At 59.6% G+C, this 230686-nt stretch carries 179 protein-coding genes, 1 tRNA gene, 2 pseudogenes and 1 riboswitch; of the genes and pseudogenes, 98 read left to right on the forward strand and 84 right to left on the reverse strand.

What is annotated here, in order from left to right:
• Positions 1-39: 39 nt before the first annotated feature.
• The 5 genes and pseudogenes from selO to ACZ3HH_RS04810 form a co-directional block, all read right to left on the reverse strand.
• Entirely contained in the window at positions 40-1503 is a 1464-nt protein-coding gene (gene selO, locus ACZ3HH_RS04790; RefSeq protein WP_465803051.1) for a protein adenylyltransferase SelO, read from the reverse strand.
• A gap of 48 nt (positions 1504-1551) precedes the next feature.
• Complete coding sequence (gene mscK, locus ACZ3HH_RS04795) at positions 1552-4911, reverse strand: mechanosensitive channel MscK (protein ID WP_465803052.1); 3360 nt, start codon at positions 4909-4911, stop codon at positions 1552-1554.
• 34 nt (positions 4912-4945) lie between these two features.
• Positions 4946-6688, reverse strand: coding sequence for a potassium/proton antiporter (locus ACZ3HH_RS04800; RefSeq protein WP_465803053.1), 1743 nt, complete (start codon positions 6686-6688; stop codon positions 4946-4948).
• 262 nt (positions 6689-6950) lie between these two features.
• Complete coding sequence (locus ACZ3HH_RS04805) at positions 6951-7823, reverse strand: methyl-accepting chemotaxis protein (RefSeq protein WP_371317140.1); 873 nt, start codon at positions 7821-7823, stop codon at positions 6951-6953.
• Positions 7806-8642 (reverse strand): annotated as a pseudogene (locus ACZ3HH_RS04810) (MCP four helix bundle domain-containing protein); the annotation flags it as partial. The pseudogene ACZ3HH_RS04810 and the gene ACZ3HH_RS04805, both read right to left, overlap by 18 nt.
• Before the next feature lie 209 nt (positions 8643-8851).
• Here ACZ3HH_RS04810 and ACZ3HH_RS04815 point away from each other — a divergent pair.
• From ACZ3HH_RS04815 to ACZ3HH_RS04830, 4 genes and pseudogenes are all read left to right on the forward strand, one after another.
• Entirely contained in the window at positions 8852-9082 is a 231-nt protein-coding gene (locus ACZ3HH_RS04815) for a hypothetical protein (RefSeq protein ID WP_465803055.1), read from the forward strand.
• Positions 9079-9381 carry a cell division protein ZapA gene (locus ACZ3HH_RS04820; RefSeq protein WP_048396096.1) on the forward strand — a complete coding sequence of 101 codons (303 nt, stop codon included), beginning with the start codon at positions 9079-9081 and terminating at the stop codon, positions 9379-9381. Before ACZ3HH_RS04815 ends, ACZ3HH_RS04820 begins: the two co-directional genes overlap by 4 nt.
• 145 nt (positions 9382-9526) lie before the next feature.
• Positions 9527-10564, forward strand: a pseudogene (locus ACZ3HH_RS04825) (HAMP domain-containing protein); the annotation flags it as partial.
• A 135-nt stretch (positions 10565-10699) separates the two neighbouring features.
• Complete coding sequence (locus ACZ3HH_RS04830; RefSeq protein WP_465803398.1) at positions 10700-11431, forward strand: methyl-accepting chemotaxis protein; 732 nt, start codon at positions 10700-10702, stop codon at positions 11429-11431.
• Positions 11432-11577: 146 nt separating this feature from the next.
• Here the strand turns inward: ACZ3HH_RS04830 and ACZ3HH_RS04835 are convergent, their stop codons facing one another.
• Together ACZ3HH_RS04835 and putA are read right to left on the reverse strand one after the other, a co-directional pair.
• Positions 11578-13380: an acyl-CoA dehydrogenase gene (locus tag ACZ3HH_RS04835; protein WP_465803056.1), complete on the reverse strand. Its 1803-nt coding sequence runs from the start codon at positions 13378-13380 to the stop codon at positions 11578-11580.
• Positions 13381-13633: 253 nt separating this feature from the next.
• Positions 13634-17587 carry a trifunctional transcriptional regulator/proline dehydrogenase/L-glutamate gamma-semialdehyde dehydrogenase gene (gene putA / locus ACZ3HH_RS04840; RefSeq protein ID WP_465803058.1) on the reverse strand — a complete coding sequence of 1318 codons (3954 nt, stop codon included), beginning with the start codon at positions 17585-17587 and terminating at the stop codon, positions 13634-13636.
• A gap of 461 nt (positions 17588-18048) precedes the next feature.
• Here putA and putP point away from each other — a divergent pair, with 461 nt between their 5' ends.
• From putP to ACZ3HH_RS04875, 7 genes are all read left to right on the forward strand, one after another.
• Complete coding sequence (gene putP / locus ACZ3HH_RS04845) at positions 18049-19533, forward strand: sodium/proline symporter PutP (protein WP_465803060.1); 1485 nt, start codon at positions 18049-18051, stop codon at positions 19531-19533.
• Between the two features lie 365 nt (positions 19534-19898).
• Positions 19899-21917, forward strand: a complete 2019-nt coding sequence (locus ACZ3HH_RS04850) for a type VI secretion system Vgr family protein (RefSeq protein ID WP_465803062.1) — start codon at positions 19899-19901, stop codon at positions 21915-21917.
• The gene (locus tag ACZ3HH_RS04855) at positions 21907-22644 is read left to right on the forward strand and encodes a DUF4123 domain-containing protein (RefSeq protein ID WP_465803064.1); all 738 of its coding nucleotides are present in this window, start codon (positions 21907-21909) and stop codon (positions 22642-22644) included. Before ACZ3HH_RS04850 ends, ACZ3HH_RS04855 begins: the two co-directional genes overlap by 11 nt.
• A complete protein-coding gene (locus tag ACZ3HH_RS04860) occupies positions 22644-27311 on the forward strand; it encodes an RHS repeat-associated core domain-containing protein (protein WP_465803065.1) in 4668 nt (1555 codons plus the stop codon). The genes ACZ3HH_RS04855 and ACZ3HH_RS04860 overlap by 1 nt, the downstream gene beginning before the upstream one ends.
• Positions 27312-27313: 2 nt before the next feature.
• Positions 27314-27709: an Imm50 family immunity protein gene (locus tag ACZ3HH_RS04865; RefSeq protein WP_465803067.1), complete on the forward strand. Its 396-nt coding sequence runs from the start codon at positions 27314-27316 to the stop codon at positions 27707-27709.
• Between the two features lie 691 nt (positions 27710-28400).
• Positions 28401-28724, forward strand: coding sequence for a hypothetical protein (locus tag ACZ3HH_RS04870; RefSeq protein ID WP_465803069.1), 324 nt, complete (start codon positions 28401-28403; stop codon positions 28722-28724).
• A gap of 401 nt (positions 28725-29125) precedes the next feature.
• Positions 29126-29965: a 23S rRNA (adenine(2030)-N(6))-methyltransferase RlmJ gene (locus ACZ3HH_RS04875; protein ID WP_010464314.1), complete on the forward strand. Its 840-nt coding sequence runs from the start codon at positions 29126-29128 to the stop codon at positions 29963-29965.
• 141 nt (positions 29966-30106) lie between these two features.
• Here ACZ3HH_RS04875 and msrA read toward each other — a convergent pair whose 3' ends face one another.
• The 5 genes from msrA to aceE all read right to left on the reverse strand — a co-directional run bounded on the left by msrA (position 30107) and on the right by aceE (position 40216).
• Positions 30107-30754 carry a peptide-methionine (S)-S-oxide reductase MsrA gene (gene msrA / locus ACZ3HH_RS04880; RefSeq protein ID WP_465803070.1) on the reverse strand — a complete coding sequence of 216 codons (648 nt, stop codon included), beginning with the start codon at positions 30752-30754 and terminating at the stop codon, positions 30107-30109.
• 246 nt (positions 30755-31000) lie between these two features.
• Positions 31001-33694 carry a sensor domain-containing phosphodiesterase gene (locus ACZ3HH_RS04885; protein WP_465803071.1) on the reverse strand — a complete coding sequence of 898 codons (2694 nt, stop codon included), beginning with the start codon at positions 33692-33694 and terminating at the stop codon, positions 31001-31003.
• 237 nt (positions 33695-33931) lie between these two features.
• Positions 33932-35326, reverse strand: coding sequence for an alkaline phosphatase D family protein (locus tag ACZ3HH_RS04890; RefSeq protein WP_465803073.1), 1395 nt, complete (start codon positions 35324-35326; stop codon positions 33932-33934).
• Between the two features lie 283 nt (positions 35327-35609).
• On the reverse strand, positions 35610-37559 hold the full coding sequence (gene aceF / locus ACZ3HH_RS04895; RefSeq protein WP_465803075.1) for a dihydrolipoyllysine-residue acetyltransferase: 1950 nt from the start codon (positions 37557-37559) through the stop codon (positions 35610-35612).
• Positions 37560-37570: 11 nt separating this feature from the next.
• The gene (gene aceE, locus ACZ3HH_RS04900; RefSeq protein WP_465803076.1) at positions 37571-40216 is read right to left on the reverse strand and encodes a pyruvate dehydrogenase (acetyl-transferring), homodimeric type; all 2646 of its coding nucleotides are present in this window, start codon (positions 40214-40216) and stop codon (positions 37571-37573) included.
• A 384-nt stretch (positions 40217-40600) separates the two neighbouring features.
• Here aceE and glnE point away from each other — a divergent pair, with 384 nt between their 5' ends.
• The 12 genes from glnE (at position 40601) to ACZ3HH_RS04960 (ending at position 55487) form a co-directional block, all read left to right on the forward strand.
• Positions 40601-43540, forward strand: coding sequence for a bifunctional [glutamate--ammonia ligase]-adenylyl-L-tyrosine phosphorylase/[glutamate--ammonia-ligase] adenylyltransferase (glnE, locus tag ACZ3HH_RS04905; protein WP_465803078.1), 2940 nt, complete (start codon positions 40601-40603; stop codon positions 43538-43540).
• A gap of 306 nt (positions 43541-43846) precedes the next feature.
• Positions 43847-44881 (forward strand): lipopolysaccharide heptosyltransferase II, encoded by a 1035-nt coding sequence (gene waaF / locus ACZ3HH_RS04910; protein WP_465803080.1) that lies wholly within the window; start codon positions 43847-43849, stop codon positions 44879-44881.
• 1 nt (position 44882) lies between these two features.
• Positions 44883-45944: a lipopolysaccharide heptosyltransferase I gene (waaC, locus tag ACZ3HH_RS04915; protein WP_448722796.1), complete on the forward strand. Its 1062-nt coding sequence runs from the start codon at positions 44883-44885 to the stop codon at positions 45942-45944.
• Positions 45944-47065 carry a glycosyltransferase family 4 protein gene (locus ACZ3HH_RS04920; RefSeq protein WP_465803083.1) on the forward strand — a complete coding sequence of 374 codons (1122 nt, stop codon included), beginning with the start codon at positions 45944-45946 and terminating at the stop codon, positions 47063-47065. The genes waaC and ACZ3HH_RS04920 overlap by 1 nt, the downstream gene beginning before the upstream one ends.
• Complete coding sequence (rfaP, locus tag ACZ3HH_RS04925) at positions 47065-47871, forward strand: lipopolysaccharide core heptose(I) kinase RfaP (protein WP_465803085.1); 807 nt, start codon at positions 47065-47067, stop codon at positions 47869-47871. Before ACZ3HH_RS04920 ends, rfaP begins: the two co-directional genes overlap by 1 nt.
• On the forward strand, positions 47871-48605 hold the full coding sequence (locus ACZ3HH_RS04930; RefSeq protein ID WP_465803087.1) for a lipopolysaccharide kinase InaA family protein: 735 nt from the start codon (positions 47871-47873) through the stop codon (positions 48603-48605). Before rfaP ends, ACZ3HH_RS04930 begins: the two co-directional genes overlap by 1 nt.
• A complete protein-coding gene (locus tag ACZ3HH_RS04935; RefSeq protein WP_465803089.1) occupies positions 48602-49354 on the forward strand; it encodes a lipopolysaccharide kinase InaA family protein in 753 nt (250 codons plus the stop codon). Before ACZ3HH_RS04930 ends, ACZ3HH_RS04935 begins: the two co-directional genes overlap by 4 nt.
• Positions 49354-50805 (forward strand): lipopolysaccharide kinase InaA family protein, encoded by a 1452-nt coding sequence (locus ACZ3HH_RS04940; protein WP_465803091.1) that lies wholly within the window; start codon positions 49354-49356, stop codon positions 50803-50805. Before ACZ3HH_RS04935 ends, ACZ3HH_RS04940 begins: the two co-directional genes overlap by 1 nt.
• A 237-nt stretch (positions 50806-51042) precedes the next feature.
• The gene (locus ACZ3HH_RS04945) at positions 51043-51378 is read left to right on the forward strand and encodes a YceK/YidQ family lipoprotein (protein WP_465803400.1); all 336 of its coding nucleotides are present in this window, start codon (positions 51043-51045) and stop codon (positions 51376-51378) included.
• 173 nt (positions 51379-51551) lie between these two features.
• The gene (locus tag ACZ3HH_RS04950; protein ID WP_030130449.1) at positions 51552-53306 is read left to right on the forward strand and encodes a carbamoyltransferase family protein; all 1755 of its coding nucleotides are present in this window, start codon (positions 51552-51554) and stop codon (positions 53304-53306) included.
• Positions 53293-54204 carry a glycosyltransferase family 2 protein gene (locus ACZ3HH_RS04955; RefSeq protein WP_465803093.1) on the forward strand — a complete coding sequence of 304 codons (912 nt, stop codon included), beginning with the start codon at positions 53293-53295 and terminating at the stop codon, positions 54202-54204. The genes ACZ3HH_RS04950 and ACZ3HH_RS04955 overlap by 14 nt, the downstream gene beginning before the upstream one ends.
• Entirely contained in the window at positions 54201-55487 is a 1287-nt protein-coding gene (locus tag ACZ3HH_RS04960; RefSeq protein WP_465803094.1) for a capsule biosynthesis protein, read from the forward strand. Before ACZ3HH_RS04955 ends, ACZ3HH_RS04960 begins: the two co-directional genes overlap by 4 nt.
• A gap of 23 nt (positions 55488-55510) precedes the next feature.
• Here ACZ3HH_RS04960 and ACZ3HH_RS04965 read toward each other — a convergent pair whose 3' ends face one another.
• Positions 55511-56143 carry a BUD32 family EKC/KEOPS complex subunit gene (locus tag ACZ3HH_RS04965; protein WP_465803096.1) on the reverse strand — a complete coding sequence of 211 codons (633 nt, stop codon included), beginning with the start codon at positions 56141-56143 and terminating at the stop codon, positions 55511-55513.
• Between the two features lie 285 nt (positions 56144-56428).
• On the opposite strand from ACZ3HH_RS04965, the gene ACZ3HH_RS04970 reads away from it, so the two are divergent.
• The 6 genes from ACZ3HH_RS04970 to hldE all read left to right on the forward strand — a co-directional run bounded on the left by ACZ3HH_RS04970 (position 56429) and on the right by hldE (position 64485).
• Positions 56429-57541 carry a capsular polysaccharide export protein, LipB/KpsS family gene (locus ACZ3HH_RS04970; protein ID WP_465803098.1) on the forward strand — a complete coding sequence of 371 codons (1113 nt, stop codon included), beginning with the start codon at positions 56429-56431 and terminating at the stop codon, positions 57539-57541.
• Positions 57542-57546: 5 nt separating this feature from the next.
• Positions 57547-58758 carry an O-antigen ligase family protein gene (locus ACZ3HH_RS04975; protein ID WP_465803099.1) on the forward strand — a complete coding sequence of 404 codons (1212 nt, stop codon included), beginning with the start codon at positions 57547-57549 and terminating at the stop codon, positions 58756-58758.
• 104 nt (positions 58759-58862) lie between these two features.
• Positions 58863-60653 carry a lipid A export permease/ATP-binding protein MsbA gene (gene msbA, locus ACZ3HH_RS04980; protein WP_465803101.1) on the forward strand — a complete coding sequence of 597 codons (1791 nt, stop codon included), beginning with the start codon at positions 58863-58865 and terminating at the stop codon, positions 60651-60653.
• Positions 60653-61549 carry a GNAT family N-acetyltransferase gene (locus ACZ3HH_RS04985; RefSeq protein ID WP_465803402.1) on the forward strand — a complete coding sequence of 299 codons (897 nt, stop codon included), beginning with the start codon at positions 60653-60655 and terminating at the stop codon, positions 61547-61549. Before msbA ends, ACZ3HH_RS04985 begins: the two co-directional genes overlap by 1 nt.
• 16 nt (positions 61550-61565) lie before the next feature.
• Positions 61566-62987, forward strand: a complete 1422-nt coding sequence (locus ACZ3HH_RS04990; protein WP_465803102.1) for a PIG-L deacetylase family protein — start codon at positions 61566-61568, stop codon at positions 62985-62987.
• A gap of 76 nt (positions 62988-63063) precedes the next feature.
• A complete protein-coding gene (hldE, locus tag ACZ3HH_RS04995; RefSeq protein ID WP_030130457.1) occupies positions 63064-64485 on the forward strand; it encodes a bifunctional D-glycero-beta-D-manno-heptose-7-phosphate kinase/D-glycero-beta-D-manno-heptose 1-phosphate adenylyltransferase HldE in 1422 nt (473 codons plus the stop codon).
• A 153-nt stretch (positions 64486-64638) separates the two neighbouring features.
• Here the strand turns inward: hldE and ACZ3HH_RS05000 are convergent, their stop codons facing one another.
• The 4 genes from ACZ3HH_RS05000 to ACZ3HH_RS05015 all read right to left on the reverse strand — a co-directional run bounded on the left by ACZ3HH_RS05000 (position 64639) and on the right by ACZ3HH_RS05015 (position 68226).
• The gene (locus ACZ3HH_RS05000; protein ID WP_038978677.1) at positions 64639-65604 is read right to left on the reverse strand and encodes a hypothetical protein; all 966 of its coding nucleotides are present in this window, start codon (positions 65602-65604) and stop codon (positions 64639-64641) included.
• Positions 65605-65706: 102 nt separating this feature from the next.
• Positions 65707-66522, reverse strand: coding sequence for an aldo/keto reductase (locus tag ACZ3HH_RS05005; RefSeq protein WP_465803104.1), 816 nt, complete (start codon positions 66520-66522; stop codon positions 65707-65709).
• Positions 66519-67694, reverse strand: coding sequence for an NAD(P)/FAD-dependent oxidoreductase (locus tag ACZ3HH_RS05010; protein WP_465803106.1), 1176 nt, complete (start codon positions 67692-67694; stop codon positions 66519-66521). Before ACZ3HH_RS05010 ends, ACZ3HH_RS05005 begins: the two co-directional genes overlap by 4 nt.
• Before the next feature lie 199 nt (positions 67695-67893).
• Complete coding sequence (locus ACZ3HH_RS05015; protein ID WP_052965993.1) at positions 67894-68226, reverse strand: DMT family transporter; 333 nt, start codon at positions 68224-68226, stop codon at positions 67894-67896.
• A gap of 103 nt (positions 68227-68329) precedes the next feature.
• On the opposite strand from ACZ3HH_RS05015, the gene ACZ3HH_RS05020 reads away from it, so the two are divergent.
• Entirely contained in the window at positions 68330-69220 is an 891-nt protein-coding gene (locus ACZ3HH_RS05020) for a LysR family transcriptional regulator (RefSeq protein ID WP_465803108.1), read from the forward strand.
• Between the two features lie 22 nt (positions 69221-69242).
• Complete coding sequence (gene waaA, locus ACZ3HH_RS05025) at positions 69243-70523, forward strand: lipid IV(A) 3-deoxy-D-manno-octulosonic acid transferase (RefSeq protein WP_465803110.1); 1281 nt, start codon at positions 69243-69245, stop codon at positions 70521-70523.
• 138 nt (positions 70524-70661) lie between these two features.
• Here the strand turns inward: waaA and ACZ3HH_RS05030 are convergent, their stop codons facing one another.
• Positions 70662-72101: a TolC family outer membrane protein gene (locus tag ACZ3HH_RS05030; protein ID WP_465803112.1), complete on the reverse strand. Its 1440-nt coding sequence runs from the start codon at positions 72099-72101 to the stop codon at positions 70662-70664.
• Positions 72102-72291: 190 nt separating this feature from the next.
• A riboswitch (TPP riboswitch) is annotated at positions 72292-72397 on the forward strand.
• 166 nt (positions 72398-72563) lie between these two features.
• Between ACZ3HH_RS05030 and thiC the strand changes: the two genes are divergently transcribed.
• Both thiC and cytX read left to right on the forward strand, forming a co-directional pair.
• Entirely contained in the window at positions 72564-74453 is a 1890-nt protein-coding gene (gene thiC / locus ACZ3HH_RS05035; RefSeq protein ID WP_030130464.1) for a phosphomethylpyrimidine synthase ThiC, read from the forward strand.
• A 149-nt stretch (positions 74454-74602) separates the two neighbouring features.
• Entirely contained in the window at positions 74603-75895 is a 1293-nt protein-coding gene (cytX, locus tag ACZ3HH_RS05040) for a putative hydroxymethylpyrimidine transporter CytX (RefSeq protein ID WP_465803114.1), read from the forward strand.
• Here the strand turns inward: cytX and ACZ3HH_RS05045 are convergent.
• A complete protein-coding gene (locus ACZ3HH_RS05045; RefSeq protein ID WP_367373928.1) occupies positions 75864-76610 on the reverse strand; it encodes an RsiV family protein in 747 nt (248 codons plus the stop codon). The two genes, cytX and ACZ3HH_RS05045, sit on opposite strands and share 32 nt — an antisense overlap.
• Before the next feature lie 241 nt (positions 76611-76851).
• Between ACZ3HH_RS05045 and ACZ3HH_RS05050 the strand changes: the two genes are divergently transcribed.
• The 9 genes from ACZ3HH_RS05050 (at position 76852) to ACZ3HH_RS05090 (ending at position 86324) form a co-directional block, all read left to right on the forward strand.
• The gene (locus tag ACZ3HH_RS05050) at positions 76852-77469 is read left to right on the forward strand and encodes an NUDIX domain-containing protein (protein ID WP_038978686.1); all 618 of its coding nucleotides are present in this window, start codon (positions 76852-76854) and stop codon (positions 77467-77469) included.
• Positions 77460-77912 (forward strand): DUF1249 domain-containing protein, encoded by a 453-nt coding sequence (locus ACZ3HH_RS05055; protein ID WP_007902592.1) that lies wholly within the window; start codon positions 77460-77462, stop codon positions 77910-77912. Before ACZ3HH_RS05050 ends, ACZ3HH_RS05055 begins: the two co-directional genes overlap by 10 nt.
• A gap of 111 nt (positions 77913-78023) precedes the next feature.
• Positions 78024-78839, forward strand: coding sequence for a 3',5'-cyclic-AMP phosphodiesterase (gene cpdA / locus ACZ3HH_RS05060; protein ID WP_465803116.1), 816 nt, complete (start codon positions 78024-78026; stop codon positions 78837-78839).
• Between the two features lie 218 nt (positions 78840-79057).
• A complete protein-coding gene (locus ACZ3HH_RS05065) occupies positions 79058-79666 on the forward strand; it encodes a YqiA/YcfP family alpha/beta fold hydrolase (RefSeq protein ID WP_465803118.1) in 609 nt (202 codons plus the stop codon).
• An 81-nt stretch (positions 79667-79747) separates the two neighbouring features.
• Positions 79748-81652, forward strand: a complete 1905-nt coding sequence (gene parE / locus ACZ3HH_RS05070; RefSeq protein ID WP_465803119.1) for a DNA topoisomerase IV subunit B — start codon at positions 79748-79750, stop codon at positions 81650-81652.
• Complete coding sequence (locus ACZ3HH_RS05075) at positions 81652-82638, forward strand: esterase-like activity of phytase family protein (RefSeq protein WP_465803121.1); 987 nt, start codon at positions 81652-81654, stop codon at positions 82636-82638. Before parE ends, ACZ3HH_RS05075 begins: the two co-directional genes overlap by 1 nt.
• Positions 82635-83156, forward strand: a complete 522-nt coding sequence (locus ACZ3HH_RS05080) for a retropepsin-like aspartic protease family protein (protein ID WP_465803123.1) — start codon at positions 82635-82637, stop codon at positions 83154-83156. The genes ACZ3HH_RS05075 and ACZ3HH_RS05080 overlap by 4 nt, the downstream gene beginning before the upstream one ends.
• Before the next feature lie 10 nt (positions 83157-83166).
• A complete protein-coding gene (parC, locus tag ACZ3HH_RS05085) occupies positions 83167-85434 on the forward strand; it encodes a DNA topoisomerase IV subunit A (RefSeq protein WP_367373933.1) in 2268 nt (755 codons plus the stop codon).
• Positions 85435-85610: 176 nt separating this feature from the next.
• Positions 85611-86324 carry a PqiC family protein gene (locus ACZ3HH_RS05090; protein WP_465803125.1) on the forward strand — a complete coding sequence of 238 codons (714 nt, stop codon included), beginning with the start codon at positions 85611-85613 and terminating at the stop codon, positions 86322-86324.
• 288 nt (positions 86325-86612) lie between these two features.
• Here ACZ3HH_RS05090 and ACZ3HH_RS05095 read toward each other — a convergent pair whose 3' ends face one another.
• On the reverse strand, positions 86613-88142 hold the full coding sequence (locus ACZ3HH_RS05095; protein ID WP_465803127.1) for an AhpA/YtjB family protein: 1530 nt from the start codon (positions 88140-88142) through the stop codon (positions 86613-86615).
• Positions 88143-88276: 134 nt separating this feature from the next.
• On the opposite strand from ACZ3HH_RS05095, the gene serB reads away from it, so the two are divergent.
• Positions 88277-89491, forward strand: a complete 1215-nt coding sequence (serB, locus tag ACZ3HH_RS05100) for a phosphoserine phosphatase SerB (protein WP_007902606.1) — start codon at positions 88277-88279, stop codon at positions 89489-89491.
• A gap of 174 nt (positions 89492-89665) precedes the next feature.
• Here serB and ACZ3HH_RS05105 read toward each other — a convergent pair whose 3' ends face one another.
• The 4 genes from ACZ3HH_RS05105 to ACZ3HH_RS05120 all read right to left on the reverse strand — a co-directional run bounded on the left by ACZ3HH_RS05105 (position 89666) and on the right by ACZ3HH_RS05120 (position 95220).
• Positions 89666-91456, reverse strand: a complete 1791-nt coding sequence (locus ACZ3HH_RS05105; RefSeq protein ID WP_465803129.1) for a molecular chaperone — start codon at positions 91454-91456, stop codon at positions 89666-89668.
• A 252-nt stretch (positions 91457-91708) separates the two neighbouring features.
• Complete coding sequence (gene asd, locus ACZ3HH_RS05110; protein ID WP_007939614.1) at positions 91709-92569, reverse strand: archaetidylserine decarboxylase; 861 nt, start codon at positions 92567-92569, stop codon at positions 91709-91711.
• Positions 92570-92588: 19 nt separating this feature from the next.
• Positions 92589-93404, reverse strand: a complete 816-nt coding sequence (locus ACZ3HH_RS05115; RefSeq protein WP_465803131.1) for a rhodanese-like domain-containing protein — start codon at positions 93402-93404, stop codon at positions 92589-92591.
• Between the two features lie 283 nt (positions 93405-93687).
• A complete protein-coding gene (locus ACZ3HH_RS05120) occupies positions 93688-95220 on the reverse strand; it encodes an HDOD domain-containing protein (RefSeq protein WP_465803133.1) in 1533 nt (510 codons plus the stop codon).
• 165 nt (positions 95221-95385) lie between these two features.
• Between ACZ3HH_RS05120 and motA the strand changes: the two genes are divergently transcribed.
• Together motA and motB are read left to right on the forward strand one after the other, a co-directional pair.
• Entirely contained in the window at positions 95386-96237 is an 852-nt protein-coding gene (gene motA, locus ACZ3HH_RS05125) for a flagellar motor stator protein MotA (protein ID WP_460148179.1), read from the forward strand.
• Positions 96238-96240: 3 nt separating this feature from the next.
• Positions 96241-97263: a flagellar motor protein MotB gene (gene motB / locus ACZ3HH_RS05130; RefSeq protein ID WP_465803135.1), complete on the forward strand. Its 1023-nt coding sequence runs from the start codon at positions 96241-96243 to the stop codon at positions 97261-97263.
• 528 nt (positions 97264-97791) lie between these two features.
• Here motB and ACZ3HH_RS05135 read toward each other — a convergent pair.
• The 4 genes from ACZ3HH_RS05135 to rsgA form a co-directional block, all read right to left on the reverse strand.
• Complete coding sequence (locus ACZ3HH_RS05135) at positions 97792-98277, reverse strand: toll/interleukin-1 receptor domain-containing protein (RefSeq protein ID WP_465803136.1); 486 nt, start codon at positions 98275-98277, stop codon at positions 97792-97794.
• On the reverse strand, positions 98277-99236 hold the full coding sequence (locus ACZ3HH_RS05140; RefSeq protein WP_465803137.1) for a caspase family protein: 960 nt from the start codon (positions 99234-99236) through the stop codon (positions 98277-98279). The genes ACZ3HH_RS05135 and ACZ3HH_RS05140 overlap by 1 nt, the downstream gene beginning before the upstream one ends.
• Positions 99237-99239: 3 nt before the next feature.
• The gene (locus ACZ3HH_RS05145) at positions 99240-99647 is read right to left on the reverse strand and encodes a TIR domain-containing protein (protein WP_465803139.1); all 408 of its coding nucleotides are present in this window, start codon (positions 99645-99647) and stop codon (positions 99240-99242) included.
• A gap of 212 nt (positions 99648-99859) precedes the next feature.
• Positions 99860-100891, reverse strand: coding sequence for a small ribosomal subunit biogenesis GTPase RsgA (gene rsgA / locus ACZ3HH_RS05150; RefSeq protein ID WP_007902636.1), 1032 nt, complete (start codon positions 100889-100891; stop codon positions 99860-99862).
• A 107-nt stretch (positions 100892-100998) separates the two neighbouring features.
• On the opposite strand from rsgA, the gene orn reads away from it, so the two are divergent.
• Both orn and ACZ3HH_RS05160 read left to right on the forward strand, forming a co-directional pair.
• Positions 100999-101541, forward strand: coding sequence for an oligoribonuclease (gene orn / locus ACZ3HH_RS05155; protein WP_008068863.1), 543 nt, complete (start codon positions 100999-101001; stop codon positions 101539-101541).
• A gap of 234 nt (positions 101542-101775) precedes the next feature.
• On the forward strand, positions 101776-102387 hold the full coding sequence (locus tag ACZ3HH_RS05160) for a trimeric intracellular cation channel family protein (RefSeq protein WP_030128339.1): 612 nt from the start codon (positions 101776-101778) through the stop codon (positions 102385-102387).
• Positions 102388-102504: 117 nt separating this feature from the next.
• On the opposite strand, the gene queG is transcribed toward ACZ3HH_RS05160, so the two are convergent.
• A complete protein-coding gene (gene queG / locus ACZ3HH_RS05165; RefSeq protein WP_465803141.1) occupies positions 102505-103569 on the reverse strand; it encodes a tRNA epoxyqueuosine(34) reductase QueG in 1065 nt (354 codons plus the stop codon).
• 63 nt (positions 103570-103632) lie between these two features.
• Between queG and ACZ3HH_RS05170 the strand changes: the two genes are divergently transcribed.
• The 12 genes from ACZ3HH_RS05170 (at position 103633) to ACZ3HH_RS05225 (ending at position 118631) form a co-directional block, all read left to right on the forward strand.
• Positions 103633-105132, forward strand: a complete 1500-nt coding sequence (locus ACZ3HH_RS05170; RefSeq protein WP_465803143.1) for an NAD(P)H-hydrate dehydratase — start codon at positions 103633-103635, stop codon at positions 105130-105132.
• Positions 105120-105590: a tRNA (adenosine(37)-N6)-threonylcarbamoyltransferase complex ATPase subunit type 1 TsaE gene (gene tsaE / locus ACZ3HH_RS05175; protein WP_429544711.1), complete on the forward strand. Its 471-nt coding sequence runs from the start codon at positions 105120-105122 to the stop codon at positions 105588-105590. Before ACZ3HH_RS05170 ends, tsaE begins: the two co-directional genes overlap by 13 nt.
• Positions 105591-107018: an N-acetylmuramoyl-L-alanine amidase gene (locus tag ACZ3HH_RS05180; RefSeq protein ID WP_465803144.1), complete on the forward strand. Its 1428-nt coding sequence runs from the start codon at positions 105591-105593 to the stop codon at positions 107016-107018.
• The gene (mutL, locus tag ACZ3HH_RS05185) at positions 107015-108925 is read left to right on the forward strand and encodes a DNA mismatch repair endonuclease MutL (protein ID WP_465803146.1); all 1911 of its coding nucleotides are present in this window, start codon (positions 107015-107017) and stop codon (positions 108923-108925) included. The genes ACZ3HH_RS05180 and mutL overlap by 4 nt, the downstream gene beginning before the upstream one ends.
• A complete protein-coding gene (miaA, locus tag ACZ3HH_RS05190) occupies positions 108925-109896 on the forward strand; it encodes a tRNA (adenosine(37)-N6)-dimethylallyltransferase MiaA (protein WP_465803148.1) in 972 nt (323 codons plus the stop codon). The genes mutL and miaA overlap by 1 nt, the downstream gene beginning before the upstream one ends.
• 94 nt (positions 109897-109990) lie before the next feature.
• Positions 109991-110251 carry an RNA chaperone Hfq gene (gene hfq, locus ACZ3HH_RS05195; RefSeq protein WP_007902656.1) on the forward strand — a complete coding sequence of 87 codons (261 nt, stop codon included), beginning with the start codon at positions 109991-109993 and terminating at the stop codon, positions 110249-110251.
• A 12-nt stretch (positions 110252-110263) separates the two neighbouring features.
• Positions 110264-111565: a ribosome rescue GTPase HflX gene (gene hflX, locus ACZ3HH_RS05200; RefSeq protein WP_008009827.1), complete on the forward strand. Its 1302-nt coding sequence runs from the start codon at positions 110264-110266 to the stop codon at positions 111563-111565.
• 96 nt (positions 111566-111661) lie between these two features.
• The gene (gene hflK, locus ACZ3HH_RS05205) at positions 111662-112831 is read left to right on the forward strand and encodes an FtsH protease activity modulator HflK (RefSeq protein ID WP_465803153.1); all 1170 of its coding nucleotides are present in this window, start codon (positions 111662-111664) and stop codon (positions 112829-112831) included.
• Complete coding sequence (hflC, locus tag ACZ3HH_RS05210; RefSeq protein ID WP_030128329.1) at positions 112831-113700, forward strand: protease modulator HflC; 870 nt, start codon at positions 112831-112833, stop codon at positions 113698-113700. Before hflK ends, hflC begins: the two co-directional genes overlap by 1 nt.
• Positions 113701-114015: 315 nt before the next feature.
• Positions 114016-115203 (forward strand): ATP phosphoribosyltransferase regulatory subunit, encoded by a 1188-nt coding sequence (locus ACZ3HH_RS05215; RefSeq protein ID WP_007902665.1) that lies wholly within the window; start codon positions 114016-114018, stop codon positions 115201-115203.
• A gap of 54 nt (positions 115204-115257) precedes the next feature.
• Positions 115258-116547, forward strand: a complete 1290-nt coding sequence (locus tag ACZ3HH_RS05220) for an adenylosuccinate synthase (RefSeq protein ID WP_030128327.1) — start codon at positions 115258-115260, stop codon at positions 116545-116547.
• A 149-nt stretch (positions 116548-116696) separates the two neighbouring features.
• Positions 116697-118631, forward strand: a complete 1935-nt coding sequence (locus ACZ3HH_RS05225; RefSeq protein WP_465803155.1) for a methyl-accepting chemotaxis protein — start codon at positions 116697-116699, stop codon at positions 118629-118631.
• 123 nt (positions 118632-118754) lie between these two features.
• Here ACZ3HH_RS05225 and ACZ3HH_RS05230 read toward each other — a convergent pair whose 3' ends face one another.
• The 3 genes from ACZ3HH_RS05230 to ACZ3HH_RS05240 all read right to left on the reverse strand — a co-directional run bounded on the left by ACZ3HH_RS05230 (position 118755) and on the right by ACZ3HH_RS05240 (position 121754).
• Complete coding sequence (locus tag ACZ3HH_RS05230) at positions 118755-120320, reverse strand: ABC transporter permease (RefSeq protein ID WP_465803157.1); 1566 nt, start codon at positions 120318-120320, stop codon at positions 118755-118757.
• Complete coding sequence (locus ACZ3HH_RS05235) at positions 120320-121330, reverse strand: iron ABC transporter substrate-binding protein (protein ID WP_465803159.1); 1011 nt, start codon at positions 121328-121330, stop codon at positions 120320-120322. The genes ACZ3HH_RS05230 and ACZ3HH_RS05235 overlap by 1 nt, the downstream gene beginning before the upstream one ends.
• Positions 121331-121667: 337 nt before the next feature.
• Positions 121668-121754 (reverse strand) — tRNA-Leu (locus tag ACZ3HH_RS05240).
• A 226-nt stretch (positions 121755-121980) separates the two neighbouring features.
• Here ACZ3HH_RS05240 and rnr point away from each other — a divergent pair.
• From rnr to ACZ3HH_RS05305, 13 genes are all read left to right on the forward strand, one after another.
• Positions 121981-124620: a ribonuclease R gene (gene rnr, locus ACZ3HH_RS05245; RefSeq protein WP_465803160.1), complete on the forward strand. Its 2640-nt coding sequence runs from the start codon at positions 121981-121983 to the stop codon at positions 124618-124620.
• On the forward strand, positions 124617-125378 hold the full coding sequence (gene rlmB, locus ACZ3HH_RS05250; protein WP_217855596.1) for a 23S rRNA (guanosine(2251)-2'-O)-methyltransferase RlmB: 762 nt from the start codon (positions 124617-124619) through the stop codon (positions 125376-125378). Before rnr ends, rlmB begins: the two co-directional genes overlap by 4 nt.
• Positions 125379-125682: 304 nt before the next feature.
• Positions 125683-126105 (forward strand): 30S ribosomal protein S6, encoded by a 423-nt coding sequence (gene rpsF / locus ACZ3HH_RS05255; RefSeq protein ID WP_007902678.1) that lies wholly within the window; start codon positions 125683-125685, stop codon positions 126103-126105.
• Between the two features lie 28 nt (positions 126106-126133).
• A complete protein-coding gene (rpsR, locus tag ACZ3HH_RS05260) occupies positions 126134-126364 on the forward strand; it encodes a 30S ribosomal protein S18 (protein ID WP_002551829.1) in 231 nt (76 codons plus the stop codon).
• Positions 126365-126400: 36 nt separating this feature from the next.
• Positions 126401-127294, forward strand: a complete 894-nt coding sequence (locus tag ACZ3HH_RS05265) for a hypothetical protein (protein WP_465803199.1) — start codon at positions 126401-126403, stop codon at positions 127292-127294.
• 19 nt (positions 127295-127313) lie between these two features.
• Complete coding sequence (gene rplI / locus ACZ3HH_RS05270) at positions 127314-127760, forward strand: 50S ribosomal protein L9 (protein WP_003197251.1); 447 nt, start codon at positions 127314-127316, stop codon at positions 127758-127760.
• A 120-nt stretch (positions 127761-127880) separates the two neighbouring features.
• Positions 127881-129275, forward strand: a complete 1395-nt coding sequence (gene dnaB / locus ACZ3HH_RS05275) for a replicative DNA helicase (RefSeq protein ID WP_007902695.1) — start codon at positions 127881-127883, stop codon at positions 129273-129275.
• A gap of 259 nt (positions 129276-129534) precedes the next feature.
• Complete coding sequence (locus ACZ3HH_RS05280; RefSeq protein ID WP_030128321.1) at positions 129535-131838, forward strand: YgiQ family radical SAM protein; 2304 nt, start codon at positions 129535-129537, stop codon at positions 131836-131838.
• A 226-nt stretch (positions 131839-132064) separates the two neighbouring features.
• Positions 132065-132985, forward strand: a complete 921-nt coding sequence (locus tag ACZ3HH_RS05285; RefSeq protein WP_465803201.1) for an NAD synthetase — start codon at positions 132065-132067, stop codon at positions 132983-132985.
• Complete coding sequence (locus ACZ3HH_RS05290) at positions 132982-133443, forward strand: hypothetical protein (protein ID WP_465803203.1); 462 nt, start codon at positions 132982-132984, stop codon at positions 133441-133443. Before ACZ3HH_RS05285 ends, ACZ3HH_RS05290 begins: the two co-directional genes overlap by 4 nt.
• A 292-nt stretch (positions 133444-133735) precedes the next feature.
• Positions 133736-137011: a transglutaminase family protein gene (locus ACZ3HH_RS05295; protein ID WP_465803204.1), complete on the forward strand. Its 3276-nt coding sequence runs from the start codon at positions 133736-133738 to the stop codon at positions 137009-137011.
• 88 nt (positions 137012-137099) lie between these two features.
• Positions 137100-139586, forward strand: a complete 2487-nt coding sequence (locus ACZ3HH_RS05300) for a circularly permuted type 2 ATP-grasp protein (protein WP_465803206.1) — start codon at positions 137100-137102, stop codon at positions 139584-139586.
• Positions 139586-140476, forward strand: a complete 891-nt coding sequence (locus ACZ3HH_RS05305) for a transglutaminase family protein (protein WP_465803207.1) — start codon at positions 139586-139588, stop codon at positions 140474-140476. The genes ACZ3HH_RS05300 and ACZ3HH_RS05305 overlap by 1 nt, the downstream gene beginning before the upstream one ends.
• Before the next feature lie 224 nt (positions 140477-140700).
• Here the strand turns inward: ACZ3HH_RS05305 and ACZ3HH_RS05310 are convergent, their stop codons facing one another.
• Both ACZ3HH_RS05310 and ACZ3HH_RS05315 read right to left on the reverse strand, forming a co-directional pair.
• Positions 140701-140886, reverse strand: coding sequence for a hypothetical protein (locus tag ACZ3HH_RS05310; RefSeq protein WP_465803209.1), 186 nt, complete (start codon positions 140884-140886; stop codon positions 140701-140703).
• 68 nt (positions 140887-140954) lie between these two features.
• The gene (locus tag ACZ3HH_RS05315; protein ID WP_367373966.1) at positions 140955-141542 is read right to left on the reverse strand and encodes an LOG family protein; all 588 of its coding nucleotides are present in this window, start codon (positions 141540-141542) and stop codon (positions 140955-140957) included.
• Positions 141543-141886: 344 nt separating this feature from the next.
• Here ACZ3HH_RS05315 and azu point away from each other — a divergent pair, with 344 nt between their 5' ends.
• Positions 141887-142333, forward strand: a complete 447-nt coding sequence (gene azu, locus ACZ3HH_RS05320; RefSeq protein WP_192345948.1) for an azurin — start codon at positions 141887-141889, stop codon at positions 142331-142333.
• Between the two features lie 182 nt (positions 142334-142515).
• On the opposite strand, the gene nadE is transcribed toward azu, so the two are convergent.
• The 3 genes from nadE to ACZ3HH_RS05335 all read right to left on the reverse strand — a co-directional run bounded on the left by nadE (position 142516) and on the right by ACZ3HH_RS05335 (position 145621).
• A complete protein-coding gene (gene nadE, locus ACZ3HH_RS05325) occupies positions 142516-143343 on the reverse strand; it encodes an ammonia-dependent NAD(+) synthetase (RefSeq protein ID WP_465803211.1) in 828 nt (275 codons plus the stop codon).
• Positions 143344-143347: 4 nt separating this feature from the next.
• Positions 143348-144574, reverse strand: coding sequence for a nicotinate phosphoribosyltransferase (gene pncB, locus ACZ3HH_RS05330; RefSeq protein WP_048396150.1), 1227 nt, complete (start codon positions 144572-144574; stop codon positions 143348-143350).
• 135 nt (positions 144575-144709) lie between these two features.
• Positions 144710-145621: a LysR family transcriptional regulator gene (locus ACZ3HH_RS05335; protein ID WP_465803213.1), complete on the reverse strand. Its 912-nt coding sequence runs from the start codon at positions 145619-145621 to the stop codon at positions 144710-144712.
• 183 nt (positions 145622-145804) lie between these two features.
• On the opposite strand from ACZ3HH_RS05335, the gene amaB reads away from it, so the two are divergent.
• The 8 genes from amaB (at position 145805) to ACZ3HH_RS05375 (ending at position 155862) form a co-directional block, all read left to right on the forward strand.
• Entirely contained in the window at positions 145805-147295 is a 1491-nt protein-coding gene (gene amaB / locus ACZ3HH_RS05340) for an L-piperidine-6-carboxylate dehydrogenase (protein ID WP_465803215.1), read from the forward strand.
• A 160-nt stretch (positions 147296-147455) separates the two neighbouring features.
• Complete coding sequence (gene amaA, locus ACZ3HH_RS05345) at positions 147456-148739, forward strand: L-pipecolate oxidase (RefSeq protein ID WP_465803216.1); 1284 nt, start codon at positions 147456-147458, stop codon at positions 148737-148739.
• Positions 148740-149103: 364 nt separating this feature from the next.
• Entirely contained in the window at positions 149104-150237 is a 1134-nt protein-coding gene (locus ACZ3HH_RS05350; protein ID WP_465803218.1) for an ABC transporter substrate-binding protein, read from the forward strand.
• A 239-nt stretch (positions 150238-150476) separates the two neighbouring features.
• Positions 150477-151391 carry an ABC transporter permease subunit gene (locus ACZ3HH_RS05355; RefSeq protein WP_465803219.1) on the forward strand — a complete coding sequence of 305 codons (915 nt, stop codon included), beginning with the start codon at positions 150477-150479 and terminating at the stop codon, positions 151389-151391.
• A 3-nt stretch (positions 151392-151394) separates the two neighbouring features.
• The gene (livM, locus tag ACZ3HH_RS05360) at positions 151395-152678 is read left to right on the forward strand and encodes a high-affinity branched-chain amino acid ABC transporter permease LivM (protein ID WP_460148144.1); all 1284 of its coding nucleotides are present in this window, start codon (positions 151395-151397) and stop codon (positions 152676-152678) included.
• The gene (locus ACZ3HH_RS05365; RefSeq protein WP_465803221.1) at positions 152675-153550 is read left to right on the forward strand and encodes an ABC transporter ATP-binding protein; all 876 of its coding nucleotides are present in this window, start codon (positions 152675-152677) and stop codon (positions 153548-153550) included. Before livM ends, ACZ3HH_RS05365 begins: the two co-directional genes overlap by 4 nt.
• Positions 153547-154263 (forward strand): ABC transporter ATP-binding protein, encoded by a 717-nt coding sequence (locus tag ACZ3HH_RS05370; protein WP_030128307.1) that lies wholly within the window; start codon positions 153547-153549, stop codon positions 154261-154263. Before ACZ3HH_RS05365 ends, ACZ3HH_RS05370 begins: the two co-directional genes overlap by 4 nt.
• Before the next feature lie 831 nt (positions 154264-155094).
• Entirely contained in the window at positions 155095-155862 is a 768-nt protein-coding gene (locus ACZ3HH_RS05375) for an SDR family oxidoreductase (RefSeq protein ID WP_038978733.1), read from the forward strand.
• A gap of 119 nt (positions 155863-155981) precedes the next feature.
• Here the strand turns inward: ACZ3HH_RS05375 and ACZ3HH_RS05380 are convergent, their stop codons facing one another.
• The 7 genes from ACZ3HH_RS05380 to ACZ3HH_RS05410 form a co-directional block, all read right to left on the reverse strand.
• Positions 155982-157109, reverse strand: coding sequence for an AGE family epimerase/isomerase (locus tag ACZ3HH_RS05380; RefSeq protein ID WP_465803223.1), 1128 nt, complete (start codon positions 157107-157109; stop codon positions 155982-155984).
• Between the two features lie 216 nt (positions 157110-157325).
• Positions 157326-157898: a HupE/UreJ family protein gene (locus ACZ3HH_RS05385; RefSeq protein WP_465803226.1), complete on the reverse strand. Its 573-nt coding sequence runs from the start codon at positions 157896-157898 to the stop codon at positions 157326-157328.
• 28 nt (positions 157899-157926) lie between these two features.
• Positions 157927-158541, reverse strand: coding sequence for an urease accessory protein UreG (gene ureG / locus ACZ3HH_RS05390; protein WP_465803228.1), 615 nt, complete (start codon positions 158539-158541; stop codon positions 157927-157929).
• Positions 158542-158564: 23 nt separating this feature from the next.
• Positions 158565-159239, reverse strand: a complete 675-nt coding sequence (locus tag ACZ3HH_RS05395; RefSeq protein ID WP_465803230.1) for an urease accessory protein UreF — start codon at positions 159237-159239, stop codon at positions 158565-158567.
• The gene (gene ureE, locus ACZ3HH_RS05400) at positions 159236-159736 is read right to left on the reverse strand and encodes an urease accessory protein UreE (RefSeq protein ID WP_465803231.1); all 501 of its coding nucleotides are present in this window, start codon (positions 159734-159736) and stop codon (positions 159236-159238) included. Before ureE ends, ACZ3HH_RS05395 begins: the two co-directional genes overlap by 4 nt.
• Before the next feature lie 246 nt (positions 159737-159982).
• The gene (locus tag ACZ3HH_RS05405) at positions 159983-160615 is read right to left on the reverse strand and encodes a TetR family transcriptional regulator (protein WP_465803233.1); all 633 of its coding nucleotides are present in this window, start codon (positions 160613-160615) and stop codon (positions 159983-159985) included.
• A 157-nt stretch (positions 160616-160772) separates the two neighbouring features.
• Positions 160773-161243, reverse strand: coding sequence for a hypothetical protein (locus ACZ3HH_RS05410; protein WP_465803234.1), 471 nt, complete (start codon positions 161241-161243; stop codon positions 160773-160775).
• A gap of 378 nt (positions 161244-161621) precedes the next feature.
• Here ACZ3HH_RS05410 and ACZ3HH_RS05415 point away from each other — a divergent pair, with 378 nt between their 5' ends.
• The gene (locus ACZ3HH_RS05415) at positions 161622-163697 is read left to right on the forward strand and encodes an AsmA family protein (RefSeq protein WP_465803235.1); all 2076 of its coding nucleotides are present in this window, start codon (positions 161622-161624) and stop codon (positions 163695-163697) included.
• A gap of 171 nt (positions 163698-163868) precedes the next feature.
• On the opposite strand, the gene ACZ3HH_RS05420 is transcribed toward ACZ3HH_RS05415, so the two are convergent.
• Entirely contained in the window at positions 163869-164852 is a 984-nt protein-coding gene (locus tag ACZ3HH_RS05420) for a LysR substrate-binding domain-containing protein (RefSeq protein WP_465803237.1), read from the reverse strand.
• Between the two features lie 109 nt (positions 164853-164961).
• Here ACZ3HH_RS05420 and ACZ3HH_RS05425 point away from each other — a divergent pair, with 109 nt between their 5' ends.
• The 3 genes from ACZ3HH_RS05425 to ACZ3HH_RS05435 all read left to right on the forward strand — a co-directional run bounded on the left by ACZ3HH_RS05425 (position 164962) and on the right by ACZ3HH_RS05435 (position 166903).
• Positions 164962-165600, forward strand: coding sequence for an FMN-dependent NADH-azoreductase (locus tag ACZ3HH_RS05425; RefSeq protein ID WP_465803238.1), 639 nt, complete (start codon positions 164962-164964; stop codon positions 165598-165600).
• Positions 165601-165906: a DMT family transporter gene (locus ACZ3HH_RS05430; RefSeq protein ID WP_465803240.1), complete on the forward strand. Its 306-nt coding sequence runs from the start codon at positions 165601-165603 to the stop codon at positions 165904-165906.
• A gap of 106 nt (positions 165907-166012) precedes the next feature.
• A complete protein-coding gene (locus ACZ3HH_RS05435) occupies positions 166013-166903 on the forward strand; it encodes an esterase/lipase family protein (RefSeq protein WP_465803242.1) in 891 nt (296 codons plus the stop codon).
• A gap of 105 nt (positions 166904-167008) precedes the next feature.
• On the opposite strand, the gene ACZ3HH_RS05440 is transcribed toward ACZ3HH_RS05435, so the two are convergent.
• Complete coding sequence (locus ACZ3HH_RS05440; protein ID WP_465803243.1) at positions 167009-167884, reverse strand: DMT family transporter; 876 nt, start codon at positions 167882-167884, stop codon at positions 167009-167011.
• A gap of 96 nt (positions 167885-167980) precedes the next feature.
• Between ACZ3HH_RS05440 and ACZ3HH_RS05445 the strand changes: the two genes are divergently transcribed.
• The 3 genes from ACZ3HH_RS05445 (at position 167981) to ACZ3HH_RS05455 (ending at position 170420) form a co-directional block, all read left to right on the forward strand.
• Positions 167981-168769, forward strand: coding sequence for an AraC family transcriptional regulator (locus tag ACZ3HH_RS05445; protein WP_465803244.1), 789 nt, complete (start codon positions 167981-167983; stop codon positions 168767-168769).
• A gap of 72 nt (positions 168770-168841) precedes the next feature.
• Positions 168842-169147, forward strand: a complete 306-nt coding sequence (locus ACZ3HH_RS05450) for a PsiF family protein (RefSeq protein ID WP_460148124.1) — start codon at positions 168842-168844, stop codon at positions 169145-169147.
• A 259-nt stretch (positions 169148-169406) separates the two neighbouring features.
• A complete protein-coding gene (locus ACZ3HH_RS05455) occupies positions 169407-170420 on the forward strand; it encodes an AI-2E family transporter (RefSeq protein ID WP_465803246.1) in 1014 nt (337 codons plus the stop codon).
• Positions 170421-170580: 160 nt separating this feature from the next.
• Here ACZ3HH_RS05455 and ACZ3HH_RS05460 read toward each other — a convergent pair whose 3' ends face one another.
• A complete protein-coding gene (locus ACZ3HH_RS05460; protein WP_217855644.1) occupies positions 170581-171855 on the reverse strand; it encodes an Hsp70 family protein in 1275 nt (424 codons plus the stop codon).
• 297 nt (positions 171856-172152) lie between these two features.
• Between ACZ3HH_RS05460 and ACZ3HH_RS05465 the strand changes: the two genes are divergently transcribed.
• The 3 genes from ACZ3HH_RS05465 (at position 172153) to ACZ3HH_RS05475 (ending at position 178859) form a co-directional block, all read left to right on the forward strand.
• A complete protein-coding gene (locus ACZ3HH_RS05465; protein WP_095053018.1) occupies positions 172153-173100 on the forward strand; it encodes a DnaJ C-terminal domain-containing protein in 948 nt (315 codons plus the stop codon).
• Positions 173101-173124: 24 nt separating this feature from the next.
• Positions 173125-173430 carry a chaperone modulator CbpM gene (locus tag ACZ3HH_RS05470; RefSeq protein ID WP_465803249.1) on the forward strand — a complete coding sequence of 102 codons (306 nt, stop codon included), beginning with the start codon at positions 173125-173127 and terminating at the stop codon, positions 173428-173430.
• Between the two features lie 341 nt (positions 173431-173771).
• Positions 173772-178859 carry an NEL-type E3 ubiquitin ligase domain-containing protein gene (locus tag ACZ3HH_RS05475; RefSeq protein WP_465803251.1) on the forward strand — a complete coding sequence of 1696 codons (5088 nt, stop codon included), beginning with the start codon at positions 173772-173774 and terminating at the stop codon, positions 178857-178859.
• Between the two features lie 44 nt (positions 178860-178903).
• Here the strand turns inward: ACZ3HH_RS05475 and ureC are convergent, their stop codons facing one another.
• The 25 genes from ureC to cbiE all read right to left on the reverse strand — a co-directional run bounded on the left by ureC (position 178904) and on the right by cbiE (position 202602).
• Complete coding sequence (gene ureC / locus ACZ3HH_RS05480) at positions 178904-180604, reverse strand: urease subunit alpha (protein ID WP_237887017.1); 1701 nt, start codon at positions 180602-180604, stop codon at positions 178904-178906.
• A gap of 139 nt (positions 180605-180743) precedes the next feature.
• The gene (locus ACZ3HH_RS05485; RefSeq protein ID WP_465803253.1) at positions 180744-181049 is read right to left on the reverse strand and encodes an urease subunit beta; all 306 of its coding nucleotides are present in this window, start codon (positions 181047-181049) and stop codon (positions 180744-180746) included.
• Positions 181049-181582 carry a GNAT family N-acetyltransferase gene (locus ACZ3HH_RS05490; protein ID WP_123358641.1) on the reverse strand — a complete coding sequence of 178 codons (534 nt, stop codon included), beginning with the start codon at positions 181580-181582 and terminating at the stop codon, positions 181049-181051. The genes ACZ3HH_RS05485 and ACZ3HH_RS05490 overlap by 1 nt, the downstream gene beginning before the upstream one ends.
• Positions 181583-181587: 5 nt before the next feature.
• A complete protein-coding gene (locus tag ACZ3HH_RS05495; protein WP_465803256.1) occupies positions 181588-182121 on the reverse strand; it encodes a GNAT family N-acetyltransferase in 534 nt (177 codons plus the stop codon).
• 9 nt (positions 182122-182130) lie between these two features.
• Entirely contained in the window at positions 182131-182433 is a 303-nt protein-coding gene (ureA, locus tag ACZ3HH_RS05500) for an urease subunit gamma (protein WP_007937143.1), read from the reverse strand.
• A 155-nt stretch (positions 182434-182588) separates the two neighbouring features.
• Positions 182589-183428, reverse strand: coding sequence for an urease accessory protein UreD (locus ACZ3HH_RS05505; RefSeq protein WP_465803258.1), 840 nt, complete (start codon positions 183426-183428; stop codon positions 182589-182591).
• A gap of 30 nt (positions 183429-183458) precedes the next feature.
• Positions 183459-184157 (reverse strand): urea ABC transporter ATP-binding subunit UrtE, encoded by a 699-nt coding sequence (gene urtE, locus ACZ3HH_RS05510; protein ID WP_007907370.1) that lies wholly within the window; start codon positions 184155-184157, stop codon positions 183459-183461.
• Positions 184158-184297: 140 nt separating this feature from the next.
• Positions 184298-185170, reverse strand: a complete 873-nt coding sequence (urtD, locus tag ACZ3HH_RS05515) for an urea ABC transporter ATP-binding protein UrtD (protein WP_048396166.1) — start codon at positions 185168-185170, stop codon at positions 184298-184300.
• Positions 185167-186246, reverse strand: a complete 1080-nt coding sequence (gene urtC / locus ACZ3HH_RS05520; protein WP_465803261.1) for an urea ABC transporter permease subunit UrtC — start codon at positions 186244-186246, stop codon at positions 185167-185169. The genes urtD and urtC overlap by 4 nt, the downstream gene beginning before the upstream one ends.
• A complete protein-coding gene (gene urtB, locus ACZ3HH_RS05525) occupies positions 186246-187748 on the reverse strand; it encodes an urea ABC transporter permease subunit UrtB (protein ID WP_465803263.1) in 1503 nt (500 codons plus the stop codon). Before urtB ends, urtC begins: the two co-directional genes overlap by 1 nt.
• A gap of 153 nt (positions 187749-187901) precedes the next feature.
• On the reverse strand, positions 187902-189167 hold the full coding sequence (gene urtA / locus ACZ3HH_RS05530) for an urea ABC transporter substrate-binding protein (RefSeq protein WP_465803265.1): 1266 nt from the start codon (positions 189165-189167) through the stop codon (positions 187902-187904).
• 391 nt (positions 189168-189558) lie between these two features.
• The gene (locus ACZ3HH_RS05535) at positions 189559-189930 is read right to left on the reverse strand and encodes a DUF6124 family protein (RefSeq protein WP_465803267.1); all 372 of its coding nucleotides are present in this window, start codon (positions 189928-189930) and stop codon (positions 189559-189561) included.
• A 527-nt stretch (positions 189931-190457) separates the two neighbouring features.
• The gene (locus ACZ3HH_RS05540) at positions 190458-191468 is read right to left on the reverse strand and encodes a FecCD family ABC transporter permease (RefSeq protein ID WP_465803269.1); all 1011 of its coding nucleotides are present in this window, start codon (positions 191466-191468) and stop codon (positions 190458-190460) included.
• Entirely contained in the window at positions 191465-192412 is a 948-nt protein-coding gene (locus ACZ3HH_RS05545; protein WP_465803270.1) for an ABC transporter substrate-binding protein, read from the reverse strand. The genes ACZ3HH_RS05540 and ACZ3HH_RS05545 overlap by 4 nt, the downstream gene beginning before the upstream one ends.
• Positions 192409-193197 carry an ABC transporter ATP-binding protein gene (locus tag ACZ3HH_RS05550; protein ID WP_052965871.1) on the reverse strand — a complete coding sequence of 263 codons (789 nt, stop codon included), beginning with the start codon at positions 193195-193197 and terminating at the stop codon, positions 192409-192411. The genes ACZ3HH_RS05545 and ACZ3HH_RS05550 overlap by 4 nt, the downstream gene beginning before the upstream one ends.
• Before the next feature lie 213 nt (positions 193198-193410).
• Positions 193411-194790: a PepSY-associated TM helix domain-containing protein gene (locus tag ACZ3HH_RS05555; protein ID WP_465803272.1), complete on the reverse strand. Its 1380-nt coding sequence runs from the start codon at positions 194788-194790 to the stop codon at positions 193411-193413.
• Positions 194791-194914: 124 nt separating this feature from the next.
• Entirely contained in the window at positions 194915-197032 is a 2118-nt protein-coding gene (locus ACZ3HH_RS05560; RefSeq protein ID WP_465803273.1) for a TonB-dependent copper receptor, read from the reverse strand.
• A gap of 268 nt (positions 197033-197300) precedes the next feature.
• The gene (locus ACZ3HH_RS05565; protein WP_465803275.1) at positions 197301-197738 is read right to left on the reverse strand and encodes a DUF2946 domain-containing protein; all 438 of its coding nucleotides are present in this window, start codon (positions 197736-197738) and stop codon (positions 197301-197303) included.
• Positions 197739-197759: 21 nt separating this feature from the next.
• On the reverse strand, positions 197760-198239 hold the full coding sequence (locus ACZ3HH_RS05570) for a copper chaperone PCu(A)C (RefSeq protein ID WP_465803277.1): 480 nt from the start codon (positions 198237-198239) through the stop codon (positions 197760-197762).
• 48 nt (positions 198240-198287) lie between these two features.
• A complete protein-coding gene (locus tag ACZ3HH_RS05575) occupies positions 198288-198686 on the reverse strand; it encodes a DUF2946 domain-containing protein (protein ID WP_465803279.1) in 399 nt (132 codons plus the stop codon).
• Positions 198687-198785: 99 nt separating this feature from the next.
• Positions 198786-199076 carry an addiction module antidote protein gene (locus tag ACZ3HH_RS05580; protein ID WP_461970434.1) on the reverse strand — a complete coding sequence of 97 codons (291 nt, stop codon included), beginning with the start codon at positions 199074-199076 and terminating at the stop codon, positions 198786-198788.
• A 3-nt stretch (positions 199077-199079) separates the two neighbouring features.
• Entirely contained in the window at positions 199080-199382 is a 303-nt protein-coding gene (locus ACZ3HH_RS05585; protein WP_465803280.1) for a type II toxin-antitoxin system RelE/ParE family toxin, read from the reverse strand.
• Positions 199383-199587: 205 nt separating this feature from the next.
• Positions 199588-200304, reverse strand: a complete 717-nt coding sequence (locus ACZ3HH_RS05590; RefSeq protein ID WP_465803281.1) for a cobalt-precorrin-6A reductase — start codon at positions 200302-200304, stop codon at positions 199588-199590.
• Entirely contained in the window at positions 200301-201398 is a 1098-nt protein-coding gene (locus ACZ3HH_RS05595) for a cobalt-precorrin-5B (C(1))-methyltransferase (protein ID WP_465803282.1), read from the reverse strand. The genes ACZ3HH_RS05590 and ACZ3HH_RS05595 overlap by 4 nt, the downstream gene beginning before the upstream one ends.
• Positions 201391-202602 (reverse strand): precorrin-6y C5,15-methyltransferase (decarboxylating) subunit CbiE, encoded by a 1212-nt coding sequence (cbiE, locus tag ACZ3HH_RS05600; protein WP_465803284.1) that lies wholly within the window; start codon positions 202600-202602, stop codon positions 201391-201393. The genes ACZ3HH_RS05595 and cbiE overlap by 8 nt, the downstream gene beginning before the upstream one ends.
• Before the next feature lie 144 nt (positions 202603-202746).
• Between cbiE and cobG the strand changes: the two genes are divergently transcribed.
• From cobG to ACZ3HH_RS05625, 5 genes are all read left to right on the forward strand, one after another.
• Positions 202747-204054, forward strand: coding sequence for a precorrin-3B synthase (cobG, locus tag ACZ3HH_RS05605; protein WP_465803286.1), 1308 nt, complete (start codon positions 202747-202749; stop codon positions 204052-204054).
• Positions 204047-204673 (forward strand): precorrin-8X methylmutase, encoded by a 627-nt coding sequence (locus ACZ3HH_RS05610; protein WP_465803288.1) that lies wholly within the window; start codon positions 204047-204049, stop codon positions 204671-204673. Before cobG ends, ACZ3HH_RS05610 begins: the two co-directional genes overlap by 8 nt.
• Positions 204673-205404, forward strand: a complete 732-nt coding sequence (locus ACZ3HH_RS05615; RefSeq protein WP_030128260.1) for a precorrin-2 C(20)-methyltransferase — start codon at positions 204673-204675, stop codon at positions 205402-205404. The genes ACZ3HH_RS05610 and ACZ3HH_RS05615 overlap by 1 nt, the downstream gene beginning before the upstream one ends.
• Positions 205404-207107 carry a precorrin-3B C(17)-methyltransferase gene (gene cobJ / locus ACZ3HH_RS05620; RefSeq protein ID WP_465803290.1) on the forward strand — a complete coding sequence of 568 codons (1704 nt, stop codon included), beginning with the start codon at positions 205404-205406 and terminating at the stop codon, positions 207105-207107. The genes ACZ3HH_RS05615 and cobJ overlap by 1 nt, the downstream gene beginning before the upstream one ends.
• A gap of 578 nt (positions 207108-207685) precedes the next feature.
• On the forward strand, positions 207686-214864 hold the full coding sequence (locus ACZ3HH_RS05625) for a TcdA/TcdB pore-forming domain-containing protein (RefSeq protein ID WP_465803291.1): 7179 nt from the start codon (positions 207686-207688) through the stop codon (positions 214862-214864).
• A gap of 235 nt (positions 214865-215099) precedes the next feature.
• Here the strand turns inward: ACZ3HH_RS05625 and ACZ3HH_RS05630 are convergent, their stop codons facing one another.
• Entirely contained in the window at positions 215100-215750 is a 651-nt protein-coding gene (locus tag ACZ3HH_RS05630; protein ID WP_465803292.1) for a hypothetical protein, read from the reverse strand.
• A gap of 252 nt (positions 215751-216002) precedes the next feature.
• On the opposite strand from ACZ3HH_RS05630, the gene ACZ3HH_RS05635 reads away from it, so the two are divergent.
• Both ACZ3HH_RS05635 and ACZ3HH_RS05640 read left to right on the forward strand, forming a co-directional pair.
• Positions 216003-216824: a hypothetical protein gene (locus ACZ3HH_RS05635; RefSeq protein ID WP_465803293.1), complete on the forward strand. Its 822-nt coding sequence runs from the start codon at positions 216003-216005 to the stop codon at positions 216822-216824.
• 41 nt (positions 216825-216865) lie between these two features.
• Positions 216866-217522 (forward strand): hypothetical protein, encoded by a 657-nt coding sequence (locus ACZ3HH_RS05640; protein WP_465803294.1) that lies wholly within the window; start codon positions 216866-216868, stop codon positions 217520-217522.
• A 71-nt stretch (positions 217523-217593) separates the two neighbouring features.
• Here ACZ3HH_RS05640 and ACZ3HH_RS05645 read toward each other — a convergent pair whose 3' ends face one another.
• The 11 genes from ACZ3HH_RS05645 to aroQ all read right to left on the reverse strand — a co-directional run bounded on the left by ACZ3HH_RS05645 (position 217594) and on the right by aroQ (position 230571).
• Positions 217594-218190 (reverse strand): MarC family protein, encoded by a 597-nt coding sequence (locus ACZ3HH_RS05645; protein ID WP_019582263.1) that lies wholly within the window; start codon positions 218188-218190, stop codon positions 217594-217596.
• A gap of 65 nt (positions 218191-218255) precedes the next feature.
• Positions 218256-221033: a hybrid sensor histidine kinase/response regulator gene (locus tag ACZ3HH_RS05650; RefSeq protein WP_465803295.1), complete on the reverse strand. Its 2778-nt coding sequence runs from the start codon at positions 221031-221033 to the stop codon at positions 218256-218258.
• Between the two features lie 99 nt (positions 221034-221132).
• The gene (gene purD / locus ACZ3HH_RS05655) at positions 221133-222428 is read right to left on the reverse strand and encodes a phosphoribosylamine--glycine ligase (RefSeq protein ID WP_465803296.1); all 1296 of its coding nucleotides are present in this window, start codon (positions 222426-222428) and stop codon (positions 221133-221135) included.
• Between the two features lie 190 nt (positions 222429-222618).
• A complete protein-coding gene (purH, locus tag ACZ3HH_RS05660) occupies positions 222619-224226 on the reverse strand; it encodes a bifunctional phosphoribosylaminoimidazolecarboxamide formyltransferase/IMP cyclohydrolase (protein WP_465803297.1) in 1608 nt (535 codons plus the stop codon).
• An 81-nt stretch (positions 224227-224307) separates the two neighbouring features.
• Complete coding sequence (fis, locus tag ACZ3HH_RS05665) at positions 224308-224628, reverse strand: DNA-binding transcriptional regulator Fis (protein ID WP_007907419.1); 321 nt, start codon at positions 224626-224628, stop codon at positions 224308-224310.
• The gene (gene dusB, locus ACZ3HH_RS05670; RefSeq protein WP_007907421.1) at positions 224625-225635 is read right to left on the reverse strand and encodes a tRNA dihydrouridine synthase DusB; all 1011 of its coding nucleotides are present in this window, start codon (positions 225633-225635) and stop codon (positions 224625-224627) included. The genes fis and dusB overlap by 4 nt, the downstream gene beginning before the upstream one ends.
• 185 nt (positions 225636-225820) lie before the next feature.
• Positions 225821-227041: a DUF3426 domain-containing protein gene (locus ACZ3HH_RS05675; RefSeq protein ID WP_465803301.1), complete on the reverse strand. Its 1221-nt coding sequence runs from the start codon at positions 227039-227041 to the stop codon at positions 225821-225823.
• Positions 227042-227071: 30 nt separating this feature from the next.
• Positions 227072-227950 carry a 50S ribosomal protein L11 methyltransferase gene (gene prmA / locus ACZ3HH_RS05680; RefSeq protein WP_052965847.1) on the reverse strand — a complete coding sequence of 293 codons (879 nt, stop codon included), beginning with the start codon at positions 227948-227950 and terminating at the stop codon, positions 227072-227074.
• Positions 227951-228232: 282 nt separating this feature from the next.
• Complete coding sequence (gene accC / locus ACZ3HH_RS05685) at positions 228233-229591, reverse strand: acetyl-CoA carboxylase biotin carboxylase subunit (RefSeq protein WP_465803303.1); 1359 nt, start codon at positions 229589-229591, stop codon at positions 228233-228235.
• 17 nt (positions 229592-229608) lie between these two features.
• Positions 229609-230070 carry an acetyl-CoA carboxylase biotin carboxyl carrier protein gene (gene accB / locus ACZ3HH_RS05690; protein WP_038978781.1) on the reverse strand — a complete coding sequence of 154 codons (462 nt, stop codon included), beginning with the start codon at positions 230068-230070 and terminating at the stop codon, positions 229609-229611.
• Between the two features lie 48 nt (positions 230071-230118).
• On the reverse strand, positions 230119-230571 hold the full coding sequence (gene aroQ, locus ACZ3HH_RS05695; protein ID WP_007937215.1) for a type II 3-dehydroquinate dehydratase: 453 nt from the start codon (positions 230569-230571) through the stop codon (positions 230119-230121).
• Positions 230572-230686: the final 115 nt, after the last annotated feature.

Consider the following 230686-nt stretch of genomic DNA (forward strand, 5'->3'; position numbering starts at 1 on the left):
GCTGGTGTCCCTGACGGATCAATTCAGTGTTGTTAAGTCTCACGACGAACAACTGATCTCCAGATGCTTGCCCCACTCCGGCGGTCGCTCGGCATAGCTCTCCATTCCAGGCTGTTCCTCGAATGGATTGCTCAATACCGCATGCAAACGACGAACTTCTGAATAGTCGCCACTTTCCGCCGCATCGATGGCTTTCTGCGCCAGATAGTTACGCAGGATGTACAGCGGATTGACCGCATGCATTCGTTTGCGGCGCTGTTGCTGATCAATCACACCTTCACGAGCAATCCGGGCGATGTAGAGCGCGCCCCACGTATCGAAGCCCTTGATGTCGACGAAGTCATCGCGCAAACGGGCGACGGCCAGTTCCGGTGACTCATCCCCCAGGCGGCGAAAGAACAGGCTGTAGTCGACGCCGCTGTTCTGCATCAGTTGCAGCAGGTGCTCCAGCAGTTTCTGGTCGTCATCTTCGGCAGTGGTGAGACCGAGGCGGCGGCGCATCAGGTCCAGGTAATGGGCCTGGAACAGCGGCAGGTACAGGCCGAGAGTTTCGCGCAGGGCTTCGACGCTGATGAACGGCGTCAGGGCCTGGGCGAGAGCGCTGAGGTTCCACTGGCCGATCGGCACCTGGTTGCTGAAGGAGTAACGGCCCTGGTCATCGGAATGGTTGCAGATGAAGTGGGCGTCGAAGTCGTCGAGGAAGGCGAACGGGCCGAAGTCGAAGGTAATGCCGAGGATCGACATGTTGTCGGTGTTCATCACACCGTGGCAGAACCCATAGGCCTGCCATTTGGCGATCAGCTCGGCATTGCGCTCGACGATTTCGCGGAACATCGCCAGGTACGGTTCCGGCTGTTCCAGGCAGTGCGGGAAATGCATCGCCAGTACATGGTTGCCGAGTTCTTTCTGCTGCTCGGGGCGCTTGGTGTAGTAGAAAAATTCGAAATGCCCGAAGCGCACATGGCTCGGTGCCAGGCGCAAGACCATGGCTGCGCGTTCCTGTTTCTCGCGCCATACCGGTGTGTCGGAGCCGATTACGCACAGTGCGCGAGTAGTGGGAATGTTCAGGGCATGCAGGGCTTCGGAGGCAAGAAACTCGCGGATCGACGAACGCAACACCGCGCGTCCATCGCCCATGCGCGAGTAAGGCGTCTGGCCGGCGCCCTTGAGGTGCAGGTCCCAATGCTCGCCGGCTTCGTTATAGACCTCGCCCAGCAACAGACCACGGCCGTCGCCCAACTGCGGGTTGTAAGAGCCGAACTGATGCCCGGAATAGACCATCGCCCGCGGCTCGGCCTCGGCCCAGAGCTTGTGGCCGCCGAACAGCTCAGCGAACACCGGTGTCTCGGCCACAGCCGGGTTCAGGTCCAGCAACGCCATGGCGGCGGGGCTGGCGACCACCAGTCGCGGAGCGGCGATGGGCTCGGGCAGCACATGGGTTGAGAACGCATCGCCCAGGCGGGCGAAGCGATTGTCGAAGGTCAGTTCGTCGAGGGCTTTCAACGGCCATCTCCAGCAGAATGTCCGAGCATTCTGCTAGGGATAGAGCGGTTAGTCGAGTTCGACAGGTGGCGGCTCGTGCCGCGGTTTGCCGTCGGCGACCGGCACGATGGGCACGATGGTTTTGGTTTCTGGATCAACCGGCACCATCTTGTATTCCTGGCCGTGAAGGTTTTTGAGGTAGACCTCCATCTGCCGGAACGAGATGTTGATGTGTTGCTTCTTGAATTCGCGATTGATAAAGCGGTTGACCTCGTCGAGCACCGGGTTACGGTCGCCGAGGTCGCGCACATGCATGCGCAATTCGTGGTCGAGGGTGCTTTCGCCGAAGTTCAGGAAGTACACGTGGGGTTCGGGGTCCTTCAGCACGCGCGGGTTATCGCGGGCTGCCTTGAGCAGCAGCTCTTTCACCAGGTCCAGGTCCGAGCCGTAGTCGACGCCGAGCTTGAGGGTCACTCGGGTGATGGTGTCGGTCAGGGACCAGTTGATCAGTTGCCCGGTGATGAACGTCTTGTTCGGGACGATGATGTCCTTGCGGTCGAAGTCGGTGATGGTCGTGGCGCGGATGCGGATCTTGCTCACCGTGCCCGACAGGTTGCCGATGGTGATGGTGTCGCCGATCCGCACCGGGCGTTCAAACAGGATCATGATGCCGGAGATGAAGTTGGCGAAGATCTCCTGCATCCCGAAACCGAGACCGACCGACAGCGCTGCCACCAGCCATTGCAACTTGTCCCAGCTCACGCCGAGTGTGGACAGGGTTGAAACGAAACCGACGCCGGCAATCACATAGGACAGCAGCGTGGTCGTGGCGTAGGAGCTGCCCTGGGCCAGGTTCAGCTTCGACAGCACAAACACTTCCAGCAAGCCCGGCAGGTTGCGCGCCAGCGCGAAGGTGATGCCGATGATGATCAGCGCGCCGAGCATGTCGCCGATGCTGATCGGCACCATGCTCATGTTGGCGCCGGTGCCGCTGGTGTATTCGTAGAGGGTGATGTTGTCCAGGTACGAGAACACTGAAATCAGGTCCGACCAGACCCAATACAACGCCGCGATGAAACCGCCGAGCAAGGCCAGGCGGATCAGTCTCAGTGACTGTTCGTTGACCTTCTCGATGTCCAGGGTTGGCTCTTCGATCACCGCTTCACCGTCGCCGGCTTCTTTGGCAGCCTGGCGTTTGGCCAGGGCGCGTTGATAGGCCAGGCGTCGTGCGGCAACGCTGAGGCCGCGCACGAAGGTGGCCTCGATCACCAGCCAGAACATCAGCAAGTAAAGCGTGTTGATCAACCGGTCGCTGAGTTTCAGCGCGGTGTAGTAGTAACCAAAGCACACGGCGACGAACAACGCGATTGGCAGGACAGTGAACATGACTCCCACGGCCTTGCGGAACAGCGATGCGTTTTCGTGAGTCGGGCTGCTGACCAGCAGGCGGCTGAGCAACCAGGCCATCAAGGCGTAACAGGTCAGCACCACCGGCATGCCGAGCACGTCATCGGCCAGCGCCGCCGGTTGCAGTTCAGCAACCGCCACCACCGTCACCAGGGCCATTACCACCAGCCCGAGTCGGCGAATCCATCCTTGAAGGAATTCCACCTGAGGTTTTTCCCAGCGGAAATGCAGTTCGGCCACGCCAGCCGGTGCGAGGATGCGGTAGGCGGTGTAGAACACCAGCCAGGCCTGGGCCATCTGCAGCAGTGCCGCGCCCATATTGGCGTTCTGTCCGCGGGCGTCGATCTGCAAGGCCAGGCCGCATAAGGCCAGGCCCAGGGATACCGGCATCGCCAGCAGGATGTTGATCAGAATCGCTTGCGGTGTGTGCCACTGGCTGTCGCGCTTGAAATGGCCGATGTCCAGGTGAACTTTATTCAGGCGGGCATAGAGATTTTTGCGGCGCCACAGCAGCGCCCCGATCAGAAAGGCCAGCGGCAGGAACAGTAGCGGCCGCTGCGTCAGGCCATCGGTCAGTTCGCTCAGGCTCGAGGCCCAAGGCAAGGTGGTGACCTGACGTTCCAGGCGCTCCGGCACGCCGTGCATCCACTCAAGGTCCAGCGGCTTGTTGCTGGGAATCCAGAACATTTGCTCGTCGAGGGTCGCCCGCAGACTTTGCGCGGTGCTGAGCAGTTGCTTCTGGTTGAGTTGCAGCGTGATGGATTCGTTGAGCACCGCGCTCAGTTCGCGATTCAATCGCTCCAGCAGATCGGCGCGGGTGGTGGCCAGTTCCAGCAGGCTCTTGCGCAGTTGTGGGGTGACTTGTTCGGGCGGTTGAGTCGCCAGCAGGTTATCGACATAAGTTGTCGGGTTGCTGAGCAGTTCCCGTTGCTGGCTGACTTCGAACTGATACAGGCGAATGTCGGCGATCTGGTCGGCCAGATCGCGGTCGAGCCTGAGGCGCGGCAGGGTCTGCTTTTGTTTGTAGAGAATCTTGGAGAGCAGCAGGCTGCCCTTGAGCACGTTGATCTGTTCGTCCAGCGCCGAATCGCTCTGGGTCACGCTGTCCAGTTGCTGTTTGGTCTGCAGGTTCTGTTGGGTGACTTCGTTGAGACGGTCGGTGCTTTTAAGCAAGTAGTCTGAGAGCTTCAGGTTGGCCGCGCTTTCGGTGGCCAGCAGGCTGCTGCCGCCGGCCTTCTGCGCTTCGATGGACTGCTGGGTCACCGTCTCTTGCGACTGGGCCAGGCGTTTCTGGTTGATCAGGGTTTGCAGTTCCTGGATTTCCTGGTCCAGGCGCGCCGATTTTTCCGACAGCAAGTCATGCTGGCTGTTGCCCAAGTCCTGCAACTGGCTGTTGCCGGCCAGTTCCTGGCGACGCAACGGGATCAAGGCGTTCAGTGCCGCGAGTTCAGCGTTGAGCTGATCGCGTTGCTCAGGGGTCAAGGTCTTGCCGCTGTCCTTGCCGATCTTGAGGATGTTGTTGATCTGCTGGATGCGCGTCTGGCTGGCAGATATTTCGGCCTGGGCGCGCTCGGGGCGGGTCTGGGCGGTGATGATCAGGCTGTTCGCTTCAGCCAGGGCTTTTTGCAGATCGCTTTGCTGGGTGGAGCGTTCGGTCAGCAATTGCTCAAGCTGCTGAATGGTCTCTTTGGTATAGCGTTGCGCCACCGGTACCACTTTGGTGGCCTTGAGACGGGTCAGTTCGCGCTGGTTCTCGATGTTCTGCCTTGGCGCGCTGGTCAACTGCTGCTTGAGATCGATCAGCTTCTGATCGTAATCACGCTGGTTGTTAAGCTGAGTGAGCGTGCTCTGCAGGACCGCTTGCAGGGCTTTTTGATCGGCTTCCGGCAGTTTGCGGTCGGCGATCTTGTCCAGGCTCGCCTGCACGGCTTCGCTGGACGGCGGTTCGGCGGCTTGCAGCGTGCTGATGGAAAGACTCAAGCCCAGCAGGGCCATGATGAAAAAGGTGCGCAGAGTTGACATAGAAACCGATCGAAAACGAGACGAAGTGTGGAGTTTAGAGGAAGAGTCCCGGTCCGGGGCGACTTCCTTCGGGGAATCTGACGCCCACTTTACCAATCTTGTTCCCTTCCATGACCGCGACGGTCCAGAGGGTGTTGTTCCATTCCACCTGGTCACCGACTACCGGCGCACCGCCCACTTTCTGGGCAATGAAGTGGCCCAGGGACATGTTCGGATCAATGCCTTCGACTTTCAGCCCGTACAGGGCAGCAACCGCACCCAGCTGGGCGTCTCCTTCGAGTACGAAGTCGCCGAAAAAGCGCAAATCCAGCCCCCGTTGCGGTGCCTGGCTGAAGAGTTTTCCGAGGGCCGGAAGGTTGTGTTCATGGCCGATGACGCAGAGCAAATCATCGACTTCGAGCACCGTACTACCCGACGGATGGAGCAGTTGTTGGCCACGAAACAGGGCTGCGATACGGGTACCTTCGGGCATTTTCAGCTCGCGAAGAGGGGATCCAATGCACCATTTTTCGGCGCCGAGGCGATACACGAACAGCTCCCACTCGCTGGTGACATGCACTTCCAGCGCAGAACGGGAAATCGGCAAGGGCTCCGGCGGGACGGTCACTTTCAAGAGCTTGGCAACCCAGGGCAGGCTTGTACCTTGCACCAGCAGCGACACCAGCACGATAAAGAACGCCAGATTGAAGTAGAGCTGAGCATTGGGCAGCCCCGCCATCAGCGGGAACACCGCCAGAATGATCGGTACGGCACCGCGCAGGCCAACCCAGGAAATGAATGCCTTCTCGCGACCATGGAACGCCTTGAAGGGCAACAGGCCGGCCAGCACCGATAGCGGACGGGCAAACAGAATCATCCACAGCGCCAGGCCCAGCGCCGGCAAAGCAATCGGCAGCAGGTCATGGGGCGTAACCAACAGCCCCAGCACCAGGAACATGCCGATCTGGGCCAGCCAGGCCATGCCGTCGAGCATGTGCAGAATGCCGTGGCGACTGCGGACCGGACGGTTGCCGATCACCAGGCCACACAAGTACACCGCCAAAAAGCCACTGCCGTGCAGGGCGTTGGTCAGGGCAAACACGACCAGACCGCCAGCGATCACCAGAATCGGATAAAGGCCGTTGGCCAGGTTGATCCGGTTGACCAGTTGCAGCATGAGCCAACCACCGCCGAGGCCGATCACACCGCCGATGCCGAACTCGCGCATCAAATGCAGGAGCAGATTCCAGTGCAGACCGGTTTCGCCGCTGGCGAGCATGTCGATCAAGGTCACGGTGAGGAACACCGCCATCGGATCGTTGCTGCCGGATTCGATTTCCAGGCTCGCGCTCACCCGTTCGTTCAGGCCCTTGCCGCCCAGCAGCGAGAACACGGCCGCAGCGTCGGTGGAGCCGACGATGGCGCCGATCAGCAAGCCCTGAATCATGTTCAGGTCGAACAGCCACGCCGCCGCCATCCCGGTCAGCCCGGTGGTGATCAAGACCCCGACTGTGGCCAGCGACAATGCCGGCCATAACGCCACGCGAAAACTCGCCACCCGGGTGCGCAAGCCGCCGTCGAGCAGGATCACTGCCAAGGCGAGGTTGCCGACCAGATAAGCCGTTGGGTAGTTATCGAAAATAATGCCGGCACCGTCGACACCGGCCGACATGCCCACCGCGAGGATAATCACCAGAATCGGGATACCGAGGCGCGATGAAAGAGAGCTCACCAGAATGCTCGCACCTACCAGCAACGCGCCGATCAAGAACAGGCTGTTGATGGTCGTCGCATTCAAAGGCAGTACTCCAGAAAGCTAAAGGCGGGCACAAACTGACCATGCAGTCTGCGTGCCAGCGATTCTAACCTGTTGAAATGTGATGCTGTCAAAAAGCTTTTAACGATGTTCGCCTGCTTGAGTTGGGTGAGACGACTGTGGCGAGGGAGCTTGCTGTGGCGAGGGGGCTTGCCCCCGTTGGGTCGCGTAGCGGCCCCAGGTTTTACGACTGCTGCGCAGCCGAACGGGGGCAAGCCCCCTCGCCACAGTGGTGGTGTAGCTGTTACAGGCTAAACCGCCCAACCATGTTGTTCAGGTCCAGCGCCAGGCGCGACAGTTCGTTGCTGGCCGCGCTCGTCTGGTTGGCGCCGGTGGCCGATTGCACCGACAGGTCACGAATGTTCACCAGATTGCGGTCCACTTCACGGGCCACTTGCGCCTGTTCTTCGGCGGCACTGGCGATCACCAGATTGCGCTCGTTGATTTCGACGATGGCGCTGTTGATGGTGTCCAGCGACATGCCTGCACCGCGAGCGATATTCAAGGTCGATTCAGCGCGCTCGGTGCTGTTGCGCATCGAATCCACGGCGTGTTCGGTACCGCTCTGGATACTGCCGATCATGCGTTCGATTTCGCTGGTCGACTGTTGAGTGCGATGGGCCAGGGCACGCACTTCGTCGGCGACCACCGCAAAACCACGACCGGCTTCACCGGCACGGGCCGCTTCGATGGCGGCGTTCAGCGCCAACAGATTGGTCTGATCAGCCAGGCCGCGAATCACGTCCAGCACTTTGCCGATGTCCCGCGACTCGTTGGCCAGATCACCAATCAGGGTGGCGGTGCTCTGTACGTCGGCGCTCATGCGCTCGATGGCACTCACGGTTTCCTGAACCAGGTCACGACCGTCGCCCGCCGAGGTGGTGGCGTTTTTCGAGGCTTCGGAGGTGCTCACGGCGTTGCGGGCGACTTCTTCCACGGCGCTGGTCATTTCATTGACAGCGGTGGCGGCCTGTTCGATTTCGTTATTTTGCTGGGTCAGGCCACGAGCGCTTTCGTCGGTGACGCTGTTGAGTTCTTCCGCGGCAGACGCCAATTGCGTGGCCGAACCGGAAATCCGTTGCAGGGTATCGCGCAGTTTTTCCTGCATCTTCGCCATCGCGGCGAGCAGACGACCGGCTTCATCTTCGCCATCGACGGTGATCGGCCGCGTAAGGTTGCCTTCGGCGATTTCTTCAGCCGCGCTCAAGGCATTGGCGATCGGCTTGGTGATGCTGTTGGTCAGCAGCCAGGCGAACAGCAGGGTCAGGCCGGTGGCGATGACCAGCAGGGTCACCACCAGGTTGAAGGCTGACGAGTACTGGTCGGTCGCTTGCTGGTTGGCGTTGTCGGCCTGCTGGGTGTTGATCTCCAGCAAGCGGTTGAGCACGGTGTTGACGGCTTCAGAGTTGTTCAGCAAATCGGTGTTGACCAGTGTGCGCAGTTCGTCGACCTGATTGTTGCGCGACAGGCTCTTCATCCGGTCTTCGATCTGGCGGTACTGACCGAGTAACTGCACATACTGATCATAGGCTGCACGTTCCTGCGGGCTGGCGATCAGTTTTTCATAGGATGTCTGAGCCGCTCGAATCTGCTGGTTACGGGTTTCCAGCAAGTCTATGGTTTTCTGCTGGACGTCCGACTCGCGATTCACCAACAGGCGATAAGCCAGGACACGCAGGCGCAGGGTCAGTTGAGTGAACTCGTCGAGGCTTTTGATGCTCGGTACGCTGTTCGAGGTGATCTCCTCGGCGGCGCCGCGAATCTTGCTCATCTGGTTCAGGGCGAACACACCCAGGATCAGCAGCATGGCGCCAATCAGGGTGAAGCCGAGGAACGCCCGCGGTGCGATATTCATATTACGTAGGGACATGGTGTTCACCGAAAAAAGCGCATCCGCGCGAGGCTGAGACTGTTGTATGCATGACTTATCGGTCATACGACTAAAGTCTTGAGGCGCCGCGCGTTTTTGTCGCAGAAGGGCCGCGGCGACGAAGTGCAGGAACCAGATTCGCCAAACACAGTCTTTAAAGCTCGCGAGGAAGGTCGCCCGCCAGCAAAATCAAGGCCTTGCGCCCGAATAACCCTGGCGCCAGTGGTGACTTTTCTTTATCGTACGCGCCCTTTGAAAATGCCCGGAAAATCAAAATGTTGGAAGCATCCCTAAGCCAATTGGAACAACTGGTCAGCGACCTGGTGCAGCAGAACCAGACCCTGCTCGGCACCCATCAATCCCTGAGTGCAGAACTGGCCCAGGTCAAGGAAGAAAACGAAAGCCTGCAACTGAGCCTGATGGAACAGGAAGAGAAACAAGGCGCCACCGCCGCACGCATTCAGGCCTTGGTTGAGCGCGTCAGCGCCGGCCCTGTCAGCGCATGAGTTACGGCGCCGCAGGGGTAAAAGTCGTCTCGATTCTGGGGGAGGACTATTCGATCAAGGCGCCGGCCGGGGAAGAGCAGACCCTGCTGGACGCCGCATTGATGTTGAAGGCCGCCCTGGCCGAGACCAAAAAGAAATACCCGACGCTGATCGGTGACCGCTTGCTGGTGCTGGCGGCGATGAATCTGTGCTCGCAGCAGATCGAAATGCAAAAGCGTCATCAGGAGGAACTCAACCGTTACCAAGAGCAAGTCAGCGCCACGGTTGAAGTGATCGCCAAGACAATCAATCAGGCCTGATCAGCTTTGCGCACAACCAAAGAATAAATTGTCGTTTGTGTTGTATACAATCGGCACGGCTGTTGCAGTGTTTCAGCCTCTTATTCTTTGGGGGTGCTCCATGCAGTTCTGGCGACGCAGTATTCAGTGGCAGTTGATCCTGAGCATGGGCACCGCCCTGCTGGTCAGTATTCTGATCGTGGTTGGCGTTTATACCCTCGTGGTCAACCGCCTCGCCCAGCGCTATCTGGTCGAACAAGCGCTGCCGTCGACCATCGAAGCGATGCGCAACGACATCGAACGAATCCTCGTTCAACCGCTTACCGCCGCCAAGGATATCGCCAGTAACAGCATGGTTCGCGACTGGTTGGCCGGGGGCGAGAACAGCGCCCAGACCGACACCTTCGTGAAGTATCTGGAAGGCATCCGCGCCGAGCACAAAGCCTTTACCGCGATTATTGTCGGCACCGCGTCCAACCATTACTTCACTGAAAAAGGCCTGGACCGGACCCTCAGTCGCTCCAATCCAAAGGACGCCTGGTTCTATGCTTTCCTCGACAGCAACCAGCCGCGCACCCTCAATATCGACAATGACACCGCCACCGGTGAATTGGCCCTGTTCATCGATTTCAAGGTCGAGCAGGCCGGCAAAGTCGTGGGCGTCGCTGGCCTCGGGCTGAGCATGAAAGAGCTGTCGGAGTTGATCCAGAATTTCAACTTCGGTGAGCGCGGCAAGGTCTATCTCGTGCGTTCCGATGGTTTGATCCAGGTCCATCCCGAGACGCAGTTCAGCGGCAAACGCACGCTGGTCGAACAGATCGGCGCCCCGGCGGCGCAAGCGGTCATGGGGCAGCTCTCTACCTCCACCGCGTTCGCCACCAGCAGTTTTGTCCGCGATGACGAAGATTTTCTGGCTTTGAGCCTGCCGCTGCGGGATCTGGGCTGGACCCTGGTGGCCGAAGTGCCGCAGTCGCAGATCTACGCCGAAGCCCGGCGTGCGATGTGGATGAGCAGCGGCATCGGTCTGGCGGTGGCACTGGTTTGCTTATTATTGGTGGTGTTGCTGGCCCGTGGGTTGGTGCGACCGATTCGTCAAGTAACAGCGGCGCTGGTAGCCATCGGTAGCGGTGGTGGAGATTTGACCCACAGGTTAGATTCCAGTCGCACGGATGAACTGGGTGACCTCGCTCGCGGTTTCAATCGATTTCTGGAAAGTCAGCGCAACATGATTGGCGAAGTCCTGGCCACCAGTGAGCGTTTGCGCACGGCGGTTGGCCAAGTGGCACGGGTGGTGGACAACACGGCCGAACGCTCGGGTCGTCAGCAGGAAATGACCGACATGGTCGCCACTGCCGTTCACGAGATGGGCCTGACCGTGCAGGAAATCGCTCAGAACGCTGGCAACGCGGCCGTCGCTTCGCAAACCGCGCGGGATGAAGCACTGCAGGCGCGGGAAGTGGTGGGCGGATCGATCCAGCATATAGAAAGCATGTCCGACGAGATTGGCATAGCCGCCGGTGCGGTGGGTGAGTTGGCCCATCAAGTGGCGTCCATCGATCAGGTGTTGGCGGTGATTCGCGGGATTTCCGAGCAAACCAATTTGTTGGCGCTCAACGCCGCCATCGAAGCGGCGCGGGCCGGGGACATGGGGCGCGGATTTGCCGTGGTGGCCGATGAAGTGCGGACCCTGGCGCGGCGGACTCAATCGTCCACCGACGAGATTCAGCAGATGATCGGCAGCCTCAAGCAGGGCGCGGAGAATGCGGTGTCTTCCATGCACGCCGGGCAAGCGGCGACCGGCACCGGCGTTGAGTCGAGTCAGCGTACCGGGGCGTCGTTGACGGCGATCACCGGGCAGGTCGAGCGCATCAGCGACATGAACCATCAGGTAGCCACGGCAACGGAAGAGCAGTCGGCGGTGACGGAAGAGATCAACCGGAATGTGCAGGGGATTTCTGATTTGGCGCGGGCTACGGCGGGGGAAGTCAGGGCTTGTCGGGCAGACTGTCAGACGTTGCAGCAGTTGGCCGATGATCTGGCGCGGCAGATGAGCAGTTTCAAACTCAGCTAAAAATTGTGTTGGCTGTGCCGACGCCATCGCGGGCAAGCCCGCTCCCACAGGATTCAGGTGTTGAACACATTATCTGTGAACAACAGAGATCCCTGTGGGAGCGGGCTTGCCCGCGATTGGATGTCAGCTTCGCCACAGAGTCCCGATCAGAACCACTCATCCCGCATCGTCAGGCACACATCATCCCGCGCCTCAAGAATCGCCAGCTCATGGTGACAACCCGGCACTTCCCACGTCAGGAAATATCGCGCCGCCTGCAGCTTGCCTTTATAGAAGCTCACATCCGCCGCGTTCCCTTTGGCCATCCCTTCCTCAGCGCGAATCGCCTGTTCCAGCCAACGCCAACCAATCACCGTGTGCCCGAACACTTTCAGATACAGCGCCGAGTTCGCCAGGCTGCTATTGACCTTGCCTTGAGCCAGGTCGGTCAGCAGGCCGATGGTCACGGCTTGCAGGCGCGCCACCAGTTTCTCCAGCGGTTCACGCAGTGGCGTCAGCGATTCATGGGCCTGCGCGCGCTCGGCGGTGGCGGCGATCAGGCGGATCAATTGCTTGAGTCCTGCGCCCCCGTTCTGCGCCAGTTTGCGTCCCAGCAAGTCCAGCGACTGAATGCCGTGAGTCCCTTCGTGGATCGGATTCAGGCGGTTGTCGCGGTAGTACTGCTCTACCGGGTATTCGCGGGTGTAGCCGTGGCCGCCGAGTATCTGGATCGCCAGTTCGTTGGCCTTCAGGCAAAACTCCGAGGGCCAGGATTTGACGATCGGCGTGAGCAAATCCAGCAGTTCGTGGGCCTGTTTGCGCTCGGCTTCAGTCTCAAGGGTCGTGGTGTCGTCAAACAGCCGGGCCGCGTACAACCCAAGGTCGAACGCGCCTTCTACATAAGCCTTCTGAGTCAGCAGCATACGTTTGACGTCGGCATGCTGAATGATCGCCACGGGTGCGGTGCTCGGATCCTTGCTGTCCGGCACCCGACCTTGCGGACGTTCGCGGGCGTATTCCAGTGAGTACAGATAACCGGCGTAACCCAGCATTACCGCGCCCATGCCGACGCCAATCCGCGCCTCGTTCATCATCTGGAACATGTAGCTCAAACCGTGGTGCGGCTTACCCACCAGATAACCGACGCACTCGCCGTTATCACCGAAGTTCAGCGCGGTGGACGTAGTACCGCGCCAGCCCATCTTGTGGAACAACCCGGCCAGCAATACGTCGTTGCGCTGGCCGAGGCTGCCGTCATCGTTGATCAGAAACTTGGGCACGATGAACAGTGAAATGCCCTTCACACCGGCCGGTGCATCCGGCAGCTTGGCCAACACCATATGCACGATGTTTTCCGACAGCGGGTGATCGCCGCCGGAGATGAAAATCTTGTTGCCCTTGAGTCGATAGGTGCCGTCGGACGCAGGCTCCGCGCGTGTACGAATATCCGACAACGACGAGCCGGCATGCGGCTCGGTGAGGGCCATGGTGCCGAAGAAGCGGCCATCGATCATCGGTTGCAGGAAGCGCTGCTTTTGCTCATCGGTGCCGAAGCTTTCAATCAGGTTCGCCGCGCCCATGGTCAGGAACGGGTAAGAGGTCGACGCCGCGTTGGCCGACTGAAAGTGCGCAAAGCAGGCCTGGGACAACAGCGTAGGAAGTTGCATCCCGCCCGCGTCGAAACTGCGTGCGGCGTTGAGGAAACCGGCTTCGAGGAAGGCATCCACCGCCGGTTTCACTTCCGGAATCAGAATCGCCTGACCGTCCTCATAGCGCGGTTCGTTCTCGTCGCCCTTGCGATTGTGCGGAGCGAAGTACTTCTCGGCGATGGTACGGGCAGTGCCGATGGCCGCATCGAAGGTCTCGCGGTTGTGCTCGGCGAACCGCTCACGCTGGGTCAGGCCCTCGGCATCAAGGACTTCATACAGCTCGAAAGCCAGATTACGGGAACTGAGCAACGTCTCGGACATGGCGGCCTACCTTTATTTGGGATGGACCGAGTCTAGGCGTGGGAATAGAGGCTGAACAGGATGATTGATGGCGGTGATAGAAGGGCAGAACAAGCAAGAAGCCTGACGCACAAACCTGTGGGAGCGGGCTTGCCCGCGATGGCGTCAGACCAGTCAACATCTTCAGTGACTGATACATCGCTATCGCGGGCAAGCCCGCTCCCACAGGGTTTGGTGAACCAGGCACCTATTGCGGGTGCCTGGTTTATTGGGTTTAGCCGATCGTCATCAAACTGGCATTACCACCCGCCGCAGCGGTGTTCACGCTCAACGCACGCTCGATCACCAGACGCTCCAACGCAATGTTGGTTTCGCCCTGCGACAAACCATGAACCCCAACAATCGCACCGGCACGCTTGGCCACTTGCTGGCAGACCGCGCGCAACTGGTCGGAATGGCCATGATGCAGAACCGCATCAACCACCACTTCGTCCTTGGTCCAGTCGGCAACCCGCTTGATCCGCGCCTGGATTTCTTTCGGCAGGCGTGCGAACAGGGCCTTGCCCGGTTCAGCCTCCGGCCATACCGCCGAGCCGCCCACGGCCAATACCGCAGCCAGTTGGGTCAGCAGATCGCCTTCGACGTCCGCCAGGCACAGTACGTGTTCGCGCGGCAGGATGGCGTAGCTGTTGCGCTCACCGGTCGGGCCCGCCAGTACACGGGTGATCCCGCTCTGCGATTGCGCCGCGAACTGTGTGCACAGGGCGCTCAAATCAGCGAGCTTGTTACTGTCGGCCCAGGCTTTCAGCGCGGTCAGCGGTTTGCTCATGGCATCACGCAGACGAACGTCCGGCGCTGCGATAGCGTCGCCGCGAGCGAAGGATTGTTCGATCGCATCGGTAGGACGCGTCGACAGCAGACGGTACAGGTACAGCGGACCACCGGCTTTCGGGCCAGTGCCCGACAGACCTTCACCGCCGAACGGTTGCACGCCAACCACGGCACCGACAATGTTGCGGTTGACGTAGACGTTACCGGCGTTGACGTTGTCGATCACCTTGGCGATGGTCTCGTCGATGCGAGTGTGTACGCCCAGGGTCAAGCCATAGCCGGAAGCGTTGATCTGGCCGATCAGTTGATCGATCTCTTTGCGCTTGTAGCGAACCACGTGCAGCACCGGGCCGAAGATCTCCCGTTGCAGTTCGTCGAAGCTTTCCAGTTCGATCAGGGTCGGCATCACGAAGGTGCCGCGTTTGACTTCTTCGCTGTTGGCGATGGCCACCTGGTACACATTGCGACCTTTGTCGCGCATGGCCTGGATGTGCTTCTCGATGCCCGCCTTGGCTTCGGCGTCGATCACCGGGCCGATGTCCACGGACAGGCGCTCAGGGTTGCCGAGACGGCATTCAGCCATGGCACCTTTAAGCATTTCGATGACACGGTCAGCGGAATCTTCCTGCAGGCACAGCACACGCAGCGCCGAGCAGCGTTGACCGGCGCTGTCGAAAGCCGAGGATACGACGTCGATCACAACTTGTTCGGTCAGTGCCGAAGAGTCGACGATCATCGCGTTCTGGCCACCGGTTTCGGCGATCAGTGGAATCGGGCGACCTTGAGCATCCAGACGACCCGCGACGTTGCGTTGCAGCAGACGAGCGACTTCGGTGGAACCGGTGAACATCACGCCTTTGACGCGATCGTCGCCGACCAGACGGGCGCCGACAGTTTCGCCGCGGCCCGGCAGCAGTTGCAGCACGCCTTCCGGAATCCCGGCGTCGAGCAGCAAGCGCACAGCTTGAGCGGCCACCAGCGGGGTTTGTTCCGCAGGTTTGGCCAGTACCGGGTTACCGGCGGCCAGCGCAGCAGCGACCTGACCACTGAAGATCGCCAGCGGGAAGTTCCACGGACTGATGCAGACCACCGGACCCAATGGGCGGTGGGCATCGTTGGTGAAATCGTTGCGCGCCTGCACCGCGTAATAACGCAGGAAATCCACGGCTTCACGCACTTCGGCGATGGCGTTGGCAAAGGTCTTGCCGGCTTCGCGAGCCAACAGGCCCATCAGCGGCTGGATCTCGCCTTCCATCAAATCGGCGGCGCGTTCCAGAATCGCGGCGCGCTCGGCGGGCGGGGTGGCCTGCCAGATCGGCGCGGCATTAAGGGCGCACTGAATGGCGTTGTCGACATCTTCAACGGTCGCTTCCTGTACATGGCCGACCACATCACGCAGATCGGACGGGTTCAGGACGGGCGCAGGGGTTTCAGTGCTGGACGCGCAACCGAGCATCGGCGCGGCTTTCCAGTTGTTATGAGCAGTGGCCAGCAGGGCGCACGACAGGGAAGCCAGACGATGTTCGTTGGCCATGTCGATGCCGCTGGAGTTGGCGCGCTCGGCACCATAAAGATCACGCGGCAGCGGGATACGCGGGTGCGGCAGGCCGAAGCTGCCTTCCAGCGTCGCCATCTGCTCGATGCTGGCCACTGGATCGGCCACCAGCTCCTGAATCGAAATGGACTGGTCGGCGATGCGGTTGACGAACGAAGTGTTCGCGCCGTTTTCCAGCAGGCGACGCACCAGGTACGCCAGCAATGTTTCGTGCGTGCCAACCGGTGCGTACACGCGGCACGGACGGTTCAGCTTGCCTTCGGAAACTTTACCTACAACCTGTTCGTACAGCGGTTCGCCCATGCCGTGCAGGCACTGGAACTCGTACTGACCGGGGTAATAGTTCTGACCGGCGATGTGGTAGATGGCCGACAAGGTGTGGGCATTGTGCGTGGCGAACTGCGGATAAATGACTTCCGGCACCGACAGCAGTTTGCGTGCGCAGGCGATGTAGGAAACGTCGGTGTACACCTTGCGGGTATAGACCGGATAGCCTTCCAGGCCTTCGACCTGGGCGCGCTTGATCTCGCTGTCCCAGTACGCGCCTTTTACCAGACGAATCATCAGGCGATGACGGCTGCGACGAGCCAGGTCGATTACGTAGTCGATCACATATGGGCAACGTTTCTGGTAAGCCTGGATCACGAAACCGATGCCGTTCCAGCCGGTCAGTTGCGGCTCAAAGCACAGGCGCTCCAGCAGATCCAGCGACAGCTCGAGGCGGTCGGCTTCTTCGGCGTCGATGTTCAGGCCGATGTCGTATTGCTTGGCCAACAGAGTCAGCGACAGCAGGCGCGGGTACAACTCTTCCATCACGCGCTCGTACTGGGCGCGGCTGTAACGCGGGTGCAAGGCGGACAGCTTGATCGAAATGCCTGGGCCTTCATAAATCCCACGACCGTGAGAGGCTTTGCCGATCGAGTGGATCGCTTGTTCGTACGAGGCCAGGTACTTCTGGGCGTCGTGCTCGGTGAGTGCGGCTTCACCCAGCATGTCGTAGGAATAGCGGAAACCTTTGGCTTCGAACTTGCTGGCGTTGGCCAGCGCTTCGGCGATGGTTTCGCCGGTGACGAACTGCTCGCCCATCAGGCGCATGGCCATGTCGACGCCCTTGCGGATCATCGGCTCGCCGCTCTTGCCAATGATGCGGCTCAGGGACGACGTCAAGCCTGCTTCGTTGTGGGTGGCGACCAGTTTGCCGGTCAGCAGCAAGCCCCACGTGGCGGCGTTGACGAACAGCGACGGGCTGTTGCCCAAGTGCGGCTGCCAGTTGCCGGTGCTGATTTTGTCGCGGATCAGGGCGTCGCGAGTGCCTTTGTCCGGGATGCGCAGCAGCGCTTCGGCCAGGCACATCAGCGCCACGCCTTCCTGGGAGGACAGGGAGAATTCCTGCAACAGGCCCTGAACAATCCCGGCACGGCCGCCGGCGCTTTTCTGATTGCGCAGTTTCTCGGCAATCGAGGCGGCGAGCTTGTTGGTGGCGTCGGCCATCGCAGCCGGCAGGCGCGCCTGCTCGATCAGCATCGGCACCACTTCAGGTTCCGGGCGACGGTAGGCGGCAGTGATAGAGGCGCGCAGCACCGATTGCGGCAGGATGCTTTCAGCGAACTCCAGGAAGCACTGATGCGCGTGATCGACATGGATCTCGCCCGCTTCGTCAACTTCCTTGCCGTTCAAACCGTTCAGCTCGGACAGGGTTGCACCACCCTCGAGTTTTTCCAGGTAATTGAAAATTGCCTGCTTGATCAGCCAGTGTGGCGTGCGATCAATCGAGGTCGCGGCGGCCTTGAGGCGTTCGCGGGTCGGGTCGTCAAGTTTGACCCCAAGAGTGGTGGTAGCCATATTTTTATCCTCATGTTTGCCACGACCGCGTGGCATCAGCTGGCGGCAAGATTAGCTGTGCGTCGGTCGAGGTGCAACCGGGTGCAACCCTTTTTTTGTCGGAATAATAAGCAGCTCGTCAGGAAATCAATTCTGGTACATCCCTCCCGCGCCTGCTTGGTGCTTTTGCTTCTAGCGCAACCCGGAAAACGCCCTAAAAAGGAGCAAAAACCGACCCTTTTCAGGAAAATCCGACTAGGTGCAACTTATTCGCACGAAACTGGTTGCACCTTATTTGCTTTGTTGAATAGCATTCGCGGCCAAGGTGCAACCGGTCAAAAAGATCGGTGTGCCGGCTGATGGCTTTCCTGGGGAAACATCAGTCATAAATGCGCGGGATCCGGAATCGTCTGTCAAACATCATCGTTTGAAAGCGGTTCACTAGCCGCCGTTACATAAAAACAATGCCAGGGCGTAACTCAATGAGCGTAAGCAATCCAACCCTGATCACGTTCGTGATCTACATCGCAGCAATGGTGCTGATCGGCTTCATGGCCTATCGCTCCACCAACAACCTTTCTGACTACATTCTGGGCGGTCGTAGCCTGGGCAGCGTCGTGACCGCACTCTCCGCGGGCGCTTCCGACATGAGCGGCTGGTTGTTGATGGGCCTGCCAGGCGCTATCTACATGTCCGGTCTTTCCGAAAGCTGGATCGCCATCGGCCTGATCATTGGTGCTTACCTGAACTGGCTGTTCGTCGCCGGCCGTCTGCGCGTGCAGACTGAGCACAACGGCGATGCACTGACCCTGCCGGATTACTTCTCCAGCCGTTTTGAAGATAAAAGCGGCCTGCTGCGGATCATCTCCGCGGTCGTGATCCTGGTGTTCTTCACCATCTACTGCGCTTCCGGCATTGTGGCCGGTGCCCGTCTGTTCGAAAGCACCTTCGGCATGTCCTACGAGACAGCGCTGTGGGCCGGTGCTGCGGCGACGATTGCCTACACCTTCGTCGGTGGTTTCCTGGCAGTGAGCTGGACTGACACCGTACAAGCCACGCTGATGATCTTCGCCTTGCTGCTGACGCCGATCATCGTGCTGCTGGCGACTGGCGGCATCGACACCACGTTCCTGGCGATCGAAGCACAAGACCCAAGCAACTTCGACATGCTGAAAAACACCACTTTCATCGGCATCATCTCGCTGATGGGCTGGGGCCTGGGCTACTTCGGCCAACCGCACATCCTGGCGCGTTTCATGGCGGCGGATTCGGTCAAGTCGATCGCCAACGCTCGTCGCATCTCCATGACCTGGATGATCCTGTGCCTGGGCGGCACCGTCGCTGTAGGCTTCTTCGGTATCGCGTACTTCTCGGCAAACCCTGCCGTGGCCATGCCCGTGAGCGAAAACCACGAGCGTGTGTTTATAGAACTGGCGAAAATCCTGTTTAACCCGTGGGTTGCCGGTGTGTTGCTGTCGGCCATTCTGGCTGCAGTGATGAGTACCCTGAGCTGCCAACTGCTGGTGTGCTCGAGCGCCCTGACCGAAGACTTCTACAAAACCTTCCTGCGTAAAACTGCTTCCCAGGTTGAATTGGTCTGGGTCGGCCGTGCCATGGTGCTGCTGGTTGCCCTGATCGCCATCGCTCTGGCGGCTAACCCGGAAAACCGTGTACTGGGTCTGGTCAGCTACGCCTGGGCTGGTTTCGGTGCTGCGTTCGGTCCAGTCGTCCTGATCTCCGTGATCTGGAAAAACATGACCCGCAACGGCGCACTGGCCGGCATCCTGGTCGGCGCGATCACCGTGATCGTCTGGAAACACTTCGAACTGCTGGGCCTGTACGAAATCATCCCTGGTTTCATCTTCGCCAGCCTGGCGATCTACTTCGTCAGCAAAATGGGCGCACCGACCACCGGCATGCTTCAGCGCTTTGCCGCGGCCGAGAAGGATTTCCGCCTGAACCAGTGATGGGGATGAGCTGATGCTCTGATCTTTCGCCGAACATGAAAACGGTCCGCTTCCTTTTGGAGGCGGGCCGTTTTTTTTGCCTACGCAAATCTCGAATTATTGCGTTCCCCCTGTGGGAGCGAGCTTGCTCGCGATAGCGGTAGATCATTCAACATCAATGTCGACTGACCTGACGCCATCGCGAGCAAGCTCGCTCCCACAGGGATTGGTGGTGGTTTTGAAGGAGTTGTCTGTAGCCAGATACACTGATTTTTGAAGGAAGAATCCCTAAAAAAGCAGGACAAATCTGATTTCCCTGTCCCTCCGTCAACACCCCTTGTCGCTCATGCAGAATCGCCCGCCTTCATTCTGCAGAGACACATCGGATGTTCGCGCCTGCCAATCAACCGCGTTTCACGTTGACCCTCGACGGCGTCCAGAATGAGCTCAAGGTACTTGAGTTCACGGGCAAGGAAGCCATCAGCCAACCCTACCGCTTTGACCTGGAACTGGTCAGCGAACGGCCCGACATTGACCTCGAAAGCCTGCTGCACCGTCAGGCGTTTCTGAGTTTCGATGCACAAGGTTCCGGCATTCACGGTCAGATTTTTCGCGTCGGCCAGAGCGATTCCGGCCAACGTCTGACGGGCTACCAAATCAGTCTAGTACCGCGTCTGGCGTACCTCGCTCAGCGCATCAATCAGCGAATCTTCCAGCATAAAAGCGTGCCGGCGATCGTCACGCAAATCCTCAAAGACCACGGCATCCAGCGCGATGCCTTCGAGTTCCAGTTCGGCAGCGACTACCCCGATCGCGAGTATTGCGTGCAGTACGCCGAAAGCGATCTGGCGTTCATCCAGCGGTTGTGTGCCGAAGTCGGCATTCATTACCACTTCCAGCACAGCCCCGATGGGCATCTGTTGGTGTTCGGCGATGACCAGACGGTTTTCCCCCGGCTGCCCGAGTCGACGCTGTACCTGCCGGGCAGTGGGATGGCGGCGGATGCGCCGGCGATCAAACGTTTCAACGTGCGGCTGGAAACCCGGACTACAGCGGTCACTCGCAGGGACTACGACTTCCGTAAGCCGCGTTTGCAACTCGAAAGCCGCCTCGACAGCGAGCAGCGACCGGTGCTTGAGGACTACCACTTTCCCGGCCAATTCACCGATCGCGAACACGGCAAGCATCTGGCTCAACGGGTCTTGGAACGCCACGGTGCAGATTACCGCCAGGCCGAAGGTCGCGGCGACGAATCTGCTTTGGTCAGTGGGCATTTCCTACACCTTGCTGAACACCCGCGTCAGGCGTGGAATGACCTGTGGTTAATCATCGAAATCGAACACCGTGGCCGGCAGCCGCAGGTGCTGGAAGAGTCGGCCACCAGCGACAGCCCGGATGATTTCCAGGGCTATCGCAATACCTTTCTGGCGACACCGTGGGACGTTTCCTTTCGCCCGCCGCTGGGGCCAGAAAAGCCGCGCATGCTTGGCTATCAGCCCGCCGTGGTCACCGGCCCGACTGACAGCGAAATCCATTGCGACGAGTACGGTCGGGTCAAGGTTCAACTCGCCTGGGACCGTGACGGTCAGCTCAACGAGCATTCCAGTTGCTGGTTGCGTGTCGCCACTGGCTGGGCGCACGACCGCTACGGCAGCGTGATGATTCCGCGCGTCGGCATGGAAGTGCTGGTGGGATTCGTCGACGCCGATGCCGACAAACCGCTGGTCATGGGCTGCCTGCCTAACGCAGCGACCCCGGTGCCTCTTGATCTGCCGGCAGACAAGACCCGCAGTATTTTCCGCAGCCAAAGTAGTCCCGGTGGCGGCGGTTACAACGAATTGCGCATCGAGGATCGCAAGGGCGCCGAGGAAATCTACCTGCGTGCCCAGCGAAACTGGACTCAGCATGTATTGAACGATCAACAGGTGCAGGTCGATAACGCCCGCAGCATCGTCGTCACCGGCACCGCCCGTCATGAGCTGAAGGCTGACGAAAAACGCATCACCCACGGTCAGCGCCAGACCGAAGTGTGGCTGGACGACCACTTGGTAGTGGTCGGTGACCGACACATTCGCGTGACCAGTCAGGCCCTCAACGCCAGTCAGCAATTCCACGTCAGCGCCGGCCAGCAAGTGGTCATCGACGGCGGCGCCAGCGCGACCATTCAGGCGGGCGGGCAATGGATCAACATCGGCCCCGGCGGGATTTTCAGCAGCGTGCCGATCCAGGTCGGTGGCGCACCGATGGCGGCCATGGCTGCGGCGCCGAGCCTGCCGGATGTTCCATTGAAACTCGCAGCCGCCCCGGCGGCGCTGCTCAGTGCCGCACAAATACTCAGCCTGCAAAGCGACGCGCCATTCTGCGAAGAATGCGAGCGCTGCAAGGACGGTGTTTGTGCCGCCTGATGCCTTGTCACCTCACGCCTGGCTGGAGCGCCAACCGCTGCAACCGGCAGAGCAACTGTTCGCGATTTTCAGCAGTGCCAGTGCTGCTGAACCGTTCAAAGTCTGGCAACGCTCGATCATGGCTCAAGCGCCGAGCCCGATCTGGGCTGACACCGAGTACGCCGAGTGGGAAGCGGTGATGCCCTATGTCGGAATCGTCGCTGCTGGCGGTGAGTTTCTGGAGTGGGTTGCCACCACTGAGTCTCGCGATTGGGGGTGGTTGGCGGTTTCTTCTGCCTCTCATGAAGTGCTGGTCGAGCATTTTCGCAGCCTCACTCAAGTTCTTTTACCAAACGGCAGCGTGGTGTTTTTCCGTTTTTGGGATGGGCGTTATTTGTTGCCGATTCTTCAGTCTGTCGACGTTAACGCCACGCAGTTAATGCCTGTCATCGACCGTTGTTTGATCAATGGGCAACCGCTTGATATCGGCGGTAGTGCATTGAAAACCTCCAAGGTTTTTCCGTGGTTGGAGGTTTCTGAATCGCTGCTCAAACACCTTGCCACTGAGTCCGCCACAACCCGCATCAACAACTTGATGAAGTGGTTGAGCGAGGACCGCCCAGACCTTTACGAAGCGTTTTCCGAACGTGTGTTGCGGCACAAAGTCGCGAGCTTTCTTGAGATGCCAGACCTGCCTCAAGCCCCGACATCAGCTTTGGTGGATTACCTGATGACGGAGCTGAACTGATGGATCAGATCATACGGATCGAGCAGGAGCTCGACGGTTTCAAAGACACCTTGAGTTTGTATCGCCAGCAACTTGGCAGCTTCTTGAGCAGGAATGCGGACAGGGTCAGCCGGGCTACGGATATGCCGTCGCTGATGGGCATGGAGCGGAAGATCAAGCTGGGAAATACCAGCAAGTCTGTAAGTAGTCGCGATGACGATTTTTTTTCCAGCGTTGCGCAGTGTCCGGACAGCGGAATTCTGGAGATCGAGAGCAAGTTCGAATCGGTTTATGACATTCCGTTGGGGAATATTCAGGTCGATGTGATTGCCCAGGATGGCGGTAAGTCGACGCCTTTGACGCTCGATGAAAACGGTAAAGGACAGTTCGAAGGCTTACCCGGCAAGTTCTATCGCGTTTATGTTCAAAGTGAAGTTACCCCGACTCAAATCAATGATCTTTTCGACTCATACGACGGCCTGACCACAGAGCTAGAGGGCTGGCTACGCAAGGAGTGGGAGGGGTTCAAGCCGCAGTGGTCGCAGTCGACTTTTGTGGCCGCTGGTAACGGAATGCTGGCGGGAAGTTGGGCAGCAGTCATGGGTGTTTGGGATGGCCTGAGCCTTGTCTTTGACATCCTTAAGAATCCTGCCGCTCACCTTGAACAACTTGGCAGCAGTGCACAGCAACTCATCGATCTGGCGAAGCAATCACCAGCAACGATGGAAAAAGCCATGCTGCTGGCAAGCGATGAAGCGGCGCTTTGTCTGCTGTTTCGTGCCGCGAGTCTTTGGCTTTCGGCGTTACCACCCAGCGAGATCGCCGGCAACTCGGCAGAGGTGGCCAGCCAAGTCATTGTCTCGGTACTGATCGATATTCTGATTGCTTTGGCGCTGGCCTGGACGGGTGTCGGTATACCCGCCGCCAAGGCCTATCTCACACTTCGTGGAATTAAGTACGGGGCGTTGCTGGCTGGCCTTGCGATGCGTTTCGTCGAGGCCACTTTCAATATCCTCAACACCTTCATGAAGTACGTCGACCAGTACAAAGCCGTCGCCGCACGCGGTGTTGCAGCGGGTCTGAAAAAAGGTCGGATGCAACTGCGCTGGGATGCCAAACGCAACACCACGCTCAAGCAAAACGAACACCACGACGACGCGTCGAAACAGGCAACAAACCCCAATGGCGACAGCGCCACTTGCGTGCCGTCCACCTGCAAGAACGGTTGCCCGGTGTCGATGGTCACCGGCGAAGAACTGCTGACCCTCACCGACGGTTCGCTGGACGGAATCCTGCCGTTCAACTTCACCCGGCTCTATCGCACCAGTGCTGCCGAGATCGATTGCGGGCTGGGTTTTGGCTGGAGTCATTCGCTGGCCCATCGGTTGGAAATCGACGGCGATCAGGTCACCTGGGTCGATCACGAAAACCGTCGCACCCCGTTCCCATTACCGAACCGCGAACGCCCGGCGATCCACAACAGCCTGTCGCGGGCGGCGATTTATCTCGGCGCTGAACCCGAAGAACTGATCCTCGCCCAGACTGGCGACGACGCGCGTTTCTACCACTTCCACAACGGTCGGCTGACGGCGATCAGCGACGCCTACGACAACCGCCTGCGCATCACCCGCGACCGCCAGGAGCGCATTCAACGGCTCGACAACGGCGCCGGCCGCGCCCTGTTGTTGCGTTATGACCGCGCGCATTTGATCGCTGTCGACTACCAGTGTTTCCGCCCGGCCCAGGCCCTCGCCGAGGCCTGGCACACCGAACAGACGCTGGTCAGTTATCACTACGACGAACGCGATCAACTGATCGAGGCGAGCAACGCCGCCGGCGAGAGCGAACGCTACGACTACGACGACCAACACGTAATCCTGCAGCGGCAGTTGGCCGGTGGGGCGAGTTTCTTCTGGGAGTGGGAACGGTCCGGCAAAGCGGCACGCTGCATCCGGCACTGGACGTCGTTTTCGCAGATGGATACGCGCTACGTCTGGGATGACCAGGGCAGCGTCACCGTCCAGAACATCGATGGCAGCGAAGAGGTTTACGTCCACGACGACCGTGCACGGCTGGTGCGCAAGGTCGAGCTGGACGGTGGCGAACACCTCAAGGCCTATGACGATCAGGGCCGGTTGGTGGCCGAGCAGGATCCGCTCGGCGCCGTCACTGAATACCGTTACGACGAAGTCGGGCGGTTGGTGGCGCTGATTCCACCCGAAGACGAGCCAACGGCCTACGAGTACCGCAACGGTTTCCTGCATGCACGCTATCGCGGCAAAGCGGTGTGGAAATATCAGCGCAATGCTCAGGGCGATGTCACCGAAGCCACCGATCCTGATGGCCAGTTCACTCATTACCACTACGACGCTCAGGGGCGTTTGCTGTCGATCCGCTACCCGGACACCAGTCGCCATGTCTTCGTCTGGAACGCCTTGGGGCAGTTGCTCGAAGAGACCTTGCCGGACGGTGGTCAGCGAAAGTTTTCCTACGATGCGCTGGGGCGGCAGACGACCCGTCAGGACGAACACGGTGCCGTCACCCAGTACCAATGGGACGCCGTCGGCCGACTGATTCAGACGACGCTGCCGACTGGTGCCAGCCGCGCCTTCAGCTACAACGCCTACGGCAAGATCACTGCCGAACGTGATGAGCTGGGCCGCGTTACCCGCTACGAATATGCCGACGACCTGCACCTGGTCAGCCGCCGCATCAACCCCGATGGCACCCAGCTCAAGTACCGCTACGACAACGCGCAGTTGCTGCTCACGGAAATCGAAAACGAATCCGGCGAAAAGTATCGGCTGGACTACACGCCCAATGGCCTGATCCGACAGGAAACCGGTTTCGATGGCCGCCGCACTGCTTACGTCTATGACCTCAACGGTCATCTGCTGGAGAAAACCGAGTTCGGCAATGACGGCTCGCCGCTGATCACGGCCTATCAACGGGATTCGGCCGGACGCCTATTGGTCAAGACGCTGCCCGACGGCATCAGTGTCGAATACCGCTACGACTCGCTGGGCCGACTGACCAGCGTCGACGACGGCCACGACCATCCGCTGGAATTCGAGTACGACCAGCAGGATCGCCTGATCACCGAGCACCAAGGCTGGGGCACCTTGCGTTATGGTTACGACGCTTGCGGCGAGCTCAACCGCCTGCGCCTGCCGGACGGCAGCAAACTCGATTACCACCATGCCAAGGGCGGCGCGCTGACGGCCATCGACCTCAACGGCGCGCGGCTCACCACTCACCAATTTGCCTTCGGTCGCGAACAGCAGCGTCAACAAGGTCAGCTCACCAGTCAATACCACTACGACGAACAAGGCCGGTTGCAAGCCCACGCCATCAACCAGCAAACCCGGCCGCTGTACATGCGCCATTACGGGTACGCGGTCAACGGCAACCTGGCAACCATCGCCGACAGCCGTCACGGCCAGCGCAGCTATTACTACGACGCACTTAACCGCCTGACCCGCGTTCGCCACACCCGCGACGATCCACCGGAAACCTTCGCCCACGACCCGGCCGGCAACCTGCTGATGCAGAATCGGCCCGGTGTTGCGAAGGTGCTGGGTAATCGCCTGCTCATGCAAGGCGATCGTCATTACGACTACGACGCCTTCGGCAACCTGATCCGCGAACGCCGCGGCGCTGGGCAAAAACTCGTCACCGAATACCGCTACGACTGTCAGCACCGCTTGGTCGGCGTCACCACCCCGGACGGTCGCACCGCCAGCTACCGCTACGACGCCTTCGGCCGCCGCATCGCCAAAACCGTCGACGGTCGCACCACCGAATTCTTCTGGCAAGGCGACAACCTCATCGCCGAAAGCAGCCGCGAACACTACCGCAGCTACGTCTACGAACCCGGCAGCTTCCGCCCGCTGGCCATGCTCGATGGCAAAGGCCCGCGTAAAGCCTGCCCGTTCTATTACCAACTCGACCACCTCGGCACGCCGCAGGAGCTGACCGATTTTGGTGGTGAGATTGTCTGGTCGGCGAAGTACAACGCCCATGGCAAGGTCACGCATCTGGCGTTCGGCGGAGTAGAGCAGCTCGACCAGCCGCTGCGTTTCCAGGGGCAGTACTTCGACGCCGAGAGTGGTCTGCATTACAACCGCCATCGCTACTACAATCCGGATATTGGTCGGTACCTGACGCCGGATCCGGTCAAGTTGGCGGGTGGGCTGAACCCGTATCAATACACGCCGAATCCGACGGGGTGGGTTGATCCGTTGGGGTTGAGCGCCACAAACTGTCCGCCCAATACCCAACAATCATCGGGCTGTGCCTATCTCGGTGAGGCAGAATTACCCGATGTTTCAAGGCGGGGTGCATTCAGACAAGCGAAATCTGATGCAAAAATTCCAAAAAGTCAGCAACCGGACGTTCAGATTGATGAGTTAAGTGGTAGGCCACATCAGTTCAGTTATGTAAACATGACCGATATAAACGGGAAGAACATACTTGATGATAATGGGGCGCCAATTAAGACAAGGCAGTACATGTTCACGCGGGAGGACGGATTCAAGTTAGTAATTCAAGATCATGCTGCCGGACATAAATTCGGCGCTGAAAAAAATAGCGGTGATCAGGGGTCTCATTTTAATATCCGACCCGCGGATAGCCCAAGAAACGGGAAGGTCGAAAACACAAGAGATCACTATCTGTTCAGGAGGTGAGTATGAAGTACTGGAATGAGCTTGATGGAAGTACATTTTTTTCGTTAGTGTTTAGCGGCGGGATCGCAATCGATGAAATTAGATTGTTTTCTCTAAGGGTAGATAACAATCAATCAACAGTTGCGCTGTCATTCGATATCAAAGAGCTGCCGGATAAGCCTCCGAAAAAGTGGCAGATGATTCAATACAATGCCTGTCGCATTGGCATTAGTGGGAGCGAAATTGAAAATTTGATGGTCAAAAACCTACCGGGAAACAATCCAATGAAGTTGACGATTGAGAAAAATAGCCATCGCTATATTGTATCGGCTAGTTCGGAAGACTCGGTAATAGAGTTCACTGCGTCGTTTTTGACTCTTGGAGCCCCGTCGGTCTATTTGACTCAAACCCCTTTTTAACCAGAGGGTACGAATACGTTGATGTTTCACCCCGCTCGTAGCATGCCTAGGTACTCTAGTAGCGCCGCTCGTACGTGGCAGTGCGTTGCAACGTCGAAGGTTTTTCCGTGGTGGGAGGTTTACGAGTCCCTGCTGCAACACCTCGGTGGTGAAGATGCTTCGACACTTATCAACAATCTGATGAATTGGTTGAGTGAAGAACACCCGAGTCTGTTCGAGGCGTTTTAAGAAAGCGTTTTGCGCAGGAAGGTTGAGACGTTTCTTGCGATGCCGGGCCTGTCTGCTGAGCCGAAAGCGGAGTTGTTGGGGCACTTGATGGCAGAGGTGGCTTAATTTGGTGTAGGGCCAGACGAAATTTCCGGGCAAGGTCGTCGGACGTTTCCTTCAAGTTGTGTCGGTTTTCGTGAACTGGTGGGCAATGGGTTGCAGGGATAGTCTTTAGCTGTCACCGCGCAAGTGGTGGCAGGGTGTAGGAACCCTTGAAGGTCATTCGCGCATCAGTACTGTCGTTTGATTGCGGCACTTAAAACGTGCCCGTAACATCGTTCGCGGCGGCTGTGTGCGGGACACGTTTCGACGTGGCTGAGTTTGATGGCCCTCAGTTTCCTACTCCCGCGCACGGCTGCCACCCAAAGCCCGTAGGAAGGCCGTTGGTAGCTTTTTGAGTTAATAGCTAAAGGCCTATCAAATTATGACGACGTTGACACCTGATCCTCCCTACGAAAAGCCAATCCCACACCCCGAAAGCCGCTTCATGGCGCTCACCAGCAACTGCACCGACATGCCCACACTGTTCGTCGATACCCACGCGCCGCTCGATGTTTTGTATGACGCTGGCAACTACCGAATTCGCGCCGTCACTCAGGTACTGGAAAACATGTCCATGCGCGGTTCGGTCGAGTGTGAATCCTTCATTCTCAGTGACTTTGCTTTGCTCTGTGCCATTCCATTGCGGGATGGGTGTGATGTGCTGGATGTGATTGGGCGGCGGTTGCGGGCTCGGCCTTCGGACTAGCGCCGAGGGCTTTTGTGGCGAGGGGGCTTGCCCCCGTTGGGCAGCGCAGCGGCCCCAAAATCAGCAATCCGGTTTTGTCAGGCACGCTACGAGGGCTTGGCCTTGCGACTGCTTCGCAGTCGAACGGGGCGATGCGACGTTCCGACGAGCCCCCTCGCCACAGGGTTTGGGTTGGATGGGGACTGCTGCGCAACCCAGCGGGAGCAAGCTCCCTCGCCACAAGGGCAAGATCAAAAGATCGCAGCCTTCGGCAGCTCCTACAGGGGGATGCGATTGTTCCCATGCTCTGCGTAGGAATGATCACCGTGTGAAGTTGGCGACACAGGATTGCCCGCTCAGCCGCGAACCCCTGACGTTCTGCGTCGTACAGGGTAAACTTCCCGGCCTTCGCAGGAGCAATCATGAATTATCGTCACGCCTTCCATGCCGGCAATCACGCCGATGTGTTCAAACACCTGACTTTGACCCGCATCATCGCCTTGATGTCGCGCAAGGAGCAGCCGTTTGCCTATCTCGATACGCACGCCGGTATTGGTCTGTATGACCTGCAGGGCGATCAGGCGAGCCGTACCGGTGAGTACCTGGAAGGCATCGCGCGGTTGTGGGATCAGCCGGATTTGCCGGCGCTGACTGCCGATTACATGAAGGTGCTGCACGACATGAACCCGGATGGCCAGTTGCGCTATTACCCGGGGTCGCCGGAGTTGGCGCGGCGGCTGACGCGGCCGCAGGATCGGGTGATGCTCAACGAGAAGCACCCCGAAGATGGCTTGCTGCTCAAGGACAACATGGCCGGTGATCGTCGGGTGAAGGTGCATTTGGGCGAAGGCTGGCATGTGCCGCGTGCGATGTTGCCGGTGCAGGAGAAACGGGCGGTGATGTTGATTGATCCGCCGTTCGAGCAGCTTGATGAGATGCAGCGTTGTGCGGCGTCGTTGAAAGAAGCGATTGGCCGGATGCGTCAGACGGTGGCGGCGATCTGGTACCCGGTGAAGGACCAGCGCATGTTGCGTCGTTTTTATCAGGATCTGGCTGGCACGGGCGCGCCGAAGTTGTTGCGGGTGGAGTTGTTGGTGCATCCGTTGGATACGCCCAATAGCTTGAATGGTTCGGGGTTGGCGATTGCCAATCCGCCATGGGGGCTGGAAGAGGAATTGCGTGAGTTGCTGCCGTGGTTGTCCAAGAAGCTTGGGCAGACTCAGGGTGGGTGGCAGATGGATTGGTTGATTGCCGAGAGTTGATACATTGCATTAGTGGCGTCTGATCCGACGCCATCGCGGGCAAGCCCGCTCCCACAGGGATTTATGTCGATCACAACATAGTGGTCAGACACATCACCTTGTGGGAGCGGGCTTGCCCGCGATGCTTTTAGGGCCCGAAAATCAGATCGGGCAGGTCACGCCCGTACCGCCAATCCCGCAATACCCTTCAGGGTTTTTCGCCAGGTACTGCTGGTGATACGCCTCGGCGAAGTAAAACGTTGGGGCTTCTTCGATTTCAGTGGTGATGGTGCCTTTGCCAGCCTTGGTCAACTCGGCCTGGAACACTTGCTCGCTGTGCTTGGCCGCGGCCAGTTGAGTCGGGTTGGTGGCGTAGATCACCGAGCGGTACTGGGTACCGATATCGTTACCCTGGCGCATGCCTTGGGTCGGGTTGTGCAATTCCCAGAACATCTTCAGCAGCGCTTCATAGCTGACTTTTGCCGGCTCGTAGACCACCAGTACCACTTCGCTGTGGCCGGTCAGGCCCGAGCAGACTTCTTCATACGTCGGGTTCGGCGTAAAGCCGCCGGCGTAACCCACCGCCGTACTCACCACGCCTTCGCGCTGCCAGAACTTGCGCTCCGCGCCCCAGAAGCAGCCCAGGCCGAAGATCGCGAAATCCACGTCCATCGCGAACGGGCCCAGCAGCGGGGCGTCGTGGACGAAGTGTTTTTCCGGCACGGTCATTGGGGTTTCGCGGCCAGGCAGAGCTTGTTCTTTAGTCGGGAGCACGTTTTTGTTCACCAGGATTTCCGAGCGCAGAACCATGATCAGTCCTCTCAGTCAGGTTGAGATGTAAATACACAGACTGCCAGTGTGCCTAATGCCGGTCAGTTACGCACTACCCCTGTGGGAGTGGGCCTGTGGCGAGGGGGCTTGTCGGAACGCCGCATCGCCCCGTTTGAGTGCGTAGCACTCACAAGATTTTTGTACATCAGAGATTTTGGGGCTGCTTTGCAGCCCAACGGGGGCAAGCCCCCTCGCCACAAGCTCGCTCCCACAGGGGGGGCTCAGTCAGGCGATTGGGCCGCGCGGGTAGCGTTTGAGCTTTTCGATCAGCTCGGCACCCGGGATCGGTCGGTCGAACAGGTAGCCCTGGCCGACATCGCAGCGGTGGCGGCGCAGGAAGGCCAACTGCTCGGCGGTCTCGATGCCTTCAGCCACAACCTTGAGTTTCAGGTTGTGGGCCATGGCGATCACCGCGGAAGTGATTTCCATGTCGTCCTGGTTGTCCGGGATTTCGTGGATGAAGCTTCGATCGATCTTGATGATGTCGATCGGGAATTTTTTCAAGTAACTGAGTGACGAGTAACCGGTGCCGAAGTCATCCATCGCCAGGGTCAGGCCCAGACGCTTGAGCTGATCGAGCTGCAAGTGCGTGTCTTCGGTGGCTTCTAGCAGCAGGCCTTCGGTCAGTTCCAGCTCCAGCAGGTTCGCCGGCAGCTCTTCTTCCTTGAGGATGTTGGCGATGGATGCCACCAGGTCCGGGTCGGAGAACTGCTTGGGTGACAGGTTGATCGCCACTTGCAGATTACCCAGGCCGGCGGCGGTCAGTTCTTTGCTCATGCGGCAGGCCTGGCGGGCGATCCATTTGCCAATCGGGATGATCAGCCCGGTCTCTTCGGCGACGCTGATGAACTGGTCCGGGCGGATCATGCCCTTTTCCGGATGATTCCAGCGCAGCAGCGCTTCCATGCCCAGCAAGCGACCGCTGCGCAGGCACAGCTTGGGCTGGTAGAACACGTCCAGCTCGTTCTGGGTCAGGGCGCGGCGCAGGTTGTTCTCGACGAACAATTTGTAGCTGGCCTCGGCATTCAGCGCTTCGGTGAACACCTGCACTTGGTGTTTGCCATTGGCCTTGGCCTTGTGCAGCGCCAGGCCGGCGTTGCGCATCAGCGTCTGTGGATCACGACCGTGGAGCGGCGCGCAGGCCAGGCCCACGGAGCCGGTGACGCTGATCAACTGGTTATCGACGAACATCGGTTTGTCGAGGGTCGCCAGCAATTGGTTGGCGACTTGCTGGCCAGTCGAGAGGTCAGTGTTGTCCAGCAGCACCGCGAATTCGTTACTGGCGAAGCGCGCCAGACTGCCGCTCGGGCTCAGGCTGTTGCGCAAGCGTCGCGCCAGGCTGATCAGCAGTTTGTCGCCGGTCTGGTGGCCGAGGCTGTCGTTGATCCGTTTGAAGTTGTCGATGTCCACCAGCAGCAGGCTGATCGGCGTGTCGCTGTCTCGGGCGAAGCGTTCATCAAGGTTGCGGATGAACGCCGGGCGGTTGCCAAGGTTGGTCAGATTGTCGGTATAAGCCAGGCGCTCGATGCGTTGCTGGGCGAGCTTGGTCTGGGTGATGTCTTCGTAGATGCCGATGTAGTGCGTCAGCTCACGGTTGTCGCCATAGACCTTGGAAATCGACAACTGGCCCCAGTAGGGTTCGAGGTTTTTACGCCGGCTCTTGAACTCGCCTTGCCAGCTGTTGCTCTTGGCCAGCGCCGACGGCGCGTCGAACAACAGTTCGCTGAGGTTTTCCAGCGCCGGCAGTTCCGACAGCCGCTGGCCGTGGACTTCCTCGGTGGTGTACTGGGTGATCGCAGTGAAACTTGGATTGACGTATTCCACCACGCCATCGCAATTGACCAGCAGAAAGGCGTTGGCGCTTTGCTCCACCGCACGCTGGAACAAGTGCAGTGCGCTGGTGGCGGTGCGGCGGTTGTGGTTGTTGATGACTTGGGCGAATTGATCCGCCAGCTCGCCGGCAAAGGCGATTTCGTCCGACTGCCAGGCGCGGGTCACACCGGTCTGCTCCAGGCAGAGCACACCGACCACTTGACCATCGATGCGGATGCTGGCGTCGAGCATGGCGTTGACGTCGCGCGGGCGCAGGCTCTCGGCTATTTCCCGGGTGCGCGGGTCGCGCATGGCGTTGTGGGCATCGATAGCGCGCCCGGCGTGCAAGGCGTCCAGGTAATCGGGAAAAACACTGACGTCGATCGGCTCCGGCAGTCGGTGACCCCGGGTGACGCGGTGATAGGCGGAGATCGGCGTCAGTAGCGAGCCGTCGAGGTTCCACAGGCTGGCGCAGTCGACTTCATAGATGTCGCAGGCGCTGCGAGTGATCAGCTCGGCGGCTTCTTGCAGGGAATTGTTGGTGCTGTAGCGCTGGCGGGTCAGCAGCAGAATCAGGTCTTGCTGGGCGCGCACCCGGTCCAGGTGCTGCAGTTGTTCCTGTTGGGCGCGCTGATTGAGTTCCAGGGCGATTTGCAGGCGTGAGTTCTGGGTTTCCAGGTCCAGCGCCGGCAGCAGCGGTTCGCCGTCGAACAGACCGTCCACCACCATCAGGTAGCCGCGCAGCAGGTGTCGATTGTGTTGTTTGTAAGCTTCGCCCAGTTCCAGCAGGCTCAGTACACCTGCGGCGGTGTGCAAGGTGTAGCGGATCAGGTAATGCGGGCTATCGGCGAGTTGCTGCTGGATCGTGTCGTGCAGTTGATAGCGCGCCTCGGGCTCCATCAGGCTGGCGTAAGGCGAGCCGACCAGGGCACAGAGCTCCACCGCCGGCAGGCCAAACTGTCGTTCGCAATTGGGGTCGAGAAACAGCAGCGCCCAGCTCGGTTCATTCAGCCGTTCGAAACGCAGCATGCCGAGCCGCGAGGGCACAGGCAATTGCGTCACTACCTCGGCCACCATACGGCTGGCGGCATCGGGTTGGCTCTTCATATGGAGGGAAACTCGCTTCGAAAATGCTGATCGCGCCGGGCTCTCGCCCTCTTTTCTGTTGTCTGCGGCAAGGTTGCATCATTGCAACACCGACTGACAAGAGACATGAAGGCCAAGTGCTATAAGAATATGTCGGCAGGGGCGAAGATTTCTCCAGCGAGGGGCCAGAAGTAATGTATTTGGCCGAAAAGATCGCAGCCTTCGGCAGCTCCTGCAAGGCTGCGATCTGTTCCGGGATCAACGCAATTTTATGGCTGTCGACTGCAGTTGCTTGCCATCCCGATCGTGATAACTGACGCGAACCTGTTCGGCATCGACGACCAGATGCGCGAAATTATCCTGGCTGATCATCTCACTGGTCAGCTCATGCCGATAATCTCCCGCGGCTGTTCGGGCCAACGCCTGGTCGAGGATGAAGGTGGATGCTTTGGCATACGGCAGCAGTTTGCTGTTGCACAGCGGTGAAGACACGAGGGTATGAACTTCGAAATCCGGGTCCTCGCTGTGGGTCAGGCGACTGGTCAGCGAGCCGTGGACGTCGCCGGAAATGAAGAAGACGTTCTTGATGCCGTGCGTACGAATCGTCTCCAGCAGCCGTAGTCGTTGTTCCGGGAAGGCTTTCCAGGCGTCATCGCCGTTAAGTTTGCGGTCGGGGTAGAACATGACGCTGGTGACCACGAATTTGACCCGGGCCGGGCTGTTGATCAACCATTTGAGTAGCGCTTGTTCCTGCTCTTCATCAAGGATACGCCGGTCGTTGGCCGACAGATTGCGTCGGGTGCGGCTGTCGGTGATGAACCATTCGATATCGCCATCGGAGAATTGATACCAATACTGTTGCAGTTCTTTGCTTACTTGTCCGTTGGCAAGCAACTCATAAACAGGGCTGTGGCTGGCTTGATATAACTCATACGCCGCCATGGCGTTTTTGTATAAGTAGGCATCCGCCTTGCTCTCATTAGCAGGCCAGTTGTCTTCAATTTCATGGTCGTCGAGGATCATGTAAGTCGGCACGCCGGACATTAACTTCGAGATATTCGGCTGAGAAAAAGCCGTGCGGTACTTTTTGAGGATGTCCTTGTATTCCCGGTCGGGGGCCACGAGATTCAGGTCATCGACGTAGATTTGGTCGCCAGTCATCAGCAGGGCGCTGATAGGCGGCTCGGCGCGTTCCGCCAGGCTTGTGATCGAGGCAAAGATCCGGTCGCCAAAATGCGGGGCCCAGGCAATGCCGGCGGTCATTCGCAGGTAACGGCATGAGCCTACGATATAGGCCCGTGGCGTGGTGTTTTTGCTGGATTGCGTGCGAAAGCGGTAGATCTCCCGCGGCCATTGCAGCGGCAGTTCCTGAACCGACTCGACGGTATGCACCGGGTTCATGGGGCTGAACCAGCCAGCCTGATATTCATAGTCGGTATCGGTGGCAAGATCGTTGAGTGCAATCACATCAGACATGTCGCGCACGTTTGTCAGTTTTGCAAATACGCCTTTGGACCAGTATTCCTCACCGGTGCGTCGATAACGGATGCCTGCAAATACCAAGGCGTCATTTTGTAATTCGCCGCGCAAGAAAATCCGGGCATGGTTAGTTGTGGTGTGGCCAATAATCGGGCCGACAGTCGGTTTTAACATGTTCGAATCCATTCGAAGTAATGCTAACTAAGCATATTAAGTTGTCGAGGTTTCCATTAGAAAATCCTCTAACTAAGCGTAGTTATTGGCTCACAAAAAATATCGGGCGGAAGTGGACTCGAGTTGTAGGCGACGTAAGCCATGAATGTAGGAATAAGGTGCAGAGGAGGGCTTTCTTCAGGGCAAAAAAAGCCCCGCCAAATTGGCGGGGTTGAGGTACGAGCGTGGCGCTCGGAAAGCATGGAACGCGACTGGCCCTCCGGTGAAGGAGGGCCGGCCGGTGTTACAGCAGGATGGTGCGGATGTCCGCCAGCAGGTCGCTCAGACGCTTGGTGAAGCGTGCAGCAGCGGCGCCGTTGATCACACGGTGATCGTAGGACAGCGACAGCGGCAGCATCAGTTTCGGCTGGAAGGCTTTGCCGTCCCAGACTGGCTGGATGGTTGCCTTGGATACACCGAGGATCGCCACTTCCGGCGCGTTGACGATCGGCGTGAAGCCGGTGCCGCCAATGTGGCCGAGGCTGGAAATGGTGAAGCAGGCGCCTTGCATGTCGTCAGCGGTGAGCTTTTTGTCGCGGGCTTTGGCGGCCAGCGCAGCGGCTTCGGCTGCCAGTTGCAACAGGCTCTTCTGGTCGACGTTCTTGATGACCGGTACCAGCAGGCCTTCAGGGGTGTCGACCGCGAAGCCGATGTTCACGTACTTCTTGCGAATGATCGCCTTGCCGCTTGGGGCCAGCGAACTGTTGAAGTCCGGCAGTTCCTTGAGCAGGTGCGCGCAGGATTTGAGCAGCAGCGGCAGGATGGTCAGCTTGACGCCAGCCTTCTCTGCAACGGCTTTCTGAGCATTACGGAACGCTTCCAGGTCGGTGATATCAGCCGAATCGAACTGAGTCACGTGAGGAATGTTCAGCCAGCTGCGATGCAGGCTCGACGCGCCGATTTGCATCAGGCGAGTCATCGGCACTTCTTCGGTTTCACCGAAGCGGCTGAAGTCCACGACCGGAATCGGCGGGATGCCCGCGCCGCCGGTTGCGCCGGCAGCAGCGGCCGGTGCTTCCTTGGCTTTCTGCATCATCGCTTTGACGTAAACCTGCACGTCTTCTTTGAGGATGCGACCGTGCGGGCCACTGGCGCCGACGGCGTTCAGCTCGACGCCGAACTCGCGTGCCAGTTGACGCACGGCCGGGCCGGCGTGAACTTTGGCGCCAGGCTTGGCTGGAGCAGCAACCGGGGCAGCAGCAGGTGCGGCTGCGGCAGGTGCAGCGGCTGGCGCTGGAGCACTCGGTGCAGCAGCGGCTGGAGCTGGAGCCGCAGCAGGTGCCGCGCCTTTGACTTTCAGCTTCAAGATCAGGTCGCCGGTACCGACTTCGTCATCCAGCTTGACGGAAATGCTTTCCACCACGCCAGCGGCAGGCGATGGAATTTCCATGCTCGCCTTGTCGGATTCCAGGGTGATCAGCGACTGGTCGGCTGCAACGGTGTCGCCGGCCTTGACCAGGACTTCGATGATCTTGGCCTTGCCGGCCGAACCGATGTCCGGAACGTGGATGTCCTGAACGCTGTCGGCCACCGGTGCAACTGGAGCGGCTGCCGGAGCAGGCGCAGCGGTCGCAGCCGGAGCAGCAGCCTGAGCCGGAGCGGCAGCAACAGGCGCTGCAGCACCCATCACTTCCAGATCCAGAATCAGGTCGCCGGTGCCGACTTCGTCATTGAGCTTGACGCTGATGGCCTTGACCACGCCAGCGGCAGGCGATGGAATCTCCATGCTCGCCTTGTCGGACTCCAGGGTGATCAGCGACTGATCAGCCGCGACGGTGTCGCCGACCTTGACCTGGATCTCGATGATCTGGGCCTTGCCCGACGAACCGATGTCCGGCACGTGCACTTGCTGAACGCTGGCAGCAGCAGGCGCTGCGGCTGCTGCTGCCGGCGCTTTCGCGGCAGCAGGTGCAGCCTTGGCAGCCGGCGCTGCGGCTGCCGCAGGGGCCGCAGCAGCGGCACCTTCGACTTCCAGCTCCAGCAGTTCGTCGCCTTCTTTCAGGCGATCGCCCAGCTTCACTTTCAGGCTCTTGATGATACCGGCCTTCGGCGCAGGCACTTCCATGCTCGCCTTGTCCGACTCAAGGGTCAGGATGCTCTGGTCGGCTTCGATACGGTCGCCGACCTTCACAAACAGTTCAATTACTTCACCTTCACCGCTGCCGATGTCAGGTACGCGAATGAGTTCGCTCACAGAGTGTCTCCTCAGCAGTCCAGTGGGTTGCGTTTTTCCGGGTTGATACCGAACTTGGCGATGGCTTCAGCCACAACCTTAGGTTCGATGTCACCACGGTCAGCCAAAGCTTCCAGGGCTGCCAACACCACGAAATGACGATCGACTTCGAAGAAGTGACGCAGCTTCTTGCGGCTGTCACTGCGGCCGAAACCATCGGTGCCCAGGACTTTGAATTCCTTGGACGGGACCCACTGACGAATTTGCTCAGCGAACAGCTTCATGTAGTCGGTAGACGCGATGACCGGACCTTTACGGCCGTTCAGGCACTCTTCGACGTAGCTCAGTTTAGGCTTCTGGCCCGGGTGCAGACGGTTGCTGCGCTCGACGGCCAGGCCATCGCGACGCAGTTCGTTGAAGCTGGTAACGCTCCACACGTCAGCGCCGACGTTGAACTCTTCACGCAGAATCTTCGCCGCTTCACGGACTTCACGCAGGATGGTGCCGGAGCCCATCAGCTGAACGTGGTGCGCCGCTTCGCGGGTGTCTTCCTCGAGCAGGTACATGCCCTTGATGATGCCTTCCTCGACACCGGCCGGCATGGCTGGCTGCTGGTAGGACTCGTTCATCACGGTGATGTAGTAGAAAACGTCCTGTTGCTCTTCGGTCATCTTCTTCATGCCGTCCTGAATGATCACCGCCAGCTCGTAGCCGTAGGTTGGATCAAAGGTGCGGCAGTTCGGGATGGTGGCAGCCAGGATGTGGCTGTGACCGTCTTCGTGTTGCAGGCCTTCGCCGTTCAGCGTGGTTCTGCCTGCGGTACCGCCGATCAGGAAGCCACGGGTGCGGCTGTCGCCAGCGGCCCAGGCCAGGTCGCCGATACGCTGGAAGCCGAACATCGAGTAGAAGATGTAGAACGGCAGCATTGGCTGGTTGTGGCTGGAGTACGAAGTACCGGCAGCGATGAAGGAGCTCATGGCGCCTGCTTCGTTGATGCCTTCTTCGAGGATCTGGCCCTTCTTGTCTTCTTTGTAGAACATCACCTGGTCTTTATCGACTGGCTCGTAGAGCTGGCCGACGGAGGAGTAGATGCCCAACTGACGGAACATGCCTTCCATACCGAAGGTACGGGCTTCGTCCGGGATGATCGGAACGATGCGTGGACCGATTTCCTTGTCCTTGACCAGTTGCGCGAGGATCCGCACGAACGCCATGGTGGTGGAAATTTCACGGTCGCCCGAGCCGTCCAGGATAGCCTTGAGGGTATCGAGTGACGGAGTCGGCACGCTGAAGCTCTGCGCGCGACGCTGTGGCACGAAACCGCCCAGTGCAGTGCGGCGCTCGCTCAGGTAGCGGGCTTCGGCGCTGTTTGGCTCTGGTTTGAAGAACGGCAGGTTTTCCAGCTCTTCGTCTTTGACCGGAATGTCGAAGCGATCACGGAACAACTTCAGGCTGTCGACATCGACTTTCTTGGTGTTGTGCGCAGTGTTCTTCGCTTCGCCGGCACCGGTGCCATAACCTTTGATGGTCTTGGCCAGGATGACGGTCGGTTGTTCTTTGTGGTTGACCGCTTCGTGGTACGCCGCGTAGACCTTGTACGGGTCGTGGCCGCCACGGTTGAGTTTCCAGATCTCGTCGTCGGACAGATCAGCAACCATCGCCTTGAGTTCTGGCGAGTTGAAGAAGTGTTCACGCACGAACGCGCCGTCTTTGGCTTTGTAGTTCTGGTACTCGCCGTCGATGACTTCGTCCATGCGACGTTGCAGGATACCGTCGACGTCTTTGGCCAGCAGTGGGTCCCAGAAACGGCCCCAGATGACTTTGGTCACGTTCCACTGAGCACCGCGGAACACGCCTTCGAGTTCCTGGATGATCTTGCCGTTGCCGCGAACCGGGCCATCAAGGCGCTGCAGGTTGCAGTTGATAACGAAGATCAGGTTGTCGAGCTTCTCGCGGCCAGCCAGCGAGATCGCGCCCAGGGATTCTGGTTCGTCGCACTCGCCGTCGCCCAGGAAACACCAGACTTTTTGCTTGCCTTCCGGGATGAAGCCACGGGCTTCCAGGTACTTCATGAAACGTGCCTGGTAGATCGCCTGGATCGGGCCCAGACCCATGGATACAGTCGGGAACTGCCAGAAGTCAGGCATCAGCCATGGGTGCGGGTAGGACGACAGGCCCTGACCGTCCACTTCCTGGCGGAAGTTGTTCATCTGGTCTTCGGTGATGCGGCCTTCCATGAACGCGCGGGCGTAAACGCCTGGCGAGGTGTGGCCCTGGAAGTAGATCAGGTCGCCGCCGTGCTCGTCGGTCGGGGCCTGGAAGAAGTAGTTGAAGCCGATGTCATACAGGGTCGCACTGGAGGCGAAGCTGGAGATGTGACCACCCAGGTCAGAATCTTTCAGGTTCGTACGCATTACCATGGCCATCGCGTTCCAGCGTACCAACGAGCGAATGCGGCGTTCCATGAACAGGTCGCCAGGCATGCGTGCTTCGTGGGTAACGGGGATCGTGTTGCGGTACGGCGTGGTGATGGCGTAAGGGAGCTGCGAGCCGCTACGGGTCGCGAGTTCGCCCATACGGGTCATCAGATAGTGAGCACGGTCTTCGCCTTCTTTGTCGAGAACCGATTCCAGGGCGTCCAGCCATTCCTGGGTTTCGACGGGATCGAGGTCTTGCATGGCTTGCTCCAGGGCGGAAAGGCTTCCAGAATCGGTTGCCTGAGTTTGCGACTGGCCTTGTGGGCAGACGATATAAATTCTTGGATTGCCGAGAGGTATGTTCCGGCGGCGTGTAGTTTTACTACAAATCATCGGGCATTTCAGCCTTTCGAATGTATAGACGAGTAGTAAAACTACAGAAGATTGGCTTGTGGCCTCCGGCTGCGTTGTGAGAATAATCGTTAAGGTTGGTCTTTTGCCAACCAAAAAAGGTGAAGGCTTGATGATCGCTGCCAAAAATAAACAAATTTCAGCTATTTCTAACCTTTGTTCGACAGTCGGTCAGGTAGCGCATTATCACAAATCACTACATGCAGCCCTTCGCACGCCGATCAAGGATAGACCATGAGCCTCCCTTCGCTTGCCGAACTGCCCAACGTACTGTTGCCATTTGTCACCCGTGCCGAGCAGTCGTTTCGTACTGCCGTCTCGGTTTTTCCCGATGATCATGGCCTGGACGCCTGGACGCCTGAGCGCTGGGCGCAATTTGCCCGTGTCACTGCTGCCAGCGACTTTGTGATTGAACAGAGTCTGCGTGACCCTTTGATGTTGCTTGCGCTGGTGCAGTCCGGCGAACTGGACCGCGCGTTGGCGCCGGGCGAGTTGTGCGCGCAGATTGCGACGGCAGTGAGCGCAGCCGAAACCGAGGACCAGCTTGGCCGTGCCCTGCGCCGCCAGCGCGCCCGTCAGCAAGTGCGGATCATCTGGCGCGACCTGACCCGCCAGGCCGATCTGATCCAGAGTTGTCGCGACCTCTCGGACATGGCCGATGCCAGCATCGATCAGGCCTATCAGTGGTTGTATCAGCGCCATTGCCAACAGTTCGGCACGCCCACCGGGCGGCGTAGCGGCGAGCCGCAACAGATGGTCATCCTCGGTATGGGCAAGCTTGGCGCCGTGGAGCTGAATCTGTCATCGGACATCGACCTGATTTTCGCCTACCCCGAGGGGGGCGAAACTGTCGGTGTGAAGCGGTCGCTGGATAACCAGGAATTTTTCATTCGCCTCGGTCAGCGCCTGATCAAGGCGCTGGACCCGATGACCGTCGACGGTTTCGTGTTCCGCGTCGACATGCGCTTGCGCCCGTATGGTTCGTCCGGCGCTTTGGTGCTGAGCTTCAATGCACTGGAACAGTATTACCAGGATCAGGGGCGCGACTGGGAACGCTACGCGATGATCAAGTCGCGCGTGGTGGCCGGCGATCAAGTGGCGGGCGCGCAACTGCAAGAGATGCTGCGCCCGTTCGTTTACCGGCGCTACCTGGACTTCTCGGCCATCGAAGCGCTGCGCACCATGAAGCAGCTGATCCAGCAGGAAGTCCGGCGTAAGGGCATGGCCGACAACATCAAGCTGGGTTCCGGCGGCATTCGTGAAGTCGAATTTATCGCTCAGGCCTTTCAGTTGATTCACGGTGGCCGCGACCTGAGCCTGCAGCAGCGTCCTCTATTAAAAGTACTGAGCACCCTCGAAGGCCAAGGTTACCTGCCGGCGGCGGTGGTCAGTGAGTTGCGCGAAGCCTACGAATTTCTGCGTTACACCGAACACGCGATCCAGGCGATTGCCGACCGCCAGACCCAGATGCTGCCGGATGGCGAACAGGATCAGGCGCGCATTGCCTTTATGCTCGGCTTTGCCAACTGGACGGCGTTCCACGAACAACTGATGTACTGGCGTGGCCGGGTGGCCTGGCACTTTGCTCAGGTGATCGCCGATCCTGATGAAGAGGCCGGCGCCGAGAGCGAAGTGGTGGTCGGCGGGGAATGGCTGCCGCTGTGGGAAGAGGCGCAAGACGAGGAGGCCGCGTGCCGTCAACTGGAAGAGGGTGGTTTCGCCGATGCTTCCAAGGCGCTGAAAGCCCTGGCCAGCCTGCGTAGTAGTCCGCAATTGCGCGCCATGCAGCGCCTGGGGCGTGAACGCCTCGATGCCTTTATTCCGCGCTTGCTGGCTCAGGCTGTGGAGCACGCCAATCCCGATCTGGTGTTGGAGCGGGTGCTGCCGCTGGTGGAAGCCGTGGCGCGTCGTTCCGCTTATCTCGTTTTATTGACCGAGAACCCCGGGGCTCTGCGCCGCTTGCTGACGCTGTGCGCCGCGAGCCCGTGGATTGCCGAACAGATCACGCGCTTCCCGTTGCTGCTCGATGAATTGCTCAACGAAGGTCGGCTGTTCAAGCCACCGCTGGCGCCGGAACTGGCGGCCGAATTGCGCGAGCGTTTGACGCGGATTCCCGAAGACGACCTCGAACAGCAAATGGAAGCCCTGCGGCATTTCAAACTGGCGCACCGCTTGCGCGTCGCCGCCTCGGAAATCGCCGGCAGCCTGCCCTTGATGAAGGTCAGTGATTACCTGACCTGGCTCGCCGAAGCGATCCTCGAACAAGTGCTGACCCTGGCCTGGCGCCAGACCGTGGCCAAGTACGGTACGCCGCTGCGCACCGACGGCAGCTTGTGCGACCCTGGTTTCATCATTGTCGGTTACGGGAAAGTCGGTGGTCTGGAATTGGGGCACAGTTCGGACCTGGATCTGGTGTTCATCCACGACGGCGATCCGCAGGCCGAAACCGACGGGCCGAAGCCTATCGACGGCGCACAGTTTTTTACCCGGCTCGGGCAGCGCATCATTCATTTGCTGACGGCGCAGACCAACTCCGGCCAGTTGTATGAAGTGGACATGCGCCTGCGGCCGTCCGGTGCGTCTGGTTTGCTGGTGAGTTCCCTGAGGGCGTTTGCCCGGTATCAGGAAAACGAAGCCTGGACCTGGGAGCATCAGGCGTTGGTGCGGGCGCGGGTGCTGGTCGGCAGTCAGGATGTTGGCCAGGCGTTCGAGAAAGTTCGCGCGGCGGTATTGGCCAAGTCACGGGACCTGGTGACCTTGCGCCAGGAGGTCAGCGAGATGCGCGCCAAGATGCGCGATAATCTGGGCAGCAAGAGCACTGCGGCGGGCACGGCGGCAAATGCCTTCGAGGCCACGGCGCCGTTCGATCTCAAGCAGGACGCCGGAGGTATCGTCGATATTGAATTTATGGTGCAATACGCGGCTCTTGCGTGGTCTGAAGCGCATCCGTCATTGCTGCGCTATACCGACAATATCCGCATTCTGGAAGGGTTGGAGGAGGTCGGGCTGATGCCCGCCGAAGATGCCAGCCTGTTGCGTGAAGCCTATAAGGCTTACCGCTCCGCCGCTCACCGGGAGGCCTTGCAGAAGGACGCCGGCGTGATACCGGGCGACCAGTTCGCGGATGAACGACGGCAGGTCATGCGAATCTGGCGTGAGCTGGGGTTAAGCTGAAGCTGACATCAGTGTGGCGGGCTTTTGTGGCGAGGGAGCTTGCTCCCGCTGGAGTGCGAAGCGCTCCCAAATCAGATTGTGCGGTCTGTCAGATGAAAACGCAGTGGCAGTTTTGGGGCTGCTTCGCAGCCCAGCGGGAGCAAGCTCCCTCGCCACAGAGATTTATGCTAACTGACATGGATGTGTATTAAATTGATCCGACGAGCCCCAATCGGCTCGTCCAAATGACCTGACGGTTCACCCCGAAGGTGCTGGATTCTCGAGGCGGGGAGGCGTATGCCTCCCCGGCTCGTTTATGGAAACCACATGAAAATTCTGATCGTTGGGCCCAGTTGGGTCGGTGACATGGTGATGGCGCAGACACTTTTTCAGTGTCTCAAACAGCGCCACCCGCAGTGCGAAATCGACGTGCTGGCCCCCGAGTGGAGCCGGCCGATTCTCGAGCGCATGCCTGAAGTGCGCCAGGCCTTGAGCTTCCCGCTCGGCCACGGCGTGCTGGAGCTGGCGACGCGTCGGCGCATCGGTAAATCCCTGGCCGGTCAATATGATCAGGCCATCCTGCTGCCCAATTCCCTGAAGTCGGCACTGGTACCGTTTTTTGCCGGTATCCCGAAACGCACCGGCTGGCGTGGCGAATTCCGCTATGGCCTGCTCAATGATGTGCGCACGCTCGACAAAGAACGTTACCCGCTGATGATCGAGCGCTTCATGGCCCTGGCCTTTGAGCCCGATGCCGAGTTGCCGAAACCGTATCCACGGCCGAGCCTGCAGATCGACCCGGTGACCCGCGACGGCGCACTGGCCAAGTTCGGTCTGGCCCTCGACCGTCCGGTGTTGGCGCTGTGCCCCGGCGCCGAGTTCGGCGAGTCCAAGCGCTGGCCGTCCGAGCACTACGCCAAGGTTGCCGAAGCGAAGATCCGTGAAGGCTGGCAGGTGTGGCTGTTCGGCTCGAAAAACGATCACGCGGTGGGCGAAGACATTCGCGCGCGGCTGATTCCGGGTCTGCGTGAAGAGTCGGTGAACCTCAGTGGCGACACATCCCTGGCCGAGGCCATCGATCTGCTGTCCTGCGCTGACGCGGTGGTCTCCAACGACTCCGGCCTGATGCACGTGGCTGCCGCGCTGAACCGCCCATTGGTGGCGGTGTACGGCTCGACTTCGCCGGGTTTCACACCACCGCTGGCCGAGCACGTCGAAATCGTGCGCCTGGGCATCGAATGCAGTCCGTGCTTCGATCGCACCTGCCGTTTCGGTCATTACAATTGCTTGCGCCAGCTCATGCCGAAAGCGGTGAACGAAGCCTTGCAGCGGTTGCTGGGCACTGTGGTCGAGGTCAAATAGTTTGCGGGTACTGTTGATCAAGACTTCTTCGCTGGGCGACGTGATTCACGCGTTGCCAGCGTTGACCGACGCGGCGCGGGCGATCCCCGGCATCACGTTCGACTGGGTGGTGGAAGAAGGCTTCGCCGAAATTCCGACCTGGCACCCGGCCGTGGGCAAGGTGATTCCGGTGGCGATCCGTCGCTGGCGCAAGAACATCTGGCAGACCATCAAGAGTGGCGAGTGGAAGCGCTTCAAACAAAGCATTCGTGCGACCAAATATGACTTGGTGATCGATGCCCAGGGCCTGCTGAAAAGCGCGCTGCTGACTCGCTACGCCAAAGCCCCGGTGGCCGGCCTGGACAAGAACTCGGCCCGCGAACCGATCGCCGCGCGTTTCTACTCCCGACGTCTGGCCGTGGCCCGTGGGCAGCACGCGGTAGAGCGAGTGCGTCAGCTGTTCGCGGTCGCATTGGGTTACGACCTGCCAAAAGGGTTGGGCGACTACGGCCTGAACGTCGAGCGGCTAGTGGAGTTGCCACGCAAGAATCCGTACGTGGTGTTTCTCCATGGCACCACCTGGGACACCAAGCACTGGCCCGAAGCCTATTGGCGCGAGCTGGCCGAGCGGGTGGGTTACCTCGGTGTGGCGGTAAAACTGCCGTGGGGCAATCCAATCGAAAAGGCCCGCGCCGAGCGCATCGCCAAAGACATGAAACACGTCGAAGTGTTGCCCAAGCTGAACCTGGCGGGTGTCGGTAAAGTTCTGGCCGGAGCGCAAGCCTGCGTAGCGGTGGACACCGGTCTCGGTCACCTCGCTGCGGCGCTGGACGTGCCGACCCTGTCGCTGTTTGGCCCGACCAACCCGGGCCTGACCGGCGCGTACGGCAAGTCGCAGATTCACATGGCCAGCGACTTTCCCTGCGCCCCGTGCCTGCAAAAGAAATGCACCTATCAACCGACGGCCGACGATGCCCGTCGGTTCGACCTGAAACGCGAGTGGCCCCTGTGCTTCACGCGTCTGAATCCCGAGCGTGTCGCGAGCCGACTGAGCACGTTGTTACTGGCTGAGGAGCTGCGCTGATGCAATTGGCATTTGTCCTGTACAAATATTTTCCGTTTGGTGGCTTGCAGCGCGACTTCATGCGCATCGCCCTGGAGTGTCAGCAGCGCGGCCATCAGATTCGCGTCTACACACTGATCTGGGAAGGCGATATTCCACCGGGTTTCGAAGTGCTGGTGGCGCCGGTCAAGGCGTTCTTCAATCATCGACGCAACGAGAAACTCACCGAGTGGATGGAGGCCGATCTGGCCAAGCGTCCGGTGGATCGCCTGATCGGTTTCAACAAAATGCCGGGCCTGGACGTTTACTACGCCGCCGATGGCTGCTTCGAAGACAAGGCGCAGAATCTGCGCAACTCGCTGTACCGTCGCTGGGGCCGCTACCGGCACTTCGCCGAGTACGAGCGCGCGGTGTTCGCCAAGGACGCCAAGACCGAAGTGCTGATGATTTCCGAAGTCCAGCAGCCGCTGTTCATCAAGCATTACGACACGCCACTTGCGCGCTTCCATTTACTGCCACCGGGCATCGCTCAGGACCGTCGCGCGCCGGCCAATGCCGCCGAGATCCGTGCAGGGTTTCGTCGCGAATTCAATCTCAAGGACGATGAACTGCTGCTGGTGCAAATCGGCTCCGGGTTCAAGACCAAAGGCGTGGACCGCAGTCTCAAGGCGCTGGCTGCCTTGCCCGCCGAACTGAAAAAGCGCACCCGGCTGTTTGTAATTGGCCAGGATGACCCCAAAGTATTCCAGCTGCAGAGCGCCACATTGGGGCTGGGCGACAACGTGCAGTTCCTCAAGGGCCGCAGCGATATCCCGCGTTTCCTGCTCGGTGCCGATCTGTTGATCCACCCGGCGTACAACGAAAACACCGGAACGGTGCTGCTTGAAGCTGTGGTGGCTGGTTTGCCGGTGCTGGTGAGCGCGGTGTGCGGGTACGCTCATTACATCGCCGAGGCCGACGCGGGCCTGGTGCTGGACGAGCCCTTCGATCAGGCGCAACTGACGCAGTACCTGACCGGCATGTTGAACGACGCAAATGCACGGGCGGCCTGGAGCCGCAACGGTCTGGCCTTCGCCGCGACGGCCGACCTCTACAGCATGCCGCAGCACGCGGCCGATGTGATTCTGGCGGAGCACGCTTAATGAAGTTGATGCTGGCTGAACCGTTCAAGAGCCTCTGGGCCGGACGCGATCCGTTCGCCGAAGTCGAGGGCCTCAAGGGCGAGGTGTACCGCGAGCTTGAAGCGCGCCGGACACTGCGTACTGAAGTGGACGGTCACGGGTTCTTCGTGAAAATCCACCGTGGCATCGGCTGGGGTGAGATCTTCAAAAACTTGCTGACCGCCAAGTTGCCAGTGCTTGGCGCGGGCCAGGAGTGGAAGGCCATCCAGCGCCTGCAAGAAGTCGGTGTGCCGACCATGACCGCTGTGGCTTACGGCGAAAAAGGCAGCAACCCGGCGGATCAGCATTCGTTCATTGTCACTGAAGAGTTGGCGCCCACCGTCAGCCTCGAAGATTTCAGCATCGACTGGGTCAAGCAGCCGCCCGAGCCAAAACTCAAGCGCGCCTTGATCGCCGAAGTCGCACGCATGACCGGCATGATGCACCGCGCCGGGGTCAACCACCGCGACTGCTACATCTGCCACTTCCTGCTGCACACCGACAAACCGGTGACAGCCGACGACTTCAAGCTTTCGGTGATCGATCTGCACCGTGCTCAGAGCCGCCCGACGATTAGCCAACGCTGGCGCAACAAGGACTTGGCGGCGCTGTATTTTTCGGCGCTGGACATCGGCCTGACTCGTCGCGACAAACTGCGCTTCCTCAAGGGTTATTTCCAGCAGCCCTTGCGCCAGATACTGGCTGAAGAAGCGGGACTGCTGGCATGGCTCGAAGGCAAGGCCAACAAGCTCTACGAGCGTAAGCAGCGATACGGGGACGCGCTCTGATGTCGGGTTGGACACTGGAACCTGCTTACAGCGATCTGGCAGAAGACTTCGGCAGTCTTGACGCGGTGTTCGCGCTCAAGGGCGAACGACTGACCCGCGATCCACTGTCCGAGGTCATTCGCGTCCAGCGCAACGGCGTCAACTATTACGTCAAGCGCTACGTCGGCGCCGGCAAAGGTCTTCGCCGTTACCTGGGCAAGCCGCGGGTGAAGGCCGAGTGGCAGAATCTCAAGCGTTTCGTCAAATGGGGCATTCCTACCGCCGAAGTTGTGGCCTGGGGGCTGGAACGGCGCGGCGTGGCATATGACCGTGGGGCAATGATCACGCGCGAACTGCCTCATACCGAAGATTTATCGGCCCTGGCTGACCGGCATGATCCGAAACTGGCGGACCGCGCCTGGGTCGACAACATCAGTCGGCAGCTGGCGGGCTATACCCGGACCATGCACGACCACCGTTTTACCCATAACGATTTGAAGTGGCGCAACTTGCTGATTGACGACGAGCCTCGGCTGTTTCTGATCGACTGCCCCAACGGTGATTTCTGGCGCGGCTTCTGGCTCAAGTACCGGATCACCAAAGACCTGGCTTGCCTGGACAAAGTTGCCAAATATCACCTGTCGGCCACCCAGCGTCTGCGCTTCTACCTGCAATACCGCCAATGCACCCGGCTCAATGCCGCCGACAAGAAGCGGATTCGGCACGTGGTGAGATTTTTTGAGGGACGGGAATGACTGATTTTCTGGCTGCTGAAGATCGTGCGCTGCTTGAGCGTCATGGCCTCGGCACCTTCGACGCGCTCTGGGCCAAACAGCTCGAAGCCGTGGACGAACCCAACACTGGTCGGGGTGGCTGGAGCAGTGTGTTTCGGCTGGAACTGGAAGGTCACAGCTATTACCTCAAACGCCAGAGCAACTACCTGACACGCACATTGCATTCGCCCTTTGGCGAGCCGAGTTTTGCCCGTGAGTTTCGCAACATCAGTCGTTATCAGAAACTGGGTATACCGGCGCTGCAGGCGGCGTTTTTCGGTGAGCGCAAAGTCGACGGCGAAGTCCGGGCGATTCTGCTGACCCGCGCGCTGGACGGTTGGGATGATCTGGATTCGCTGTTGCAGCGCTGGTCCGACCTTGGCGCGGCGCAGCATTCGGCGATTCTGAAAGCCTGTGGGCAACTGGCGCGACGCCTGCACGAAGTGCATCAACTCCACGGTTGCTTCTATCCCAAGCACATTTTTCTCCAGGCCACCGGTGATGGTTATCAGGCTCGATTGATCGATCTGGAAAAAACTCGCCCGCTGTTTTTTGGTCAGCGTGATCGGGTCAAGGACCTTGATCCATTGCTGCGTCGGGCGCCGGAATGGAGCGAAAGTCAGCTGCGAGAGCTGTTGGCAGTTTATCTGGATCAGCCATTGAACAGTTCGCTGGTGGACAGTTGGGTATCGCGCCTGAGTGCGCGGCGCAGTCACAAGGAGGCGCGTTGATGCGTTTGTCCGAACTGAAAAACGCTGGCCGCAGCCCAAGCCTGCCGTTGAACATTCCACTGGCGGATGCCGCGGGGCCGGCAGAGTTGCAATTGCTGAGCCTGCTGCGGGTATTGCCGGGGCAGCGTTATGTGGGGGCCGGGGTCTGGCGCGGTCGGCCGGTGTTGGCCAAGTTGCTGGTCGGCGGTAAAGCGGCGCGGCACTTCAAGCGTGAACTGGACGGCGTGCGTTTGCTCGCCGCTCAGGGGCTGACCACGCCGTTGCTATTGGCTGATGGTCTGAAGGACGGCGAGGGCGGCTGGTTATTGTTCGATTTCCTTGAAGGCGCCGAGAGCCTGGGAGACGCCTGGAAACAGGTTGAACATTTGCCGGTACTGGCGGATGAACAATCAGCAGTGCTGGCCGAGGCCTTGGGCGCGATAGGTCATCTGCATGGCAAGGGGCTGTGGCAGGAAGACCTGCACCTGGACAACCTGCTGCGCCATGGCGGTCAGTTATATTTGATCGATGGCGCCGGGATCTGTGCCGAGACGGCTGGCAAGCCACTGTCACAGGACAAAGTTCTGGAAAACCTCGGGGTGTTTTTTGCCCAGTTGCCCAAAGCGCTGGAACCCTTCGCCGAGGAGTTGCTGGTGTATTACCTGCTGAGTAACGGCGAACACGCGTTGCCGATGGAGGCGTTGCAAAAACAGATCGACAAGGTCCGTCGCTGGCGTTTGAAGGACTTCCTGATCAAGGTCGGCCGTGAATGTACGTTGTTCAGTGTCCAGCGCGGCGCGTTCGGCTTGCGGGCGATTCGCCGTGAGGAAGAGGCCGCGATGTTGCCGGTGCTGGAGCAGGCTGATGCCTTGCTCGATCAGGGCCATCTGTACAAGACCGGCGGCGCGGCAAGCGTCGGCAAGGTCGACGTGGCCGGGCGCACATTGTTGGTCAAGCGTTACAACATCAAAGGCTTTGCCCACTGGCTCAAACGCTTCTGGCGCCCGAGCCGTGCCTGGCACTCATGGCGTGAAGGCAACCGCCTGGCGTTCCTGGGCATCGCCACGCCCAAGCCATTGGCGTTACTGGAGAAACGTTTTTTTTGGCTGCGCAGCCGGGCGTACCTGGTGACCGAGTATTTGCCGGGGCCGGACATCATCGAGCGGTTTGCGCCGTACGTGGAAAGCGGCGAAGCGCCGCAAGCCGAGTTGCAGGCTTTGGATCACCTGTTCGCCGAGCTGATTCGCGAGCGGATCAGCCATGGCGATTTCAAGGGGCATAACCTGTTCTGGCAGCAGGATCGCTGGGCGCTGATTGATCTGGATTCGATGTGTCAGCACGGTTCGCTCAGTAGCTTTGCCCCGGCGTACGCGCGGGATCGGGCTAGGTTTATGCGTAATTGGCCCGAGAGCAGTGCGCTGCATCAGGTGATTGATCAGCGTTTGCCCAAGGATATTTCTGGCGCTGCCTGAATCGGGTCTTCGACCCTTTCGCGGGCAAGCCCGCTCCCACAGGTTCAGTGGTGTGCATAAGTTTTGTGTGCGGCGCCATCACTGTGGGAGCGGGCTTGCCCGCGATGGCGCCAGATCAGTCCCCCGAGATCTAGAGGACAAGTTCTTATGAACCGTCCTACATGATCTACAGACCCCATGAACTGTGCCCTGAATAGCCACGATGCTAGTTTGCCTGACGTTCTCGGAGGGCAGATTTTGACGATAAAAATGGCTGTGTTGCTGAGCACTTTCTCACTGGCGCTATCCGGCTGCGGAACCGCTGTCACGGTGCTGCAGAATGACGAACAGGCCGCCCGTAGCCTCAGAAAACAAAAAACCTACTGCCAGTCCATTCCTCGCATCTATAGCGGTCTGGCCCACGACTTTTGCCTCCTGCATGCGCCGCCTGATCCCACCGGTATTCTGGTGCCGTTCGTGTTACTGGATCTGACCTTGTCTGGTGCACTGGACACCGTTGCCTTGCCGTACACGATTTACCGGCAGGCAACCGACGGCAACATCAGGATTTACTGGCGGCCGGGCCGCGGATGAGCAAAGGCGAACGCTTGGCTCGACCCCATCTTCGCAGCGCTGATAAGGGCAGGCTCATTCCCGGCATGTTTACGCTATAATCCCGCCCTTTAGCTGTCTCTCGCCCCTTGCGAGGGCACATTAATTTTTGAGGCGCCTTGCGCCTGCATGCAGACTAAAGAGGCTAGACCCCTGTGGCATTGACGATTCTTGGCCTGTCCGGCGCCCTTAGCCATGATCCTTCCGCAGCCCTGTATATCGACGGCAAGCTGGTCGCGGCGGCCGAGGAAGAGCGCTTCGTGCGCGATAAACATGCAAAGAACCGCATGCCTTACGAGTCGGCGAAGTTCTGCCTCGAGCAGGCGGGCATCAAGCCGTCCGACGTTGACGTGGTGGCGATTCCGTTCGCGCCGATCAGCCTGTTCGGCAAGGCTCGCTGGCACTACGCCAAGCGTTACTGGTACGCCCCGGACCGTGCGCTCGATGCGATCCTGATGGGCAACCGTCGCTACAAGCGCTATCGCAACAAGATTGTCTGGTGCCTCGAGCAACTGGGCTTCGATCCGAAGAAAATCAAGATCGAGCCGGTCGAGCACCATTTGGCCCACGCCTCCAGTGCCTACCACTGTTCCGGTTTCAAAGAAAAAACCGCGATCCTCGGGATTGACGGCAAGGGCGAGTACGCCACGACCTTCTTCGGTTACGGCGAAAACGGCAAGATTCACAAGATCAAGGAATTCTTCGATCCGGATTCCCTCGGCGGCCTGTACGGCGCGATCACCGAGTTCCTCGGTTTCGAGATGCTTGACGGTGAGTTCAAGGTCATGGGCATGGCGCCGTACGGCGATGCCAGCAAATACGATTTCTCGCGTCTGGCCTCGTTCGAGAACGGCGAGCTGGTGATCAACACCGACTACGCCAACGTCATCGGCCTGCGTCGTTATAAAGAGAAGGGCAAAGGTTTCTACTTTTCGCCGAAGCTGATCGAGTGGCTGGGGCCCAAGCGCGAAGGTGACATCGCCGACGAGCCGTACATCCACTACGCCGCGAGCATGCAAGCGCTGTTCGAGAAACTGGCGTTGCAGATGATCGATCATTACCTGGGCGATGTGCTCAAGGAAACCGGCAAACTGGCCTTCGCCGGTGGCTGTGCGTTGAACGTCAAGCTCAATCAGAAAATCATTGCCCGCGACGACATCAAAGAGCTGTTCGTTCAGCCTGCGTCCGGCGATGCCGGTACCGCGGTCGGCGCTGCGGCTTACGTGTCCCACGCCCGTGGTGTGCCGGTCGAGAAGATGGAACACGTCTACCTCGGCCCGTCCTACAGCAACGAAGACGTGATCGCGGCCTGCGCCCGTCACCCGAGCGCGCCTGCATGGCGCAAGCTCGACAACATGCCGGAAAAAATCGCCAAAATCATGGTCGACGGCAACCCGGTGGCCTGGTTCCAGGGTCGCATGGAATTCGGTCCGCGCGCCCTGGGCGGTCGTTCGATCATCGGTTGCCCGAGCGCGACCGGCGTGGCTGACCGCATCAACCACCAGATCAAGTTCCGCGAGCGCTGGAGGCCTTTCTGCCCATCGATGCTCGACACCGTTGCACCGCAGATGATCAAGATCGATCACCCGGCGCCGTTCATGACCTTCACCTTTGAAGTGGCTGAAGAGTGGAAGACCCGCGTGCCGGAAGTCGTCCACGAAGATGGTACGTCCCGGGCCCAGGTGTTGAAGCGCGAATACAACCCGCGCTACTACGACATGATGAAGGCGCTGGAAGTGCTGACCGGTAACGGCGTGTCGCTGAATACCTCGCTCAACCGTCGTGGTGAGCCGATGATCTGCTCGCCGACCGACGCCTTGAACATGTTCTTCGGTTCCGACCTGCAGTACCTGATCATGGAAGACATTCTGGTGGTCAAAGAAGGTGCGGACGGGTATGCGGTTGACTGACGTGCTGATCAGTGTCGTTATTCCTGCTTATAACTACGCCAAAACCCTGCCGCGTGCGGTGAAATCGGTGCTGGCGCAGTTGGGTGATGCCCAGGCTGAGTTGCTGGTGATCGATGACGGTTCCACTGACGCGACGCCGCACGTTCTGGAGCAGCTCCTGGCTGAACATGCAGGATGCTTTAGAGCTCTGCGCAAACCCAATGGCGGTTTGTCTTCGGTGCGTAATCGCGGGATCGAGGAGGCTCGGGGGCAATACCTGATCTTCCTCGATGCCGATGATGAGATGGCGCCTGGTGCGCTGGCTGCGTTGACCCGGCATATCTCCAGCAACCCTGACAGCCGTTTGATCATTGGCGGTCACTGGTCGGTGTTCGATGACGGTCGTCGCGTCCAGCACGCCGTAAAACCCTTGCCAGCCACCCCGCGCCAGCGTGTGCGTGGCTACTTGCTGGACAAGACGGTATCGCTGTCTAACGGCGCCTGCGCGATGCATCGCGAAGTATTTGCGCCGGGCAACTATCCTGAGCACTTGCGCAACGTTGAGGATATTCCGGTGTTTGCTCAGGTACTGGCGCGTTTCCCGTGCAGTGTGCTCGATCAGCCCCTGGCGTTGATCTACAAGCATGGCGACAGCATGCGGCATGACCTCAAGCAAAGCCTGGCGGCAGGCGTGGGGATGGTTGACGAGGTATTTTCCTCGGTACGCATGCCTCAAGAACTGCAGGACCTGCGTCAGGCTTTCCTGGCTCAGCGCTGCCTGTCGTTGTTCCGCGATTGCTACAGTGCCGGCGATTATGTCAACGCCAAGGCTTTTTACGCCCGCGCGGTGCGCGCCGATCTGCGCTCGCTCGCGCGCTGGTCCTATACCCGCAAGGCCATCCGGTTGTTGTTCAAGTGAGCACGCCGCCGTCTGATGCAAGTGTGTTTCAGGCTGAGGGATGCTGGGCACAAAAAGCGCGTGAGCTGGACCGTTATCGCTGGAAGCTGCTGCGCGAGCGGCATGGTCGCTGCGGTAGCTTTTTGCGCCTGGTTCGTGACGTGCTGGTGGATCTGGCGGTCGGGATACGCGCCAAGGCGTGCCTGAGTAGTTCGGTCGTCGCTGCGCCCTGTGAGGTGCTATTGCTGCATTCGGCACCCAAGTCCATGGCGTTGCAGCGCAAGAATATTCTGATCGAGGGCCTGCGCAAGCGCGGGCAGCACGTGACAGAGGCAGCGTTACGTTCTCCCTCGGACACCTGCGCCCAGCGCATGCTGCTGGCGCCGCCGCAGTCCGTACCGTTGCGTTATCTGGTGTACGCCGCCCATGCCCAATGGCTGGTGATGACGTATTCGCCCAAGGTGCTGATCAATGAACGCAACGGTAGTCTTCATGCGCCGTTCCTGCGCTTGGCATTGGCTGCGCGTGGTGCTCGACTGCTGCAACTGGCCCATGCCACGACGCTGGAGTCTTCGCGGCGACTGGGGATGAACGATTACGACTACTACGGCGTTTTTGGCCATAGTTCGCTGGTTGCCTTGCAAGAAAGAACATTGCGGTTCGGTGAGTCGACAGTGGTGCTGATCGGTTCTTACCTCGCCGATGAAACCTATGATCTGCCAGTTGCCGATCCTGCTCTTCAGACGTTGTTGATTCTGGGGGTTGGTCCTGATCGGGAAAAAGAATCGGGTTACCAGCGCACCTATCAGTTACTGCGCGACTGGGCCGAACGGCACCCACATTATCGCGTGCTGTTCAAGCGTCATCCGCGCAGCAAGGCGCAATTCTGGAGCGATGCCGCTGCGCAGTTGGCCAGCGTCGCCTTGCTGGATAGCAAGTGTTCATTGGCGCACGCTTTGGCGCAGGCCAGCGTTGTGGTCAATATCATGTCCAATGCAGGTATCGAGGCAGGGCTGGCGGGTCGGCCGGTAATCCATGTCAATGCGGGCAACGATGTGGATATCTTCTCTCACTCGCTGTTTTTTGGGCCTCAAGTGCGCGATGAACATGAGTTTTCCCGCCAGTTGCAAGCGCTTGAGCAGGATTATCTCGGGCATGTGACCCAGGCACGGCGTTTTGCCGATTATCACCTGGTATACGGTTCTCAGGGTTTGGCAAAGACCATTCAACTGGTTGATGACTTGCTGCGAGGCGCAGACCCGGCGCGAGACTTCGAGACCTTCAGGCTGTCTGCCGCCGGCTGATGCTGAGGCTGGCGGCTTAGGGGTTAAGGAGTCAGCGCCAGGCTCAGTTCCCGTCCATTGCACACGCGTTGGTGGTTCAGGTAATGCTCAAGGAACTGGTTGTCCTTGAGCAGCCACTCGCGATCCTGGCGATAGCGCAACATATGCTTGAAATTGCGCAGACGCAGGCCTTTGCGCAGCGGCTTGCGATAGGTGCGCAGGTCGGCGATGTCGATCAGCCCCAGCGTGTTTTCAGGCGTCAATACCACATTGCCCAGGTGTGCAGAGCGAAAGTAGATGCCGTCCTCATGCAGGCGTGCAATGAACTCACCCAATTGTGCCCGAAGAGATTCGTTATTGTCGGTGCCCAGTAACTGACGCAGGGTGCGACCGGGCAGGGGGTCGTAATGCACGGCATCGCGCTTGATGCTGGGAATGCGATAAATCTGGCGAACCGTTGGGCATTCGATATTGCGTTCGCGCAGTGCCCGGCAGTTGTTGGCGAAGCGCCGGGCGTAAGGCGCCCAAAGCGCAGATGTCAGCAGGCGTTTGCGGCGAAACAGCTTGAGCATCGAGCCATCGGCCAGGCATAAAACTTTATCCCCTTTACCATCGGCTTCGAGAACGTCGGCGCCCTCGCGCATGTTGAGATAAGCGGTATGGTCGAGCGTTTGCATCAAGGCTCCAGGGCTTGGCCTCTGATGGGATGGGCAGCCGACTATGTTACCGCAGTGCGCATGCTGCAAAAAACCGCTGTGGTACAATCGCCGCACTTTTTAAGAGGCAGTTGCCCGTTCACGGGGTTGCCTGGCGCAATACCATAGAGTGCTTGCTTCTGATTCCTGGTTTTATACTTCTATACGCGGACGGGCGAATAACAGGGTGTTGATGTCTGCGGACTTGTCGCACGTGGTTATATTTGCGCTTTGGCGGGTGGATGCGGCCTATTTTTTGGACACCCTATGACGACAATGCTGTTCATTTCCCTGGCCAAACATCAAGGCCTCTACTTCAATCGGTTACTCAATGAGACCGAGCTGCAAGGTAAAGTCGTTACCCCACCACAGATGCCCTGGCCAAGGTTGTTGCAGACATCCAGAGTGCTTTCGCGAATCGACTGGCCGAGCCTGATCGAAGAAAAATGCGAGGAGCGGCGCGTCAAGAACAAAAACGATGGTCGCTTGTATCGTCTGTTGTTGCGTCTTGAGCTGATTTGGATGGCGCTACGTGCCCAGGCGTTGCTTGATCGCGAGCACCCCGATGCGCTGGTGTTCTGGAATGGTTCCCACCGCTACTGCCGATTGCTGACGGCCTTGGCGCCGTCGGGTTGTAAGACTTTTTTCTTCGAGAACGGTTTGTTGCCCGACACCACGACCGTTGATCCGCAGGGCGTGAACTACCTGAACGCCGTTCCGCGCGAGGCCGGTTTTTACCTCAACTATCCTTATCCCGTGCCTGAAAGTCAGGTAGTGCCTAATCTGATTCCACGCCAGCCTCGCACAAGCGGCCCGGCACCGATTGTGCTGCCGGAGCAGTTCGTCTTTATTCCGTTCCAGGATGATCGCGATAGCCAGGTTCGGCTGTTTTCTCCCTGGATCAGGAACATGCATGAGATGTTTGCCTTGGGCGAGCGCTTGGCCAAAGAGACTGGTTTGACAGTAGTGTTCAAGGAACATCCATCCAGTCGCGAGATGTATCCCGGATTGCATGAGCGTACTCACGAGCGCCTGTTGTTCGCCAACGGTAATGCTACTCAGCAGTTGATCGAGTCCAGCCAGTTTGTGATCACGCTGAACTCGACGGTTGGCCTGGAAAGCCTACTCTTGGGCAAGCCTGTGCTGACTCTGGGTCAGGCGTTTTTTAATATCGAGGGGCTGGTGATGCATGCCGATAACGCCGAGCAGGTGATGGAACTGGCGCGCGCATTCCCGCAATGGCCACTCGATGAGCGGTTGAGGCGTAACTTCCTCCACTACCTCTCCGAGCACTATTGCATCAAGGGTGGCTGGAAGAACGCTGACAAGGCCCAGTTGCAGCGGGTCGCCAATCGAATGCTGGGTAAAACCGAGTGCTGACAGGAATGAAGAAATTTTTCGCTAAGGATGTCCTGGAAGTGTGGGCGTCTATCGGTTTTCTTGTGCTGCTGTGTGGGGCGTGGGTACTGCCGAACAATAAACTTTATCACCAAATGATAATTTTCCTGCTCTGGTTGCCCGCCGTGTTGGCGCTGTTCCATCGGGATTTTCGGCTGATGCTCAAACAACCGGAGTGCATCCTCTTCGCCATTTTCGTGGCCTGGACATTATTGGTGCTGATGGTTGAGGGGGGCGATAACACCTTCGGCAAAAGCAAGGTGACGCTCTATGTGGCCCTTACCCTGTTAGGTGTGCTACTGGCTGCGCAGAATCGCAAGTGGCGGTTCGAGTCCATGTTGTTGTACGCATCGATCATGGGCGGTTTTTTTGCTGCGGCTTCCTGGGTCTACTTTTATGACGTGTCTGCTCAGCCTTTCAGCGGCAGGCTGATTGCCATTGGCTTGTGGGACACTGCAATCATGGCCGCGCATGCGGTGGGGGCCTTGCTGATTCTTGGCATCTTCACGTTGCAGACCAAACGCTTCAATCCCTGGATGATGGCGTTGCTGCTGATTCCGGCGCTGGGGTATGCGCTGTTTCTGGGCTTCAGCCAAACCCGCGGTGTGTGGATCGGCTTGCTGGCCTGTCTCTTCGTGATGGGAGTGGCGCGACCGTCGCGCATGGCGGGCGGACTGATCATTCTGGTGATTCTGGGGTTGGCGTCCATTGCCGTATTCAAGCCGGAAATCCTATTGCAGCGCGGCGTTTCTTTCCGTCCGGAGCTATGGAACGGCGGCGTTCAATTGATGCTGGATCATTGGGGGATGGGGTTGGGATTCCATGAGTACCTGATTTCTGTCCCTGAAATCGGACAGGCCTTCAAACATCCCCATAACCTGTTCCTGGATATCGGTGTGCGTCTCGGAGTACCTGGTCTGCTGCTGTTCGGCTGGTTGTGGCTGGCGGTTGGCTGGCGTGGCTGGATTTCGCGCGCACAGCCACTGGGGCAGGTGTTGCTGGCACTCTGGGTGTTTTCCGGGGCGTCGTTGATGACCGATGGCATTGGTCTCTGGCTCAAGCCCAATGCGGACTGGTTGATCACTTGGTTGCCGATTGCCTTGAGTATCGTGTTGGCCACTCGTGGGAGCAATGAAACCAAAGATTCCGTCTGGAGTTTTTCAACCCCTGATGCTCCTGGACCGGAAGCGAAGTGCTGAAACAGCGTTTTCGGCACCTCGTCCTGGCGGGGCCGATGTTGTAATTCGTTCGCTGTTACAATCCACAGGTTGTCTGTCTTTTTCAAACGTACGAGGCGCGCTGAATGGCCAATTCCGACCAGCAATCAAGCATGAAGATTTACCTGCGGTTGCTGAAATACGTGCTCCCGTACTGGGGCGCTTTCGCCATCAGTATTGTCGGCTTCGTGCTATTCGCATCTAGCCAGCCGATGCTGGCGGACATGCTCAAGCATTTTCTCGACGCTTTGCAGAAACCCGATGACACCAAGTTCCTGGGTGTCTCGCTGGTGCTCGGCGTACCGTTGTTGATTGTGTTGATTGCCGTCTACCAGGGTATCGGCTCATTTCTGGGCAACTATTACCTGGCCAAGGTTGCCCGTGGCGTAGTCCACGACCTGCGTTGCGCCTTGTTCGACAACCTGCTGACCTTGCCTAACCGCTACTTCGACAACCATAACTCCGGTCATCTTATTTCCCGTATTACCTATAACGTGACCATGGTCACCGGCGCCGCCACCGATGCGATCAAGGTGGTGATCCGCGAAGGCCTGACGGTGGTGTTCCTGTTCGTTTACCTGCTGTACAGCAACTGGAAAATGACCCTGGTATTGCTGGCGATCCTGCCGGTCATCGCGATTCTGGTGAGTAGCGCCAGCAAAAAATTTCGCAAGCAAAGCAAGAAAATCCAGGTGGCGATGGGCGATGTGACCCATGTGGCTTCGGAGACGATCCAGGGCTATCGCGTGGTTCGCAGCTTTGGCGGTGAGACCTACGAAATCGAGCGGTTCCACAAGGCTAGCGCCGATAACATGAACCGCAGCCTGGGCATGACCCGTACCCAGTCGATCTACACGCCGATGCTGCAACTGGTGATTTACGTTGGCATGGCCGTGTTGATGTATCTGGTGCTTTACCTTCGCGGCGATGCCTCTGCTGGCGAACTGGTTGCCTACATCACCGCCGCCGGTTTGTTACCCAAGCCGATTCGTCAGTTGTCGGAAGTCAGCGCCACGATCCAGAAGGGATTGGCCGGTGCGGAGAGCATTTTCGAGCAGCTCGACGAAGTACCGGAAGTCGATACTGGCACCAAGGAGATGGTGCGCGTCAACGGTCGCCTGGAAGTGCGTAACCTGAGCTTCCAGTACCCGGGCACCGAGAAACTCGTGCTCAACGATATTTCCTTTACCGCCGAAGAAGGCCAGATGGTCGCTTTGGTGGGGCGTTCAGGCAGCGGCAAGTCGACCTTGGCCAACCTGATTCCGCGTTTCTATCACCACGACAAGGGCCAGATCCTGCTCGATGGTATGGATGTCGAAGAATACAAACTGACCAACTTGCGTCGTCACATTGCCCTTGTGACCCAACAGGTCACCCTGTTCAACGACAGTGTTTCGAACAACATCGCCTACGGCGACCTTGCTGGCGCACCACTCGAAGACGTGCGCAAGGCGGCCGAAGATGCCTACGCCGCCGAGTTCATCGAGCAAATGCCTCAAGGCTACGACACTCTGGTGGGCGAAAATGGCGTGCTGCTTTCCGGCGGTCAGCGCCAGCGTCTGGCGATTGCCCGGGCGCTGCTCAAGAATGCGCCATTGTTGATTCTCGATGAGGCCACCTCGGCTCTCGACACCGAATCCGAGCGGCATATTCAGGCGGCTCTGGAACAAGTAATGAAGGGCCGTACCACGCTGGTGATCGCTCACCGCTTGTCGACCATCGAGAAGGCTGACCTGATCCTGTTGATGGACCAGGGCCGCATCGTCGAGCGCGGCACCCACGCCGAGTTGTTAGCGTTGAACGGTCTCTATGCACGCCTGCATGAGAAGGATTTCGTCGAAAGCACCGACGAGGCGATGACGGAGTCCCACGTTTGATTTTGAGTTACTGGCGAGCCTGGAGAGAAAGCGGCTGGGCGCCCATCGATGCAACGGCTTATACCCAGGCCTGGCAACAGTTTGGCGGCAGCGTGGCGACTCATCCCGAAGTGGTTGAGCGTCTGGCAGGGCTGGTAGGCATCCCGGTGCGTTATCTGGGCTGGTTCGTCGACGGTGAATTGTGCGCCGCGATGCCGACCTGGGGCCGTCATGTGGCCTTGTCCAAGGAAGTGCTCAAGCGTGAAGGCAAACGTGGCCTGCTCGATCTCGGCAATGCCGAGATCATCCTGCCGGTTGATGAAGACGTCCAGATTCGTGTGCGGCATCGCGCACGTTATGTGTCCGAACTCAACGCCCAAAGCATCACTGGCCTCACTGAGCAGCCTGAAGGCCTGGCGCTGGCTCGTGAGCCCGAGGACTACAGCAAGAAGTTTCGCTACAACCAGCGTCGTGATCAGCGTTTGCTGGAAGAGGCGGGCGGCATTATCCGACCGATGCTGGAGCTGAGCGCCAGTGAACAGGCGACCATCTATGCCGACCTGTTCCAGCGCCGCTGGAACTTTGAAGCACCGGGCAAGACGCATCTGGCTGAAGTGTTCAGCCTGTTACGTGAGTTCATGACCGGGTCCTTGATCTATCTGAACGACGAGCCGGTGGCGATCCAGATTCTGTACCGGGTCGAGGCGCCGAAGTGGGTCAGCCTGGAATACATTAACGGCGGTGTCGATCCGCAGAATCGCGAGTTCAGCCCCGGCAGTGTACTCAGTTTCGTCAACACCCAAGCCGCTTGGGAGCAGGCCCGAGCCGTGGGCAAGCCGCTGCGTTACTCGTTCGGCCGCGCCGATCGCGAATACAAGGATCGCTGGTGTCACCGGGTTCCGGTCTATCAGGTTTGAGCGAGGACAGGCAGTCATGAGCGCACGCAAGCAACAATTGCTTAAACGCCATCGCCAACGCAAACGCGTGGTGCTGATCGGTGCATTGTTGGCTGCATTACTGTTTGGCATTTTTGTCGCATGGTGGCCATTGCCGCTGTTCCTGCTGCTGGGCTGGGTCGCTCATGAAGCCTGGTTCGCCGACCATTTGTTCTATGCCCCAAGCGATGATTATCGCTATGACTTCCCGGCGGGTACGCCGCAACTCCCCACCACCCTGGTCAAAGGTGTCTTACAGGTGACGGGTGACTTTGGCGTGGCGCAAACCCTGGTTTTGCAGGTGCGGGTCAAGAGCCATTGGCTGGGGCGCTTTCTTGACCCCCAGGTATGGATCGGTGACGACCGTCAGGATCTGGAGCGCGGTGTTGCGGGAGAGCGTTTTCTCAATCTGTCCGGGCAAGGCTCGGCGCTGGCTGCCGGGACCCTGACATTACGTGGACGCTTTTGCAGCCTGGCGCCACAGGCGACTTTGCACGCCCTGAGTCATCCGGATTTTGGCCAGCAGCGCCTGCTCATCATCGCCCCCCATGCCGATGATGCCGAATTGGCGGCTTTCGGTCTCTATAGCCGGGCGTCCGAGGTGGCTATCGTCACACTGACCCAAGGCGAGATTGAGGCCGAAAACTACCACGATATGGGCCTCGACAGCGCTCAGGCCGCCCGACTCAAGGGGCGCCTGCGCAGTTGGGACAGCCTGGCAGTGCCGCTGTGGGGCGGGGTGCCGCAACAACAGTGTGTGCAATTGGGCTACTACTGCTTACAACTGAATGCGATGGCGCAGCAGCCGGAGCAAAGCTTCGGTTCCCGGGAGTCGGGGGAGAGTGATATACGCGGCGTGCGTCGGCACAATGCCCTGAGCCTGCCGGGTGACGTCGATGGTCAGCCCCATTGGCGCAACCTGGTGGCTGATCTGGCGAGTCTGCTTGAGCATCACCAGCCCGACGCGGTACTGACGCCCCATCCCGAACTGGATCCCCACAGCGATCATGTCGCCAGCACTCGCGCCTTGATGGAGGCGATTGAACTCAGTGCCTGGCGCCCGCGAACTCTGCTGCTCTATGCCAATCACCTGCATGACAATGACCGCTGGCCGATGGGCCCGGCGGATTATGGCATTGCTCTGCCGCCGACCATCGAGCCGTTGCCGGCTGATGGGCTATGGAGCCCGTTGCTGGACGCGCCAACGCGCATGGACAAAGCCATGGCCTTGGGCATGCAGCACGACTTGCAGGGCCGTCCACCGCTTAAAAGACGTCTGCGCCGGTTGATTCAGCGGTTATTGGCCGGGCGTCGCTGGCCCCGCACCGGTGAAGACGAGTTCTTCCGTAAAGCAGTGCGCCGACACGAACTTTTCTGGGTGCGTCCGTTGGATGCACCTCCACAGGATGACCGCTGCTGAGCCTCTTTGCTCGCGTGCAGCCGCATTCTTTCGCTATGTTATTATCCGCGACGCTTTTATTGCCCCTGGAGTTTCCATGAAGTTATCCATGCCACGATTCGATCAGGCCCCTGTCCTGGTGGTCGGTGATGTCATGCTCGACCGTTACTGGCATGGTGGTACCTCACGGATTTCCCCTGAGGCGCCGGTACCGGTAGTCAAAGTCGAGCAAATCGAGGACCGCCCGGGCGGTGCCGCCAACGTTGCCCTGAACATTGCCGCGCTGGGTGCCCCGGCCTCGCTGGTTGGCGTGACTGGCGACGACGAAGCGGCTGATAGTTTGGTCAATAGCCTCAAGGGTGCCGGCGTGCGGGCGTTGTTCCAGCGCATCGCGCACCAGCCGACCATCGTCAAGCTGCGGGTGATGAGCCGCCACCAGCAATTGTTGCGAATCGACTTCGAAGAACCTTTCTCTACCGACGCCCTGGCGCTGGGCGAGCAAGTCGACGAATTGCTCGAAGGCATCAAGGTGCTGGTGCTGTCCGACTACGGCAAAGGCGCGCTGAAAAACCATCAGGTGCTGATCCAGGCTGCCCGTGCACGTGGGATTCCGGTACTGGCCGATCCCAAGGGCAAGGATTTCTCGATCTACCGCGGCGCGAGCCTGATCACGCCGAACCTCAGCGAGTTCGAAACCATCGTCGGTGGTTGCGCCGACGAACACGAACTGGTGAGCAAGGGCGCACAGCTGATGCACGACCTCGACCTCGGCGCCTTGCTGGTGACCCGTGGCGAACATGGCATGACCTTGCTGCGCCCGGATCATCCGGCACTGCACCTGCCGGCCCGTGCCCGTGAAGTGTTCGACGTGACCGGCGCCGGTGACACGGTGATTTCTACCCTGGCGGCAGCAATCGCCGCTGGCGAAGAACTGCCGCACGCGGTGGCTCTGGCCAACCTGGCGGCGGGCATCGTGGTCGGCAAGCTCGGTACCGCGGCTATCAGCGCGCCGGAACTGCGTCGCGCGATTCAGCGTGAAGAAGGTTCCGAGCGTGGTGTGTTGGGGCTGGAGCAACTGTTGCTGGCCGTCGACGACGCACGTGCACACAATGAGAAGATCGTCTTCACCAACGGCTGCTTCGACATCCTGCACGCCGGCCACGTGACCTACCTCGAACAGGCGCGTGCCCAAGGTGATCGCCTGATCGTAGCGGTCAACGACGATGCGTCGGTGAGCCGCTTGAAAGGGCCGGGTCGGCCGATCAACAGCGTCGACCGTCGCATGGCTGTACTGGCAGGTTTAGGCGCCGTGGACTGGGTAATCAGCTTCGCTGAGGGCACCCCGGAAAACCTGCTGCGCGAGGTCAAGCCGGATGTGTTGGTCAAGGGCGGGGATTACGGGATCGACCAGGTGGTCGGTGCGGACATCGTCACTGCTTACGGCGGGACCGTGAAAGTGCTGGGGCTAGTGGAAAACAGCTCGACCACGGCGATTGTCGAGAAGATCCGCAATCACTGAAACGGTGCGGTCACTGTGGCGAGGGAGCTTGCTCCCGCTGGGTCGCAAAGCGGCCCTAAAGCCATAGACCGCGGTTTTTCAGATTGATCGCGTCGCGAGTTTTACGACTGCTGCGCAGCCGAACGGGAGCAAGCTCCCTCGCCACAGGTTTCTTTATCGTGCAGCCTTGCGCGGCACGATTCTTTTCAGCAGTTGCTTTGCTTTTCCATGCAAGCGGGCTAAACCGGAATCTTTCCCCGGCGGGCTCAAACCCTGTTGGCGCACCCAGTCTTTCCAGCGAATTCGCTCATCCTTCACCAGCCACCCTTCCTGCCGGGCAAAACTCTCCGCCAGATACAACCCCCGGGTACTCGCCGGGTATAGCTGATCCTTTTTCAGGGTATAGAGCTCGGCCATCGGTTGGCCGTCCTGAAGGGGCATCAAATACAAATCGGGACGTTTGCGATCGAGCCGGGCCACCAATTGATCGCCTTCCAGACGTTCGTCCACATGGAACAGGCTCAGGGATTTGGCTTCCTTGGGCACATCCAGGCGCAAGTCGTAGATCAATTGCAACGACGCGGTCGGTAAATGCACGTAGGCCCGCGGGCGCTCGATCAGCGGCATGTTGGCACAGCGCACCGGCCGCGCCGAACCGGACAGCGGCGTCAGGCGAAACGGCAGGGCTTCGCGGTAATGCAGGGCGGACGAGTAGGGTGCTGGCAGCCAGGTGTCGTTGAAACGCCCGCTGAGCCAGCCTTCCGGGGTTTCCAGCAGGCACTCTTCGGCAATTTCCTGGGTCGCCGTGTGCAGCGGCAGGTTCAGTTCATGGGCCGGTACGTAACCCGAGATCAGCTTGAGCACCACATCGCCGCGGTCCTGCCGGCGCTGACGCACCAACACCCAGTAATCGCGATTCTGCCAATGCAGGGTCAGGCGCACCGAAACCCCAAGGTTCGCCAGTTCCAGGGCGAATCGCTCGTTGTCGGGTACCGTCACCGGGCGGCGACGTTGCAGGGTCTGGGAGAAATTCAGAGGCATCCCGACGCTCTGGTAACTCAGGCCTTCGGGAGTCGCTTCGACGAATAACGGCAGGGTCTTGAAGTTGCTCGGATTCTTTCTTATCAGCGTACGCGGCATGTCGGCTCCTGCTTAAGGCCGCGTGGGCGGCATCAATGGCTAGGGTCTGTTGACGTTTGGCGCGCAACCCAAATGGGCCAGCGTCGCGGTCGTCACCAAACGTCAACAGACCCTATGAAGGACCTGGGCAACGGTCGCGACGTTGTGGGCGAGGTGCAGCGGATTGATGGTCCCGACAATAGCACTGGCCACACCCGGGTGTTCAAACAACAACTCGAAGCTGGCGCGCACCGGGTCCACGCCCGGGCTCAGGCACACATGGCCGCTGGCCAGGGCTTTTTTGACCAGGATCGCTTTGCCGTGAGCAGCAGCATAGTCAATGACCGGCTTCTCGTTCTGTTCGTTCAGATTGTAGGTGACCATCGCGCAATCACCTTGTTCCAGAGCCTTCAAGCCGCCTTCGACGGTTTTGCCGGAAAAACCGAAGCCACGAATCTTGCCTTCGCGCTTGAGCTCGGCAAGGGTCGCATAGACTTCAGTGTCATTGAGGATTGCCAGGTCGTTGCCGTCGGAGTGCACCAGCACCAGGTCGATAACATCCGTTCCCAGGCGTTGCAGGCTGCGTTCCACCGACAGGCGAGTGTGGGCGGCGCTGAAGTCGTGGTGCGATTGGCCGTCGGCAAACTCTTCGCCAACCTTGCTGACGATCACCCAATCCTGACGTTGACCACGTAGCAACGGGCCGAGACGTTCTTCGCTGCGGCCATAGGCCGGTGCGGTGTCGATCAGGTTGATGCCCAGGTCGCGCGCGAGTTTGAGTAGCATACGTGCTTCGTCATCGCCGGGGATCTGGAAACCGTTGGGGTATTTCACCCCTTGATCGCGGCCGAGTTTCACTGTGCCCAGACCCAGGGGCGAAACCAGCAGGCCGGTGCTCCCCAAAGGGCGATGCAGATCGTGCAGGGTCAGTTGGCTCATGGCAGCAGTTGCTCCCAGGCAGGGACGCCCATCGGCGGTTTCGGCAGTTCCGGCAGCGGCGCCGGGTGGCTCGGCTGGATGCCGTCGCGCTGCAGCGAAGCGATGACACGGTCAGCGAAGTCCGGCGCCAGGGCCAATTTGGTCGGCCAACCCACCAGCAGACGATTCTGCTCGGCGAGGAAGGCATTGTCCGGGCGAGTCAGGCCCGATTGCAGCGGCTCCGCGCGTTCGACCCGCAAGGTCGCCCACTGTGCGGTACTCAAGTCGATCCACGGCAGCAGGTTGCCGAGTTCTTTTTGCGCGCTGGCGATCTGCGCCGCAGGCTCGCGGGTCACGCCTTCGGCTTCGGCGATGTCGCCTCCCACGTACCAGACCCACTGGCCATCGGCGGCCGGGTGAGTGGTCACGGTGACGCGCGGCTTCGGCCCGCCGCCCAGGCAATGGGCGTACAGCGGTTTGAGGCCCGGGCCTTTGACGATGATCATGTGCAGGGGACGACGCTGCATGGCCGGTTGGCTCAGGCCCAGCGCCGTGAGCAGGTCGGCGGTGCCGGCACCGGCGCTGAGAATGATGCGCTGGGCGCGGATCTCACGTTCGTCGACTTTCAAGCCGACCAGTTCGCCGTTTTCCAGCAGCGGTTCGATGTGCTGACCGGCCAGCAGACCGTCGCCAGCCAGATCGGCCAGGCGCTGGATCAGGCTCGGCACGTCGACCACCAGTTCCGTCAGGCGATAGACCTTGCCCTTGAAGCGCTTGTCTTGCAGCGCCGGCGGCAATTGATCGCCTTTGACCTGATCGACCCGCCCGCGCACGGCTTTGCTGGCGAAAAAACTGGTGAGGTTGCCGGCGAGGGTGCCGGGGGACCAGAGGTAATGAGCGTCGGACAACACGCGCACGCCGGACAGGTCCAGTTCGCCGTCGCCGGCCAGCGCTTCACGCCAGCGGCGCGGCATGTCGGCGATGGCTTCCGAGGCGCCGGTCAGGGCACCGTGCAACGCGTACTTGGCGCCGCCGTGGATGATGCCTTGGGACTTCAGGCTCTGCCCGCCACCGAGGCTGGCGCTTTCCACCAGCACAGTCGAAAAACCCTGGCGGCGCAGGCGCGCATTCAGCCAGAGGCCGGCGACACCAGCGCCGACAATCAGAACGTCGGTGGAAATAACGGATGGCATGCAACGACCTCAGTGTTCAAGACGAGGGCGCAGTATACAGACTCGATGCGGAGGGGATTTGTTGGTGATCAATAGGGAGGATGCAAAACCTGTGGGAGCGAGCCTGCTCGCGATGGGGCCGGCACATGCAGCATAAGGGTTGAATGCAAGACCGCTATCGCGAGCAGGCTCGCTCCCACAATGGAAAGTGCTTAGGGCCTTAGTGTCCGGCAGTCTTGGAGAACAACTGAATAACCACAACGCCCAGCACAATCAGCGCCATCCCCAGCATCGCCGGCACATCCAGCTTCTGCCCGTAGATAAACAGCGCCGCGACGCTGACCATCACGATCCCCATGCCGGCCCACACTGCGTAGGCCACGCCCACCGGAACGCTGCGCACCACCAGGGTCAGCATCCCGAAAGCAATACCGTAACCGACGATGACCAGCAGCAGCGGGAGTGGCGTGCTGAAACCTTTGACCGCTTTCATCGAAACAGTAGCGATCACTTCGGCGCAGATGGCGATGGCCAGGTAGTAGTAAGCGGTCATGGGTCAATCCTCGTATGAAGCGTTGCTCTCTGAGGTCGGCATTCTAGAGATTCGCCAGATGCGGTAAAGTCATTACCTATCTGATCTGGAGATGGGTTAAGCCATGAATATGCAATGGAATCTGGAACAGCTGCGCTTGTTTGTCAGCGTCGCGGAACAGCGTTCGTTTTCCGCAGTGGCGCGGGATCAGCGCAAGGCGCAGTCGGCGGTCAGCAGTTCGATTGCGCTGCTGGAAGAGGACTTGGGTATCAGCCTGTTCGATCGCAGCAGTGGTCGTCAGCCGAAACTCACCGAAGCCGGCACCGCCCTGCTTGAGGAGGCGCGGGAAGTGCTGCGCCAATGCGAGCGCCTCAATGGCCGGGCACTGGCGATGATGCGCGGCCAGGAAGCGAGTCTGCGTGTGGCTCAGGACGAAGCAATGCCCTATCAAGCAGTGGTTGAAAGCTTCGAGGCTCTGGCAGAAAAATTTCCCAGCCTCGAAGTGCAGCTGACCAGTGCCGCCCAAGGTGATGTCGCGCGCAAACTGGTGGAGCGCCGGGCTGACCTGGGCTTGTTGTTTTATCACGAGCAGATTCCCGAAGCCCTCGAGCGGCGGGTGCTGGGCAGCGTCGAGATGGTCACGGTGTGCGGCGTGGGGCATCCCTTGGCGAAGCAGACCCAAGTCGATTGTCAGCAACTGGCGCAGCATCGACAGTTGCTGATGTCCACGCAGTCCAGCGTCTACCCCGGCAGCGAGCCGGCCAGCCCGCAGGTTTGGCGCGCTGACAGTTTCTACGTGATGGCCGAGTGGGTGATGCGTGGCCTCGGCTGGGCCTGGTTGCCGCGACATGTGGTGCAGTATCCGGCGTATCAGAATCTGATGGTCGAACTGGCCAGCGAATGGACTCCGCCGGCATTGATTGTCGAACTGGTCTGGCGCCGTGACGAGCCCCTCGGCCCGGCGGCCCGTTGGCTGGCGGAACGTTTTGCCGTGCACTTGCAGGCGATCAGCTAAAAAACCGATAAACTCCGCCGCCATGAATAGAACTCTCTACACCGCGCTGTTTTACCTGGGGCTGCCATTGGTAGCGATTCGGCTTTGGCTGCGGGCGCGCAAGGCGCCGGCGTACGCCAAACGCATTGGCGAACGTTTCTCCCTGGCGCTACCGGCGATGAAGCCGGACGGCCTCTGGGTGCACGCGGTGTCGGTGGGCGAAAGCATCGCTGCGGCGCCGATGATCCGTGCCTTGCTGCAACGGTATCCGACGCTGCCGATCACCGTCACCTGCATGACCCCGACCGGGTCCGAGCGCATCCAGGCATTGTTCGCCAACGAGCCGCGCATCCAGCACTGCTATTTGCCTTATGACTTGCCCTGCGCAGCAAAGCGATTCCTTGATCGGGCCCGACCGAAACTGGCGGTAATCATGGAAACCGAGCTCTGGCCCAACCATATCCACCAATGCGCCAAACGCGGGATTCCCGTGGCCTTGGCCAATGCGCGACTGTCTGAACGCTCAGCCAGGGGCTATGGCCGATTCAGAAAGCTGACCCGGCCGATGCTTGCCGAGATGAGCCTGTTCGCGGTGCAGACCGAAGCCGAGGCGCAGCGCTTCCGCGATTTGGGCGCGCGCCCGGAAACCGTCGAAGTGACCGGTTCGATCAAGTTCGACCTGACCATCGACCCGCAACTGCTGCAGCGCGCCGGCGAATTGCGTGCGCAGTGGCAGGCGCAGGATCGCCCGGTATGGATCGCCGCGAGTACCCATGAAGGCGAAGACGACGTGGTGCTGGCTGCCCATCGTCGACTGCTGGCCAATCATCCTGATGCCTTGCTGATTCTGGTGCCGCGTCATCCGGAGCGCTTCAACCCGGTGTTCGAGTTGTGCCGGCAGCAGGGTTTCGCCACGGTGCGGCGTTCGACGGGCGAGCCGGTTACCGCCAGCACTTCGGTGCTGTTGGGCGACACCATGGGCGAGTTGCTGTTTCTCTATGCCTTGGCCGACAGCGCATTCGTCGGTGGCAGCCTGGTGCCCAATGGCGGCCATAATCTGCTAGAGCCGGCGGCCTTGGCCAAACCGGTGCTCAGTGGGCCGCACCTGTTCAACTTCCTCGAAATCGCCGCGCAGTTGCGCAGTGCCGGGGCGTTGGCCGAGGTCGATGATGCCGAAGGTCTGGCGCTGGCGGTGCAGCGGCTGTTCGAATTACCGAGCGATGCGCAGCGGATGGCGGAGGCGGGGTTGAAGGTGATGCGCACCAATCAGGGCGCGTTGCAGCGGTTGCTGGAAGGGTTGGGCAGGTTGATCGACAAGTCCTGAGTTTGTCACTGATCAATTGTGGCGAGGGAGCTTGCTCCCGTTCGGCTGCGAAGCAGTCGTGGGTTTTGGGCCGCTTCGCAGCCCAGCGGGAGCAAGCTCCCTCGCCACAGAAAGCCTCCTCAATACAGGGTTTACCTTTTATTGAGCCGGATTAGCCCTTAATTGCTCCGCCGCAGCCTTGGCCAGATCCGGCGGCAGGAAGTCCTTGTCCGGGTTGTAGTCGGCTTTGAGGTAACGCGTCAGATCCTGCAAATCCCCCGGGTTCAAAGTGCCGGCGGCCTGCTTCAGGCGCAGGTTGTCGAGGATGTAGTCGTAGCGGGTGTTGTTGTAGTTGCGCACCGAGGTGTACAGCTGACGCTGGGCATCGAGCACGTCGACGATGTTGCGCGTCCCCACCTGATAACCGATTTCGGTCGCTTCCACCGCGCTCTGGTTGGAGATGATCGACTGTCGGCGGGCCTGCACCTGCTCGACGTCGGTGTTGACGGCGCGGTGCAGGTTGCGGGTGTTTTCCACGACCTGACGACGCAGCGCTTCGCGTTGCTGCTCGGACTGAGTCAGCCGTGAATAGGACTCACGCACCTGCGAGCTGGTCAGGCCGCCACTGTAGAGCGGGATGCTCAATTGCAGGCCAACCGTGCGCTGCTCGACATCACCGCCGTAACGCACGCCGTTCGGGTTCGGGTTGGTAAAGCCGAGGGCGTCGTTGTCACCTTTCTGGTATTGCGCGACCGCATCCAGGGTGGGCGCATGTCCGGCCTTGCGCTGCTTGAGAGTCTCCTCGGCGGCGCTCACCGCGTAGTTGTTGGCCAGCAAATTCAGGTTCTGTTTGGCGGCGGTGTCGACCCAGGCTTTGGCATCGTTCGGTGCCGGCGGCAGGATCGGCAAGGTATGGACAATGCCCTGGATCGAGTTGTACTGACGGTTGGTCAGGGTGATCAGCGCTTCGAACGCGTCGTCCACCTGACGTTGAGCGAGAATCCGGTTGGCCCGCGCCGTGTCGTAACTGGCTTGGGATTGCAACACGTCGGTCTTGTCCGACAGGCCGACATCAAAGCGTTCGTTGGACTGGTCGAGCTGACGCTTGAATGCCGCTTCTTCGGCCTTGGTCGAGGCCAGGGTGTCCTGGCTGCGCAGCACGTTGAAGTAGCTTTCGGCGCTTTGCAGAATCAGGTTCTGTTCTGTGGCCGAGAGTTGCAAGGCTGCCTGTTCGTTGACGTCCTTGGCAGCCTGCAACTGGAACCAGCGATCGGCGCGGAAAATCGGTTGCGCGAGAGTCGCCTGATACACCGTGCCACTGCGGGTCGAGGTCAGCGATGGCTGGTCGAGCGAGGTGCGGGTGTTGTTCAGGTCGGCACCGGCGGACAGGTTGGGCAGCAACCCGGCGCGGGCCTGGGGCACGACTTCCTTCTGGGCGCCGTATTGGGCGCGGGCGGCGGCGAGGTCGGCGTTGTTGTCCACCGCTTCCTGATAGACGCTGACCAGGTCAGTCTTGGTCGATAATGGCGCTTCTGCTGCCCAGGCCATTCCATTGGACGCACAAGACACGGCAAGGGCCAGTGAGAGTTTGCGCAGCATGAGGCCATCCCTAAATTACGCTGATAATTTGAGCGCCAAGGCTACGGCGCGGCGCCCTGCAGCGTCAAGGCGCGGCACGGCGTAGCGAGTGTAGTTGCACGCAGGCACGGCAACAATCCGGTAATTGCGCCATTCATCATGGTGTTTGCTGCGGAGTTGGCGTTCTTTGCCGGTTGTGTCTAGACTGGCCGGGTTCTTGTCGGGGTGCCTTGCTATGAGGCTGAGATCGAATAATTTCGGATCCCGTTGAACCTGATCAGGTTAGCGCCTGCGTAGGGAACAAGATTTCTCGTCACCCGGCGAGTCCTCTTGTGCTTCGTCCGGGATGTTGTTCGACAATCGAACACCCCTCGAGCACCGAGCACAGCACCAGCTGGTTTTTCCAGCGCCCGTGCGTCCATTCGTTTACAGGTTCGCTCCGACAAAAATCCACTGCCTGGATGTGTGTCTGGAGAGCCCGTGATGACTACAAAATCAAAAATCGAAACCAATCTGAGCGACTCGGCCAAGGTCGATCAGCAATCGGTTCAGCCGTTTACCCGCTCGCAAAAAATCTATGTCCAGGGCACTCGCCCGGACATCCTCGTGCCGATGCGCGAAATCAGCCTGGACGTAACCCCGACCGACTTCGGCGGCGAAATCAACGCGCCGGTAGTGGTGTATGACACCTCGGGCCCGTACACCGACCCCAACGTCATCATCGACGTGCGCAAAGGCCTGGCCGATGTGCGTTCGCCGTGGATCGAGTCACGTGGCGACACCGAGCGCCTGCCGGGTCTGAGCTCCAACTTTGGCCAGGAACGTCTCGCCGATGCGGAATTGACCAAGCTGCGTTTCGCCCACGTGAACAATCCGCGCCGCGCCAAGCCGGGTGCCAACGTCAGCCAGATGCACTATGCGCGCAAAGGCATCATCACCGCCGAGATGGAATACGTCGCCATCCGCGAAAACATGAAGCTCGAAGTGGCCCGTGCCGCGGGCTTGCTGGACCAGCAGCACGCCGGCTACAGCTTCGGCGCCAGCGTGCCGAAGATCATTACACCGGAATTTGTCCGTGAAGAGATCGCCCGCGGTCGCGCGATCATTCCGGCCAACATCAACCACACCGAACTGGAACCGATGATCATCGGCCGTAACTTCCTGGTGAAGATCAACGGCAACATTGGCAACAGCGCCTTGGGTTCGTCCATCGAAGAAGAAGTGGCGAAACTGACCTGGGGCATTCGCTGGGGTTCGGACACGGTCATGGACTTGTCCACCGGCAAGCACATTCACGAAACCCGCGAATGGATCATCCGTAACTCGCCGGTGCCGATCGGTACCGTGCCGATCTATCAGGCTTTGGAAAAAGTCGGCGGCGCCGCTGAAGACCTGACTTGGGAGCTGTTCCGCGACACGCTGATCGAGCAGGCAGAGCAGGGCGTCGACTACTTCACCATCCACGCTGGCGTGTTGCTGCGTTACGTGCCGCTGACCGCCAAACGCGTGACCGGTATTGTTTCCCGTGGCGGTTCGATCATGGCCAAGTGGTGCCTGGCGCATCACAAGGAAAACTTCCTCTACACCCATTTCGAAGACATCTGCGAAATCATGAAGGCCTACGACGTCAGCTTCTCGCTGGGCGATGGCCTGCGTCCGGGCTCGATTGCCGACGCCAACGACGCCGCACAATTCGGTGAGCTGGAAACCCTCGGCGAGCTGACCAAAATCGCCTGGAAGCACGACGTGCAGTGCATGATCGAAGGCCCGGGTCACGTGCCGATGCAGTTGATCAAAGAGAACATGGACAAGCAGCTCGAGTGCTGCGACGAGGCGCCGTTCTACACCCTCGGCCCACTGACCACCGACATCGCCCCAGGCTACGACCACATCACCTCCGGTATCGGTGCGGCGATGATCGGTTGGTTCGGTTGCGCGATGCTTTGCTACGTGACGCCGAAGGAACACTTGGGTCTGCCGAACAAGGATGACGTGAAGACCGGGATCATCACCTACAAGATCGCCGCTCACGCTGCCGACCTTGCGAAGGGGCATCCGGGCGCGCAAATTCGTGACAATGCCTTGAGCAAGGCGCGTTTCGAATTCCGTTGGGAAGACCAGTTCAACCTGGGCCTGGATCCGGACACCGCGCGTTCGTACCACGATGAAACCCTGCCGAAGGATTCGGCCAAGGTCGCGCACTTCTGCTCCATGTGCGGACCGAAATTCTGCTCGATGAAAATCACCCAGGAAGTCCGTGAATACGCGGCCAACCAGCGGATCGAAACCGTCGACGCGGAAGTTGCGCAAGGTCTGGCGGAACAGGCTGAGCGGTTCAAGCAGGAAGGCAGTCAGTTGTACAAGAAGGTTTGATCTGATCCGAAAGGTCGGGGCCTGAGAGGGCCCCATCGCGGGCAAGCCCGCTCCCACAGGGGATGTGTGTACGACACAAACCATGTGGGAGCGGGCTTGCCCGCGATAGCGATCAAAAAAACAACATATGTCCCTCTGAGATAACACCCTTGAGCATCCAACCCAGTACTTATTCCCCGGATTGCGCGGTGCCGATCGACAAACGTGTCTTCGGCGGCCGTGATCTGTTTTCCCTGTGGTTTTCCCTCGGCATCGGCCTGATGGTGTTGCAGACCGGCGCTTTGCTCGCACCGGGTCTGGGTCTGTCTGGCTCATTGCTGGCGATTTTTCTTGGCACGCTGGTCGGCGTTCTATTGCTGGCCGCCGTCGGCGTGATCGGCAGCGACACCGGCCTGTCGTCGATGACGGCACTCAAGCTCAGCTTGGGCCGTCATGGCGCGAGCCTTCCGGCGGTGTTGAACCTGCTGCAACTGATCGGTTGGGGTTCCTTCGAAATCATCGTGATGCGCGACGCCGCCAGCCTGCTTGGCGCCCGTGCATTCAGCGAAGGCAGCCTGCTGTCGAATCCGCTGCTTTGGACAGTTTTCTTCGGTGGTTTGGCGACTTTGCTGGCCGTCAGCGGGCCACTGACCTTCGTGCGCAAGATCCTGCGCAAGTGGGGCATCTGGCTGCTGCTGGCCGCGTGCATTTGGCTGACCTGGAACCTGTTCGCCAAAGCCGATCTGGCGGCGTTGTGGGCGCAGGCCGGTGATGGTTCGATGCCGTTTGCCGTGGGCTTCGACATTGCGATTGCCATGCCGTTGTCCTGGCTGCCGCTGATTGCCGACTACTCGCGGTTCGGCAAACGCGCGAAGAATGTCTTCGGCGGCACGGCGCTGGGCTTCTTTATCGGTAACTTCTGGCTGATGAGTCTGGGCGTGGCCTACACCCTGGCGTTCGCGCCGAGCGGTGAAGTGAATGCCTTGCTGCTGGCGTTGGCCGGTGCAGGTTTGGGGATTCCGTTGCTGCTGATTCTGCTGGATGAGTCGGAAAATGCCTTTGCCGATATTCACTCGGCGGCGGTGTCCAGCGGGATTCTGTTACGCTTGAAAGTCGAGCATCTGGCCTTGGTCATCGGCGTGATCTGCACACTGATCGCCTGTCTGGCGCCATTGGCTCAGTATCAGAACTTCCTGCTGCTGATAGGCTCGGTGTTTGCGCCGCTGTTCGGCGTGGTGCTGGTGGATCACTTCATCCTGCGCAAGCGCAGTGCTCATGTAGCGTCAGCCGCATTGCGCTGGCCGGCGTTGCTCGCCTGGTTGGGCGGGGTGAGCACCTATCATTTGCTGGCCAATCTCTATCCGGACATCGGCGCAACCCTGCCGTCACTGGTGCTGGCAGGGCTGCTGCAACTGCTGCTCGGTCGAGCCTTCAGCTACGGCCGGGAAACAGCTCGGGTTTGAAAATACCGTTCAGGCGCGGGTAGGGGATCTTCAGTTCGACGTGGCCCAATGCGTAAGGCGCAATGGTGCTTACTTCGTACTTGAGGATCACCCCGCCGTAGGTCAGCGCCACGTTCTGGGTTTTCACGAAGGGCCAGCTCTTCACGAACTCCGGTTCCTGATCGAGCTTAGTGCTGATCAGCCAGCTGTTGTGCGCCACTTGGGCCGCTTTCCAGAACGCCTCTTCCTGCCCCGGAATCAACATGTCCGAGAGGGTCAGTACTTTATGCTGCTGACGTGAATAGTTGATGAAACCGCGGCCCGGCGTGCCGTGGGCACCGCCGGTGTCCAGGTAGCTGGACAATTCAACGATCACCAAGCCGTCATGCTGCTCACGTACCTTGGCTTGCAGGTAGCTGCTGTAGCGCGGGCCGGCACTGCTCAAAAACTGCTCGCGATACGCCGCCAGCGTCGGCGCTACAGGGGCTTCGGGTGAGGTGCGGGTCATTTGCAGCAGGCGTTTTTCGATGATGCCGTCAAGCGCAGGCTCATCCGGGAAACGCAGCGTATCGATGTTCACCAGTGGGCAGTCAGGGGTCGTGCAGCCTGGTTTCAACTGTTCCGATGCGTCGCGGGTAGTTTCCAGCGGCGCCCGATAGTTGGGCTGAAACAAACTCTGGCAGGCGCCCAGGGTCAGGGCGATTGCGGCCACAGAGGCGATTTTAAAAAGCGACATGGGCGTCCTTCATAAAACAGGGAAAGGCGAAAAGTTACCCGCTTCGACTCTTAACGAAGCAGTCAGTTCGCCACTAAGCTAATTAGAGTTGGTTTCGCCCTCACCGTCTATCCCGCTGACTGGAAAGGGGCTGCATCAAACATCGCGGGCGCGTTAGGATGGCGCGAAGTCGAGGTTGCAAGTAACAATGCAAGTAACAAAAAGGAGCCTCGAATCGGATTTGCAGTAAACGAGGATTGTCATGACTGATTTTGCCAACGCCATTCCGACCGCCGTTGATATCGTTCGGCGCGAAAAGTGCTACGAGGGTTTCTATAAGCTCGACCGCGTGCACTTGCGCCACGAATTGTTCGCTGGTGGCATGAGTCGCGAGATCAATCGTGAACTGTTCGTGCGCCATGATGCGGTGTGCGTGCTGCCTTACGATCCGCAGCGCGACGAAGTGGTGCTGATCGAGCAGTTTCGCGTTGGCGCCATGGGCAAGACCGACAACCCGTGGCTGATCGAACTGGTCGCCGGTCTGATCGACAAGGATGAAGTACCGGAAGAAGTTGCTCACCGCGAAGCGCAGGAGGAAGCTGGGCTTGTATTCGGGGCGCTCTGGCCGATGACCAAATATTTTCCATCGCCGGGCGGCAGTAATGAATTCGTGCACTTGTACCTGGGGCGTTGCGAGACAACCGGGGTCGGCGGCCTGCATGGGCTGGAGGAAGAGGCAGAAGATATTCGCGTCACGGTCTGGGCCTTCGAAGATGCCCTGCAAGCCGTACGCGACGGACGTATTGCCAACGCGGCAAGCATCATCGCCTTGCAATGGCTGGCTTTGAACCGCGTTGAAGTGAGGGGGTTATGGTCGTAAACAAGCTGCGCGATCGCTACCGGATCGACCTCGTGGGGCTGCAAGCCTCCTGCGAGGCCAACTACGCGCGCCTGATGCGATTGTTACCGGATATGCGTAGCGAGCCGCAGGCGCGGCGCATTGCCGTGACCCACGGCGACCAGATGCTTGGCGTGCTGGCCCTGGAAGTGTTGCAAGTCTGTCCGTACACCACGACGCTGCAAGTACGCCAGGAACACAGCCTGCCGTGGCTGCCGGTTCCTCAACTTGAAGTTCAGGTCTATCACGACGCCTGCATGGCCGAAGTGGTCAGCGCCGAACATGCAAGACGCTTCCGGGGCATCTATCCTTACCCGAACGCCGCGATGCATCAGCCGGATGAAAAAGCTCAGCTCAATCTGTTCCTGGGGGAATGGCTGAGTCATTGCCTGGCTTGTGGGCACGAGTACGCCGTTGTGCGCTAAGAGCCCTGTGTAGTTGTGAACTGCGTCCGGTTCGCAGGTTTCCTCTTTTGATCGTCCCCCAGCATAATTGCGGCACTTAACCATTCCGTGATCACGCCCTGGGAGAACGCCTTGCCGAGCGTATCCACATTGACCACCGCCGATCCGGCGTTGCTGGTGCAACTTTCCGACAGTCATCTGTTTGCCGAGGCGGACGGGACGTTGCTGGGCATGAATACCCGCGACAGCCTGCAAAAAGTCATTGAACTGGTAAAGCTTCAGCAACCGCAGGTCGACTTGATCATTGCCAGTGGCGATCTTTCACAGGATGGGACGCTGGAGTCGTATCAGCTGTTTCGTGACCTGACCCGGCAGATCGATGCGCCGGCACGCTGGATTCCCGGTAATCATGACGAGCCGCAGATAATGGCCGAGGCGGCTGTGCAGAGTGCGCTGCTGGAACCGGTGGTGGACATCGGCAACTGGCGGGTTACGTTGCTCGATTCTGCTGTGCCGGGTTCGGTGCCGGGGTATTTGCAGGATGAACAGTTGCAGTTGCTGGCCCGCTCATTGAGTGAGGCGCCGCAACGGCATCATTTGGTGTGTTTCCATCATCATCCGGTGTCGATCGGGTGTGCGTGGATGGAGCCCATTGGATTGCGCAATCCAGAAGCGTTGTTCGCGGTGCTGGATCGGTTTCCACAGGTGCGTGCGGTGTTGTGGGGGCATGTGCATCAGGAAATTGACCAGATGCGCAACGGTGTTCGCCTGATTGCATCGCCCTCGACCTGTATTCAGTTCGAGCCGTGCAGTGATGATTTCAAGGTGAGCGAGCAGGCGCCGGGGTATCGGTGGTTGCGGCTTTTGCCGGATGGTCGGCTCGAAACAGGCGTTGAGCGCGTCACCGGTTTCGATTTCCAGATTGATTACGGCTCCAACGGCTACTGATTTATTTGTCATTTTCCAAGACCGAGGCGCGGCCATCGCGGGCAAGTCGGATCGCCGCACCGCCGCTCCCACAGGGGATTTGTGAGCGCCTAAGATCCTTGTGGGAGCGGGCTTGCCCGCGATGGTGTTCGCTCAGGCGACATGATTTCCACGCATATCCCCGATTCCCCCGACACCCTGTAAACTGCGCCTCTTTACCCGACGCACAGGGAGCTCAAATGTCTGGCTCGATCCTTTATATCCACGGTTTCAATAGCGCGCCGGCGTCAAAAAAGGCCTGTCAGTTGATCAGCGTGATGGAGCGGCTGGGCTTGAGCGATCAGTTGCGTGTGCCGGCCTTGCATCACCATCCCCGCGAGGCCATCGGTCAGCTGGAGCAGGCGATTGCCGAGCTGGGGCGGCCACTGCTGGTCGGCAGCTCACTCGGCGGCTACTATGCGACTCACTTGGCCGAGCGCCATGGCTTGAAAGCCCTGTTGATCAACCCTGCCGTCAGCCCTCACCAGATGTTCGACGGGTTCCTGGGTACGCAGAAAAACCTGTACACCGATGAGACCTGGGAATTGACCCACGACCACGTAAAGGCCCTGGCCGAGCTGGAAGTGCCGGCGCCCCAGGATCCGCAGCGGTTTCAAGTGTGGTTGCAGACCGGCGATGAAACGCTGGATTATCGCCTCGCCCAGCAGTATTACCGGGCCTGTGCCTTGCGCATCCAGGCGGGCGGCGACCATAGTTTCCAGGGTTTTGCCGAGCGATTGCCGGCAATGCTGAGTTTCGCCGGCATCGGCGCAGATTTGTATCAGGCGATTGATTTCACTGCACTGTGATTTGTCGCCTCTTTTTCAGAACACTTTTTTCAGAACACTCTTTTTCACAGAACACTTTTTACAGGCGGACGACGAGACCCCATGGCCACTCCCAGCGCTAGCTCTTATAACGCAGACGCCATCGAAGTCCTCTCGGGCCTCGACCCGGTGCGCAAACGCCCCGGCATGTACACCGACACCAGTCGGCCGAACCACCTCGCCCAGGAAGTCATCGACAACAGCGTCGACGAAGCCTTGGCCGGGCACGCGACCTCGGTGCAGGTCATCCTGCACGCCGATCACTCCCTGGAAGTCAGCGATGACGGCCGTGGCATGCCGGTGGACATTCACCCGGAAGAGGGTGTGTCGGGCGTTGAGCTGATCCTCACCAAGCTCCATGCGGGCGGCAAGTTTTCCAACAAGAACTACCAGTTCTCCGGCGGTCTGCACGGGGTGGGTATTTCCGTGGTCAACGCCTTGTCGACCGAAGTCCGGGTGCGTGTGAAGCGCGACGGCAACGAATACCAGATGACTTTCGCTGACGGTTACAAGAAAACCGAGCTGGAAGTGATCGGCACTGTCGGCAAGCGCAACACCGGCACCAGCGTGTTCTTCGCGCCGGACCCGAAGTACTTCGATTCACCGAAGTTTTCCATCAGCCGTCTCAAGCACGTGCTCAAGGCCAAAGCCGTTCTGTGCCCGGGGCTGCTGGTCAGTTTTGAAGACAAGGCCACTGGCGAGAAAGTCGAATGGCATTACGAAGACGGCCTGCGCTCCTACCTGGTGGACGCGGTCAGCGAATTCGAACGCCTGCCGGCCGAACCATTCTGCGGCAGCCTGGCCGGTAATAAAGAAGCGGTCGATTGGGCGTTGCTGTGGTTGCCCGAGGGCGGCGACAGCGTTCAGGAAAGCTACGTCAACCTGATCCCGACGGCCCAGGGCGGTACTCACGTCAATGGTCTGCGTCAGGGCTTGCTCGATGCGATGCGCGAGTTCTGTGAGTTCCGCAGCCTGTTGCCGCGAGGCGTGAAGCTGGCGCCGGAAGACGTCTGGGAACGCATTGCGTTCGTCCTGTCGATGAAGATGCAGGAACCGCAATTCTCCGGTCAGACCAAGGAGCGCCTGTCATCCCGTGAAGCGGCCGCTTTCGTTTCCGGTGTGGTCAAGGACGCTTTCAGCCTGTGGCTCAACGCTCACCCGGAAACCGGCATGCTGCTGGCGGAACTGGCGATCAACAACGCCGGCCGTCGTCTGAAGGCCAGCAAGAAGGTCGAGCGTAAACGCATTACCCAAGGGCCGGCGTTGCCGGGCAAACTAGCCGACTGCGCCGGGCAGGATCCGATGCGTTCCGAGCTGTTCCTGGTGGAAGGTGATTCCGCCGGCGGTTCGGCCAAGCAGGCGCGGGACAAAGAATTTCAGGCGATCCTGCCGTTGCGCGGCAAGATTCTGAACACCTGGGAAGTCGACGGCAGCGAAGTGCTGGCCAGCCAGGAAGTGCACAACATCGCCGTGGCCATCGGTGTCGATCCGGGCTCGGCGGACATCGCTCAGCTGCGTTACGGCAAGATCTGCATCCTCGCCGACGCCGACTCCGACGGTCTGCACATCGCCACATTGCTGTGTGCCTTGTTCGTCCAGCATTTCCGCCCGCTGGTAGATGCCGGTCACGTCTACGTCGCCATGCCGCCGCTGTACCGTATCGACCTGGGCAAAGAAATTTACTATGCCCTCGACGAGGCCGAGCGCGATGGCATTCTCGATCGTCTGGTAGCCGAGAAGAAACGCGGCAAACCACAGGTCACCCGATTCAAAGGTCTGGGTGAAATGAACCCACCGCAGCTGCGCGAAACCACCATGGACCCGAACACACGGCGTCTGGTGCAGTTGACGCTGGAAGATTTCGACGCGACCTCGGAAATGATGGACATGCTGCTGGCGAAAAAACGCGCCGGCGATCGCAAGTCCTGGCTGGAGTCCAAGGGCAACCTGGCCGAGGTTCTGGGCTGATGCGATTTGGCTGGGCCCTGGCGTGTGCGTTGCTGCTGACCTCGATAACGGTTTCGGCGCAGCCTCCCGAGCTGCACCTGTTATCCGAGCATGCCGTCGATGGCATGCGCGGCGGCAATCTGTCGGGGCTGGCCCAGTGCGGCAAGGATCTATGGACCGTTTCGGATCGTGACGATGATCAAATTTATCGCCTCGACACCCGCAACAACACCTGGCAAGCCGAAACCGTGCGCATCGACGTACCCCTGGTGCCCGACAGCGGTTTGCCCTGGGGCTTGCGTTCCCGGACCTGGGCGGCGTCGTTCGTGCGGGGCGGGGACCTGGATTTCGAAGGCATTACCTGCGACAGCGCCGGTAATCGTTACATCGTCAGCGAAGCGCACGCCGCGGTGCTGCAAGTGCCGCCAATCGGACCTGCGTCCTGGCTGAAAATCTCGCCGATGCTGGTACGCGAAGCGCGGGCCAGCGGCATGCTATTGCACTTCAATGCGTTGTTTGAAGGGCTGGCGATCAATCCGGCCGGTGACACGCTGTGGCTAGCCGCCGAACGTGAGCGCCGCGGTTTACTGCTGATCAAGCGCCAGCAAACGGTCTGGGACTGCAAGGGTGGTTGTGTGCTACTGAGTGAAGCAGGGGTGGAGATGCAGCCAGCGCAGTTTCCCAAGGCCCGTGCACGCTCCCGGGATTTTGCCGATCTGTCATTGTTCGACGGCAAGCTGTTTACCCTTGAGCGCAATGTCTTTCAGGTTTGCCGTCGCGATGTGGTGACGGCCAAGGTCGAGCGCTGCTGGTCGTTTGCCGCCGAGGCCTTGCAGGAAAACCGTCGTTATTCACAGCCCTTTGGGCTGGCGGAAGCGTTGATCGTGGACGCCGACGGTGCCTGGATCGGTATCGACAACAATAATGGTGCGCGCGCCGACGGAGAGAAACGCCCGATTGTCTGGCGCTTTGCCGCGCCTGAAGGTGGCTGGAGTGCCAAACCATGAGTCAGCAACCGCCGGGCAAACGCGCCGGCCGGGTGTTGATGGTGTTGGCCTGGTGCGCCGCTCTGTTTCTGGCAACGCGGTTTTTCGGCCAGTGGGAGGCGCGTCAGCAAAATCCCAACGCCGTCGTCAGCTCCGAGCAGGGCGAAGGTTTTATCGAAGTGAAGCTGATCAGCAACAGCCAGGGGCATTTTATCGCCACTGGCCAGATCAACGGCCAGCCCGTGGATTTCATGCTCGATACCGGCGCGACCGATGTGGCGATCCCGGCCGAAGTGGCCGAGCGGCTGAAACTGGAAAAAGGCTTTGGGGTGACCCTGAGCACGGCCAATGGCTTGAGCGAGGGCTATCGAACCCGCCTCGACCGGCTGCAATTGGGCGACATCGTGCTGCGAGACGTTCGCGCGCTGGTGGCGCCCGGTTTGCACGGCAATCAGGTGCTGCTCGGTATGAGCGCACTGAACAAACTTGAATTTACCCAGCGCGGTGGCACCATGCTGCTGCGCCAGACAACGAACTGATGAGGCCCGCATGAGCGACTCCCTTGATCTCAGCCTGGACGGTGTAGAACGCCGGTCACTGGCTGACTTCACCGAAAATGCCTACCTCAACTACTCCATGTACGTGATCATGGACCGTGCCTTGCCGCATATCGGCGACGGCCTGAAACCGGTACAGCGGCGCATCATCTATGCGATGAGCGAGTTGGGGCTGGACGCCGATTCCAAGCACAAGAAATCGGCGCGTACCGTCGGTGACGTGCTCGGTAAGTTCCACCCACACGGCGATTCGGCGTGCTACGAAGCCATGGTCCTGATGGCCCAGCCGTTCAGCTACCGCTACACGCTGGTTGACGGCCAGGGTAACTGGGGTGCGCCGGACGATCCGAAGTCCTTCGCCGCCATGCGTTACACCGAAGCGCGGCTGTCGCGTTATTCCGAAGTGCTGCTCAGCGAACTGGGCCAGGGCACCGCGGACTGGGGGCCGAACTTCGACGGCACGCTGGAAGAGCCTTTGGTGTTGCCGGCCCGTTTGCCGAACATCCTGCTCAACGGCACCACCGGTATCGCCGTGGGCATGGCCACCGACGTACCGCCGCATAACCTGCGCGAAGTCGCGACCGCTTGCGTGCGCTTGCTGGATGAGCCGAAAGCCACGGTCGAGCAGCTCTGCGAGCACATTCAAGGCCCGGATTACCCGACAGAAGCGGAAATCATCACGCCGCGCGCCGACCTGCTGAAAATCTACGAAACCGGCAAGGGCTCGGTGCGCATGCGCGCCGTGTACCACATCGAAGACGGTGACATCATCGTCACCGCGCTGCCGCATCAGGTTTCGGGCGCCAAGGTGCTCGAACAGATAGCGGCCATGATGCAGGCCAAACCGTCGAAAGCCCCGCAGATCGCTGACCTGCGAGACGAGTCCGACCACGAAAACCCGTGCCGGATCGTGATCATTCCGGGCGCCCGCAAAAACTTTGACCACGATGCCCTGATGCAGCACCTGTTCGCCAGCACCGAGCTGGAGTCGAGTTATCGGGTCAACATCAACATCATCGGCCTGGACGGCAAACCGCAGTTGAAAAACCTGCGGGCGCTGCTGGTCGAGTGGCTGGAATTCCGGGTGCAGACCGTGCGTCGTCGTCTGCAATTCCGCCTGGACAAGGTTGAGCGTCGCCTGCACCTGTTGGACGGTTTGTTGATCGCTTACCTCAATCTGGATGAAGTAATTCACATCATCCGCACCGAGGAACACCCGAAAGCCGCACTGATCGAGCGTTTCGCCCTGAGCGAAATCCAGGCCGATTACATCCTCGACACCCGTTTGCGTCAGTTGGCGCGACTGGAAGAAATGAAGCTGCGTGCCGAGCAGGATGAACTGCTCAAGGAACAAGCCAAGCTGCAAGCCCTGCTGGGCAGCGAAGCCAAGCTGAAAAAGCTGGTACGCACCGAACTGATCAAGGACGCAGAAACTTACGGTGACGACCGTCGCTCGCCAATCGTCGAGCGTGCAGAGGCCAAGGCCTTGACCGAGCACGATCTGCTGCCGAACGAGAAAGTGACTGTAGTTCTGTCGGAAAAAGGCTGGGTTCGCTCTGCCAAGGGGCACGAGATTGACGCCACCGGGCTTTCCTACAAGGCCGGGGACGGTTTCAAGGCCTTGGCGGCCGGTCGCTCCAACCAGTTTGCAGTATTTATCGACTCCACTGGTCGCAGCTATTCGGTGGCTGCACACACGCTGCCCTCGGCCCGTGGCCAGGGCGAACCGCTGACCGGCCGCCTGACGCCGCCGCCAGGGGCGAGTTTCGAATGCGTGCTGATGCCTGAAGACGATTCGCTGTACGTGATCGCGTCTGACGCCGGTTACGGTTTCGTGGTCAAGGGTGAAGACCTGCAAGCCAAGAACAAGGCGGGCAAGGCTCTGTTGAGTCTGCCGAACAACGCCAAAGTGATTCTGCCGCGCCCGGTAGCCGATCGTGAGCAGAACTGGTTGGCCTCGGTGACCACCGAAGGTCGCCTGCTGATTTTCAAAATCAGCGATCTGCCACAATTAGGTAAAGGTAAAGGGAATAAGATCATCGGGATTTCCGGTGAGCGTGTTGCCAGTCGCGAAGAATATGTCACGGACATTGCCGTTTTGCCGGAGGGTGCCACCTTGGTGCTACAGGCCGGAAAACGTACGTTGTCGCTGAAGGCGGACGACCTCGAACACTACAAAGGTGAGCGTGGGCGTCGCGGTAACAAACTGCCACGGGGCTTTCAGAGGGTGGATGCGCTGTTCGTCGAAAACCTCAATTAGGCGTCCTAGAGCGCTCGATCTACGATTTAACGCGTAGATCGACGCTTTGCCGCTGGAGTCGGAACGCATATTCACGGATGATATGGCCTTTCAAGCGCCGGCGTAGCCGAGCGTTCTTCATATTTTTTGAGTATTTTCACTGTGGTCAGCCTTATGGCAGCCACCTGGATGGGACGATGACTGCTCTGCGCCTTCCTTTTATTTTGATGCTCGCCGGCGTTCTTGGCCTGGCGGGTTGCAGCGTTCACCAACCGGTGTCGCTGTATCAGCTGGACAGCGGAAGTCCGGCTCAGCCTGTGCAAAGCGCTGGCATGGCGGTATTGCTGGGCCCGGTAACGGTGGCCGACTACCTGCAACGCGAAACCTTGTTGCAGCGCCAGCCGGATGGCAGCCTGCAAGCTTCGGTTGACGGTCGTTGGGCGGGTAGCCTGTCGTCGGACATCGATCAGCTGTTGCTGCGTCAGGTCGCCGGCCATCTGGACAGCCAGCGTGTTGTCCTGGCACCGGCGACAGTGGGTTTCGCACCGGATGTTCAGGTTCTGCTGACGATCACGCGTCTGGACTCGGGTGCATCGCAACCGGCAGTCCTTGATGCGCAATGGCGCCTGATCGACCGTCGTGGTCAGGTGCGCGATAACCGCATCATTCATCTGCAGGAGCAGCACACTGGCGGGACTGCAGCTCAGGTTCAGGCTCAGGGGGTGTTGCTGCAACGTCTGGCCGAGCAGCTGTCGACAGCGCTCAAGCCGCTGGCCAACCAGCCGCCAATCGCCGAAGCGCCACGCAAGCCGGCTGCCAAGCCTGTGGCACCGGCAGCAGAGCCAGAGAAACAACCGAAAATCCCGATGGCTTCGCCGATTCGCACGGATATGGAAGTGTTCAGGTTCTAAGCCTGGATGGATTCGAAACGAGGCCCGCGTAGATGCGGGCCTTGTTGTTTCTGGCGCGCGCCGATCGTTCCCGCGCTCTGCGTGGGAATGCCTCCAGGGACGCTCCGCGTTCCAGCCTCACCTCATTCGTCGCCTGTACCGGCCTCTTCGCGGGCAAGTTGGATCGCCGCATCGCCGCTCCCACAGGGATTTCTGTCGTACACAGGTTTTGTATTCGCAGAGGAGCAGGCAACAAAAAGCCCGCAGACGATCACTCATCTGCGGGCTTCTTTACAGCAGGGCTAAGGCTTATGCCCGGCGTTCGTGCATCCGCGCCAGTTGCCGTTCCAGCATTGACGGATAGGGCTCCATCAAGCGCTCTACGCAGCACGCACCTTCAGGGCTTGCGATCGGGCGGATCCGCGCACGCTGGCGAATCAGTGCGTCGTCGCTGATCTTGCGCTCCACCAGCAGCAGGTTGCGGCTGTGTTGCGACAGGGCCAGTGCATCCTGAGCGGTTTCAGTCAGTAGCAGATCAATCTGGCTCAAGCCAAACAACTCGTCACCCAGCGTCAGGCCCAACTGCAATTGCAGGGTGATGCCGCTGTCGGCGACTTCGATCTGCAACTGATGGCCCAAGGCTCGCAGCAACTCACCGCAGCAGATGGCGTTGGTCAGGTAGTCGTCGCCGCTGTCTTCGGTGTGGAACAGCATCAGCGTGCTGCCATCGTTCAGGGTGTGCAGTTCGCTCTGGTAAAGCGATGCGGCCTGATCGAGGCAATCGCGGTAGCGTTTCAGCAGTTCTTCCAGGCGTGCGCGGGGCAGGCGGCGCAGCTGATCTTGCGCGCCCAGTTGCACGGCCAGTACTGCGCTGTGCTGCGGCAGGTTCGATGCCTGCGGCTTTACGACGGGTTTCGGCGCGCTATCTGCCGAATCATCACGCAGATCGGCAAACGGATCTTCGTCGTCCTCATCGTCTTCGATGGTGCTGACAGTGCGACGCGGCGCAGGCTTGAGGCCGGCGACAGGCTTGGTTTCATCGAAACCTGGATCGCGCAGGTTGCGTACTTCGAAGGTCGGCTCGTTGTCGTCAGCGTCTTCGTAATCGCTGTCGTCATATTCCGGTTCCGGCACGGGCTCGGCCGGTTCCGGTGCGAAATTGGCGTGCAACTGACGAGCGAGGTCGCCGATCTCATCCTGGCGCTCGGTGGCCGGGGTGTATTCGTCGATATTGCGTAACCACACTCGCAATTGCAGCAGTGGCGTAGAAATATGCCGGCCCAGACGCAGGCTCAAGGCCAGGGACAGCGCCAGCAGAATGGCGCTCAGAATGCCCATGCTTTGCAGGCTGATGGTCATCGGCTGCTGGAACTGATCCATGTCCAGGCTGATGCGCAGTTGCCCGGCGGTCACGTCCTGGAAGGTAATCTTGCTTTGGTAAATACCCTCGGCTTCGCCCAGCAGGCTGTGCTTGGGCCGCTGGCCGGACTCGGCAAGGATGCGGTTGTCCATGCTGTAGATGGCAGCGTGGGCCACCAGCTTGTTTTTGGTCAGGTTATTGAGCAGCACGTTCAGGCTGAGGATGTCATTGGACACCAACAGTTCCGTGGCCGAGGTCGCGGTCTGGGTGGTCAGGCTTTCGCCCAGGGCATCCGCCTGCTCGTGCATGGCCTGCTTGAACTGCAAACCCATCACGCAGGCGTAGATCACCAAGGCCAGAGCGACCAGGATCACGTTATGGCTGGCAATGCGCAATGCGATCGGTACACGGCGATGACGCAGTGCCCGGAAGATCAGCAGAAAGAAGTTATCGGTTTTAACTGGCGTGGGCCGGTTCACTTGAGCTCGGCTCTTTGTCCGTGAAGTTGACGCGCAGTATAGCGACAGGCCATAGGTCGTCAAAGCGCTCGCGGTGCCCGATGGTCACTGAAAATGGGTAGAATGCGGTTTTTTTCCACCTGCGGGGGTGCGCCTTGCGCGAAATCGTCCTGATAAACATCACGGGAGTCGACCGTCCGGGTCTGACTGCGGCCATTACCGGCGTTCTGGCCCAGGGTGGTGTGAACATTCTCGACATCGGTCAGGCGGTGATCCACGACACCCTGTCGTTCGGCATCCTGGTTGAAATTCCCGATACCGAACAAGGTAACTCGGTGCTCAAAGACATCCTGTTCAAAGGCTATGAGCTTGAGCAGCAGGTGCGTTTCACGCCGGTGTCCGAAGAGGATTACCAGCTGTGGGTCGGCAATCAGGGCAAGAAACGTCACATCGTCACCCTGTTGACCCGTAAAGTGACCGCCGAGCAATTGCAGCGCGTGAGCTCGATCACCGCCAAGTATGGGCTGAACATCGATCATATCGATCGCCTGTCCGGGCGCATGCCACTGGACACTCCGGCCGACAAGGGCAAGGGCTGCATCGAGTTTTCCGTGCGCGGCGAGGCGGCGGATCCGCAAGCGCTGCGGGCCGAATTCCTCAGCGTCGCTCAAGAATTGAACGTCGACATCGCCTTTCAGGAAGATTCGCTGTTCCGCCGTAACCGCCGTTTGGCGGTATTCGACATGGACTCGACGCTGATCGAGGCCGAAGTCATCGACGAACTGGCCAAGGCCGCCGGTGTAGGCGATCAGGTGTCTGCGATTACCGAGCGGGCGATGGCCGGTGAGCTGGACTTCCGCGCCAGCTTCAAGGAGCGCCTGGCCTTGCTGCAAGGACTGGACGTCAGCGTATTGGATTCCATCGGCGCTTCGCTGCGCCTGACCGAAGGCGCCGAAACCCTGTTCGCCGAACTCAAGCGTCTGGGCTACAAGACGGCGATTCTGTCGGGCGGCTTCACCTACTTCGCCAAGCAACTGCAAGCCAAGCTGGGCATCGACTACGTGTTCGCCAACGAACTGGAAGTGGTCGACGGTAAGGTGACTGGCGTGGCAGTCGAGCCGATTGTCGATGCGCAACGCAAGGCGGATCTACTGCGTGAGCTGGCGCATAAGGAAGGTTTGCGTCTGGAGCAGACGATTGCCGTCGGTGACGGTGCCAATGACCTGCCGATGCTGGCGATTGCCGGTCTGGGTGTGGCATTCCGCGCCAAGCCGCTGGTCAAGCAATCGGCGAAGCAGGCGATTTCCACCCTTGGGCTGGATGGCGTGCTGTATCTGCTGGGCTTCCGGGATCGCGACGGGCAGCTCTGAGTTTTGTATTGACTGGCAGGGCCATTGTGGCGAGGGGGCTTGCCCCCGTTGGGTCGCGCAGCGGCCCTAAAACCTGTTATCGGGTTGCTTCCGGCATAACGCGCTCATAGGTTTTGCGTCTGCTGTGGAGCCGAACGGGGGCAAGCCCCCTCGCCACAGTTATCGGCGTCACGCTCAAAGCGACTTCCACAACGAATCAAACTCTTCCACTGCCCCGACCACGCTGCTCCTCGCGGCGTTTTCGATTCCGGCTGTCTCAAGCGAACGGTAGGCAAACTGATTAAAGCTGTTGGTGCTCGCCACCCGACGCTCCAGCCCGGCCGGGTGTTCCTCGCCGTTGATATTGATCAGCACCTTGTTGCCTTCCTGGAACGGCAGGCGCGGGGTGAGCAGGGTGGCCGGCAGGTCGATGGCGCTGATGGCGGGCAGCGACAGTCCGCGCAAGTACTGGCTGTGCTCGTCGCCGGAGCGTATCAGTTGCAGGCCGCAGGGTTCGGCACAAGGCGCGACCTGCTCGATACCCATCTGTGTGCCGCCGCCCCGCACCTGGCGGATCCAGCGCACCACTGCAATGCTCCAGCCTTGGCCGGCAGCATCCTCGATACCGACCATTTCGCCAGCCTGTAGCTCGGCGGGCACGGCGCCGGGCCAGGCCAGGCAATAGCCGCCAGGACTGTGATTGATCACCGGCAGCACATAGGTGGGGAAATGCTGCTGGCGGTCGGATGCCTCATGGCTGTCATCGTTCTGAAGGTGCGGGTATTCGATCTCTTCGTAGGGCAGCAGCGTATCCGCTGTGCCATGGGGAGCGGCGTCGAAGGCGTGGTTCCATTGGTCTTTGGCGCGATCTGTCGGGTCGGTGGCCGAGAACTGCGCGGGACGGGCGCCGGGTTTCTTCAGGATGTCGTTGAACGAGCGTTGCCCGCCGAGATAAAAATGCAATGCGCTCATGCCCACGCACAGGGTCAACGTGCCGTGGCCGACGGTGCGCTGGAAACTGCGCTCGGCAGCCTGGCCCCAGGCGGCATGCAGGTGTTGCAGCGTGTCCAGGTTCAGCCCCGCTGGAACGGGCAGCGGCGATACCTTGTCAGCCGGCTGTTGCAGATGGATTTCGATGGCCGCGACCAGAGGTTGCGGGTCGATCCCCAGCAAGCGCTCCTGTTGTTCGGCGAGGAATTTGGAGCGGTAACTCGGCCCGGTGTCGAGATCCGGGGCGATGGCAAACAGCCCGTTGTCCGGTTTGGCCGGTTGCAGCTTGATCCTCTGGCTCCAGGGTTCGAGCACCTCGGCGAGCCGGGCGATCTGGTTCTGGCGCAGTTGATTGCAGCGTGAAGCACCCAACAGGAGGGCGACGACGTAGGTTTGCTCGATGCTCAGGCTTTGTGTCTGGCTGGCCAGTTCATCGCGCACGCTCAGATTTTGCAGTTGGAACTGACAGCCAATCCGGTACAGCTGATGTAACTCGAGCCACAGATTTTCGGGCGCCGGACAATAGAGTTCAGTGGCGCGGATCAATGCGCCGTTCAGGCAATGGATTGCCCGTTGCAAAGCCTGGGTCAGCAGCGGCGCACGGTCCTTGCTGAAGCGCGGTGAGTTGCGGATGACGATTTGCTTGTAGCCGATCGCCAAGTGGCTCTGCAGCGCTTGGCAAAGGTTGGCGATCTTGCGCGAGCGCTCGTCGAGCACAATCGCCTGATGCAGGAAATGCCGCTCCAGGTGCTTGCAGACGTAATACACCTCGGGCCGCAGCAGTTCGAGTAATTGCAGGCGATTGTCGCTGGGCGTGAGCAGTTGGTTGAGTTCGCTCAAGCCTTGATACAACTGGCGAGCGGTTTCGCCGATGTTGGCTTTGGGCAGGTTGGCGATCCAGCGCTTGAGGTCGCGAGGCGTGGCTTCGCAGAAAGTCAGACGCGACTGCGTCGGGATCGGTGCGCGTAGCAGCAGGACAGGATTGGTCTCATTCATGCCGTAGACAAACTCCGACCGGGAAATGGGCAGTGAATGACTTGACTGTAGCAGCTATGAACGCTGGAGGGGATGTCGCGATATTTGCGTCACGCTTGTCTGTGTAGGAGCTGCCGAAGGCTGCGATCTTTTGATCTTGATTCGCGGCGCCTTTTGAAAAAAGATCGCAGCCTTCGGCAGCTCACGGGGATGGTGCGCAGCAGGAGGAAATGTCCGACCCCACGAAAGAGCTTCGTGGGGTCGGAACTGGGATCAGGCTGTCGGCAAACCGATGCCCTGGCCCATCTGCACCGGTGAAAGGGCGCCCAGCCCTTCTGCCCATTTCACTTGATCCGGCCCAAACAGCACGACAGCCGTAGAGCCGAGCTTGAAGCGACCCAATTCCGCGCCTTTCTCCAGATGGATCGGCGCACGGGCGGCTTCGTCGTAACGGAAGGTTTTCAGCTCGCGCTTGGGCGGTGTCACCAAGCCGGCCCAGACCGTTTCGATCGACGCCACAATCATCGCCCCCACCAGCACCACGGCCATCGGCCCGCGCTCGGTATCGAAAATGCACGCCACACGCTCGTTGCGAGCGAACAGTTCCGGTACGTTTTCAGCGGTGGTCTGGTTGACCGAGAAGATACGGCCAGGAATGTAGACCATTTCGCGCAGAGTGCCGGCCAGCGGCATGTGCACGCGGTGGTAATCCTTGGGCGACAGGTAAATGGTGGCGAAATCACCGCCCATGAATGGCGCTGCGTTGGCTGCGTCACCACCCAGCAGTTCCAGCACGCTGAAGCTGTGGCCCTTGGCCTGAAAAACGCGACCGTGTTCGATTGGGCCGAGCTGGCTGACGGCACCGTCGGCCGGGCTGAGGATCGCGCCTGGGGTTTGGTCCAGCGGGCGAGCGCCGTCTTTCAAGGCACGAGTGAAGAACGCGTTGAAGTGCTCGTAAGCCGTCAGGTCTTCGACCAGCGCCTGGGACATGTCCACTTGATAACGCTTGGCGAACCAGGCGGTAAAGGCGTTCTTGAACCAGCGCACGCGGCATTCGGCAATGCAGCCGGCCAGTCGCGAGAGCAAGTGGTGGGGCAGCAGGTATTGGCTGAGGATAAACAAACGCTTATTCATTAACTGTCCTTAAAAAACCTTAAATCTCTACGGGCGTGTCGGGATGGTTGCCCCATTCGCCCCAGGAGCCGGCGTAACCTTTGACTCGCGGATAACCGAGCGACTTGGCTACTAGATACGTGAAGCCAGAACGATGGTGAGTCTGGCAGTGGGTAATGACTTCTTTGTCTTTGGTGATACCGAGTTGTTCCAGGATTTTCGGCATGTCGGTGCGGATGCGCAGGTTGCGTGCCTGATCCATGCCGGCGGTCCATTCGAAGTTGACCGCGCCGGGAATGTGCCCGCCCTTGGCTGCCAGGACTTTTTCGCCGGAGTATTCCAGCGGCCCGCGTGCGTCCCAGATTGCCAGGTCGGTGGCACCGAGACGGCTTTGCAGGTATTCGCGGGTGGCGATGGGTTCGTCGTGCAGGGTCAGGGCGACCGGGCCGCCGACCGCTGGGGGGATCTGGATCGACATGGGCAAGCCTTCTGCCAGCCAGGCCGGGAGGCCGCCGTCGACATAGTGATAGTTGCTGTGGCCGATGACATCCAGCAGCCAGATAAAGCGCCCGGCCCAACCTCCGCCTTCGTCGTCATAGACGACGTAGACCGCATCGGGGTTGTGGCCCAGTTCACCGAATAATGCTTCAAGAGCGGCCTGGGTCGGCAGCAGGCCTGGTGCAGGCGCCTGACCCAGTTGAGTGCGTTTTGGATCGACAAAGCGTGCCCCGGGGATATGCCCTGCGGCATAGCGGGCGCTGCTGGTCAGGTCCACCAGAATCAGTTCGCGGGAGTCGAGACGCGGGAGCAGGTCGCTCGGCTCGATCACCAGCGCCAAGCCAGAGAAGTCAGACATGTGAGGTCTCCAGAGCACAAAGGGAGAGGATTGTAGCGCAGCGTCATGAGGGTCTGTTATCAGTTATTTCGGCACAGGAAACAACGGATGGCCAGGCACTGTGGCGAGGGGGCTTGCCCCCATACGGCTGCGAAGCAGTCGCAAATCCGCTGCATGCGGTGTGCCTGGCAGAACGAGGTTGCAGGTTTCAGGACTGCTTCGCAGTCCAACGGGGCGATGCGGCGTTCCGACAAGCCCCCTCACCACAGGTTTTGGCCTTCACTTAACTGACTGGCATCTGCCCCTAGCGGTGGCTAAAGCTGTGCAGGGCCTTTTCGATGCACTGCGCGGTTTTGCCGAATGCTTGCACGGTAATTTCCGAGAACTGTCCGCCGCCCTGATCCGCCACCACGATCATGATCACCCGACCGTTGTTGACCAGGGAACGCAACAGCAGGTGTTCACCGCTGAACTGTTTACGCAGGCTGGCCGGCAACAGGGCCGAAAATTGTGCGTTGTTGGCTGGCGTCAGGCGCACCTGGGCCTGTTGCGCGAGAAGGCGCTGCAGCACGGTGCTTTGGCTGACCACTAGGTTCAGGCCGGCTACTTCTTTTGGCAGCCCGGCAGTCTGGTGCACGCGCAGATTGGCGTGCGTGCGGTCGGCCATCAGGATCATCACCCGCCGCATGCCGCACGCCACCAGGGCGTCTCGGGCCGATGTGGTCAAGTGCATGGCATTGGTAAAAGGGCTCGGCTCCACCAGCAATTCGGCGCATTGTTTACGCCACTTCGCCAGGTCTTCGGCGGTGGGTGCCGGGGCCGGCAGCAAACCAGCGTGAACACGGTTCATGCCCGAAGGCCAGATCAGCGCTTCGGCCGGGTGCCACAAGTCCGGCATGGCATGTTGGCGGGCGCTGTTGGCGGCTTGCTGGTGCAGTTGTTGCTGCACCTCATCCATCGGCATTTGCAGGTAAAGGCTGGTGAGGTATTGCCAGCGTTCACAGTGGGGGTTGTCCCACGCTTGCTGTGCCGACAATGCCAGACCATTGGCCAGCAGCACGGTATTGGCGGGCTGATTGAGCCAGCGTCGCAACGTAGGGTCGTCATCGAGGCGGTTCTGTTGGCGCAATGGGTGATCGCTGTCGCGAGCGATGCGCAGGACTTTCACCAGCTCGCGTTGTTCGCTGCGCAGCAGCCGATAACCCTGCTGCACCCAGATCGGCAAACGCCAGACATCCACCAGCGCCTGACAGATTTCCAGCAGGCGCACACCGAACAATTGCTTTTCGACTTTGCGCGCCGACTCACCTTCATGGATGACCCGCAGCTCCCATTCTTCAAGCAATTGTGGATGGGTCAACGCCATGGGCCACAGCGGCGAAAGAAACAGCAGGCTGCCCCAGTGGATGTCCTGCCACAACCGCGCCAGGCGACCGGCAAAAAAACCATTGGCCTGTTGGGTGGCGTGCTGGCTGATCAGTTGAAGCTGGCGCAAGGCGACAGGGATTTGCGATTGGGATTGGGCGGGCAGGCGCTCGAGCAATTCTTCAGTGCGTTTCAAGCCGAGACGATTGATCGCCACTTCAAGGTTTTCAGCGGGCTCGGTCATGCTGCCATGGGTGTGGCGGTTGGCTTCGCGAATCACGCTCAAGGCCAGGGCCGGGCTGTCCTGCATCAGTTCGGCGATGTCTCGCAGTGAACTGCGGTTATCGCGGATGGCTTTGCTGACCCGATCGTGACTGGCTTGCGGAACCGGCAGGCGCACACCATCGAGAAGCTTGACCCAGCCTTCGAGCGTGGTTGGTTTTGGCGTTGGGACGTTCGTTTCGTTAGCCATGTCTGGACGCAATCATCGTCTGCATTACCTATCCCTGCGCGGGTCAAAATAGCTTTTCACCTGAACTGGCTATAGTCTGGCGCAGTTTTGCCGATAAGTAGAAGAAGAGATTTTTTAACTTCCGAATATGACCTTGAACCCGACTCAGTAAGTGCTCTCCTACCTATGGCTAAAATTATCGGCATCATCGTCGTATTCGCGAGCGTGCTCGGCGGATACGTGCTTTCCCACGGCAAGATTGCCGCTCTTATCCAGCCTTTCGAGGTGATGATTATCGGGGGGGCGGCCCTTGGCGCATTTCTGCAGGCCAACCCTGGTTACATGACGATGCATGTGCTCAAGAAGTCCTTGGGCATGTTCAATTCGCGTTTCAACCACACCTTCTACCTGGAAGTGCTGGGCCTGATTTACGAGATCCTCAACAAGAGCCGCCGCGAAGGCATGATGGCGATCGAAGGCGACATCGAAGATGCCGCCGCGAGCCCGATTTTCGCCAAGTACCCGGCGGTGCTCAAAGACGAACGCATGACCGCGTTCATCTGCGATTACCTGCGCATCATGTCCTCCGGCAACATGGCTCCCCATGAGCTGGAAGGCCTGTTCGACATGGAACTCTACAGCCTCAAGGAAGATCTCGAGCACCCGTCCCACGCGGTGAACGGCATCGCCGACGCCATGCCCGGTTTCGGTATTGTCGCGGCAGTATTGGGTATCGTGGTGACCATGGCTTCCCTCGGTGAAGGCGACCAGAAATCCATCGGTCTGCACGTGGGGGCGGCACTGGTCGGTACCTTCTTCGGTATTCTTGCGGCTTACGGTTTCTTCGGCCCGCTGGCCCACTCCCTGGCTCACGACGCCAAGGAAGAACTGAACGTCTACGAAGCCATCAAGGCCTCCTTGGTAGCTTCGGCTTCCGGCATGCCGCCATCGCTGGCGGTGGAGTTCGGTCGCAAGGTTCTGTACCCGGCGCACCGTCCTAGCTTCGCTGAGCTGGAACAAGCGGTTCGCGGTCGCTAAGTCATGGAAAATAACCAGCCGATAATCATCAAGCGCGTCAAGCGCATCGCCGGCGGGCATCACGGGGGGGCCTGGAAAATCGCCTTCGCGGACTTCGCGACGGCGATGATGGCGTTCTTCCTGGTGCTGTGGCTGTTGTCCACGGCAACGCCGGAACAGAAGATCGCCATTGCCGGTTACTTCAAGGACCCGGTCGGATTTTCCGAAAGCGGCACGCCGTACATCATCGATCTGGGCGGCTCGCCGACCCTGGCGCCGGAGAACACCCTCAACCCCGAGGTGAAATCCCAGCCTCAGCCAGACAAGGTGACGATCGACTCCGAACAGGTCGAAGGCATGGCCGAGCAGGTCGAGAAAGAGCGCCTGGAATTGCTGCTGCAAGAGTTGCAGAACAAGGTCGAAGAAAACCCGCAGTTGCAGAAGTTCAAGGACCAGATCCTCTTCGAGATCACTCAGGACGGTTTGCGCATCCAGATCGTGGACGCCGAAAACCGCCCGATGTTCGACTCCGGCAGTGCGCGTCTGAAGCCGTATTTCGAAGACATCCTGCTGGCCATGGCCGACACCATCAAAGCGGTGCCGAACAAGATCAGCATCAGCGGCCACACCGATGCCAAGCCGTACTCGGGCACCGGCGACTTCGGCAACTGGGAGCTCTCGGCCAACCGCGCCAACGCGGCTCGCCGTGCATTGATCGCCGGCAGCTATCCGGACTCTCAAGTAGCGCGAGTCGTGGGCTATGCCTCGTCGGCGCTGTTCGACCGGGAGAACCCGTTCAACCCGGTCAACCGCCGAATCGACATCGTCGTGCTGACCAAGAAAGCCCAGCGTGCCATCGAAGGTTCGCAAGGTGCCGAACCTGCGCCAGTGCCGACGCAAGGGCAGGGTGGCCCAGGCGAAGTGCCTGCGCCGCCAGCCGATCCGAATGCCTTGCCGGCGGATAAGGAACCGCTGCCGGCTCATGAGCTTCGGGAGCGGTTGAATCTGTTTGATGCTCCGAAGTCAGCAGAACCACCGAAGCAGTGACCTACAAAAAAGCCGACAGCGATGTCGGTTTTTTTGTCTCTGTCTTTTGTGAAGTGGGAGATTGCCTGTTGTTCAGTGAGTGCCGATCTCAATGGCTCCATCACGCGACTTGTCGATCTTGAATGCAGGCAAAAAAACGGTGTCTGAATACGGTGCGATGGTGACGGCTGTAGGAACGATCTGAAATTTCGCGCAGGGGTTGATAAAGACCATTCAAGAAGCCTTCAGTCTCAATTAATTCATTTTTTTCGCACGGTATCAAAGGTGCTGATAGCGTGTGTAAATCCTGTTATTTGGCCGTGAAGAGTGCACTGTAACGTAGAGACTCTTCAGTCATACCTACCTTTGTGGCGAGCGAGCTTGCTCGCGCCGGGCTGCGTAGCGGCCCCAAAAATCTGACAATCATTGCCGATTTTTGTGAGCGCTACGCACTCAAGCGGGAGCAAGCTCCCTCTCCACAGGTTTCTCACTGACTCAAGACTCTCTTAGGTGAACAGCATTGCGCGATCCGCGGCTTTTTTGCGTCTGTCAGAAACCGCGTCGGATGCGGTTCTTGAGTTGGTCGTGGAACAGGTCTGCATTTCCTTTGTAGATGCCGCGAACCGACTCACTGATCGATTCCAGTCCTATCGAGCGTTTGGTTATTACCTCCTCACGATAAGCATCAATGAAAAAATTGATGTCCGTATCGCCGCTCAGTTTCGGCCATTTGTCGAGGTACAACGGTAAAGCGCTGGGGCCTATCTGGTACGAGCAGATGCGGCGGTTGCTGATGGTCGCTTCTCCGATTTCGAACGGCACCCACCAGGACTGTGCGGTGTTCTCCGAAATCACGGCGAGCAAGTGCGTGCACGCGGTGATGTTGCGGGTGATGACCCCGGTGATGTCGTCAGTGGTCTGTGATTCCTGATCCAGCACGTCGAAGTAGGTCTTGATGTTGGCCTGAATAAGACGGGTGTTGATGGCGATGGCGTGGGGCCGATCGCTATGGCGGTAGCTGATAAACACAGGCATCAGAAATGTCCCTTGATCGCGAGTTCTCGGTAATAGGCGCCGAGGGCGGTGAGGCGGCAACCGGTGGAATGGATGGCGGCGTAGTACATGTGTTCGGCGTCCACCGGTTCGATCAGGCTGTGGCGATTGCACTTTTGCAGTTGGGCGAAGACTTCGCCGTGTTCTGCATCGAACGTGGCTTCGGTAGGTTCGTAGCTCGGATCGAGGGCAAACATTGACTCCGCCTCTTCGAACCAGTCAGGCAGTTTGCGCAGAATCTCTTTGGGGATCAGCGGCGAGACTTCTCGCAATGAAATGAACTGCGACACATTGGTCTTGAACACCGGGCGCTGTTCCCACGCGTCGAGAGCGTTGTCGACGAATGAGTAGAGGCTGCCGGGCGTGATTTTCCCCAGGATGTTCGCCGCACCGCCGTGCAGTGCCTGCAGTAACAGACCCGTGAAGATCCCGTGGTTGGCGCCTTCCATCGCCGGCTCTGCCTTTTTGCACGCGGTGAGGATGGTCATGCCTTCGCACACCATGCTGCTTTCGCTGCGCAGCGCCCGTACTTCGCCCGCCGAGCCCGCCTGGCAGCAGTCGAGAATAATCACTCTGTTTTTGATTTTTACGGCTTTGGCCGCCCAATTCAGGATGTCACTGATGCGAATTCCATCCTTGGCGGATTTGTAGTCCTGGGGGATCAGCATGCCTTCGTCCGTATCGACGTCGAAGTTGCCATGACCGGCGAAGTACAGCAGTGCAACGCTGCAATCGCCTGAAAACAATTCCTGGATATGCCCTTCGAGCTTTTCACGGCTCAGATAATCTTCGGCGGAGGTCAGGACCAGGTTCTTGAAATTCGGATCGCCATTGGCGTCGGTTTTCAGCACCGAAGCCATGGCCATCGCGTCGTTGTTGCAGCCATTCAGTTGTGAAACATGGCTGTAGTTATTAATGCCGATGAACAGTCCCTTGCGCATGGTTCAGCCCGCCGCGTGAGTGCGAATGGCACTGATGATGCTATTGGTGTTCCACGCACACTCCGCGTGCGCCGCCCGGCGTACTACCGTGGAAATCCGCTCCGCACCAAACGGCTTGATCGCGATGATCACCTTGTTCATGCGCCTGGCGATCTCGATTTCCTTGTTGATCCACTTGCTGTAGGTCGAATACATCCCCGCCATGATCAGCACTGCCGAGCACAGCCGCATCTTGTTTTCGATGGCTTCTTCAAGTTGTTTGTCTGTTTTTGCGCCGATGATCGGGTTGTCCGGTGGCACCGAAAAATTCTTGAACGTGAAGTCGGGTTTCGCATTGAGCAGGCGAACCAGATTGTCGTGGGTGTCTGAGTAGTTCCACGAGTGGCTGATGAACAAATGATAGGTTTGCATGGCTGTCCCTCGGTATCGCCAGAAATGCGATGAGGGCTCGAATGTATGCACTTGAGTGGTCGCAACAAGGCCTTGGCAGTTAAAGAGACGCGTCCTTCAGGCAGGCGCGAAGAGGCCTTACAGAGAGGTCTGACGTTTAATTGAGGGTTTTTTGTAGGACGCCACGAACGGCCTACCGCCCCGAAATAGTCAGGGGCGGCCGGCACGTCTGTTTAATAGCTGCTTTCAGGCAAACTGGCGATGATCGAGCGGTAGCTGTTCATCCGTTGCTGCTGCACGCGGCCCTCTTCCAGAGCCTTGAGCAGGGCGCAACCCGGCTCGCGGTCGTGCTTGCAGTCGCGGAAGCGGCAGGTGCCGATCAGGTCGTTGAACTCGATGAAGCCGGCTTCGACGTCGGCACGGCTGACGTGGCCCAGGCCGAATTCCCGAATACCCGGGGAGTCGATCAACTCACCGCCACCTGGGAAGTGGAACAGCCGCGCGGTGGTGGTGGTGTGGGTGCCTTGGCCCGACAGCTCGGACAGCGGGCCGACACGGGTGTCGACTTCCGGCAGCAGGCTGTTGACCAGCGACGACTTGCCGACACCGGACTGGCCGACGAATACGCTGATGTGCCCGTCCAGCTGCTTCTGCAACTGCTCCATGCCATTGCCATGGTGGGCCGACACTTCCAGCACCGGATAACCCAGCGTGCGGTAAACCGCCAGCAAGGCATTCAGCGCCGGGGCGTTCTGCTCGTCGATCAGGTCGAATTTGTTCAGCAGCAGCAACGGCCGAATACCCGCGTGTTCCGCAGCGACCAAATAACGGTCGATCAGGTTGGCGTGAGGCTCGGGCAGCGGCGCGAAGACGATAACGATCAGGTCGACGTTGGCCGCCACCGGCTTGAGCTGGCCACGGCTGTCCGGACGGCAGAGCTCGGTTTTACGCGGCAGTTGCGCCACGATCACGCCGATACCCTGGTTGCCGGCACGCCACACAACCTGATCGCCGGTCACCAGCGCTGGCAGGTTGGCGCGCAAATGGCAGCGGAACACCTGGCCGGCCAATTCACCATCGAGGGCCTCGACTTCGACCTGCACACCGAAGTGCGCGATCACCAGCCCCGTCTGTTCCGGACCCAGGTCGCCGCCTTCGAGTGCCTCGACAGCCGAGGATTCGCGTTTGGCGGCGCGGGCAGCGCGCTCGCCCTGAATCTTTTCGATGCGCCAGTTTTGACGACGATTGAGTTGGCGTTTGGCCATGGGTGTTCCGTATCGAGAATGCAGCGATTAGGTAAAACGGCCGCGAGTTTAGCACGCCCGATGGCCTCCCTAGGCTAAACTGCGCACCTACGCCGAGGAGCCGACTCATGCAAAACCCGCTGAACCTGATCTGGATCGACCTGGAAATGACCGGTCTGAACCCTGATACCGACGTCATCATCGAGATGGCCACCATCGTCACCGACAGTAATTTGAACACCTTGGCCGAAGGTCCGGTGATCGCCATCCATCACAGCGACGAGATTCTCGCCGGCATGGACGAGTGGAATACCCGTCAGCACGGCGGCTCCGGGCTGACCCAACGGGTTCGCGACAGCCGTATCAGCATGGCCGAAGCCGAAGCCGAGACTATCGCCTTCCTGGAAAAATGGGTGCCGAAGGGCAAGTCGCCGATCTGTGGCAACAGCATCTGCCAGGACCGTCGCTTCCTTTATACCCACATGAAGTCGCTGGAAAGCTACTTCCATTACCGCAACCTCGACGTGTCGACCCTTAAAGAGTTGGCCGCGCGCTGGGCGCCGGACGTGCGCGACAGCTTCAAAAAGGGCAGCACCCACCTGGCCCTGGACGACATCCGCGAATCGATCGCCGAGCTGCAGCACTACCGCAAGAATTTCATCAAGTTCTGATTGGGCATAAGGTGGGCTTTTGTGGCGAGGGAGCTCGCTCCCGCTCGGCTGCGCAGCAGTCGTAAAGTCAGCCGGCGCGGTCTATCTGAAGAATCGCTCTGTCAGCAAAGGGGCCGCTCCGCGGCCCAGCGGGAGCAAGCTCCCTCGCCACAGGTTCTCTGTGCTTTCTCTTGCCCTCTTTTGGTGCCGTTCCTAAATGGCTAGACTGCGCGCCTTCTTGTAAGGACCGCCACCATGTTGCTGATGCTCTACCTGATCGCCATTACTGCTGAAGCCATGACTGGCGCCCTGTCTGCGGGCCGTCGCGGCATGGACTGGTTTGGTGTGGTGCTGATTGCGTGCGTCACGGCGCTGGGCGGCGGTTCGGTGCGCGACGTGCTGCTCGGCCACTACCCGCTGACCTGGGTCAAACACCCGGAATACCTGGTGCTGACCTCCGTCGCGGCAATGCTGACAATCTTCATCGCCCGCTGGATGCGCCATCTGCGCTCACTGTTTCTGGTGCTCGACGCGGTGGGCCTGGTGGCGTTCACCCTGATCGGCTGCATGACTGCTCTGGAAATGGGCCACGGCATGCTGGTGGCGTCGGTCAGCGGTGTGATCACCGGGGTGTTTGGCGGCATCCTGCGGGACATCTTCTGCAACGATATTCCGCTGATCTTCCGCCGCGAGCTCTATGCCAGTGTCTCGTTTGCGGCGGCATGGTGCTATCTGCTCTGCATCTATCTGCAATTACCGGGTGAGCAGGCGATCCTGATCACCCTCTTCGGTGGCTTCCTGCTGCGTTTGCTGGCGATCCGTTTCCACTGGGAAATGCCCAAGTTTGTTTATAACGACGAGGCTTGACCCTCACGAAATACCCCTCATTTCCCAGGCTGTACTCATACCGGTAGGAGCTGCCGCAGGCTGCGATCTTTTGACGTTGATTTTTTAAGATCAAAAGATCGCAGCCTGCGGCAGCTCCTACGCCAGACCGTGTTGTTTCAAGGCCCATTCGACGTGTTCTCGCACCAGTTCCGACGGATAGTCCCGCCGTGCCTTCAGCGCCTCCAGCACCGGAATGCTCGACGGCGCATTACCCAGGCCCACCGCCAGATTGCGCAACCAACGCTCGTAACCCGCGCGTCTGAGCGGCGAACCTTCGGTGCTGCTGAGAAACTTGTCCTCGTCCCACATGAACAGCTCAGCCAGTTCGGCGTTGTCCAGATTGTGCCGAGGTTTGAAATCGCTTTCGCCGGAAGGTCGGGCGAAGCGGTTCCACGGGCAGACGATCTGGCAGTCATCGCAACCGAATACCCGATTGCCGATCAATGGCCGCAAATCTTCGGGGATCGCACTCTTCAGTTCGATGGTCAGGTACGAAATGCAGCGCCGGGCGTCCAGCACATACGGACCGACGAAGGCGTTGGTCGGGCAGATGTCCAGACAGGCGGTGCAGCGCCCGCAGTGTTCGGTGGCGTGGGGCGGGTCGACTGGCAGCGGCAGGTCGACGAACAGTTCGCTGAGGAAGAAGTAGCTGCCGGCCTTGCGATTCAAGACCAGCGTGTTTTTGCCGATCCAGCCAAGGCCAGCCTGTTCGGCGATGGCTTTTTCCAGCACCGGGGCGCTGTCGACAAAGGCGCGGTAGCCGAACGGGCCGATCACTGCCTGAATTTTTTCCGCCAGTTGTTGCACGCGTTTACGGATCAATTTGTGGTAATCGCGGCCCAAGGCATAACGCGAGACGTAGGCTTTTTCCGGTTCGGCCAGGCGTTTGGCCATTTCGGTGTCGCCCGGCAGGTAGTCCATGCGCAGGGAAACGACGCGAAGCGTGCCGGGCACCAGCTCTTCCGGGTGCGAGCGTTTGCTGCCATGGGCGCCCATATACTCCATTTCGCCGTGGTAGCCGGCTTCGAGCCAGCGCTCCAGGTGCTGCTCATGCTCGGCCAGGTCGAGGCCACTGATGCCGACTTGCTGAAAGCCCAGCTCGCGGCCCCAGTCCTTGATGGATTGGGCGAGGGTGGACAGGTCTGTGGTAATAGCGGGCATGAGACGAGAGAAACCGGAGCTGAGGTGCGTATAATTCTGCCAGACATCGGAGCCTGTAGACGCATGCCGCACACTAAAGATGAATTACCCGACGCGCTGTATAGCGCCGCGCAAGTCCGAGGGCTCGATGCGAGCCTGATCGCGGCCGGCACGCCGGGCTTCGAATTGATGCAGCGTGCGGCGCGGGCGACCTGGCGCGCGCTGGTCCGTCATTGGCCAACGGCGCACGAATTGAGCGTGGTCGCCGGCCACGGCAATAATGCGGGCGACGGTTACCTGGTGGCCGTGCTGGCCCGACGTGCCGGCTGGCACGTGCGGGTGCTGGCTGCCGGTGATCCCGGGCGTTTGCAGGGCGATGCCGCGTCGGCCCATGCCGAGGCGGTAGCCGAAGGCGTTGCCATTCAAGACTGGAACGCACATTCAGAATTACGCGGCATTGTGCTGGATGCCTTGCTCGGCACCGGTCTGACCGGTGAAGTGCGCGAGCCGTATGCCAGCGCCATTGCCGCGATCAACGCCAGTGGGCTACCGGTTGCGGCGGTGGATATCCCCTCGGGGCTGTGCGCCGATACGGGGCGCCAGCTCGGCACTGCGGTTCGTGCGGACCTGACGGTGACGTTTATCGGTTTGAAGCTGGGCCTGTTCACCGGTGACGCTGCGGATGTGGTTGGCGATTTGGCATTCAATGATCTGCAAGCCGCGCCTGAGACGTTTATCGGGGCCACGGTCAGCGCTCGTCGCCTGACTGCCGGTAATGTGCCGCGTCTGAGCGGTCGCGCTCCAACGTCCCACAAAGGCAAATTTGGCCACGTATTGCTGATCGGGGGCGATCGCGGTTTTGGCGGCGCCATTCTGCTCAGTGTACAAAGCGCCCTGCGCAGCGGTGCCGGGATGGTGTCCGTGGTCACTCGCAACGAGCATGTTCCAGCCGCCTTGGCACGTTTGCCAGAAGCTATGGTGCTCGGCACTTCGTCGGCCAATCAATTGATGGGACTGCTTGAGAAGGTCACGGTGCTGGTCGTCGGCCCAGGGCTGGGGCAGGCCGCCTGGGGGCGCAGTCTGTTGTCGGCCGCGGCCAATGCGCCGCTGCCGCAAGTCTGGGACGCTGATGCGTTGAACCTGTTGGCCGAAGGTGGCGTGAGTTTGCCCGCACGTTGTGTTATCACGCCGCACCCTGGCGAGGCGGCGCGATTACTGGGGGTATCAACGGCCGAAGTTCAGGCCGATCGTCCTGCCGCTGCCCATGCATTGAGCAAAAAATATACAGCGGTGGTGATCCTCAAGGGCGCCGGCAGTTTGATCGCCAGCCCCGACGGGCGTCTGGCGTTGTGTCATCAGGGCCATCCGGCCATGGCATCTGCCGGTTTGGGCGATGTGCTGGCCGGGCTGGTCGGCGCCTTGCTCGCTCAGGGCATGGACGCGTACGACGCGGCATGCCTGGCGGTCTGGCTGCACGCCAATGCCGGCGCGCAACAAGGTGAATTTGGCCGTGGGCTGGCGGCCAGTGATCTGATTCCAGCCATTCGTCAGTTGTTGGAGGAGCAAGCACCGTGTCTGAAGTAACCCTGTACCTGGCTGATGAAGAGGCGATGACCGCGTTTGGTGCGCGCATCGCACAAACCACTGAAGGGCACGGTCTGATTTTTCTCGAGGGAGATCTGGGCGCGGGGAAAACCACGCTGTCCAGAGGCATTATTCGTGGCCTGGGGCATACAGGCGCGGTAAAAAGTCCGACCTTCACCCTGGTCGAGCCTTACGAGATTGGGGAGGTCCGTGCCTTCCATTTCGACCTGTATCGACTGGTCGATCCGGAGGAGCTGGAATACCTCGGTATCCGCGACTACTTCGAAGATGACGCGTTGTGCCTGATCGAATGGCCCCGGAACGGTGCAGGCTTTTTGCCAAAGCCCGACCTGACCATTACCATTAGCCCGCAAGACAGCGGGCGTTCGCTGAAAATTTTGCCCCAGGGCTCGCGTGGCGAGTCGTGGTGTGCCGCTTTGGCATTGGAATTCAATTAAATGATGGGGTTAGGTATGCGCTTTCGCGCGTTGGTTGCTGCCGTAGGATTGTTGTTTCTGGCGGTGACCGTCGACGCTGTGGCCGAGACGAAGGTCAACAGCGTTCGCCTGTGGCGGGCGCCGGACAACACGCGACTGGTGTTTGACCTGACAGGGCCTGTCCAGCACAGCGTTTTTACCCTGACCTCCCCGGATCGGTTGGTGATCGACATCAATGGCGCAACTCTGGGGTCGCCGCTGAACGTCAATACCTCGAATACTCCGATCACCGCAATGCGCTCGGCTCAACGAACGCCGACCGACCTGCGAGTGGTCATCGACCTGAAAAAGGCCGTCACGCCGAAAAGCTTTACCTTGGCGCCCAACGCCCAATACGGTAATCGCTTGGTGGTCGACCTGTTCGATAACGCCGCCGATGCCGCGCCAATTCCGGTACCGACCAACGTCGTGACCGTGGCCCCGGTGCCGGTCACTCCGGTAGATCCGCCGGTCAAGTTGCCGCCAGCCCCTGCAGGCAAGCGCGACATCATTGTGGTGATCGATGCCGGCCACGGTGGCGAGGACCCGGGTGCCTCGGGCTCTCGTGGTCAGCGTGAAAAAGATGTGGTGCTGGCCATCGCCCGTGAACTGCAGCGTCAGGTCAATGGCATGAAAGGCTTCCGCGCCGAGCTGACGCGTACCGGCGACTACTTCATTCCGTTGCGTGGCCGCACCGAAATCGCCCGCAAGAAGGGCGCCGATCTATTCGTTTCGATCCACGCCGACGCTGCACCATCGGCCGCCGCGTTCGGTGCGTCGGTGTTCGCCCTGTCCGACCGTGGCGCTACGTCGGAGACCGCCCGTTGGCTGGCCGACAGCGAAAACCGTTCCGACTTGATCGGTGGTGCCGGCAACGTCAGCCTCGACGACAAGGACCGCATGCTGGCCGGTGTGTTGCTCGATTTGTCGATGACCGCTTCCCTGACATCCAGCCTGAACGTTGGCCAGAAAGTCTTGAGCAACATCGGTCGCGTCACGCCGCTGCACAAACAGCGCGTGGAGCAAGCCGGGTTCATGGTGCTGAAGTCGCCGGACATCCCGTCGATCCTGGTGGAAACCGGTTTTATCTCCAACGCCAACGAAGCTTCCAAGCTTGCCGCTGCGAACCACCAGCAGGCGCTGGCGCGTTCTATCAGCAGCGGCGTGCGGCAATTCTTCCAGCAGAATCCACCGCCGGGCACCTACATTGCCTGGCTGCGAGATTCCGGCAAAATCGCTCAAGGTCCACGTGACCATCGGGTGAGCCCGGGCGAAACGTTGGCAATGATCGCTGTGCGCTATCAGGTATCTCCGGCCACCTTGCGTAATGCCAACAACCTCAAAAGCGATGAGTTGAAGATTGGTCAGACGTTGACCATCCCCGGCACTGAACTGGCGGCCAAAGAATGAATCAGGTGCTGACCAATACTGCGCGCATCGAGCTGCTCAGCCCGCGGCTGGCGAACCAGATTGCCGCCGGTGAAGTGGTTGAGCGCCCGGCCTCGGTGATCAAGGAGTTGCTGGAAAACAGCCTCGACTCCGGCGCCAAACGCATTGATGTCGATGTGGAGCAGGGCGGCGTCAAGCTGCTGCGGGTTCGCGACGATGGCAGCGGCATTTCCGCCGATGACCTGCCTCTGGCCCTGGCCCGTCACGCCACGAGCAAGATTCGTAATCTGGAAGATCTTGAGCAGGTGATGAGCCTGGGCTTTCGCGGTGAGGCGCTGGCGTCCATCAGCTCCGTGGCGCGTCTGACCCTGACGTCCCGCACTCGCGATGCCGATCAGGCCTGGCAGGTGGAAACCGAAGGCCGGGACATGGCGCCGCGCGTGCAACCGGCGGCCCATCCGGTGGGGACTTCGGTGGAAGTGCGGGATTTGTTCTTCAACACCCCGGCGCGCCGCAAATTTCTCAAGACCGAAAAAACCGAATTCGATCACCTGCAAGAAGTAATCAAGCGTCTGGCGCTGGCGCGATTCGATGTGGCGTTCCATCTGCGCCACAACGGCAAAACCATCCTCAGTCTGCACGAAGCCCACGATGACGCGGCCCGCGCCCGGCGTGTGGCGGCGATCTGCGGGGCAGGTTTTCTGGAGCAGGCGCTGCCGATCGAAATCGAGCGCAATGGCCTGCACTTGTGGGGTTGGGTCGGGTTGCCGACCTTCAACCGCAGCCAGGCAGACTTGCAGTACTTCTTTGTGAATGGCCGCGCGGTGCGCGACAAACTGGTGGCCCACGCGGTGCGTCAGGCTTATCGCGACGTGCTGTTCAACGGTCGGCACCCGACGTTCGTGCTGTTTTTCGAAGTCGATCCGGCGGGCGTCGACGTCAACGTGCACCCGACCAAGCACGAAGTACGCTTCCGTGACGGGCGCATGGTGCACGATTTCCTCTATGGCACTTTGCACCGCGCCCTTGGCGATGTGCGGCCGGAAGATCACTTGGCCGCGCCTGTCGCGACGGCCATTGTCCGGCCCACCGGGCTCGATGCCGGTGAGTTCGGTCCGCAGGGCGAAATGCGTCTGGCGGCCAATGCGCTGCTGGAACAGCCTCAGGCACAACCGTCGTTCAACACGCCGGCTGGCTCGGGCGCTGGCGCCGGTTACCAATATCAATACACGCCACGGCCTCAGTCCGGCGTGCCCGTCGCTGAAGCCCAGGCGGCCTATCGCGAGTTCTTCGCGCCGCTGCCCGAAGCCAACGCTGTCGCGCTGCCGGCCGGGCAGGACGACATTCCGCCGCTGGGTTACGCGTTGGCGCAGCTCAAGGGCATCTATATTCTTTCGGAAAACGCCCAAGGCCTGGTGCTGGTGGACATGCACGCCGCCCACGAGCGGATCATGTACGAACGCCTGAAAATCGCCATGGCCAGCGAAGGCCTGAGCGGTCAGCCGCTGTTGGTGCCGGAGTCCCTGGCGGTCAGTCAGCGCGAAGCCGATTGTGCCGAAGAACATGTCGCGTGGTTCCAGCGGCTGGGCTTTGAGTTGCAGCGCCTTGGCCCGGAATCGCTGGCGATCCGGCAAATCCCCGCGTTGCTGAAACAGGCTGAAGCCAATCGACTGGTCAGCGACGTTCTGGCGGACTTGATGGAATACGGCACCAGCGACCGGATTCAGGCGCACCTGAACGAATTGCTCGGCACCATGGCCTGTCACGGCGCGATTCGCGCGAATCGGCGTCTGGCCCTGCCGGAAATGAACGGTCTGCTGCGGGACATGGAAAACACCGAACGCAGCGGTCAATGCAACCATGGCCGACCGACCTGGACCCAATTGGGCCTGGACGATCTGGACAAACTGTTTTTGCGCGGTCGTTGATGAGCCAGCTCCCTCCTGCGATTTTCCTGATGGGGCCGACGGCTGCCGGCAAGACCGACCTGGCCATCGAACTCACCAAAGTCCTGCCCTGCGAGCTGATCAGCGTCGATTCGGCGCTGGTTTACCGTGGCATGGACATTGGCACCGCCAAGCCGTCCAAAGCGTTATTGGCCGAATTTCCGCATCGCTTGATCGATATTCTCGACCCGGCCGAAAGTTATTCGGCTGCGGATTTTCGTCGCGATGCGCTTGAGGCCATGGCCGAGATCACCGCGCGGGGCAAAATTCCGCTGCTGGTAGGCGGCACAATGCTCTACTACAAGGCTTTGCTCGAGGGGCTGGCAGACATGCCGGCGGCCGATCCGGATGTGCGGGCGCAAATCGAAGAAGAGGCTGCGCGCCTTGGCTGGCAAGCCCTGCACGATCAATTGGCAGTCATCGATCCGCAATCTGCAGCGCGAATTCATCCGAACGATCCACAGCGTCTCAGTCGCGCGCTGGAAGTTTATCGCGTCAGTGGTCAGAGCATGACTGAGCTACGCTTGCGACAATCTGCGCAAAGTACTGAAGCAGCCGCTTCGGGACTGCAACAATTGCCCTATACTGTCGCGAACTTGGCCATCGCTCCGGCAAATCGCCAGGTACTGCACGAGCGCATTAAACAAAGATTCACAAATATGTTGGAACAGGGATTCATCGACGAGGTCGTAGCCCTGCGAGATAGAGGTGACCTGCATTCGGGGATGCCGTCTATACGTGCTGTAGGCTATCGACAAGTCTGGGATTACCTGGATGGCAAGCTGACGCAAGCCGAGATGCAGGAGCGTGGAATCATTGCCACGCGCCAATTGGCAAAGCGCCAGTTCACCTGGCTGCGCAGTTGGGCTGATTTACATTGGTTGGACAGCCTCGATTGCGACAATCTGCCGCGCGCCTTGAAATACCTCGGGACCATCTCCATATTGAGCTGAGTCCTTGCAATTGCCGTCTATCCTTGGGGGTGTGACGGCCCCAAGCCATCTGTTTACCTATTTTTTATATTGAATCCTTAAAGGAGTGCGGCACATGTCAAAAGGGCATTCGCTACAAGACCCTTACTTGAATACTTTACGTAAAGAGAAAGTGGGGGTTTCCATCTACCTGGTCAACGGGATCAAACTGCAAGGCACGATCGAGTCTTTCGACCAGTTCGTTATCCTGCTGAAAAACACCGTTAGCCAAATGGTTTACAAACACGCTATCTCTACAGTGGTGCCGGTTCGTCCAATTCGTCTGCCTAGCGCAACCGAATCCGAAGCAGGTGACGCTGAGCCAGGTAACGCCTGATAGGAGTCTCCTTTGTTCTTTGAGCGCCACGGTGGTGGTGAACGGGCAATTCTCGTTCACTTGGATGGTCAGGACCCTGAGGCGCGCGAAGATCCGCAGGAGTTTCAGGAGTTGGCAATTTCGGCTGGCGCCGAGACCGTCGCGTTTTTTAACGTGCCGCGTCATCGGCCAACCGCCAAAACCCTGATTAGCAGTGGCAAGGTCGAAGAGTTACGCGACCTGGTCAGCGCCGAACAGGTCGATCTGGTGATTTTCAATCACATCCTCACGCCCAGTCAGGAACGTAACCTCGAACGTATTTTCGAGTGTCGCGTGATTGACCGCACGGGTTTGATTCTCGATATCTTCGCCCAACGCGCCCGCACCCATGAAGGCAAGCTCCAGGTTGAACTGGCCCAGCTTGAACACATGAGTACGCGGCTGGTTCGTGGCTGGACTCACCTTGAACGGCAGAAGGGCGGTATCGGTCTGCGCGGCCCGGGTGAAACCCAGCTGGAAACCGACCGGCGCCTGTTGCGGGTTCGCCTGCGGCAGATCAAGGGGCGCCTGGAAAAGGTCCGCAGCCAACGCGAGCAATCTCGTCGCGGGCGCAAACGTGCTGACATTCCGACGGTTTCACTGGTGGGGTATACCAACGCCGGCAAATCGACGCTGTTCAACTCGGTCACCGATTCCGACGTCTTCGCCGCCGACCAGCTATTCGCTACCCTCGACCCGACCTTGCGCCGACTCGAACTCGATGACCTCGGGCCGATCGTGCTGGCCGACACCGTGGGCTTCATTCGCCACTTGCCGCACAAACTGGTCGAGGCATTTCGGGCTACGCTCGAAGAGTCGAGTAACTCCGACCTGCTGCTGCACGTGATCGATGCGCATGAGCCTGAGCGGATGGCCCAGATTGAACAGGTCATGGTGGTGCTCGGGGAGATCGGGGCGCAAGACTTGCCGATCCTTGAGGTATACAACAAACTCGATTTGCTCGAGGGTGTTGAGCCGCAGATCCAGCGCGATGCCGATGGCAAACCGCAGCGGGTCTGGTTGTCGGCCAAGGACGGTACCGGTCTGGACCTGCTCAAGCAGGCTGTGGCCGAACTGTTGGGCAGTGATTTGTTTGTTGGCACCTTGCGCTTGCCGCAGCGTTTTGCTCGACTGCGTGCGCAGTTTTTCGAACTCGGTGCGGTGCAAAAAGAAGAACACGACGAAGAAGGCATCAGCTTGCTGGCCGTTCGCTTGCCACGGATCGAATTGAATCGACTCGTGAGCCGCGAAGGTCTGCAACCGATGGAGTTCATCGAGCAACACACTTTGCAATAAAAGCCTGAGAAAGCGGTTGTGCCGTGGTGACAGGCATTCTGTAGCATTGGTCGGCGCGCCGTGGGTGCGTCTTTGCTTTATCAGATGGAGAGCGCTATGGCTTGGAATGAGCCGGGTGGCAACTCGAATAATCAGGATCCTTGGGGTGGCAAGCGCCGCAATAACGGCGACCGCAAGGGACCACCGGATCTCGACGAGGCCTTCCGAAAGCTGCAGGAAAGCCTGAACGGGTTGTTCGGTGGTGGTAAAAAACGCAGTGACGAGGGCGGCGGTTCGGGCAAGAGTGGCGGCTTCGGCGGCCTGCTCGGCATCGGCCTGGTCGTGCTGGCGGCCGTGTGGCTGTACAGCGCTGTCTACGTGGTCGACGAGCAGGAGCAAGCCGTGGTGCTGCGCTTCGGCAAATACTATGAAACCGTCGGCCCGGGCCTGAACATCTATTTCCCGCCGATCGATCGCAAGTACCTGGAGAACGTCACGCGTGAGCGTGCCTACACCAAGCAGGGTCAAATGCTGACTGAAGACGAAAACATCGTCGAAGTGCCGCTGACCGTGCAGTACAAGATCAGCAATCTGCAGGACTTCGTGCTGAACGTCGATCAGCCGGAAATCAGTCTGCAGCATGCGACCGACAGTGCCTTGCGTCACGTGGTGGGCTCTACCGCCATGGATCAGGTGCTGACCGAAGGTCGTGAATTGATGGCCAGCGAAATCAAGGAGCGTCTGCAACGTTTCCTCGATACCTATCGCACCGGTATCACCGTCACCCAGGTCAACGTACAGAGCGCAGCTGCACCGCGTGAAGTTCAGGAAGCCTTCGACGACGTGATCCGCGCCCGTGAAGACGAGCAGCGTTCGCGCAACCAGGCTGAAACCTACGCCAACGGCGTCGTGCCGGAAGCCCGTGGTCAGGCCCAGCGCATCCTCGAGGATGCCAACGGTTACCGCGACGAGACCGTCTCCCGCGCCAAGGGTGAGGCTGATCGCTTCACCAAGCTGGTGGCCGAGTATCGCAAGGCCCCTGAAGTCACCCGCCAGCGTCTGTACCTGGACACCATGCAGGAAATCTTCAGCAACACCAGCAAGGTTCTCGTGACCGGCAACAAGAATGGCCAGAACAATCTGCTGTACTTGCCGCTGGACAAAATGGTCGAAAGTGGTCGCAACACCAACACTTCGGTGACCGGTGCGGCAGCCAGCAGCAATGAAACAAATGCGCGTGCGGCAGCCGACCTGCAGCAGCAAGCACGTACCAGGGAGAGTCGCTGATGAGCAATAAATCGCTGATCGCCCTTATTATCGGCGTCGTCGTGGCGATCGTTGCCTGGAACTGCTTCTACATCGTGGCTCAGACCGAGCGCGCGGTGATGCTGCAGTTCGGTCGCGTGGTCCAGGCCGATGTTCAGCCGGGCCTGCACGTGAAAGTGCCTTACGTGAACAAGGTGCGCAAATTCGACGCGCGCCTGATGACACTGGATGCACCGACACAACGCTTCCTGACGCTGGAAAAGAAAGCTGTAATGGTCGATGCCTACGCCAAGTGGCGCGTGAAAGATGCCGAGCGCTTCTACACCGCGACTTCCGGCCTCAAGCAGATTGCCGATGAGCGTCTTTCCCGTCGTCTGGAATCGGGCCTGCGTGACCAGTTCGGTAAACGCACCCTGCACGAAGTGGTGTCCGGTGAGCGTGATGCGCTGATGGCAGACATCACCTCTTCGCTGAACAAGATGGCGGAAAAAGAGCTGGGCATCGAAGTTGTCGATGTCCGGGTCAAAACCATCGACCTGCCGAAGGAAGTGAACCGCAGCGTGTTCGAGCGTATGAGCACCGAGCGTGAGCGTGAAGCTCGCGAGCACCGCGCCAAGGGTAACGAGCTGTCCGAAGGCATCCGTGCCGACGCCGATCGTCAACGCCGCGTGCTGCTGGCTGAAGCCTATCGTGAATCCGAAGAGGTTCGCGGTGACGGTGACGCCCAGGCTGCTGCGATCTACTCCAAGGCATACGGTCAGGATCAGGAGTTCTACGCGTTTTACCGTAGCCTGCGTGCCTACCGTGAAAGCTTCGCGAACAAATCCGACGTCATGGTCCTGGACCCGGGCAGCGACTTCTTCCGTTACCTGGAAAAAGCCAAGCCTTGATACGGCGTTGACCTGAGTCATCCCCCGCCTGGCGGCTAAAACCTCGGGCGGGGTGATCCTTTGGGAAAACGTGTGTATGATGCGGCAGCCGGGAAATTCCCGGCTTTTTTGCGTCTGCACGTTTGATTGCTGTTTTTATGCAGGCGCCCGAGTTGAATGACTCGACAGGTTTTTCGAGGAAAGTGGTTGGTGAAGCCGATTTCAGGCTTTTCGCCCCGTTGTTCATGCGCGTGGTTTGCACATGAGCCGATCATTTTCTGCTTCACTCAAGGCTCGCCCAAAGGCTTGTCGCCCGGATCATAGGGGAATGGCGTAATGGCAACGGTAGACCGCTGGCTGCTGCCAGATGGCATCGAAGAAGTACTGCCACCGGAAGCTGCGCGCATCGAAGTAGCGCGTCGCCAGGTGTTGGATCTGTTCCAGAGCTGGGGTTACGAGTTTGTCGTGACTCCCCATATCGAGTACCTGGAGTCCCTGCTGACTGGCGCGGGTTCGGACCTCGATCTGCGTACCTTCAAGGTCATCGACCCGCAATCGGGCCGGCAGATGGGTTTCCGTGCCGACATCACGCCGCAAGTGGCGCGCATCGATGCGCACACCCTGCGTCGCGAAGGTCCGAGCCGTCTGTGTTATGCCGGTAGCGTGCTGCATGCTCAGCCGCGTGCCTTGTCGTCCTCGCGCAGCCCGATTCAACTGGGTGCAGAGTTGTACGGCGATGCCAGCCCGAGCAGCGACGTGGAAGTCATCAGCCTGATGCTGGCCATGCTGCAACTGGCCGATGTGCCGGATGTGCACATGGACCTCGGCCATGTCGGTATCTACCGCGGCCTGGCCCGCGCCGCCGGTTTGTCCGGCGAAGTCGAGCAACAGTTGTTCGATGCGTTGCAACGTAAAGCCATCGACGAGGTCATTACCTTGACCGAAGGCTTGCCTGCCGATCTGTCGGGCATGCTGCGAGCGCTGGTCGATCTGTGTGGTGGTCGTGAAGTGTTGAGTGCAGCGCGTGAGCGTCTGGCCAATGCGCCGGCACCCGTGCTGGCGGCCCTGGACGATTTGCTGGCAATTGCCGAGCGTCTGTCCACGCGTTTCCCGGAATTACCGCTGTATTTCGACCTGGGCGAGCTGCGCGGCTATCACTACCACACCGGTGTAGTGTTCGCCGTGTTCGTACCGGGTGTTGGCCAGTCCATTGCTCAGGGCGGTCGTTACGACGACATCGGCGCCGACTTCGGTCGTGCCCGTCCGGCGACTGGTTTCTCTACCGATTTGAAAACCCTGGTGACCCTGGGGCGTGCTGAAATCGAGCTACCGTCTGGCGGTATCTGGATGCCTGACAGTACGGATGCAGCACTCTGGCAGCAGGTTTGCCAGTTGCGCAGTGAGGGTCAGCGTGTCGTTCAGGCATTGCCTGGGCAACTTTTGGCCGCCGCCCGTGAAGCGGACTGCGACCGGCAATTGATTCAGCAGAACGGGCTTTGGCAAGTATTGCCGCTGGCTTCTTGAGTTTTCCTGCCGGCCGCCGCCGGCACCAAGTTTGCGCGAATGAGGACAAGTGTTATGGGTAAGAATGTCGTAGTCCTGGGCACCCAATGGGGTGATGAGGGCAAAGGCAAGATCGTTGATCTGCTGACCGAACATGCTGCCGCCGTAGTGCGCTACCAAGGTGGCCACAACGCTGGCCACACCCTGGTGATCGACGGCGAAAAAACCGTCTTGCACCTGATCCCGTCGGGCGTGCTGCGCGAAGGCGTGCAGTGCCTGATCGGTAACGGCGTGGTGGTTGCACCCGACGCATTGCTGCGGGAAATCATCAAGCTGGAAGAGAAAGGCGTGCCGGTGCGCGAGCGCCTGCGTATCAGCCCGTCCTGCCCGCTGATCCTGTCCTATCACGTAGCGCTGGACCAGGCCCGTGAAAAGGCCCGTGGCGAGCTGAAGATCGGTACTACCGGTCGCGGCATCGGCCCGGCTTACGAAGACAAGGTTGCCCGTCGCGGTCTGCGCGTAGGCGATCTGCTCAACATGCCGCGCTTTGAAGCCAAGCTGCGTGAACTGGTGGAATACCACAACTTCATGTTGGTCGGTTTCTACAAAGAGCCAGCCATTGACTTCGACAAGACCCTGGCCGAGTGCAAAGAATACGCTGAACTGCTCAAGCCGCTGATGCTGGACGTGACTGCCGAGCTGCACGACCTGCGTCGTGCTGGCAAAGACATCATGTTCGAAGGGGCCCAAGGTTCGTTGCTGGACATCGACCACGGCACCTACCCGTACGTGACTAGCTCTAACACCACCGCTGGCGGCGTTGCTACCGGTTCGGGCGTTGGTCCGATGTTCCTGGACTACATCCTGGGTATCACCAAGGCTTACACCACACGTGTAGGTTCGGGTCCATTCCCGACTGAGCTGTTCGACGAAGTCGGTGCGCACCTGGCTAAACAAGGTCACGAGTTCGGCGCGACTACCGGCCGTGCTCGTCGTTGTGGCTGGTTTGACGCTGTTATCCTGCGTCGCGCTATCGATGTGAACAGCATCTCGGGCATCTGCCTGACCAAGCTGGACGTACTCGACGGTCTGGAAACCATCAACATCTGCGTCGGCTACAAAGATGCAGAAGGTAAGGACGTTGCCCCGACTGACGCTGACAGCTACATGGGGCTGCAGCCGGTTTACGAAGAAGTGCCGGGCTGGACAGAGTCGACCGTGGGTGCCAAAACCCTGGAAGAGCTGCCAGCTAACGCCCGTGCTTACATCAAGCGCGTTGAAGAGCTGATCGGTGCGCCGATCGACATTATTTCGACGGGCCCTGACCGCAACGAAACCATCGTTCTGCGTCATCCGTTCGCTTAATAAGTCGTTGATGTAAAACACAAAGGCCCCTTAATTGGGGCCTTTGTCGTTTATGCCTGTCGAACGGCATGACCTTTGCTGCGAACATTGAAAAAGCATCGTTTCTGACGTGCTATCAATTTGATGGCGTCAAAGCAGAGGGATTTCCAGTGTCGGCCGTTCTCTCACTGTTACAAAGCCGTCTCTTGCGGCCCGTGTTCGTTACCCTTGGTATCGCCCTTTTGGTGCAGGTGCTGGTGGCTGTCGCTCTGACCCGGAGCACAGTGACTGCGCTGGAAGCTGATCTGGGTGTGCGGCTGGACGCCGATAGCCAAAAGCTCTCTGGTGAGCTTGAGCAGGCAGGACGTGAAGTCACGTCGAGCCTGGATAGCCTGTCCACCAGTACCCGTCAGCGCCTGACCGTCGGGCTGTCTTCGCGTCTGAAAGACGAGCAGGCACAACTGCGTACGACGCTGGAGAAGGACCTGAAGGAATCGGCCAACGACATGGCACAGCTTCTGGCCTCGGTTGCACCCCGCGCCATGTGGGACAGCGACATACCCACCCTGTCCGAATTCGCTCGCCGTGCCCAGCGTAATCCCAATGTGTTGTTCGTGGTCTACGACGACGCCACGGGCCAGCACCTGACGCGCTACCTCAACCGGGAGAACCCGATCAACAAGGCGCTTCTGGAAAAAGGCCAGGGCGAGCGGGCGCTGGACAAAGTGCTGGATGCGGCGAAGAACGATCCGTCGGTCTACTATCTTGAAGCCTCGATCAACCCCAATGGGGTGGAGATCGGCAAAGTTTTGATGGGCGTCTCGACCGCCTCCGTGGAAACCGATCTGGCGGCGCTGGACAAGCGCTTCTCGGCGCTGATCGCCAGCAGTGATCAATTGGTGGGCGACAGCCTCAAAGGCGCAGCAGCTGACAGCGCAACGGCGATGCGCGGGCGTCTGCAATCGGCGCAGTCCACCGCCACCGAAATGAAAGCCAATACCACCACTGCCGTGCAGGAAGCAGCGGGGACTTTGCGCTGGCGCATTGGCATGGGCTTGTCGCTAGTGGGTTTTGGTGTGCTGCTGTTGCTGGCCGTAGTGCTGGGTCGTCGCGTGGTCAATCGCTTGAAGCTGCTGATCGCCGCCATGGATGACCTGGCGGCAGGTGAGGGCGATTTGACCAAGCGTGTGCAGATCAACAGCCAGGATGAGATTGGCGACATGGCCTCGGCGGTCAATCGCTTTGTGGATAAGTTGCAGCCGATCGTGCGGGAGGCGGGCGATGTGGCCCAGCGTACCGGCGTGGAAATCGGCGCCATGACCCTGCGCAATGCTGGTGCCGATGCGGCGGCGGGCATGCAGCGCGATGAAGTGGCCGAAAGCTTGCGCGCGCTGTCGCAAATGGCTGACGAGGCTCAGTCTGAAAGCCACGCCATGCAGGCTGCTTTGCGGCAGGTGGTGGACATTCGTCAGGCTACGGATGAGAACACCCGGACTTCGGCGAAAGTCGGCAGTCTCATCGAGGCATTGGCCGGACAAGTCGACACCGGCGCGAAAGTCATTGAGCGCCTGGCCCAGCAGAGCGAGCAGATTGAGGTGGTGCTGACGGTGATTCACGGGATCGCCGAACAAACCAACTTGCTGGCATTGAACGCGGCCATTGAGGCGGCGCGTGCCGGCGAGACCGGTCGCGGGTTTGCCGTGGTGGCGGATGAGGTGCGGGCACTGGCGAGCAAGACTCAGAGCTCAACCGGCGACATTCAGGCCCACATCGTTGCGTTGCAGCAGGGGGCTCGGGAGGCTGTTGCAGCGATTGGCCAGGCCGGACGTCAGGCCAGCGAAGGTTTGCTGGTGTTGCGCGACAGTGCGCGGTTGCAGCAGTCGGTGCAGACGTCGGTCGAGCAAGTGCATGCGGCTATCGGTCTGGCGACCCAGGCCGCGGCGCATCAGGCGCAAGGTGCGCAGGCAGTGCGTGGGCGGGTTGAGACCATTCATGCACAGGCTGAAAAAGCAGCTCAGGCGGTGGTGGAGACCACGGCCAGCGGCAAGGTGCTGGATGGCTTGGCGGCGCAGTTGAAGGCGAGCCTGGGACAGTTCAGGGCTTAAGTTTTGTATTGTTTGTGCGGACGCCATCGCGGGCAAGCCCGCTCCCACAGGTACTTCTGTGAACTCACAATTTTGTGCGTAACAGAAGACACTGTGGGAGCGGGCTTGCCCGCGATGGCGGTCTCAGCGACTCAAATACATCCGCGTCGTAAGCAAGTAAACCGGCACCCCCGACACCAATATCAACAACGCCGCATAAGGCGCCGCCGCCGCAAACTCCACATTCGCGGTATGCGCCCAGACTTCCGTTGCCAACGTATTCAGTCCGGTGGGGCTCAGCAGCAGCGTCGCCGTCAGCTCCTTCATCGCATCCAGAAACACCAGTGCAAACGCTGCCCCCAAGGCAGGGAAGATTATCGGCAGCGTCACCCGACAAAACGCGCTGAAGGACGACGCCCCCAGCGTGCGTGCGGCCTCTTCCAGTTGCGGCGCTGCCTTGTTCAGCGCGGTGCGAATCGGCGCCTGTGCCAGCGGCAGAAACAACAGCGCGTAAGCAATCAGCAGCAGCGCCGAGGTCTGGTACAGCACCGGTACATAGTGCAGGGCGAAATACACCAGGGTCAGCGCAATCACCAATCCTGGCAGTGCATGCAGCAGATACGGCAGGCGCTCGGCCCAGATTGCCAGTCGGCCTTTATGGCGCACCACCAGCAACCCCACTGGCACCGCCAGCACCAGGCACAGTGCCGCGCCACCGAGGGACAGCGCCAGAGACGACAACAAGGCCTCGCTGATCGCGGCCACCGGGAACGCCGCTGACGAACCCACCATCAGCCAGTACGCCAGCATCCCCAGAGGAATGCCGCTGCCGATGATTGCCAGCAGCAGGCAGTAAAGCTGTCCGACAGTCGTCCACGGCCCCAGACGAACCTGCTGCGCATGTCGCGCCGCGCCTTGGCCGGTGCGTACATGTCGACCCTTGCCACGTACGCGTAGCTCCAGCCATAGCAGCACCAGACACAGCACCAGCAGCACCGCCGAAAGCATCGCTGCGTTAGCGTTGCTGAACTCCAGCTCGAACTGTTGGTAGATCGCTGTGGTGAAAGTCTGCAGACCGATGATCGACAGCGCGCCGAACTCCACCAGCATGTGCAGCGCAATCAGCAGCGAACCGGCCAGCAGTGACGGCCAGAGCAGGGGCAGGGTGATTCTGAAGAACACGCCCCGGCGATTCTGCCCCAGGGTCCGTGCCGACTCCTCCAGGGAAGGATCGAGATTGCGCAGGGTTGCTGCCACCGGCAGAAAAATCAGCGGGTATTTGGACAGGGTCATCACCAGGATTGCCCCGCCCAGCCCTTCGAAGTGAGCGCTCAGGGAAACCCAGGTGAAGCTGCTGACAAACGCTGGCACCGCGAACGGCAGACACAGGATCACGCCCCATAGCCGTCGCCCTGGCAGATTACTGCGTTCCAGCAACCAGGCGAGCGACAAGCCAATCACGCCGCAGGCCAGCGTGACGCCCGCCATCAGCGCCAGCGTATTACGCAGCAGGCCAAACACGTAGGGTCGCCACAGCAAATGCAGCGCCTCGGCCCAGCCGGCCTGCCAGGTCTTGAGGCCGACATAAGCCAGTGGCAATAGACTGAGCGCCACCAGTAGCAAAACCGGCAGCAACAACCAGATCGACGGACGCTTGCGCCGTGGCACGTAGCCCCCGCGCAAGGCGGGGGCAGATAACGATGCGCTCATCAGTTCAAGCCAACGTCACGTTCCAGGTCCAGGGCTTCTTCGGCGTTGCCGAGGTCCGCTGGCGTGACTTTCGGTGCTTGCAGCTCGCTGAACGGCTTGAGGCCACGATCCGATTCCATGCCTTTGTGCAGCGGGTACTCGGCGGTGGTCTGGGTGATCACGCGCTGACCTTCTTCGCTCGCCATGTAGGCGAGGAATTGCTGGGCTTCTTTTGGATGTTTGCTGGATTTCAGTACCGCAGCGCTGGAAACGGTGATCAGCCCGCCGACGTCGCCGCCGGTGAAGTAATGCAGTTTCGAGTCGAGCTGGCCTTTTTCGCGCTGCAAGGCGTACCAGTAGTAATTGTTCACCAGCACGGTCGCGACTTCGCCGTTTTCCACAGCTTTCAGCGCGACCATATTGTTGCTGTAAGTCTTTCCGAAAGCGCGCAGGCCGGTCAGCCATTCTTCAGCCGCATCCATGCCGTGCACTTTGATGATTGCTACGGCTTGTTCCTGAAACGCGCCGCTGGTGGGCACGAAGCCGACCTTGCCTTGCCATTTCGGGTCGGAGAATTCCATTACCGACTTAGGCAGGTCCTTCTCATCGATCAACTTGGGATTGAACGCAACCACGCGGACTCGCGCAGTGATACCGATCCAGGTGCCGTTGCCGGCAACGTAGTCTTTTGGCAGGACAGCGAGGGTAGCGGCGTCGGTTTTCGCCAGCAGGCCCTGTTCGCCGAGTTTGTTCAGCGGTGGGGATTCTTCGGTGTAGATCACGTCGGCGGGGGAACGATCGCCTTCTTCGACGATCTGGCTGGCGAGCTGGTTGCTGCTGCCCTTGCGCACATTGACGTGAATCCCGGTCTTGGCTTCGAAGGCTTTGGCGACGGCGTCGCCGACTTCCTTGTGTTGGCCGTTGTAGAGTGTCAGGGAAACCGGATCGGCGGCTTGGGTGAGGGGGGTGGCGAGTGTCAGGCCGAGCAGGGTGATGGTCAGGCCGCGGCGCAGGGTATTTCGAAACATCATTCGCAGGGTTCCTCACTGTCGCATTGCAAAATCTTGCAACAATGATAAACGATATTGTTTCTCATGTGCGTCTTGCGGGTCTGAGGAGTGTTTGCAGGGTGGGGCTGGGGCGGATCTTTGTGGCGAGAGAGCTTGCTCCCATTCGGCTGCGAAGCAGTCGTAAACCCTGAGAGTGTGGTGTAACTGTTGGAATGATGGGGAGCGCTTCGCACTCCAGCGGGAGCAAGCTCCCTCGCCACAGGAGAGCTAATGGCTTGGGGTTTTAGAAAGCCAGAAACGCAAAAACCCGCTTACGCGGGTTTCTGTGAAATTCAAGATCGTGACCTTGAATTTGAATTGGTGCCCAGAAGAAGACTCGAACTTCCACGACCTTGCGGTCACCAGCACCTGAAGCTGGCGTGTCTACCAATTTCACCATCTGGGCAGTATCGGCAGCGCGTGTGCGTCGTCGATGGCGCGCACTATACGGAGCGTCTTTTTAACTGTAAACCCCCGGGATCGAAAAAACCTGGAAAATTTCTCCAGTGGTATTCAAATCAGCTTTGCGATGTCGATAAAGGGCTTTAGATGGGCTGTCACAGCCTGAAATTTCCCGTTTCATTACGCCTATGCCAAACTAACCCGCATATAGACAAGGTGAAAACTCTCTAATGGCCGATTGGCAGTCCCTCGATCCCGAGGCCGCTCGTGAAGCGGAAAAATATGAAAACCCTATTCCTAGCCGCGAACTGATCCTTCAGCACCTTGCTGATCGAGGTTCGCCTGCTAACCGCGAGCAGCTGGTCGAAGAGTTTGGTCTGACCACAGAAGACCAGATCGAAGCCCTGCGTCGCCGCCTGCGCGCCATGGAGCGCGACGCTCAACTCATCTATACCCGTCGTGGCACTTATGCGCCGGTGGACAAGCTCGACCTGATCCTGGGCCGCATCAGCGGTCACCGTGACGGCTTTGGCTTCCTGGTCCCGGATGACGGCAGTGACGACCTGTTCATGAGCCCGGGGCAAATGCGCCTGGTGTTCGATGGCGACCGTGCCCTGGCCCGTGTTTCCGGCCTCGACCGTCGCGGTCGCCGCGAAGGCATGATCGTCGAAGTGGTGTCCCGTGCCCACGAGACTATCGTCGGTCGTTACTTCGAAGAGGGCGGTATCGGTTTTGTCGTCGCGGATAATCCGAAGATCCAGCAAGAAGTGCTGGTGACTCCGGGCCGCAACGCCAACGCCCAGATCGGTCAGTTCGTCGAAGTGAAGATCACCCACTGGCCGACGCCACGCTTCCAGCCGCAAGGCGACGTGGTCGAAGTCGTGGGTAACTACATGGCGCCGGGCATGGAAATCGATGTCGCCCTGCGCACCTACGATATTCCTCACGTCTGGCCTGAAGCGGTGCTCAAGGAAGCTGCCAAGCTCAAGCCTGAAGTCGAAGAGAAAGACAAAGAGAAACGCATCGACCTGCGCCATCTGCCGTTTGTGACCATCGACGGTGAAGATGCGCGCGACTTCGATGACGCGGTCTACTGCGAAGCCAAGCCGGGCAAGCTGCGCCTGTTCTCCGGTGGCTGGAAGTTGTACGTGGCGATTGCCGACGTTTCCAGTTACGTGAAAATCGGTTCGGCACTGGATAACGAATCCCAGGTGCGTGGCAACTCGGTGTACTTCCCCGAGCGCGTCGTGCCGATGCTGCCAGAGCAACTGTCCAACGGCCTGTGCTCGCTGAACCCGCACGTCGATCGCCTGGCCATGGTCTGCGAGATGACCATCTCCAAATCCGGCGAGATGACCGATTACTGCTTCTACGAAGCGGTGATTCACTCCCACGCTCGCCTGACCTATAACAAGGTCAGCGCCATGCTGGAAACGCCGAAAGCCACTGAAGCACGTCAGCTTCGTGGTGAATACACCGATGTTCTGCCGCACCTCAAGCAGCTGTACGCGCTGTACAAGGTTCTGCTGGCGGCCCGTCACGTGCGCGGCGCGATCGATTTCGAAACGCAGGAAACCCGGATCATCTTCGGTTCCGAGCGCAAGATTGCCGAAATCCGTCCAACCGTTCGTAACGATGCGCACAAGCTGATCGAGGAATGCATGCTGGCGGCCAACGTGGCCACTGCCGAATTCCTGAAAAAGCACGAAATCCCTGCGTTGTATCGCGTCCATGACGGCCCGCCACCGGAGCGTCTGGAAAAACTGCGCGCCTTCCTTGGCGAGCTCGGTCTGTCCCTGCACAAAGGCAAGGATGGTCCGTCGCCGAAGGATTACCAGGCTTTGCTGGCAAGCATCAAGGACCGTCCGGATTTCCACCTGATCCAGACCGTCATGCTGCGTTCGTTGAGCCAAGCGGTGTACAGCGCCGATAACCAGGGCCACTTCGGCCTGAATTACGAAGCCTATACCCACTTCACTTCGCCGATCCGCCGCTACCCGGACTTGCTCACGCATCGGGCGATTCGCAGCGTCATCCATTCGAAAATGGACACCCCGCACGTTCGCCGTGCTGGCGCGATGACCATTCCGAAGGCGCGCATCTATCCGTATGACGAAGCGATCCTGGAGCAGCTCGGCGAGCAGTGCTCGATGAGCGAGCGCCGTGCCGACGAAGCGACCCGCGACGTGGTGAACTGGCTCAAGTGCGAGTTCATGAAAGACCGCGTGGGCGAATCGTTCCCGGGTGTGATCACGGCCGTGACCGGTTTCGGGCTGTTCGTCGAACTGACCGACATTTACGTCGAAGGCCTGGTGCACGTCACCGCGCTGCCGGGTGATTACTACCACTTCGACCCTGTACACCACCGCCTCGCCGGTGAGCGTACCGGTCGCAGCTTCCGTCTTGGCGATACCGTTGAGGTGCGCGTCATGCGCGTCGACCTCGACGAGCGCAAGATCGACTTCGAGATGGCTGAAAAAACCATCAGCGCGCCGATCGGCCGCAAGAAGCGTGGGACTGAAACTGCTGCGCCTGCTGGCGCTACTACCAAATCGGCTACAGAGCCGGCACCGGCGAAAACCGGCCGTCGTCCTGCCAAGGAAAAGGCTGTTGAAGCCTATCGTCCGAGCGATGCCGCGGCAAAAAATGCCGAGTTGCGCAAAAGTCGTGAACTGAAACAGGCGTTGTTGTCTGAAGCGAAAAGCGGCGGTAAAGCGGCGTCTGGGGGAAAGACCGGGCGGTCGGCGCCTGACAAGGCCTCCGGCGGCAAGCCAGCAAAACCGAGCAAACACCGTAAAGGCCCGCCAAAAGCGGGTTCCGCTCCAGCCGCCAGAAGCGGCGGGGCGCGTAAACCTAAGGCCAAGTCATGAGTCAGTTGGAAAAGATCTATGGCGTGCACGCTGTAGAAGCGTTGTTGCGTCATCACCCAAAACGCGTCAAGCAGATCTGGCTGGCGGAAGGCCGCAGTGATCCGCGGGTGCAGACGCTGATCGCACTCGCTGCCGAAAATCGCGTGGCGGTCGGTCAGGCTGAGCGTCGTGAGCTGGATGCGTGGGTAGAAGGCGTGCACCAGGGCGTGGTCGCGGACGTCAGTCCGAGTCAGGTCTGGGGCGAGGCGATGCTCGACGAATTGCTCGATCGCACTGAAGGCGCACCGCTGTTGCTGGTGCTCGATGGCGTGACCGATCCGCACAACCTCGGCGCTTGCCTGCGTTCGGCCGATGCGGCCGGCGCGCTGGCGGTGATCGTGCCAAAGGACAAGTCAGCCACCCTGACCCCGACAGTGCGTAAAGTCGCCTGCGGCGCGGCGGAAGTGATTCCGTTGGTGGCGGTGACCAACCTGGCGCGCACCCTGGAAAAACTCAAGCAGCGTGGCTTGTGGGTCGTCGGTACGGCGGGTGAGGCTGAGCAGGAGCTGTATCAGCAAGACCTGACCGGCCCGACCATCCTGATCATGGGCGCGGAGGGCAGCGGTATGCGCCGCCTGACTCGCGATCTTTGCGACTACCTGGTGCGTCTGCCGATGGCGGGCAGTGTCAGCAGTCTCAACGTTTCCGTGGCTACTGGAGTGTGCCTGTTCGAGGCCCTGCGCCAGCGTGGCGTCAAAGCTGCAACCAAAAAGTCCTGATCCGGTTGTAATCCCTGTGGGAGCGAGCCTGCTCGCGATAGCGGAGTTACATTCAGCACAAATGTTGAATGTTGCACCCCATCGCGAGCAGGCTCGCTCCCACAGTGGTTTTGTGTCTGGGCGGAGATTGGGGTTGTTCAAATAATCACCAATTGCCTTGCGCCTCTCTTGTCCCTTCTCTACAATTGCGCCCCTTGCTGTGACGGCAGGCACGCATGTGTCTATCGCAAGCAAGTCCATTAGTGTCATTCACTCCTTGTCTGACCGCTTTTGAGCGGCAGGCTACAACCCGTAAGGAGCATTCATGCGTCATTACGAAATCATCTTTTTGGTCCACCCGGATCAAAGCGAGCAAGTCGGCGGCATGGTTGAGCGTTACACCAAGCTGATCGAAGAAGACGGCGGCAAAATCCACCGTCTGGAAGATTGGGGCCGTCGTCAACTGGCCTACGCAATCAACAATGTTCACAAGGCTCACTACGTGATGCTGAACGTTGAGTGCACTGGCAAGGCCCTGGCCGAGCTGGAAGACAACTTCCGCTACAACGATGCAGTGATCCGTAACCTGGTCATCCGTCGCGAAGAAGCCGTTACCGGCCAATCCGAGATGCTCAAGGCTGAAGAAAACCGCAGTGAGCGCCGTGAGCGTCGCGACCGTCCTGAGCACTCCGACGCCGAAGGCGTTGATGGTGATGACAGCGACGCCAGCGATAACGCTGACGAGTAATCCACGGACCTTTTAAGGAGCCTATCAAATGGCACGTTTCTTCCGTCGTCGTAAATTCTGCCGCTTCACCGCTGAAGACGTGAAAGAGATCGATTACAAAGATCTCAACACTCTGAAAGCTTACGTATCCGAGACCGGCAAAATCGTTCCAAGCCGCATCACCGGTACCAAAGCTCGTTATCAGCGTCAGCTGGCCACCGCTATCAAGCGCGCCCGCTTCCTGGCCCTGCTGGCCTACACCGACAGCCACGGCCGCTGAGACCGGGCAGTCGACACGTAGCAAAGGATTGAATGCATGCGCGCCTTAGCTGAGTTCATCATGCGCGGCCGTATGCAGGCCACTCTGGTAGTGGCCGGATGCGCAACATTGCCGTTGTTGTATTGGTTGGGTGCTGCCGCCGGATGCCTTGTGCTCCTGCGGCGCGGATTGAAGGACGCCTTGGGCGTTCTTGCTCTGGGACTGCTGCCGGCGTTGATCTGGTGGCTTTACTCCGACGACCCACGGGCACTTCTGGTGCTGCTGGGGTCTTCGAGCCTTGCGTTGGTTTTGCGCGCAAGTGAGTCCTGGAACCGCGTGCTGCTGGTCAGCATAGCGATGGGATTGGTGTTTTCAGTGGTGCTGGGGGCGGCTTTTGCGCCCCAGATCGAGATGCTGGCGCAGGCTTTGATAAAAGTCATGCCGTCGCTACTCGGTGATGTCTACCAGCAATTGTCGGTAGACGAGCAAGCGCGTTTCGCGTCCCTGATTGCACCGGTCCTGACCGGCCTGATTGCGGCCTTGTTGCAAATCGTCAGTGTGCTGAGCCTGATTGTCGGGCGCTACTGGCAGGCGATGTTGTACAACCCGGGTGGTTTTGGTCGCGAGTTTCGCGCCATCCGAATCCCGCTTTTACCGGCGATGTTGCTGCTGGTGTTGATGCTTCTGGGGCCTAACTTAGGCTCGCAGATGGCCATGTTGACACCGTTGTGCAGCGTACCGCTGGTGTTCGCCGGGCTGGCCCTGATTCACGGGCTGGTGGCGCAAAAGCGACTGGCCAAATTCTGGCTGGTGGGGTTGTACGTCACGCTGTTGCTGTTCATGCAGCTGATCTATCCGTTGCTGGTGGTCTTGGCCATCGTCGACAGCCTGATTGATTTTCGCGGTCGTTCGGCACCGAAAGATGCCGATAACGCGAACGGTGAAGGTTAAAAGTTAAGAGGATTTTCACATGCAACTGATCCTTCTGGAAAAAGTCACCAACCTGGGCAACCTGGGTGACAAAGTGAACGTTAAGGCTGGTTACGGTCGTAACTACCTGCTGCCTTACGGCAAAGCTACCGCTGCGACCGCTGCCAACCTGGCTGCGTTCGAAGAGCGTCGCGCTGAGCTGGAAAAAGCCGCAGCAGACCGTAAAACTTCGGCTGAAAGCCGTGCCGCCCAACTGGCTGAGCTGGAAGTGACTATCACTGCCACCGCTGGTGACGAAGGCAAGCTGTTCGGTTCGATCGGCACCCACGACATCGCTGATGCACTGACCGCCTCTGGCGTTGAAGTTGCAAAAAGCGAAGTTCGTCTGCCGAACGGCACCATCCGCAACGTAGGCGAATTCGACGTAGCCGTGCACCTGCACGCCGAAGTTGAAGCCACCGTACGCGTTGTCGTGGTAGCAGCTTAAGCAGCACTTGTCGGCTGGCACCCTCGGGTGCTTGTCGGTAACATCGGGCACGATCCTGTTTACAGGTCGTGCCCTTTGTCTTTCTGAACTCCCTGCTTTTCTTAAATAAACCAAGTGGCCATGAACGATATCTCCGCTCCCGAGCAATACGATCTGCAAACCGCTGCCCTGAAGGTGCCGCCGCATTCCATCGAGGCCGAGCAGGCCGTGCTCGGTGGTCTGATGCTGGACAACAACGCCTGGGAACGCGTGCTCGATCAGGTTTCGGACGGCGATTTCTATCGTCATGACCACCGTTTGATCTTCCGTGCGATCGCCAAACTGGCCGATCAGAACTCCCCGATCGACGTCGTGACCCTTGCCGAGCAATTGGACAAGGAAGGTCAGACGTCCCAGGTCGGTGGCCTTGGTTACCTGGGTGAACTGGCGAAAAACACGCCGTCCGTCGCCAACATCAAGGCCTATGCGCAAATCGTTCGTGCGCGGGCGACGTTGCGGCAGTTGATCGGCATCGCCACCGAAATTGCCGACAGCGCCTTCAATCCGGAAGGCCGCACAGCTGAAGAGATTCTTGACGAAGCTGAGCGGCAGATCTTCCAGATCGCCGAGGCCCGGCCAAAAACCGGCGGCCCGGTGAGTGTGAATGACCTGCTGACCAAGGCTATCGACCGCATCGACACCTTGTTCAACACCGACAACGCCATCACCGGCCTGTCCACCGGTTACACCGACCTCGACGAGAAGACCAGCGGCTTGCAGCCTTCCGACCTGATCATCGTCGCCGGCCGTCCGTCCATGGGTAAAACCACCTTTGCGATGAACCTGGTGGAAAACGCCGTGTTGCGCAGCGACAAGTGCGTACTGGTTTACTCGCTGGAGATGCCAGGCGAATCGCTGATCATGCGTATGCTTTCGTCCCTTGGGCGTATCGACCAGACCAAGGTCCGGGCCGGTCGCCTGGACGACGACGATTGGCCGCGCCTGACCTCGGCGGTCAACCTGCTGAACGATCGCAAGCTGTTCATCGACGACACGGCCGGTATCAGCCCCTCGGAGATGCGCGCGCGAACCCGGCGTCTGGTGCGTGAACACGGCGACATCGCCCTGATCATGATCGACTACTTGCAGTTGATGCAGATTCCAGGTTCCGGCGGCGACAACCGGACCAATGAGATTTCCGAGATCTCCCGTTCCTTGAAAGCCCTCGCCAAGGAATTCAACTGCCCGGTAGTGGCGCTGTCCCAGCTCAACCGCTCCCTGGAGCAACGACCGAACAAACGCCCGATCAACTCCGACTTGCGGGAATCCGGAGCGATCGAGCAGGATGCTGACGTGATCATGTTCGTGTACCGGGATGAGGTGTACCACCCGGAAACCGAGCATAAAGGCATCGCCGAGATCATCATCGGCAAGCAGCGGAACGGCCCGATTGGTACGTCACGACTGGCGTTCATCGGCAAATACACCCGCTTCGAAAACCTGGCGCCGGGCAGCTACAACTTCGACGACGAATAACCCAATAGAAACCTGTGGCAAAGAAGCTTTTGTGGCGAGGGAGCTTGCTCCCGCTTGAGTGCGCAGCGCTCACAAGATTTTGGGGCCGCTTCGCTGCCCAGCGGGAGCAAGCTCCCTCGCCACAGGGGTTGCGCCTGATCTCAGGATATTTACGCGATGGGGTCGCCGCAATTTCCGACCATAGCCGTCGGAATTGGTCAATTTTTGTGCTATATTCCGCGCCCGCGAAATTCAATGAAAGCCAACACCGGTTATCGACATGCAAGCAGCCAAGCCGTTATTTGACTATCCCAAGTACTGGGCCGAATGTTTCGGGCCAGCGCCATTCCTGCCGATGAGCAGGGAGGAGATGGATCAGCTTGGCTGGGATTCCTGCGACATCATCATCGTCACCGGTGATGCCTACGTCGACCACCCGTCGTTTGGCATGGCAATCATCGGCCGACTGCTGGAAGCCCAGGGCTTCCGCGTCGGGATCATTGCGCAGCCGAACTGGCAGTCCAAAGACGACTTCATGAAGCTCGGCGAGCCGAACCTGTTCTTCGGCGTCGCGGCCGGCAACATGGATTCGATGATCAATCGCTATACCGCCGACAAGAAAATCCGTTCCGACGACGCCTACACCCCCGGTGGCCTGGCGGGCAAACGTCCGGACCGCGCGAGCCTGGTTTACAGCCAGCGCTGCAAGGAAGCCTACAAGAACGTGCCGATCGTTCTCGGTGGCATTGAAGCTTCCCTGCGCCGCATCGCCCACTACGATTACTGGCAGGACCGGGTGCGCAACTCGATCCTGATCGACGCCTGTGCCGACATTCTGCTCTACGGCAACGCCGAGCGCGCGATCGTTGAAGTCGCCCAACGCCTGTCCTACGGTCACAAGATCGAAGACATCACCGACGTGCGCGGTACCGCGTTCATTCGTCGTGACACGCCCAAAGACTGGTACGAAGTCGATTCCACGCGCATCGACCGTCCGGGCAAAGTCGACAAGATCATCAACCCGTACGTGAATACCCAGGACACGCAAGCCTGCGCCATCGAGCAGGAAAAGGGTCCGGTTGAAGATCCGAGCGAAGCCAAAGTCGTGCAGATTCTGGCAAGTCCCAAGATGACACGCGACAAGACGGTGATTCGTCTGCCATCGGTTGAAAAAGTCCGTGGCGACGCGGTGCTTTACGCCCACGCCAACCGCGTGTTGCACCTGGAAACCAACCCGGGCAACGCCCGCGCGCTGGTGCAGAAGCATGGCGAAGTCGACGTCTGGTTCAACCCGCCTCCGATTCCGATGACCACTGAAGAAATGGACTACGTGTTCGGCATGCCTTACGCACGGGTTCCGCACCCGGCGTACGGCAAGGAAAAGATTCCTGCCTACGACATGATTCGCTTCTCGGTGAACATCATGCGCGGCTGTTTCGGCGGCTGTACGTTCTGTTCGATCACCGAGCACGAAGGCCGGATCATCCAGAACCGTTCCGAAGAGTCGATCATTCGTGAGATCGAAGAGATTCGCGACAAGGTCCCAGGCTTTACCGGGGTCATTTCCGATCTTGGCGGCCCGACCGCGAACATGTACCGCATCGCTTGCAAGACGCCGGAAATCGAATCCGCGTGCCGCAAGCCTTCGTGCGTGTTCCCCGGCATTTGCCCGAACCTGAACACCGATCACTCGTCGCTGATCCAGCTCTATCGCAGCGCCCGTGCCTTGCCGGGTGTGAAGAAGATCCTGATCGCTTCCGGTCTGCGCTACGACCTCGCGGTCGAGTCGCCGGAATACGTCAAAGAGCTGGTGACCCACCACGTCGGTGGTTACCTGAAGATCGCCCCGGAACATACCGAGGAAGGTCCGCTCAACCAGATGATGAAACCGGGCATCGGCAGCTATGACAAGTTCAAGCGCATGTTCGAGAAGTACACCAAGGAAGCCGGGAAAGAGCAGTACCTGATTCCGTACTTCATCGCCGCTCACCCGGGTACCACCGACGAAGACATGATGAACCTGGCCTTGTGGCTCAAGGGCAACGGCTTCCGTGCCGACCAGGTGCAAGCGTTCTACCCGTCACCGATGGCCACCGCCACCGCGATGTACCACTCGGGCAAAAACCCATTGCGCAAGGTCACTTACAAGAGTGACGGCGTGACCATCGTCAAGAGCGAAGAGCAGCGTCGCCTGCACAAGGCGTTCTTGCGTTATCACGACCCGAAAGGCTGGCCAATGCTGCGTGAAGCGCTGACCCGCATGGGCCGCGCCGACCTGATCGGGCCGGGCAAGAACCAGTTGATCCCGCTGCATCAGCCGGCGACCGACAGCTACCAGAGCGCCCGTCGCAAGAACTCGACACCGGCTGGCAGCCACAAAGTGGCAGGGGAAAAGACCACCAAGATCCTGACCCAGCACACCGGTCTGCCACCGCGCGCAAGCGACGGCGGCAACCCGTGGGACAAGCGTGAACAAGCCAAGGCTGCGGCGTTCGCCCGCAATCAGCAGGCGGCCAAGGAGCGCAAGGACGCGGCCAAAGGCAAGGGACCTAAACCGGCTCGCAAGCCAGTCGTGCCGCGTTAGTCTCCGTGCCAAATCGCAAAACGCCAGCCTTAGTGCTGGCGTTTTGTTTTCTAGCGAGTGTGCGGCCTGTTTGCTAAGGTGACGCGCACTCAATGGCTGCCCGGGAAAACCGATTTTCCTGTACAACGCCAAACCCTGTGGGCGCCGGGCTCGCCCGCGATGGCGATGGCGATGGCGACGGCACAGGCAATAAAGATCTCACCCCCGACTCTCAAGGACGATTCACATGAGCAACCCCTTACCGGGCATCGGCATGGATTACAGCCCCTCCCAGTTCATGGCGCGCCAACGCATCGAAAGCCAGATCAACCTGCCACGCCTGTTCGCCGCCATCGACGCCGACCCCGGAATCGTCGGCGCGGGCGTGGTGTACATCGACGCCGAATTCAACGTAGTGACCCTGCGCGAGTTCAAGCCGATTTGCAGTATCAGGCCCAAGCGAATCATTTTGCGTGAGGCTCAGAAGTACATTGCGCCTGCGCAATTCGCTGATCAGGTGCAGAACAATCCTCGGGAGTCGCGATTGGTAGCAGAGGCAGTGAATACCACACTGTCGTGCGCCGGGGCGGTCATCAGTTGGGCTGTCATTGCCAGCGGAACGATCCTGGTTCCGTTCAGCGCGGGTGCGAGTTCGGTAGTTGTAGCTATTGCTTATACCGCCGCAGGTGCAAGCAGTCTTCAGTGCCTCAATGGCATCGCGCGAACCACCCTTGAAGTGGCCAAGCCTGAAGTGAACGATTGGCTGGACAGTGAGGCGTGGTACCAGAATGCATCTATCGGGTTGGATGCCGCTTCACTGGTGGGTGTTGGGGCATCTGCTCTGACCACCATCAAACTGGTCAGGGTCGCCAAAGCCACCACCGGGAAAAGCCTGCGCGATGTGCTTCGTGGGCTGAACAGACAGGAACGGGCGAAGCTGACCAAGGAACTTCTGAGCATCAATGATCCAAGATTGACATCGAAGATGCTCAAATTGAAGCAATTGGCGGGAGAACTGCCCAAACGCTTTACGCCAACTCAACTCAAGCATGGCACGGTCACCCAGATCAAAGATTCGTTAGGGGCTGCGATCGGCCTTACTGGAAGTGCCTTGTCAGGCAATGTCAAAACTGTTGCGATCGGCCTGTACGAGGAGATCGACGAGTGAGCGAACAACTAACACTAAAGGCATTTTTCAGACGTTACTTTCTGGCATTTCTTGGCGGGATTTTTGCCGCCTACTTTTCACTCGCCTTTGCAGTTGCGCTGTCATTCGTCACCTATTTCCAGAATGCGCCGCTTGCTGACAGCGGGTTGTACATTTTTCTGGCAGGCGCAGCACTGACGCTTCTGGTTGTTCATAGCAACTTCATGATTATGCGTGGAAGGCCGCGGTGGGTGTGGATGGTGGTCGGGGTGTTGGTGGCATGCCTGCTGTTCGTGTTGCCGATGATCCACTACACCCCCCCCAGAGCCATTTATGTGTTGGCCTTGCTGTCCCCTTTACTGGGGCTGCTTTTTCTCAATAGCAACGGACAACGAGAAATGCGAAGCAAGCTGGTGGATATTCGCCATGAGCGAGAGCGCATCAAACAAAGCTTCAAGGCCTCTCGCAAGCCGCGTTGAATGCACCTCGCAGCCCTATAGGCATTGCTAAAGGGCTTGTCGGGAGCGATCCGGTAAATCCGTCGCCAGCGTGAGCTGATCAGGCAAGCCTCCAGGGCATCGCGCGCCTGTCGTTGATCCGACTCAACCACCGATCCGCTACATTTACGTGCGCCGTTGCGCGCACGAAAGTGAGCAATGCGCGCTTTTGGTGCTCTACTGCCTTGAGTAACGGAAGAAAGGGGCCGACCTGCCTGCATGGCATAAGTCTTGCGCCGCTTTCGATAACGTCCAGGCTCGCAGGAGGCACGCCGTGTCGATTCATGTCGCATTGCATCACGTCACGCATTACCGCTACGACCGCGCCGTCGAGCTCGGTCCGCAGATCGTTCGCCTGCGCCCGGCTGCCCACAGCCGCACGCGGATACTGTCCTATGCGCTGAAAGTCTCGCCCGAGCAGCATTTCATCAACTGGCAGCAGGATCCCCAGGGCAACTACCTGGCGCGGTTGGTGTTCCCGGAGAAAACCGATGAGCTGCGGATCGAGGTCGACTTGCTGGCGGAGATGGCGGTCTTCAATCCGTTCGACTTCTTCCTCGAGCCCTACGCCGAAAAGATCCCTTTCGCCTACGCCGCGGATGAGCGCAAAGAGCTGGCGCCGTACCTGGAAACCTTGCCCCTGACGCCGAAATTCAAGGCCTATCTGGAGGGCATCGATCGTACGCCGCTACCGAGCGTGGATTTCCTGGTCGCGCTCAACCAGCGCCTCAGCGAAGACATTGGCTACCTGATTCGCATGGAACCGGGCGTACAGACCCCGGAACACACTCTCGAGCATGCCTCCGGCTCCTGCCGCGATTCGGCATGGTTGCTGGTGCAATTGCTGCGCAACCTCGGCCTGGCAGCGCGTTTCGTGTCCGGTTACCTGATTCAGTTGACCGCCGATGTCAAAAGCCTCGACGGCCCCTCGGGCACCGAAGTGGATTTCACTGACCTGCACGCCTGGTGCGAGGTCTATTTGCCCGGTGCGGGCTGGATCGGCCTGGACGCGACCTCAGGGCTGTTTGCCGGTGAAGGACATATTCCGTTGGCCTGTAGTCCTGATCCGTCCTCTGCGGCGCCGATCAGTGGCTTGGTGGAACCGTGCGAGTGCGAATTCACCCACGAGATGTCGGTCGAGCGGATTTGGGAAGCGCCGCGGGTTACCAAGCCCTACACCGATGACCAGTGGCTGGCGATTCAGGCCCTCGGACGGCAGATCGATGCCGACCTGCTCGAAGGCGACGTGCGCCTGACCATGGGCGGCGAGCCGACGTTCGTTTCCATCGATGACCCGGACGGCGCCGAGTGGAATACCGCGGCACTCGGGCCGGACAAGCGTCGGCTGTCGGCCGAACTGTTCCAGCGCATGCGCAAGCATTACGCGCCCAAGGGGCTGGTGCATTTCGGTCAGGGCAAGTGGTATCCCGGCGAGCAACTGCCGCGCTGGTCGCTGAACTGCTACTGGCGCCGCGACGGCGTGCCGATCTGGCACAACAGCGCGCTGATCGCCGATGAGCAGGAAGATTACGGCGCCGATAGCGGGTTGGCCGGGCGTTTTCTGGCGAGTGTCGCCGAGCGCTTGAAAATTCCGACACGCTTTGTGTTCCCGGCCTACGAAGACAATTTCTATTACCTCTGGCGCGAAGGCACTTTGCCGCAGAACGTCAGCGCCGAAGACTCACGGCTGGAAGAGCCTTTGGAGCGGGCGCGCCTGCGCAAAGCCTTCAGTCAGGGCCTGGACAAGGTTATCGGTCAGGTCCTGCCGCTGGCGCGCACCGCCAAGGGCGATCAGTGGCAGAGCGGCCGCTGGTATCTGCGGGAAGAACATTGCCGATTGGTGCCGGGGGATTCGCCGCTGGGGTATCGCTTGCCACTCGGCTCACAGCCTTGGGTGAAGGCAGCGGAGTATCCGTTCATTCATCCTGTCGACCCGAATCAGGATTTCCCTGAGCTGCCGGGCACCGACCAGCTACAGAATCACGCTCAACCGCAAACCGCCGACGAGCGTGCGCCAAAGATCGACGAGTCCGCCGACTGGCTGACCCGCACCGCATTCTGCGCCGAAGCGCGAGAAGGCCGGTTGTACCTGTTCATGCCGCCACTGGAACGGGTAGAGGACTATCTGGAACTGGTCACCGCCATCGAAGCCTCCGCCGAGGAACTGCATTGCCCGGTGTTGCTGGAAGGCTATGAACCGCCGAGCGATCCGCGCTTGGGCAACTTCCGCATTACACCGGATCCGGGTGTGATCGAGGTCAACGTCCAGCCGTCCGCCACCTGGGATGAGTTGGTGGAGCGCACCGAGTTTCTTTACGAAGAGGCGCGCCAGACTCGACTCACCACCGAGAAATTCATGATCGACGGCCGGCACACAGGCACCGGCGGCGGCAACCATTTCGTATTGGGTGGCGCGACCCCGGCTGACTCACCGTTTCTGCGCCGTCCCGATCTGCTGCGCAGCCTGATCAGCTACTGGCATAACCATCCATCCTTGTCCTACCTGTTTTCCGGATTGTTCATCGGTCCGACGTCCCAGGCGCCGCGGGTAGATGAGGCGCGTAACGATTCGCTGTATGAGCTGGAAATCGCCTTCGCACAGATGCCGAAGCCGGGCGAAGAATGCCCACCTTGGCTGGTGGATCGTTTGCTGCGCAATTTGCTGATCGACGTGACCGGCAACACCCACCGCGCCGAGTTCTGCATCGACAAACTGTATTCGCCGGACGGCGCCACCGGGCGCCTCGGGTTACTGGAGCTGCGAGCCTTTGAAATGCCGCCCCACGCGCGAATGAGCCTGGCTCAGCAATTGTTGCTGCGGGCGTTGGTGGCGCGGTTCTGGCGCGAGCCTTATGCACCGCCGAAACTGGCGCGCTGGGGCACAGAGCTACACGACCGGTTCCTGTTGCCGCACTTTATCGAGCAGGATTTCGCTGATGTGATCGTTGACCTCAATGCCGCCGGTTACCCCGTGCGGGCCGAGTGGTTTGCGGCGCATCTGGAATTCCGTTTTCCCAAGGTCGGCGACTACGCGGTCAGTGGCATCCAACTGGAAGTGCGTCAGGCGCTGGAGCCTTGGCATGTACTCGGCGAGGAAGGCGCGGCAGGTGGCACGGTGCGTTATGTGGATTCGTCGCTGGAGCGTTTGCAGGTCAAGCTCAGCGGCCTGCCGCCCCAGCGTTATCTGCTGACGTGCAACGGCATTCCGGTGCCGTTGCAACCCACGGGGCGGGTCGGTGAGTTCGTCGCTGGCGTACGCTTTCGCGCCTGGCAACCGGCCAACTGCCTGCAACCGACCATCCCGGTCCACGCGCCGCTGGTGTTCGACTTGCTCGACACTTGGATGGGGCGGTCGCTGGGCGGTTGTCAGTACCACGTCGCCCATCCGGGCGGGCGCAACTACGACAGCTTGCCGGTGAACGCCAATGAGGCGGAGAGCCGGCGGATGGCGCGTTTCTTCCGCATCGGACACAGCCCTGGGAAACTTCCTATACCGAATGTGGAAGTGAACGACGAGTTACCGATGACTCTCGATTTGCGACGTTTCTAAACCCTACGCGACGCTCGGATTTTTCGTCTATCCGGGCGTCATGAGCCTGCGTTAGTCTGACCATTCTTTGCTGTCTGCCGAGCTTTCCATGCCTGATCTGCTTGACCGCTACCCGCTGACCGCGGGCACTTATCACGAACTGCTCGATAACAGCGGTGCCGTGCGCCCGCACTGGCGGCGGTTGTTCGATCAATTGCAACGCAGCACGCCAGCTCAACTGGTGCAGCGTCAGGCGCTGCTGACCCGGCAGATCCAGGAAAACGGCGTGACCTATAACGTCTACGCCGACCCCAAGGGCGCCGACCGGCCATGGGAGCTGGACCTGCTACCCCATGTGATTGCCGCCGATGAGTGGGAACAGTTATCGGCCGGGATCGCTCAACGGGCGCGGTTGCTCAATGCTGTGCTGGCGGACCTTTACGGGCCTCAGCGCTTGATCGCCGAAGGCCTGTTGCCGGCTGAGCTGGTGTTCGGTCACAACAACTTCCTCTGGCCCTGTCAGGGCATTGCGCCGCCCGACGGGGCGTTTCTGCATCTGTACGCCGTGGATCTGGCGCGCACGCCTGACGGTCGCTGGTGGGTAACGGCGGATCGGACTCAAGCGCCATCCGGTGCCGGTTACGCGCTGGAAAATCGCACCATCGTGTCCCGAGCCTTCCCCGAGTTGTACCGCGATTTGAAGGTGCAGCACCTGGCCGGGTTCTTCCGCACCCTCCAGGAAACACTCGCCCGTCAGGCACCGAGCGATGACGAAGCACCACTGGTGGTGCTGCTGACGCCGGGGCGTTTCAACGAAAGCTATTTCGAACACCTGTACCTGGCTCGTCAGCTCGGTTATCCGTTGGTGGAGGGCGGCGACCTGACTGTCCGGGATGCCACGGTCTACCTGAAAACCTTGAGCGGCCTGCGTCGGGTCCACGCGATCATGCGTCGGCTCGACGATGATTTCTGCGACCCGCTGGAGCTGCGCACCGACTCGGCCCTCGGCGTGCCGGGGCTGCTTGAAGCCGTGCGCCAGGGCCGGGTGTTGGTGGCCAACGCCCTCGGCAGCGGCGTGCTGGAATCACCGGGATTGCTGGGTTTCCTGCCGAAGATTAATCAGTATCTGTTCGGCGAAGAGCTGATTCTGCCGTCCATCGCGACCTGGTGGTGTGGTGAAGCGCCGGTGCTGGCCCAAGCCCTGGAAAAACTGCCGGAGCTGTTGATCAAACCGGCGTTTCCGTCGCAGAGCTTTGCCCCGGTGTTTGGTCGTGATTTGAGTGAAAAACAGCGCCAGGCCTTGGCCGAGCGCATGCAGGCACGGCCTTACGCCTATGTTGCGCAAGAATTGGCGCAACTGTCCCAAGCGCCGATCTGGCAGGCCGAAGGTGGCCAGTTGCAACCGCGAGCCATCGGCATGCGCGTGTATGCGGTGGCCAGTCGGGACGGCTATCGAGTGCTGCCAGGTGGCTTGACCCGGGTTGCCGCCGAAGCCGATGCCGAAGTGGTGTCGATGCAGCGCGGCGGTGCCAGCAAGGACACTTGGGTATTGGGCGATCGCCCGCCCAGCGGCGAACAATGGAAAGCCCAGCGCAATATTGGCGTTCACGATCTAGTACGACGCGATCCGTATCTGCCATCGCGGGTGGTCGAGAACCTGTTCTGGTTCGGCCGTTACTGTGAGCGCTGCGATGACAGCGCGCGGCTGCTGCGCATCATGCTCGCTCGCTATGTCGATGGCGATGACCCGCAAGCCCTGGAGGCGGCGGTCGATCTCGGTGAACGCTTGAATCTGTTGCCGGAGGAGGGCGAGTTGCCGGAGCGATTGCTGGCGGCACTGCTTGGCGATGATTGGCCGTTCAGCCTGCGCTCCAACCTGCAACGCTTGCAGTGGGCGGCGTCGCAAGTACGCGGCAAGCTCTCGCGAGAGAACTGGCAAGCGCTGGTGGAATTGCAGCGCGAAGCCATGGCGCTGGAAACCGACGAGCCGGATTTCGGCGAGTTGCTGGATTTTCTCAACCGGTTGGTGATGTCGCTGGCGGCGCTGTCCGGATTTGCCCTCGACGACATGACCCGAGACGAAGGCTGGCGTTTCCTGATGATCGGACGACGGATCGAGCGGCTGCAGTTTCTCAGCGGCAGCCTGGCGGCGTTTCTGCGTGGCGCCGGAACTTCCGATCAGGCCGGGCTGGAATGGCTGCTGGAGTTGGGCAACAGCAGCATCACCTACCGCTCGCGCTATCTGGCGGTGGCGCAATTGATCCCGGTGCTGGACCTGTTGTTGCTCGACGAGCAGAACCCTCACGCGGTGTTGTTCCAGTTGAAGCTGGTGACTCGCACGCTGAAGCGCTTGAACGACGACTTTGGTGCGCCGCGTGAAACAGGTCTGCCGCAGTTGGTGGAGCGGCTGGCGCGCTTCGATCTGGGTTGCCTGGAAAACTCACTGTTTGGCGAGGCCAGTGTCCGTGCCGCCATAGAAGGGTTGGCCGATCTGTTGCAGGAGATCGCCGATGCCAGCGGCCAAGTATCGGATCGCCTGGCCTTGCGCCATTTCGCCCATGTCGATGATGTCAGCCAACGCACGGTGTCCGTCTGATGAATGCCCATTACCAGATTTTCCACGACACCCATTATCACTATGACAGCCCGGTATCCCTGGCCCAGCAATTGGCGCATTTGTGGCCACGGGCCTGTGCCTGGCAGCGCTGCACCGATCAGCAATTGCAGATCAGTCCCGATCCGACCTCGCGTCGGGATGAGCTGGATGTGTTCGGCAACCCGCTGACCCGGTTGGCATTCGAGCGGCCGCACGATGAGTTGCTGGTCAATGCCAGCCTGACGGTCGAAGTGCTGGCCCGACCATCATTGGATTTCAATCAATCGCCAGCCTGGGAAGAAACCTGCAATGCGCTGACCTACAGCAGTCAGCCACTGTCTCCTGAATTGCTGGAAGCCTGCCGTTACCGGTTCGAATCGCCTTACGTGCACTTGAAGCGCAACTTCGTCGAGTTCTCGGAAAGTTGCTTTCCTCCTGGCCGGCCATTGCTGCTGGGGGTTCAGGCGTTGATGGAGAAGATCTTCAGCGAATTCACCTTCGACGCCGAAGCGACCCAAGTGGCGACACCGCTGGTGGAAGTGCTGGAGAGGCGGCGAGGCGTTTGCCAGGACTTTGCCCACTTGATGCTCGCTTGTGTCCGCTCCCGTGGATTAGCGGCGCGGTATATCAGCGGCTACTTGCTGACCCAGCCCCCGCCGGGCCAGCCACGGCTGATCGGTGCCGATGCGTCTCATGCCTGGGTGTCGGTGTTTTGTCCGGTGCTGGGCTGGGTGGATTTCGACCCGACCAACAATGTGCAACCGGCGCTGGAGCACATCACCCTGGCCTGGGGCCGGGACTTTTCCGATGTGTCGCCACTGCGCGGGGTGATTCTGGGCGGTGGCAGCCACGACCCGGAGGTACGGGTTACAGTAATGCCATTGGAGTAACTGAGATCAAATTGTGGGAGCGAGCCTGCTCGCGATAGCGGTGTATCAGTCAAATACTTGCTAAGTGTGCCGCCGTCATCGCGAGCAGGCTCGCTCCCACATGGGGATGTGTAAATCATTTCTGGAGGGGTATTTTCAGATTGGCCTGTGAGGGTCAGCAACATCGTTGCTGACCCTGGACACAGATCCGGTGGGCCTGATCAGATCATCGGGCCCTGAGGGTCTCAGGCGTCGGGCGCCTGATCTTTCGGTGCTTCAGTTTCGTCTGTAGCCACTTCGCCTTCGGTATCCGGGTTCAGTGCTGCTTCTTCTTCAGCTGTAGCTTTCTTGCGCTGAAGCTTTTCCTCTTTCTTCTGCTCCTTGGCCAAGTCTCTCTGACGTTTGGCGAAGGAATAATTAGGTTTAGCCATGGGCGATCCTCTGGGGTCGAAGGTGAGGTTGAGCGGCGCATATTCTGCCCTGTATCGATGCCGAGCCGTTAGCTGGGTTTTTGCTCGGTCCATTTTGGCGGTACCGAGGGTTGCCAGGCGTCCAGTGCGTCGAGCAGGGTTTGCGGCGATTCGCTCATTTGCAGCATGTCACGGTGCGCTTCGCGAACGAAGCCTTCGCCGACGATATGATCAAGAAAAGACGTCAATTTGCTGTAGAAACCGTTTACTTCCAGCAAACCCAGCGGTTTTCCGTGATAGCCGAGCTGGCCCCAGGTCCAGACTTCGAACAGCTCTTCCAGTGTGCCCAGGCCGCCGGGCAGAGCAATGAAGGCATCGCTGAGCTCGGCCATTCGCGCCTTGCGCGCATGCATGCCATCGACCACTTCCAGGCGAGTCAGGCCGCTGTGGCCGATTTCCTTGTCTTTGAGGCTCTGCGGAATGATCCCGATCACTTCACCGCCGGCCGCCAGCGCGGCATCGGCCACAATCCCCATCAGCCCGACGGCGCCGCCGCCATAGACCAGAGTCAGCTTGCGCTCGGCCAATGCTCGCCCCAGGGCGACAGCCGCTTCACGATAAGCCGGGTTAGTGCCAGCGCTGGCACCGCAAAATACACAAACGGACGCTAAAGACATGCCTTACTCCATGGTCATCAGGGCCACAGAGTAAAGGCAGGCTTGCCTCGTTCCAAGGGTTAAACCTCGTGTTCAGGTGTTTCACAGGTACCGCTGGCGCCACAGGCATAAGCGGCGAGCAAACTGCTCAATAAACCGTTGAAAGACATGACAGACGCTCCGGATGAGAGATGACGGCCCTGATGATAGGGCCGTGCCAGACGTCTGGCTGGTAGATTGTTTCGATGAGTGTCATAGCCCGAAAGTTGTATACAATTTTTGATTCAGGTCATAGGAACTTGCGAAGATTTCAGGCAGTCTTCTGTCCATAAGCACTTTTGTTAACCCTGCCTTGGAGATTCACCATGTTTGCCAAACTTGTTGCGGTATCCCTGCTGACGCTGGCCAGCAGCCAATTGATGGCTGCCGAGTGCAAGACGACCATCGACTCCACCGATCAGATGTCCTTCAACACCAAGGCCATTGAAATCGACAAAAGCTGCAAGACTTTCACTGTTGAGTTGACCCATTCGGGCAGCCTGCCAAAAAACGTCATGGGTCATAACTGGGTGCTGAGCAAAGAAGCCGACATGCAGCCGATCGCCACCGATGGCCTGGCGGCAGGTATCGACAAGAACTACCTGAAAGAAGGTGATGCCCGCATCATCGCTCACACCAAAGTCATCGGTGCGAAGGAAACCGACTCGGTGACTTTCGACGTGTCGAAGCTCAATGCTGCCGAGAAATACGGCTTCTTCTGCTCGTTCCCGGGCCACATCTCGATGATGAAAGGTACGGTTACTCTGAAGTAAGTCGAAGTACCGCGTCATCGTTCATCGCGGGCAAGCCCGCTCCCACAGGTTTTGTGAACGACACACATCACTGTGGGAGCGGGCTTGCCCGCGAAGAGCTCAGAAGCATCGACGAATGCCTTGACCAAAGAAAAGCCCGCTGAAGTTCAACACTCCAGCGGGCTTTTCCATTCATTCACCTATCAAGGTGCAAACGGCATCACGCGCTTGTGATGGGTCTTTTTGTACGTGTCGCAGATGATCTTGAACGCTTCCTCACGCACCGGTTCGCCGTGCAGGAAGGCGTCGATCTCGGCGTAGGTCACGCCGTGGGACGCTTCGTCCGGTTTGCCCGGCGACAGGTCTTCGAGGTCGGCGGTCGGGATTTTTTCCACCAGCGACTCCGGCGCGCCGAAGCTGCGGGCAATCGCCCGGACCTGATTTTTTACCAGGCCGCTCAGCGGTGCGAGGTCGCAGGCGCCGTCACCGAACTTGGTGAAGAAGCCCATCACCGCTTCTGCCGCATGGTCGGTGCCAATCACCAGGCCGTGAGCCGCGCCGGCGATGGTGTATTGCGCGACCATGCGCATCCGCGCCTTGGTGTTGCCCAACACGAAATCCACCGAAACCGCGTGCTTGCCTTCAAAAGCCGCCACTTCGCCGGCCAGGGATTTGACTGCAGGGCCGATGTTGACCGTATGGCGTTCGTCCGGAGCGATGAAGTCCACTGAAGCCTGGGCATCGTGTTCATCGAACTGCGTTTCGTACGGCAGGCGCACAGCGATGAACTTGTAGCTGCTGTCCCCGGTGCGCTCGCGCAGTTCACGCATGGCGCGCTGGGCCAGCAGGCCGGCGGTCAGGGAGTCGACGCCGCCGCTGATGCCCAGCACCAACGTCTTGAGCCCGGCATTGACCAGGCAGTCCTGAATGAAGGTAATCCGCCGGGCAACTTCAGCCTTGAGGGCGAGTTGATCCGCAAACGGCGGTTGGACCTTGAGCTGTTCAGCAATCTCACGCTGTACGGCTTGCATGAATTCACTCCTTGCTAGATGGGCTGGAAATGGCGGCAGGTACTTGGAAAACATGTCGTAAATAGGCGACGAAATTCGGGTCTTTGCAGTGAGTCTTGCCAGGCTCATCAGAAATCTTGGCCACTGGCTGGCCGTTGCAGGCCGTCATTTTAAGCACGATGCTCATCGGTTCGACACCCGGAATATCGCACGTCAGGTTGGTGCCGATGCCGAAGCTGACATTGATCCGGCCGCGCAATGCCCGAAAAATCTCCAGAGATTTGGGTAGCGTCAGACTGTCGGAAAACACCAGGGTCTTGCTCATCGGGTCGATGCCGAGCTTGTGATAGTGGGCGATGGCTTTTTCCGCCCACTGCACCGGGTCACCGGAATCGTGGCGCAAGCCGTCGAAGAGTTTGGCAAAGAACAGGTCGAAATCGTTGAGGAAGGCATCGGAGGTGATGCAGTCCGTCAGGGCGATTCCCAGCAATCCTCGGTATTCGCGGACCCAACAGTCGAGGGCGGCAATCTGGCTGTCGATCAACCGCGGACCGAGTTGCTGGTGGGCCATGATCCATTCGTGGGCCATGGTGCCCAGCGGCTTCATGTCCAGCTCCCGGGACAGGTGCACGTTGCTGGTACCAACGAAGCGGCCGGGGAAATCATGCTTGAGCACGTTAACCACTTCTTCCTGTACACGGTACGAGAAGCGACGGCGGGTGCCGAAATCGGCTACTTGCAACTCGGACAATTCGTCCGCGCTGGCGTTGGCGGTCAGCCAGTCGAACTTGCGATAGAGCTGTTCGCGGGCCTGTTCCAGAACGATTTCCCGGTAGCGATAACGGTTGCGCACTTCGCTGACGAGCGCCAGCAGCGGCACTTCGAACAGAATCACGTGCAGCCACGGCCCGCGCAGACGGATGAACAACTCGCCGTTTTCAATGCCAGTGTGGATATAGCGCAGGTTGAAGCGGAACAGCCCGAGAAAGCGCAGGAAATCCGGTTTCAGAAAGCTGATTCGCTCCAGAAAACTCAACTGATCGGCACTCAGGCTCAACTCGGCGAGGCGCTCGATCTGGAAACGGATCTCCGCCAGGTACGGGCGCAGGTCCTCACTGTTACGGCAACGAAACTCCCATTCGACTTCCACGTTCGGGTAGTTGTGCAGCACCGCCTGCATCATCGTCAGTTTGTAGAAGTCGGTGTCGAGCAGGTTCTGCACGATGCGATCGGCAAACACACTCTCGCTCATAACGGGGTCTCCAGGCTGGCCGCGGCCCGTGGCAGCGACGTTGCAGCTGTTTCAATGAATGGGGCTAGTGGCGCATATCAGTGGTGGGGATTGCCAGCGATTTTTTAATCGCCGGAGATCCCTGTGGGAGCAACCCTAATTTTGCGATCCATCCGGGCTATCAATCTGCTCCAGCATCCACTTCACAAAATCCCGCACCTTGGGTACTTCCGCCGAATGCTCCGGATACGCCAGGTAATAAGCATCGGTGCTGGGCATCGCATGCTTCCAGGGAATGACCAGTTTGCCGTCGGCCAATTCCTCTTCCACCAGAAACTTCGGCAGCAGCGCCACGCCGCAGCCGACCTGGGCGGCGCGGATGCACATGTAGAAGGTTTCGAAACGCGGGCCGTGGTAGCTGTGTTCGGTATGGTAGCCCTGGCTGTCGAACCAGTCGTGCCAGGCCTGAGGCCGGGAGGCATTTTGCAGCAGGACCAGGTCGGTGAGTTGCGTAGGGTCGGTGAACGGCGTGTCCGGCAGGCTGCCCGGTGCGCAGACAGGTACCAGCTCCTCGCCAAACAGCTTCAGGCATTCGGTGCCGGGCCGAGAGCCCTGGCCGAAGTAGAACGCCAGGTCACTGCGACCTTGTAGCAAGTCGTCGGCTTCCTGTTCGCTGCACAGGTCCAGATGGATCGACGGATGGCGCAGGCGCCAGCCTTTCAAGCGCGGCACCAGCCAGCGCGCACCGAAGGTCGGAGGCGTCGAGACTCGCAAAACTTCGGTATCACCGCCGTAGGAGCGCAGGTAATGGGTCGACATTTCGACTTGAGTGAGGATTTTTCGCACTTCCACCAAGTACAAATCGCCGGCGGGGGTCATCTGCAGGCGTCGACGCACCCGGCGAAACAACAGGTGTTGCAACAATTCTTCGAGTTGCGCGACCTGTTTGCTCACGGCGCTCTGCGTCAGGTTCAGCTCTTCGGCGGCACGAGTGAAGCTCAAATGCCGGGTCACCGCCTCGAAGCACTGCAGAGCGGTGATCGACGGCAAATAGCGTTTATTCAGCATGGGTGGTCCTTTTTCTTGTTTCTCTATGCTCTTTTTTACCGGCAGATTCGCAGCATGAATAAACGGAATGATATCTCTCTTAAAGGTCGTTTGTTGGGTAACCTCCGGGGAGCTAAAACTACGGTCTGATCAGCCGGGTTAATCCTGCTGAACGTTTTCTGTTTTTTGCTTGAGGAGTGACCCATGGTTGCCGCATTGCTTGATCGTCTTGGTGTGAACCCGGCCCTGTATCAGAACGGCAAAGTGCCGGTGCATTCGCCGATCGATGGCAGTCGTATCGCTGCCGTGAACTGGGAAGGCGCCGCTGAAGTCGAGCAGCACATCAGTCGCGCAGATCATGCGTTCGAACTGTGGCGCAAGGTTCCGGCGCCGCGCCGTGGCGAATTGGTGCGCCAATTGGGCGACATCTTGCGCGAGTACAAAACCGACCTCGGTGAGCTGGTTTCCTGGGAAGCTGGCAAGATCACTCAGGAAGGTTTGGGTGAAGTTCAGGAAATGATCGACATCTGCGACTTCGCGGTCGGTCTGTCCCGTCAGCTGTACGGTTTGACCATCGCCTCCGAGCGTCCTGGCCACCACATGCGCGAAACCTGGCACCCGCTGGGCGTCGTTGGCGTGATCAGTGCGTTCAACTTCCCGGTCGCCGTTTGGGCCTGGAACGCGACGCTGGCGCTGGTCTGCGGTAACCCGGTGATCTGGAAGCCGTCGGAGAAAACCCCGCTGACCGCGTTGGCCTGCCAGGCGTTGTTCGACCGCGTCCTGAAGAATTTCAGCGATGCCCCGCCGCACCTGAGCCAGGTGATCATCGGTGGCCGCGATGCTGGTGAAGCGCTGGTCGATGACCCGCGTGTCGCGCTGGTCAGCGCCACCGGCAGCACCCGCATGGGCCGCGAAGTGGCGCCGAAAATCGCTGCACGTTTTGCCCGCAGCATTCTGGAGCTGGGCGGCAACAACGCGATGATCCTCGGCCCAAGCGCCGATCTGGACATGGCCGTACGGGCGATTCTGTTCAGCGCCGTCGGCACCGCCGGTCAGCGTTGCACCACGTTGCGTCGCCTGATCGCCCATGAGTCGGTGAAGGAAGAAATCATCACCCGCCTCAAAGCCGCTTACTCCAAAGTGCGCATTGGCCATCCGCTGGAAGGCAATCTGGTCGGGCCGCTGATCGACAAACACAGCTTCGAAAACATGCAGGATGCGCTGGAACAGGCCTTGAGCGAAGGCGGCCGGGTGTTCGGCGGCAAGCGTCAGCTGGAAGACAAATTCCCCAACGCTTACTACGTTTCGCCAGCCATCGTCGAAATGCCGGAGCAGAGCGATGTGGTGCGCGACGAAACCTTCGCGCCGATTCTGTACGTGATCGGTTACAACGATTTCGAAGAGGCATTGCGCCTGAACAACGCCGTGCCACAAGGCCTGTCATCGTGCATTTTCACCACCGATGTGCGTGAAGCCGAGCGCTTCATGTCGGCGGTGGGCAGTGATTGCGGCATCGCCAACGTCAACATCGGTCCGAGCGGCGCGGAAATCGGCGGCGCATTTGGCGGCGAGAAAGAGACGGGCGGTGGTCGTGAATCCGGTTCGGATGCATGGCGCGGGTACATGCGCCGTCAGACCAATACCGTGAACTATTCGCTGGAGTTGCCGTTGGCTCAGGGGATTACGTTCGACTGACGGCCTCCTTTGAACCCATGAAGAACATTGTGGGAGCGGGCTTGCCCGCGATAGCAATCTGTCAGTCACTCAGATGTTGAATGTGCTGACGCTATCGCGGGCAAGCCCGCTCCCACAGGCGAATGGATGTGTTGGTTAGGTTTCGGATTGGAGTCTGGCAATGCCGTTACGCGAAGAGTGTCTGTGGGAAAAACTGACGCCGCAAAGGCCCGACAACGTGGCGCTCAAGGGCGAGGTGACGGTAGATGTCTGCGTCATCGGTGCCGGTTTCACCGGTCTGTCGGCGGCGGTGCATCTGCTGGAACAAGGTAAAAGTGTCTGTGTTCTGGAAGCGCATCGCGCCGGGCATGGTGGTTCGGGGCGTAACGTCGGTTTGGTCAACGCCGGGATGTGGATTCCACCGGATGAAATCGAAGCCGGTTTCGGCGAGGTGGTCGGCAGTCAGCTCAACCGCATGCTGGGTGCGGCGCCGTCGCTGGTGTTCAGCCTGGTCGACAAATACAACATCGATTGCCAGTTACGCCGCGAAGGCACGCTGCACATGGCGCACAACGCGCGTGGTGAAGCGGATTTGCGCAGTCGCGAAGAACAATGGAAGCGTCGCGGCGCACCGGTGGAACTGTTAACCGGTCAAGCCTGCGAACAAGCCACGGGCACAAAAAAGATCGCCGCCGCTTTGCTCGATCGGCGTGCCGGCACGATCAACCCGATGGCCTACACCGCGGGGCTGGCGAACGCGGCCATCAGCCTCGGCGGTCTGCTGTTCGATCATTCTCCGGTGACCCGACTTGAACGTCAGGGCCAGCGCTGGTCGGTGCAAACCGCCCAGGGTTCGGTGCTGGCCGAGCAGGTGGTCATCGCCTCCAACGCCTATACAGAAGGCGACTGGACAGAGCTGCGTCGCAACTTTTTCCCCGGTTATTACTATCAAGTGGCCTCGGTGCCGCTGACCGAAGACGCCGCGCAACAGATTCTGCCCGGCGGCCAGGGTTCCTGGGACACCCGGCAGGTGCTCAGTAGTATCCGTCGCGATGCCGAAGGGCGGTTGTTGCTCGGCAGTCTCGGCAATGGCAACCAAAAACCGACCTGGTTCCTGAAAGCCTGGGCCGACCGGGTTCAGCAGCATTACTTTCCGTACCTGAAACCGGTGGAGTGGGAGTGCACCTGGACCGGTTGCATCGCCTTCACCCCTGATCATTTGATGCGCCTGTTCGAACCGGCGCCGGGGCTGGTGGCCGTCACCGGTTACAACGGTCGCGGCGTAACCACCGGTACAGTGGTCGGCAAAGCCTTTGCCGATTATTTATGTAACGGAAATCCTCAGGCCCTGCCGATTCCCTTCGCACCCATGCAGCCATTGGCGGGGGTGGGGCTACGAAGCTGTCTATACGAGGCTGGATTTTCGTTGTATCACGCGGGCCAGTGCCTGCGGATCGTCATCTGATTGTTGAAATATGTTGCTTGAAGCGGCGCTTTTCAGCGAAGCGGCTAGCCTGTAATGGTGCGGGTTGTAGCAGTCCCCGCACCAGCAGTGTGCAGTTCGGTGACGCGGGCTGTTACAGGCTGGTTGCACATCGTTTGGCGCTGCGGTTGCAATGATGGCGCGCGCGGGTTGCGCCTTTAGAAATAAATGGTTTCACCTCCCGCGGTTTAGACGGTTGCACGCCCAATGAAAATGGGCCCGAAACAGTCGAAATAACAATAAGGCAGCGACTTTTCCCAGAATAAAAAACCGATGGCACGGCCCTTGCTCTGAGCATTCAGAGAAGTCGCAGTGCCAACTAAAAAAAACCTTGGAGCACCACCTCATGTCCCAGACGTTTTACAAGAAAGGCTTTCTGGCCCTCGCAGTGGCAACTGCGTTGGGTGTTTCTGCGTTTGCACAGGCTGATGTGAAAATTGGTGTGGCGGGGCCGATGACAGGCGCCAACGCCGCATTTGGCGAGCAGTACATGAAGGGTGCGCAGGCAGCCGCTGATGCAATCAACGCCGCTGGCGGTGTCAACGGGGAAAAAATCGTACTGGTCAAAGGCGATGACGCCTGCGAACCGAAACAGGCTGTGACGGTCGCCAAGGACCTGACCAACCAGAAAGTCGCTGGCGTAGTCGGTCACTTCTGCTCCTCGTCGACCATTCCGGCCTCCGAGATCTACGACGAAGCAGGCATCATCGCGATCACTCCAGGTTCCACCAACCCGGCTGTTACCGAGCGCGGCCTGAGTGCGATGTTCCGTATGTGTGGGCGTGACGACCAGCAAGGCATCGTGGCCGGCGACTACATCGTCGACGTGCTCAAGGGCAAGAAAGTGGTGGTCCTGCACGACAAGGACACCTACGGTCAAGGTCTGGCGGATGCTACCAAGGCCCAGCTGGAAAAACGCGGCGTGAAGCCGGTGCTGTATGAAGGCCTGACCCGTGGCGAAAAAGATTTCAGCACCATCGTCACCAAAATCCGCGGTGCTGGCGCCGACGTCGTTTACTTCGGTGGCCTGCACCCGGAAGCCGGTCCTCTGGTTCGTCAACTGCGTGAGCAAGGCCTCAAAGACGTCAAGTTCATGTCCGACGACGGCATCGTAACCGACGAACTGGTGACCACCGCTGGCGGTCCGCAATTCGTTGACGGCGTGCTGATGACCTTTGGTGCCGACCCACGCATGCTCCCAGAGAGCAAGACCGTCGTGGACGAGTTCCGCAAGAAAGGCACCGAGCCTGAAGGCTACACCCTGTACGCCTATGCTTCAGTCCAGACCCTGGCTGCAGCCTTCAATGGCTCCAAATCCAACAGTGGCGAGAAAGCCGCCGAGTGGCTGAAGAAAAATCCGGTCAAAACCGTGATGGGCGAGAAGACCTGGGACGCCAAGGGCGACCTGAAAGTCTCCGACTACGTGGTTTACCAGTGGGACAAGGATGGCAAATACCACCAGCTGGAAAAACAGAAGTAAGGGCTGACGCGATCACCTGATCCCTCAGTTCCTTGTGGGAGCTGACTTGCCCGCGATGACGGCCTGACAGACGACAACTTTGTTGAATGTTCAACCGCTATCGCTGACAAGCCAGCTCCCACAGGGGCGGTGGTGTCTGGGCTGATCGCGCCTGACATTGCTCCGACGTAAATCTGTATTTTCCCTAGAAGAACCGCACACCCACAGGCGTGCAGGTTCTCACTGCGTGAGATTGCGTTATGGATGGTATTTTCCTGCAGCAACTGGTCAACGGCCTGACCCTCGGGTCGGTCTATGGCCTGATCGCCATCGGCTACACAATGGTCTATGGCATCATCGGCATGATCAACTTCGCCCACGGCGAGGTTTACATGATTTCCGCTTACCTCGCGGCAATCAGTCTGGCTCTGCTGGCATACTTCGGTATTGAATCCTTCCCCCTGCTGATGCTTGGCACACTGGTCTTCACCATCATCGTCACGGCGGTGTATGGCTGGGTCATCGAGCGCGTCGCCTACAAACCGCTGCGCAACTCCACCCGATTGGCACCGCTGATCAGCGCCATCGGTATTTCGCTGATCCTGCAAAACTATGCACAGATTGCCCAAGGCGCCCGTCAACAAGGCGTACCGACACTGCTGACCGGTGCATGGCGCGTTGAGGTCGGGAGCGGCTTCGTCCAGCTTACCTACACCAAGATCTTCATTCTGGTCGCAGCGTTCGTCGGGATGGCCCTGCTGACCTACGTCATCAAGTACACCAAGCTCGGCCGCATGTGCCGCGCCACCCAGCAAGACCGCAAGATGGCCTCGATCCTGGGGATCAACACCGATCGGGTAATTTCCTACGTGTTCATCATCGGTGCCGCGATGGCGGCCCTGGCCGGTGTGCTGATCACCATGAACTACGGCACATTCGACTTCTACGCGGGCTTCATCATTGGCATCAAGGCGTTCACCGCCGCGGTGCTCGGTGGGATCGGCTCGCTGCCAGGGGCGATGCTCGGCGGGATCATTCTCGGGATCTCCGAGTCGCTGTTCTCTGGCTTGGTCAACTCGGACTACAAAGACGTTTTCAGCTTCTCGCTGCTCGTTCTCGTTCTGGTCTTTCGGCCCCAAGGCCTGCTCGGCCGTCCTCTTGTGTCGAAGGTGTAAGCGATGTCTTCAACCACTAAAAAAACCATTGATCTCAAAAGAAGCCTGGTTGACGCGATTCTTGCCGGCCTTGTGGCCCTGATTGTGTTCGGCCCGATTGTCGGCATCGTCCTCGACGGCTATGGCTTCAACCTGGAAGCGACCCGGGTGGCATGGATTGTCGCCATCGTCATGGCTGGCCGCTTTGCCTTGAGCCTGTTCCTGCAAACTCCCAAGGGCCTGAGAATTCTTGAAGGCTTTGAAAGCACCGGCTCCGGGGTTCATGTACTGCCGCCTGATTACAAATCCCGCTTGCGCTGGATCATCCCGGTGATGATCGTTATCGCCGTGGTGTTTCCGTTTTTCTCCAACTCCTACCTGCTGGGTGTGGTCATCCTCGGGCTGATCTACGTGCTGCTGGGCCTGGGGCTGAACATTGTGGTCGGCCTGGCCGGCCTGCTCGACCTGGGTTACGTGGCGTTCTACGCCATCGGAGCCTACGGGCTGGCACTTGGTTATCAATACCTGGGGCTGGGTTTCTGGACGGTGCTGCCGCTGGCGGCAATCACGGCCGGGTTAGCGGGTTGCATCCTGGGTTTTCCGGTGCTGCGCCTGCACGGTGACTACCTGGCGATCGTGACCCTGGGGTTTGGTGAAATCATCCGGTTGATCCTCAATAACTGGCTGTCCCTGACTGGCGGCCCGAACGGTATGGCGGCTCCGTTGCCGACGTTCTTCGGTCTCGAGTTCGGCAAAAGAGCGAAGGAGGGGGGCGTCCCGTTCCATGAGTTCTTCGGTATCGCCTATAACCCGGACGTGAAGTACTACTTCATATACGCGGTGTTGTTCCTGGTGGTTCTGGCCGTGCTGTACATCAAGCACCGCCTGACCCGCATGCCGGTCGGTCGCGCGTGGGAAGCCTTGCGTGAAGACGAAATCGCCTGCCGTTCCATGGGCCTGAATCACGTACTGGTCAAGCTGTCGGCGTTCACCATCGGCGCATCGACTGCCGGTCTGGCCGGTGTTTTCTTCGCCACCTATCAGGGTTTCGTCAACCCGACCTCGTTCACCTTCTTCGAATCGGCCCTGATCCTCGCCATCGTGGTGCTCGGCGGTATGGGCTCGACCATCGGCGTGGTGATTGCGGCGTTCGTGCTGACTGTAGCCCCGGAACTGCTGCGCGGCTTCGCTGAATATCGCGTGCTGCTGTTCGGCATTCTGATGGTGTTGATGATGATCTGGCGACCGCGCGGCCTGATCCGGATCAGCCGCACCGGTGTGACCCCACGTAAAGGAGTGGCGCCATGAGCGAAGAAATCGTTCTCTCAGTCGAAAATCTGATGATGCACTTCGGCGGCATCAAGGCCCTGAGTAACGTCAGCCTGCAAGTTAAACGCAACTCGATCTTCGCGTTGATCGGCCCCAACGGCGCGGGCAAGACCACTGTGTTCAACTGCCTGACCGGGTTCTATAAAGCGTCCGGCGGGCATATCGAACTCAATGCCCGTGGGGTGAAAACCGACGTTATCAAAATGCTCGGGGAACCGTTCAAGGCCATCGATTTCGTTTCGCCGAAAAGCTTCATCGGCCGGCTTCACTACAAGATGTTCGGTGGCACGCACCTGATCAACCGTGCCGGCCTGGCGCGGACTTTCCAGAACATTCGCCTGTTCAAGGAAATGTCGGTACTGGAAAACCTGCTGGTGGCCCAACACATGTGGGTCAACCGCAACATGCTGGCCGGCATCCTCAACACCAAGGGCTATCGCAAGGCTGAAAGCGATGCACTGGACCACGCGTTCTATTGGCTGGAAGTGGTGAACCTGGTGGACTGCGCCAACCGCCTGGCCGGTGAGCTGTCCTACGGTCAACAACGCCGTCTGGAGATCGCCCGGGCCATGTGCACCCGGCCGCAGATCATCTGCCTCGACGAACCGGCCGCCGGCCTCAACCCTCAGGAAACCGAAGCGCTGAGCGCGATGATCCGGCTGCTGCGCGACGAGCATGATCTGACCGTGGTGCTGATCGAACACGACATGGGCATGGTAATGAGTATTTCCGACCACATTGTTGTACTGGACCACGGCGTTGTCATCGCCGAGGGCGGGCCTGAAGCGATTCGACACGATCCGAAAGTGATTGCCGCCTACCTGGGCGCCGAAGAAGAGGAGGTGGTATGAGTGCACCCATCCTCGAACTCAAGGATCTGGACGTGTTCTACGGGCCGATTCAGGCCCTGAAGAAAGTCTCGTTGCACATCAATGAAGGTGAGACCGTCAGCCTGATCGGCTCCAACGGCGCCGGCAAATCGACCCTGCTGATGTCAATTTTCGGCCAGCCGCGGGCCGCTGACGGGCAAATCATCTATCAGGGTGTGGATATCACGCACAAGTCGTCCCACTACATTGCGTCCAACGGTATTGCTCAATCGCCGGAAGGCCGGCGGGTGTTCCCTGACATGACCGTCGAGGAAAACCTGTTGATGGGTACCATTCCAATCGGTGACAAGTACGCCAAGGAAGACATGCAGCGCATGTTCGAGTTGTTTCCACGGCTCGAAGAACGGCGTACCCAGCGCGCCATGACCATGTCCGGCGGCGAGCAACAAATGCTCGCCATCGCCCGGGCACTCATGAGCCGGCCGAAGCTGTTGCTGCTCGATGAGCCGAGCCTGGGGCTGGCGCCGATTGTGGTGAAACAGATCTTCGCGACCCTGCGGGAACTGGCCAGCACCGGCATGACCATCTTCCTGGTGGAGCAGAACGCCAACCACGCCCTAAAGCTGTCGGACCGGGCGTACGTAATGGTCAACGGCGAGATCCGCCTCAGCGGCACCGGCAAAGAGCTGCTGGTGAACGATGAGGTGCGCAACGCTTACCTTGGCGGCCACTGAGTTCGCCGTTGCAACAAACAAGCCCCGACGAGCAATCGCCGGGGCTTTTTTCTATCTATAAAACACCACCACCCCTGTGGGAGCGGGCTTGCTCGCGAAGGCGGTGTGCCAGGCAACATTGATGTCGAATGACACTCCCTCTTCGCGGGCAAGCCCGCTCCCACAGGGACCGCGGGGAAATTGTGGAAAACAATATTCACGACCTCTCAAAGCGCGACATAAAGCCGCTGCAAATTGCTGTTTTATCACGGTTTTGACTTGTCCCCGTTTGCTGTGGAGCTGGCTGTGAATAACGTGGGAGTAGCTGGCTGAAAGCCTTTGAATCCGTGGCTTACAGAGATGTGGTTGTTTTTTGATCAGGTGTTTTTACTGGACCTCGAGCCGCCTTTGTCAACCTTTTTGTTAGGGGCAAACCTGGTATGAATCGAGGTGGACAAGCCTGTGGATAAGTCTGTGGTTAAACTCTGGAAAGAGTCGGCTGAGGGCCGTAGTTACTGGCTTGGAGCCATCGTCGGTTTGACCGCCCGGTCGTGAAAATTGCCCGGGGTTACACAGCAGGCACCCGAGGGTCAAGCAAAAAACTTTCTAATCTGCCCGCAAAGCCTTGTGGGCAGCGGCTTGCAGCTTTTGCACTTGCCCCCGGAAACTGTGGACCGGCCTGTGGATAAGGTGCGCGTACATGGCTGCAAGCCACAGCGCATATGGCGTTGCCGGTGTTGATTGTTTTTTGTACGGTTTTTGCGATGGTTGCCGCTGTGGACAAGGCCGGGCATGCTGGCAACTGATTTTCTATTCCAAGGGCTGTCGATCAGCCGAAGCAAGGAGAACACGATGTCCAACACCCTGTTTATTACCGGCGCGACCTCCGGTTTTGGTGAAGCCTGTGCCCGTCGTTTTGCCGAAGCCGGCTGGAAACTGGTGCTGACAGGTCGTCGTGAAGAGCGCCTCAATGCCCTGTGCGCCGAGTTGTCGAAGCAGACCGAGGTTCATGGCCTGGTGCTCGACGTACGCGATCGCAAGGCCATGGAGGAGGCGATTGCCAACCTGCCGCCATCCTTCGCCAAGCTGCGCGGGCTGATCAACAACGCCGGCCTGGCCTTGGGCGTGGACCCGGCTCCCAAGTGCGATCTTGATGATTGGGACACCATGGTCGACACCAACATCAAAGGCCTGATGTACAGCACCCGCCTGTTGTTACCGCGTTTGATCGCTCACGGTCGTGGCGCCGGCATCGTCAACCTCGGTTCCATCGCCGGCAACTACCCGTACCCGGGCAGCCACGTGTATGGCGCGAGCAAGGCGTTCGTCAAACAGTTCTCCCTGAACCTGCGCTGCGACCTGCAAGGGACTGGCGTGCGGGTCAGCAACATCGAGCCGGGCCTGTGTGAGAGCGAGTTCTCGCTGGTGCGTTTCGCCGGTGACCAGGAGCGATACAACGCCACTTACGCCGGCGCCGAGCCGATCCAGCCGCAAGACATCGCCGAGACCATTTTCTGGGTGCTCAACGCACCGGCCCACATCAACATCAACAGCCTCGAGCTGATGCCGGTGAGCCAGACCTGGAGCGGGTTTGCCATTGAGCGCAATGCCAAGGCGTAAGACCGAGTAACGGCCATCGCGGGCAAGCCACGCTCCCACAGGGCTTGTGTTGAATCGCTATTTCGCGAACGACACAGAACCTGTGGGAGCGTGGCTTGCCCGCGATGGCTATCTCTCAGTCAGCGAAGATATTCGGCCAACCCGCGATAGCAGGTCGCCAAGTGATAAGGCGTGGTCGAAGGCATGTCCTTGCGGCTCACTTCGCCATGCTCATCGCGACACTCATACCAGCCACCCGCATGCAAAAAGCGCTGTTGCAGCGCCTGCAATTGGTGCTGCACAGAGGCTTCGCTGCCCGGGCGCAAGGTCAGGGCGCGCAGGTATTCGGCCTGGGCCCAGATGCGTTGGGTTGCATCACGAGGAGTGTCATCCAGCTCCAGCATCGCGCGCACAGCCCCGGTCTGCTGATCCAAGCCCTGTTGCTCGGTAAACGTAAAGGCGCGGTCCAGCGACGCATGCAATCTGGAGCCGCGCAGCAACGGTGAGGATTCCAGCAGGAAATACCATTCGAACTGATGGCCTGGCTCGAACCAGTTATCCACAGTGCCCAGCGGTTTTTCCATCAACACCGCGTGTTGCGGGTCGATGAAGCGCTTCTGCATGGCTGTGCATAACTCGACAAGCGCGCTCTGCACAGCAGCGTCCTCGCGCACCGAAAGGATGGCGAGGAAGGCTTCGGCCAAATGCATCAATGGATTCTGCAGCGGCCCGGAGTTGAGCGAGGACCAATCACGCTCCAGGCTGGCTTCGTACAGGCCGTCGCCTGTGGCGAAGCGCTGCGCCAACACTTCCAGTGTGGCGTTGAGCACCGACTCCACCAGCGGTTCGCGAACCTTGTCCCAATAATGGGCGCAGGCGAACAGGATGAAGGCGTGGGTGTAGAGGTCTTTGCGTTGATCCAGCGGCGCACCTTGCGGGTCGATGCTGTAGAACCAGCCGCCATGCTCGGCATCGTGGAAATGCCGTTGCAAGGAACGGAACAGTGCCGCCGCACGTTCTTCGGCCTCAGGTACTTGGCCGATCAGGCTGGAAAACAGGTACAGCTGCCGCGCACAAGCCATGGCCCGGTAGCGCTGAGGGGGCAGCGGTTGATGCTCGGCGTCCAGTGCTTCATACGGCAATGCCATGCCGGCGTTCCAGCCGGGGCCTTGCCAGAGCGGCACGATCACGTCCTGGAAGTGCTGTTGCACCGAGGCGAACAGGGCGGTCAATTCAGGCTGGGAAGCAGAGCGGGAAACAGGCGGCATTGGCTGGCGTCGTCACGGCAGGGGCGATTGCGCGACATGGTAGCAGAGAGGCAGGCTTGAGAGAGGCGGTGTCTGATCGGACGCTATCGCGGGCAAGCCCGCTCCCACAGGGATCATCGGTATTCACACGATCTGTGCTGGCGACGAATATCCTGTGGGAGCGGCGGTGCGGCGATCCGACTTGCCCGCGATGAGGCCGGTTCAGACGCCAGAGAATCAACCCGCCAGCAACCACACCCCAGTCGCCGCCGAAGCCGCACCCGCCAGCCGAACCAACGGTGCCGCCGCTTGAGGCAGCACTCGAACCACCGCATAACCCGCTGCATGCAAAGCTGCCGTCGCCACCACAAACCCAACCGCATACGCCCATGGGCTCGACATCTCCGGCAGCTCCAGACCATGCGCCACACCATGAAACAGCGCAAACAACGCCGCCGCAGCCATCGCCAGGCTCAACGGCGGACGCACCGCCAAAGCCACCGCCAGGCCCAACGCCAATACCGATGCGGCAACCCCGCTTTCCAGCGCCGGCAGGTTCAGCCCTTCAAAACCCAGCAGGCCGCCGATCAGCATAGTGCCCACGAATGTGCAGGGCAGCGCCCAACGCGCGGCGCCTTTCTGCTGTGCGGCCCACAACCCCACGGCAACCATTGCCAACAAATGATCGAGGCCGCCAATCGGGTGGCTGATGCCGGCCATCAAGCCATTGTCGCCGTGGCCCGGGTGAGCGAACGCGATGGCCGGGGTCAGCAGCAGGGCCATGGCGCCCAGAATGCGTTTCAGTGTCATGGATAAGCTTCCTTGTTGATAAGTGTGATCAGGCCGCAGTCAGCAAACCTTGGCGTTCGATGAAGGCGATGATTGCTTCCAGGCCCTGGCCGGTTTTCTGGTTGCTGAAGACGAATGGCTTGCCGTTGCGCATGCGTTGAGTGTCGCTGTCCATCATCTCTAGCGAGGCACCCACCAGCGGCGCGAGGTCGATCTTGTTGATCACCAGCAAATCGGATTTGCAGATCCCCGGCCCACCTTTGCGCGGCAGTTTGTCGCCGGCTGAAACGTCGATCACATAGATGGTCAGGTCCGACAGTTCCGGGCTGAAGGTCGCCGAGAGGTTGTCGCCACCGGACTCCACCAGAATCAGGTCCAGCCCCGGGAAGCGCCGGTTCAGTTGATCCACGGCTTCGAGGTTGATCGAAGCGTCTTCGCGGATCGCGGTGTGCGGGCAGCCGCCGGTTTCCACGCCGATGATCCGCTCGGGCGCCAGGGCTTCGTTACGGACCAGAAAGTCGGCGTCTTCGCGGGTGTAGATATCGTTGGTCACCACGGCCAGGTTGTAGCGGTGGCGCAGGGCCAGGCACAGGGCCAAAGTCAGGGCGGTTTTGCCGGAACCGACCGGGCCGCCGATGCCGACGCGCAGAGGTTGTGCGTTCATGTGATTCTCCAAAGTAAAAGGCCCTAGGAACGGAACAGTCGGCTGTACTGGCGCTCATGGGCCATGCACGCCAAGGACAGGCCGAAAGCGGCGCTGCCAGTGTGTTCGGGGTTGATTCGGGTGGCGTCTTGCTGGGCCTGTTGCAGCAGCGGCAACAGTTCGCTGGTCAGGCGTTGGGCGGCTTGCTGGCCCAGGGGCAGGGTTTTCATCAACACCGCCAATTGGTTTTCCAGCCAGCTCCAGAGCCAGGCGGCCAGCGCATCTTGTGGGCTGATCTGCCAGGCGCGGGCCGCCAGCGCCCAGCCAAGGGCCAGATGGGGCTCAGGGCATTGGTCGAGAAAGGCCCGGGCGGGTGCATCCAGTTCCGGTAAACCGTTGAGCAGTTGCTTCAACGAATAACCCATCTGCCGACTTTCCTGATGCAGCTCGCGGGTTTCCCGGCTGGCACGATGTTCTTCGCAACGTTGCAGCAGTTCAGCCCAGTTTTCTTCGGCCGCAGCGATGCAATGGGCGAGCAGTAGCGGCGCTTCGAAACGCGCGAGATTGAGCAGCAACTGATCGCTGATCCAGCGCCGCGCGCTGTCGGGATCGTTCACGCGGCCGTTATCCACAGCCATCTCCAAACCCTGGGAATAGCTGTAGCCGCCAATCGGCAGCTGCGGGCTGGCCAGACGCAGCAGCGCCCAGGCTGGGTTCATAAGCGCACGCCGAACTGGTGCAGTTTCGGCGGGTAGTTGAAATCCTCATCGCCATGGCGCGAGTGGTGATGACCGCCGCCGTAAGCACCGTGTTCCGGCTGGAACGGCGCTTCGATGTTCTCGGCGTTGGCGCCCAGTTGTTCGAGCATGGCCTTGAGCACGTAATCGTCGAGCAGGCGCAGCCAGCCATCACCGACTTGCAAGGCCACATGGCGGTTGCCCAGGTGATAGGCGGCGCGGGTCAGTTCGAAGGCGTTGGCGCAGGTGACGTGCAGCAGTTGTTCGGGGCGAGCGCAGACGCGAACGACGCGCCCGTCTTCGGCTTGCAGGCATTCGCCGTCATGCAGCGGCGGCTGACCGCGCTCCAAAAACAACCCGACGTCTTCACCTTCGGCACTGAAACAGCGCAAGCGGCTTTTGCTCCGGGCTTCGAAGGTCAGGTGCAACTCGGCGGCCCAGACGGGTTGAGGGTCGATTCTGCGATGAATCACCAGCATCGGAAGGCTTCCAGCAATGGGCAATGCTCAGGGATAGAGCAAGGGGCTTGCCAATCGGGTGAGAAGTAGGAAATGCCTGTCGGAGCGTAGGGGATGGTTCAGAATTTTGGATCATGTTGGTGCGCGTGGTGTTTTCGCGCACCAATGTGGGAGCGAGCCTGCTCGCGATGGCGGAGTATCAGTCACATCAAGTGGTGACTGTGGCGACGCTATCGCGAGCAGGCTCGCTCCCGCAGGGATGTGTATTTACTCGGTGCTGCCGAGGCCTTGCCAGTGTTTTAGGCCTATGAAGATGAAGCGCAACTGCTGCGTGATTTTTGCCTGAGGCGTCAGATGCTCCGGCAGCGCCTGTACCGGCGGATCGATAATGTCGGGCAAGGTGGCGAACACGCTTTTGACGATCAGATCAGCCATGACACCCAACCCTGCGATGTCCAGGTGTTGCAGTTTCGGCATCAGCGACAAGTCCGCCGCCAGGTCCGAGCTGATGTCTTCGCGCAAGCGGCCAATGGCCTGGCGCACCGGCAGCGAGCCGCCGTACTGTTCGCGGGCAAGAAACAGAAACTGCGAGCGATTGGCGGTGACCACGTCGAGAAAGATCCGCACCGAGGCGTCGATGATGCCGCCCATGACGAACTCGTTATGGCGCACCAAGCGGATGGTTTCACGGAAGGTCTGACCGACTTCGCTCACGAGCACCAGGCCCAATTCATCCATGTCGGCGAAATGTCGGTAGAAACCGGTGGGGACGATGCCGGCGGTTCGGCTCACTTCGCGCAGGCTCAGGCTGCCGAATCCTCGGCCGCTTTCCATCAGGTGGCGGGCAGCGTCCATCAGGGCGTTGCGGGTCTGTTGTTTCTGTTCGGCGCGGGGCAGCATCGCAAGGGTGTTTTCTGGACAGGGACAGCGGCGCACTCTAGCAAATCGGCTTCGCTGGCGTCGAACGACTATCAGGAGATCACGCGGGGAAATGCAGCTTCTATAAAGTCAAAAGCCCAATCCGGGGATTGGGCTTTTTTTCCAGGCCGCCACGGGCTTAGCTCACAGCGCTGTTGCGTTCGATTACACGGTCACCACCACCTTCAGCAAGGGTTTGGCCTTGTGGAGTGCGGTCGGTGCCGTCAGCAGCCAGGGTTTGACCTTGTGGGGTGCGATCGGTGCCGTCGGCAGCCAGGGTCTGGCCTTGAGGAGTGCGATCGGTGCCGTCAGCAGCCAGGGTTTGGCCTTGTGGAGTGCGGTCGGTGCCGTCGGCAGCCAGGGTCTGGCCTTGTGGGGTGCGATCCGAGCCATCTTGGGTGATCAGGCCTTTTTCTTTCAGGCGATCATTACCACCTTCGGCCAGGGTCTGACCTTGTGGTGTGCGGTTGGAACCATCAGCGGCAACGGTCTGGCTGAATACCGAGTGGCTGTCTTTGACTTGTGGAGTGGCTTGATCAGCAGCCGGCAAAGCAAAAGCGGTGCTGGCTAACATCGAGAGGGTCAGGCTAAGCAGTAATTGGCGTTTCATGATGGGTTGCTCCTTGGGAGGGCGATAAAGTGGGTACGAGGGCAATGCTACTCTCGATAAGTCGATATAAAAGTTCATAAACGCAATGGTAATAATCAACGGAATTGATTGTTTAGCCGAAGGGCTCTAAACCGGGCGTTTCCCGTGAGCGTTTTTGCCCTGAAGTGGGTATTTTCAACTCACTTTTGCCTCGCAAAAGTGCGGGGCGGGTAACGTCAAATGACTGGGGTGGGGGCGGACATTTGCGTCCAAATGGTCTTTCGGTTAAACCTGCGGCGCATTTGTCAGTCGTAGATTTCATGGCAGGCCGGTTCTGGCCTAACGTTTCATACGTGCGTCGCAGTCAGGGCGCTCAGTCGTATTCAGGAGCCCTGTGCAATGACGCGCACTCGTAAAATTCTCGCCTGGACCTTCGCCAGCCTGATTGTCTTGCTGGCGATATTGGTTCTGATCATCGCGTTCTTCGATTGGAACCGGATCAAACCGCCCCTGAACGCCAAAGTGTCCGAAGAACTGCATCGTCCGTTCGCCATCAATGGCAACCTTGCGGTCGTCTGGCAGCGTGAGCCAGATGAGGGCGGCTGGCGGGCCTGGGTGCCGTGGCCGCATGTGGTGGCTGAGGATCTCAGCCTGGGCAACCCGGATTGGTCGAAGCAACCACAGATGGCCACCCTCAAGCGCGTCGAGCTGCGCATTTCGCCGCTGGCCTTGCTGGCGCAGCGGGTGGTGATCCCGCGTATCGACCTGAGCGAACCCAATGCCGACCTGCAGCGTCTGGCCGACGGCCGCGCCAACTGGACGTTCAAGTTCGACCCCAAAGACCCGAACGCCGAGCCTTCGAACTGGGTGCTGGACATCGGGGCCATCGGCTTCGACAAGGGCCACGTCACGCTCGACGACCAGAAGCTGAAGACTCAGCTTGATCTGCTCATCGATCCGTTGGGCAAACCGATTCCGTTCAGCGACATTGTCGGAGACAAAGCGGCAAAAAAAGCGGTTGAAAAGGGTGGTTCGCCGCAGGATTACGCCTTTGCGTTGAAGGTCAAAGGCCAATACCACGGTCAGAATCTGGCGGGCCAGGGCAAAACTGGCGGCTTGCTGGCGTTGCAGGACGCCTCCAAGCCGTTCCCGCTTCAGGCGCAAATGAAGATCGCCGACACCAGCGTCGAGCTGGCCGGTATGCTCACCGATCCATTGAACCTCGGCGCTCTGGATTTGCGCTTGAAACTGGCCGGTGCCAGCCTGGGCAATCTCTATCCACTGATCGGCGTAACCCTGCCAGATACTCCGCCTTATGCCACCGACGGGCATTTGATCGCCAAGCTGCATGAGTCGGGCGGGGCGGTATATCGCTATGAGGACTTCAACGGCAAGATCGGCGAGAGTGACATCCATGGCAACCTGACCTACGTTGCGAGCCAGCCGAGGCCCAAACTCAGCGGGGCGCTGGAGTCCGATCAACTGCTGTTTACCGACCTGGCCCCGCTGATCGGCGCCGACTCCAACGCCAAGCAAAAGGGCCGCGGCGGTGAAAGCAAGCAGCCGGCGGATAAGGTGCTGCCGGTCGAGGAATTCAAGACTGAGCGCTGGCGCGCGATGGACGCCGATGTTGAATTCACCGGCAAACGCATCGTCCACAACGAAAAACTGCCGTTCAACGATCTCTACACTCATTTGGTGCTGACCGATGGTGTGCTCAGCCTCGAACCCCTGCGTTTCGGCGTGGCCGGCGGTAATCTCGATGCGCAGATTCGTCTGGACGGGCGCGCCGAGCCTTTGGAGGGCCGGGCCAAACTGACCGCGCGCAAGTTCAAGCTCAAGCAGTTGTTCCCCACCTTTGAAATCATGAAAACCAGTTTCGGTGAGCTCAATGGCGACGCCGACCTTACTGGCCGGGGCAACTCTGTGGCCAAACTGCTGGGCACTGCCGACGGCAATTTGAAGATGCTGATGAATGACGGCGCTATCAGTCGCGAGTTGATGGAGCTGGCGGGGCTCAACGTCGGCAACTATGTGGTCGGCAAGATCTTTGGCGACAAGGAAGTGAAGATCAATTGCGCGGCAGCCGACTTCGAGATCAAGGCAGGTCTGGCAACCACGCGGCTGTTCGTCTTCGATACCGAGAACGCGATCGTCTACATCGATGGCTCGGCGAACATGGCCACCGAGCAACTGGACCTGACCATCTCCCCGGAATCCAAGGGCTGGCGTTTGATTTCGCTGCGTTCGCCGCTGTATGTGCGGGGCAAGTTCATCAAGCCGGATGCGGGCGTGAAAGCGGTGCCGTTGATGTTGCGTGGGGCGGGGATGGTTGCGCTGGGTGTGATTGCCGCGCCAGCGGCGGGCTTGCTGGCGCTGATAGCGCCGAGCGCTGGTGAGCCGAATCAGTGTGCGCCGCTGCTGGAGCAGATGAAGGCTGGGAAGGCGCCGGTGACGGTTAAACCCACCAAGTAACTTTCGGCGTCTGTGAAGACGCCATCGCGGGCAAGCCACGCTCCCACAGGTTTTGTGTCGCATGCCGACAATGGGCAAGACGCAAAACCTGTGGGAGCGTGGCTTGCCCGCGATGGCGGTTCGATAGTCGCTATAGATCGTTCAGAATATCGGCCATGTCATCGGCAGGCTCTACGTCCCAGACCAGGATGTCTTCGATGCTCCTTGGAGTGCGTTCCCTGTAGGAACTACCGCAGGCTGCGATCTTGGCAATAGACCAGATAACCGGGCCTCCTCTTGCAACCACGCAAAAAACGCCCGCACCGGCGGATGCCGTTCACGGCCCGGTACGTACAGCGCGCTGTATCCGGCCCCGTCGACCTGAATGTCCCCCCGATAAGGCAGTAGCAAGCCGCTGGCCACACTCTCCGACACCAGAATATTGCTCGCCAGCACCAGGCCTTGCCCGGCGATGGCGGCTTGCAGGGCGTAATGCTCTTCGTCGTATTCACGCACCGCTGGTTGTTCGGTCAGCCAGGTTTCGCCGGATTGTGCACACCAGGCCTCCCAGCCGTGGGCGTACAGCTTGGAATTGTGCCAGCGCACGCTGATCAGGGTCGGTACCCGACTGGACGCCAGGGCCACTTGTTCAGGCGAGCCGTAGACCCCGAAGGACTCGTCGAACAGGCACAGGCCATACAGGTTCGGGTAATCGTCGAGGCTGTAACGCACCACCAGATCGACGCTGGCGTCCTGATGTAAATCGATGACTTCGCAGTGAGTGTCCAGGCGCAGGCTGATGTTCGGGTGGCGGGCATAAAACCGGCCGAGCCTTGGCACCAGCCAGAGGGCAGCGAAGGCGGCCGTGGTGGAAATCGTCAGGTTGGTGCCGCTGCGTTGTGGGCGCAAGGTATCGACGCTTTGCGCCACTTCCAGCAGGGCGCCGTGCAGGCTGCGGAACAGCCGTTCGCCGCACTCGGTGAGGCGCACCTGCCGTGGCAGTCGTTCGAACAACGGCACGCCGAGCCAGTTTTCCAGGGAGCGGATCTGGTGCGAGACCGCCGTCGGTGTCACGGAGAGTTCTTCGGCGGCAGCCTTGAAACTCAACAGGCGCGAGGCGGATTCGAAGGCGCGCAGGGCGGTCAGCGGCAACGAGGCAAACATTTGAAACTCCATGGATGAAATGAATTCATCCAGACTGATTTTTGTTCATTTGAAGATAGACGGTTACGCGCTTCAAGCTGCAAGCACAAGCCGTTTTAGTTTAGTCCTTAAGGAGATTCAGATGAGCAGAATTCTTGCCATTCACGCCAGCCCCCGTGGCGACCGTTCACATTCGCGGCGTTTGGCCGAGGTGTTTCTTTCCGCCTGGCAGGGCCGCAACCCGCAGTCGCAACTGACTCGCCGTGAAGTCGGTCGGGCGTTGATTCCGGCCGTCAATGAAGCGTTTGTCGCGGCTGCTTTTCATCCGGAACCTGAAGCGCGACCGCTGTCGATGCAGGCCGACCTGGCACTCAGCGATGAGTTGGTGGGGGAGTTGCTCGGCCATGATCTGTTGGTGATTTCCACACCGATGTACAACTTCAGCGTGCCCAGCGGCCTCAAGGCCTGGATCGACCAGATTGTGCGGCTCGGGCTGACGTTCAATCACACCCTGGACAACGGCGTCGCTCAGTACGAGCCGCTGGTGCAGGGCAAGAAGGCGTTGATCGTCACCAGTCGCGGCGGGTTCGGCTTCGGGCCCGGCGGTGAGCTTGAAGCGATGAACCATGCCGATCCGTTGCTGCGTACTGCTTTGGGTTTTATCGGCATCACCGACGTCACCGTTGTCGCCGCCGAGGGCGAAGAGTCCGCCGAGCGCACTTTCCAGGTGTCCGTGGCCGAGGCCGAGCAGCGTTTGCTGGCGCTGGCCAGGGCGTTCTAGATGGCCTGGTTGTTCTTGCTGATCGCCGCCGGGTTTGAGGTCACTTTCGCCATGGGCATGAAGTACGCCGAAGGTTTCACTCGGCTCTGGCCGTCAGTGATTACGGTGGTGGCCGCGGTGGGCGGGATTTACTTCCTGACGCTGGCTCTGCGCGAATTGCCGGTGAGCATCGCCTACCCGATCTGGACCGCCATCGGTTCACTGGGTACGGTGTTTCTCGGCTTTGCGCTGCTGGGCGAAAGCCTGACCGCGCTCAAGCTGGTGTCGGTCGGGCTGATTGTGGCGGGCGTGGTGGGGTTGAAGTAAGCGATGTCATAGACTGGTCGTTGAGTTGTCATCTTGGGTGGCGATGCTTGGCTGATGCCTTGCATCCGGCCTTGCTTCATCTCACCGATCACAAGGATGTTCACCCATGTCGCAAGGTTCCGCCACGCGTTACCCCTTGGTGCTGGTCCCGGGGATGCTCGGGTTTATACGTCTGTTGCTCTATCCCTATTGGTACGGAATCATTTCGGCGCTGCGCCGGGATGGGGCGACCGTGATTGCGGTGCAGGTCTCGCCGCTCAACTCCACCGAGGTACGCGGCGAGCAATTGCTGGCGCGGATCGAGGAGATTCTGCGCGAAACCGGGGCCGAGAAGGTCAACCTGATCGGCCACAGCCAGGGCTCGCTGACCGCCCGTTACGCGGCGGCAAAACGCCCGGACCAGGTGGCTTCAGTGACCTCGGTGGCCGGGCCGAATCACGGCTCGGAGCTGGCGGACTACCTGCACACGCATTATCCGGCTGACAGCGCCAAGGGCCGGCTGCTGAGCTTTTTACTGTGGCTGATCAGCGCGTTGATGTGCCTGCTGGAAACCGGCTATCGCGGGCCGAGACTGCCGGTGGATATCCCGGCTTCGCACCATTCCCTGACCACGGCGGGCGTGGCGCTGTTCAATCAGCGTTATCCACAGGGCCTGCCTGACACCTGGGGCGGGAACGGCCCGGAAGTGGTCAATGGCGTGCGGTATTACTCCTGGTCCGGGACTTTACAACCGGGCAAGACCGATCGCGGGTGCAACCTGTTCGACGGGACCAATCGCAGTTGCCGGTTGTTTGCCAGAACCTTCGTGCGTGAAGCGGGGCATTGCGACGGGATGGTCGGGCGTTACAGCTCGCATCTCGGGACAGTGATTGGCGATGAATACCCGATGGATCACTTCGATAGCGTCAACCAATCACTGGGGCTGGTGGGCAAGGGTGCAGAACCGGTGCGGTTGTTTGTCGAGCATGCGGCGCGGTTGAAAGCGGCCGGGGTTTAGGCCCCTGTGGCGAGGGAGCTTGCTCCCGTTGGGCTGCGAAGCAGCCCCCAATATATTGCGACCGCTTCGCGCTCGAGCGGGAGCAAGCTCCCTCGCCACAAATGGTTATGTACGCCCCAGCACGGTAGTCCAGCGCTCCGACAAAATCACCCCACCCAACGTCAACACCCCACCCACCAGGTGATACAGCGCCAATTGCTCACGCAGCACCACCGCAGCAATCAGCGCCGTAATCAACGGCAGCAAGTTGAAAAACAGCGTGGTCCGGCTCGGCCCCAGGCGCACCACGGCCTGCATCCACGCCAGCGGCGCAAGCATCGAGGCCAGCAGGCAGGCATAGAGCACCAGCGGAATGTTCTGCAGAGTCGGGCCGATTTTCGGTGAGGCGAGGAACAGCGGAAACAGCACCACCACCGCAACCAACACCTGCAAATACAACAACACCAGCGGCGGCAAACGCAGCTGCCATTTTTTCAGCAATGTGCTGTAAATCGCATACGCCAGCGTGGCGATCAACATCATCGCGTCACCCAGGTTCACCCCGTGTTCCAGCAACGCGCCAAGGCTGCCGGACGACACCACCACCAAGACTCCCGCAAACGACAACACCGCGCCGGCCAGTGCGCCGGCGGTCAGGCGTTGGCCGAGGCTGACAATCGCCATGGCCAGCGACATCAACGGCATCAGCGACAAAATGATCCCCATGTTGGTGGCCGAAGTCAGCGTCGCAGCGAAGTAAGCCAGGCTCTGATAAACCGCCATGCCAAGCACGCCGAGGATGAAAATCCTGCCCAGGTTCGGGCGGATCAACGGCCAGTGGGCGATCACCGGTTTAAGCATGAAAGGCGTGAACAGGATTGCGGCCAGCAGCCAGCGGTAGAAGCCGATTTCGGCGGGAAAGATCGCGCCGACCGCCAGTTTGTTGATCACGGTGTTGCCGGCCCAAATGAAAATGGCCAGCAGGGGGTAAGCGTATTGCATCGAGAAAAACCAGAACGTTAATGAAGGGTGATTATCCGCTGTCTGAATCAATGCCTATACTGCAATCCAGACAACTTGCCTCTGATTCCGGACAGCATGAACAGCAAACACATCGACCTGCTGGATTTCAGCGAACTGCCGGCCCCGGTCTATTTCCGTTATGCCGACTTCAACACCCATGAATACGCCTCGGCCCACCATCACCCTTGGGGCACCCTCGAGTATTCGGCCAATGGCGTTTTGCACATGGAAATCGGCAGCCGCCGCTTCATGTCGCCGCCGCAATACGCGGTGTGGGTGCCGCCCGGCACCGAGCACAGTTTCTATAGCAATCAGCCGATCAACTATCGCGCGGTCTGCCTCGCGCCGGCGCTGTGCCGCGATCTGCCGCAGCAGGCCTGCACCCTGGCGATCAGCGACATTCTCAAGGCGATCCTGAAAGACTTCGCCGCCCGTGATGTGAAAATTCCCGAGCACGATGCAGACAAGCGTCTGGCTCAAGTGCTGGTGGACCAACTGCAACAGGCGCCGATGCATGAGTGTTACTTGCCCTACGCCAGCAGCTCCGGGCTGCTCGCAATCCTTGAAGCCTTGCAGGCCGAGCCTGGGGACAACCGGCCATTGGCGCACTGGGCCGCACAAATTCACGTCAGCGAACGCACGTTGGCCCGACAGTTTGTTCGCGAGTTGGGCATGAGTTTCGGTGAGTGGCGGCAACGGTTGCGGTTTCTGGCGGCGATCGAAGCGCTCGATAGCCAGCGCAGCATTCAGGAAATCGCCTTCGACATGGGCTACAGCACCGGCTCGGCATTTATCGCGATGTTTCAGCGTCAGGCCGGGTGCACGCCTGAGCAATATCGACGCAGCCACCTCGATAGCAGGTGAACGTGTAACAGGCTTTGTCTACACTCCGAAATGAGGCCGCACCCATCGGTGCGGTAACAAGGAGAACACTCCATGAAGATGTTGCGTGCCCCGTTGTTGATGGTCGGTTTGCTGCTCTGTTCCCAGGGTTTCGCCGCCACTGCCCAACAGAACAAAATGACCACCTGCAATGCCGACGCTACCGCCAAAAGCCTCAAGGGCGACGAGCGCAAAGCCTTCATGAGCACCTGCCTCAAAGCCGCGCCGGCCGCCGATGCCGCCAAACCCCTGACCCCTCAACAAGAAAAGATGAAAACCTGCAACGCTACCGCCGCCACCCAGGCCCTCACGGGTGACGCGCGCAAAACCTTCATGAGCGATTGCCTGAAGAAAAAATAAGCATTGTGGGAGCGAGCCTGTGTGGCGAGGGGGCTTGTCGGAACGCCGCATCGCCCCGTTGGGGAGCGAAGCACCCCTGAAACCAGCCACCGCGATCTTGAATTAGAAAGCAGTGACCGGTTTTACGACTGCTTCGCAGTCGAACGGGGGCAAGCCCCCTCGCCACACAAGCTCGCTCCCACAGTTTCGTGTGTGCTCGCTTCGGCGCCGGAACGCTGGCAGACTGCCAATCCTTTTACGTCGTTCGTTTTGAGGCTGTATGTCAGCGTTTTCTCAGCGTCAGGTCTTGTTGCTTATCAGCTGGGTCATCATTTTTGGTGGTTTACTGCTGGTGATCCCTCTGCGATTGCTGCCCAGCCTGCTGGCCGGGTTGTTGGTGTTCGAACTGGTCAACATGCTCACGCCGCAATTGCAGCGGCTGATCGAAGGCCGCCGTGCGCGCTGGCTGTCGGTGGCGTTGCTGGGAACACTAGTGGTCAGCGTGCTGGCGCTGATCTTTGCCGGTGCGATCAGTTTTCTGCTGCACGAGGCGGAAAACCCTGGCGCTTCTCTCGACAAATTCATGGTCGTGGTCGACCGCGCACGCGGGCAATTGCCGCCGTTCATCGACGCTTATCTGCCGGCCAGTGCCGCCGAGTTTCGCGTGGCCATCGGCCAGTGGATGAGCAAGCACCTCAGTGATTTGCAACTGGTGGGCAAGGACGCGGCGCACATGTTCGTGACGCTGCTGATCGGCATGGTGCTGGGGGCGATCATCGCCTTGCAGCGAGCGCCGGATGTGACCAAGCGCAAGCCCTTGGCCGCGGCGCTGTTCGACCGCTTGCACCTGTTGGTCCAGGCGTTTCGCAACATCGTTTTCGCCCAGATCAAGATTTCCCTGCTCAACACCTTCTTCACCGGGATTTTCCTCGCGGTGGTCCTGCCGATGTTCGGGATCAAGCTGCCGCTGACCAAAACCCTGATCGTGCTGACCTTCCTGCTCGGCTTGTTGCCGGTGATCGGCAACCTGATGTCGAACACCTTGATCACCATCGTCGGTTTGTCGTTGTCGATCTGGGTGGCGGTGGCGGCGCTGGGTTACCTGATTGTTATCCACAAGCTCGAATACTTCCTCAACGCGCGCATCGTCGGCGGGCAGATCAGTGCCAAGTCGTGGGAGTTGCTGCTGGCAATGCTGGTGTTCGAAGCCGCGTTCGGCCTGCCGGGGGTGGTGGCGGGGCCGATTTATTACGCGTATCTGAAGAGTGAGTTGAAGCAGGTGGGGATGGTTTGATCTGGCGTTGATCTAATTGTGGCGAGGGAGCTTGCTCCCGTTCGGGTGCGCAGCAGCCGCAAAACCAGCGTATGAGGTGCACCTGACGAAATGGTTTGAATGGTTTCAGGGCTGCTGCGCAGCCCAACGGGGGCAAGCCCCCTCGCCACAGGGTTTCAGGTCAATCCATCGGGCCGTAACGCTTGGCCGCCTCGATCGCCAACCCACTGCCGATGCTGCCGAAGATGTTGCCTTCCACGTGCCGCGCATTCGGCAGCATGGCCGAGACGCTGTTGCGCAGTGCCGGAATCCCGCTCGAACCGCCGGTGAAGAACACCGTGTCCACCTGATCGACTCGCACATTGGCGTCGTTCAACAATTGGGTCACGCTGTTGCGCACCCGTTCCAGCAGGTTGTCGATGGCCGATTCGAACAGTGCCCGGCTCAGTTCCACGCTCAAACCCGGTTCGATACGATCCAGTGGCACATGGCGGCTGTCGGCGTGGGTCAGCTGGATCTTGGTTTCTTCCACTTCCATGGCCAGCCAATGCCCGGCGCGCTGGTCGATCAGCTTGAACAGGCGATCGATGCCGCCAGTGTCCTCGATGTCGTAACGCATGCTGCCCAAGGCCAGGGTCGATTTCTGCGAGTACACCGAGTTGATGGTGTGCCAGGTCGCCAGGTTCATGTGGTGGCTGGTCGGCATATAGGCGCCGCTCTTCATCCGGCTGCCGTAGCCAAACAGCGGCATCAGGCCTTGCAGGCTTAGCTGCTTGTCGAAATCGGTCCCGCCGATGTGCACGCCACCGGTGGCGAGAATGTCGTCGTGACGGTTGTCATGGTTGCGGCGCTCAGGGGACAGGCGCACCAGCGAGAAGTCCGACGTACCACCGCCGATGTCCACAATCAGGACCAGCTCTTCTTTTTCGATGGTCGACTCATAGTCGAACGCCGCCGCAATCGGCTCGTACTGGAACGAGACATCCTTGAAACCAATGGCGCGGGCCACGTCCACCAGGGTGTTTTCTGCTTCCTGGTCGGCCATTTCATCGTCATCGACGAAAAATACCGGACGGCCCAGCACCACTTCCTCGAATTCCCGACCGGCAGCGGCTTCGGCACGCTTTTTCAACTGGCCGATGAACAGGCCGAGCAGGTCCTTGAACGGCATCGCCGTACCGAGGACGCTGGTGTCGTGCTTGATCAGTTTGGAACCCAGCAGGCTCTTGAGCGAGCGCATCAGCCGGCCTTCGTAACCTTCCAGGTACTCGTGCAGCGCCAGTCGGCCGTATACCGGGCGGCGTTCTTCCATATTGAAGAAGACCACCGAGGGCAGGGTGATCTTGTCGTCCTCCAGCGCGATCAGCGTTTCCATGCCGGGGCGCAGCCAGCCGACGGTGGAGTTGGACGTGCCGAAGTCGATACCACAGGCACGGGCTGGAGATGCGTTTTTCATGTCTTTCAAGTTCCGGTTAAAAAACGGCCGCGCAGTGTATGTCAGTGCGGCGAAGATTCGAAGGCCGACTATCCGTTAAATCGCAGCGATCAGCGCTTGAAAGATGCTCCAACACCCCCAAACTTCCCTGCATAGACTTGGCAACCCCTGGGGCGACTGCAAGAACCGCGCCCTGCTGCCGATAAACTTCTGATGCGCTGCCCGGTCACAACCTTGAGATCGGTCAATCCAAACGCTGCAAACAAGAGCATGCTGTGCCTGGCTGCGCGATTTCGATAATGGATGGTGATTCCCTCGATGGACTTCAAAGACTATTACAAGATTCTCGGTGTGGAGCCGACCGCGGACGATAAGGCGATCAAGGCCGCCTATCGAAAGCTGGCGCGCAAATACCACCCCGACGTCAGCAAGGAAAAGGACGCCGAGGCCAAATTCAAGGACGCTTCGGAAGCCTATGAAGCGCTGAAAAGCGCCGACAAGCGCGCCGAATACGACGACCTGCGCAAATACGGCCACCACGGTCAGCCCTTTCAGGGCCCGCCGGGTTGGCAGAGCCGCGGTGGTTTCGGTGGTGGTGGTCAGGACACGGGCGATTTCTCGGACTTCTTCAGTTCGATTTTCGGCAACCGTGGTCCGGGTTTCGATGGTGGTGGGCGGTCAGGCCGAAGTGCCGGGCGTCGAGGGCAAGACGTGGAAATGGAATTACCGGTTTTTCTGGAAGAAACCCTCTCGACCGAATCGAAGAAGGTCAGCTTCCAGGTACCGCATTACAACGCTGCGGGCCAGCATGTCAGCAACACCAGTAAAAGCCTGAACGTGAAGATCCCCGCCGGCGTGACCGACGGCGAGCGCATCCGCCTCAAGGGCCAGGGCGCTCCGGGTATCGGTGGCGGGGCCAATGGCGACCTGTACCTGACCATCCGTTTTGCGCCGCACCCCAAATTCGACGTCGAAGGCGAGAACCTGATCATCACCTTGCCGCTGGCACCCTGGGAGCTGGCGCTGGGGACCGAAGTCGCGGTGCCGACCCTGACCGGCAAGATCAACCTCAAGGTTCCGGCCGGCAGCCAGAACGGCCAGCGCATGCGCGCCAAGGGTCATGGCCTGCTGCACAAGGCCGGTCACCGTGGCTATCTGTTCGTGCAGCTCAAGGCAGTGATGCCGAAAAAACTCGACCATGACGTCAAAGAGTTGTGGGAGGAGCTGGCGAAAAAAGCCGCTTTCGATCCGCGAGAGAATTTCTGATTTCGAGATAAGGAGTAGCCAATCATGAGCGACCCCGTGATCGTTCTACTGGACCTGGCAGAATTCTGCGAGGCGACCGAACTGTCGGACGTGCACGTGATCGAGATCGTCGAACACGGCATCCTCGAACCGCAGGGGTCAAATCCCAAGGATTGGCGTTTCACCGACTATGAACTGGTGCTGGCCAAGCGCGCTGCCAAGCTGCGGCGCGATCTGGAACTGGAATGGGAAGGCGTCGCCCTGGCGCTGGACCTGCTCGAAGAGGTCCAGCAACTGCGGGCCGAGAACCGCATGCTCAAGCAGCGGTTGGGGCGGCTTGTGGTCGAATAATCGCGCTGATGTTTCTGCATTGCCTGTCAGGTCGCTTCGCGAGCAGGTGATCTGCTGCGAACACAGAATTTGTGAACACCAACGATCCACTGTGGGAGCGAGCCTGCTCGCGATGAACGACAACGCGGTCCCCCTGCCTCACCTTCCTGGGGAGCACTACCGCCGATAACGCCGGGCACATTCGCGGTTGTGTGGTGCGGTAAATAGATATTTTTGGCACCTGAATTTTCGAATGCGCAGGGCTGTTTTTGTACATTCAACCAACGATTATTTGCGCTTTTGTTCACGGGACAAACGCATAAACATAGGGCCCCAATCAATGGTTTGAAGGTGTTCAAGACATGCCTGAATTGCAAGGAAGCAATCCAACAGGGCCGTCAAGTCCGACAACAAAGGAAGACAACGGGGTTCACCACCAACGGATAAAACCGCTGGTCCCCAAGGCGATTACCGAAGCACCACGGGCCAGGCTCCTGACGGCGGTGGATGTACAGCCGACGTTCCCCTCCTGGTATCTGAAAGCCCGACCGGTGGATCGCGACTATCTCAAGCAACTCATCGACGAGCGCTGGCGCCTGCAAGGGCGGCTGGACGAATTGCTCGGTGATTTGCAGCACGACATCAAGGCCTTTGCCGAGCCGTTGCTCAAAACCCTGTTGCTCTCGAACTTCAACGAGCATGGCAATCCGAATGACCTGCAATTACGCCTGTATGTGCCGAACAAAATCGCCGGTGTAATCGATACCAAGGCCAGTACTATCCGTCGCTCCACGCTGCTCGAAGCGGCGCTGCACAACTTCGAAGAGGATGAAACCCGTGATGATGCGTTTCGCAGCGGCTCCGCGGTGTTACGCAAGGACTTTCGTGGCGACCTGCACGAGATCAAGGTCATCACCCCGCAAAAAATTGCGGCGCTGTGCCGGCGCCTCGACATAGGCGGGCAATACCAGACCCACATCAAGTCATTGCTCACCCCCGCAGATCCCGATGCCGCTCGCCTGCTCAAGGAACGTTCGATCGCCAGTGACAAAGCGGCCCTCAAACTGGCGTCGATGACGGCGTATCTCAAGGGCGATATCGGCCTGCACGGTTACGCAACGGTCGGCGGAGTGATCGACGGCAAGTCTGACATCCAGTGGTATGGCCGTCCGCTGCAAAGTCATCGTTTGTCGCTGATGGGCTGCCGGATGACCGGCGTTGTGCTGTTCAGCGCGGTGGCCGAACCTACGGCGGTCAAAAAGGCCATTGATGGCCTGATGCCCGATGCCCGCAAGCAATGGCTTGATTTCTCCCAACGGACAACGTCCTCGCTACCCGATGCCTTTGATACCTTTCACCTGCTCAAGGCTTTTTTCGCCAACGGCCCGAAAGGCGTGGTGGAAGAGATGCTGCGCAAGGACGAAATCTACCGCCAGAATCGGCTGAGCGGGCATCTGATCGCCTGGGTGCCGGATGACCCGGACCATCCGCTGAAGGAATATGCCTCGCTCACCGACTTCATGAAAACGCTGATCGGCCAACTGCGTGAAAGTGATTACCAGGTTTTTTTCAGTCGTTTTGTCGCGCAGAAAGACAAGGCGGTTTTTTTCAGCCGGGTCAATGAACGCCTCAAGACCATCACCTGGCAACAGCGCGAACCGCTGGACATGGGGCCGTGGTGGCGGGAAACGCCGGTCGAAAACCCTGATGCGGAACCTGTCACTCATCTGATCAGCGACGAGCTGTGGGACCGTCTGTTTCGTGAGCGTCGCGACAAAGCCATCGCCGATGCCCGATTGATCGCGGTGCCGACCGATGACGAAGACGCCAATGCTCGCTGGAAACGCCTGAGTGGCTATCTGGACATCGCCTGGAACGTGTTCAACTTTGGCGCAATGCTGGTGCCAGTGCTGGGGCCGGCCATGCTGGGCCTGATGGCCGCGCAATTGCTGGCGGAGCTGGTCGAGGGCATCGAAGACTGGAGCAAGGGTGACGTCGAGGAGGGCGCGGCGCACATCAACAGTGTCTTGATCAACGGTGCGCAATTGGCCCTGATGTTCATGGGGCACGTGCTGCCCAAAGGCCCCGCGCCGATCAGACCATCACCCCTGATAGACAGCCTTGAACCGGTGGAACTGCCCAACGGAAAAACGCGTCTGATCAAACCCGATCATGCACCTTATGAGCACCGCCTGACGCTGCCCGAAACCGCAACGCCCAATGACCTTGGCATCATCGAGCATGACGGGCGCAACGTGCTGCCGCTCGAGGGCAAACAATTCGTGCTCCAGGAGGATCCGCTCACCGGACAGCCTCGGCTGCAACATTCCAGGCGGCCGGATGCCTATCAGCTGAACATCGAACACAACGGTGCTGGCGCCTGGCACACGGAATTCGAGAAACCGATGGAATGGGACAAGGGCAAGCTGTTGCGGCGCCTCGGTCCATCAGTGGATGGGGTCAGTGACGAAGTGCTGGATCAGGTGCGGCATGTCAGCGGTGTCGACGAAGGCGTACTACGTCGCATGCATGTCGAAAATGATCCACCGGCGCCCTTGCTCATGGACACACTGAAGCGCTTCAAGGCTTACGCGGACGCCGACAAGCTGAGTGCGCAGATCCTCAACGGCCAGGTGCCGCAGGAGCTGGCGGAACAAGTGGCAGGGTTTGTTACCGAATTGAATGGCTGGCCGCAATCCAGGGTTCTGGTGCTGGAAGCCGATACGGCTTCGGGCCGACCGTCACGGAGTTTCGGTGCGGCCGAGGCGACGCCTGAAAACACCCTCAACATTACCCGGACTGATGTTTACGAAGGCCGCCTGCCGACACGAGTGGTTGACGCCCTCAGCGAGGCGCAATTGCAGGACTGGTTCGGCAGTGAAGTTGCGAAAGAACGCTCGGCGCGTATTGCCGAGCTGCAAAAACGCATTGCCTACCAGGCGCAAGACAGCAAAAAAATGCTGTTCGATACGTTGTACGAGGCCCGGGAAACCACCGGCGATGCGCGGATAAACCTGCTGAAGCGGGATTTTCCGGAGCTGTCGAACGCCGCCGCACAAGCCCTGCTGGACGATGCCGCTGAAGCCGAGTTGTTGAAATTGACCCAAGACAGACGGATCCCGTTGCGCTTGCGCGAAATGGCGCGAGCGTCTGTGTTCGGCTTGCGTTTGAGTCGCGCCTATGAAGGGCTTTATCTGGACGAATTGAGCGATGTCGACACCGGCCGGCTGGCGCTGCATACCCTGGAAAACTGGCCGAAATGGCCAAAGGACATGCGCATCGAAGTCCGCGATTTTTCCTTAACCGGTGCACTGCAAGACCGCGTTGGTCCGGTCGATGCCTCGGTGCGCAAGGTGTTGGTATTGCGCGAGGACGGACACTATGAAACTTACGACAATAAGGGTGGCCATCTGCATGGAGCGGACGATCTGTATGGGGCATTGCTGCATGCCTTGCCCGATGCCGAGCGCAAAGCGCTGGGGTATGAGATCAATCAGGGAGCCCAACTGCGTCAGGCCGTTAAACAAGCACCGCTGTCACACGACACGTTCTCGAAAACCCTGCTGGATCACCCCATACGCAAGCCCGCTTACGACCCGCAGATTATGCGTTTGCGTGGCGGAATGCGCGCTTACAGGGTGCGCTCACAAGATCCGGATCTTCTGCGAATTCGCACAGAATCACTCTATCCAGGCCTGGATGACAGTCAGGTACAGGCGCTGCTGAACGCTTTTGGTGAGTGGGCCGACCCGCGAGTGACTGCGCTGGAAACCGAGTTCGATCGCTTCAATGATTCAATGCGTCATTGGGTCAATCAACCTATCCAATCCTGGCGTCTTACAGCCGACGGAGCCTCGGAGTGGCATTCCAGAACCGATTTCTACGCGAAACTCCGCCGCTGCTGGCAGCGCACCGGGCCGCCGGGCGTTGAGGCACCCGGCATCGTGGCGCCGCAAGCATTGAATCTGGATGGTTTCCCTCTGGGCAGGCATTTGGCGACGATGCCTGAACTGACGGTCAATTTTGATCACGTAACCGAACTCAGCCTGAACAATGTACGACTGGGTGATGAACATGTCCGATTCCTGCGGCCATTCCGGCAATTGCGGCAGTTGAGCATGGGGCAAAACAGTTTGACCTCGTTTCCTCAAGAGATCGGCAACATGCGCTGGCTGACTCATCTGATGCTCAGCAATAACAACATCTCTCTGGACAGCGCGGGGATCGCCCACCTCAGAGGACTGACCCGCTTGCGTATGTTGCGTCTGAGTAACAACCCGTTGCGCTTGCCACCTGATGTCAGTCTTATGCCCAGATTACAGGCGATTACCCTTGACCATGGCCAGCTTGATACCTGGCCCACGGGCTATCTTGGCCGCAATCGCCCGCGCAACATTTATCTGAACCTTGAGTTCAACAGGCTCACGCAAATTCCCGAAGTGGCGCCCGGTTCCTTCCGTGCGGAGTTGCTGGCGCGCACATTCTTTACGCGCGAACAGGACTGGATTTCGCCCCAGAACCTTGAGCGGGTGCGCACGTACATCGAATCGATCGGTCTGGACCCTGATCGCGCCTATCCCCCACGCGGCATACTCGACAGTTCCGAATGGGGAGAAGGGCTGAGCAACGCAGAGTGGAATACGAAACAGGAAATCTGGGACAACGTCGAAGACGAGTATGGCTCGCTGCCGTTTTTCAATAGAATCCGGCGCTTGACCGAGTCCTATGATTTCAATGCTGAAGACAAAAGTTATCGTATCGGACTCACCGCCAAAGTGTGGCGCATGCTCGAGGCTATGGCCGAAAGAACCGAGTTACGGGAAAAGCTGTTTGCCGAGGCGACCAGCACCACCAACTGTGTCGATGGCGGTACTCAGTTGTTCAATGCCATGGGCGTCGAGGTATTAGTGCACGAGGCCCGTGCATTGGCCAATCCTGGGCTGGTGGAAGCCGAGCTGCTGCAACTGGCGAGGGGCAAGTCGCGTCTGGACGAACTGGGCAGGATTGCCCGCGAGCGTGTCGCTGAGCGCTTGCGGGCCGGAGAAACCTTTTATCGCCCTGGAGTTGAAGGTGGAACCATCGATGAAGTCGAGGTGCATTTGGCTTACATGACGGATCTGGCGGAACGCCTGGATCTGCCATGGCAAGCGCGAGGCATGCAATTTCGGGCTATTTCCAAGGTGAGCAAGGAGATGATCGAGGCGGCCTGTCAACGTGTGCTGGCCCTGGAAGAAGGGGGCTTGCTGACTGAGCGGATCCTTGAGCAACCGATCTGGCAAACCTTCATGGAAACGACCTATCGGCAGGAATTCGATGCCCTCAAGCTGAGGCTGGAAAACGCTGAGGATGAAGACATATTTCAGGCCATCAAGGCGCTTGAGAAAACATTGACCCGGCAGGCTCTGGACCGAGCCAAACTGGACAAGGTGAACATCAAAATCGGTAGTTGACCCGCAAGCCCCGAACGCCTGGCGTCCGGGGCTTCTTTCATTGATCAGAACAGGAAATAGCGCTGGGCCATTGGCAAGGTTTCCGCTGGCTCACACCACAGCAACACACCGTCAGCCTTGACCTGATAGGTTTGAGGATCGACGTCGATCTCTGGCAGGTAATCGTTGTGAATCAGATCGGTTTTCTGCACGTCGCGACAACCTTTGACCACGGCGATTTTCTTTTTCAGACCCAACGCTTCGGGCAAACCGGCCTCCTGCGCCGCCTGGCTGATAAAGGTCAGGCTGGTGGCATGCAACGAGCCGCCGTAACTGGCGAACATCGGGCGGTAGTGCACCGGTTGCGGCGTCGGGATCGAAGCGTTGGCGTCGCCCATCAGGCTCGCCGCAATGGCGCCACCCTTGAGGATCAGCGTCGGTTTGACACCGAAAAATGCCGGACGCCAGAGCACCAGATCGGCCCATTTACCCACTTCCACCGAGCCCACTTCGTGGCTGATGCCGTGGGTGATCGCCGGGTTGATGGTGTATTTGGCGATGTAGCGTTTGGCGCGGAAGTTGTCGTTGCCTTCGCCATCAGCGGGCAGCGGGCCACGCTGCTTTTTCATTTTGTCGGCGGTCTGCCAGGTGCGCGTGATGACTTCACCGACGCGGCCCATGGCCTGACTGTCGGAGCTGATCATCGAGAAGGCGCCGAGGTCGTGGAGGATGTCTTCGGCGGCAATCGTTTCGCGGCGAATGCGGCTTTCGGCGAAGGCCACGTCTTCGGCAATGCTCGGGTCCAGGTGATGGCAGACCATCAGCATGTCGAGGTGTTCATCGATGGTATTGCGGGTGAACGGCCGGGTCGGGTTGGTAGAGCTCGGCAGCACGTTGGCGAAACCGCAGGCCTTGATGATGTCCGGGGCATGACCGCCGCCAGCGCCCTCGGTGTGGTAGGTGTGGATGGTGCGACCCTTGAAGGCGGCGAGGGTGGTTTCGACGAAACCCGACTCGTTGAGGGTGTCGGTATGGATCGCCACCTGCACGTCGTACTGATCGGCCACGTTCAGGCAGTTGTCGATACTCGCCGGGGTGGTGCCCCAGTCTTCGTGCAACTTCAGGCCAATGGCGCCGGCCTTGACCTGTTCGATCAACGGCTCCGGCAGGCTGGCGTTGCCCTTGCCGGTGAAGCCGATGTTCATCGGGAAGGCATCGGCGGCCTGAAGCATGCGTGCCAGGTGCCATGGCCCGGAGGTGCAAGTGGTGGCGTTGGTACCGGTGGCCGGCCCGGTGCCGCCGCCGATCATGGTGGTGACGCCGCTCATCAGCGCTTCTTCGATCTGCTGCGGGCAGATGAAGTGGATGTGGGTGTCGATGCCGCCGGCGGTGAGGATCATGCCTTCACCGGCGATTACTTCGGTGCTGGCGCCGACGGCGATGGTGACGTTGGGCTGGATGTCCGGGTTGCCGGCCTTGCCGATGGCCGCGATGCGCCCGTCCTTGAGACCGACGTCCGCCTTGACGATGCCCCAGTGATCGATGATCAGTGCGTTGGTGATCAGGGTGTCGACCACTTCCGCGGCTAGCAATTGGCTTTGGCCCTGGCCGTCGCGAATGACTTTGCCGCCGCCGAATTTCACTTCTTCGCCGTAGGTGGTGAAGTCCTGTTCCACTTCGATCCACAGCTCGGTGTCGGCCAGACGGACCTTGTCGCCGACGGTGGGGCCGAACATGTCGGCGTAGGCCTGACGGGAAATCTTCATTCGTTCGCCTTGAGATTCAATTGAATTTGAAATCGCTCGCTGCGCTCGCCATCGCGGGCAAGCCCGCTCCCACAGGGGAACGCAATCAACTGTGGGAGCGGGCTTGCCCGCGATGGGGCCAGTGCAGACACCGCATTAGTCAGAGATCACCCATGATCCGCCCGGCAAACCCGAACACCCGGCGATGCCCGGCCAGGTCTACCAGCTCGACCTCGCGGCTCTGCCCCGGTTCGAAGCGCACAGCGGTGCCGGCGGGGATGTTCAGGCGCATGCCGCGGCTGGCGGCACGGTCGAAGGTCAGGGCGTCATTGGTTTCGAAGAAGTGATAATGCGAGCCGACCTGAATCGGCCGGTCGCCGCTGTTGGCCACCTTCAGGCTGAGGGTGCGACGGCCAGCGTTGAGTTCGATGTCGCCGGGCCGGATCTGGTATTCACCGGGAATCATCAATGAGCTCCTTGGAGAATCTTGTAGTAAAGGGCGGTCGGTTTGTACTGGCCGTTGGGGTCGCAGGCGTAGTCGGGGATTTCGCCAGCGCGGGTGTAACCCATCGCCTTGTAGAAGTCTTCGGCGGGGGAGCCGGCCTCGGTGTCGAGGTAGAGCATGCCGCGCTTGTGTTGGCGGGCTGCAAGCTCAAGGGCATGCATCATCTGCTGGCCCAGACCGCGACGACGGGCATGTTCACGCACCAGCAGTTTCTGCACTTCGGCGCGGTTCAACCCATTGGCTTTCTGGCACAACGTCAGTTGCACGCTGGCCTGCACCTGTTCGTCCTTGACCACCACCCAGAGCAGCACGTTGCCTTTGTTCAGGTTCTCCTGGACTTCATCGAAATAGGCGCGAGCCTGTGTCGCGTCCAGATCCGCCATGAACCCGACGCTGGCGCCATAGCCGACGGCGTCGAGCAGCAAATCAATCAAACCCTGACGATAGTGCGCAAAGCTTTCAACATTGACGCGGCGCAGTTGGGCGGCGTTCATGGGTATCACTCCTTGTGGGGACCAGGTGGCATTGCGCCCGGGTCGAGGATCAGTTGCATGAAGGTCAGGTCCAGCCAGCGGCCGAACTTGGTACCCACCTGTGGCATTTGGCCGGTGACGACGAAACCGACCCGGTCATGCAGCCGAATCGAGGCGCCGTTACCGCTTTCGATGGCGGCGACCATCACGTGTTTGTTGCAGCCTTTGGCGCGTTCGATCAGCGCTTCCATCAGTTGCGGCCCGAGGCCATTGCCCCGCTGGTCGTTGCGCACATACACCGAGTGCTCGACCGTGTGGCGGAACCCGTCGAATGGGCGCCAGTCACCGAATGAAGCGTAGCCGAGTACGCTGTTGTCGCCGTCGACGATCACCAGGATCGGATAACCCTGGTCTTGTCGGGCGCTGAACCAGGCTTGGCGGTTGCCCAGGTCCACGGCCTGTTCGTTCCAGATCGCCGTGGTGCTCCGCACGGCGTCGTTGTAAATGTCACGGATCGCTGGCAGGTCGGCGAGCAGCGCATCGCGGATGTGGTAAGTCATGGCGCGGCCTCAGGCGATCGGTTGGTGAACGGTGACCAGTTTGGTGCCGTCGGGAAACGTCGCTTCGACCTGGATCTCCGGGATCATTTCCGGGATGCCTTCCATCACTTGTTCGCGGCTGAGCAGGGTGGTGCCGTAATGCATCAGCTCGGCCACGGTCTGGCCGTCACGCGCGCCTTCGAGCAGCGCCGCGGAAATATAGGCCATGGCCTCCGGGTAATTGAGCTTCACGCCGCGAGCCAAACGCCGCTCGGCCACGAGGCCGGCGGTGAAGATCAGCAGCTTGTCTTTTTCGCGTGGGGTCAGGTCCATTGTTTGGAATCCATCTGGGCAGATAAAAAGGTATTCGGATCTGTGAACGCGTTACCTGTGGGAGCGAGCCTGCTCGCGATGAGGTCATCACATCCGGCGAAGATGTTGACTGTACGATTGCTATCGCGAGCAGGCTCGCTCCCACAGAAAAGCATTCAGGTGCTCCATATTCTGGGCGGGACGGCTTCTCGGCCAAGTAATGCAGGCCTGAGCAATCGCCACAAATCAATCAACCAACCACGTGCCAACAGCGCTTCACTGGCCAGGCATCGGGCGACTAAAAGCCCCGGCAGCTGCGTCAGATCTCCGCGTACGTCATTGGGCAGCGAGCGGCACTTCTCCAGCAATTCGCTATCAATTTCACCCGTCACCAGCAACGTCGCAAACACCGGTTGGCCATCCAGCCCTATTGGCGAGTCCAGCAAACCATCGTTCCCGACAATGCGCTGGCGTTCGTGCCAGAGCAACTGGCCGTCGCGGCGGATATCCAGGTGCGCCTGAAAGTGCCCGAGGTCGAAGCGCTCGCCACTGGCCGGGCGTCCCAGGGCCACCACGTCCCAGTAGAACAACCGCGCATCGCCCTCAAGGTCGATACTGGTACTGAGTTCCGCCTGAGCGTCGCTGAAGATAATCGTCTCTTGCGGCAGCCACTCCAACGTAGCACCGGCGGCCACGCGCAGGTCGAGTTTCTGATAAGCCGGCCCAGCCGCGCGATACCACTTGGCGGCGCCGGGGCTGGTGATTTGCGCCCAGGCGTGCGTACCGACGCAGGCCGAGATGTCCAGCCGATCACCACCGGCAATCCCGCCCGGCGGGTGGACGATGATGTGCTGACACACCTCGGGACCTTCGGCGTACAAATGCTTCTGCACTCGCAGCGGGCCTTTGTGGCGACGCTGCACCGGGCGTGTGCTGTCGCCGAAACGGGCGTAGCCGAGTTCCAGTTCGGCATGCCAGCTGGGGGTGAACAGCGTGATGGGGGCAGGTAAATTCATGATTTCTAATTATCGTCAGGAGGCTGCAGGTTAGATCGTAACCAGTCCACGGACACCTTCGGCTTCCATATTTTCGCCGCGACCCTGCTGCACGATCTCACCCCGGGACATCACCAAGTACTGATCGGCCAGTTCGGCGGCAAAATCGTAGAACTGCTCCACCAGCAAAATCGCCATGTCGCCGCGCGCTGCAAGCTGCTTGATCACCGCGCCGATTTCCTTGATCACCGACGGCTGAATGCCTTCGGTGGGTTCGTCGAGAATCAATAGCCGTGGACGACTGGCCAGCGCCCGGCCGATCGCCAGTTGTTGCTGCTGACCACCGGACAAGTCACCGCCACGCCGTTGTTTCATTTGCAGCAGCACCGGGAACAGCTCGTAAATGAACGCGGGTACTTCTTTGGCTTCGGAGCCCGGAAACCGCGACAGGCCCATCAGCAGGTTTTCTTCCACGGTCAGTCGGCCAAAGATTTCCCGGCCCTGAGGCACGTAAGCGATACCGGCATGCACCCGTTGGTGCGGCTTGAACGTGGTGATCGGTTTGCCTTCCCAGTTCACCGCGCCTTCCTTGGCCGGCAGCAAACCCATCAGGCATTTGAGCAGGGTGGTCTTGCCCACGCCGTTGCGCCCGAGCAGGCAGGTGACTTCGCCGACCTTCACCTCAAACGTCAGGCCCCGCAGGATGTGACTACCGCCGTAGTACTGGTGCAGCTTGTCGACTTGCAGCATGTTCAAAATTCCTTCTGTTCCACACAGAACCCTGTGGGAGCTGGCTTGCCTGCGATGGCGGTGTGTCACTCAACAAAGATGTTGGATGTGCAGGCCTCATCGCGGGCAAGCCCGCTCCCACAGGTTTTGTATTTGCAGGTCTAACGACCGAGGTACACCTCGATCACCCGCTCATTGTCCTGCACCTGTTCCAGCGACCCTTCGGCCAGCACGCTGCCCTGGTGCAACACGGTGACGTGGTCGGCGATCGAGCCGACGAAGCCCATGTCGTGTTCCACCACCATCAGTGAGTGCTTGCCCGCCAGGCTCTTGAACAGTTCGGCAGTGAATTCGGTTTCGGCGTCGGTCATGCCCGCCACGGGTTCGTCGAGCAGCAACAATTGCGGGTCCTGCATCAGCAGCATGCCGATTTCCAGAAACTGTTTCTGACCGTGGGACAACAGACCGGCCGGGCGATTGACCGAGGCGGTCAGGCGAATGGTTTCCAGAACTTCAGCGATGCGATCTTTCTGCTCGCCACTGAGACGAGCCCGCAGGCTGGCCCATACCGACTTGTCGGTTTTCTGCGCCAACTCCAGGTTTTCGAACACGCTCAAGGCTTCGAATACCGTCGGCTTCTGGAACTTGCGGCCGATACCGGCCTGAGCAATCTGCACTTCACTCATCTGCGTCAGATCAAGGGTTTCACCGAACCAGGCTTTGCCATGGCTCGGGCGAGTCTTGCCGGTAATCACGTCCATCAACGTGGTCTTGCCCGCGCCGTTGGGGCCGATGATGCAGCGCAATTCGCCGACGCCGATGTACAGGTTCAGATCGTTCAACGCCTTGAAACCATCGAAGCTGACGCTGATGTCTTCCAGGGTCAGGATGGTGCCGTGTCGTGTATTCAGACCTTTGCCGGCGCTCTGACCGAGGCCGATGGCATCGCGGCTGCTGCCGGCGTCCCTGTTGGGCTCCAGCGGCGGAAAAAAGGCCGGTTCGAGCATGAATTCAGCCGTCGCAGTCACTCTCATTGCTCACCCCTTTTCTTCAGCAAGCCAATCACGCCTTTGGGCAGGTACAACGTCACGACAATGAACAGCGCGCCGAGGAAGAACAGCCAGTATTCCGGAAACGCCACGGTGAACCAGCTCTTCATGCCGTTGACCACGCCGGCGCCGAGCAGCGGACCGATCAGCGTGCCGCGACCACCCAGCGCCACCCACACGGCGGCTTCGATGGAGTTGGTCGGCGACATTTCACTTGGGTTGATGATCCCGACTTGCGGCACATACAGCGCGCCGGCCAAGCCACACAACACCGCGCTCAACACCCAGACAAACAGCTTGAAACCGCGTGGGTCGTAGCCGCAAAACATCAGACGGTTTTCCGCATCCCGCAACGCAGTCAGCACCCGGCCGAACTTGCTTTGCGCCAGCCGCCAGCCAATAAACAGGCTCGCCACCAGCAACAGCACCGTGGCGAAAAACAGCACCGCGCGAGTACCCGGCTCAGTGATGCCAAATCCGAGAATGGTGCGGAAGTTGGTGAAGCCGTTGTTGCCGCCAAACCCGGTTTCGTTGCGAAAAAACAGCAGCATTCCGGCGAAGGTCAGGGCTTGGGTCATGATCGAGAAATACACGCCCTTGATCCGCGAACGGAAGGCGAAGAAACCGAACACCAACGCCAGCAGGCCCGGCGCCAACACCACCAGGCACAGGGTCCAGAGGAAGCTGCTGGTGCCGGTCCAGAACCACGGCATTTCGGTCCACGACAGGAACGTCATGAACGCTGGCAAGCCGTCCCCCGAAGCCTGACGCATCAGGTACATGCCCATGGCATAACCGCCGAGGGCGAAGAACAGACCGTGACCCAGCGACAACAGGCCGGCGTAACCCCAGACCAGATCGAGGGCCAGGGCGACGATGGCGTAACAAAGGATTTTGCCCACCAGCGTCAGGGTGTAGGCCGAGACGTGAAAAACACTGATGGGCGATAACAGCGACAGCAGCGGCAACGCCAGCAGCAAAACAAGGATTACCGCGCCAACAGCGAGGGTTACTTTTGGGCCGGCCTTTTGTGTGGCCGTGAGCATCAGAGGCTGGTTCATCAGTCGATCACCCGTCCTTTCAGTGCGAAGAGGCCTTGCGGACGTTTCTGGATGAACAGAATGATCAGCGCGAGGATCAGGATCTTGCCCAGCACCGCACCGATCTGCGGTTCCAGAATTTTGTTGGCGATGCCCAGGCCGAACGCGGCGAGCACGCTACCGGCCAACTGACCGACGCCGCCGAGTACCACCACCAGGAACGAATCAATGATGTAGCTCTGGCCAAGGTCCGGGCCGACGTTGCCGATCTGGCTGAGCGCCACGCCGCCGAGGCCAGCGATGCCGGAGCCGAGGCCGAAGGCGAGCATGTCGACGCGCCCGGTCGGCACGCCGCAGCAGGCGGCCATGTTGCGGTTCTGGGTGACGGCGCGCACGTTCAAACCGAGGCGAGTCTTGTTCAGCAGCAGCCAGGTCAGCACCACCACAAACAAGGCGAACGCGATGATCACGATGCGGTTGTACGGCAGCACCAGATTCGGCAGCACCTGAATCCCGCCCGACAACCACGCCGGGTTGGCCACTTCAACGTTCTGCGCGCCGAACACCAGGCGCACCAATTGAATCAGCATCAGGCTGATGCCCCAGGTGGCGAGCAGGGTTTCCAATGGGCGACCGTAGAGATGACGAATCACCGTGCGTTCCAGCGCCATGCCGATCCCGGCGGTTACAAAAAACGCTACCGGCAGGGCAATCAGCGGGTAGAACTCGATGGCCTGCGGGGCGAAGCGCTGGAACATCAGCTGCACCACGTACGTCGAGTAAGCGCCGAGCATCAACATCTCGCCGTGGGCCATGTTGATTACGCCGAGCAGGCCGAATGTAATTGCAAGACCCAACGCCGCCAGCAGCAGAATCGAACCAAGGGACATGCCGCTGAAGGCTTGGCCGAGCATCTCGCCGATCAGCAGTTTGCGTTTGACCTGGGCCAGGCTGGTTTCGGTGGCGGTGCGCACATTGGCATCGGCTTCGACGCCGGGTTCCAGCAACCCTTCGAGGCGGGTGCGGGCCAGCGGGTCGCCGGTTTCACCGAGCAGACGCACCGCGGCGAGGCGTACGGCCGGGTCGGTATCGACCAGTTGCAGGTTGGCCAGCGCCAGGCTCAGGGCGGCGTGAACGGTTTGGTCTTTTTCGCCAGCCAGTTGCTGGTCGAGGAATTTAAGCTGCGCGGGTTTTGCGCTTTTCTGTAATTGCTGTGCGGCGGCCAAGCGAACTTTGGCGTCGGCGGCGAGCAACTGGTGGCTGGCCAAAGCGGTGTCGATCAGACCGCGCAGGCGGTTGTTCAGGCGCAGGGTTTTTGGCTGACCCTCGATGGTCAACTCACCTTGTTGCAGGGCGTTGATCAGTTCGATACGAGCCGGATCGGGCTGCGCGGCCCAGGCTTCCAGCAGTTTTGCTTGTTGCACGGGATTGGCTGCGACGAAGTCTTCGGCGTCGCCGGCGTGGGTGGCCATTGGCAACAAAAGTGCGATGGCGAGAATGAGGCGGTAAAGGGCGGTGGGCATAGAAAGTCGCCTTGCGCGGACATTGTGGGAGCTGGCTTGCCTGCGATGGCATCACCTCGGTACATCAGATACACCGAGTTGTCTGCATCGCAGGCAAGCCAGCTCCCACAGGAGTTGTGTCGGGCTCGAGCTCCATGCTCAAGCCCCAATGGCTTAGTTGCTCTTCACCGCATAATCCGGCTTCTTGTCGTTACCCGAGATGAACGGGCTCCACGGCTGGGCGCGGATCGGCCCTTCGGTCTGCCACACCACGTTGAACTGACCGTCGGCCTGAATCTCGCCGATCATCACTGGCTTGTGCAGGTGGTGGTTGGTTTTGTCCATGGTCAGGGTGTAGCCGGACGGCGCGGCGAAGGTCTGGCCGGCCAGGGCTTCGCGGACTTTGTTGACGTCGGTGGACTTGGCTTTCTCGGCCGCTTGCGCCCACATATGGATACCGACATAGGTGGCTTCCATCGGGTCGTTGGTCACTGCTTTGTCAGCGCCCGGCAGGTTGTGTTTCTTGGCGTAGGCTTTCCAGTCGGCGACGAACTTCTGGTTCTGCGGGTTCTCGACCGACTCGAAGTAGTTCCACGCCGCGAGGTTGCCCACCAGCGGTTTGGTGTCGATGCCGCGCAGTTCTTCTTCGCCCACGGAGAACGCGACGACCGGAACGTCGGTGGCTTTCAGGCCCTGGTTGGCCAGCTCTTTATAGAACGGCACGTTGGAGTCGCCGTTGACGGTGGAGATGACCGCAGTTTTGCCACCGGCGGAGAATTTTTTGATGTTGGCCACGATGGTCTGGTAATCGCTGTGGCCGAACGGGGTGTAGACCTCTTCGATGTCCTTGTCGGCCACACCTTTGGAGTGCAGGAACGAACGCAGAATCTTGTTGGTGGTGCGCGGGTAAACGTAGTCGGTGCCGAGCAGGAAGTAACGCTTGGCGCTGCCGCCTTCTTCGCTCATCAGGTATTCCACCGCTGGAATCGCCTGCTGGTTGGGCGCCGCGCCGGTGTAGAACACGTTCGGCGACATCTCTTCGCCTTCGTACTGCACCGGGTAGAACAGCAAGCCGTTGAGCTCTTCGAACACCGGCAGCACCGATTTACGCGACACTGACGTCCAGCAACCGAACACCACCGCCACCTTGTCCTGAGTCAGCAACTGCCGGCCCTTTTCGGCGAACAGCGGCCAGTTCGATGCAGGGTCGACGACCACGGGTTCAAGCATCTTGCCGTTCACGCCACCCTTGGCGTTGATTTCGTCGATGGTCATCAACGCCATGTCTTTGAGCGAGGTTTCGGAGATCGCCATGGTGCCGGACAACGAATGCAGAATACCGACCTTGATGGTCTCGGCGGCCTGGACCGTCCAGGCCATGCCCATCGCGGCAATGCTTGCCGATAGTGTGAAAGCCTTGATCAAACTGCGACGCTTCATTGTGCGATCTCCATGAACGTTAAAGTTTTTTATGGTTGGCAGATGCGGACGACTGAAGGGTCTTTAGCAAGGGCTGTGCCCGGTCGGGGAAGGGCAAGAAAATGTCGTATTAGAGCGGTTGCGCGGGTTTGGCGGCGCACCATGAAGGATCGCGTTTGGCGCACTGGTGCGAAGAGGTGCGCCACATTGGGGCGCAGGCAGTGCAGACAATACAAATCCTGTGGGAGCGGGCTTGCCCGCGATAGCGGTGGGTCAGTCACTGTGATGGTGGATGTGCCGCCGTCATCGCGAGCAGGCTCGCTCCCACAGTTGATTGGTGGCATACACCAAGTCTGTGAACGACGATGGCCCCTGTGGGAGCGAGCCTGCTCGCGATGAACGATAACGCGGTCTACGCCGGATCGACGTTATCCAGCGCCCGGTTCACCGCCAGCTCCGCCAGCATGATGCTCTGTTGAATCGCCAGCGCCGTGTAGCGCTGCGGGCCGATCAGATCGTTGGCGAAATCGCTGGCCAGGACACTTGCCGTCGCCAACGATTCGTAGGCGTGGGCCAGCAGGCTTTCGGTATCCATATTCGGGGCGACCATGAACATCGTGCTGGGACGGCGGGGTTTTTCTGTGTATTGCGCCGGGGGATCGAGGTAGTAGTCGAGGGCGCGTTTTATGGCTTCGCGGTCTTTGAGTAATTCTTCAGTGCGCGAGGTTTCGGCGTTGGGGGTGGTGGTATTGAAGGGTGGATCGGGAACTATCTTCTTGCTCATCGGGTGTTGTCTCTCAATTGGAGCCATCCTTTGTCGTTTCTCACGCGACGAAGGGGTGGCAGCTATGTGCGGAGTGAGAAACCGGTCAACACCCAAACCCGGCCGGACCGAAGTCCGCCCGCACACAGCCGCCATAGTGCATTGCGGGCAGCGGATAAGCCGGCGGCAATTATGGTGGTACTGATGTTGGATTAATAGTGTTAACCGGGTTCTCACACCCGATCGCTGAGTATTCAGCGACAGCCCAAGACTAGAGGGCCCACGTCCGACGAACAACCTGAAAAACCCGTGGGAAAGTTCCGTGTTTTGACACATCCGTTAAACATTCAAAAGCGGAACGCGCAGCGTCCCTGGCGGCATTCCCACGCGGGAACGTGGGAACGATCAATTCCCAAATTTGTGTACAACACAAATCCTGTGGGAGCGGGCTTGCCCGCGATGGCGGTGGGGCAGTCACGATTATGTTGAATGTGCCGCCGTCATCGCAGGCAAGCCAGCTCCCACAGGTGCAGTGGTTCTTTTGGAGATTAGCGGCGGCGCATCAGGCCGATGAAGAACAACCCGCCAATCGCGGCAGTGGCGACGCCGATGGGCAAGTCTTCCGGGGCGATCAGGGTGCGTGCGGCCACGTCGACCCAGACGAGGAACAGACTGCCCAACAACACGCACACCGGCAGCAATCGCCGGTGTTCAGCCCCGACCAGTCGACGCGCAATGTGCGGCACCATCAGTCCGACAAACCCGATGGACCCACTGATCGACACCAACACCCCAGTCATCAACGAAGCAATCAAAAACACCCGCAGCCGCACGGTGCGGGCATTTAGCCCGAGTGTCACCGCCGTCTGTTCACCCGCCATCAACGCATTCAACGGTCGGGCCATCCCCAGCAACAGCACCAACCCAAGCAACACACTCGCCGCCGGCACAGCGAGCAATTCCCAACGCGCCAACCCGAGCCCGCCAAGCATCCAGAACATCACCGCAGAACTGGCGCGGTGATCACCAAGAAACAACAGCAAATTGGCGATCGCCATCATCACGAATGACACCGCCACGCCGCACAACAGCAGCCGATCACTGTCCAGCCGTCCATTGCGGTTGGCGATCATCAGCACGATCAACATGCTCAACAACGCACCGATAAACGCGGCAATCGGCAAGGTCAGCAACCCGACAATCTCACCGACATGCAGCACCACGATCACCGCGCCGAGGGTCGCGCCGGAGGTCACGCCCAACAAATGCGGATCGGCCAGCGGATTGCGCGTCACCGCTTGCAACACCGCGCCAATCAACGCCAGACCGGCGCCCACCAGCGCGCCGAGTAACATGCGCGGCACGCGAATCAGCCAGACGATGTGTTCCTGGCCGGCAGCCCAGTCCGCAACACCGAAACCAAAAATCTTGTGCAGCAATATTCGCCACACCACCTCCACCGGCACCCGCGCCGGGCCGAAGCCCAACGACACCACGCACGACACCAGCAACAACGCGCCGAGGGCAATCAGCAACAAGGTATAGCGACGATCGATCATTCGCCGTGGAAACCCTTGGCCAGGGTTTCGACCGCCAGCACGTTGTCGATCCCGGGCGTGGCCTGCACGTACGGAATGACGATGAAGCGCTGGTTCTTGATCGCGTCCACCGATTGCAGAGCCTGGTTGTTCAGCAGGAATTGTTCCTTCTGCTCGGCGGTGACTTCGCCGTAATCAACGATCACGATCACCTGCGGATTGCGCTCGACCACGTTCTCCCAGTTCACCCGAGTCCAGCTCGCCTCGACGTCGTCGAGAATGTTGCGCCCACCGGCAGCATCGATCAGCGCTTGAGGCATGCCGAGACGACCGGAAGTCATGGCCCGGTCCTCACCGCTGTCGTAGAGAAATACACGTGGCTTGTCCGTCGGCAGATCCTTGCGCACCTCGGCGACTTGCGCCTGCATCTCGGCGATCACGGTGTTGGCGCGGTCCTGCACGTCGAAGATTTTCCCGAGGTTGCGCAGGTCGTTGTAAGTGTCTTCCAGACTGGCGGGCGGGCGCTTCATGACGAAGGCGCAAGACTCGGTAAGTTCGTAGACGTTGATGCCCAGCGGTTGCAGAGTTTTTGGCGTGAGATCACCGCCGACGCGCATACCGTAATCCCAACCGGCGAAGAAGAAATCGACGTTGGCGTTGAGCAGGGTTTCCACCGACGGGTACTTGGCCGCCAGCTCCGGCAAACCATCGAGGATGGTCTGCATCTCGGGCGTCACCGACTTCCAGCCCGTCACGCCGCTATACCCCGCCATCCTTGGTTTGAGGCCGAGGGCGAGCATCATCTGGGTCATGTTGATGTCATGGCTGACCGCGTGTTTCGGCGCTGCCTTGAAGGTGACTTCGCGGTTGCAGCTCTGGACGGTCAGCGGGTAATGGGTGGCCTCGGCCAATGCTTGGGCACTGCCCAGCAACAGAGCGACGCAAAGCAGGGAACGCAAAGTCATGGTTGGGTTATCCAGGTGATTCGTGGGTAGCCGTGCAAGGGATGGTCATCGATCAGGGCGTCGACGCCGAACACGTTGTGCAAAAGTTGTGCGGTCAGGACTTCTTTGGGTGGGCCGCTGGCAACGATGCGACCGTGATTGATCACGTACAGTCGATCACAGAAGGCCGCCGCCAGATTGAGGTCGTGAATGCTCGCCAGCGTGCCGATCTGCAGGCGTTTGACCAGTTGCAACAGCTCCAGCTGATAGCGCGGGTCGAGGTGATTGGTCGGCTCGTCGAGGATCAGCAATTGCGGTTGTTGAGCCAGGGCGCGGGCGAGGATCACGCGCTGTTTTTCACCGCCGGAAAGGGTGGCGAAGGCGTGGTCTTCGAAGCCTTTGAGGCCGACCGATTCGAGGGCGTGGGTCGCGAGTTTTCGGTCTTCAAGGGTGTCGCCATCAAACAGGCCTTTGTGTGGTGTGCGGCCCATGGCGACCACTTCCTCGACGGTCAGGCCAAAGGCGTCGGGGAATTCCTGCAACACCACCGCGATGCGTTGCGCGCACCAGCGGGAGGATTGCTTCCAGACGTTGTGATGGTCGAGCTTTACCTCACCGCTTTCCGGTTTGCTGAAACGCCAGGCACAACGCAACAGGCTGGTTTTACCGCTGCCGTTGGGGCCGATCAACCCGACGAACTCACCGGCGGCCACGTGCAAGGATGCGTCACGCAGCTGGAACTGGTGATGGCAATGGCCGTGGCCCAGGGGTGTCCAGGCGAGGTTTGTGAGGTTCAGCGAGGTCATGCATTTGCTCTGAGATATTGGGTGATGCTGATGACGCCATCGCGGGCAAGCCCGCTCCCACAGGGATCGCACAAATCCTGTGGGAGCGGGCTTGCCCGCGATGGGGCATTTGGATCAGAATGGCATGTTTAGGTTATACAGTAACGCTAAAAATGACCATGAGATAAGCGCCAGAAGTCTACAGCCCCCTCTAATCCGCGCATCTCGCCTGTCTCATGATGAAGGTGAGGTCGATTCAGCTTGCCGATTGAAGCGCGATAGCAGCACCCGATCCAGTACCCACACGACCACCAGCGAAGCCCCCACCAACGGAAACATCACTGCCAGCCCGAGCATGATGACCATCGCGGTTTTCCATTTCGGCAGGTCATGCCGCAACGGCGGCACACCGAATTTGCCCTGTGGCCGGCGCTTCCACCAGATCACCACGCCGCTGACGGCGCTGAGCAAAATCATCAGGCAGATCAGCAGCACGATGATCTGATTGAACGGGCCGAACATCTTGCCTTCGTGCAGCATCACGCCGACTTCGGTGGCCCTGGCGACGTTGCTGTAATGCTGCCAGCGCACGTCCGCGAGGACGTCGCCGGTGTACTGGTCGACATGCAGGGTGGCGTCGTTGCGCGGGTCGTCGGCGAACACCGAGAGGGTGAACACGCCGGTGGCCGTGGTGGGGAAAGTGATGCTGTAGCCAGGCTCGACCTTGCGTTGCACGGCGATGTTTTGCACGTCTTGCAGGCTGATGGTCGGCGCCGCCGGGCCGGTTTGCGTGCTGGCGTGGGCCATGTGTTCGGCGTGGTCGCCGGACATTGGCATCGGCGTGTTTTCCATGGCCCACGGCACGGTCTGGCGCGTGGCGCTGTTGAGGCTGCGGGCCTCGACGTCGGACTTCGGCACGTCATTCCACATGGCTACCGGGAAGCGGTTCCAGAGGTCGGCGTATTGCTTGCCCCAGAACCCGGTCCAGGTCATGCCGCTGAGCAGCATCACCAGCAGCAATGCCGCGCCCCAGAACCCGGTCACCGCGTGCAGGTCACGCCAGAGCACTCGGCCACGACTGTTCAAGCGTGGCCAGAGAATCCCGGCGGACTGGCCGCGCGGCCACCATAAAAATACTCCGGAAACCACCAGCACGACGCCCCAACCGGCGGCCAGTTCCACCAGTCGATCACCGACGGTGCCGATCATCAACTCGCCGTGAATCGAGCGCGCAATCGCTTGCAGATTTTTCTTGGCGTCTTGCTCGCCAAGGATGTCACCGTGGTACGGATCGATGAACACGTTCAGTTCATGACCTTCATCGATCACCACAAATTGCGCACTGCGTTCGGCATTGACCGGCGGCCAGTACTGTTTGATCCGGCCGTTTGGATACGCTTCTTTTACCCGCTTGAGCAGGTCATCGGCCGCGACTGTGTGATGAGCGGCCGGGACGTTCAGCAGGCTGCCGTACATCAACGGATCGAGTTGCGGTTTGAACAGGTAGATGATGCCGGTCAGGGCCAGCATCACCATGAATGGCGCGACGAACAGGCCGGCATAGAAATGCCAGCGCCAGGCCAGGTTGTAGAAATTCGGTTTGCTGTGTTTCATTTGTGTGCTCCGCCAGGCGTAGGTTTTTGTTGTTTGGTGCGGTTGCTGCGCAACCGATCGCGAGCAGGCTCGCTCCCACAGGTTCAACACTGTCCATGTGGGAGCGAGCCTGCTCGCGATGCTTTTAGAAGCTCATATCCACCTTGGTCCAGAGCGTGCGCCCCGGTTCGTTGATGGCTTGCGGATCATTGGCCGGGAAGCCGAAACCGGCGTTACCCGCCAGGTTCAAGTGTTCGGCGTAGGCCTTGCCGAACAAATTGTCGACGCCACTGCTGACCTTCCAGTTCTTGTTGATCCGGTACGCGCCGTTGAGCGAGAACACGCCAAAGCCCGAGCTCGTGTCGAAATCTTTGCCGACCACGTTGCCCTTGTTCTGGTCGATGCGGTTCTGCGCCGCAACCAAGCGCCACAAGGCGCCAGCGCTCCAGTTGTCTTCGCTGTAGGTCAGGCCGAAACGTGCATCCAGCGGTGGCATCTGCGGTAGCGCGCTGCCGTCGCTGCTGTTCTTGCCCCAGGCGTAGGCCAGGGTCGCGTCGGCTTTCCAGTTGGACGTCAGCTTGTAGGCCGCACCGAGTTCGCCGCCCATGATTCGCGCGTCGATGTTCTCGGCTTGCGAGGTCATGCCCATCATCCCCGGCGTGTAGTTGAACAGGATGTAATCGCGCACCTGCCCGACGTAACCCGAGGCCCAGACTTCTAGGTCTTCGGTCTTGTATTGCAGGCCGAAGTCGAGCTGGGTGGTTTTCTCCGGCTTGATCGAGTCGAAGGCATTCACGGAACCGGCGGGGCCGGACTTGGGCGAAAACAGCTCCCAGTAATCCGGGAAACGTTGGGAGTGACCAAGACCCGCATACAGCGTGGTCGGGCTGTCAGCCAGGTCATGTTCGTAACGGACGAAGCCGCTCGGCAGCGTATCGGCGCGAGTGTCGTCGGCCGTCGGGTTCGGGCGAGCCATCATCCCGGAGCCGATGGTCTGTCGGTAATCCTTGGCCGATGCGCGATCCAGTCGTGCCCCGGTGATCAGTCGATCACGGTCGGCGGCGTACCAGGTCAGTTCGCTGAACACGCCGTAGTTGTGGAAGTCGGCGTCCTTGTTGCGCGGCACATCCTTGTAGGCGTCGACGCCCATGGCGCTGCGTTGGCGGTGTTCGTTGGTCTGCGCATCCAGGCCACTGATCAGTTGCACATCGGCCCAGCGCCAAGTGGCTTTGATCCGCGCGCCGAGGGTTCGGCGGTCGACGTTGGAGGCCATGGGGCCGGCCATCATTCCGGTGCCGGACGGCGTGCGCAGGGTGTAGTTGTCCATCACGTGGTCGGCGTAGTTGTAGTAGACCTGCGCCTCGACCTTATCCAGCACCTCACCGATGTTCGACTGCTCGAAGCGCAGGCCCAGGCTTTCGCGCAAGAACTGCGAACCGTCCATGCCGCGCCCGGCGTAACGGGCTTCGCCATCGCCCTTGCCGGCGGTCAGTTCCAGCAGCGTGTCGGCGCTCGGGGTCCAGCCGACCGCGACGTCGCCGTTCCATTTGTCGTAACGCGAGGGCACGGTGTCGTTGTTGCCGTCCTTGTAATCGTCGGAATGCGCGGTGTTACCGATCACTCGCACGTAACCCAGCGGCCCACCGGCAGCGGCGTCCACTACTTTGTCGAAACGGCCGTTGGAACCGGCCAGCACGCTGGCGTTCACCCGGGTGCCGAGTTCGCCGAAGCTTTCCGGCTCACGGTCGAACAGGACGGTGCCGGCCGATGCGCCGGGGCCCCAGAGCACGGTTTGCGGGCCTTTGATGACGGTGAGTTTGTCGTAGGTTTCCGGTGAAATGTACGAAGTCGGCGCGTCCATGCGGCCGGGGCAGGCGCCGAGCATCATGCTGCCGTTGGTGAGGATATTCAGGCGCGAGCCGAACATGCCGCGCAGCACCGGATCGCCATTGGTGCCGCCGTTGCGCACCAGCGCGAAGCCGGGGATGGTCTTCAGATAATCGCCACCGTCGCTGGCCGGCACCGGTTGGCGCGGGTCCTTGGGGTTGGTGACGATGGTCAGCGGCGAACTCGGCGCGATGGCGGTGATCACCGTCGGGCTCAGTTCTTCGGTGTGCTCGGCGTGTTCATCGGCCAGCACCATCGGTGTCAGCAGCAAGCCGCAAAGAACGGCAGTGGCGTGCCTGAAACGAACGCGGGATTCATTCAGGGCAAAAGAAGCCTGGGCAGCGCCCAAACGTGTGTCAGCAGAAAACCTGGACATGACAATTTCCATCGAACAGTCGTAAACGACACGGCCGGCAGCGTTGCGCAATCCCTGTGGGATCGGGCTTGTGTGGTGAGGGGGCTTGCCCCCGTTCGGCTGCGTAGCAGTCGTAAAACGTTGCACGCGGTGTACTTGATACACGGCGATTGCAAGTTTTGGGGCCGCTTCGCGACCCAACGGGGGCAAGCCCCCTCGCCACACAAGGTCCGTTCCCACAGGTTGGTTTGGCTGTCTTCTAAACCGTGTGAGATCAAAGGGGGCGTGTTTACGAAGCGATAGGCGGGGCGCGGGTGCGGGCGCCGGGGAAGAAGGTTTGCCGGGCTTGACCCAGACGGGGGGAGGGTGTGGTAAAGGTGTTGACGGGCGGGATGTTGAAGGCGACGACGGTGCCGCCGCCAGTCAGCGCCGGGCAATTGAATAGCAGGCTGCAATAGCCGCATTTTTCCCAGAGTGCGTGATGGTCGGCTTTGGGCGGACAGTGCTCGGCGGCGGGTTGCGCGCCATGCTCCATGGCCGACATGTCCATGCTCATGTCCATCGACATGTTCATGGACATAGCCGCGCGCGAATCCATCGGCATCGACTGAGAAATCAGCGGACCGATAAAAATCATCAGCATGGCGAACAGGCTGATCCAGCTGCCGCGGGTCAGGCTCATTGACTGACGGCGGTGCACGGATGACTGGGTGCCAAGTGGGCGCATGGGCGTTTTCAACGTGGGCGATTACTGGGCGTGCATGTGCTCTTGCATGCCTTCAGGCGCTTTTTTCTGCACGGCGACATCGACTGTCACATCGCCGGATTTTTCGAAGTGCATCGTCAGCGGGAAGCGCTTGCCGTCGTTCAACAGGCTGCGGTCTTTCAGCTCAAGCAGCATCACGTGATACGCCATCGGGGCGAAAGTGGCTTCGCCGCCAGCCGGAATCTCGACGCTGGGCACTTGCTGCATTTTCATCAGATCGTTTTGCATCACGTGCTCGTGCAACTCGGCAACGCCTGCGATCGGCGAGTCGACGCTCAGCAGTCGGTCGGCGGTTTTGCCGTTGTTGTGAATCACGAAATACGCGGCGACTGTAGGCGCGTTGGGCGGCAACTCTTGCGACCACGGATGGGCGATCTCAAGCTCGCCAGCCTTGTATTCGTGAGCATTGGCAAAACAGGCAGGCAGCAGCAATACAGCCAGAACGATGAGTTTGTTCAACATGGCAGTTCTCCAGAACGATTCAAAACGCAGGTCAATTGCGAGAAGGAATCACACCAGAGGGGACGCGCGGGGGTTGAGACTCGGCCATTGCTGGCGTGGTGTAGGGGTGTCGAGCGTGGCAGGCGGCAGGCTTCGATTGGCCTCGAAACGTGCAAAATACAACTGCGGCGCATGCCCCGGTAACGCCACCAATGGCGCGGAGCCCGAGCAACACCAGCAATGCTGCATGTTGGAATGATCGTCGCTCTGCGGAGCTTTCTGCTCGATGTCGCCCAGGGAAATCGCCACCAGCTTGGTGCCGTTGGAAGAGCAGAAACTGCCCCACAACAACTGTTCTGCAGGCGATTTCGCCGTCTGCGCCATCGCTCCGGACATCGGCATGGCGAGCATGTTGAACAGCACTGCAAAGCAGGCGATCCAGGCAAATGCGAGCCGTGGTCGGGACATGAGGGCAGATCCGGTTGAGTGGGCAATCAGGCGCGGTTATTTAGCCTGATCAGGGGCGATAAGTAAAAAGGCCGCGTGCGGTGTGGTGTCGCAGCGTACTCAGAGAGCGACGGCATGCAAGCGCAGGCCTAAGGCTTTCATCACTTTCATGATAGTTGCGAATTCCGGATTGCCAGTGCTGCCTAACGCTTTGTACAGACTCTCGCGACCCAGGCCTGCATCGCGGGCGACTTGTGTCATGCCTTGTGCTCGGGCGATGTCGTTGAGCGCAGCGCGTATGAGGACACCATCGCCTGCATCTTCGTCAAAGCAAGCATCCAGGAAAGCAGCCATTTCTTCTGGTGTCTTGAGAAACTCGGCAGCGTCGAAGCGGGTGAATTGTTCGGTCATGACTTACTCCTCATTACCGATGTTTTGCGCCATTTGAATGGCACGTTTGATATCTCGTTTTTGAGTCGACTTGTCACCGCCCACCAGGAGCAAATAAACCACGTCACCTCTGCGGGTGAAGTACATCCTGTAGCCGGGGCCGTAATGCACGCGCATTTCATAAACCGCCGCCCCTACGGGCTCGCAATCACCAAAGTTTCCATATTCTGCCGATAGGATCCTGGCAATAATGCGGGCCTTTCCGATGGTGTCTTTCAATGAGTCGAGCCAATCGGCGAATGCACGGGATCGTTCAAAGTCGATCATGTCGGATCGTATTCCTTGGGATACAAGTTGGCAAGCAGCACTTTTCTGGGGATGAAGCGGTCCGTCCCCCATGAGTGGCGGGCCTGTGTACTTGATCGGATTAGAGGACCCTGAATATAGGGTGAAGCTATTAAGAGGAATAGCCGGCTCCTTCCTGGAAAGTTGCCAGTAAATTCGTAGGTTTCAGCAGGTCTTAGGAATGGTCTTACAAGTACAAGGCTTCCAGTATTTGTTCGACAGACCCAAACTCCCGCTCAACCCCCGGCAACACCGGCCGCTTCAACACCAGCACCGGCACTCCACGCTCCCGCGCCACTTCCAGTTTCGGTTCGGTGGCGGTGCTGCCGCTGTTCTTGCTGATCAGCACATCGATCTGCCGACGCTCGAACAGCTCGCGTTCATCCCCGATCAGAAACGGCCCACGCGCGCCAATCACTTCGCAGCGCTCGTTGCCCGGATAAACGTCCAGCGCACGCAACGTCCAGAATTGTTCCGGTGGAATTTCGTGCAGATGCTGCAGCGGTTCGCGGCCGAGGGTGAACAGCGGTCGGCGAAAGGGTTTCAGTGCTTCGATCAGTTCGGCCCAGTCGCTGACTTCGCGCCAGTCATCCCCGGCTTGTGGTTGCCAGGCCGGGCGTCGCAGGGCCCAGCATGCGATACCGCACAATTGTGCGGCGGTGGCGGCGTTCTGGCTGATTTGCGCTGCGTAGGGATGGGTCGCATCCAGCAGTAAATCAATGCCTTCATCCCGGATGAATTGCGCCAGACCTTCAGCGCCGCCATAGCCGCCAACCCGAACCTGGCAGTTCAGATCCGTCGGCACGCGACCGACACCGGCCAGGCTATAGATGTGTTCCGGGCCCAGAGTCCGGGCGATGGCCAGGGCTTCAGTGACGCCGCCGAGCAACAACACGCGCTTCATTGAAAAACTCCCGCATGGCCGACAATCCCGCCCTGGCGATCGATGGCGAACACTTCGACCTGAACCTGCGCCGGCACCACGCTGCGAGCAAAGTCCAGAGCGTGCTGACACACCGCATCGCCGAGCGCGATCCCGGCAGCGCTGGCCATCGCCAACGCCTGCTGACTGGTGTTGGCTTCGCGGATCGCCTGTTGCAACGCCGCATCAGCGCCGACCGTCGCAGCCCACTCGGCCAGTTGCGGCAGGTCGATGCTTGAATGCCGACTGTGCAAATCCATGTGCCCGGCCGCCAGTTTGCTGATCTTGCCGAAGCCGCCGCACAGGCTGAGTTTATCCACAGGCACTTTGCGTAAATGCTTGAGCACCGCGCCGACGAAGTCGCCCATTTCGATCAGGGCGATTTCCGGCAAATCGTAGACTCGGCGCATGGTGTCCTCGCTGGCGTTGCCGGTGCACGCGGCGATGTGCAGGTAACCGTTGGTTTTGGCGACGTCGATGCCTTGATGGATCGAGGCGATGTAGGCCGCGCAGGAGAATGGCCGGACAATGCCGCTGGTGCCAAGGATCGACAAGCCACCAAGAATTCCCAGCCGCGGGTTCATGGTTTTCAGCGCCAGGGCTTCGCCGTCCTCGACGTTCACCGTGACCTCGAAGCCGCCCGGGTAATCCAGCTCTTCGGCCAGCAGCGTCAGGTGCTCGCTGATCATTTTGCGCGGCACTGGGTTGATTGCCGGTTCGCCGACGTTCAGCACCAGCCCGGGCCGGGTGACGGTGCCCACGCCACGGCCGGCGCTGAAGCGAATGCCCGGCTCACTGTGCAAACGCACCTGGGAAAAGAGCAGGGCGCCGTGGGTCACGTCCGGGTCGTCGCCGGCGTCCTTGATCGTTCCGGCTTCGGCGCCGTCGTTCATCAACCGACAGAATTCCAGGCGCATCTGCACCCGTTTGCCTTTGGGCAGAATGATCTCGACGGCGTCCGCTTCGACGCCACTGAGCAGCAGGCGTGCGGCCGCGAGGCTGGTGGCGGTGGCGCAACTGCCGGTGGTCAGGCCGCTACGCAGCGGTGCGGGTTGTTCGGCGGTTTCGTCACGCATCGAGGGGTTTCGTCACGTCCAGCAAGGTAATCGGCAGCGCCTGACGCCAGGTGTCGAACTCGCCCAGCGGTTGCGCCTGAGCGACGTGAATGCGGGTCAGTTCACCGCCGTGTCGTTCGCGCCAGGCCATCAGGGTCACTTCGCTTTGCAGGGTGACAGCGTTGGCCACCAGTCGACCGCCGGGTTTGAGTTGCGTCCAGCAAGTGTCGAGCACGCCCTCGCGGGTGACCCCGCCGCCGATGAAAATCGCGTCCGGGCGTTCCAGCCCATCCAAGGCTTGCGGCGCGCTGCCGCGAATCAATTGCAGACCGGGGACGCCGAGGGCATCGCGGTTGTGTTCAATCAACAACTGCCGACCGTCATCGGCTTCGATGGCCAGCGCCCGGCAACTCGGATGAGCGCGCATCCATTCAATGCCGATCGAACCGCTGCCGGCGCCGACGTCCCACAACAGTTCGCCGGGTGTCGGTGCGAGACGGGCGAGGGTGATGGCGCGCACGTCGCGCTTGGTCAGTTGGCCGTCATGCTGGAAGGCTGAGTCTGGCAGGCCGGCCAGTCTGGACAGGCGTGGCGTGTTCGGTTCGGCGATGCATTCGATGGCGATCAGGTTCAGGTCGGCGATCGCTGGCTCGCTCCAATCGTTGGCGACACCCTCGATGCGTCGTTCGGCTTCGCCGCCCAGATGTTCCAGCACGGTGAGGCGACTCGGCCCGAAACCGCGCTCGCGCAGCAACGCCGCGAGGGCCGCCGGGCTCTGGCCATCGTTGCTCAATACCAGCAAGCGCACACCACTGAACACATGGGCGTTGAGCGCGGCGAGGGGGCGGGCGACTACAGAAAGCGTCACCACGTCCTGCAACGGCCAGCCCATTCGCGCTGCCGCGAGGGAGCAAGAAGAGGGCGCCGGCAGAATCAGCATCTGCTCGGCGGGCACTTGCCGTGCAAGGCTGGCGCCCACGCCAAAAAACATCGGGTCGCCGCTGGCCAGCACACAAACCGGCTCGCCGCGCAGTGCCAGCAATGGTTCAAGGGAAAACGGACTTGGCCACAGTTGCCGCTCGCCGCGAATGCATACCGGCAGCAAATCCAGTTGTCGCTGACCGCCAATGATCCGCGAGGCGCCCAGCAGGGCGCGACGGGCATTCTTGCCCAGGCCCTTGAAGCCGTCTTCACCGATACCTACTACTGTCAGCCAGGGTGACATCTGCCGTCCTCAAAAAAAGTCCACAAACGGACTGTTCCGACGGGCAGGCTTTTCATGCCGTCGGACAAAGCAGGCATAATACCGCGCCTTCGCCCGCGAAGCGCCTTTCCCACACAGCCGGTCGCCCCTTTGAACGAACGCCCGATGTCCACCGCCTTACGCCCCTCGGCCTGCCCGGGGTTGCTGCGTATTGTCCCGGCGCTGGATGGCGGCATCTGCCGGATCAAATTGAACGGCGGCTCGATCAGCGCTGCCCAGGCTGAAGCAGTGGCCAGCGCCGCGGAACGGTTTGCCGGGGGCGTGATCGAGGCGACCAACCGCGCCAACCTGCAGATTCGCGGGATTGGCAGCGAGCAGACGGCCTTGATCGACAGCCTGCTCGCCGCAGGATTGGGCCCGCGTACCGCGGCGGGCGACGATGTACGCAATCTGATGCTCAGCCCGAGCGCCGGGATCGACCGGCAGATGTTGCTCGATACGCGCCCGCTGGCCGAACAGATCCTCATCAGCCTGCAAAGCCATGAGCGTTTTCACCAGTTGAGCGCCAAATTTGCCGTGCAACTCGATGGCGGCGAAGGCCTGGCGATGCTCGAACATCCTCACGACCTGTGGTTGAGTGCTGTTGAGCAAGAGGGCGAGTGCGTGCTGGCCTTCGGTCTGGCGGGTTGCCCGATGGAGTCTCCGTCGGGCGCGGTGCGACTGGAGAACGGCCATGCGCTGGTGATCGCGGTGCTTGAGTTGTTCCTCGATCTGGCGCGTCCGGACCAGACGCGCATGCGTCATCTGCTGGCCGAATACCCGGTTGCCGGGTTTGTCGCTCAAGTGGCCGAACGTGTGCCGCTACTGTCTATCGTGAGCGAGCCGCGCGTTACGAACTCGAGCGTTCTGCACATTGGCGCTCATCCTCAGCGTGAAACCGGCCGTGTCTATATCGGCGCGACGCCGCCTCTGGGCCGACTCGATCCCGCCATGCTCCGGGGCGCTGCACAACTGGCCCGCGAACGAGGTGACGGCAGCCTGCGTTTCACACCTTGGCAAAGCCTGCTGTTGCCCGATATCCACGAACGCGATGCCGCTGAAGTTATCCACAGCCTGGAAAATTTGCGCCTGCGCTGTTCGGCAGACGATGCCTTGGCGCATCTGATTGCCTGCACCGGTTCGGCGGGTTGCGGCAAAGGCCTGTCCGACACCAAAGGCGATGCGCTGCAACTGGCGGCGTTGCTGCAACGTCACGGCCAACTCTTTGATGTGCATCTGTCTGGCTGCGCGCGTTCCTGCGCGGCGGCGCACATCACGCCAGCGACGTTGCTGGCAGTCTCCCCCGGTCACTACGACCTCTATTTTCGCGATGCAGCGCAGCCGGGTTTCGGCGCGCTGCACGCACGCAATCTTACTATTGAAGCGGTCGCGGCCTTGCTCGACGCCCGCTCACGGAGCTCCCTTGATGCTTGATTACATCCGCGACGGTCAGGAGATCTATCGCAACTCCTTCGCGATCATTCGCGCCGAGGCCAACCTTGCGCGCATTCCGGCCGATCTGGAGAAACTCGCGGTGCGGGTGATCCACGCTTGCGGCATGGTCGACGCCATCGACGGGCTGCAATTTTCCGCAGGCGCCGGCAAGGCCGGGCGCGATGCGCTGTCGGCTGGTGCGCCGATTCTGTGCGACGCGCGGATGGTCAGCGAAGGCGTGACCCGCGCGCGTTTGCCCGCCAACAACCCAGTGATTTGCACCCTGCGCGACGACAGTGTTCCGGAACTCGCCCGTGAGTTGGGCAACACCCGTTCCGCTGCCGCGCTGGAACTGTGGCGCCCGCACCTGGAGGGCAGCGTGGTGGTGATCGGCAATGCGCCGACCGCGCTGTTTTATCTGCTGGAAATGCTCGACGCCGGCGCGCCAAAACCGGCGCTGATCCTCGGCTTCCCGGTGGGTTTCGTCGGCGCCGCCGAATCCAAGGCGATGCTCGCGGCGGACAGCCGTGGCGTGCCTTTCGTCATCATGCAAGGCCGGTTGGGCGGTAGTGCCATGGCCGCCGCCGCCGTCAACGCCCTCGCCACGGAGATCGAATGATGCAGCAACCTGGACGTTTGATTGGCCTGGGCGTCGGCCCCGGTGATCCGGAACTGATTACCGTCAAAGCCTTGCGCCTGCTGCGCGAATCGCCGGTGGTGGCGTACTTCGTCGCCAAGGGCAAAAAGGGCAACGCCTTCGGCATCATCGAGGCGCATTTGCAGGACGCGCAAACGCTGCTGCCGCTGGTTTACCCGGTGACCACCGAAGCGCTGCCGGCGCCGTTGTCGTACGAACAAGTGATCAGCGATTTCTACGATGCGGCTGGCGAACAACTCGCCGCGCATCTGGACGCCGGCCGTGACGTGGCGGTGATTTGCGAAGGCGATCCGTTCTTCTACGGCTCTTACATGTACCTGCACGATCGTCTGGCCGAACGCTATGAAGCCGAAGTCGTGCCGGGCGTCTGCTCGATGCTCGGCGGTGCGTCGGTACTCGGCGCACCGCTGGTGTATCGCAATCAGAGCCTGTCGGTGTTGTCGGGTGTGTTGCCGCACGAAGACCTCAAGCGGCGACTGGCCGATGCCGATGCCGCGGTGATCATGAAACTGGGACGAAATTTTCCCAAGGTTCGCCAGGTGCTCGAAGAACTCGGTCTGGCGGAGCGTGCGTTGTACGTCGAGCGCGCGACCATGGCCAATCAGAAAATCGTGCCGCTGGACCAGGTCGAACCGATGTCCTCGCCGTATTTCTCGCTGATCATCGTTCCCGGCGAAAGGTGGCAAGGCTGATGGCCCATCCCGCTCCGGCGATTGTCATTCTCGGCAATGGCAGCCTCGCGACCGCCCGCAAGATTCAGCAGGTGTATCCGGGCGCATTGATTCATGGATTGGCCGAACGGGTCGAAGGCGCAGACCGGGTTTATCACGAGTTCGGTGCGACCCTGCGCGAACTTTATCAACAGGACACGCCGATCATCGCGCTGTGCGCCGCCGGGATTGTGATCCGTACCCTGGCGCCGTTGCTGCTGGAAAAGGGCGCCGAGCCACCGGTTCTGGCGGTGGCCGAAGACGGCAGCGCCGTGGTGCCACTGCTCGGCGGTCTCGGCGGAGTGAATGTCATGGCGCGCGAGATTGCCGCCGGCCTCGACGTCGCGGCGGCGATCACCACCAGCGGTGAATTGCGTTTCGGCACCTGCCTGCTCAATCCACCCAGCGGCTATGCCTTGGGCGATCTGGAGTTGGGCAAGCGCTTCGTCTCGGACTTGCTGGCTGGCGAACACGTGCGCATCGAAGGCGCTGCGCCCTGGTTGGCGCAAGCACAATTGCCAGAAGACCCTCAGGCGCATTTGTCGATCCATGTCGGCAGCGCCGAACGGACGCCAGCGGCCAATGAGCTGTTGATCTACCCGCGCAGTGTGTTGTTGGCGGTCAGCGCCAGTGTGGCGGATTTGCCTCAGGCGATTCGCGCGGCGCTGCGTCAGGCGCAAGTCGCCGTTCAATCGCTGGCGTGCTTGCTGGCGCCAGCCACGGAAATGGCCAACCCGACGTTGCGCGAAGCGGCGCTTGAGCTGGGTGTGCCGCTGCGTTTTGCCTCCTCCGCCAGCGATGCCAGCGAGTTGGCACGCGCGGTCGTTCCCGGCGCGACAATTATCTCGATCGACGCGAACCTGGCGCTGGCGATCGCTGAACAACCGCTGGACATCGCACAGATCGGCCGCCCTCGCGGTCGACTGGCCGTGATCGGCTTGGGCCCAGGCGCCGCCGAATTGATGGTGCCTGCGGTGAAGGCCGAACTGGCCAAAGCCACGGATGTGCTCGGTTATGAAACCTATGTGCGCATGGCTGGCCCGTTTCGACCGGATCAAGTGTTGCATTGCACCGACAACCGCGAAGAGATGCAGCGTGCCCGTCACGCCTTCGAACTGGCGGCCCAAGGGCGCTCGGTGATTGTGGTCTCGTCCGGTGACCCTGGCGTGTTCGCCATGGCCGCTGCTGTGCTGGAAGCCTTGCACGAGTCGAGTGAGCCGGCCTGGCATAGCGTCGATCTGGAGATTCTTCCGGGGGTTTCTGCTTCGCTGGCGACCGCCGCTCAGGCCGGTGCGCCGTTGGGGCATGACTTCTGCGTGATGTCGCTGTCGGACAACCTCAAGCCGTGGTCGATCATCGAGAAGCGTCTGGACCTGGCCGCCGAAGCCGATCTGGCGTTGGCCTTCTATAACCCGATATCCCGTTCTCGGCCGTGGCAGTTGGGTCGTGCTCTGGAAATCGTCGCACAACACCGTACGCCGCAAACCCCGGTGGTTCTGGGCCGTGATATCGGCCGGCCCGGCCAGACGCTGCGGGTCACCACACTCGGTGCGCTCACGCCTGAGCAAGTGGACATGCGCACCATGGTGCTGATCGGCTCGTCCACCACCTGCGTGTTCCCACGCGCCGAAGGTGGTGAATGGGTCTACACACCGCGCTGGTATGGCAGCAAACCCCTCTGCTGAGCCTTGGCGGCCCGCTCGGGCCGCCTTCATTACCTGAGTCCCATTATTGCACTCGATTGTTTCGGCATCTGTGCGTGTAAGCCTGTTCGGTTATTTGCATGGGATTCTTGCTGTCTGCCTGGAAGAACTTGGATCTTGCATTGTAGGAAGTTCTACTCGGATGTCTGTGTTTTTCAGAGTGCGACAGATCACGAGTTCAGGCAGTTGTTATTGGGTCAGGATTTATAAAGAGTTTTCCGATGTTCTAACTTATGGATCATAAGTGAGCGAGCCAGAGTGCGTGAGTCTGTAACATCGGGTGTGATGTTTGTTCTGACATTAATTGAATTTCTTGTTGGTTGAATGGCGTCGAGCGGCGGGTTAATTTTATTTTGCACTTTGTTAGTGTGGATTGGTTTTAAATAACTTATGTAGCGTTTCAGGGTGTGAGTTTTTCGGTGTCCGTCCTGAGTGACGGCTCCTCCCGTTGTTCTACTTGAAGTGGGTGATTCATTTCGAGTGTTTTAGCGCGAGGGTGGAAACATTATTGTCTAGTGTCGATTCCGACTGTTTATATACGATAAATGGAAGTGTTATTTATGAATGAGTCTACGTTCTCGTTTACGGGTGGCTACGTCAATTTTATGGATTTGTTCAAGCCGATGGACCTTGAACAGGCATTGATATCGCACAAGGGCTCCGCCCAATATGAAGCGGTGTTCCGTTATTACAACGGTTGTATTGGTTTGCAGGATTCTCCGCAACTGTTGGAGCCTTTGGGTCTGCTCAAGCAAGCTTTAGGGGCCCTGGAGGGAGGTAACCGGAGGCGCCGTGCGGCAGAGTCGGAGCAGCCTATGAGTCCTGACGGCGCTGGGGCTCCTGATTTGGCGGATATCTACAACCGAGTGGAGGGGTTCGAGGCGCGTTTGCACAATAGCCTCGAACAGCAGAAGTTACCCGCCACCGAGGTGCCAAAAAAACTGCATTTTGTCTGGCTTGGTGGCGGCGTCGGGGCGATTCAGCGCGACTACATCAATATCTGGAAGCAGGTGATGGTCGCAGACGGCTACCACCTCAATCTCTGGTACGACAGCGACGCGTTGCTGGCCTATGAAACCAACCGGATCATTGTCGAGGCCGCCAAGGCCGACGCCATGCTCAATGGCGGGCAAGCCAGTGTCGATGCGGTTGACCTGGGCAACCACTATGAAGAGCGCGCCATCGTTCTGAAGCAGCAAATGCATGCGCATATTACACAGACAGTGGAAAATGGCGGCAGCGCCGATGACGCCAGAATTGATTTACTGGTTCGGGCCTATGGCCAGGATGAAGCGAATCTGATTGCCCTGAGGAATAACAACCGGGACAGCCTGATGGCATTGGCCCAAGGTGCTCTGGCACTGCGCGATCTTGCCATTGGCGAAGCGCCGCTGCAGCTGCAGGATATTTACGAGCGGGAGATCAGTCTGCGGGGCAACTTTGCGGCGGCCTCTGATGTCGTGCGCGTCGAGGCTTTGTTCGCTGAGGGCGGCAGTTATGCCGATGTTGATAACTTGCCGCCGCTGTTGGAGATGCTCGGCGAGGTGGACATTAGTGCATTCAAGACCGACGCGCGCCTGGGCGTGCTGCAATTGATACTTGACCGCAATCCCGAGTGGATGCCCGGTCGTCAGGCGCTACGCAGTCAATACACCAGCTACTTCGAGCAAATTCCACTGGAACACCGCGAGGCACTCGTGCGTTTCGCTGACAGCCGACCCAAGCTGAACCGCGTTTTTCGCCCCCCGGTAGAACGTCTGGTTCAACCTGACGGGCTACGCGCCGTCGCCGAACAAAGTAGTTTGAGCAACGCGTTCCTGATGGCCCACCCCGGCTCAAAAACGCTTAAAACCGTGCTCGAGCGTTTCAGACTCAATTATAAAATCGTCGATGCCACCGCCCGCCTGGCCGATGAGAAAAACATTGCCCTCATTGATGTCGAGGCCATGAGTGGTCTGGCGAAGCAGGTTGCGACAAAGGTTTTCGGTGCTTTAGACAAGCTGTCGATGGAAGAAGAGCTGGCCGTATTTTTTCTGGTTCAGGCGGCCGCAACCTACTACAGCGACGGGATCCGCCCCCAAAGTGAAGTGACGATCTACCTGACCGGCCCTGCGGCCATGCGCGAGGGGATGGCGGACTATGAAAAGGCACGCTTTACGCCTCGAACCGCCGAAGCGTGGCGAGCGGAAGTCGCCATCCCGGCCATCGCCACCGTCAACCGGGCGACGGAGGAGGAACTGGATCACTCCTGGAAAGAGAATGAAAGTAATACCAGGCAATGGCTGAGCAACGAGAAAAGCCGCTGGCAAGAGGGCCGATACAATGCCCGTTACGCAGGTGATCTGGCGCAGTTGCTCAAATACCGCACCATCGACTTCGAGGAAGGCTGGCCGGTGATCGAGGGGCGCCATGTGCTGTCCACCGACCTGTTGCAACATCTGGCTGATGAGCTGGGTGAGCCGTTCATGCGGATGATGAATCGCGGTCATAACGGCACGGTGACCTTCAACAGGGTCGTACCACTGAGCTTTGATGAGCGTCAGTCGATCCTCGCCCAAAGCATCGATGCGCTGCCGCCTGCGTCGTTGAGCGATCCGCAGACGCAACAGTTGTCGATTGATGAACTCTTGAGCAGACTCGCCAAGGGAACTGTCGACGTCGGCCAGTTGAGCCCCTTGCAACGTCTGTTGCTCGGCGCTTTGACCGGCGCACAAACTCTGGATAATCGCAGCTTCGAAGCGGTTCGTCCGCAGCTGGATAACCTGGCCAACAGCCTCACGGAACTGGGGACTGCGGGCCGCTACGCAACGATCGAACACGCGCTTTACCAACGCCAGGCTCCGGCGTTTCTGGCAGGGCTTGCCAGCCCGGCCGATCATCCGCCGGCGCATTCCGAAACCGCCCTGGGGCTGAAGAAAAACACGTTGGAACAACCTTTGACGTTGCGCCAATGGGGCAAGCAGGTCGCTAGAATCCAACAGCTGGCGAAACTTGAATACCGTGACCGGATTGTCGAGCGTGTCGGTGTTGTTCTGGACAGTTTTGAAGCTGGCACCATCAAGCTTGTACCGCAGGATTTACTCCTGCAGGGCGCCGGTGACCCGGTGGGTGGGCGTTGTTATCCACTGACCCTGGTGATGGCGGCAGCCTTGTCAGAGGGAAAGGCCGCGGCCAACACCCTGCGCGAGCGATTCTATCTGGGAGTTATCGAACCGCAAGGGAGTGATTCAGCGAGCTTTCTACACAGCCTGGAGGCGTTGCGCGGTGTACAGCTCAGTGAGGTGGGCAGCGCGCTGGCGCGCTCTGATCTGAATCAAGTCGTGGATATTCTGCAAGCCAGAACAGCCACCAGTACGCTGATGCTCAACTCCGATAATCACGCCATGCTGGTGGCCAAAACCATTGATGGCGAGCGCAGCACTTATCACTTTTACGATCCGAATTTTGGTGTATTCGAGTTCGAGGATTCGACGCTGTTCAGGCAGGCGCTGGAACAGTTCTTTCTTGGCCAGGAAATGGCCAGACATTACACAGCCTATGGCGATGCGACGCATCCAGCCTTCGATCTGATTGAACTGGACGGCGCGCGGGTGAGGGGGGTGGTATTGCCTGGCGGAACCCGGGTCTCGCAATTGCTACAGCCCGGCACATTGCCGGGACAGCTGCAACGCCCTGTCGGGCAGCGTCTGGCCAGTGCCCGAGGGCAGTCGTTGATGAACAATTCCAGGCTCGGCAGCTGTCTGCTGCAACTGGACAGTCATTGGTTGGGTCAGCAGATCGAGCAGGCGACGGCCCTGCTTAAACAGAACAATCAGTTGGCACCGGAGCTGGTGCCGTTGTTTGAAACACTGGAAATAACCCCGAGCGGGGACTATCGGTTGACCCTGATAGACCCCAAGGACCCGGAGCATCCGGTTCGTGTCACCACTGACGATCAACGTTTCCTGCGAATCAAGAATTTTCTCTCGGAAACGTTCGCAGCTTTGGCGACCAAGTCCCAGCGTCCGGTCAATGAAATGGAGCCGACCGAGGCTGGCAGCATTCATACGCTCAATGCAGGTTTCACCATACAAGCCTTGATGAATGCACTACGGGGGCAGGAAGGTGCTGGAAAACCATTGACGACCGCCGTTCGGTTGCACGCTTACCTCAATTACACGCAACTGCTTCACGGCAACGCGGTTGACGTCGTCGGTCTTGTCAAACTGGTACGCCAGGCCCTGGCGGAAGATAAAGTCATTGCCCGTACCTGCGCTCCGGTCGTGAGTGAGGCCCTGGAGCATATCGCCAACGAGGGAGTAGGCGCGGTGCTGGGGCTGGCCAATGTTGGATTCGATATTTACGAGCTGGCAAATGCTGAAAACCAGGAGCAGCGCGCGCGAGTCACTACCCAGTTGACGTTTGATCTGGGTGGCCTGGCTTTGAATGGAGCTGGTTTTCTTGCCGGGGGCACGGCGGGAGCTTTCGCGGGTGCCCTTGCCGTCCCATTGGTCGGGGTGGGGTTCGGTGTCACGGCCATTGCCAGTAATTTGGGGCAGATCCAGGATCAGGCCAGAGCTGTTGCCGAAACGTTCAATAAGTTCAAGATCGCCTATAGCCCACAGGCTTGCACACGTGAAAGGGGCATTGTTTCAATCATGCCGCAAAGCGTTGTCCATACCCTGGATCTGCGCAGCGGAGTCATCGAGTTCGGCAGTCAGGCGCTGTTTCGCAGTTCGCGCCCCAGTAATCTGCACCTGCCGGAGTCTGATGGCAAAAGAGCTCAGGCAATCGATATTCGTAAAGGCATGAGGCTGCCCAGTCGGGTAAAACTGCCGACATTTGAAGCGCTCGACAGCGATAGCGGTGTTGTGCCGGAGCGCGGCTGGCTGTTGCCCTGTACTCCCAAGTGCTACTACGGCTACGAGTATCAACTCGGCAGCGTTCCGACAGTACCTTTGTTTGGTCCCTGGGTGGAGGGATTGAACGGGTTTGCGCTTGGGTCAGAACTCATGACCGGAAAGCCGGATCCGGTGTTCGATGTACTAAGGAGCCTGGAGTACGACGCGCAAGGCAATCAACAGTTTTACCTGTCTGCACATACTCCCTTTCCCTTCATCCTTTACAAACTCTATCCGGTCTACGAGGCAACTACTGTCACTGTGCGGCTGGATAGCACGACGCGATCGCTCTACGTTGCGGATATACCAAAGCCTTGGCACGACATGATCACCTATCGGATCGAGGGTGCCGGCGCTCCATGCACGTTGTTTCTCAATCCGGGGGTGAGCCTGAAGCTCGAGTCGCCGAGTCTGCAGTCCATGCAATGGATGCTGGTGGCGACTTGGGCCAGTGAAAGCGATGTTCGGGTGGGGCGTTTCGGGGAACTCAATATCGGCACCATCAAGGTGGAGCGCATGGGTACAGGTCGGCACATATTCCTGATCAAGATTGCCGATAATCAGGTGTTCAGAGTCGAATACGACAAACAACAACTGTCCCTGGTCGAGCAGGACGTTCCCCAAGGCATGCATGCACGGGCGTTGCAGGATCACTTCAAGGCTCTGGCCCATGAGCATCGTCTGGCGATGCCCTATACGCCGGTTCACCAGTATTTGATCCCGTTCGAGCGACCTGACGAACCCCGCTATACGACGGCCTGGTATGACGCAACTGAAGACCGCTTCCTGTACATCCGCGACGAGGACGTGCTGTTGGCCGATGAAGCACTGTTGGGGGCGGTGGTGGAAGGTTATGCGTATTTCTATCACCCGCAGGGTTACGAGATCTGGCAAGTCGACGCGATCACCGGCCTGATCAGCCATCGCTATCGGTTACTGCTGCCGATCGGAGACGATATCGCCATTACGAGCTTCGTGGCAGACGTGCACGGGGTGATCGAGGTTGTTCAAGAGATAACCCGCACGGACCGGCCGATCGATGTTATGACCTACCTGATCCAAGACGGACAACTGTTCCTGAGCTCGGTTACCCATGACAAGAGGCCGGATCTTGCGACAGTCTTCAAGGCGAGCGACACGCTGGGCGACTGGGTTCAGGTGTTGGGCGACTTTTATAAGTTTCCGCCCCCCCGGCAAGCGGCAGACATCACCATTGATTGGCAGCTCGCACCCTTTGTGTCGATTTGCTGGAGGCAAGATCATTTCAGCTGGTGGGATATGGCATGGGTCCGCACCAGTGACCGATTGATCATCCGCCCATCTCCTCGTTCCGGCCATGACACAGTTTGGCCACCTGCCCTTAAGCCGCTGAGTGGTTTCACCCTTATCGCCCCTGCCGGTAGCGAGAGCGAGGTGTTTGTGATTTATGACAAGCCTTACAATCGCCTCTGCCGTCATCAGCGATCATCTATGGCGGGCAAAAATCAGTGGTCCGTAGAGTTGATCAATCCCGAGGGCCTGGCGAACGTTGTGGCGCTTCAACAGGGATACCTGGTGCTGACCGATATGGGTCTGTTCTTCCAGGTAACGGCCCAGGGCCATTTGCAACTGGGAGGGCTGACCGAGGACTGGCTGAAGAATCGAGTGCACTGGTGGTTGGCATTGGACGCGGTGGCCAGGCAGTACCCGGTTGCGCATTTCTCCATTGCGGGGCTAACCAACTTTAGCAGCGGCGCCAGGTTGTCTGCCTGGTATGTGGACGATCGCCTGTTACTGGCGGATCCGGAACCTGGAAAGGAACTGCGCTTATTGTGCGTTACTCCGGATAACCGTGCGGTCTGGCTGTTCGATGTTTCAAACGGAGAAATCTATCGCCAGGCCTTTATCGACCCGCAGAAGCTTGAAGGCGCATTTGGTCAGGGCTCGCGTTTGCTATTGGCTGACGCGCTGCCCGCCGCGGAGCGCGAATGGGCGACTTGGCAGTTTACCGACGTGACAGTCGAAGGGGCGGGACTGCGTGGCATAACATTCGAAGGCGTGGTGGTCGCGCTGCATTATCAAGAACCGGCATTGGTCATCGGAGTCACCCGTGAGTGGGTCGTGACTCAGGAGGCCCGAATGTCCGAGGGCCTCAAACAATTGACGGATAGCCAGCCTCATACCGCGCTCCTGTCGGTGGAGGAGCCCGGTAGCTGGATGTGGTTCGTGGCTCAGACCAAACGTGTTATTCGGGTACCAAAGGCTGCGATTGCGGAGCCCTTCGAGTTGTTGGGAACGCAACGGCAAACTAACGTGTTGCTTCATGAGGACAAGGAAGGACTGCTGCTGACTTATCCGAACATGGGGCATGCGGGGCCACTCAGTTATGTCCAGCGTAGTGCCGAGGTCATGGTCATTGAAGGTCACATGAAGGTCGACGATGTTTTGCCGCTGATGCCGGACAATGTCACGACCCTGATCCTGCGCATGGGACAAGGAGCGGTAAGTTACCGGCTGTCGAAGGCGGCGTGGTTGAAGCTTGAATCGGTCATCGTCGATTGCCGCTATTCACTCGATCACCCGCCTTCGGTTCCAGGAAAATTGATCTGGGATGTTGTGGTTGCGGATCAACTATGGGTGAGCCGGGTCGATGAGCATTTGGTGATTGTTGATTCCGACAGCGGACACAGTCTGATCTTTCGTCAGGTATTTGCGCTGGATCCAGCCCTGCGTGGAGATGTGTTTCTGGCAGTGGGCGACTTTCAATCCTTTGCGGTGGCGACCCTGGTCAGGGCCCTGCTCGCCAGAAAGGACACCTCGAATAGTGTATTGCTCAATAAGCTTTTGCCGGTCGGAAAAGTTGAAACTGTAGACAGTTAAATTCTGAAAGCCATTCACACATTGGGCGCTGTTCAGTGTGTGAATGGCAGAAAATGGCAGCGCCGAGTAATCGAACCCGAACCATTTTGAAGTTGCGCTGAAGCTGGAGTACGACGCTGCAGGTAGTCGCCAGTTCTGGTTTGCCTTTTACAAAAATCATTGCTCGGGCGAGAGCTGCCCTAAATATTGCACGGCAAGTGTGCGCAGTGGGACAACCTCAAGCCGTGGGGCAATTTCAAAGGGACTCAATGACTGCGTTCCTTTTCCTCAAGGCAAATCGCGACATACGGAACTTATTGATAAACTCGTTGAGTGTTGGTCTCCAATGCTCGAGTTTTTCTCGATTTAATATTAGATGTGCAGTCCGGCGAACTATTTTTGCTGATCGATTTTCCCAGTTCCAGAATAAAAAATTGCCATTTTTTGTTTCGGAAAACAACTGCACTTGAATGATCATTATAGAAAGGTTGCCTCGTGAATTATACTTGACGGGCAGAACTTGTAAGGTTTGACCTTCCCCGCTTTCTTCGCCCAGCGATAGGAGTGCAGGGCTATTGAACTTCAAGGAGTCGAACGTATCGATCATGGCGTTTTTTTCTACGGGGTCCTTGATCATCCATACAATGTAGTCTGCTAAAGACATGGTTACGTCGTTAAATGTAAGTTCATTAACATCTCCATTCATGATCCAGCCAAAGTTGTCCATTGCTTGTAGGTAGTCCGTAAACCAGTCACCTGAGTCGGCATAACGGTATTTCGATTCGTCGGCATACTTGGTTGCTATATTCTGGATGTCTGCCAAATCATCGTGGTCGCGCAAGGACATTGTTTTAACGTAAGAAGTCAGAGTCGGGCCGGTTACCAGTCCGGAGAGTAGCTCGTTCATGTGTAAAGTCTCGTCAGAGTTAAGTTTGATTTGTGTGTGCGGGGTTGCATTGTTTGAGTTGCATGAATACAGCGCTTTCCGAAAGTTTAAAAGTCGTTTGTTCTTGGTGTGTGTGTCCGATTGTTAGTTGAGTATGTGGGGGCGTTTTGCGCGCACATATTCAGTAATCGGTTAGGGGTGTTGTATGAGAACGTGATGAATTAGATTGGTGTTAGTCCGCAGGAGCGGTCAATTTGATAAAAAGGATTAAGTATGAGCAATTTTGAAAGTGTAGTAAGCGTTGCGCAAAGCGTTGAGTTGGTAAAGGCCCGTGTTAGTAAGCGTAAGGCGCAGGCCCCCGCTGGGCTGCGTCCACGTGCGCTGGCCGTGCAGCTAACTGACAATCCGACAAAGGAACTGGATGCGGTGATGCTGGGCGATGCGCTAGTGGGTTATGGCAAGGGTATGTCGCTCAACAATATGGCGATCATAGAGAACGTGATGACAATGGCCATTATGGAGGCCAATTACGAGTTTCCCAACGGCAAGAATACTCAACCATGGTATGGCGAGTTTGTTGGATGTTTAAGGGATCTTGGGTGTTTCATCGCCGATGATGGTTACACTCAATACTCCAGTAGGTCTCTGCGCGTCGACATGGACTATGTAATTAAAGACATCGTTAAAGGAATACTGGACGGTGTGAAGGCCAGTTTGCCGGCAGCCTCTGTGCTTGGTGGAGTAATAGACACCACAGTGGGTGGTTTGAAGGACGATACGAAAACCTTAAATCTTTTTAATAGCGAGGTAAAAATACCTGAAGGTGCGCGATTGTCGGTCATTCCATGCGAACAATTGGAAAACGGTATTCTAGTTGCCTCGTCTGCATCAGTAAGGCAAACAGGGTCTTCGCACAACGGCGGCGTCCTCTTTGTAAACTGGCAGTCTTCGGCGCTGGAAATTTTTCGAGGGAAGTCGTTCATCACGTTTAATCCTGCTCGATATGAGGAGTTCAGAAGTGACATTGAAGAATATCTTGGTACGCATCGGAAGGAAGTGCTTAAACAAAGGTTTAGTCGTCGTAGGACTGCATGAGTTTTGAAGCGAAAAGTGCTGATTTCTTTTTGGAGAGTTGAATGGAATATTCAATTTATATAAGCACGTGCAGTATTTTGTTGCTGTCCCGATCATTGTCGGAGCCTTTAAAGCAGAGCGTGCAGGATTCGATTCTTTTTTCCCAGCTTTGCGCAGACGAAGACTTTTGCGAAAGCCCGACGACTGTGGAATGGCAGGATGTCTTCAAGGAGTCTTTGGGATCTTGTGGCTGGAGTTTGCACGAACAGCAGGAAATGTCATTACCTGCCGACAGCGGTCGATTCAACCTCACAAATAGATTGCTGTGCATTCTTGGAAAGCACCTTTCAGGTGCGCAGAAAGATTTCTTGGATATCGCTTCCAAGCAGCTTTCTGCGATGCCGGAAAGTACACCACTTGCCGGAGTTTTCCGTGATCATGCGGTGATGAAAGAGCAAGCTCATATCAAGATGCAATTAGGTATCGTTGACAAAGAGGGGCTTCTTACAATGGCTACGGTGCTTTTCAAGACTGTTGAGGACGTGGGGCCGAACCTCATTGATCATGTTTTCGATCCGGCCCGAGTGCAAGGGCGCGTGAAAACTGGTTTTGTCAATGCCCGATTGAACATCAAGAGCTATGAGGAGAATGCAGAGAACGTTGTGCAGTGGCTGGGCTCGCAACGGCAATCCCACTCCGGGCGCATTGATCAACTGTAAGGATGACGACCCCATATGGGGTCGTCTTTTACCTCCCCTGGATCGTTTGGAGGAGGCAAGCAGGTGGTGACTCAGGGCACCAGATACCCTTTGACCCCGGTGAAAATGATCTGCGCGGCCAAGGCGCAGACGAACAGGCCCATCAAGCGGCTGACAATCTGCAGGCCTTGGTCACCGAGAATCCGTTCGATACGGTTCGACAGATATAGCACTACGCCGACTGTGAAACTGGCCAGCGCAATACTGAGAATCGCTGTGAGCTTGTCGTCCCAGTGCGGCTGGCTCACACCCATCACCAGCAAGGCGCCGATGGTGCCGGGGCCGACTGTCAGCGGAATGGTCAGCGGGACGATGGTCACGTCTTGCTGCACATTGTCGGTCTGCACCACCGACTTGCCCTGGGCCATGCCCAGCGCCGAGATGAACAGCACACTGCCGGCACCGATACGGAATGCATCCACGGTAATGCCGAACACGTCAAAGATCACCCGCCCGAACAGGTACAGCAAGACGCTGGAAACCAGAGTGGCAATCGCCACTTTCCAGGCCAGACGACGTTGTTCCTTGCGCGAATAACCGCGGGTCAGACTGATGAAGCAGGACAACACGAAGAACGGGCTGTAGAGCACCAGCATCTTCAGGTAAACGCTGAACAACACGTGGAGCATGGGACAAGCTCACTGGCGAGGGAAGTCGAGGGGGGAGTCTATCAGGCGCTATGGAGTCTGTCGGCTCAGGAGGTCTGAACCGCTGCCCGGTTTTGCTGATCACGCTGGGCAACCCAATGCTCGATCAGGTCGCGCAACTGCGACAGCTCGACCGGTTTGGCCATGTGCCCATCCATGCCAGCCTGACGCGCGCGCTCTTTATGCTCGGCGAGGATGTGTGCGGTCAAGGCCACCACGGGGGTGCGAATCCGCTGGTTACCGACTTCCCAGGCACGCAGTTGCTGGGTGGCGGAGAAGCCGTCGAGGATTGGCATTTCACAGTCCATCAGCACCAGGTCATAGCGCTGGGCCTTCATCGCCACCAGGGCTTCTTCGCCATTGCTGGCGGTGTCCGGTTGCAGATTAAGTTTGCCCAGCATGCCGCGTATGACCTTGGTCGAGATGCTGTTGTCTTCGGCCACCAGGATGCGGAAATCGCTGGGCACCTTGACCGGAAGGGTAGGGCCGGTGGGTAGCTGCTGCGAGACCGAGAGGCCTTTGTTGCGCTGATTCAGCTCGTCCGCCAACGTGGTCTTGAGGGTATAGCCGGCCACCGGTTTGGCGAGAATGCGCTTGATCCCGGAATTACGCGCGATGATCTTGCTCGGGGCATTGCTGATGCCGGTGAGCATGATCAGCAGAATGTCATGGTTCAGGCTCGGGTCTTCCTTGATCTTGGCGGCCAGTTGCATGCCGGTCATGCCGGGCATGTTCTGGTCCAGCAGGACCACGTCGAAGTAATCGCGCAGGTGAGCCTTGGTGCGCAGCAACGCCAGGGCCTCCTTGCCGGATGGCACGGCGCTGACATTCAGGCCCCAGGCGCTGCACTGCTGCACCAACACCTTGCGACAGGTGTCGTTGTCGTCCACGACCAGAACGCGTGCGCCTTGCAGCGGGCTGTCCAGGTCCGAGGTCGGATGTTCGAGACGGTCCGGGTCCAGGGGCAGGGTCAGCCACAATGTGCTGCCCTGGTTGGCGCCGCTCTTGATACCGAATTCACCCTGCATCAAACGGATCAGCTGACGGGCAATCACCAGCCCTAGATTGCCCCCCAGGCTGGTGGCCGAGAGGAAGTGCTTGCTGTGCAGTTCGGCATGCATCAACGCGTCGCGTTCTTCCGCCTCCATCGGCTGGCCGCTGTCCTGCACCGCGATGCGCAGTCGAGGTTTGGCGCTGCGTTCATCCAGGGCAACGACGATCAGGATCTCGCCTTCGTCGGTTTTCTTCAGGGCGTTTTCCAGCAGGCTCAGCAAGGTCTGGCGCAGGCGTGTCGGATCTCCGCTGATGACGCGTGGTACCTGCGGCTGGATAAAGCTGATCAGCTCGACGTTCTGCTGTTCGGCCTTGGCGCGGAAGATGCTCAGGCAGTCTTCGATCAGGGCGTTGAGGTCGAACTGCACGTCGTCCAGTTCGATCTGCCCGGACTCAAGTTTGGAGATGTCGAGAATTTCGTTGATCAGTGTCAGCAGCTCGTTGCCGGCGCTGTGGATGGTCTGCACATAGTCGCGCTGCTTGACCGACAGTGGTGTGCCCAGCAGGAGTTCGGTCATGCCCAACACGCCATTCATCGGGGTGCGGATTTCGTGGCTGATCTTCGCCAGAAACTCGGCTTTGGCGTTGATCTCGGCGTTGCTGGCGGCCAGATCGCGACTGACGCTGAAACGGTCTTCGGTAATGCTTCGCTGTCGCTCGCCCAGGGCAATACTCATCAACAGGCCACTGATGCAAATAAACACCAGAAGAATAATGATCAGGCCTTGCGGCGCGACAAGGGTCAGCCCCTGCAGTGCCGGCAGGATAATCAATGTGCCGAGGTTGAATACCACCATGGCCGCCACGAACAGGCGCGCCGGGCGATAACCTTTTTGCCAGTGATGGGCACTGACGAACAACATGCTCAGACCGGCCAGAGCAACCAGCCCATACGTGATCAGGTTCAGTGGCAGTGTGTTGACGAACAGCAACAGCAGGCCGCAGACCATGATGAACAGGATGTCCCCCAGCAGCAGTTTGTTCAGCGGGTGAGGGCCGAGCGGGGCGAAGAAACGGTAGGCGAACATCAGACCGCAAGGCGCGGTCATCAGCAAGGCGAGGTAGGCACCGGGTGTCTGCACGGCGGACCAGTTCGGCAACCATGGCCGGGCCAGGTTCAGTAGCAACACCAGGCTGAGCATCAGCAGCCCTTCGCATGCTGCCAGCCAGAGGCTGCTGCGCGAGCGGGTGTAGATGTAACGGGTCAGGTTATGCAGGATCAGCATCCCGAGGCAGCCAAAGAGCAAGCCGTAGATCAGCGTCTGGTACTGAGTGGCCGCGGTCATGACCGCCGATTGCAGGGTGATGTACGGCCGAAACTGGTGTTCGGAAACCAGCCGCAGGTAGACGTCGAGGGTTTTGTCGCTTTGTGGCAGCGGCAACATGAAGTCGCTGCTGGGGAGGGGGCGCTTAGCCTGGAGCTGCCCGGTACCGGTATTCAATTGATCGATCAACTGGTCGCCGTCGAGCACATACAGATTGAGGTGCGACAGGTCTGGTGCGAACACTCGCAGCAACTGTTCATGCTTGCCGGGCGCGAGCCTGAAACGCAGCCATAGCGCGCCATCGGGCGCGGCCGCGGTGAGGCGGTCGAGTTCGATGGGGCTGAATTGATTGGTGTAGCGGCTGGAGCGGATGTCGCTCAGCTGCAGATCGCCCTGTTCGTCGAGCAATACTGCCCAGCCACTGCCTTGCGCGGCCTGGGCCGGGAGCATGCAGAGCAAGGTCAGCAGAGTGACGGTGAAGCCTATGGCAATCCTGAGCCAGCGCACGGCGAAATCCCTTCGTAGGTTAATGCCAGAGTATAACTATGCGCGGCGCCGGAATAGTCAGGCAAGGGCCGCAAGCCCTTGCCTGGCCGAACGGATGGCTTATTCCTGATTTTCGCCACGCTCGCGGGCAATGGCGCGGTAGCCAATGTCCTTGCGGTAGAAGCAGCCTTCCCAGTCGATTTTAGCCGCCAGTTTGTAAGCCTGCTGCTGGGCTGCATCGACGCTGGTGCCCATGGCGGTAGCGCACAGCACTCGACCACCGGCGGTCACCACTTGACCATCCTTGAGCGCAGTACCGGCATGGAAAACTTTGCCTTCCAGTGTCGCGGCTGCATCCAGGCCGTTGATGGCAACGCCTTTGGCGTAGTCACCCGGGTATCCGCCAGCGGCCAATACAATGCCGACGCTTGGACGTGGATCCCATTGCGCTTCGACCTTGTCCAGCGCTTGCGCCAGGGCCGCCTCGACCAGCAACACCAGGCTCGACTGCAAACGCAGCATTACCGGTTGGGTCTCAGGATCGCCGAAACGGCAGTTGAACTCGATAACTTTTGGGTTACCAGCCTTGTCGATCATCAGGCCGGCATAGAGGAAGCCGGTGTAAACGTTGCCTTCCTCGGCCATGCCACGCACGGTCGGCCAGATCACCAGGTCCATGACCCGCTGATGGACTTCGGCTGTGACGACCGGAGCCGGGGAGTAAGCACCCATGCCACCGGTGTTCGGACCGGTATCGCCGTCGCCGACGCGTTTGTGGTCCTGGCTGGTGGCCATCGGCAGTACGTTCTTGCCGTCGACCATGACGATGAAACTGGCTTCTTCGCCGTCCAGGAACTCTTCGATCACCACGCGGGAGCCGGCGTCGCCAAACGCGTTGCCGGCGAGCATGTCGCGCACTGCGTCTTCGGCTTCGCTCAAGGTCATGGCCACGATTACGCCTTTACCGGCGGCCAGGCCATCGGCCTTGATTACGATCGGTGCGCCTTTTTCACGCAGATAAGCCAGGGCTGGCTCGATCTCGGTGAAGTTCTGGTAGTCGGCGGTCGGGATCTTGTGACGAGCCAGGAAGTCTTTGGTGAAGGCTTTCGAACCTTCCAGTTGCGCGGCACCCGCAGTTGGGCCGAAGCAATCCAGGCCACGGGCGCGAAACAGATCGACGACTCCGGCGACCAGCGGCACTTCCGGGCCGACGATGGTCAGGGAAACGTTCTTCTCGGCAAAATCAGCCAGTTGCTCAAGCGCCAGCACGTCGATAGCGACGTTCTCGCACTTGGCTTCAATGGCCGTGCCGGCGTTGCCCGGGGCAACGAAAACTTTCTGCACACGCGGATCCTGAGCCACTTTCCAGGCCAGAGCGTGTTCACGGCCACCGCTGCCAATGATCAAAACATTCATTTCAAAAAACCTCGGATGACGCTAATTCTGTTTTAGAACCTAAAGCGCTTCACGCCGTAGGAGGTCGCACTGAAGCCGGTAGATGCAAGGCGGAGTCGACCTCGATGAGCGGAGTTGCCTTTTGGCAATGAGCATCATCGAGGTCGGCTCCAACGCAGCAGATGCCGGGTTCAGTGCGGCCGTTGTCTTATTAGTGACGGAAGTGGCGCATGCCGGTGAACACCATGGCGATGCCGGCTTCATCAGCAGCAGCAATCACTTCGTTATCACGCATCGAGCCACCTGGCTGAATCACCGCAGTGATACCGACCTTGGCCGCATTGTCCAGACCATCGCGGAACGGGAAAAAGGCGTCGGAGGCCATCACCGAGCCTGCCACCTGCAAACCGGCGTGTTCGGCCTTGATCGCGGCGATACGTGCGGAGTTCACGCGGCTCATCTGGCCGGCGCCGACACCGATGGTCTGACGGTTCTTGGCGTAAACGATGGCGTTGGACTTCACGTACTTGGCGACTTTCCAGGCGAAGATCAGGTCGTTGATTTCCTGTTCGGTCGGGGCGCGCTTGGTTACCACTTTCAGGTCTTCGCTGCCGATCATGCCGATGTCGCGGCTCTGCACCAGCAAACCGCCATTGACGCGTTTGTAGTCCCAGGCCGGAGCGCGATCAGCCGACCACTCGCCACAGGCCAGCAGGCGTACGTTGGCTTTTGCAGCGACGATGGCGCGAGCTTCTTCACTGACGGACGGGGCGATGATCACTTCGACGAACTGACGCTCGACGATGGCCTTGGCGGTTTCAGCATCCAGTTCGCGGTTGAACGCGATGATGCCGCCGAACGCCGACTCGGTGTCAGTGGCGTAGGCCAGTTCATAGGCCTGACGGATGCCGCCTTCTGCGTCCGGGCTTACGGCCACGCCGCACGGGTTGGCGTGCTTGACGATCACGCAGGCCGGTTTGACAAAGCTCTTCACACATTCCAGCGCGGCGTCGGTGTCGGCCACGTTGTTGAACGACAGCTCTTTGCCTTGCAGTTGGGTCGCGGTGGCGATGCCGACTTCGGCAGGCTTGGCTTCAACGTAGAACGCCGCGCTCTGGTGCGGGTTCTCGCCGTAGCGCATTTCCTGAGCCTTGATGAACTGGCTGTTGAAGGTGCGCGGGAATTCGCTGCGAGCTTCGGTGCTGAGTGTTTCAGCCGTTTGGTTCACAGTGCCCATGTAGTTGGCGATCATGCCGTCGTAGGCGGCGGTGTGTTCGAAGGCCTTGAGCATCAGGTCGAAGCGTTGAGCGTAGGTCAGGCCGCCGGCCTTGAGGCTTTCCAGGACGTTGGCGTAATCGCTCGCATTCACCACGATGGCCACGTCTTTGTGGTTCTTGGCTGCCGAACGGACCATGGTCGGGCCGCCGATGTCGATGTTCTCGATGGCGGTCGGCAGGTCGCAGCCTGGCTTGTTGATGGTGGCTTCAAACGGGTACAGGTTGACCGCGACCAGATCGATCGGCTTGATGCCGTGCTCGTTCATGATGGCGTCGTCGATACCGCGACGACCGAGGATCCCGCCGTGGATTTTCGGGTGCAGGGTTTTCACCCGACCGTCCATCATTTCTGCGAAACCGGTGTAGTCCGCGACTTCCACTGCGGCAACGCCGTTGTCGCGCAGTAGCTTGAATGTCCCGCCGGTGGAGAGGATCTCGACGCCCAGGGCTTCAAGTTCCTTGGCGAATTCAAGGATCCCGGTCTTGTCGGAAACGCTGATCAAGGCGCGGCGGATCGGCAGGCGGGTAGTCTGGTCGGTCATTTCAATTTCCATCAAAAGCAAAGGAGTCAGCAAAAAAGGCGACCGGTTTTACGCGGGCGCCTTTCTGGTTTGATTGAATGCTTACAGCAAATCGTACTGCTTGAGTTTCTTGCGCAGGGTGCCCCGGTTCAGCCCGAGCAGCTCGCTGGCCTTGGTCTGGTTGCCCTTGACGTAGTTCATCACGCATTCGAGCAGGGGAGCCTCGACTTCGGAGAGCACCAGGTTGTACACATCCGTGACGGCAGCGCCCTCAAGGTGGGCGAAATAATTGTGCAGCGCCTTCTCGACACTCCCGCGAAGGGTCTGACCTTCTTCGCTCGGCGTATTGAGGTGCTGTTTCAAATTCACGTTGTCGCTCACGGGTGTTGTTCCACTCACTAAAGTCTCGGTCATCATCGTCATGCAGCCACCCCTTCTCCGTCCCCTGTCAGGCTCTTGTAGCGTTCGGCGAAGAAGGCCCGAACGTAGGCGCATTGTGCTTCCGTATCTTCCAAACGATTGAAGTGGGCGCGGAACTCCCTGGCGCCCGGCAAGGTTGCGAGATACCAGCCCACATGCTTGCGAGCTATGCGCACGCCCATGACGTCGCCATAGAAGGCATGCAGCGCGGCCAGATGCTCAAGCAGAATACGTTCCACCTCGATCAGTTCCGGTGCCGGGAGTTTTTCGCCGGTACGCAGATAATGGTCGATTTCACGAAAAATCCATGGCTGCCCCTGGGCAGCCCGACCCACCAACAGGCCATCGGCACCGGTCGCGTCGAGCACGTACCGGGCCTTCTCGGGTGAATCGATATCGCCATTGGCGAAGACCGGAATCGACACTGCCTGCTTGATCGCGGCAATGGTGTCGTACTCCGCTTCACCGGTATACAGATCGGCACGGGTGCGGCCATGTACTGCCAACGCCGTAATGCCTGCCTGTTCGGCGATCTTCGCCACCGTCAGGCCGTTCTTGTTCGCCCGGTCCCAGCCGGTGCGGATCTTCAGGGTGACCGGCACATCGACCGCGGCCACCACGGCCTGCAGGATCTCGGTCACCAATGCTTCATCTTTCAACAGGGCGGAGCCGGCGGCCTTGTTGCAGACCTTCTTCGCCGGACAGCCCATGTTGATATCAATAATCTGTGCGCCCAGTTCGACATTGGCCCGGGCTGCATCCGCCAGCATTTGCGCATCTCCGCCGGCGATCTGTACCGAGCGGGGCTCGGGATCGCCTTCGTGGATCATGCGCATCCGCGATTTGCGGGTGTTCCACAAGCTCATGTCGCTGGTGACCATTTCCGAGACTACAAGGCCCGCGCCCAGTCGCTTGCACAGCTGACGAAAGGGCTGATCGGTGACACCCGCCATGGGGGCGAGAATCAAGCCGTTGTGCAATGTATATGGACCGATGCGTACCGCCGACATAGGACTTCCCTGTTGTGGGGCCGGATCATGAGAGTTCGAAAAAGGGTTGGCATGATACCCGCTCTCGATGACTGGATAAAGGCTGAATTGAACAAAATCTGAACAGTTATTCTGTTATCGCCAGCGGTTTGGTTGGAACGGTCAAAGTCAGAAAACTGCCGTCAAGCCTGTAACACTCGAGCGTTTCACTCGGGGGAATGGAAGCTCAGGCTGTAGTTCACCGCTTTGGGGCCTGGATCGAGAATGTCCAGCGCGATGTGGATCGGCGTTTGTGGTGGCATTTCCGCCAGGCCTTCGAGGTCGCCGTTGAGGTACTCGCCGGGCTTGAAGCGACGGCTGGCGATCAGGTGGCCGTTGAGGTCGGCAAAGCGCAACTCCAGCAACGGGAAGGGCTGGGAGAAAGGGGCCCGGTTGTAGATGATGGCATCGACCACCAGCGCACCGTTGAAGTCCGGATGGCTGCGGACGACCAGGTTGCTGCTTTTGACTTTCGCAATATCGACCTTGGACGGAACGGTGCAGCCGATGTGCGGGCACAGTTGCTGGAACCACGGACGATACTGGTCCTGACGTGCCAGTTCATCGAAGTGGTAGGCGACGTATTGGCCGGCAAGGCCGGCGGCGCCGAGCAGGATCAGCAGCAGCCAGAAAAAGCGCCGGCCCCAGGGGGAGCGACGTTTTTGCCAGTCCAGTTGCAACGGGTCGTCGCTCAGGTCCTCCAGCACCTCCGCGCGCAAGGCCGGTCCGCTGCGTTCGCGTCGCTTGCGCAAGGGTTCGACCGAGGGCAGGTCGTCGTCGACCTCATCGGGAGTCGCCGACAGGCTGCCAAAGGGGGTCGGGGCGTCGAGCGGGTCGTGCAGGCGCAGATGTTGTATCTCGGGCTCGTCGTCCAGATCCGCGGATTCCAGCGACAGCGAAGGCTCGGTGCGCGAGTGTTTGCTCGGCTCGATCGTCGGTTCTGGCGTGGGCGCGTCTGCGGTTTGTGCGCGATCGGCGGCCGATTCACTGAAGAGGCTGTCGGACCAGGGCTCCTGATCGTGCTCGGTGGTATCGCGGCGAGCGCTGAGGCTATCTTCGCGGGGCCGAGTGAATTCCGTTGTTGGCTGGATTTCCCGCTGTTCAAGCCGGGCGAGCTCTTCGTCCAGGTCCAGGCTGTCCAGATCCATTTCTGCAGCGGTCCATTGCTTTTGGCTGATGGCTCGCTGTACGGGTGGTTCGACGGGCACCGGTGCAACCGGTTTGACCGTCTCCTTGCCGGCCCGCTGCTCGAGTAACTGCTTGGCGGCGTTGAACACCTGCAAGCACGAGCCGCAACGAACCACTCCACGGGCCGCGCTCAACTGAGCATGGCTGACGCGGAAGCTGGTTTGGCAATGCGGGCACTGGGTGACGAAGCTGTCGGTCATGCGGCAATCCGGTTTATGCAGGCGCTCATTCTAGCGCCGACGGCCAGTAATGCGTACCCAGCCGTCGCGATTGGCAATCGGGTCCAGATCGAAGTCCTGAGCGTAGGCGGCGGCGACTTCTTCACCTTGTTCGGCGAGGATGCCCGACAGCGCCAAGCGACCGCCCGGCTTGACCAGGCTGGAGAGTTGCGGCGCCAGTGAAACCAGCGGGCCGGCAAGAATGTTGGCCACCAGCACGTCGGCCTGAACCTGTGGCAGGTCTTGCGGCAGATACAGCGGGAAGAGTTCGTCGGCAATGTTGTTGCGACCGGCATTGTCGCGGGACGCTTCCAGCGCCTGCACGTCGATGTCGGTGCCGACGGCTTGCTTGGCGCCCAGCAACAGGGCGGCAATCGCCAGAATCCCTGAGCCGCAACCGAAGTCGAGCACGTTGCAATCTTTCAGGTCCTGACCGTCGAGCCATTCCAGGCACAGTGCGGTGGTCGGGTGAGTGCCGGTGCCGAACGCCAGGCCCGGGTCCAGCAGCAGGTTCACCGCGTCCGGCTCAGGCGCAGCGTGCCAGCTCGGGACGATCCACAGGCGCTGACCGAAGCGCATTGGCTGGAAACCGTCCATCCAGCTGCGTTCCCAGTCCTGGTCTTCGATCACTTCGCTGTGGTGCTCGGGCAGCGGGCTGCCGGTCAGCAACTCGAGGTGGGCCAGTACGCTGGCGGCTTCGGTGCCACCTTCGAACAAGGCCAGCAGATGCGTGTGCGACCACAGCGGGGTGGTATTGAGTTCTGGCTCGAAAATCGGCTGATCTTCGGCGTCCATGAAAGTCACCGACACGGCGCCCACTTCAAGGAAAGCGTCTTCGTAGGTTTCGGCTTGTTCTGGGCTGATGGCGAGACGGACTTGCAGCCAAGGCATGGCGGGCACCTTTGAAAAATATTGATTGCAGCCTAGCGGGCTGCGAGAAGCGCGCAAGTTTACGCGAGCGCGAAGGTTTTGTGGGAGTCCACTGTGCCTGTGGGAGCGGCGGTGCGACGATTCGACTTGCTCGCGAAAGCGGTCGGTCAGTCACATCAATGTTGGATGTGCCGCCGTCTTCGCGAGCAAGCCCGCTCCCACAGGGGATGAGTGTGTTGCTTGATGAAGCCTCCAGAAACAACAAAGCCGCTCGAAAGCGGCTTTGTTGGTATGGATCACAGCTTAATGCTTTTCGCCAGCCAGCTTGTGTTCCAGGTAGTGGATGTTGACTCCGCCTTCGCAGAAGCCAGCATCACGGACCAGATCGCGGTGCAGCGGGATGTTGGTCTTGATCCCGTCGACAACGATTTCGTCCAGCGCATTGCGCATGCGCGCCATGGCTTCGTCACGGGTTGCGCCGTAGGTGATCAGCTTGCCGATCAACGAATCGTAGTTCGGCGGAACGGCATAGCCACTGTACAGGTGCGAATCGACGCGAACGCCGTTGCCGCCTGGAGCGTGGAAATGCTTGACCGTGCCTGGGCTAGGCATGAAGGTTTTCGGGTCTTCGGCGTTGATCCGGCATTCCAGCGCGTGACCGCGGATAACGACGTCATCCTGGGTGTACGACAACTTATTGCCAGCGGCGATGCTGAGCATCTCCTTGACGATGTCGATGCCGGTGACCATTTCCGAAACCGGGTGTTCTACCTGGACACGAGTGTTCATCTCGATGAAGTAGAAGTGGCCGTTTTCGTACAGGAACTCGAAGGTGCCAGCGCCACGATAGCCAATGTCGATACAAGCCCTGACACAGCGTGCGAGGACTTCCTCGCGCGCGTTCTCATCGATGCCCGGTGCCGGCGCTTCTTCGAGAACCTTCTGGTGACGACGTTGCAGCGAGCAATCGCGGTCGCCCAAATGGATAGCATGGCCCTGGCCATCGGAAAGCACCTGAACTTCCACGTGACGTGGGTTGGTCAGGAATTTTTCCAGATACACCATCGGGTTGCCGAACGCTGCGCCCGCTTCGGAACGGGTCAGTTTCGCCGAGGCGATCAGGTCTTCTTCCTTGTGAACTACACGCATGCCGCGACCACCGCCGCCGCCAGCGGCTTTGATGATCACCGGGTAACCGACTTCGCGACCGATGCGCAGAGCGGTTTCTTCGTCTTCAGGCAGTGGGCCGTCGGAACCCGGAACGGTTGGAACGCCAGCGGCGATCATGGCGTGCTTGGCCGATACCTTGTCGCCCATCAGGCGAATGGTCTCGGCTTTCGGGCCAATGAACGCGAAGCCGGAGTTCTCGACCTGTTCGGCAAAGTCGGCGTTTTCCGCAAGGAAACCGTAGCCTGGGTGAATGGCGGTAGCGCCGGTCACTTCAGCCGCGGCGATGATGGCCGGAATGTGCAGGTAAGAGTGCGCGGCCGATGCCGGACCGATGCAGACGGATTCGTCTGCCAGGCCCAGGTGCATCAGCTCTTTGTCGGCCTTGGAGTAAACGGCGACAGTCTTGATGCCCATCTCTTTGCAGGCACGCAGAATCCGCAGGGCGATCTCACCGCGGTTGGCGATCAGAACTTTTTCCAACTTCGCAGTCATCAAAGTTTCTCCGCGGTTCAAACGATGGTGAACAGCGGTTGGTCGTACTCAACCGGCTGGCCGTCTTCGACGAGGATGGATTCGATCACACCGCTGGCTTCAGCTTCGATGTGGTTCATCATCTTCATGGCTTCGACGATGCACAGAGTGTCGCCTTTCTTCACGGTCTGGCCGACTTCAACGAAGGACGGCGAGGACGGCGAAGATTTGCGATAGAAAGTGCCGACCATCGGCGAACGGGCAACGTTGCCGTTCAGCACAGGGGCCGCCGGAGCTGCAGGAGCCGCCGCGGCAACCGGAGCAGCAGCGACAGGCGCAGGCGCCGGAGCATGCATCGGAGCGGGAGCGTAGTACTGCTGAGCAGGCGTCTTGCTGTGACGGCTGATGCGTACGGACTCTTCGCCTTCCTTGATCTCGAGCTCGTCGATACCGGACTCTTCCAGCAATTCGATCAGTTTCTTAACTTTACGGATATCCATGAATCATCAACTCCCAAGGGTCGGTCAGGGGCGTTTAACGCTTGTTGTTCAAGCCGTTGCCTGTCTTTCAAGCTGCTCTAGTGCGGCCTCCAGGGCCAGTCGATAACCGCTGGCGCCAAGGCCGCAGATCACTCCCACCGCAACGTCGGAGAAGTAAGAGTGATGGCGGAAAGGTTCGCGTTTGTGCACGTTAGACAAATGCACTTCGATGAATGGGATGCTCACTGCCAGCAGCGCGTCACGTAATGCGACACTTGTATGCGTAAAAGCTGCTGGATTGATCAGAATGAAGTCCACACCTTCGCCGCGAGCAGCGTGGATGCGATCGATCAATTCGTACTCGGCATTGCTTTGCAGGTAGAGCAAATGGTGGCCGGCATTGCGCGCCCGCTGTTCCAGATCCTGATTGATCTGCGCCAGCGTCGTTGCACCGTAGACGCCCGGTTCCCGGGTGCCGAGCAGGTTCAGGTTGGGGCCGTGTAAAACCAATAGGGTCGCCATCTGCTGCTCCTTTGTCATCTGTGTGCAAATTGTCAGAACCCGGCGACTATGCCGCAAAGCCTTTGTGACTGTCCAGTTCTATGCAATAGCCAGCACGATGGCCGATGTTTACGCG

Source organism: Pseudomonas sp. PME37.24/025 (genome assembly GCF_055556615.1).

What these genes read in the sequence shown, in the direction of transcription:
- ACZ3HH_RS04870 (WP_465803069.1), top strand. Translation starts at nt 28,401, where the DNA reads ATGACGACGTTGACACCTGATCCTCCCTACGAAAAGCCAATCCCACAC.
- rnr (WP_465803160.1), top strand. Translation starts at nt 121,981, where the DNA reads ATGGCCGATTGGCAGTCCCTCGATCCCGAGGCCGCTCGTGAAGCGGAA.
- ACZ3HH_RS05545 (WP_465803270.1), bottom strand. Translation starts at nt 192,412, where the DNA reads ATGACTTTGCGTTCCCTGCTTTGCGTCGCTCTGTTGCTGGGCAGTGCC.
- hfq (WP_007902656.1), top strand. Translation starts at nt 109,991, where the DNA reads ATGTCAAAAGGGCATTCGCTACAAGACCCTTACTTGAATACTTTACGT.
- ACZ3HH_RS05180 (WP_465803144.1), top strand. Translation starts at nt 105,591, where the DNA reads ATGATGGGGTTAGGTATGCGCTTTCGCGCGTTGGTTGCTGCCGTAGGA.
- ACZ3HH_RS05050 (WP_038978686.1), top strand. Translation starts at nt 76,852, where the DNA reads ATGACTGATTTTGCCAACGCCATTCCGACCGCCGTTGATATCGTTCGG.
- amaB (WP_465803215.1), top strand. Translation starts at nt 145,805, where the DNA reads ATGGTTGCCGCATTGCTTGATCGTCTTGGTGTGAACCCGGCCCTGTAT.
- ACZ3HH_RS05230 (WP_465803157.1), bottom strand. Translation starts at nt 120,320, where the DNA reads ATGAGCGCATCGTTATCTGCCCCCGCCTTGCGCGGGGGCTACGTGCCA.
- rpsF (WP_007902678.1), top strand. Translation starts at nt 125,683, where the DNA reads ATGCGTCATTACGAAATCATCTTTTTGGTCCACCCGGATCAAAGCGAG.
- ACZ3HH_RS05120 (WP_465803133.1), bottom strand. Translation starts at nt 95,220, where the DNA reads ATGGCTAACGAAACGAACGTCCCAACGCCAAAACCAACCACGCTCGAA.
- ACZ3HH_RS05625 (WP_465803291.1), top strand. Translation starts at nt 207,686, where the DNA reads ATGAATGAGTCTACGTTCTCGTTTACGGGTGGCTACGTCAATTTTATG.
- miaA (WP_465803148.1), top strand. Translation starts at nt 108,925, where the DNA reads ATGAGCCAGCTCCCTCCTGCGATTTTCCTGATGGGGCCGACGGCTGCC.
- accB (WP_038978781.1), bottom strand. Translation starts at nt 230,070, where the DNA reads ATGGATATCCGTAAAGTTAAGAAACTGATCGAATTGCTGGAAGAGTCC.
- ureA (WP_007937143.1), bottom strand. Translation starts at nt 182,433, where the DNA reads ATGGACCTGACCCCACGCGAAAAAGACAAGCTGCTGATCTTCACCGCC.
- ACZ3HH_RS05675 (WP_465803301.1), bottom strand. Translation starts at nt 227,041, where the DNA reads ATGACCGACAGCTTCGTCACCCAGTGCCCGCATTGCCAAACCAGCTTC.
- ACZ3HH_RS05365 (WP_465803221.1), top strand. Translation starts at nt 152,675, where the DNA reads ATGAGCGAAGAAATCGTTCTCTCAGTCGAAAATCTGATGATGCACTTC.
- ACZ3HH_RS05555 (WP_465803272.1), bottom strand. Translation starts at nt 194,790, where the DNA reads ATGAAACACAGCAAACCGAATTTCTACAACCTGGCCTGGCGCTGGCAT.
- ACZ3HH_RS05405 (WP_465803233.1), bottom strand. Translation starts at nt 160,615, where the DNA reads ATGCTGCCCCGCGCCGAACAGAAACAACAGACCCGCAACGCCCTGATG.
- mscK (WP_465803052.1), bottom strand. Translation starts at nt 4,911, where the DNA reads ATGTCAACTCTGCGCACCTTTTTCATCATGGCCCTGCTGGGCTTGAGT.
- urtE (WP_007907370.1), bottom strand. Translation starts at nt 184,157, where the DNA reads ATGCTGCAAGTCGACAAGCTGCACCAGTACTACGGCGGTAGTCACATC.
- ACZ3HH_RS05285 (WP_465803201.1), top strand. Translation starts at nt 132,065, where the DNA reads ATGAGCAACCCCTTACCGGGCATCGGCATGGATTACAGCCCCTCCCAG.
- ACZ3HH_RS04935 (WP_465803089.1), top strand. Translation starts at nt 48,602, where the DNA reads ATGACTGATTTTCTGGCTGCTGAAGATCGTGCGCTGCTTGAGCGTCAT.
- ACZ3HH_RS05410 (WP_465803234.1), bottom strand. Translation starts at nt 161,243, where the DNA reads ATGAAACGCCAATTACTGCTTAGCCTGACCCTCTCGATGTTAGCCAGC.
- rpsR (WP_002551829.1), top strand. Translation starts at nt 126,134, where the DNA reads ATGGCACGTTTCTTCCGTCGTCGTAAATTCTGCCGCTTCACCGCTGAA.
- ACZ3HH_RS05045 (WP_367373928.1), bottom strand. Translation starts at nt 76,610, where the DNA reads ATGTCGCTTTTTAAAATCGCCTCTGTGGCCGCAATCGCCCTGACCCTG.
- ACZ3HH_RS05435 (WP_465803242.1), top strand. Translation starts at nt 166,013, where the DNA reads ATGTCGCAAGGTTCCGCCACGCGTTACCCCTTGGTGCTGGTCCCGGGG.
- ACZ3HH_RS05350 (WP_465803218.1), top strand. Translation starts at nt 149,104, where the DNA reads ATGTCCCAGACGTTTTACAAGAAAGGCTTTCTGGCCCTCGCAGTGGCA.
- ACZ3HH_RS04865 (WP_465803067.1), top strand. Translation starts at nt 27,314, where the DNA reads ATGAAGTACTGGAATGAGCTTGATGGAAGTACATTTTTTTCGTTAGTG.
- ACZ3HH_RS05645 (WP_019582263.1), bottom strand. Translation starts at nt 218,190, where the DNA reads ATGCTCCACGTGTTGTTCAGCGTTTACCTGAAGATGCTGGTGCTCTAC.
- waaA (WP_465803110.1), top strand. Translation starts at nt 69,243, where the DNA reads ATGAATAGAACTCTCTACACCGCGCTGTTTTACCTGGGGCTGCCATTG.
- urtD (WP_048396166.1), bottom strand. Translation starts at nt 185,170, where the DNA reads ATGAGAGTGACTGCGACGGCTGAATTCATGCTCGAACCGGCCTTTTTT.
- ACZ3HH_RS05135 (WP_465803136.1), bottom strand. Translation starts at nt 98,277, where the DNA reads ATGCCTGTGTTTATCAGCTACCGCCATAGCGATCGGCCCCACGCCATC.
- cobG (WP_465803286.1), top strand. Translation starts at nt 202,747, where the DNA reads ATGTCCACCGCCTTACGCCCCTCGGCCTGCCCGGGGTTGCTGCGTATT.
- parE (WP_465803119.1), top strand. Translation starts at nt 79,748, where the DNA reads ATGGCCACTCCCAGCGCTAGCTCTTATAACGCAGACGCCATCGAAGTC.
- ACZ3HH_RS05490 (WP_123358641.1), bottom strand. Translation starts at nt 181,582, where the DNA reads ATGAACGCCGCCCAACTGCGCCGCGTCAATGTTGAAAGCTTTGCGCAC.
- urtB (WP_465803263.1), bottom strand. Translation starts at nt 187,748, where the DNA reads ATGCCCACCGCCCTTTACCGCCTCATTCTCGCCATCGCACTTTTGTTG.
- ACZ3HH_RS05310 (WP_465803209.1), bottom strand. Translation starts at nt 140,886, where the DNA reads ATGGCTAAACCTAATTATTCCTTCGCCAAACGTCAGAGAGACTTGGCC.
- ACZ3HH_RS04965 (WP_465803096.1), bottom strand. Translation starts at nt 56,143, where the DNA reads ATGCAAACGCTCGACCATACCGCTTATCTCAACATGCGCGAGGGCGCC.
- ACZ3HH_RS04920 (WP_465803083.1), top strand. Translation starts at nt 45,944, where the DNA reads ATGCAATTGGCATTTGTCCTGTACAAATATTTTCCGTTTGGTGGCTTG.
- ACZ3HH_RS04970 (WP_465803098.1), top strand. Translation starts at nt 56,429, where the DNA reads ATGACGACAATGCTGTTCATTTCCCTGGCCAAACATCAAGGCCTCTAC.
- ACZ3HH_RS05595 (WP_465803282.1), bottom strand. Translation starts at nt 201,398, where the DNA reads ATGCGTGACGAAACCGCCGAACAACCCGCACCGCTGCGTAGCGGCCTG.
- rsgA (WP_007902636.1), bottom strand. Translation starts at nt 100,891, where the DNA reads ATGGCCAAACGCCAACTCAATCGTCGTCAAAACTGGCGCATCGAAAAG.
- ACZ3HH_RS05420 (WP_465803237.1), bottom strand. Translation starts at nt 164,852, where the DNA reads ATGGAGTTTCAAATGTTTGCCTCGTTGCCGCTGACCGCCCTGCGCGCC.
- ACZ3HH_RS05065 (WP_465803118.1), top strand. Translation starts at nt 79,058, where the DNA reads ATGTCTGGCTCGATCCTTTATATCCACGGTTTCAATAGCGCGCCGGCG.
- ACZ3HH_RS05495 (WP_465803256.1), bottom strand. Translation starts at nt 182,121, where the DNA reads ATGACTTACCACATCCGCGATGCGCTGCTCGCCGACCTGCCAGCGATC.
- ACZ3HH_RS04830 (WP_465803398.1), top strand. Translation starts at nt 10,700, where the DNA reads ATGGTCGCCACTGCCGTTCACGAGATGGGCCTGACCGTGCAGGAAATC.
- rplI (WP_003197251.1), top strand. Translation starts at nt 127,314, where the DNA reads ATGCAACTGATCCTTCTGGAAAAAGTCACCAACCTGGGCAACCTGGGT.
- dnaB (WP_007902695.1), top strand. Translation starts at nt 127,881, where the DNA reads ATGAACGATATCTCCGCTCCCGAGCAATACGATCTGCAAACCGCTGCC.
- ACZ3HH_RS05235 (WP_465803159.1), bottom strand. Translation starts at nt 121,330, where the DNA reads ATGATGTTTCGAAATACCCTGCGCCGCGGCCTGACCATCACCCTGCTC.
- ACZ3HH_RS05075 (WP_465803121.1), top strand. Translation starts at nt 81,652, where the DNA reads ATGCGATTTGGCTGGGCCCTGGCGTGTGCGTTGCTGCTGACCTCGATA.
- ACZ3HH_RS04940 (WP_465803091.1), top strand. Translation starts at nt 49,354, where the DNA reads ATGCGTTTGTCCGAACTGAAAAACGCTGGCCGCAGCCCAAGCCTGCCG.
- ACZ3HH_RS05370 (WP_030128307.1), top strand. Translation starts at nt 153,547, where the DNA reads ATGAGTGCACCCATCCTCGAACTCAAGGATCTGGACGTGTTCTACGGG.
- azu (WP_192345948.1), top strand. Translation starts at nt 141,887, where the DNA reads ATGTTTGCCAAACTTGTTGCGGTATCCCTGCTGACGCTGGCCAGCAGC.
- ACZ3HH_RS05385 (WP_465803226.1), bottom strand. Translation starts at nt 157,898, where the DNA reads ATGACACTGAAACGCATTCTGGGCGCCATGGCCCTGCTGCTGACCCCG.
- ACZ3HH_RS05575 (WP_465803279.1), bottom strand. Translation starts at nt 198,686, where the DNA reads ATGTCCCGACCACGGCTCGCATTTGCCTGGATCGCCTGCTTTGCAGTG.
- fis (WP_007907419.1), bottom strand. Translation starts at nt 224,628, where the DNA reads ATGACGATGATGACCGAGACTTTAGTGAGTGGAACAACACCCGTGAGC.
- ACZ3HH_RS05315 (WP_367373966.1), bottom strand. Translation starts at nt 141,542, where the DNA reads ATGTCTTTAGCGTCCGTTTGTGTATTTTGCGGTGCCAGCGCTGGCACT.
- purD (WP_465803296.1), bottom strand. Translation starts at nt 222,428, where the DNA reads ATGAATGTTTTGATCATTGGCAGCGGTGGCCGTGAACACGCTCTGGCC.
- mutL (WP_465803146.1), top strand. Translation starts at nt 107,015, where the DNA reads ATGAATCAGGTGCTGACCAATACTGCGCGCATCGAGCTGCTCAGCCCG.
- ACZ3HH_RS05010 (WP_465803106.1), bottom strand. Translation starts at nt 67,694, where the DNA reads ATGCCATCCGTTATTTCCACCGACGTTCTGATTGTCGGCGCTGGTGTC.
- ACZ3HH_RS05485 (WP_465803253.1), bottom strand. Translation starts at nt 181,049, where the DNA reads ATGATTCCCGGTGAATACCAGATCCGGCCCGGCGACATCGAACTCAAC.
- ACZ3HH_RS05560 (WP_465803273.1), bottom strand. Translation starts at nt 197,032, where the DNA reads ATGTCCAGGTTTTCTGCTGACACACGTTTGGGCGCTGCCCAGGCTTCT.
- ACZ3HH_RS05030 (WP_465803112.1), bottom strand. Translation starts at nt 72,101, where the DNA reads ATGCTGCGCAAACTCTCACTGGCCCTTGCCGTGTCTTGTGCGTCCAAT.
- ACZ3HH_RS05115 (WP_465803131.1), bottom strand. Translation starts at nt 93,404, where the DNA reads ATGTCTGACTTCTCTGGCTTGGCGCTGGTGATCGAGCCGAGCGACCTG.
- ACZ3HH_RS04835 (WP_465803056.1), bottom strand. Translation starts at nt 13,380, where the DNA reads ATGTCCGAGACGTTGCTCAGTTCCCGTAATCTGGCTTTCGAGCTGTAT.
- ACZ3HH_RS05080 (WP_465803123.1), top strand. Translation starts at nt 82,635, where the DNA reads ATGAGTCAGCAACCGCCGGGCAAACGCGCCGGCCGGGTGTTGATGGTG.
- ACZ3HH_RS05000 (WP_038978677.1), bottom strand. Translation starts at nt 65,604, where the DNA reads ATGCCGCGTACGCTGATAAGAAAGAATCCGAGCAACTTCAAGACCCTG.
- ACZ3HH_RS05585 (WP_465803280.1), bottom strand. Translation starts at nt 199,382, where the DNA reads ATGATCGACTTTGAACGATCCCGTGCATTCGCCGATTGGCTCGACTCA.
- nadE (WP_465803211.1), bottom strand. Translation starts at nt 143,343, where the DNA reads ATGCAAGCCGTACAGCGTGAGATTGCTGAACAGCTCAAGGTCCAACCG.
- aroQ (WP_007937215.1), bottom strand. Translation starts at nt 230,571, where the DNA reads ATGGCGACCCTATTGGTTTTACACGGCCCCAACCTGAACCTGCTCGGC.
- ACZ3HH_RS05450 (WP_460148124.1), top strand. Translation starts at nt 168,842, where the DNA reads ATGAAGATGTTGCGTGCCCCGTTGTTGATGGTCGGTTTGCTGCTCTGT.
- dusB (WP_007907421.1), bottom strand. Translation starts at nt 225,635, where the DNA reads ATGTCGGCGGTACGCATCGGTCCATATACATTGCACAACGGCTTGATT.
- ACZ3HH_RS05440 (WP_465803243.1), bottom strand. Translation starts at nt 167,884, where the DNA reads ATGCAATACGCTTACCCCCTGCTGGCCATTTTCATTTGGGCCGGCAAC.
- rlmB (WP_217855596.1), top strand. Translation starts at nt 124,617, where the DNA reads ATGAGTCAGTTGGAAAAGATCTATGGCGTGCACGCTGTAGAAGCGTTG.
- ACZ3HH_RS05375 (WP_038978733.1), top strand. Translation starts at nt 155,095, where the DNA reads ATGTCCAACACCCTGTTTATTACCGGCGCGACCTCCGGTTTTGGTGAA.
- amaA (WP_465803216.1), top strand. Translation starts at nt 147,456, where the DNA reads ATGCCGTTACGCGAAGAGTGTCTGTGGGAAAAACTGACGCCGCAAAGG.
- putA (WP_465803058.1), bottom strand. Translation starts at nt 17,587, where the DNA reads ATGGCTACCACCACTCTTGGGGTCAAACTTGACGACCCGACCCGCGAA.
- ACZ3HH_RS05300 (WP_465803206.1), top strand. Translation starts at nt 137,100, where the DNA reads ATGCCTGATCTGCTTGACCGCTACCCGCTGACCGCGGGCACTTATCAC.
- ACZ3HH_RS05335 (WP_465803213.1), bottom strand. Translation starts at nt 145,621, where the DNA reads ATGCTGAATAAACGCTATTTGCCGTCGATCACCGCTCTGCAGTGCTTC.
- ACZ3HH_RS05635 (WP_465803293.1), top strand. Translation starts at nt 216,003, where the DNA reads ATGAGCAATTTTGAAAGTGTAGTAAGCGTTGCGCAAAGCGTTGAGTTG.
- motB (WP_465803135.1), top strand. Translation starts at nt 96,241, where the DNA reads ATGGAAAATAACCAGCCGATAATCATCAAGCGCGTCAAGCGCATCGCC.
- motA (WP_460148179.1), top strand. Translation starts at nt 95,386, where the DNA reads ATGGCTAAAATTATCGGCATCATCGTCGTATTCGCGAGCGTGCTCGGC.
- cobJ (WP_465803290.1), top strand. Translation starts at nt 205,404, where the DNA reads ATGGCCCATCCCGCTCCGGCGATTGTCATTCTCGGCAATGGCAGCCTC.
- ureG (WP_465803228.1), bottom strand. Translation starts at nt 158,541, where the DNA reads ATGAACGCACAACCTCTGCGCGTCGGCATCGGCGGCCCGGTCGGTTCC.
- rfaP (WP_465803085.1), top strand. Translation starts at nt 47,065, where the DNA reads ATGAAGTTGATGCTGGCTGAACCGTTCAAGAGCCTCTGGGCCGGACGC.
- waaF (WP_465803080.1), top strand. Translation starts at nt 43,847, where the DNA reads ATGAAAATTCTGATCGTTGGGCCCAGTTGGGTCGGTGACATGGTGATG.
- ACZ3HH_RS04975 (WP_465803099.1), top strand. Translation starts at nt 57,547, where the DNA reads ATGAAGAAATTTTTCGCTAAGGATGTCCTGGAAGTGTGGGCGTCTATC.
- ACZ3HH_RS05395 (WP_465803230.1), bottom strand. Translation starts at nt 159,239, where the DNA reads ATGAACCCAGCCTGGGCGCTGCTGCGTCTGGCCAGCCCGCAGCTGCCG.
- ACZ3HH_RS05475 (WP_465803251.1), top strand. Translation starts at nt 173,772, where the DNA reads ATGCCTGAATTGCAAGGAAGCAATCCAACAGGGCCGTCAAGTCCGACA.
- ACZ3HH_RS04990 (WP_465803102.1), top strand. Translation starts at nt 61,566, where the DNA reads ATGAGCGCACGCAAGCAACAATTGCTTAAACGCCATCGCCAACGCAAA.
- ACZ3HH_RS05570 (WP_465803277.1), bottom strand. Translation starts at nt 198,239, where the DNA reads ATGTTGAACAAACTCATCGTTCTGGCTGTATTGCTGCTGCCTGCCTGT.
- orn (WP_008068863.1), top strand. Translation starts at nt 100,999, where the DNA reads ATGCAAAACCCGCTGAACCTGATCTGGATCGACCTGGAAATGACCGGT.
- ACZ3HH_RS05615 (WP_030128260.1), top strand. Translation starts at nt 204,673, where the DNA reads ATGCAGCAACCTGGACGTTTGATTGGCCTGGGCGTCGGCCCCGGTGAT.
- ACZ3HH_RS05470 (WP_465803249.1), top strand. Translation starts at nt 173,125, where the DNA reads ATGAGCGACCCCGTGATCGTTCTACTGGACCTGGCAGAATTCTGCGAG.
- ACZ3HH_RS05565 (WP_465803275.1), bottom strand. Translation starts at nt 197,738, where the DNA reads ATGCGCCCACTTGGCACCCAGTCATCCGTGCACCGCCGTCAGTCAATG.
- ACZ3HH_RS05055 (WP_007902592.1), top strand. Translation starts at nt 77,460, where the DNA reads ATGGTCGTAAACAAGCTGCGCGATCGCTACCGGATCGACCTCGTGGGG.
- asd (WP_007939614.1), bottom strand. Translation starts at nt 92,569, where the DNA reads ATGAATAAGCGTTTGTTTATCCTCAGCCAATACCTGCTGCCCCACCAC.
- ACZ3HH_RS04850 (WP_465803062.1), top strand. Translation starts at nt 19,899, where the DNA reads ATGTTCGCGCCTGCCAATCAACCGCGTTTCACGTTGACCCTCGACGGC.
- putP (WP_465803060.1), top strand. Translation starts at nt 18,049, where the DNA reads ATGAGCGTAAGCAATCCAACCCTGATCACGTTCGTGATCTACATCGCA.
- ACZ3HH_RS05460 (WP_217855644.1), bottom strand. Translation starts at nt 171,855, where the DNA reads ATGAAAAACGCATCTCCAGCCCGTGCCTGTGGTATCGACTTCGGCACG.
- ACZ3HH_RS05215 (WP_007902665.1), top strand. Translation starts at nt 114,016, where the DNA reads ATGGCAACGGTAGACCGCTGGCTGCTGCCAGATGGCATCGAAGAAGTA.
- ACZ3HH_RS04815 (WP_465803055.1), top strand. Translation starts at nt 8,852, where the DNA reads ATGTTGGAAGCATCCCTAAGCCAATTGGAACAACTGGTCAGCGACCTG.
- msbA (WP_465803101.1), top strand. Translation starts at nt 58,863, where the DNA reads ATGGCCAATTCCGACCAGCAATCAAGCATGAAGATTTACCTGCGGTTG.
- hflK (WP_465803153.1), top strand. Translation starts at nt 111,662, where the DNA reads ATGGCTTGGAATGAGCCGGGTGGCAACTCGAATAATCAGGATCCTTGG.
- ACZ3HH_RS05305 (WP_465803207.1), top strand. Translation starts at nt 139,586, where the DNA reads ATGAATGCCCATTACCAGATTTTCCACGACACCCATTATCACTATGAC.
- ACZ3HH_RS05455 (WP_465803246.1), top strand. Translation starts at nt 169,407, where the DNA reads ATGTCAGCGTTTTCTCAGCGTCAGGTCTTGTTGCTTATCAGCTGGGTC.
- thiC (WP_030130464.1), top strand. Translation starts at nt 72,564, where the DNA reads ATGACTACAAAATCAAAAATCGAAACCAATCTGAGCGACTCGGCCAAG.
- cbiE (WP_465803284.1), bottom strand. Translation starts at nt 202,602, where the DNA reads ATGTCACCCTGGCTGACAGTAGTAGGTATCGGTGAAGACGGCTTCAAG.
- purH (WP_465803297.1), bottom strand. Translation starts at nt 224,226, where the DNA reads ATGACCGACCAGACTACCCGCCTGCCGATCCGCCGCGCCTTGATCAGC.
- glnE (WP_465803078.1), top strand. Translation starts at nt 40,601, where the DNA reads ATGAGCCTCCCTTCGCTTGCCGAACTGCCCAACGTACTGTTGCCATTT.
- hflC (WP_030128329.1), top strand. Translation starts at nt 112,831, where the DNA reads ATGAGCAATAAATCGCTGATCGCCCTTATTATCGGCGTCGTCGTGGCG.
- ACZ3HH_RS05445 (WP_465803244.1), top strand. Translation starts at nt 167,981, where the DNA reads ATGAACAGCAAACACATCGACCTGCTGGATTTCAGCGAACTGCCGGCC.
- ACZ3HH_RS05430 (WP_465803240.1), top strand. Translation starts at nt 165,601, where the DNA reads ATGGCCTGGTTGTTCTTGCTGATCGCCGCCGGGTTTGAGGTCACTTTC.
- ACZ3HH_RS04930 (WP_465803087.1), top strand. Translation starts at nt 47,871, where the DNA reads ATGTCGGGTTGGACACTGGAACCTGCTTACAGCGATCTGGCAGAAGAC.
- prmA (WP_052965847.1), bottom strand. Translation starts at nt 227,950, where the DNA reads ATGCCTTGGCTGCAAGTCCGTCTCGCCATCAGCCCAGAACAAGCCGAA.
- urtA (WP_465803265.1), bottom strand. Translation starts at nt 189,167, where the DNA reads ATGAAGCGTCGCAGTTTGATCAAGGCTTTCACACTATCGGCAAGCATT.
- ACZ3HH_RS05465 (WP_095053018.1), top strand. Translation starts at nt 172,153, where the DNA reads ATGGACTTCAAAGACTATTACAAGATTCTCGGTGTGGAGCCGACCGCG.
- ACZ3HH_RS05590 (WP_465803281.1), bottom strand. Translation starts at nt 200,304, where the DNA reads ATGAAGCGCGTGTTGTTGCTCGGCGGCGTCACTGAAGCCCTGGCCATC.
- ACZ3HH_RS05550 (WP_052965871.1), bottom strand. Translation starts at nt 193,197, where the DNA reads ATGACCTCGCTGAACCTCACAAACCTCGCCTGGACACCCCTGGGCCAC.
- ACZ3HH_RS05145 (WP_465803139.1), bottom strand. Translation starts at nt 99,647, where the DNA reads ATGCAAACCTATCATTTGTTCATCAGCCACTCGTGGAACTACTCAGAC.
- ACZ3HH_RS04890 (WP_465803073.1), bottom strand. Translation starts at nt 35,326, where the DNA reads ATGTTAAAACCGACTGTCGGCCCGATTATTGGCCACACCACAACTAAC.
- ACZ3HH_RS04860 (WP_465803065.1), top strand. Translation starts at nt 22,644, where the DNA reads ATGGATCAGATCATACGGATCGAGCAGGAGCTCGACGGTTTCAAAGAC.
- ureC (WP_237887017.1), bottom strand. Translation starts at nt 180,604, where the DNA reads ATGAAGATTTCCCGTCAGGCCTACGCCGACATGTTCGGCCCCACCGTC.
- ACZ3HH_RS04805 (WP_371317140.1), bottom strand. Translation starts at nt 7,823, where the DNA reads ATGGCGAAGATGCAGGAAAAACTGCGCGATACCCTGCAACGGATTTCC.
- parC (WP_367373933.1), top strand. Translation starts at nt 83,167, where the DNA reads ATGAGCGACTCCCTTGATCTCAGCCTGGACGGTGTAGAACGCCGGTCA.
- ACZ3HH_RS05170 (WP_465803143.1), top strand. Translation starts at nt 103,633, where the DNA reads ATGCCGCACACTAAAGATGAATTACCCGACGCGCTGTATAGCGCCGCG.
- ACZ3HH_RS04875 (WP_010464314.1), top strand. Translation starts at nt 29,126, where the DNA reads ATGAATTATCGTCACGCCTTCCATGCCGGCAATCACGCCGATGTGTTC.
- ACZ3HH_RS05580 (WP_461970434.1), bottom strand. Translation starts at nt 199,076, where the DNA reads ATGACCGAACAATTCACCCGCTTCGACGCTGCCGAGTTTCTCAAGACA.
- ACZ3HH_RS05355 (WP_465803219.1), top strand. Translation starts at nt 150,477, where the DNA reads ATGGATGGTATTTTCCTGCAGCAACTGGTCAACGGCCTGACCCTCGGG.
- ACZ3HH_RS05160 (WP_030128339.1), top strand. Translation starts at nt 101,776, where the DNA reads ATGTTGCTGATGCTCTACCTGATCGCCATTACTGCTGAAGCCATGACT.
- ACZ3HH_RS05140 (WP_465803137.1), bottom strand. Translation starts at nt 99,236, where the DNA reads ATGCGCAAGGGACTGTTCATCGGCATTAATAACTACAGCCATGTTTCA.
- ACZ3HH_RS05630 (WP_465803292.1), bottom strand. Translation starts at nt 215,750, where the DNA reads ATGAACGAGCTACTCTCCGGACTGGTAACCGGCCCGACTCTGACTTCT.
- ACZ3HH_RS05540 (WP_465803269.1), bottom strand. Translation starts at nt 191,468, where the DNA reads ATGATCGATCGTCGCTATACCTTGTTGCTGATTGCCCTCGGCGCGTTG.
- accC (WP_465803303.1), bottom strand. Translation starts at nt 229,591, where the DNA reads ATGACTGCGAAGTTGGAAAAAGTTCTGATCGCCAACCGCGGTGAGATC.
- livM (WP_460148144.1), top strand. Translation starts at nt 151,395, where the DNA reads ATGTCTTCAACCACTAAAAAAACCATTGATCTCAAAAGAAGCCTGGTT.
- ACZ3HH_RS05610 (WP_465803288.1), top strand. Translation starts at nt 204,047, where the DNA reads ATGCTTGATTACATCCGCGACGGTCAGGAGATCTATCGCAACTCCTTC.
- ACZ3HH_RS05015 (WP_052965993.1), bottom strand. Translation starts at nt 68,226, where the DNA reads ATGACCGCTTACTACTACCTGGCCATCGCCATCTGCGCCGAAGTGATC.
- ACZ3HH_RS05005 (WP_465803104.1), bottom strand. Translation starts at nt 66,522, where the DNA reads ATGAGCCAACTGACCCTGCACGATCTGCATCGCCCTTTGGGGAGCACC.
- ACZ3HH_RS05020 (WP_465803108.1), top strand. Translation starts at nt 68,330, where the DNA reads ATGAATATGCAATGGAATCTGGAACAGCTGCGCTTGTTTGTCAGCGTC.
- ACZ3HH_RS05280 (WP_030128321.1), top strand. Translation starts at nt 129,535, where the DNA reads ATGCAAGCAGCCAAGCCGTTATTTGACTATCCCAAGTACTGGGCCGAA.
- ACZ3HH_RS05265 (WP_465803199.1), top strand. Translation starts at nt 126,401, where the DNA reads ATGCGCGCCTTAGCTGAGTTCATCATGCGCGGCCGTATGCAGGCCACT.
- ACZ3HH_RS05380 (WP_465803223.1), bottom strand. Translation starts at nt 157,109, where the DNA reads ATGCCGCCTGTTTCCCGCTCTGCTTCCCAGCCTGAATTGACCGCCCTG.
- ACZ3HH_RS05105 (WP_465803129.1), bottom strand. Translation starts at nt 91,456, where the DNA reads ATGAATGAGACCAATCCTGTCCTGCTGCTACGCGCACCGATCCCGACG.
- ACZ3HH_RS05425 (WP_465803238.1), top strand. Translation starts at nt 164,962, where the DNA reads ATGAGCAGAATTCTTGCCATTCACGCCAGCCCCCGTGGCGACCGTTCA.
- aceE (WP_465803076.1), bottom strand. Translation starts at nt 40,216, where the DNA reads ATGCAAGACCTCGATCCCGTCGAAACCCAGGAATGGCTGGACGCCCTG.
- ureE (WP_465803231.1), bottom strand. Translation starts at nt 159,736, where the DNA reads ATGCTGGTGATTCATCGCAGAATCGACCCTCAACCCGTCTGGGCCGCC.
- urtC (WP_465803261.1), bottom strand. Translation starts at nt 186,246, where the DNA reads ATGAACCAGCCTCTGATGCTCACGGCCACACAAAAGGCCGGCCCAAAA.
- hldE (WP_030130457.1), top strand. Translation starts at nt 63,064, where the DNA reads ATGAAGTTATCCATGCCACGATTCGATCAGGCCCCTGTCCTGGTGGTC.
- ACZ3HH_RS05640 (WP_465803294.1), top strand. Translation starts at nt 216,866, where the DNA reads ATGGAATATTCAATTTATATAAGCACGTGCAGTATTTTGTTGCTGTCC.
- ACZ3HH_RS04885 (WP_465803071.1), bottom strand. Translation starts at nt 33,694, where the DNA reads ATGAAGAGCCAACCCGATGCCGCCAGCCGTATGGTGGCCGAGGTAGTG.
- ACZ3HH_RS05415 (WP_465803235.1), top strand. Translation starts at nt 161,622, where the DNA reads ATGACGCGCACTCGTAAAATTCTCGCCTGGACCTTCGCCAGCCTGATT.
- msrA (WP_465803070.1), bottom strand. Translation starts at nt 30,754, where the DNA reads ATGGTTCTGCGCTCGGAAATCCTGGTGAACAAAAACGTGCTCCCGACT.
- ACZ3HH_RS05090 (WP_465803125.1), top strand. Translation starts at nt 85,611, where the DNA reads ATGACTGCTCTGCGCCTTCCTTTTATTTTGATGCTCGCCGGCGTTCTT.
- ACZ3HH_RS04955 (WP_465803093.1), top strand. Translation starts at nt 53,293, where the DNA reads ATGCGGTTGACTGACGTGCTGATCAGTGTCGTTATTCCTGCTTATAAC.
- ACZ3HH_RS05220 (WP_030128327.1), top strand. Translation starts at nt 115,258, where the DNA reads ATGGGTAAGAATGTCGTAGTCCTGGGCACCCAATGGGGTGATGAGGGC.
- queG (WP_465803141.1), bottom strand. Translation starts at nt 103,569, where the DNA reads ATGCCCGCTATTACCACAGACCTGTCCACCCTCGCCCAATCCATCAAG.
- ACZ3HH_RS05535 (WP_465803267.1), bottom strand. Translation starts at nt 189,930, where the DNA reads ATGAGCAAGAAGATAGTTCCCGATCCACCCTTCAATACCACCACCCCC.
- pncB (WP_048396150.1), bottom strand. Translation starts at nt 144,574, where the DNA reads ATGAGCGAGAGTGTGTTTGCCGATCGCATCGTGCAGAACCTGCTCGAC.
- ACZ3HH_RS04820 (WP_048396096.1), top strand. Translation starts at nt 9,079, where the DNA reads ATGAGTTACGGCGCCGCAGGGGTAAAAGTCGTCTCGATTCTGGGGGAG.
- ACZ3HH_RS05505 (WP_465803258.1), bottom strand. Translation starts at nt 183,428, where the DNA reads ATGAATTTACCTGCCCCCATCACGCTGTTCACCCCCAGCTGGCATGCC.